This is a genomic window from Streptomyces sp. AN091965 (assembly GCF_022698285.1).
Lineage (GTDB): Bacteria > Actinomycetota > Actinomycetes > Streptomycetales > Streptomycetaceae > Streptomyces.
The window spans coordinates 5,817,693-6,046,091 of sequence record NZ_JALDMY010000001.1 but is presented as its reverse complement, the minus strand read 5'-3'; the positions used below and the strand labels follow the sequence as shown (position 1 = coordinate 6,046,091).

The window sequence follows — 228,399 nt, the reverse complement described above, 5'->3', positions numbered from 1 at the left end:
CCGTCAAGAAGCAGCAGCTCGGCGACGGCGACAAGAGCCCGTACCACCTGTACTGGCAGCGCACCGTCGAGCACGGCACTCCGTACCTCGTCGGCGGCACGAAGATCGTCGGCGGCGGGCCGACGGGCTACATGCTCAAGTCGCTCGAACCGGAGGCCAAGGACCTCAGCTCGCTCGGCTGGTCCCTCGCGATCGCCACGGCGCTCGCGCTCGTCGGCTCCGCGCTGCTCGCGCAGGCGGCCGCGACGACCGTCCTGAAGCCGGTGCACCGCCTCGGCGTGGCCGCGCGCCGCCTCGGCGAGGGCAAGCTGGACACGCGGCTCAGGGTCTCGGGCACGGACGAACTCGCGGATCTGTCGCGTACGTTCAACCGGACGGCCGAGAACCTGGAGAAGAAGGTCGCGGACATGAGCGCCCGCGACGAGGCGAGCCGGCGCTTCGTGGCCGACATGTCGCACGAGCTGCGCACCCCGCTGACCGCGATCACGGCGGTGACGGAGGTCCTGGAGGAGGAGCTGGACGCCGAGACCGGCAGCGTCGATCCGATGATCGAGCCCGCGGTCCGGCTGGTGGTCAGCGAGACCCGGCGGCTGAACGACCTGGTGGAGAATCTGATGGAGGTGACCCGCTTCGACGCGGGCACCGCCCGTCTCGTCCTCGACAACGTCGACATCGCCGACCAGATCACGGCGTGCATCGACGCCCGCGCCTGGCTGGACGCCGTCGACCTGGACGCCGAGCGCGGCATCATGGCCCTCCTCGACCCGCGCCGCCTGGACGTGATCCTCGCGAACCTCATCGGCAACGCGCTCAAGCACGGCGGCTCCCCGGTGAAGGTGTCGGTGCGCCTGGACGGCGACAGCCTGGTCATCTCCGTGAAGGACGGCGGCCCGGGCATCCCCGAGGACGTCCTGCCGCACGTCTTCGACCGCTTCTACAAGGCCAGCGCGTCCCGGCCGCGCTCGGAGGGCAGCGGCCTCGGCCTGTCCATCGCCCTGGAGAACGCGCACATCCACGGGGGCGAGATCACGGCCGCGAACGCGCCCGCCGGGGGCGCCGTGTTCACGCTGCGGCTGCCCCGCGACGCCTCGCCGCTGACGGCGGAGCCGGAGCCGGAGCGGGCGGCGCGCGGCGGGGCCGGGCAGGTCCCGGACCGCTCCGAGGAAGACGAGGAAGAGACATGACCAGGCGACGGCTGCGCGCCGCGCTCGCCACCGCCGCGCTCGCCACCGTGCTCACCGGCTGCGGCATCCGCTCCACCGAGGTGCCCACCGACTTCGGCGCCGCGCCCTCGCGGGTGCCGTGCGGAGCGGCGGCCTCCGGCATCTCCTCGCGCGACGAGGCGACCGGCGTGCCCGTGCAGATCTTCCTGCTGTGCACGGGCCGTCTCGTCGCCGTCGACCGTACGGTGCGCATCCCCACGGACCGGACGGGCACGGACCGCGCGCGCATCGCGCAGGCCCTCCTGAACGAGCTGTCCACACCGCCGTCGGAGGACGAGCGGCAGGCCGGGTACGCGACGGAGCTGCGCCGTGGCATCACGGTCGCGGGACCGCGCCCCGCCGACCCGAACGAGGCCCTGCGGCTCAGCAGGCAGCCCCAGGAACTGCCGACGGCCGCGCTCGCGCAGCTGGTGTGCACCTACGCGGACAGTGCCGCCTCCGACGGCGGCTCGGTCATCCTGGGCGGCCCGGCGGGCACCCAGCTGCGGCGCTACGAATGCACCCCGGAGTCCCGGGACCGGCCCGGCACGGTGCCGCCGCCGTCGCGGCCCCTGGAGTCCTGAGGGGCCGGGCCGCAGCGGCCCGATGTCCCGTTCGCCCGGCCTTTATTACTCGCGCGGAACCGATCCCGCCGCCCGGCGCGTCTTGGGGAGCGTGCGTCAAGGCTCGGGCGGGCGCGGTGCCGCCATTCGCTTGCGCGCGGCGGGAGGGGTCCTCCTCGTCGCGCACCTCCTGGTCGTCGCGTGGATCACGCTGCGGCCGCTGGACGTGCCCTGGGTGAGCGCGGCGAACCTGGAGCCGCTGGCCGGCATCAAGGCGGACCTGGAGCGCGGCCCCGAGCAGGCCGTCCGGCAGATCGGCGGCGCGCTGCTGCTGCTCGCCCCGCTGGGGGTGCTGCTGCCGCTGGCGGGCGGCCGCCTGGACGTGTCGCCGCTGGCCTCCCTCGCCCGGACGGTCGCGGCGGGCGCCCTGCTCTCCCTCGGCATCGAACTGCTGCAGACCGGGGTGCCGGGGCAGGTCGTGGACGTGGACTCGCTGCTTCTGAACACCGTGGGCGTGGCGCTCGCCCATCTCGCCGTGGTGCCCGCGGCCCGGGCCCGGCTGCGCCGCCGCGGCGCACGCCCCCGGGCGCGCCGGGCGCGGGAGGAGGCCCCTCAGGGGGCGACCCCGAAGATTCCCAGGGTCGGAATCGCTCCGTAGCCCGACGCCGCGTCCCCCGGGCGCTCCTACCGTGGAGTCATCGGGGCCTCCGGAGAGCGGGGCCCGACCGACGACCCGGCCACGGTCCATGAAGGAGCCACCATGACCGCCCTTGCCCGCCCCTCCGACGGCCGCATGATCGGCGGAGTGTGCGCTGCCCTCGCCCGCCGCTTCGGCACGTCGGCGACCACGATGCGCGTGATCTTCGTGCTGTCCTGTCTGCTGCCCGGCCCCCAGTTCCTGCTCTACATCGCGCTGTGGATCCTCCTGCCGAAGGAGGGCGGCAAGCCCAAGACCGCCTGGTGATCCCCGTAGGCGTACGACGACGGGGCGCACCCCGAGGGTGCGCCCCGTCAGTCGTGTGCGGCGGCCGTCAGAGCGGCAGGCCCAGGCCCTGCGTCGGCAGCCCCTGGGTCTGCATCTCGCCGGTGGGCAGCCCGCCGAGGAGCTGGCCCACGGGGTCGCCGGGCTTCGGCGCGGCGGCCCGGCTGCCGTCCTCGCCCTGGTCGTCGGCCGGCTCGGTGGCGGCGCTCGCGGCGCTCTCCAGGGTCTGCGTGGACAGGGCGGGGAGGAAGTGCTCGACGGCGGGCTTGGTGGCGTCGAGGCCGCTCGCGAGAGCGCTCTGCCCGGCGGCGAGGGACTCGGGCGCACCGGCGGGCAGCGTGCTCGCGGCCTGGTCGAGCGGCAGCGTCGAGGTGACGGTCTCCAGGGCGGTGGAGGGGTCGGGGACGGTGGCCGGGGCCGCGTTCGCGGCGCCCGCGCCGACGGCGGCGAAGGCGGCACCGAGCGCGGCGACACCGAGGGTCTTGACGGCAGACTGCTTCATCGTGAATGCGTCCTTGCTACGGGGGCGTTGAGCGGTGCCCGACGTTAAACACCCTCAAGCTGGGGCCGCAAACAGCCGAAAGCGGCCGGGAGTGGGTACTCCCGGCCGCTTCATTGACGTACAAAATCCGCTTAGTTGTCGACGGATCCGCTGGTGGAGGCGGTCTGGCGGAACAGCCATTCGGACTTGAGCTCGGCATAGCCGGGCTTGATGACGTCATTGATCATCGCGAGGCGTTCATCGAAAGGAATGAACGCCGACTTCATGGCATTGACGGTGAACCACTGCATGTCGTCGAGCGTGTAGCCGAAGGTGCCGACCAGGTGCTCGAACTCGCGGCTCATGCTGGTGCCGGACATCAGGCGGTTGTCGGTGTTGACGGTCGCCCGGAAGTGCAGCCGGCGCAGCAGGCCGATCGGGTGCTCGGCGTACGAACTGGCGGCGCCGGTCTGGAGGTTGGAGCTCGGGCACAGCTCCAGCGGGATGCGCTTGTCGCGCACGTAGGAGGCGAGGCGGCCGAGTTGCACGGTGCCGTCGTCGGCGACCTTGATGTCGTCGATGATGCGCACGCCGTGGCCGAGGCGGTCGGCGCCGCACCACTGGAGGGCCTGCCAGATGGAAGGCAGGCCGAAGGCCTCACCCGCGTGGATGGTGAAGTGGTTGTTCTCGCGCTTGAGGTACTCGAAGGCGTCGAGGTGGCGGGTGGGAGGGAAGCCCGCCTCCGCGCCCGCGATGTCGAAGCCGACGACGCCCGAGTCGCGGTAGCGGTTGGCGAGCTCGGCGATCTCCAGGGCGCGGGCGGCGTGCCGCATCGCGGTGAGCAGGGCGCCCACCCGGATGCGGTGGCCATGGGCCCTGGCGCGGCGCTCGCCCTCGCGGAAGCCCTCGTTGACGGCCTCGACGACCTCTTCGAGGGTGAGTCCGGCCTCCAGGTGCTGCTCGGGGGCGTAGCGGATCTCGGCGTAGACGACGCCGTCCTCGGCGAGGTCCTCGGCGCACTCGGCGGCGACGCGCTTGAGGGCGTCCTTGGTCTGCATCACGGCGCAGGTGTGCGCGAACGTCTCCAGGTACCGCTCCAGGGAGCCGGAGTCGGCGGCCTCGCGGAACCAGACGCCGAGCTTGTCGGGGTCGGTCTCGGGGAGGCCTTCGTAGCCGCAGTCGCGGGCGAGGTCGACGATGGTGCCGGGGCGCAGTCCGCCGTCGAGGTGGTCGTGGAGCAGGACCTTGGGCGCGCGGCGGATCTGTTCGGAGCCCGGGACTCCCGGGGCGGTGCCACGGCCCGTGTGACCGCTTCCTTCAGTGATCTTCCTGATCTGGCTCGTCATTTCCGCACTCTAACTCCTACGCGCGTAGAACTCACTGGTCGATACGTAACAGTGACCAGGCGGACGGGTGGCATCCACACGGACTTCTGACACTGTTCTGGCATGGCTCAGCAAGCGACATCGCGACCGGCGCGTACGGCCGGGCTCGGGCGGGTGATCGCCGCGCGGCCCTCGACGGTGAGCGCGGTGGTGCTGCTCCTGCCGGGCGGCCACGCGACGTCGGCCCGCAAGCCGTCGTTCCTCGCCGCGTCGGCGGTGCGGTCCCTCGGGCGGCGGCTCGCCCGCGCCGGGCGCGCCGACGGGCTCGCGGCCCACGTCGTGCACTACCGCGTGGGCGGCTGGAACGGCGCGGAGGCGCAGCTCGCCCGGGACGCCGAGTGGGCGGCCGACGAGGTGGTGCGCCGCTACGGGGACGTGCCGGTGTGTCTCGCCGGGGTCGACATGGGCGGCCGTGCGGCGCTGCGCGCGGCCGGTCACAGCGCCGTGCAGTCGGTGCTCGCGCTCGCCCCGTGGCTGCCCGAGGACGACGTGGCCGCGCCGCCCGAACCGGTGAAGCAGCTGGCGGAGCGGCAGGTGCTCATCGTGCACGGGACGAACGACGAGCGGACCGATCCGGAGCTGTCGTTCCGGCTCGCGGAGCGGGCGAAGAAGGCGAACCGGGACGTGTGCCGGTTCGAGGTCCACTCGGACGGGCACCGGCTCAGGCAGCACCGTGACGAGGTGGCGGCCCTCGCGGTGAACTTCGTCCAGGGGTCGCTGTACGGGGCCGCCTTCGCTCGGCCCTTGGAGGACGCGTTCGCGGCTCCGCCGCCCATCGGGTTACGGATGCCGCTCGCCTCCGGCTTCGGGAGGGCGATGCGGGGCTGAGCGCCCTGTCGCTGCCTGCGGGTGCGTCGTGGCTTGTCGCGCAGTTCCCCGCGCCCCTATCGGGGCGCGGGGACGGCCTGTGGCCTAGTGCGTCACTGCCTTACGGCAGGCGGATCGACTGGGCGTGGCGGAAGATGTCCTTCGGGTCCCAGGCGGCCTTCGCCTTCTGCAGGCGGGCGTAGTTGTCCTTGTAGTACAGGCTGTTCCACGCGGTCGACGAGGTGTTCCAGGCGGCGTCGCCGAGGTCCTTGTCGGGGTAGTTGACGTAGCAGCCGTCGTTGATGTCGCCGGGCACCGGGACGCCGCCGGTCTCGGCGTACACGTCCTTGTAGAACTCGCGGATCCAGGCGACGTGCTTGGCCTCGTCGGCCGGGTTCGTCCAGTACGTCTGGTACTGGAGCTTGAGCACCGAGTCGCGCTGCGGCACGGCGGTGTCACCGGCCTTGACGGCGTTGATGCGGCCGCCGTACGAGTCGATCTGGACCAGCGCGTCACCGTTGCTGTAGTCGGTGCGCGTCAGGTGCTTGTACATCGCCTTGATCTGGGTGGTGGAGAAGCCCTTGCGGGCGTACGCCGACTTGTACTTGCCGTACAGCGTCGGGTTGCCGCCGCTGAGGTAGTCGGTCGCGATGTACCAGGGCAGCGTGCGCGGCTTGGCGAACTGCGGCATGGCCGCGTGCTCGCCCGCCCGCTGGGTCATGGCCCTGCGGGTCGCGCCCACACCGGCGAAGACCGCGGTCAGGTAGTCGTCCAGGAGGGCCTGGGCGTCGGGGACCGTGGCGTCCATCTGCGTGAGCAGGGCGATCTCGGAGTTGGCGCCGGCCTTCTGGTTCAGCTTCAGGAGGCCGAACAGCGAGTTGTACTTGGAGTCCGGCGCGGAGTTCTGCTCGTGCCAGGCGCCCCAGTTCTGGATCAGCCGGGTGAAGGACGCCTCGGTCAGGTCCGCCCACTTGACGGCCGTGGCGTGCACGAAGACCTCGGACGGGGGCTTCGGCAGGAGCTTGGTCGGGTCGGTGCCGGTGGCGCCGGGCGAGCGCAGCCAGTAGCGGGTGATCAGGCCGAAGTTGCCGCCGCCACCGCCGGTGTGGGCCCACCAGAGGTCCTTGAGGTTGGCGTCGGTGGAGTCGCGGGTCGCGACGACGGCCTTGGCGGTGCCGTTCTTGTCCACCGTGACGACCTCGACGCCGTAGAGGTGGTCGACGGTCAGGCCGTGCAGCCGGGAGAGCAGGCCGTAGCCGCCGCCGGATATGTGGCCGCCCGCGCCGACGGAGGCACAGGAGCCGGCCGGGAGCGTGACGCCGTACAGCTTGTAGAGCGTCTCGTAGATCTGGAGGTTGGAGGCACCGCCCTCGACGGCGAAGGCGTTCTTGGCGCTGTCGTAGTAGACCTGGGTCATCCCCGACATGTCGATGACGACCTGGACGTCCTTGTTGAAGACGAAGTCCTCGTAGCAGTGACCGCCGCTGCGGACGGTCAGCCGCTTGCCGGCGGTGACGGCGTCCTGCACGGCCCGCACCGCCTGGGCGGTGGTGGTGACGAGGCGGACGTAGTCGGGCTTGGCGACCCAGCGCTGGTTGGTTCCGCGCACCAGGTCGGGGAAGCGCGGGTCGCTGGGGCTGACGGTGATGTAGTCGGACGTCGCGGAGGTGGCGTCGGCGGCCGCGGCGGCCGCGGCCGTGCGCGGGGCCGCCTGGGCGGTCGCGGGCAGGGCCGAGCTGACGGCTGCTCCACCGGCGACGGCGGCGGCACCGGTCAGGAGGGATCTACGACCCAGGGATCTGTCGTTCTTTGCCATGTATGCCTCACTTGTCTCGCACCTGGCCACACTCCCCCAACGGGCATGGCCACACAGGAAGTTGAAGACCCATCGAACGATGATCGATCAGAGCCTAGACCAGCGTTACTGGTGTGACGCAACACCTCGATCGATAAAACTGTCCGAACTGCCAGTGAAACCATATTTGGTTGCAGCATGTGCAACTCGTCCTACTGGCAAGTCCTGTTCATATCCGGGCGATCGGGGAATTCCGCCGGAAGGTCGTGCGCGGCCGTGTCAGCGGGGCAGCAACTGACCCCGCCTGCTGAGCAGGAACCGCTTGAACGCCGCCACCGGCGCGGTGTCCGGGTGCCCGTCCAGCCACGCCACGCCGACCTCGCGGACCGCACGCTGCCCGGTGACGGTCAGCTCCACCACGCCGGGCCGGGCCACGGCGGGCGGCGGGAGCAGCGCCACGCCGAGCCCGGCGGCCACCAGGCCGCGCAGGGTCTCGGCCTCCTCCCCCTCGAAGGCGATCCGGGGCCTGAACCCGGCCTCGGCACAGAGCGCGTCGGTGATCCGCCGCAGGCCGTACCCCGGCTCCAGGGTCACGAAGGCCTCGTCGGCGGCCTCCGCGAGGCGCACCCGCTTGCGCCCGGCGAGCCGGTGGTCGTCCGGCACGACGAGCCGCAGGCGCTGCTCGTCCAGGCGGCGGGCCACCAGGTCGGGCGCGTCGGGCACCGGCGAGGTCAGACAGAGGTCGAGCTCCCCGGCGCGCAGCCGCTCCAGCATGGCCTCGCCGTAGTTCTGCACGAGGCTGAACCGCACGCGCGGGTGGTCGGCCCGGAAGGCCCGGATGAGTCCGGGCACCGTCTCGGAGCCCATCGTGTGCAGAAAGCCGAAGGCGACCTTGCCCGAGGCCGGGTCCGCGTCGGCGCGCACGGACTCGGCGGCCCGGCCGACCTCGGCGAGCGCGCGCTCGACCGAGCCGAGGAAGGTGCGGCCCGCGGGGGTCAGCGACACCGTGCGCCCGTGCCGTGCGAACAGGTCGACGCCCAGGTCCCGTTCGAGCCGGACGAGCGCGCGCGACAGGGTGGACTGCGGCACCTGGAGCTCCTGGGCCGCGCGCGTGACGTGCTCGGTGCGCGCGACCCCGGCGAAGTACGCCAGGCGCGGGGCGAGCAGCCGCACGATGTGATCCGTGTCCTGTGTGTCACTGTTCTGCGACAGCCGCGCCTGTGACCTGTGCTGATGCTGCATGGGATGGATTATGGCCGTTCCATGCATTGGACGCATGAAGCGGCGCGTCCTACGTTCGTGACATGCCTCCTGCCAGTAGCGGGGCGTCCGCCACCCACGCGGTCGCCCTTCCCCCGTCGTCCCCCGCTCCCGAACCCACCCCCGCGCGCGACTCCCGCATGGCACCCGGAGGCCCCGGCTACCGCCGCATGAGCTTCGCGCTCTTCCTCGCGGGCGTCGCCACCTTCGCCCTGCTGTACTCCACGCAGGCGCTGCTCCCCCTGATCTCCGCCGACCTGGGCGTGAGCGCGTCCACCGCGAGCTGGACGGTGTCCGCCGCGACCGGCGCGCTCGCCCTGTTCGTCCTGCCGCTGAGCGCCCTGTCGGAGCGGTACGGCCGCCGCACCCTGATGACGGCGTCGCTCGCCGTCGCCGTCGTGGTCGGTCTGCTGGTGCCGCTCGCCCCCTCGGTGGGCGCGCTGATCGCGCTGCGCGCGGTGCAGGGCGCGGCGCTCGCCGGACTGCCCGCCTCCGCGATGGCCTACCTCGCCGAGGAGGTGCGGCCCAAGGCCCTGGTCGCCGCGATCGGCATGTTCGTGGCGGGCAACTCCATCGGCGGCATGAGCGGCCGCATCGTCACCGGCTGGGTCGCGCAGGCCTGGGGCTGGCGCTGGGCGCTTGCCGTGGTCGGTGCCGTCGCCGTCCTGTGCGCGCTCGCCTTCCGCGCGCTGCTGCCCGCGCCGCGCCACTTCACGCCGGGCACGCTCAGCCCGAAGTCCCTGGGCCGCACGGTGCGTTCGCATCTGTCGAACCCGCTGCTGCGCCGCCTGTACGCGATCGGCGCGCTGTTCATGACGGTGTTCGGCGCGGTCTACACGGTGATCGGCTACCGCCTCACCGAGGCCCCGTTCTCGCTGCCGCAGGGCGTCATCGGCTCGATCTTCCTCGTCTATCTGGTGGGTACGGCCTCCTCGGCCGCGGCCGGGAAGCTGGTGATGCGGCTCGGGCGGCGCGGCGCGCTGTACCTGGCCGCGAGCACGACGGCCGCGGGCCTGCTGCTCTCCCTGTCCTCCGACGTCCTCGTCGTGCTGCTCGGCCTGGTCCTGATCACGGCGGGCTTCTTCGCGGGCCACGCCGTGGCGTCCTCGTCGGTGAGCCACACGGCCACGCGGGGCCGCGCGCAGGCCTCCGCGCTCTACCAGTCCGCGTACTACGTGGGCAGCAGCGCGGGCGGCACGCTCGGCGCGGTCGCCTTCCACTCCGGCGGCTGGGGCGGGACCGTGGCGCTCGGCGTGCTCGCGGTGGTCGGCGTCGTGGGGATCACGCTGTTCGGGACGCGGGCGGCCCGGCGTGTGACCCCGGTGGCGCGCGCCTGCTGACGGCGCCTTGGGGGCCCGTTCGCCGAGGGAGCCCGGGGAGCCCGGGGAGGTCGCGCGGGGGCCCGGGGAGGTCGGGGAGGTCGCGCGGGATGGTCGCGCGGGCGCGCGCCCATAGCGCAAACAACCCCCGTGAGCTGCCGTTTCCGCCGCTCCGGAGGCCGTTGTCAGTGGGCTGCGGTAGCTTCCGGTGTGCTGGGGCGTCCGCGTCGGCGAGGCAGAGGCACAGGGGTGGGTTGGGATGAGCCGGACCGTTGGAGCGACCACCGAGCTGGACGCGAGCCTGGAGAAGCACCGCGTCGAGCTCACGGGGTACTGCTACCGCATGCTGGGCTCGGCCTTCGAGGCCGAGGACGCCGTGCAGGACACGATGGTCCGCGCCTGGCGCAGCTATGAGAAGTTCGAGGGCCGCTCCAGCCTCCGCTCCTGGCTGTACCGCATCGCGACGAACGTCTGCCTGGACATGCTGAACGCGGGCAACCGCCGCGCCCGCCCCATGGACCTGACCGCCTCCACACCCCTGGCCCAGGCCGCCCTCAACCCCCGCGCGGACAACGTCTGGCTGGAGCCGATACCGGACGCGCGCGTCCTGCCCGCCGTCAGCGGCCCCGAGGAAGCGGCCGTCGCCAAGGAGTCCGTGCGGCTCGCCTTCGTCGCGGCGCTCCAGCAACTGCCCGCCAAGCAGCGGGCGGTGCTCATCCTGCGCGAGGTCCTCGCCTGGAAGGCCAGCGAGGTCGCCGAGCTGCTCGGCACGACGGTCGCCTCCGTGAACAGCGCGTTGCAGCGGGCCCGCGCGACCCTCGCCGAGCGCCCCGCCGACGACACCGCGACGTCCGACCCGCTGGACGACGAGCAGCGCAAGCTCCTCGACCGCTACGTGAAGGCCTTCGAGGGGTACGACATGGCGGCGCTCACCGCCCTGCTCCACGAGGACGCCGTCATGACGATGCCGCCGTTCGACCTGTGGCTGCGCGGGCCGCAGGACATCACCGGCTTCATGTCGACGATGGGCGCGGCGTGCGCGGGCTCCCGGCTCGTCCCGGTGGAGGCGAACGGCACGCCCGCGTTCGCGCAGTACAAGCCCGACCCGGACAACGGCGGGTTCATGCCCTGGGCGATCCAGGTCATCGAGCTCTCAGCGGGCCGGGTCGCCGGATTCCACTGCTTCCTCGACACCGAGCGGTGGTTCCCGCTGTTCGGGGTCCCGCTCCACCTCGACGCATAGCTCCGCGAGGCCGACGAGGCGCAGCAGCGCCCACAGGGCCGGGGTGGGGCCGCGCAGACGCAGCCCCACGCCCGCCCTGCGGGCGGCCAGGCGCAGCCGGGCCACGGCGTCGACGGTTGCCAGGTCGGCGGTGGTGACGCCGCGCAGGTCACAGACCACTTCGGTGTGCCCGTTCCCCGCGCGGTGGTGCAACTCGGCGCACAGGGCCGGTACGTCGCCCTGGCGGACGGGGCCGGTGATGACGATGAGGTTCGCAGAGGTTGCCACGTAGGAGGGACCGGCGGGGTGGGGTGAACTCATCGGTGCGCCGTTCTCCCCCACCCCGCCCCTTCCCGAAACCGGGGCTCCGCCCCGGACCCTCCGTACGGATGGGGCTCCCCGCGTGGGGTCAGCCCACGCGTTCCAGGACGATCGGCTTCGCCGAGAACGTCGTGCCCTCGGGGGCGATGTCGTACGCGCCCTCCAGGGATTCGAGGGCGTAGGCGAAGCGCTCGGGGGTGTCCGTGTGGAGGGTGAGGAGGGGCTGGCCCGCGGTGACCGTGGTGCCCGGCTTGGCGTGGAGTTCGACGCCGGCCCCGGCCTGCACCGGGTCCTCCTTGCGGGCCCGGCCCGCGCCGAGACGCCAGGCCGCGACGCCGACGTCGTACGCGTCGAGGCGGGTGAGCACACCGGAGGACGGCGCGGTCACGACGTGGGTCTCGCGCGCCACCGGCAGCTGCGCGTCGGGGTCGCCGCCCTGCGCGGCGATCATGCGGCGCCAGACGTCCATCGCGGAGCCGTCGGCGAGGGCCTTCGCCGGGTCGGCGTCCGGCAGGCCCGCCGCGTCGAGCATCTCGCGGGCGAGCGCGAGGGTCAGCTCCACCACGTCGGCCGGGCCGCCGCCCGCGAGGACCTCGACGGACTCGCGGACTTCGAGCGCGTTGCCCGCCGTGAGGCCGAGCGGCGTGGACATGTCCGTGAGGAGGGCCACCGTGCGGACGCCGTGGTCGGTGCCCAGGCCGACCATCGTGGAGGCCAGTTCCCGGGCGTCCTCGATCGTCTTCATGAACGCGCCGGTGCCGACCTTCACGTCCAGGACGAGCGAGCCCGTCCCCTCCGCGATCTTCTTCGACATGATGGAGGAGGCGATCAGCGGGATCGCCTCGACCGTGCCCGTCACGTCGCGGAGCGCGTACAGCTTCTTGTCGGCGGGGGCCAGGCCGTCGCCCGCCGCACAGATCACCGAGCCCACGCCGTCGAGGACGTTCAGCATCTCCTCGTTGGAGAGCAGGGCGCGCCAGCCGGGGATCGCCTCCAGCTTGTCCAGGGTGCCGCCGGTGTGGCCGAGGCCGCGCCCGGACAGCTGCGGCACGGCCGCGCCGCACGCGGCGACCAGCGGGGCGAGCGGCAGCGTGATCTTGTCGCCGACGCCGCCGGTGGAGTGCTTGTCGGCGGTGGGGCGGGACAGCGAGGAGAAGTCCATGCGCTCGCCGGACGCGATCATCGCGGCCGTCCAGCGGGCGATCTCGGCGCGGTTCATGCCGTTGAGCAGGATGGCCATGGCCAGGGCCGACATCTGCTCGTCGGCGACGGCACCGCGCGTGTACGCGTCGATGACCCAGTCGATCTGCTCGTCGCTCAGCTCGCCCCGGTCCCGCTTCGTACGGATGACGGAGATGACGTCCATGGCATTCCTTCCGGCAGTGACAGTCGTGCGTAGACGGGACTCTACGCGCATAGAGAAGGGGTGTTGAAGAAGGCCCCCGCCGTCGGCGGGGGCCTTGCTCAGTCGAGGTTCTCGGGGCCGAACGCGTCCGGCAGCATCTCGGCGAGGCTGCGGACGCCCGAGGCCGTCTCGATCAGCAGCCCGGGACCGCCGAACTCGTACAGGAGCTGGCGGCAGCGGCCGCAGGGCATGAGGATGTCGCCCTTGCCGTCCACGCAGGTGAAGTGGGTGAGGCGGCCGCCGCCCGTGAGCTGGAGCTGGGAGATCAGGCCGCACTCGGCGCACAGGCCGAGTCCGTACGAGGCGTTCTCCACGTTGCAGCCGGTGACCGTGCGGCCGTCGTCGGCCAGGGCCGCCGCGCCGACGGGGAAGCCCGAGTAGGGCGCGTAGGCGCGGGACATGGCCGCGCGCGCGGCGTCCCGCAGGGCCTCCCAGTCGGCAGCGGTGGTCACTTCCCTTGTCCCTTCCGGTACGGCAGGCCGTTCGCCTTCGGCATCCGCAGGCGTTGGGCCGACAGCGACAGGACCAGCAGCGTCACGACGTACGGCGTGGCCGTCACGACCTGGTTCGGCACCTCGTCGGTGAGGCCGTACCAGGCGAACATCAGCGCCGAGATCACCGCGGTGATCGCCGCGGGGACGTAGCGCTTGCGCCACACCAGGTAGATCGCACCGATGACCAGAAGGATGGCGATCAGGAGCAGCAGGGCGTGGACATTCGTGCCGCCGCCCCGCAGCTTCAGGCTGTCGGTGTAACCGAACAGGCCCGCGCCGATGGCGAGTCCGCCCGGCATCCAGTTGCCGAAGATCATCGCGGCGAGGCCGATGTAGCCGCGGCCGCCGGTCTGGCCCTCCAGGTAGATGTTCGAGGCCACCAGGGACAGGAAGGCGCCGCCGAGCCCGGCGAGGCCGCCGGAGATCACGACCGCCAGGTACTTGTACTTGTAGACGTTGACGCCGAGGGACTCCGCGGCGACCGGGTTCTCACCGCAGGAGCGCAGGCGCAGGCCGAAGGACGTGCGCCACAGGACGAACCAGCTCAGCGGCACCATCGCGACGGCGATGAGCGTCAGCGGCGAGACGTCGGTGAGCAGCCCGCCGAGCAGGCCCGCGAGGTCGGAGACCAGGAACCAGTGCTTCTGGTTGAGGTCCACCAGCCAGTCCGAGAGGCCCGGCACGGAGAACTTGCCGAGCGAGTCCACACCCGGCGACTGCTTGGACGTGCCGCCGTCCGTGCCCTCGAAGGCGTACGTCGACAGATAGCGGGTGGTGCCGAGGGCGAGGATGTTGATCGCCACGCCGGACACGATGTGGTTGACGTTGAACGTGACCGTGACGATCGCGTGCAGCAGACCGCCGATCGCCCCGCCGAGGATGCCGAAGACGATGCCGACCCACGGGCCCCACTGGTAGCCCGCCCAGGCGCCGAACCAGGTGCCGAGGATCAGCATGCCTTCGAGGCCGATGTTGACCACGCCCGCGCGCTCGGCCCACAGGCCGCCGAGGCCCGCGAGTCCGATCGGCACCGCCAGGCGCAGGGCGCCGGACATCTGCCCGGTGGAGGTGATGCCGTGGGCGTCCGTGACCAGCCGCACGACCGAGGTCAGGACGAGCACGCCCGCGATGATCAGGAGCAGGACGGGGAGCGAGATCCGGCGGCGGCCCGGCGCGGTCTTCGCGGGCGCGGCCTTGGTGACGGTGGCGGTGCTCATCGCGCGGCCACCTCCTTCACGGAGTCGTTGGTGCTTGCTGCGCGAGCGGCCGCGGCGAGTTCCTCACCGACGCGCTGCTGCTGGCGGCGCAGCCCCCAGCGGCGCACGGCCTCGTACGAGACCACGACGGCGATCACGATCAGGCCCTGCATGATGACCGCGATCTCCTTGTCGTACCCCTTGTAGTCAAGGGCCGGGGACGCCTTGTCGAGGAACGAGATGAGCAGCGCGGCGAAGGCGATGCCGACCGGGTTGTTGCGGCCGAGCAGCGCGATGGTGATGCCGGTGAAGCCGAGTCCGGTGGGGAAGCTCAGGCTGTAGGTGTGCACGTCGCCGAGGAGGATCGGCATGCCCGCGAGACCCGCGACCGCGCCGGAGATCAGCATGGCGGTGAGCACCATGCGCTTGGCGTTGACGCCGGAGGCGGCGGCGGCCGACTCGGAGGCGCCGGTGGCGCGCAGGTCGAAGCCGAAGCGGGTGCGGTTGAGGACGAGCCAGTACAGGACGCCCGCGAGCACGGCGACGACCACGAAGCCGTAGATCTCGCCGGAGGAGCCCATGTCGATGCCGGGGAACCAGCCGGAGGAGTGCATGACGCCGGTGGTCTGGTTGTTGCCGACCGGGACGCCGAAGTTCTCCTCAAGGGTGAGGTAGCCGATGACGCTCGTCGCGATCGCGTTGAGCATGATCGTCGCGACGACCTCGCTGACGCCCCGGGTGGTCTTGAGGATGCCCGCGATGCCCGCCCAGAAGGCGCCGGTGAGCATCGCCACCAGGATCAGGAGCGGGATCTGGAGGCCGGACGGCAGCGAGACGTGCGCGCCGACGACCGCGGTGACCATCGCGGCGAGGCGGTACTGGCCGTCCACGCCGATGTTGAACAGGTTCATGCGGAAGCCGACGGCCACCGCGAGCGCGGCCAGGTAGTACATCCCGGCCTGGTTGACGATCAGGACCTGGATGTCCGAGTAGGTCGCCTGCTCGAACATCAGGCTGTACGGCTCGATCGGGCTCTTGCCCGAGGCGACCAGGACGACCGAGGTCAGCACCATGGCCGCGACGAGCGCGATGACCGGCCCGGCGAGGGCGAGGAGCAGGCGCTCCTTGTCGAACTTCTTCATCGGGCCTCGTCCTCCGGACCGGCGTCTTCCGTGACGTCCTCCGCTGCCGCGGCGGACGTGGTGTTCTCGGGTTCCTCCACGTGCTCCAGGTGACCGGAGGCCGCGCCCGTCATGGCCGAACCCAGCTCCTCCGGGGTGACCGTGGCCGGGTCGGCGTCCGCGACGAGCCGACCGCGGTAGATCACCCGCAGCGTGTCGGACAGGCCGATCAGCTCGTCCAGGTCGGCGGAGATGAGCAGCACGGCGAGGCCCTCGCGGCGGGCCTCGCGGATCTGGTCCCAGATCTGCGCCTGCGCGCCGACGTCCACGCCGCGGGTGGGGTGCGCGGCGATGAGGAAGCGCGGCTTGTGGCTCATCTCGCGGCCGACGATCAGCTTCTGCTGGTTGCCGCCGGACAGCGAGGCCGCGGTCACGTCGATGCCGGGCGTACGGACGTCGTACTCCTCGACGATGCGACGGGTGTCGGCCTGGGCGCCCTTGATGTCCAGCAGGAAGCCGCCCTTGCCGCGGGTGTTGGGCTTCTCCGTCACATGGCCGAGGATGCGGTTCTCCCACAGCGGGGACTCCAGGAGGAGCCCGTGGCGGTGGCGGTCCTCGGGGATGTAGCCGACGCCCTCCTCGCGGCGCTTGCGCGTCGCCCAGGCGGTGATGTCCTCACCGGCGAGCCGGACGGACCCGGAGTCGGCGTGCTTGAGGCCGATGAGGGCGTCGATCAGCTCGGTCTGGCCGTTGCCCTCGACACCGGCGATGCCGAGGACCTCGCCCTCGTGGATGGTGAAGGAGATGTCGTCGAGGAGCGCCCGGTCCGAGTCGGCCGCGAGCAGCTTGAGCTGGTCGACCTCCAGCATCGGCCGGTCGGTGACCGTCGACTCGGCGGTCTCCGGCGTCGGCAGCTCGCTGCCCACCATCAGCTCGGCGAGCTGGCGCGGGGTGGTCTTCGACGGCACGGCCGTGCCCACGGTCGTGCCGCGCCGGATGACGGTGATGTCGTCCGCCACGGAGAGCACCTCGCCCAGCTTGTGCGAGATGAAGATGACGGACAGGCCCTCGGACTTGAGCTCGCGCAGGTTGTCGAAGAGCGCGTCGACCTCCTGCGGCACGAGCACGGCGGTCGGCTCGTCGAGGATGAGCGTGGTGGCGCCCCGGTACAGGACCTTGAGGATCTCCACCCGCTGCCGGTCGGCGACGCCGAGGTCCTCGACGTGGGCGTCCGGGCGCACGCCGAGGCCGTAGCGCTCGGATATCTCCAGGACCTTGCGGCGGGCCCCGGCGCCGATGCCGTACAGCTTCTCGCTGCCGAGGACGATGTTCTCCAGGACGGTGAGCTGGTCGGCGAGCATGAAGTGCTGGTGCACCATGCCGATGCCGCGCGCGATGGCGTCGGCCGGGCTGGCGAAGGCGACCTGCTCGCCGTCGACGGCGATGGTGCCCTCGTCCGGCTTCTGCATGCCGTAGAGGATCTTCATCAGGGTCGACTTGCCGGCGCCGTTCTCGCCGACGAGGGCGTGGACGGTGCCCTTGCGGACGCTCAGATGGATGTCGTGGTTGGCCACGACACCGGGGAACCGCTTGGTGATGCCGGTGAGTTCCACCGCGCACGTGGTGGCGGTGGACGGAGGGGTGGTGGACGCGTCGATGGCGCACTCTCCTCGGGGACTTAAAGGAAAGGGGCCTGCGCCGCGCACGCGGTGTGCCCCTGCTTCACGCCTCAGACGTCACCGCGTCCCGCCAACTGCGGCGCGCTGTGCGGTGGTTGAGGCTGGCCGCGCGAACGGGGCGCGAGCGGACCGTTCGGTCCTCGGTGCCCACACCCCGTTCCGCGGCCGTGATGCCGCTCGTTACAGCTTCGTCTTGACCTTGATCTTGCCGCTGCCGATGCCCTGCTCGGCCTTCTTCAGGGCGGCCTGCAGGTCCTTCATCTTCATGAACTCCGGGTTGGAGTCGGCGAGGCCGACGCCGCCGGACTTGAGGTCGGCGCGCACGACGCCGCCCTCGGCCTTGTCATCCTGAACCGACTTCACCAGGTTGTACACCGCGCCGGAGACGTCCTTGGTGGCCGACGTCAGGATGTACTTCTTGTACTTGTCGAGGGCCTTCTGCTTGTACTGGTCGGAGTCGACGCCGATCGCCCAGACCTTCTTGGCGGCGGCGGCCTCGATCACGCCCTGGCCGGAGAGTCCCGCGGCGTGGTAGACCACGTCGGCGCCGCCCTCGATCTGGCCGCTGGCCGCCTCCTTGCCCTTGTCCGGGCTGGAGAAGCCGCCGTCCTCGGGCTTGTCCGTGAGGAACTGGCGCTTGACCTTGACCGACTTGTCGGTGGCCTGGACGCCCTGGACGAAGCCCGCCTCGAACTTGCGGATCAGCGGGTTGTCCACGCCGCCGACGAAGCCGACGGTCTTGGACTTGGTGGCCTTGGCGGCGGCGACGCCGGCCAGGTACGAGGACTGCTCCTCGGTGAAGACCAGGTCCGCGACGTTCTTGGCGTTGATGGTGGCGTCGTCGACGATGCCGAAGGTGACGTCCGGGTGCTTGGCCGCGACCTCCTTGACGGCGGGCGCGTAGGCGAAGCCGACGCCGATGACCGGGTTGTAGCCCTGCTTGGCCAGCTCGGTGAGGCGCTGGATCTTGTCGGCGTCGGACTCGCCGTCGTTCGGCTCGACGGCCTTCTTGCCGATCTTGAAGTCCGCGGCGGCCTTGTCCATGCCCGCCGTGGCGGCGTCGTTGAAGGACTGGTCGCCCGCGCCGCCGACGTCGTACGCGATCGCGACGCCCTTCTTCTTGCCGCCGTCCTCGCTCTTGGCGGCGTCGCTTGAGGTGCCGCCACAGGCGGAGACGGTGACGGCGAAGGCAGCGGTCGCGGCGGACGCGAGCGCGAGTCGGGACACCCGGCGCATAGGGACGAACTCCTTTTGACAACGACCTGACGTGCACGCGGGTACGGCCGCCACGCGTGCGGAGGTGCGCTGCTGCGCGTGCACACGCTGCGGATACGTACGGAGGCGTACGCGAGGACGTACGTGAGGCGCGCCTCACCCGGCGCGATTTCGCCGCAGCGTAACGCGCGTAGACCTGACATAAGAACCCTTCTGTCCGGTCCGTTATCGAGCTGTGGCCGCCGGGCGTCGGCCAGGTGACACCTGGTCGACGCGGCCCCGGCGGGCCGGATCCGCCGGGGCGCAACGGGTTATACGTACGACTTGTTGACGCCCGCGGGGCGGGGCGGTGCGGGAGTTATACGTACGACGTGAACCTCCCCACGGAGGCCGGCCCCTGGCCTCGAACCGGCTCCGCGCGCGGGCCCCTCCACCTCGGGGCGATCGGCCTTCGGCCTCGTCCTCAAACGCCGGACGGGCTGGACGTCCTCGCGCTCGCCCCTCGTGGCCCTATGGCTTGATCTTGACCTTGACCTTGCCGCTGATGATGTCCTTCTTCGCCTGCTCGACCGCGGCCACGACGTCCTTCATCCGCCGGTACTCGGGGTTGGAGTCGGAGAAGCCCACGCGCCCCGACTTCAGGTCGTACCGCTGCGTGCCGGTCATCGGCTTGCCGCGGACGACCGACTTCGTCAGGTCGTACACCGCTCCGCCCACGTCCTTGAAGGCCGAACCGAGGATGTACCTCTTGTTCTTGGCGAGGGCCTTCTGCCGGTACTGGTCGGAGTCGACGCCGATCGCCCACTTCTTCTGCGACCCGGCCTCCTGGATCACGCCCTGCCCGGAGAGCCCGGCCGCGTGGTAGAGCACGTCCGCGCCCGCTTCGAGCTGACCGCTCGCGGCGTCCTGGCCCTTGTCGGGGCTGGCGAACCCGCCCTCCTCCGGTTTCTCGGTCAGATAGCGCCGCTCGATTTTGATCTTCGGATCGACCGACTTCACGCCCTGGACGAACCCGGCTTCGAATTTGTGAATGATCGGAATGTCGACGCCGCCGATGAATCCGACGTGTCCGGCATTGGTCGTCTTCGCGGCGGCGACTCCCGCGAGATAAGAGCCCTGCTCTTCGTGGAAGACGAGATCGGCGACGTTGTCGGCCTCCACGGTGTTGTCGTCGATGATCCCGAAAGTCGTGTCCGGGTACTTCTTCGCGACGTCCTGGATGGCGGGCGCGTAGATGAAGCCGACGCCGACCACCGGGTCGTACCCCTGGCGGGCGAGCTGTTCGATGCGCTGGGTCTTGTCGGCGCTGGACTCGCCGTCACCGGGCTCCATGTCGACACCGCCGATCTTGAAGTCCTTGCGGGCCCGCGCGTAGCCGCTGTGGGCCGCGTCGTTGAAGGACTGGTCGCCCTGCCCGCCGATGTCGTACGCGAGTCCGATGCCCTTCCCCTGGTACGCGCCGCTCTTCTTGCCGCCGCCGTCGTCGTCCTTGGCGGCGTCGCTGCTGGTCTCGCCACAGGCGGTGGCCACGAGGGCGAGGGCCGCGACCGCCACGGCCGCGCGGGAAATGCTTCCTTGACGAGTGGTGCGAATCTGACGACGTCGACGCATAGGACGTACCCCTTACGTTCCGAACGTTCCCCGACGCACCTGGAACGGCGCGGATTCCGGCGCACACTAACGCGCGTAGAAAGGGAGGGAAACGGTTTCGGCGGGGGCCGTTATCGATTCGTGGCGGGGTGGCCGCGGGGTCCCTGGCGGGATGGCCGGGGGGGTTCGGCACGGGATGTCCGCGGTGTCCCTGGCGGGGTGGCCACGGAGTTCGGCGCGGGGTGGCCGCGGGGTTCGGCGCGGGGTGGCCGCGGTGTCTCTGGCGGGATGGCCGCGGGGTCCCTGGCGGGGTGGCCACGGGGTTCGGCGCGGGGTGGCCGCGGGGTCCCTGGCGGGATGGCCGCGGGGTTCATGGCTGGGACGGCCGCGGGGTTCATCGCGGCATGGCCGCGGGGCTCGTGGCGGAATGACCGCAGAGTTCACGGCGGGATGAGCGCAGAGTTCACGGCCGGGTGAGCGCGGAGTTCACGGCGGGGTGACCGCGGAGTGGATCCCGGGGGCGGGCCGTGGCGCCTTGTGGGTGCCGACGGCGACGCTTCACGGGATCCCGGCCGGGTGGCTTCTGGCGGTGCGGCCGTGGTGCGTACGGGAACGTCCTGTGGACCGGCGGGGCCTCAGGCCGTGCGGTCGGCCGCGTCGAGGAGCGCGGCTGCGGTGAAGAGCTCGACGCCCACGGTGATGGCGTGCTCGTCGGCGTCGAAGTCGCCCTGGTGCAGGTCGCGTACGCCGCGTTCGCCGGGCGTACGGACGCCGAGTCGCGCCATGGCGCCCGGGACGTGCTCCAGGTACCAGGAGAAGTCCTCGCCGCCGAGGCTCTGCTCGGTGTCCTCGACCGCGTCGGCGCCGCGCCGCGCGGCCATCGCGTCCCTCAACAGGTCCGTGACGACGGCGTCGTTGACGACGGGCGGCACCCCGCGCACATAGTTGATCGCGGACTTGGCGCGGTGCAGGTCGGCGATCTCCTGGACGGCGGCGTGCACGATGTCGGGGGCCTGCCGCCACGCGTTCAGGTCGAGGCAGCGGATGGTCCCCGACAGTTCGGCGTGCTGCGGGATCACGTTGCACGCGTGGCCCGCGTCGATGCGGCCCCAGGTCACGGAGACGCCCGAGCGGGCGTCCATGCGCCGGCTCACCAGGGCCGGGACCTCGCTGACGACCTTGGCGGCGGCCGTGACCAGGTCGGTCGTCAGATGCGGCCGGGCGGTGTGGCCGCCGGGCCCGTCCAGGGCGACCTCGATGCGGTCGCAGGCGGAGGTGATCGGGCCCTGGCGCAGGCCGATGCGGCCCGCGTCGACGCGGGGGTCGCAGTGCACGGCGATGATGCGGCCGACCCCGTCGAGCGCGCCGCAGGCGACGGCGTCCGTGGCGCCGCCGGGGAGCACCTCCTCGGCGGGCTGGAAGATCAGCCGCACCGGGTGCGGCAACCGGCCTTCGCGGGCCAGCTCGGCGAGGACGAGCCCGGCGCCGAGGACGACGGTGGTGTGGACGTCGTGGCCACAGGCGTGGGCACGGTCCGGGACGGTGGAGCGGTACGTGGCGCTGGTCTTGGTGTCCGGAATGGGCAGGGCGTCGATGTCCGCACGCAGCGCGAGCACGGGGCGTCCAGCGGTGTCCGGGGTGCCCCCGACGTCGCAGACGAGCCCGGTCCCGACCGGGAGCACGCGGGGCGCGAGCCCGGCTTTCTCCAGGCGCGTCTTGATCGCCGCGGTCGTGCGGAACTCCTGGTTGCCGAGCTCCGGATGCATGTGCAAGTCACGCCGGAAGGCGATGAGTTCGGCGCGCAGCGCTGCTGGCAGCGCGCCGGGCAGATTTCCGGGCGGCGCGGATTCGGCTCCTTCGGGCGCGTCCGTGGACGCGCGGGACATCAATTGGTTCACCCTGTGAAGGGTAAGGCGCTGCACCCGTCAACTAAGCCTCGATCAACAAAAGTTCAGCCAGATTGAGGTAAGTTCACTGGCCCCCGAGCGCATGCGCGGCTGGTACGGCGGGTATGAAGGTAGGTTACGTTCCGCACACACAGAGGGATCACCGCAGGTCAGAGGCCTCCACCTTTGGGGTGGGTCGTCATCCCTAGGTCGGATACTACGGACTTCACCGCGTTTGGGCGATCCTGCGAGTGTCGAGGCGCGCTCGAACGTGTGGGCGGTCGGGCGTGGGCGTGTCCCGTGCCGGGACAGGCTCGACCGCCGCCTTGGAGTTTGCGGAATAGATCATTCCGAGAGGGCGGCGCAGCCCTGCTTGGCGCCCGCCCGGGCACGGGTGTGCGCGTCCGCCGCCGTCACGCCACGACCTCCAAGGCCAGCCCCGGGGCCACCACCTCGAACCAGAGCAGCTTGCCACCCCGGCCGAACAGGTCGTCACCGAGCGGGAAGCCGCCCCACGCGTCGGCGCACAGCCGGACGAGATGCAGACCACGGCCGTGGTCTGCGCCCGGCGGGGCGGGACGGAGGGGCGGGCGGTGCGCGGGGGTCGCGTCGAACGGGGGCGGGATGCGCGGGTCGGTGTCCCACACGCCCACCCGGACCCCATGGCGCGAGCCGTCCAGCCCGCGTACGCGGAGGGCGGCGGGCCCGGACGTGTGCCGGTAGGCATTGGTGACGAGCTCGGAGGTCAACAGCTCGGCGGCGTCGCTGAGTTCGACGGGTCCGTGCGCGGCGAGGGCTGCGCGGAGGGTCATGCGGGCGACGCGTGGGGCTCTGGGGTCGTGCGGGAGGTGGAGAACATATGACCAGGCCGGGGCGGGGGCTACGGTGGGCATGGATCACTCCTGGGGCGCTGGGAGTTGGGCTACGAAGGGGCCGGAACCGGCGATGGGCATGCCGAGACACGCCGTACGGCGCGGGCGTTTCCGACCTACGAGTGAGGCAAGTTGGCGACGCACGGGAAACCGTAGACTGCACACCCTGAACGTTTTGCAGATGGAGCCAAAACCTTCAGGGATTTCCCTCGTGTGAGTGACCGCCGCCTCAGGCTCATGGAAGGGAACGAGGACATGGCACCAAGGAACATCCCGACGGCGCGCCGCCTCCGCATCGGTATGGAGCTGCGCCGCATGCGCGAGCGAGCGGGCATGACCGCGGCTCAGGCCGCCCGCACGCTCGGCACCACCCAGGCCCAGATCAGCAACATCGAGGCCAACCGCTTCGGGGTGAGCACCGACCGCATCAACACCCTCGCCCATATGTACGGCTGCACCGACCGGCCCTTGGTCGACGCGCTCGCCGGTATGGCGTCAGACCGCACGCGCGGCTGGTGGGAGGAGTACCGCGACCTGCTCCCGCCCCGGATGCTGGACGTCGCGGAGATGGAGCACCACGCCACCGCCCTGCGGGTGGCGCAGGTCATCAACATCCCCGGCCTGCTCCAGACGCCCGAACACGCCCGCGCGCTCTTCCACGAGGCGGTGCCGGCGCTACGCCCCCACGAGATCGAGCACCGCGTCTCGCACCGCATCAAGCGCCAGGCGGTCCTCCACCGCGAGGCACCCGTTCCGTACACCGCGATCATCCACGAGGCCGCCCTGCGCATGCAGTTCGGCGGCCGCGAGGCGGCTCGTGCGCAGCTGGAACACCTCACCGAGCTGAGCGAGCAGCCGCACATCACCGTCCGGGTGATCCCCTTCGGCGGCACCTCGTTCCCCACGGCGGGGCACGGCCTCGACTACGCGTACGGTCCCGTCCCGACCCTCGACACCGCGCAGCTCGACACGGCCCACGGCAGTGAACTCATCGACGCACCCGGACAGCTGGAGATGTACCGACTGGTCCTGGACCGCATGGAAAAGGTCACCCTCAAGCAGGATGCTTCCCGTGACGTCATCCACCGCCTGGCACGGAATACCTGAGGATCACTACCCCATGGACGCACTCAACTGGCAGAAGTCCACCTACAGCGAGAACGCATCTTCCTGCGTCTACGTGGCCGCAGGCCCCCATGGCACCGTCCTCCTCCGGGAAAGCGACGACCCACAAACGATCCTCACCACCCACCCCGCCCAACTCGGCACTCTCATAACCGCCCTCAAGACCGGCGCCGTACCCACCCGAGGGCGCACTTCCCAGCCGTAGCCCTGCCCTGGCAGGTCTGCGGCCGTGTTGATTCAGCGCGCCGCCTTCGCCACCTTCGCCAACTGGGCCTTGAGCAGCTCGCGGTCAGGCTTCGTGACCTCCCAGGGCGCCTCCAGGTTGGTGGCGTTGAAGGTGACGACGGTCGAGCCGCTGCGCACCACGGTGAACATGGCGCCGGCGTCCTCCCCGTGTGCGCCGCCCCACACCACGTACGTGACCGATTCGTCTCCGAGGCCCTCGGCGGACTGCTCCTGGACTTCGTTGTACGCGCCATTCCCGCCTTCAAAGCCCTTACCGCACTTCGTCACCGCAGCCCGCAGTTTCGCCAGCACCTTCTTGGCGCCGGACACGTCGTGCGCCGCGAGGCCCACAACGAGCTTCGTGCCCTTCGGCTCGTTGTACGTGGAGCCTTTCTCGACGACGGAGAGGGGATGGAACGCCTTGGGCTCGGGGCTGGAGCCGTACGACAACATGTCGTCCAGCGGTCGGCACCGGGCCGGATCGGCGATGGATCCGCCCTTCCCGTACGCCGCCGCCAACGCGTTGTTCATCGGCCTGATCTTGCGCCCACCCACGTCCTCGGCAGCGAGCGCCATCTTCTTCAACGCCGCCCGACGATCCCCACCCGTCTGCGCCTGCCCGTCCGCCCTCTCGGCCTTCACGCCCTGCGAGGCATCGCGGCCCTTCCCCGCCCGCTCTTCCTCCCCATCGGAGCCCGCGCCACAGGCGACCACGCCCAGAAGAACCGGCGCCACCACAGCACCCGCACACCACGAACGCCGCCTGCGAAAAATACGCATAAGACTCTCTCTGTTCCGCAGATCATCAACGACTGGCAAAGGAAAAACATCCTGCTGGCAAGGTCGCGCCCACTACACGCGGACGTCACGTTCTGGAACCCCGGATGAGACCCACCCGACGGGGATTCTGGTTTGCGCCAGGAACGCGTGACCGAAGTCGCCTATGTTCGCCTGCGCGCATTGCGAGCAAGTTCGATGTCCTCATCGAGCAAGCTGCCCCTAAAGGGACTGCGGGCATCGTCAAGAACCACAACGAGCAGATATGTACCACTCCCCCGCGAGCGCCGAGAGCTACTCGCCTTCCGCCCTCAGCAAGATCTGAACCTTTGACGGAAATTGCGGATCATCCACCATTACCGAACAGGTCACAGAATCACGGAATCCCGTGAATTGCATTCGCGCGTATTCGTTTGGGTCGTGCAATACGAGCCACCCGGACGGACATGGAAGTGGCACCTCAACGAGGTTCGCCGGAAGCATCTCGGGCGGAGCCGCCTTCCATACCTCGCATTCGACAGGACCGTCGACACTGGCCTGAACGCCGAAGATGAGTGAACTGCCCTCCTGATACCAGCTGCTGGACGCCGGGTCCCAGTCGCTGACGTCATCGTCACTTCCCGCATCCCGCAAGATCAGGCACCCGTGCTCGATTTTTGCCAGGAATGCAACCACAGGGCTATTAGCTACCATTCCTTCTTGCTCTTTCCTTGTGAAAGTTGTGAGACGACCCCGCCCTGCCGCCTAGCACAGGGCAGACAGTGGGGATACGCCGTCTGAGGAGATCCGGGGGCCACAAGACTGGACGGCGGCTGGTGATCTGGAATCCAATCCCCGTCTTTGGTGCCAGGGGTCGTGGCATCGCAGGTGTGGCAGCCGTGTGCATTGCCGGATTCATTGATCAGATCTCGAACGCCATCTGCTTCAATATCACCGTTCTCCAAGCCGACTCCCTCTCGGGCATTCGGACCGGCACCCAGCGTCAGATCGCACTTCTGACCTGGCGTTGCATTGTGAACGAGGGCCGGTGTGGCCCCTGCCACCACATAGTACGTATGCAGATCCGCAACCGTAAGGTTGTGCACCGTCGCCGACTGGGTCCAGCGGCTGACCGCCGTGATCTGTACGTGCGTTCCCGCGCTCGTGCGGAGCCACTGGCCCGGGTGGAGGTCCGTCGCGTCGATCCACTCGCCGAGTTCCGGGACCCAGAAGGGGTGGCCGTCCGTGGCGGTGACGGAGGCGGTCCTGGGGCCCTTCTTGCCGTCCGTGTCGATCGTGACCTTGACCAGGCGCTTGGCGCCCTTGCCCTTGATCTCCGCGGTGACCGTCTCGACCTTCGTCTTGCCGGTCTTCGGGTCGGTGGCCAGGACCTTGTCGCCCACGTCGACGTCTCTGATGGCCTTCGTGCTGCCGTCGGCCATCAGGACTCTGGTCGTGGGTGTGAAGCTGTTCCCGGTCGCGCAGCTCGACTTGGCGGCCGCGTCCTCCAGTTTGTCGGCCCGCTTGTCGAGGGTGCGCCATTTGCCGACGCTGTCCTTGAGCTGGCTGAGCAGGCCCCAGATGCGCTTGCCGAGGGCGACTCCCTTGCGCCAGTTCAGCAAGTACTTCTTGGTCAACTGGCCGACCTTGGCGCCGATCGCGCTCGTGACGACGTTGAGGATCGTCGCCCCGCAGGAGCCGAGGCTCCCCGTGCTGAAGCAGTCGAGCGCGTCCGTGATGCCGAGCTCGTCCTGGATGATCTTGCCGAGTTCCTTGGCCGCCAGGACGGCACGGCTCTGCTGGATGTCGGCGCGGGAACGGGCGACGATCGCCTTCCGCTGCGCCGGGGTCTTGTCGAGCTGGTAGTACCGGTAATAGGTCTTGGTGGGCTTGACCTCCCAGCCGCCGTTGTCCTTCAGCCGGCAGGTGACGCCCATGTAGATGCAGTCGTCGGGCCTCTCGCCGGTCGGGTCGGACAGCGTCACCGGGCTGTTGTTGGCGTACGCGTAGCCGTTGATCTGCTGCGGATCGGTGAAGTCGATCAGCGGGTCGGCCGAGACGAAGCGGCCGTTCTCCGGCTCGTACTCCCGTGCGCCGATGTGCGTCAGGCCCGTCGTCGCGTCGACCGACTTGCCCAGGAAGCCCTTGTCGTCCACCCACGGCTCGACCGTGCCGGTGTCGCGTGCGTTGCCGAACGGGTCCATCCGGCGGCGGGTGGCCTCGCCCGACTTCGCGTCGACGGCAGCCAGTGAGGTGCCGTGGTGGTCGCCCGCCAAGAACTGCACGCCCTTCGGCGTGCGCATGGCCACCGTCCGGCCGCCGAAACCGTAGTAACGGGTCGCCTGCACCGCCCGGGTGCTCGTGTTCAGGCTGAGCTCCATGCCCGGCAGATACAGCGTCTGCTCACCGGGTTCCTTGCGCAGCAGCCGGTTGCCGGAGGCGTCGTACGAGAAGGCCGTGGCCTCCGTGTCCGGCTTCACCGACTTGGCCAACCGGCCTTCGGCGTTCCAGGTCAGGTCCTGCGTGGTGCCGTTCAGCACGCGCTGGCGGGTGTTGCCCGCCGCGTCGTAGGCGAAGGTGTCCTGCGCCTTGACGGCTGGACCGCTGCTGCTGGCGGGAGTGTCCTTCACGACCTTGGTGAGGGTGTGCGGGCCGCCGTTGCCGTCCGCGTCCTTGCCGTAGGTGTACGTCCGGGTGACGTCCGGCTTGCCGCTCACGCCGTGCAGGACCTGCTTGCTGCGGTTGCCCGAGGCGTCGTAGTCGAAGTCCTGCCAGTAGGCTCCCGGCCCGCCGAGCGTCGCCGCGCTCGGGTCGCTCGCGCACGCCTTGTCCTGCTTGCCGGTGCCCGCCGCGCCGTCGGAGGGGTGGGACGTCGCCCAGGCGGCCTTCAGGCGCCGCTGCCAGTCGTAGCGGAAGCACTGGACGTCGGCCTGGCCGCCCTGAGGGGTGTCGGCGATCGAGGTGACGTTGCCGGAGGCGTCGTACGTGTAGTCGGCGTCGTACGTCACCGCGTCGACACCCGAGACGTCCACCGTGGAGTTCTTCAGGCGGTCGGTGCCGCGCTCGTACTCGTAGGTCAGCCAGGTCTTCCTGCCGTCCGAGCCGCCGACCGTGCCGAGCTCCAGCTGCTGGAGCTGGGAGGTCGGGGCGTACGACGCCTGTCCGACGTACGCTCCCTGGCGCTTGCCGTCCAGGGTGGACAGCAGCTGCGTCGGACGCTGCAGGGCGTCGTACGTGTAGGTGAGCGTCTCGGAGCCGAGGCCACCCGCGGCGGGGATGCTCTGCGACTGGACGGTGCCGTCCGGGTTGTACTGGGTGCCGAACTCGTAGGTGCCCGCGAGCTCGGAGGCCGTGTCACCGCCCAGCGCCACCTTGGTCAGCGTCGGCTGGTACAGCTCGTCCAGCTGGACGTTGAGCGTGGAGGTCTGGACCTTGCCGTTCTCGTACTTGTACGTGCCGTACGTCTGGCCTTTGGCGACGTGGTCGTAGGTGGTCGCGGTCAGCTGGGTGCCCTTGTCCGGCTCGCCCTCCCACGTCGACGTGGGGCGGCCCAGCTCGTCGTACTTGGTGGACGTCGACTTGCCGCGCATGTCCGTGGTGGAGACCAGGCGGTCCAAGGAGTCGTACGTGTACGTCGACTTGCCCGTGTCCGGGTCGGTGGCCGACGTCTTGCGGCCGCGCTGGTCGTATCCGTACGACCAGGTGTTGCCCGCCGGGTCCTCGACGGACTTGAGCTGTCCGGCCGGCGTGTACGTGTACGAGGTGGCCTCGTAGTCCGCGGACGTGCCCGTCGGGGCGGGCTTGTCCCCCTTGTAGCGGCGGATCTCGGTCGTCCTGCCGCGGCCGTCCGTGAGCGTCGTCGTGGGTGCCGTACCGGGCGGGGGGTCGACGTGGACACGGTCACCGCCGTAGGCGTACGTGGTGCGCCACTTCTCCTCGTCGGCGACCTTGAAGATCTCGGCTGTCTTGCGCCCCGCGCCGTCGTACCGCGTGACGGTCTGACCGTCCACCTCGCCACCGGGCTTGAAGACCGTGGCGGCGGGCGCGCCGGTGGTGTAGTAGTCCGAGGCCGTCTCGACGACGTTGCCGAGGCCGTCGCGGTGCGTGTCGGCGACGATCCGGCCGCCGTTCGGGCCCTCGGACTGCTGCTGGCGGGGCCGCAGCAAACCGTCGTAGATCGTGTACTCGGTGCCGTAGGACGTGCCGTTGTTCTCGATCCGCTCCGTCTTGACCGCTGTCGACGCGGTCTTGCGGATCAGATAGCTGTACTTGATAGAGGGGGTGAAGTCCTTGTCCCGCGACCGGTCGGGCAGCCAGACCGAGGTGAGGCGGCCCAGTGCGTCATAGGCCAGGTCGCTGCGCTTGCCGTTCATGTCGACCTGCGCGGCGGTGGCGCCCCACGAGCGCACGTACTCCGTGGACACCTGCCAGCCGAGCGGATTCGTCTCCGTCTGCTTGGTCGTCAGGCCGTCGGTCTCGGTGTACGCGAACTTCGTCTCGGTGCCCTTCGCGTCCTTGACCTTCAGCGGCCGTCCGAACTTGTCGAAGTCATCGGCCGTGGTCTCGGACACCGTCTGGTAGGTGGGCGTGGTGCCGTCGTGCTTGGAAAGCCGCTGGACCTTGGTGGCATCGCCCTTGGTGGGCGCCTCGCCCAGGCCCTTGCCGTCGTAGAAGGTGCGCTCGTCGGAGATGACCTGGGTCTTGCGGTCCGGCTTGGCGTCGCAGGTGACGGCGACCTTCTCGGCGCGGGAGACCAGGTCGTAGATGTTCTTGGCCTTGTTGTCCGCGTACTCGGTCCGGGCGCACAGGTTGTCGCCGCTGTCGCCGATCTTTCCGAAGTCGTCGATCTCGACCGCGCGGCCGGTGGCCGCGTCGTAGCGCGTGGTGGCGGCCACCTCCTGCCACTTGTCGTCCGGCAGCGCGGTGTACGTGCGCGTGGTCTGCGGCCGTACGTAGTAGGCCTTGCGGGTGCCCCAGTCCTTCACCCGGGTCGCGGTGGCTCGGGTCCACGTCGTGCTGATGCTCTTCGAGACGATCTTGTCGGCCGCGAAGCCGCCGTCGTAGGTGATCGTCTCCAGTTCCTGACCGGAGAGCTCCTCGTCGTCGGCGTGCTTCGTGCCGGTCGAGTCCGTGACCTCTCCGCCGAGGCCCCGCAGGAAGACGTGCTCGGTGCGCTGGTTGGCGGAGCTCACGGTGCCGTCGGACTTGGTCACCCGGACCTTGCCGTAGCCGCGCCAGTCGCTGTGCGTGCGGTACTCGCTCTTGGTGATGCCGTCGGCCCGGGCCTTCTTCCAGCCCGCGTCGCCCTGGTAGTCGTACTCGCTGACGTTGTCCGGCGTGTCCGCCGTCACGTCGTCCTCGACCACCCGGGCGACGAGGTACTTGTGGAACCAGTCGGTGATCGGGTCCTCCGCGCCCGGCGGATTCCACTTCACCGGGTAGCAGGCCTTCTTGGGGCTGTCCGCGTCGGGCAGGGCGGACGCCTTGCAGTCGGCCTCGCGGTAGAGGACGTCGAGGCGGCCGCCGGAACCGTTGTCGACTCCCGAAATGCGGAAGCGGTTCATCGCCTGGATGTGGTCGCCCGGCTTGTCGACGCGGTTGGGCAGCTGCTGACCGAGGAGTTCGACGGCCGGTGTGTCGGCCGTCCCGGAGCCCGCGTGCCCGGTCTGCTTGATGGTGTTGAGCCACAGCGACTTCGAACTGTCGCCGTTGTCGGTGAAGAGGTGGCCGAGGCTCCACGAGTCGACGTCGGCGTAGCCGTCGCCGTAGCGGATCTGCGTCGTGACCTTGCTCAGCTTCTTGCGGGTCCAGAACGTCGGGCTGTTCTGGCCCTTACACTTGGTGTCGGCCTTGCAGTTGAGGTCCCAGGGCACGTCCGGCCAGCGGCCCGCCGTCGCGTCCGTGAGGTCGCCGGGCTGGCAGTCGGCCGCCGCGGCCAGGCAGCGCTCGTCGGTGTCGAACACCATGCGGGCGGCGGCCGGCGTGCTGTAGACCTTGCCGTCGCGCTGGCCGTAGTCGATGCGCTTGAGGTACCCCCCGCGCGTGTACGACTTGCCGTTCTCGTCGGTCTTCAGACCCTGCGTGTAGTAGTTGGTCTCCTTGCCGTAGAAGTACGACATGGCGTTGTCGTGCGGGTCGACGACGTAGTCGAGGTTCCACCGCCAGGCCTGCTTGCAGTGGGCGTTGGCGAGGGTCGCGTCGTAGCAGGGTTCGCCCGAGTCGTCGCCGTAGACGGGAACCGTCCAGGTGGAGCCGGTCTGCTCCTTGCCGGAGGTGTAGCCGGGCAGGTTGTCCAGGCCGAAGTAGTACTGGGTGCCGTCGGTGGTGGTGACGCGCCAGTGCTCGCCGTTGTCGTCGCCGTTGCTGGCTCCGGTCAGCTTCTCGACCTTGCTGTTGTCGTCACCGCTGATCCGCCACTCGCCGGTGTCGTCGTCCTTGATCAGCTCACCGGAGCTGCCCCCGGCCAGCTGGATGGTGGCGTTGTCGTACGCCCAGCACTGGTCGCCGTTGGTCTTGGCCTGGCCGTCGTCGGCGCACGGCTTGTACCGCCGCTCGATGAAGCCGGGCTCGTAGCCGAAGCCCTGCCCGATCCAGGAGCCCTGGTTGTTGGTGGCGGCCGTCTGACCGTCGACGGACTGGGAGCTGTAGCCGAGCGCGACGGACGGCACGAGCCCGCCCGGTGCTGGCGGCGTGCGCAGCGGGTACGTCCAGTTGAACGCGCCGGAGGAGTTGGAGACGCTCCACTCGGCGGAGGGCGCGAGCGGGGTGGCGCCGAAGCTGCCCTGGTCGCCCGAGGCCCCGGCGGTCGCCGCGAGCACGGTGGGGGCGGACCGCGTTCCCCGCGCCGTGACGGAAACGTCCGCGCTCAGGGTCCGGGCGGCGGTGTCGTTGGCCGTGGGCAGCTCGCGCGGGGTGGCGCAGCCGCGCTTGTGCGGCGTGCTCAGGGAGCACTGCGGCAGCTGCACCAGGCGGAGACGGGATCCGTATCCGGCGCCGTAGGCCTCGGCGAACCCCGAGTAGTCGAGGGTGACGCGGACGGCCCCGGGGGCGTCGGTCCGGCCCGCCCGCGTGGCCTTGCCCGCGTCGGCGACGGTGAGCAGGACGCCGTCGACGCCCGCTGCCTTCGTCGTCCTCCGGTCGGCCACGTCGACCTTGACGGCGTCCGGTGTGCCCGGACTGGATCTCGTCCGTTTCTTGGGCGGGCCGATCTCCAGGGGCAGGCCTTCGGCCTTGGCCGCACGGCTCGCGGAGCCCAGCGACACCGCGTCGCTCCCGGGCTTCGGCCAGTCCACCGCGGCCGCCCGGTTCACCCGGGCCCGCTCGGCCGGGTTGGCCCTGGGCCGTTCGCCCTTGAGGTCCTTGCCGGGCACCGGCTTGCTCAGGTCCTGGATTTCGGGCCGGGTCCGGCCCTTGTCGTCGGCCGCCGCGTCCGGGGCGTACTGCGGCAGCAGCCCCACGGCCAGGGAGACGCCGAGCGCGAGGACGATCTGGCGGCGCGCGCCCCGGCGCGCGGACCAGGAGGGCAGTCGGAACCATTTGGACGTAGACATGACAGATCTCCGGGAGGTGTGGGAAGAGGGCTATGCCCGCGGGGCGGCCTGCCGGGCGGGACGGCCATGGAGCCGTCCCGCCCGCGTGCCCTCGCCTACGTCACCGTTCCGTCCAGGTTCACACCGGACTCGAGCCTCGCCACCGTGGCGACCAGCGGCTCGTCGAAGGCCCCTTCGAAGAGCCGCACTTCGTCGATCGCGCCGGAGAAGTACGCGGAGCCCGACGCCAGCCCCGAGCGGCCCACCTGCACACCGGTCTTGGCGAAGTCCCAGTCGTTGGGCCACTTCACGACCTGGTCCGTCCACTGGCCGTTCACATACAGCCGGACCTCTTCGAAGAGCGCGTTGTAGGACAGGGCCAGGTGGTCACCGTCGCCCGACGTGCTGGGCTGGACCCCCTTCGCGATCGCTTCCTGCACGGGGGCGTCCGCTGCGTCCTTCTCGGTCAGCCGCAGCTGCCAGCGGCCGGACTCCTTGTCGAAGCGGACCGTGGCCGCCGACCCCTCGGTCCCCGGCAGCGCGAACACCGTCTGGCTGGCCGTGGCGTCGGGTGAGCTGAGCCTGGCCCGTGCGGTGATCGTGAAGCTGGCCTTGGACTTCAGCAGTCCTGCGGTACGGCTCGCGTAGCCGTCCTTGCCGTTCAGCGCCAGGTGGCCGTCGCCCCACACGGGCTGCTCGGCGGGCTTGCAGTTCGGGTCGAGCACGTCGCAGGAGTCGTCCGCCTGGTAGAGGGAGGCACCGCCGCGCATCGTCAGCCCCTTGCCGCCCGAACGGTCCGGCACCGTCGCGCCGGTGGCCTCGTCCATGTCCCAGTAAGCGACCTGCAAGGGCGGGATCCCGCCCAGGCTCCGGGTCTCGCCCGCGGCCAGGACGCGGTCGAAGACCTGCACGTCCGCCACCGTCCCCTTGAGGTGCGCGGTGTATCCATCGGGCTCCAGGGCCCGCCCGATCTGGAGCGAGCCGGTGGCGTTCCAGGTCGTCGGACGTTCCTGTATGTCACCGTTCACCAGCGTGCCGTTGACGTACATGCGCATCGTGCCGTCCGAGCCCGCTTTGACCTCGTCCTTGTCGTAGACGCCCACGAGGTGGGTCCATTCGCCGGGCACCGGCCTCGGGCCCTGGACCTCCCACGAGGTGACCGATCCGATCTCGCTGTCAGGTGCCCGGAAGGACCACCGCCGGGAGGTGGCGTCGTACCCGAGCGAGAAGCCGGACTGGGCGGAACCGTCCTGGCTGATCACGGTCATCGAGGACCTCGGCAGCTCGGGAAGCAGCACCCAGCCCGCGACGGAGAAGGTCTTGTCCGTGTCGACGACGTGCTGACCCGCGTTGAGGTAGGCGCCGCTGCTGCCGTCGAGGGTCGCCGCGGTGCGCACCGAGCCGTGCGGCCCCTTCGCCCCGAACGTCACGCCGGAGCCCGCTGTGGCCGCCGCGGTGTTGTCGTTGCCTGCGGCCTGCTTGGATCCGACAGGGTCAGCGAGGGCCCAGGAAGCCTTGGCCGAGCGCCCCTTGGCGACCCGGAAGCGGTAGGACCTGGTGATCTCCTTGCTGTTGCCCGCCCGGTCCTCGGCCTCCACGTACAGCGTCATGGGGGCTTCCCGCTGCGGCATCCAACGCAACGTGACCGGTCTGCCCGGCGCACTGGGGGTGACGGTCTTCTCCGCCTCGCCCGTGAACTGGTAGCGGTACTTCACTACGTCGGTGCCCTCCGAGTGCAGTTCGAAAGTGCCGTAGTCGCCCACGCCCGCGTGCCACTTGCCGTCGTCCGGGAACGACTCCGACTTCACTTCGGGCGCGTCGGGTTTGGTCTCGTCGAGGATGAACTCGCAGCGGGTGCCGGACCCTTCGTGGCTCCACGGGCCCCAGGACTCGTCGGAGCCACCGATGTCGTCGCCGCCGCGCACCCACCAGCCGATCACGGTGTTCTGCGGCAGTTTGAAGCCCCCTGTGCCATCGCCCGTGATGTCGCTGCCGACGGTGTAGGTGAAGTCCTGGAAGCCACTGTCACGGCCGGACATGCTGTCCGACTGCCGGTAGTGGGTCGTGACAACGCGCTTCTCTTCCTTCCCGTTCTTGTCCGTCCAGAAGATCTCGAACTGGGCCCTCAGCTTCTCCGTGTTCCCGTTCGCGTCGCCGTGGTCCGGATCCCACACCCTCGCCGCCAGCGCCGGCGCCTTCTTCGTGTAGTGCTTGGTGGCCTCTCCGTAGGTGCACGTGCCACCGGTGCTCATGGACAGCTCGTCCATCTTCGGCTGGTAGGGCGGCCTGTTGTACGTGACTTCGAGTGCGGCGTTGTTGCAGAACCGCTTCCACGACGCGTAGGAGTCCTCGCTGGCGGCCTGGAGACCGAACGTGGTGGTGTCCCAGCCGCTGGACGCCGCCTTCTGGACGGTGCCCTTCACGTTGAAGCGCACGTTCTGGTTGGTGGCCGAGCAGGAGCCGGTCGGGTTCGTCGGTGACTCGGAGGTGATGTGGTCCTTGCTGGAAGGCCTGTTGGACCAGTTCGTGCGGGAGTTGATGGCGCTGCCGCCGGAGCTGTTCACGCGGTGCAGCTGCACCGAGCGCGCCTCGCTGTTGTACGTGTGCACCAGAGTGATCGCGAACTCGGCCTTGAGGATCTTCTTGTCCTCGAAGCTTCCGGTCGGCAGGGCGTAGTACTGGCGCTGCACGTCGTCGTTGCCGGTACAGCGCACGGAGTAGCTCGCCGGGCAGCGGCCGACGCCCTTGCCGGACTCGACGCCGTCGTCGGAGTTGGGGAACTTCCAGCCCTCCAGGCCCGGCTTCGCGGACGACACCCAGGTCCAGCCCGTGCGGCCCTTCGTCCTCGCGACCGGGTCGATGATCACCGGATAGCGCGTGTTCGCGCCCCTGAGCAGGCTCAGGTCCGGCTTCAGGGTCATGGCGTGCTTCCGCAGTCCGAGTGCGACGTCCGCGACCCGGGCGCCGTCGCCCGGCGTGGCCTGCGGTGCCGTCGTGGCGTGCTGCCGCGGGCCGACGGTCCTGCCGTCCCCGCGCGAGTCCCACATCACCGGCTGCGCGGCTTCGAAGACCGTGGCCCCGGTCTGCTCGTCCTTCGCCACGAGCCCGCCCTCTGCGTCCTTGCGGACGGCCAGGCCTTCGGCCTCGATGGGCAGTTCGATGGCGGCGAGGTCGGGATGGGCCGCTGCCCGGGCGGACTTGACGACCAGCATGTGCGCGAAGCCCTCGGTCTCCGCGCGGACGACCAGGTCGACGTCCGGCAGCACGGAGCGGTACGTGGCCGTGGGGCCCTCGACCTCGGGAACGGGCAGCTTGCCGGGCCAGGACAAGGAGAGCTTCCTGCCGTCCCGTGCCATCGTGGCGAACGGGCCGCTTCCACCCTGCGAGATGCTCACGGCCGTGGGAGTGGCCCTGGGGACGAGCACACCGCCGGGCCGCTCGACCAGCGTCGTGTCGATGCCGGTCCACGTGCGGCCCTTGCGGGTACGGACCGGCTCCGCGAACTCCTTGGCGGTGAAGGTGCCGTCCGGGTTCGCGAACGTCTGGCTGCGCTCGGTGCGCCGTCCGAGGACTTCGACGCGCTTCCCGGACTCGCCCGCGCGCCGGGCGGCCGCGGCGTCCGTGAACTCCGTGCCCGGCGCCGTGCCCGGTGCCCTGCCCGGGGACGCAGACTGCCGTTCGGACGACTCCGCGGTCGCCACCGGCGAGCCGGTGATTCCGGCGGCCAGTACGGCGGTGATCACTCCGGCCACGGCGACCGCTCTTCGCGCCCTCCGTGCTGCCCTGCTCTTCACGATTCCCCCTGCGTCGAAAGCGCTTGCGTCATGGGCTGAAGGCGGCGCACCCCCCGGGGCCCGCGCCGCCCGGCGCCGCCTAGCGGATGTCCGTGCCGAACGCCTTGCCTTCGTCCGGGACGCCGCCCGCCCCCGGCTTCACCGTGCGCACCGACCCCGTGCCGCCGTCGATGTGCTTCCAGGACGTCGCGTACACCAGGCCCTTACGGTCGCCCGACGTCTTGCTGTAGGGCACGCCCACATACAGGTCCCTGTACGTGCCCCACAGGCCGAGGCCCGTGAAGTCGCGCGCCTCGGCCGTGCCCGGCAGGCCGTGCCCCCGGGTGAGGACCTTGCCCCCCGCCCCGGACGGACCGAGCGGGGACAGGACGTGCACGGCACCGGCGTTCTCCACGGCCCCCACCTCCTGGTTGGGGACGCTGACGGCGAGCCTGATCGTCGCGGCGGTGGCGGTCGCACCCGGCTCGGTGTTGGCCAGGGCGACCTGCTGGCCGAAGAAGTCCGCCGCCGCGGGGCGCTCGTTGCCCCCCGAGGCCAGCCGGTCGACGAAGTCGACCTCGGAGATGGCACCGGACGGCTTGATGCGGATGACGGTGACGGCACCCGCGTCCGCGACCGTGCCCACGTTCTCGTTGGGCGCGCCGACGGCCAGCAGCGCGTCCGTCTCGGAGTCCGCCCCCGACGGCCGGTAGGGGATCATGGACAGCGCGGTGCCGAAGCGATCGTCCTTGGCTGCCGCGCCCGTCACCAAGGCCGGATGGTCCTCGTCCACCCCGTCGAGCGAGGTCGGCCGCCCGTCGTCGATGGTGTGGTTGAACAGCGTCACCGCTCCGGCGAACGACTCGTCACCGATCGCCTCGCCGGGCGCACCCGCGGCGATGAAGCGGCTCGTGGCCGCGAGGGACTGCCCGAACCGGTCGTTGGCCTCCGCCACGCCGGGCACGTCGGGGTCGTCCTGGTTCACCGTGGTCTTGGTGGTGCCCTGGACGTAGTGGATGCATCCGGCGTCCGAGATCCTGCCGATGGCTTCGCCCGGAACGCCGATGGCGAGGTACGGCTTGCCGCCCGTCTTGACGCCCGCCGCCAGCGCGTAGCCGAAGAGATCTCCGGCCTCGGTCGCGGTGTCTCCGTCGAGTCCCGCTTGCGTGTAGCTCTGGATCTTTGAGCCCTCGCCGATGCCGGAGGGCCGTCCGTGGATGACGTACACGGCCCCGGCGTCCGCTTGGGGCCCGTCGGCGGTCTTGACGTCCTCGTACGGTGCGCCGACCACCAAGTCGTCGCACCCGTCCTTGTCGGCGTCGTACACCGCGAGCGACGACCCGAACTTGTCGCCCGTCTCCGGGTCCGCGGTCATGCCGCTCAGCTTCTGGGAGATCTCGGAGACTCCCTTGTCGCCTCCGAGGACGACACGGACGAGCCCCGCTCCGGCCTTCCCCGCCACGGTGGCCTCGGGGTCGGCGACCGCCATGTCGCGGACGCCGTCGCCGTTGAAGTCCGATCCCGCCCCCTCGGTGCACGTGGCGGCGGCCGCGGGCGACGCCCCTGCGGTGAACGACGTCGTGGCAGCCACCACGAGCGCCGCTGCCACTCCCCATCCGGTCACCCGCGCGCCGCCGCGCGCGCCTCGACTCAACTCCACAACCCCACCCCAGAGTTACAGAACACCGTCACAGAATGTTCACAGGGGAGCGAGTAAACGCTCGGCGCATCCAGCGGTCAATGTGACCCAGGACACATTGGATCGCACGGCGATGTGCACCTGTTACTGAACGTGTCCGAACTCGGCGGATCCTGGCCACCGCATCCATCCCTGTGAGGCGCGTCCACGGGGCTCTCCGGTGGGCAGTTTCGTCAACAGAATGGCGATTGATTTCCATGAGCAAGCGCTGAAGGGGCATGCCGCACGGTCGGCAAGGAGGGCGAAACTCGGCCACACCAACACGGAGGGGGCCCATCCGTATCACACAGCGCAGCGGGAAATTTTGCCAAGCGTCCCGGCATCCACACCCGCCCCACCCCCATCCGGCTTGGGACACAACGGCCGTATAGGAACAGACACGAAGTGACCGGATGTGGGGTGGAGCGGGGTGGCCGCGGGGCGCGTCTGGGGACGGTGGCGCGGTTGCAGGTTCAGGATGCGCCAGGGTGATCAACGGGCTGTCAACAGGCGTTGAACAGGGGGCGGGCTTCGCCCCGGCAGGGGCCCGGCCGGGTCAGGCCGGGGCCGGGGTCTGGCGGGTGGGCTGGGTGGGGAGGGCCGGGGCCGGGTCGGGGTGCTGGAGGGCGGCCAGGCGGTGGACGTCGCGGGCGGTGCCCGTGACGCCGGAGAGGAAGCCCTGGGCCCGGGGGGACGCCTTGTCGGTCAGCCACGCGGGGTCGATGTCCATGACCGCGACCTTGACCTCCGTGCCCGCCAGGGCGAGGGGAAGGGTGTGGACGACCGTGGAGGGGAAGCTGAGGATGACGCGGCCGATGGGGCCCCGGCGGGCGATGAGTTCCAGAGGGAGGTCGGGGCGGATCACCTGGAGGCCCGTCTCCACGGCCAGGCGGTGCAGCTTCTCGGCGCTCTCGCGGCGGTGCGCGAAGTAGCGGGCCGCCCCGTGCGTACGGGCGAGCGCGCCCACCGCCTCCAGATAGCGGTCGAGGTCCACCACGCCGGTCTCCACCAGGGACGTGCCGACCAGGTCCGCGCCCTTGGTGATGCGCGGCGGGCCGAAGCGGGCCCGCGTCCACGCGAAGGAGTTCACCGTGACGTGGACGCCCTCGGGCGCCGCGTCGATGGGCATGGAGGAGAAGACCTCCACGCGGCGGCTGCCCTTGGGGTGCGGCGTGAGGCGGCGGCGGGCCGAGGAGGAGACGGGCAGGAAGACCATGTCCCTGGGGCCCGGCCTGCCGCCCCTGCGGTGCCAGCGCACCAGGCGTTCGCCGTTGGCCAGCTGGGAGATGAACTCCATGGTGGCCGTGCCGTCGTCCACCACGACGAGGTCCTGCGCCCGGGTGATGGTGAGCAGGAGCTGGACGTAGCGCGAGAAGGGGTCGCCGATCACTATCCGGGCGGCCCTGCGCAGCGGGCCCGCGAGACCGCCGATCGTGTGGAACGGCGCGGTCGTGCCGCCGCGCGCCTCCTCCCAGCGCACCGTGTGCCCCTCCGCGCGGGCCAGCTCGGCCATGCGGCGCAGCTGGCCCCGGGTCATGGGGTCGGTGGGGGCGAGCACCACCAGGGTCAGATCGCCCGGGGCGGGCTCGGAGCCGGCCGCCGTGGACAGGGCGCGCTCGGCGTCAGCCGCGGTGGATGCCGCGGCCTCGGCGTCAGCCGCGGTGGATGCCGCGGCCTCGGCGTCCGCCGCTGTGGGCAGCGCGGCCTCGGCTGTCGTGGGCGGTGCGGCCAGGTGCGCCCACTCCAGCACGTTGAGCAGCTGCACCGGCGACTCCACGAACGCCAGCGTGCCGTGCGGTGCCCTCGCGGCGCGCCGTGCGCTCCGTGCTGACATGGGTCGGTCCTCCCGTACGGGATGGGGCGGGTCGGTCCGGGCCCCGGCCCTCCCGTGCGGGAGGGCCGGTGGGGTGGTGCACAGGCCACCCGGGAACGCGTGGCGCGGGAGCGGCGCCGGTGCGCTCCCGGGGGGCGCCGGGGGCCGGCGGACGGGGCGCGCCCGTCCGTCGGCGTGCGGCGGTCGGGCCTCAGACCGCCACGGGCTCGCGGTCCGCGGCCTCGGCGACGACGCCCGCCACGCGGCGGAGCTTCTTCATCGGGCCGAGCTCGGACTCGTAGACCTTCTTGACGCCGTCACCGAGGGAGGCCTCGATGGTGCGGATGTCGCGGACGAGGCGCGTGAGGCCCTGCGGCTCCACGGACGCGGCCTGGTCGGAGCCCCACATGGCGCGGTCCAGGGTGATGTGGCGCTCGACGAAGGTGGCGCCGAGGGCGACGGCCGCCAGCGTCGTCTGCAGGCCCGTCTCGTGGCCGGAGTAGCCGATCGGGACGTTCGGGTACTCGGCCTGGAGCGTGTTGATGACGCGCAGGTTGAGCTCCTCGGCCTTCGCCGGGTACGTCGACGTGGCGTGGCAGAGCAGGATGTTGTCGGAGCCGAGGACCTCGACCGCGTGCCGGATCTGCTTCGGGGTCGACATGCCCGTGGAGAGGATGATCGTGCGGCCCGTGGCGCGCAGGGCGCGGAGCAGCTCGTCGTCCGTCAGGGAGGCGGAGGCGACCTTGTGCGCGGGAACGTCGAACTTCTCCAGGAAGGCGACGGCCTCGGTGTCCCACGGGGACGCGAACCAGTCGATGCCGCGCTTGGCGCAGTGCTCGGTGATGGCCTGGTACTCGGACTCGCCGAACTCCACGCGGTGGCGGTAGTCGATGTACGTCATCCGGCCCCAGGGGGTGTCGCGCTCGATGTCCCACTGGTCGCGCGGCGTGCAGATCTCCGGCGTGCGCTTCTGGAACTTCACCGCGTCGCAGCCCGCGTCGGCGGCCACGTCGATGAGCGCGAGGGCGTTCTCCAGGTCGCCGTTGTGGTTGATGCCGATCTCACCGGTGATGTAGACGGGGTGACCGGGGCCCGCGGTCTTCGAACCGAGGGTGCGCAGGCGGTTGGCGGAGGCCGTAGTGCTCATGGCAGGAACTTTCCTTAACTGTTGAGGGAGGGGCCGAGGATCCAGGCGGCGATCTCTCGGATCGCGCCGTCACCGCCGGGGACGGAGGTGACCGCGCGTGCGGCGCCGCGTACGACGTCGTGGGCGCTCGCGACCGCCACGGGCCAGCCGACAAGGCCGAAGCACGGGAGGTCATTGACGTCGTTACCGACGTAGAGCACGCGCTCGGGAGCGATGCCCTGCTCCTCGCACCACTGCTTCAGTGCGAGGTCCTTGCGGTCGATGCCGTGCAGCACGGGGAGCTTCAGCTTCCGTGCGCGCGCGGCGACGACCGGGTTCTGTTCCGTGGACAGGATCAGCATCCTCAGGCCCGACCTGCGCAGGGCCGCGATGCCGAGGCCGTCACCGCGGTGCACGGTGACGAACTCCCGTCCGTCGGAATCGATCAGCACCCGGTCGTCCGTCTGGGTGCCGTCGAAGTCGAGTACGACCGCGTCGACGTCGTCGCGGGTCGGAAGGGCCGCCTCGTCGCCCGAGCGCACCGCGTCGAAGAGCGGGGCGAGGGCGCGGGCGCGGGCCAGGTCGTGCGGGTCGTCGATCTCCAGGACGCGCGCGGGGTCGGTCCTGACGAGCTCGGTGCGGCCGAAGAAGCGGTGCTTGTGCGCGCGGAAGCCGGTCGCGTCCATGCCGTAGGCGGCGCCGGTCTCCAGGAGGTCCTGGGGGCGGTCCTGGCGGCGGGGGCGGAAGGACTTGTCGTGGTTGACGCCGTAGCCGCCGGAGGTGACGGTGTCGGTGACGACCTTGGTCGAGCCGCCCTCCTCGGCGGTGCGCTCGCTCTCGATGGCGGGCGGCTCGTCGCCCGCGTCGCGCCAGACGAAGCCGTGGAAGGGCGCCACGGTGTGGGCCGTGTCGGCGCCGCCCTCGACGATCGCCTCGACGATGCCGTCGACGTCCTCACGGGTGATGAAGGGGCTGGTGCACTGCACGAGCAGGACCACGTCCACCGGTACGCCGTGCAGCGCCTCGTGCGCGTCCATGGCGTGCAGGACGGCGGCCTCGCTGGTCGCGGTGTCGCCCGCGATGGCGGCGGGGCGCAGGACCACCTCGGCGCCCGCGGCGCGCGCGGTCTCGGCGATGACCGGGTCGTCGGTGGACACGACGACGTGGGTGACCAGGCGGGACGCGATGCACGCGCGGACCGCGCGGGCCACCAGCGGAACGCCGCCGACCGGTGCGAGGTTCTTCGCCGGCACCCCCTTGGAGCCGCCCCGCGCGGGGATGACGGCGAGGACGCGGCGTGCCGCTGCGCCCTCCGCGTTGGCCTTGGACATGGAGGCTCCTTCAGTGGTGCCAGGTGCGTCAGGGATGCCTGGTGGGGGGTACTGGCCTTGCTGCGGGACCACGGCCCGGCGCTCCGGGCGCGGCCCGGTCACAGCTCGCCCATCCGCCGGATCACCGGCGCGACACGCTGCACTCCGTGCCGGTAGGCGCCGCGCGCCGCGCTGCGGACGGCCTGCCGTACGGGGCCCGGCTCGCGGTCGGCGGTGGGGGCGCCGGGCAGCGGCGCGCCGTCGGGGCCGAGATGGTGGCGGGCGAGGATGCCGGGCAGATAGCCGGGGGCGGTGACCTGCGTGTAGTACGGCTCAAGTGGCGGCAGGCCGCCCTCGGCCGCGCGGCCGACGAGCTCCGCGACCCGCTTGCGGGCCTCGTCGAAGGCCGTGTCGTACGTGCCGTCGGCGGCGACGCCCTGGCGCGCGACCCAGGCCGGGTCGGGCTCGGGGACGTGGCCGCTGTCGAGCTGGTCCCAGGAGGCGAGGCAGCCCGAGCCGATGAAGTGGTGGTTGCCGTGCGCCTCGCGGATGCCGAAGTCGGTGAGGACGGCCGTCGGGACGCGCCGGTGCAGGGCTTCGAGCGCGGCCGTGGAGCTGACCGTGACGAGCAGGTCGGTGCGGTCGAGCACCTCGCCCATGTGCCCGTAGACGAGGCGGAAGTTGGGCGGCGCGTCCATGCCCTTGACGAGCTTCTGGTACGGCAGTTCCTCGATGTGCGTGGTGTGCTCGCCGGGCTTGCTGCGCAGCTTGAGCAGGACCTCGCGCTCGGGGTGCAGCCGCGCGTGCCGGACGAGGCGGTCGAGCAGGTACGTGCGCTCGGCGCGCTTCTCCGGTACGGAGGGCTGGGCGGCGAAGACGACCGTGTAGGGGTCGCGGGGCGCGTACGGCTCGCCGCCGAGGAAGGGCAGGGCGGCCTCCGTGACGCTGTCGGCGTCGGCGCCCACGCCCTCGTACACCGCGCGGAAACGCTCCGCGTCCTGGCGGGAGTTGGCGAGGACGACGTCCGCGCCGTGGCGGAGCAGCAGGCCGTCGGCGAGCTTCTCGTAGACGACGCCGACGTAGCCGGTGACGACGACGGGCCGCCGCCGGGCGCCCGCCCAGTCGCGGGCGAGGCCGTGCAGCACGGCCTGGACGCCGCCGCCGACCAGGGCGAGCACGAGGACGTCGTACTCCGCGGCCCGGCCCCGCATCTCGCTCAGGAACTCGATCGCGGTGACCTCGCGCAGGCTGTCCGCCCGCACGCCGACCTCTTTGAGCTGGCGGGGCGTCGGCGTGGCCCGGCCGCGCAGCAGGTATCCGTCGACGTGAACGTCCCGGGAGGTGGCGTGGGGGGCGGCCTGGGCGCCGGTGGGTCCGACGAGGCGCCGCGCGGTGAGCGCGCCCCACTTCCACCGGGTGTCGGAGTCCGCGAGCACGGCGACCCGCGTCGTCTTGTTGCTTACTGGCACAGCGAAGACGCTAGGAAGGCATTCCGATTGGCGGCCCAACTCAGGTGCAACAAACGGTTAACAGCGTGCCGACGAATGGCGAAGCAGCATGGCAAAGGTGTGACGGGAAGCCCGGTTAACCATTCCGCCACGCTTCGTTCACCTGACATCCCACCGCGGGTCAAGACGAATGCCGGGCCGACACCTAACGTCTCGCACGTGGTTAAGCTCTCCGTCATCGTGCCGTTCTACAACGTGCAGCAATACGCGCCCGACACCTTGAAGTCTTTGCGTGCGAACGCGCGTGACGACTTCGAATTCATTCTCGTCGACGACTGCTCGACGGACGAGACGCCGGACATCCTGGAGCGGGCCGCGCGCGAGCTCCCCGGTGCCGTGCGCCTCAGACACGAGCAGAACGGAGGCCTGGCCACCGCCCGCAACACGGGTCTGGACGCGGCCCGCGGCGAGTATCTGACGTTCCTCGACGGCGACGACTGGCTCGCGCCCGGGTACTTCGGGCAACTGGTCGCCTCCATCGAGGAGTTGGGGTGTGACTTCGTCCGCACCGACCATGTGCAGTGCACGGCGCGCGCCCGCAGCGTGCACCGCGTCCCGTACGGCAGGCGCGGGGTGGTGATGAGCCCGCGCGACGTCATACTGCCCGCGGACCGCTCCACGTCCGTGGACTACGCGTTCGCCTGGGCGGGCGTCTACCACCGCCGCCTCCTGGACCGCGGTCTGCTGCACTTCACCCACGGTCTGCGCACCGCGGAGGACCGGCCGTGGATCTGGCGGCTGCACCGCGAGGCGGAAACGTTCGCGGCGGTCAGCCTCTTGGGGGTCTTTTACCGGCGCGGCGTTTCCTCGTCGCTCACGCAGATCGGCGATGTGCGCCAGCTCGATTTCATCAAGGCCTTCGACCAGGTGGTGCGGGAGACGGCCGAGGACCGCGACGCGGACAAGTTGCTCCCGAAGGCCGTCCGTACATATTGCGCGATCATCTCCCATCACTTGGGATCAATCGAAAGGTTCGAGCCGGCGGTGGCGCGAAAGCTGAAGACGCTGAGCGCGGCCGCGCTCAAGCGGATGCCGCAGGGCGTCCTCGACGAGGCGCTCGACTCCATGGACCTGCAGCGGGCCACCCGGCTCCGCCGCCTCCGCCGCCGTCCGGTCGGCGCCGGGGAGGTGGCCGCGTGAGCGCCGCCGGACTGCCGGGTGCCCGGTCCGCGGTGCGCGAGCCGCACACCGCGGCCATGGTCGCCGCGACGCCCGACCACCGCCGCGGCACCACGCAGATCTTCCTGGCGTCCACGCTGTACGGCATCGCCACGCTGGCCGCCGCCCTGGACACGGACCGCTTCGGCCCGGCCGACCGGCGCGTCCTGCTGATCGCCAACAACGCGGCGACGCCCGAGACCACGCCGTCCGTCGCCACGATGCCCGGCTTCGAGAAGCTGCGGACCCGCTTCGACGACGTGGTGTCCTGGAACGAGACCATCTCCCCCTTCCACCCGGGCGGCTGGTCCCCGCGCGGCGACGACCTGCCGCTGTGGGAGCGGTACGTGCGCCTGGCCTGGGGCCTCGGCGACGACCGGGTCGAGCTGGCCGTCGAGTCGATCCAGGTCAACCCGGCGCTCGCGGTCGCGCGCATCTTCGAGGGCGCGCCCGTCGACGTCTACGCCGACGGCCTGATGAGCTACGGCCCGACCCGCAGCAAGCTCGACCCGCTGGTCGGCACCCGGGTGCGGCGGCTGCTCCACCTCGACCTGGTGCCGGGCCTGAAGCCCCTGCTGCTCACGGAGTTCGGCGTGGAGCAGGAGCTCGTCCCGACCGAGACCTTCGTGAAGGTCCTCGCCGAGCTCGCCGACGACGAGTCCCACACGGGCGTCATCGACGCGCTCCCCCAGATCAGCGAACCGGCGCTGCTGCTCGGCCAGTACCTGTCCGCGCTCGGCATCCTCACCGCGGAGGAAGAGGAGGAGCTGCACGGCGCCATGCTGCGCGGCGCCGCCGGACTCGGCCACACCCGCGTGGTGTTCAAGCCCCACCCGACGGCTCCGGCGCGCTGGTCGCGGCAGCTGGAGAAGGAGGCCGAGCGGATCGGCGTCGAGCTGACGGTCCTGGACACGCCGGTGCTCGCGGAGGTCCTCTACCAGCGGATGCGGCCCGCGCTCGTCGTCGGCTGCTTCTCGACGGCGCTGCTCACGGCGTCCGCGTTCTACGACCTGCCGGTGGCCCGCGTCGGCACGGAGCTGCTCCTGGAGCGCCTGAAGCCGTACGAGAACAGCAACCGCGTCCCGGTCACCCTCGTCGACGCCCTGCTGCCGGACCTGGCCGACCGGGACGCCGTCGCCCATCAGGACGCGCGCCCCGACCTGCGCGCGCTGACCGGTCTGGTGCGCGCGGTGGGCTTCGCCATGCAGCCCAAGATCTACCCGAGCCTGCGTCCGGCCGCCGAGGCGTATCTGGCGGCGCACCTGAACGACCGCACCTGGCGGTACTTCAAGAAGCGCCGCCTGACGGCGCTCGCGCTGCCCGGGGGGATTCCGGTGCAGCTGGCGTTCATTCCTCGCAACGCGGCGGTACGGAAGGTTGCGCGGCGGGCGCGGTCCCTGAAGCGGGCTGCCCTGGGCTGAGCCCAGGGCTGGCCCGGGTGAGCCCCGGGCAGGCCCCGGCCGGGTGTGCCGGGTGCGGGGCGTGTGCCCCGCACCCCCGTTCCCTTTCCCGCCGTTTCCCCTCGCGTTCCCGCATCGCGCTGGCGCGCTCGTCCTCAAACGCCGGACGGGCTTGATGGGTCGCGTCGGCCCGCCTGTTTCTTGGCGCCGGACGGGCTTGGTGGGGCCGGCGCGCGGGCCGGGCGTCGGTCACACCCCCGGGGCGCCGCGCAGGGTCGTGCCGATTCCCGTTACCACCGCCGCGAGGCCCGTCTCGAAGCCGTCCTCGTAGTGGCGGAACATCTCCTCGCCCGCGGCCGCGGCCAGGGGGTAGTCCTTCAGGCGCTCGGCGCGGGCGGCCAGGTCGTAGCCGTCCTCACCCGCCATCGGGCCCGGGGCCGTGGCCTGCTCCTCGATGACGGAGCCGATCGTGTAGCTGTACGCGGTCAGCCAGGCGCGGGCCGCGGCGCCCGGGGTGAAGCCCGCGCGGGTCAGGCGGTGCAGCTGGGCCTCCATCGGCGCGGCGTACGAGATGTCGGTGAAGTGCGTACCGCTGTAGACCTTCGCGCCGTCGCGGTAGCGCAGGAGGTGGCGGCGCAGCGCGCGCATGGCCCCGGTGAGGGCGGCGGCCCAGTCCCCGTCGGCCGGGTCGGGGCCGTCCGCCAGGTCCGCCGTCATGCGGCGCAGCATCTCCGTCGCCATCTCGTCCAGCAGGGCTTGCTTGTCCTTGAAGTGCCAGTACAGGGCGGGGGCCTTGACGTCGAGGCGCTGGGCGATCGCGCGCAGGGTCAGCCCGTCGAGGCCGGTCTCGTTCAGGAGGTCGAGGGCGACGCGCGCCACGCGGGCGCGGTCCAGTCGTGTCGTAGCCACCTTGACAATTTAACACCGTTAAGCGCATGCTCCGGGCATGGCACTTAACAACGTTAAGGAAGCGGCCGCAGGCCTCGTGGAAACGGACGTCCTCATCGTGGGCGCGGGCCCCACCGGCCTCGCCCTGGCCGTGGACCTGGCCCGGCGCGGCGTGCCCGCGCTCGTCGTCGACCGCGCCCCGCGGCTGTTCCCCGGCTCGCGCGGCAAGGGGATCCAGCCGCGCACCCTTGAGGTCCTCGACGACCTCGGCGTGATCGGCGCCGTCCTGGAGGCGGGCGGCCCGGCCCCGGTGGGCATGCGGTGGAACCGGGGCAGGCGGCAGGGCGAGTACCGCATGTTCGACGAGCCCAGGGCCACGGAGGCCGCGCCCTACACCGGACCGTGGCTGCTGCCGCAGTGGCGCACGCAGGAGATCCTGTACGCGCGCCTGACCGAGCTCGGCGGCGCGGTGGCCTTCGGCGCGGAGGTGACCGGGCTCGACCAGGACGCGGCCGGGGTCACCGCGCGCCTCGCGGACGGCTCCGCGGTCCGGGCCGCCTACGCCGTCGCGGCCGACGGGGGCCGCTCCGCGGTGCGCCACGCGCTCGGCATCGGCATGACGGGCGAGACCGTCGACCCCAAGCCGATCCTCGTCGCCGACGTCCGCGTCCGCGAGGCCGCGCTCGACCGCGACAACTGGCACGTCTTCCCGTCCTCGCCCGGCGCGGGCTTCACCGCGCTCTGCCCGCTGCCGGGCACGCCCGACTTCCAGCTCACCGCCCAGTTCGCCGAGGGCGGGGCGCCCGACACCTCGCCCGAGGGGGTGCGCGCGGCCGTGGCCGCGCGCACGCACCTGGCGGCCGAGGACGTCACCGAGGTGCGCTGGGCCTCCGACTTCCGGCCGCGCGCGGCGCTCGCGGACCGCTTCCGGGCGGGGCGGGTGTTCCTGGCGGGCGACGCGGCCCACGTGCACTCGCCCGCGGGCGGCCAGGGCCTCAACACGAGCGTGCAGGACGCCTACAACCTGGGCTGGAAGCTCGGCCTCGTCCTGCGGCACGGGGCCCCGGACACGCTGCTCGACACGTACGAGCAGGAGCGGCTGCCCAATGCCGCGCGGATGCTGGACCTGTCCACCCGCATCCACCGCGGCCAGGCCCGCAGGGGCGCGGCCACGCGCCAGCTCGGCCTGGAGTACCGGGACTCGCCCCTGTCCCTGGACAGCCGGACCCCGCTGCCGGAAGGTGGTCTCCGCGCGGGCGACCGCGCCCCGGACGGCCGCCTCGGCACGGGACGCGTCTTCGACGCCTTCCGCGGCCCGCACTTCACCCTGCTCGCGGTGGGCGCGGAGGCCGAACTCCCTTCCGTCAACGGCGACTTGGTGCGCACCCACCGAACGGAATCCCTGGACGGCTACGGCGAGGGCCTCTTCCTCGTCCGCCCGGACGGCTACGTGGCCTGGGCGGGCCGCAGCGGAAAAGATCTCCAGAGCCAGTTGACCTCAAGCAAACTTGAGGTCCTAATTTCTTGGTCATGACGAACGACACGAACGCCACGAAGCCCGTTTTCACCCCCTCCCACAGCGACGCCGAGCTGGTCAACCAGCCCATCGGCTACTGGAGTTCCGCCGCGGGCCAGGCCGTCGTGCACCACATCCGCACGATGCTCGCCGAGGAGGGCCTCACCCAGCCGCAGTGGTGGGTCCTCAACCAGGTCCCGGTGGACGGCCCCCGCGACCGCGCGGAGGTCGTCGGGGTCCTGCGCGGCTACCTGGAGTTCGGCGAGGGCGGCATCGAGCACAACATCGACGCCCTGCTCCGCCGGAAGCTGCTCACCGAGGAGACCGAGGGCGGGGTGCGCGGACTGGCCCGCACGGAGGCCGGCCACGCCCTGCAGCAGCGCGTCGCCGCGCGCCAGTCGGAGACCCGGCAGCAGATCCACGAGGGCATCGACGACACCGAGTACGTACGGGCGCTCAAGGTCCTGCAGCGGATGATCCGCAACGTCAACGGCTCGGCCTGGCACCACTGAGCCCCCAACAGGCCCTCGTCGAGGCGTGGTTCACAATCCTTCGCGGGTGGGAAACACTGCGGAGGGTCGGCCATCGCAGTGACACGAGGTGACGTGGGGGATCCATGAGCAGGGTCGCGAAAGCCAGGGGCCGCGCGGCGGCGGGTGCCGTCGTCGCGCTGACCCTGGCCTGCGGATGCACGGCGCAGGCCGTCGGCACGGCGGGGCGGGACGGCGGGGACGACGCCAAGGCGGCACCGCCGAAGCGCACGGCTCCCCACGCTCCCGACCCCACACCCACGCGCTCCCCCACGCCGAAGATCAAGTCCCCCGTCTCGCGGGCCGAGCTGCCCCCGTCCAAGCTGCCGAAGCCCACGCCACCGCCGTCGTGGACCCCGCCCCCGCCGAAGACGACGCCGCCGCCCCCGCCGGGCCCGGTGATCATGGCCCAGGGCAAGCGGGGCGAGCGGGTGCGCGAGCTCCAGGCCCGGCTGCGACAGCTCAGCTGGTTCCACCAGTACCCGACGGGTCTGTACGGCCCGGCGACGGCCGCCGCGGTCAAGGGCTTCCAGGGCAAGCGGGGCCTCGCCCCGACCGGCGCCACGGACACCCGCACCTGGGCGCGGCTCCTGCGCATGACGGACGAGCCGACGCGCTATGCGCTCTACCCGGACGGCGGCATGCCGCCCGCCGAGCCCGACCGGCGCTGTCTGACCGGGCGCGTGCTGTGCATCAGCAAGGAGAGCCGCACGCTGACGTGGATGGTCGACGGCAAGGCCCTGTCGACGATGGACGTCCGCTTCGGTTCGGAGTACACCCCGACGCGCGAGGGCGTCTTCACGGTCTTCTGGAAGTCCCGCCACCACGTCTCGACCCTGTACGACACGCCGATGCCGTACGCCATGTTCTTCAGCGGCGGCCAGGCCGTGCACTACTCGTCCGACTTCGCGGCGCGCGGGTACGCCGGGGCGTCGCACGGGTGCGTGAACGTCCGCGACGAGGGGCGGATCGCCGACCTCTTCAAGAAGGTCGAGGACGGGGACCGGGTGGTCATCTACCGGTAGCCGGTGGCCCGTGGTCGCCGACCGGCGATCCGGCCGAGGGGGCGAGTGAGGGCGCGGGCGGAATCGGGGGAACGAATTCCGCCCGCGCCAATGGCACGGAGCCGTAGGTACGGGGGGAACCCCGGCTCGTGCACGGGCCGATGACCAGTCGGCTCACTCTCTACTGCGCCGCGGGGCCGGAAAGTGTCACAGGGGCCGGGTGCGGCCTGCGTCACACCGTGGCGGTGGGCCCGGCAGCATCGGCGCTCCGTCTGCCGCGAGCGGCACCATCCGGCCCGTCCGGCGTTCGAGGACGAGCGCGCCGGCGCGACGAAGGGCGCGGGCGGGGTCCCAGGGGCGGCAGCCCGTGGTTCGGGAAGGGGCGGGACCGGGGGACGCCGCGTCGGCGCCCGTCGGCTCAGAAGACCGGGGCCGCCGTGTACGACGGCTTGGGGCGCGGGAAGTGCGGCAGGGTGACGGGCGGAACCTGGCTGCCGCCCCCGGGGCGGCCCCCGTGGTGGCCTCCACCGGGCAGATGCCCACCACCGTGGTCGTCGTCCTCGTCGTCCCCGTCACCGCCGTGACCGTTGCCGCCGCCGTTCCCGTGGCCGTTGCCGCCGCCGTTCCCGCCGCCGGGCTCGTCGTCGTCCTGGTCCTTGCCCTTGCCGTCCAGGACCCGCTCGCAGAACGCGCGCACGCGCTCCGCGCCGCGGGCGGCCTCCTCCAGGCGGCGGCGCTTGTCCGTGGCGAGGCCGCCGCTGCGGTAGTCGCGGCAGGCGGAGACCACGTGCTTGTACCACTTGCGGCCGTTGCGCTTGCCGTCCTCGCCCGGGTCGACGGCGTCCGTGCCGGGCGAGCCCGTGGCGCCCCCGTCGCGGCCGTCGCCCGGGGCGGCGGAGCGCTCGGGGCCCTCCGACGTCGCCGAGGGGTCCGGCTCGGCGGACGTGTCGTCGCCGAGGGGGGAGTCCTCCTCGTCGGGCAGCTCGTCGGGCGGCGCGGCGGCGTCGGTCGAGGGGCTGCGCAGCGGCCGGTCGGGCGTCTGCACCGGGGACGCGCTGGTGGCGGGCGCCCGGTCGGCCCGGTGGAACGGCGAGGGGATCACGCCGGTGCCCGCCGCGACCGCGACCCCACCGGCCATGCAGGCCGCGAGCGCCGCCGCGACGCCGAGCCGCAGGGGGCGACCCCAGCGCACGGGCCGGGGCGCGGCGGCCGGGCTGCCGATCCGCACGGGCGCGTCGACCGGGCCGGGGGCGCCACCGGCCACGCCGGACACGCCGCCCGAGGCCGGGCCCGTACCGACCGCACCAGCGGCCCCCGCCGTGTCGGACGCGAACGTCTGTCCGTTCCGCGCTGCCCGGAAGGCGGCCAACGCGCCGCACTCACCGGGGAGTTCGCCGTCCTCGCCGGTCTTCGCCGGTTTGCCGGCGGACAGTGCGGAGAGGGTCTGGGCGAGCCGCTCGGCCCGTTCGCGGTCGTGATCGCCGATGCCGTCGAGCCGCTCGCCGCGCAGCAAACGCTCCGCCGCGACACGGTCCAGCCACTTGTCCTGCTCGTCGGCCATCACATGTCCTTCTGCGTCCGCGTACGCGAATGCGTCACACAGGGGGACGGGGGCACCGCGCGTCCGTGCGGGTCCGGCTGCGGGGGTACGGCACCGAGTCCGCGCGCCCGCGCGGCGTCGTCGGCGCCCATCAGTTCGGCGAGCCGCTTGAGCCCTCGGTGGGCCGCGGTACGCACCGCTCCGGGGCGTTTGCCGAGCGTCTCGGCCGCGCTCTTCGCGTCCAGGCCGACGACGACCCGGAGCACGACGGCCTCCGCCTGGTCCTGCGGGAGCTGGGCTATCAGCGCGAGCGCCGCGTCGGTGCCGAGGGACTCCATGGCCTCGCCCGCGGTGTCCGCGTCGGCGGGCTTTCCGGTCAGCTCGGTCTCGTCGCCGCCGATCGCGGGGCGGCGCCCGCGCATGCGGATGTGGTCCAGGGCGCGGTTGCGGGCGATGCGCGCCGCCCAGCCGCGGAACCGGTCCGCGTCGCCGCTGAACCGGTCGAGGTCGCGGGCGATCTGCAGCCACGCCTCGGACGCCACGTCCTCGGCGTCGAGATCACCGACGAGCGTCCGTACGTAGCCGAGCAGCCGCGGGTGCACGGCGCGGTACACCGTCCGGAACGCGGTCTCGTCCCCGGCCTGCGCCGCGAGCACGGCGGCGGTCAGCTCGGCGTCGTCCTCCCCCTGCACTGCGGGCCCCTCTGCGCCTGGCCAGGCGCGGCTCTCACGGGTCTCATGGCGCGCCGTCCGCCGCTCGCGGTCCGCCTGGAAGCGGCCCACGATGATGGGTCGCGACACGGCGCGAAACTGCACGCTACGGCGTGAAAGCCGTGCACGTCCATGTTTGTACAACACGCAACTAGCGGGTGACTCGGTGAGGTGTGACAGAAAACGCACCCCCGGCGCAGTAGGGAGTACGGACCGCCACGCGGTTCGTGCCGTGTGACGGCCGGGGCCTCTCCTGTGGGGGGTGGCGGCCCCGGCCGTTCTCACGTCGTCCACTCCCCTGGTCTGCGGTGATCCTGACTGTCGACCGCTCGCGTGACCAACAACGTGTCCAACGCGTCCCGCGCCTCATGCGATCCTCCCCAGGCCAATGCGCTGAGCCGCCCCTGAAGCGAGCTCGCGGACGCCTTCGACGCGACGCTGACCGTAGTTCGCCATGGTGTAACTCGATCGCGCACTCGTCCCAGTGGATGAGATCCCACTTCATCCCCAGTGCCTCGCTCCGCCGCACACCAGCAGCACCAGGGGCGCGAAGGCGACCGCGGGCAAGACCAAGGGCGGCAACCGGAACACGGCGCAGGTCCGTGAGCGGGCGAAGGCGAACGGCTTCGAGGTCAACGACCGCGGTCGTGTCCCGGCGAACATCCGTGAGGCCTACGAGAAGGCCAACGGCTGACGTCGAGCAGCTGCTCGACGACGACATGAGGCCCATTCCCCAGACACCGGGGGCGGGCCTCCATGCGTTGAAGCATGGAGCTGGTGCTGCCTGTGGCGGCCCTGACCAGGAGGGATGTCAAGAGATCCGACCGATTCGCCAGGGCTCCGCAACTATTCGCCAGGGTTCGCCAGGGCTCACCAGATGGTGTGCCACCTGACGAGGGTGCTTTGTATAGGGGCACCAGCCTTCAGGAGGACAGGTGCCCAATCGCAGCGAAGATCAGCAGAGCACGCCCCCACAGATCGAACTGCGCTTCGGGGGCGTGCACGTGACCGTGAGGCGGATCCCGGCATGGTTGGTCTCGCTGGCAGCTAGCTCCGCCGCTGCGGGATTCACGTGGTGGGTGGGCCGGTGATGGGTTTGCATTTTGAGCGGCCGGCGAAGAGGCCGGAGCCGCTCAACATCGCCAACCCCTTCTTGGCACTGCTCCAACCAATCGACGAAACGCCCCGACCCGTATGGGCAGGGGCGTTCTGCTTTGCTTCGGCTCAGCTCACCGCAGCACGACCGATCAAAGTCCCGATGTGATCAGGTTCGGGGGCGTCGAGAACGCGTACCTCCGCGTGATCGAACCCCGCCCTCCGGAGCAGGCTTTCCCACTTCCCGGGGGTGTAGCTGTAGCGGTAGGTGAACAGGGCCTTCCCCGCGAACCCGCCCTTGTACATGCCTTGTGGTCCGTACGCGCCGGGAATGGCGGGAGGCTGCGAGAACGCGAAGACTCCGCCAGGAGTGAGGCGCTGCGCCACCAAGGGGAAGAGCTTCATGGGGTCGGCGAACCAGGCGGCCCCGAAGATCGAATAGACCGCCTCGTACGTCTCCGAGGTCTCACGCAGATGCCCCAGCACTTCCGCGCAGACGAACCGCGCGCCGAGCGAGCCCCACCGACGGGTGACGTTGTCCACCATGACGGGCGAAAGATCCACTCCTGTGACCTTGACGCCCTGGTCCGCGAGGAACGCAGCAGCCCGTCCCGTACCGCATCCGATCTCAAGGGCGGTCGTTGGCTGCCCCAGCACTTCCGGCCCCGGCCCGTGCCCCTGGTACTGCGTCCAGCAGAAGACCGGGGGCGAGTCGTTGACGGAGCCCTGCACGCTCTTGCTGTTGGCGTACTGGTCCCAGAGTTCACGTTCGTTGTCGATGTTGTGCCGTGCAGCCAACAGAGTTTCCTTTGCACCGAGTTGATGTTGTTCCCTGCCCCGTTGCGTGAGGGCAGGGGACTTTAGCGGTGTTCAGTGGCTGTCGGGCACCTTGTCATCGCACGGCGAACAATCCGCGCCGTCCACGGCCCACAGCTCGTCATCCACGGCGAACCCGTTCTCTCGGATGACGTCGGCAGTGCGGCCCACAAGCCCGTCCCTGCGGCGTTCGATGAGCGGTGCGTGGTGCTTGCCGCCGTTGTAGACGTCGCACAGCGCAAAGTGCACGGGCGTGTCGAGGATGAGCTGATGGACGCCGATGTCGACGGTCTTGCCCACGCCGATGTGCACGTCCCGGCGTTCCATGGCCGTGAGGGTGTAGGCGACCGCTTGCCCGAGGATGCGTTCCGCCATGTCCCGCACCATGACGTTGTCACGCATCAGGAGCTTGATTTCACGCTCCCAGATGGTGACGCCTACCGAACCGGGGCTCTCCAGCACGTTGTACGTGTAGTCCCTGATGTGCGGGCGTACCGCGTTGAGGGCGATCCGCGGGTCGCGGGTCCTCGTTCGGACTGCTGTACTCATCGTGCGTTCTCCTGTTGTCGTTGGAGTGGTGCACTGGACTTGCTGGCCCGCTCCCCGCTGGGGGGAGCCGCGCTATCAGCGGGGAGCGGGGGTCTACGAGGGCTGAACCCCTTTGCAGTACGGGCAGCCGTGCAACCCGCACCATCCGCACTTCGGGTCGCTCGCCGCTGTCTTCTCCGCCACGCCTTGAGGCACCATCGTGTGTCCGGTCCTACCCGTGTCGATCATTCAGCCGCCCGCCCCGGGCAGCCTGCCCATGACTGCAAGGAGGACCAGGGACATGGCGCTTCCCCAGGTCACAAGCAAGAGAACGCCGCCCCAGAACACCCCATCGCGGCTGACCTTCCAGCCCCGTAACCGGCTCATCTCCCGCCCCTGATGGCCGCGAGGCCCCGCACGTTGCGGCTGTGCTTGACCAGGGCGGCGAGCTGGATCTTCTCCCTGTCGCTGGCAGGGCGGACAGCGACGGCCCGGGTCTCCCAGCGGAGCCCGGATGGTCGTTTCAAGGTCACTTTGGAGCCGTGCTGCTCCTGGACGACGCCGACCATCTGGCTGCCCTTGTCGAACACCGCCGTACCCGGATCCCACTCCGTTGCCATGTCCGCACCCTTTCGCCGGTTCACCACCACGCTTGCTTGCGGCAACCCCAAGGAAAGCGGAGGGAGTTCAAGCGCTCCACGGCACCAATGCGGCAGTCTTGAGGCAGCTCCGTGCACGTGAATGCCTCAGGTCTGGGGCAGAGGAAGGGGCCGTCATGGGACTGGCGGATCGGCGCAAGGCCTTGGGTTACAGTCAGGAGGACTTGGCCGAGCTACTCGGCGTGGACCGCACGACGGTCGGGCGCTGGGAAGGCGGGAAGATCAAGCCTCAGCCACCCCAGCGACGAGGCTTAGCCGCCGCCCTCGAAGTCAGCCTCACCGAGCTTGAAGCCCTCCTGACGCCACCCCGAGCCACGGGCCAGGAAGCCACCGAACCTCAGTCCAGTGACCACACAGGTGCGGGAGACCCCGACGAAATGATCCGCCGTGAGTTCCTCCGCATTCTCAGCGTCAGCGGGGTCCTGACTGCCCTGCCCCTCGATGAGGCAGAAGCCCTTGCCGACGGCGTCCGCCGGGGCGCACCAGCCGACTTCACACGGATGAACAACCACCTTTGGCAGGTCTACCAGTTGGCCCGGTCCAAGGGCGCCGTCTACCCCATCGTCCGCGACCAGCTCACCACCCTGAACGAAGCCCTGGCAGCGGGCGCCCAGGGCAACTCCCACCCGCTTCTGAACGCGGCGGCCGACCTCTTCCAACTGGCAGGCGAAGTCTCCTTCGACGCCAATCGGTACGCCGACGCAGCCGCCGCGTACTCACTGGCAGCGTCCGTCAGCAAGGACGCCAGGGCGTATGACCTGTGGGCCTGCGCCCTCGTTCGACATGCCTACGTGGACATGTCTGAGCATCACTACCAAGAGGCGGCTCAAGTCCTCAAGGCGGCTGAACGCGTCGCAGCTCGGGGTGACAGCGGCCTCGCTACCCGGTATTGGGTCGCATCGGTTCAGGCAGAAGCGCATGCTGGCATCGGCGACTTGGCAGCATGCGAACGAGCACTGGCCCAAGCCGAGAAGGTTCAAGACCTCACCGCAGGCTGCGCGAACGGCGGCTGGCTGCGGTTCGACGGCAACCGGCTTGGTGAGGAGCGCGGGGCCCGGTACGTCCAGCTCGGTCGCCTCGACCTGGCGGAGGCGGCACTCAAGCAGGCACTGGAACAGACCGCTCTGGCATCGGGGCACTCATACCGTCGAAGGGGCGCAGTCCTGACCGACCTTGCGGCCATCGGCGCCCAGCGAAGCGATCCCGAACAGCTCGTTGCCTACGGCCGGGAAGCTCTCGGCCTGGCCCGAGCCTCAGACTCCGGATACGTCGCCCGTAGACTCCAAGCCCTGTGCACGAAGTTCGGCCCCCTCAGCAGAGATCACCGTGTGGCGGAGTTGGGGTCGGAGATCGCCACGCTAAGCACGCTGTGACGAGAGGGGTTGGCATGTCGAACAGCGCAGGTGCACGACTGTTCCGGGAAGCGTGGATCGCAGGAGTTCAACAACACTTCCCTGGAGAGCCCAAAGCCGGGTACGTCACGCCCTGGGACGACACTCCCGAGTGGGAGCGCGAGGCCGCAGGCGCCGTGTACGAGCAGGTCCGTCAGTTCGTCGAGATCAGCGGCGGTCACGCGTCCAGGCTCTCCCGGGAGCAGAAGAGCCGGTTCGTGGCGACGTGCTGGACCACGCAGATGTTCAAGCACTTCGAGGACCCGAAGCCGGGGTATGTCGCTGACTGGCCCGACCTCCCGAAATGGCAGCAGGAGACCGACGCGGACATCTTCGAAGCCATCGAAAGCAGCTTGGGCGGCTAGGGCACACGCCCGTTGGCCACGTGACCAACGCATGACCAACAGCGGCCAGGAGCAGGCAGAAACCCCAGGACGGAGGCCGCACCGGACCCAAAGCACCAAGCCCCCGACCAGGCAGGGAAACACCTGGTCAGGGGCCTACTTCGGTACTACACCAGCCAGGGGTGGCGGCCCCGGCCGTTCTCGCGTCCGTGGGTGCCTCGCGCGGCTCACGTTCCCGGAGACAGCGCGTGTCTCCGTACCCGGCCGGACAGGGCCGGTGTCGCGCGACGGGGTCAGATCTCGTCCGGCAGACCGTTCATGATGAGCTTCGTGGTGGCCAAGGGCCCGCCGGCGGGCATGGGCTTGGTGGGGCCCAGGCACGACGTGTGCAGCCCGGGGTTGAAGTCGGAGAGTTTGCAGTGGATGTCTCCCCCGAAGTTCGTGGTGATCAGCCCCTCTATCTTCACCTTCTTGGTGGAGCGGTTTTCCACGATCATCATGGACTGCAGATGGGTACGGTCAGCGGTCACGAAGGCGCAGTTCGCGAAACTGATGAACTTCGACGCCTTGTGCTCCTTCCAGGAACAGCCGGAATGGAGCACGTCGGGAACAGGCCGCCAGGTGGTGCTGGGGGTGGCTGCGGCAGGACCTGCCGCGAGCAGGCCCGCGCTGACTGTCGCGGCGGCCACCATGAAGAATTTGGCGCTGTGACGCATGATGTTTCCCCTTTGGTTGACGGAATCGGTTGACCGGGGGGAATACGAAGGCGGGCGCGCCGGAAAAAGGACCGGAAGATTCCTGGTTCCACGAGCGGCGATATCACACGCATTCCCCCCGGATACCGCCCGGCCCGCACCGCGAAGAGCAAGATCGAACAGCTCTTGGCGCGGGTAAAACTACAACACCTCTGGAGAAACGGAAAAGGCCTCGCGCTGCCGGGAATCGCCGAGCGCGCGGTCGGCGTCAGACCTGGAAGAGGCCGGTGCCGTCGCCGAAGCCCTGGAGTTCGCTCGCGTCGATCGTCTGCGCGGCGGGCGGGGCCTTCGCCCCGACCGGCTCGTCGTAGTCGGAGATCCGCATGGTCATGCGGTCGCCGCCGCTCTCCTCCAGCTCCATCGCGACCAGGTACGGCTTGCCCCGCGCCGCGACGTAGACGGTGGTGTCCGTGCCGTCCTGACGCTCCACGAGGGGTATGACCCGGCGGCCGTAGCGCCACGTCGCGTCCTGGGCGCGGATCGTGGTGGTGCCGCCCACGCCGTCGAGGTGGCCGAGCACCTCGTCCAGGTCGCACTGCGCCGACGGCATCACGCGTCGGCCCGAACTCCCGTCGCCCGTGGGGAACTTCACGTACTTCCCGCGCAGCAGCCCGATGCGCCGCTCCATCTGCGCGGCGACCGCGGGGCCGCGCTGCCGGGCCAGCGAGCCGAGGGCGTCGAGCGAGGAGTCCTGGAAGCGCACATACGTCGCGCGCCCCTCGATCATGATCAGGTCGCCGCGCATGATGCCCTCCTCGACCGTGCCGGTGCAGTTGCTCTCCCGGTCGACGTGCAGCGTCACCTCCTGGCGCCGCGCGGTGCCGGCCGCCACGGACCCCTTGGTCTGGGCGACGTTGATCCGCATCGAGTGCGTCGCCTTCATCAACTCCAGGGCCCGCAGGGTGAGCTGCTGGCCGCGCGCCTCGTCGCGGGGCAGTTCCTTCTCGAACGTGCCGCCGCTCAGCCGCACCGGCCCCCGCTCGCCGCCGCAGGCCGTCGTGGCCGACGCGAGCGAACCGGCCACGAGCGCGAGGGCCGCGGCCCGCTTCCACCGGCGGCGCGCGCCGCCCCGAGTACCGTGCCGCGCCCTGAGCCCCACAGTTCCCACCGTCTCCGCCCCGCTCTGCCCGCGCGCCCACGTGCCCACGCGCCCCTCGGCCTTCTCATACGTTTCTCATGAACCCTGCGCACACGAGCGCCCGGATGTCACACCACAGGCGTGCGGGATAGATCACGCGCCCTTTCCCGCCACCCCGTACAACCCTCTGCGCCGCCCATAAGTCTTACGAACTCGTTGATTCACCGGGAGTTCGCTTCAAGAGCTCAGGAGTTCTCAAGGGGTGGAGTACGTGACCCTCAAGCACAAGGCCTGGCTCGCCGTGGGCAGCGTCGTCCTCGGCGGCGCCGCCGTCAGCGGCACGGGAGCGGTGGCGCACGCGGCCACCGGCACCGCCACCGCCACCGCCACCGCCACCGCCACCGCGGCCGACGCCGCCGACCTGGTGGCGGGCATGCCCCGGGCGGGCGGTTCCACGGGCGCCCTGAGCGTCCTGCCGGGCGCGGCCGGCGGCCCCGACGCCACTGCGCGCAAGAACCTCACGCAGTCGAGCCCCGGCGTCCCCGGCCTGGACGAGCCGGGCGACGAGTGGGCCGCCGCCACCGCCCGGGGCGATCTGAACGGCGACGGCCACCCGGACCTCGTCATCGGCGCGCCCGGCGAGGACGACACCGCGGGCCACAAGGACCGGGGCGCGGTCACCATGCTGTACGGCCCGGACTACGCCTCGGGCACGGACATGCAGCTGTCGGAGGACTTCGCGTACGGCGGCGCGCGCTTCGGCTCGGCCGTGGCCGTCGGCGACTTCAACAAGGACGGCAGGGCGGACGTGTTCGCCGCGGCCACCGGGACGGGTGGCAGCTGGGCCGCGCGGTTCTCGGCGGACCAGGAGGCGGCGGGCACGATCACCTCCGCCGAGCGGGCGATCTCCTTCCCGGCCGCCGCGTCCGGCGACTTCAACCACGACGGGTACGCGGACGTGGCCCTCTCCTACCGGGACACGGCGGGCCGGGCCAAGGCCGTCTGGTTCCGGGGCACCCGCTCGGGCCTCAGCCGAGTCGGCAAGATCGCCACCCCCGGCGGCCGCTCGGTCGCGGCGGCCGACGTGAACGGCGACGGCTACGACGACCTGGTCATCGGCCAGCCGTACACCGCCGAGTCGGACGCGCACGCGGGCGGTCAGGTCACGGTCGTCAACGGCGGCTCCGGCGGCCTCACGAGCACGGGCGCGCGGACCGTCCACCAGGCCACGGCCGGGGTGCCCGGCGCGGCCGAGGCGGGCGACGCGATGGGCTGGTCGGTCGCGGCGGCCGACGTGGACGGCGACGGCTGCGCGGACGTGCTCACCGGCGCCCCGGGCGAGGACATCACGCGCGCGGGCAAGGCCCGTACGGACGCGGGCACGTCCCTGCTGCTCAAGGGCTCGCGCTCGGGCCTGACCGGCGCGGGTGCGCTCGCTGTCAGCCAGGACGAGCCGGACGTCCCGGGCGTCACGGAGACCGGCGACCGGCTCGGCTCCTCGGTCGCGCTCGCCGACTTCGACGGCAACGGTCACCCCGACCTGGCGATCGGGGCCGAGGGCGAGGACAAGGGCGACGGGACAGTGCTTCAGCTGGACACCGGGGCCGACGGCACTGTCGTGCGGACCAGTGGCGTCTACTACGCGCGGGCGCAGCTCGGTACCCCTGCGGGGGCGCGCCTTGGTCAGGTGTTGGCGCCGTAACGGGTGATGGCGTGGCCGGCTGCGAGTCCGTCGTGGCTGGTCGCGCAGTTCCCCGCGCCCCTACGGAGCGCTCCTGGCCCGGCGGGACACCACCGCGCGCAGCACCCGGCGGCCCTCCGTCGACACGTCGAGCACCTGGCGCAGACCGCCGCCGGGGGCGTTCCCGCCGAGCAGTTCCAGGACGCGTATCTGGCGGCGCAGCTCGGCGGCGACCAGCGGCGCCACGCCCTCGTCGGTCGCGTCGAGGAGGCGGTGGACCTGGAGCGCGGCGGCGGAGCAGCCGTCGGCCCAGGTCCGCAGCGCTCCCGCGGTACGGACCGGGGGCGCGGCGGCGAGCATGCGCCGGGCGAGCGCGGCCGCCTCTCCGCCGCCCGGGCGCGCGGGCCCGGCCCCGCCCTCCTCCGCCGCCAGCGTCCGCCGCACCCCGGCGAGCGCCCCGTCCCACGCCGCGCCGTCCGCGAGGTTCGCCCACAGCGGTCGCAGGACCTGCTCGTCGACGCCGTCGCCGAACAGCGGCACGCACCGGTCGAGGCAGGCGAGCCCGCTCGCGGCGAGACCCGTCTCATCGGCCTGGGCGATCAGTTCCACCAAGCTCGCACGTGACTCTTCTGGCTTCACATGCCCTTACAGCGTCCGACGGCCCGTTTCCGTCACTGCGGCCGAAAAGCGCTGGCGGGCCGGGGCTACTGCGGCAGCACCCCGAGCCGGTCGAGGAACCGGAAGAACAACTGCTCCGCGGACGGCTCGGCATCGGCGCGCAGCACGTCGAGCAGCGCCGAGGAGCGCGCGGTGCGGTCCGCCTCGGCGGCCCAGGCGACGGCGCGCTCGGCGGCGTCGCGCGGTTCGAGGAAGTAGTCCTCGACCGTGAGGTCACCGGCGGCCAGGTACCCGGCCATCGCGTCCCGCGCCAGGCACGTCGTCCACACGCCGCTCTCCGGCGCGGCCGCCTCGACGACCACGCAGTCGCTGTCCATCACGTAGCCGAAGAGGGCGGGCGCGCCGGTCTCCGCGGCGAGGGCGTTCATGCTCCCGACGTCCTTGGCCTCCTCGGTGGCCTTGCTGGGGCACTCCCACACCTGCCAGCCGTCGGGCCGCCGCTCCAGGAGTTCGAGCTCGTCCCGCGCCCCCGCGAGCGCCGCGCACTCCCCCAGCGGACGCGCGCTCCTCCCCACGACGTAATAGCCCCAGTAACCCATCCCGCCCCCGTCGTACTCGCACCGTGCCTGTGCTGCCGTGGCCGCACACCATAGAGGGCCGTGCCCCTTTCCCCCCTAGTTGGCCCTCCCAGGCGTGTCCTCAAACTCCGGCGGGCCGTCAGCCGCCGCCCTCCACCCGCCCCGCGAGGTCCACGAAGCCGCGCCACGGCACCGACGGCCGCCGCGCGTCCCACAGCTTCTGCGCCGTCGCCCGCAGCGGCATCCGGATGCCCCGGGCCACCTGCTCCTGCGTCTGGGCCCCGGCGAGGTCGCACCAGACGGCGAAGACCCCGCCGAGGATCCGGTCGTCGTACGCCGCGTCTACCGGCCGGGTGCCGCGCAGGACGCGCGGGGTCCACTGCTCGTAGACGCGCTGCCCGGTGGGGTAGACGAAGTCGTTCGGCTCCCCCAGGACGTAGTAGAGGTACTCGTCGTTGTAGTTGACGACCTCGCGGCCCCCGCGCAGGTACTCCACGGGGTCGCGGGCGCCGAGTTCCTTGCCGGTCCAGTACGCGACCTGGACGCGCTCGTCGACGGCCGTGGTGCCGCCGCGGAAGAAGCCGTCGTTCCAGGCCCGGACCGCACGCGCCGGACCGACCGCCCGCGCCCGGTCGTTCAGCCACCGCGTCGCCAGGTCCTGGATCCGGGCGCCGGGGCCGAGCCGCTCGCGCGCGGCCGCGGCCAGGCGCGGAAAGGACGCCTCCGGGTCGCGGACGACCAGGGCCTGGTACTCGTCGGCGCCGATGTGCCACTGCCCGCCGGGGAACAGCTCGCCGTACTCGCGCAGGAGGTCGTCGACGATCCGGGCCGCCTTCGGGTTCGCTATGTCCACGGCCCCCTGCGTGGCCACGCCCCGGGTGTCGCGCAGCTGGAGGTCCGGGTGGGCCTTCAGGACCGCGCCCAGGTGTCCGGGCGAGTCGATCTCCGGGACGACCGTGATGTGGCGGCTCGCGGCGAGGTCGACGATGCGGCGCACCTGCTGCTTGGTGAGGTGGTCGGCGGACACCACCTCCGGGTGCGACTCCGAGGCGACCCTGAACGCCTGGTCGTCGGAGAAGTGCAGGCCCAGCTCGTTGTACTTGAGGTCGCCGAGCTCCGTCACGCGCCGCTCGATCCACTCGGCCGAGAAGGGCTTGCGCGCGATGTCGACCATGAACCCGCGCCGCGGCTTCGCGGGCGCGTCCCGTACGACGCCCTCGGGCGCGGCGCCGTCGGCGCGCACGGCCTGCTTCAGGGTGCGGGTGCCGTAGAAGACGCCCGCCTGCGCGGGGGCGCCGATGCGGACGATCCGGTCCTTCACCGTGAGCGTGTACGCCTCCGGGTTCCCGCCCGCCGTGCCGTCCTCCAGGTCGAGCCGTACGTCGCCCCGGCGGGGCCGCGCCTCGCCCCCGTACCGCAGCCGCAGCTCACCGGCGAGGAGCCGGGCCTCGTCACGGAGCTCCGGGGCGCCCACGACCACGCGGCCCCCGGGCCCGGGGCGCCAGCCGGGGCCGCGGGCGGGGGTGTGCTCGCGCACGGCGGGTATGGTCCGCGGGGCCTTGGACAGGGCGTAGGACCGCGAGGGCTCGGGCTCGGCGGACGTGGGGGCCCGGCCGCTCCGCCGCCTGCCGTCGCTGTCGCCGCCGCCGTCGGGCCACACCACCAGGGCCGCGACCACGGCTCCGGCCGCGACGACGCCTCCGCCGACGAGGGCCGCGCGCCGCCGCGTCACCGCCCGTCACCTCCGTCGGCGCCCGCGGTCGCGGCCCCCAGGGCCCCCACGGCCCGCACCGCCCCCACGGCTCGCACGCATGTCAAGGCGTCCACACCCCCACGCTAAGCCCCGTCCCGCCGGCCCCGCCCGTCCACTCGGTGCCGCCAAACTCTCCCATCCGGATGAATTCGCCGCGCCGATTCCGGAGAGCGCACGGACACCCCTCCCGTCACCCCGATAGCGTGGCGCCCCGTCACTCACCCGTTTGCCCTCCGCCGAGGAGCCCCCCTGCCGTCGCACCGCGCCATACCGGCCCCCTCGGGACCACCGGCGTCTCCGGGACCGCTGGAGCCCCTGAACACCGCGCCCGCCGACGAGGCCCAGCGCACCCTTCTGACCTGCTGCGGAAGCAGCCACTGGGCGCGCAGGCTCGCCGCCCACCGGCCCTACCCCGACCTCGACGCGCTGCTCGCCGCCGCCGACGAGGCCGCGTACGACCTGACCCCGGCCGACCTCGCCGAGGCCCTGGCCGCCGAGCCGTTCGAACCGGCCGTGGCGCCGGGCAGCGCCTCCACCGCCGCGGCCACCGCCCTGCGCGCCGCCCACGCCGCCTACGAGAGCCGCTTCGGCCACGCCTTCGTGATCTGCCTGGACGCCACCGCGCCCAGCGAGGCCCTCGACCACCTGCTCGCCTCGCTGCGCGACCGGCTCGGCAACGACCCGGAGGAGGAGCTCGCGGTGGCCGCGGACGAGCTGCGGCGCGCGGCCCGTGCCCGACTCACCCGACTCGTCCACAACTGGCCGGATATTTCCGTTCCCCATCCGTCCCGGCAGCCGGATCCGCCCCGCGCGACGCGCAGCGATAGCCCGTACGTACCAGTTTGATTGCCTGTTTGATCACACCCGAGGACCCCGGGCAAGTCCACCGACAACTCGTCGATACGATGACGAGCGGCCGGTGGACCGTACCCGGCCGGGCTCGTCCGACAGAGAAGCCGGCCGGCCCCAATCCCCGCTCCCGGAGGGTTCTTCCGTGCCGGCTGGAACGCTGTACCGCGGCCGGGAAGGAATGTGGTCCTGGGTGGCTCATCGAGTCACCGGCGTCCTCATCTTCTTCTTCCTGTTCGTACATGTGCTGGACACCGCTCTCGTCCGCGTCTCGCCCGAGGCGTACGACGAGGTCGTGGCTACCTACAAGACGCCGATCGTCGCTCTCCTCGAGTACGGCCTGGTCGCCGCCATCCTCTTCCACGCGCTCAACGGCCTGCGTGTGATCGCCGTCGACTTCTGGTCGAAGGGCCCGCGCTACCAGAAGCAGATGCTCTGGACCGTCGTGGGCATCTGGGTCGTCCTGATGGTGGGCGCGCTGTACCCGGTCCTCGGCCACGCCGTCCGTGAACTGTTCGGGAGCTGAGGCCAGACATGTCCGACACCACGCTTGAGAAGTCCGGAGTGGGCCCCGTCGAGGGTGACTCCCTCTACGACGCCGACAACCCCGCGCCCGTCATCGAGGCCCCCCGCAAGCGCACGTCGAAGACGCCTCGCGCCACCCGCGGCAACTTCGAGATGGCCGCGTGGCTGTTCATGCGCCTGTCCGGCGTCGTCCTCGTCGTCCTCGTCATCACGCACCTGCTGATCCAGCTGGTGCTCGACGGCGGTGTCTCGAAGATCGGCTTCGCGTTCGTCGCGGGCCGCTGGGCGTCCCCGTTCTGGCAGGTCTGGGATCTGCTGATGCTGTGGCTCGCCATGCTGCACGGCGCGAACGGCCTGCGCACGGTCATCAACGACTACGCGGAGCGTCCGAACACGCGCCTGTGGCTCAAGGGCCTGCTGTACACCGCCACGGTGTTCACCATCCTCCTGGGCACGCTGGTGATCTTCACCTTCGACCCGAACATCCGCTAAAGCCGAGGCGACCCCAGTGAAGATTCACAAGTACGACACCGTCATCGTCGGCGCGGGCGGCGCCGGCATGCGCGCCGCCATCGAGGCGACGAAGCGCAGCCGCACCGCCGTGCTCACCAAGCTCTACCCCACCCGCTCCCACACCGGTGCGGCGCAGGGCGGCATGGCCGCCGCGCTCGCCAACGTGGAGGAGGACAACTGGGAGTGGCACACCTTCGACACGATCAAGGGCGGTGACTACCTGGTCGACCAGGACGCCGCCGAGATCCTGGCGAAGGAGGCCATCGACGCGGTCCTCGACCTGGAGAAGATGGGCCTGCCGTTCAACCGCACCCCGGACGGCACCATCGACCAGCGCCGCTTCGGCGGTCACTCCCGCAACCACGGCGAGGCGCCGGTGCGCCGGTCCTGCTACGCCGCGGACCGCACCGGCCACATGATCCTCCAGACCCTCTACCAGAACTGCGTCAAGGAGGGTGTGGAGTTCTTCAACGAGTTCTACGTCCTCGACCAGCTCATCGTGGAGGAGGACGGCGTCAAGAAGAGCGCGGGCGTCGTCGCGTACGAGCTGGCCACCGGCGAGATCCACGTCTTCCAGGCGAAGGCCGTCATCTACGCCTCGGGCGGCACCGGCAAGTTCTTCAAGGTGACCTCGAACGCGCACACCCTCACCGGTGACGGCCAGGCGGCCTGCTACCGGCGCGGGCTGCCGCTGGAGGACATGGAGTTCTTCCAGTTCCACCCGACCGGCATCTGGCGCATGGGCATCCTGCTCACGGAGGGCGCCCGCGGTGAGGGCGGCATCCTCCGCAACAAGGACGGCGAGCGCTTCATGGAGAAGTACGCGCCGGTCATGAAGGACCTCGCGTCCCGTGACGTCGTCTCGCGCTCCATCTACACGGAGATCCGCGAGGGCCGCGGCTGCGGTCCCGAGGGCGACCACGTCTACCTCGACCTCACGCACCTCCCGCCGGAGCAGCTCGACGCCAAGCTCCCGGACATCACGGAGTTCGCGCGCACCTACCTCGGCATCGAGCCGTACACGGACCCGATCCCGATCCAGCCGACCGCGCACTACGCCATGGGCGGCATCCCGACCAACGTCGAGGGCGAGGTCCTCTCGGACAACACCACCGTCGTCCCGGGTCTGTACGCGGCGGGCGAGGTCGCCTGCGTGTCGGTGCACGGCGCCAACCGCCTGGGCACCAACTCGCTGCTCGACATCAACGTCTTCGGGCGCCGCGCGGGCATCGCCGCCGCGGAGTACGCCGCGAAGGCCGACTTCGTGGAGCTGCCGGAGAACCCGGCGGAGCTCGTGGCCGACCTGGTCGAGCAGCTGCGCGACTCCCGGGGCACCGAGCGGGTCGCGGAGATCCGCAAGGAGCTCCAGGAGACGATGGACGCCAACGTGATGGTGTTCCGCACGGAGCAGACCATCAAGACGGCCGTCGAGAAGATCGCCGAGCTGCGCGAGCGCTACAAGAACGTCTCGGTCCAGGACAAGGGCAAGCGCTTCAACACCGACCTCCTGGAGGCCATCGAGCTGGGCAACCTGCTCGACCTCGCCGAGGTCATGGCGGTCTCGGCCCTCGCCCGCAAGGAGTCCCGCGGCGGTCACTACCGCGAGGACTACCCCAACCGCGACGACGTCAACTTCATGCGCCACACCATGGCGTACCGCGAGGTCGCCGACGACGGCAAGGACTCGATCCGCCTCGACTACAAGCCGGTCGTCCAGACCCGCTACCAGCCGATGGAGCGTAAGTACTGATGGCAACCCCGACGATGGACAAGGTCGAGGCGGACGCCGCGGCCTCGTCCCACCTCATCACCGTCACCTTCCGGATCCGCCGCTTCAACCCGGAGGTCTCGGCGGAGGCGACCTGGGAAGACTTCCAGCTGGAGATCGACCCCAAGGAGCGCGTCCTCGACGGCCTGCACAAGATCAAGTGGGATCTGGACGGCACGCTGACGTTCCGCCGCTCCTGCGCGCACGGCATCTGCGGCTCGGACGCCATGCGGATCAACGGCAAGAACCGTCTGGCCTGCAAGACCCTGATCAAGGACATCAACCCGGCCAAGCCGATCACGGTCGAGCCCATCAAGGGCCTGACGGTCCTGAAGGACCTCGTCGTGGACATGGAGCCGTTCTTCCAGGCCTACCGCGACGTGATGCCCTTCCTGGTCACCAAGGGCAACGAGCCGACGCGCGAGCGTCTGCAGTCCGCCGAGGACCGCGAGCGCTTCGACGACACGACGAAGTGCATCCTCTGCGCCGCCTGCACGTCCTCGTGCCCGGTGTTCTGGAACGACGGCCAGTACTTCGGCCCGGCCGCGATCGTGAACGCGCACCGCTTCATCTTCGACAGCCGTGACGAAGCGGGCGAGCAGCGCCTGGAGATCCTGAACGACAAGGACGGCGTGTGGCGCTGCCGCACCACGTTCAACTGCACGGACGCCTGCCCGCGTGGCATCGAGGTCACGAAGGCGATCCAGGAAGTGAAGCGCGCCCTGATCACGCGCCGCTTCTGAGCCTCTGGCTCGGCCCGCAGTGAGGGCCCCGCTTCCCGGTACCGCACCGGGGGCGGGGCCCTCACTCATTTGCTACGACCCCGCTGTCTTCCGCATGGTGCTCGAAGTCACTTCGAACAACTACCAGAACGACCTGCGTGTCAAAGTCGCCGCCTGCGCCATCGCCGAGATCCCTGTGTACGTCATCGTCGACCGCAAGCACCAGCGCCTGCATGTGCTCAGCGCCCCTGGCAAGCACCAGCCGCGCTACGAATCCACCCGCTCCCACCCCCGCCGCTCCTTCCGCGTGCCCACTGCGTCCGTGGCGCGGCTGCGGTACACCACGTACGGCCGGAACAGGTACTGCACCGGTGCGCTGAACATGTGGACCAGGCGGGTGAAGGGCACCAGGGCGATCAGGGTCATGCCGATGACCGCGTGGATCTGGAAGGTCAGGGGGACGCCCGCCATGGCGTCGACGTCCGGCCGGAGGGTGAAGAGGCTGCGGGCCCAGGGGGCGATGGTCTCGCGGTAGTCGTAGCCCTCGCTCACCGAGGAGTTCGTGAGCTTGGCCCACATGCCCATGATGATCGCGGCGAGCAGCACCGCGTACATGAGCTTGTCGTTGCGGGTCGTCGCCCGGAAGACGGGCGCGTTCGTGCGCCTGCGGTAGAGGAGCAGGGCGATCCCGGCCACCGCGAGGACCCCCGCCGCCGTGCCGCCGAAAAGGGACAGCAGGTGGTACGCGTGCTCCTTCAGGCCGACCGCGTCCGTCCAGGACGCCGGGACGAACAGGCCCATGAGGTGGCCCACGAGCACGAAGAGGATGCCGTAGTGGAAGGCGGGGGACGCGATGTTGAGGAGCCGGGACTCGTAGATCTGGGACGAGCGGGTGGTCCAGCCGAACTTGTCGTAGCGGTAGCGCCAGGCGGTGCCCGCGACCAGGAGGACGAGGGCCGCGTACGGCAGGGCTCCCCAGAGAAACGTGCGCATCACGAGGCTCCGACGGTTTCGTGGGGCGGGCCCGTGCGGGCCAGGGCGCGGGCCGCCGCCTTGTCCCGGGGGGTGGGGCCCGGCAGGGTCGCGCACACGGCGTCGAGGACGCCCGCGTACGGCGTGCCGTGCTCGGTCAGGGACAGGCGCAGGAGTTCCAGGCCCGCACGGTGGGCGAGGAGCAGCTCCCGGTGGCCCGTGCGGGCGGTGAACTCCAGGACGGCCGGGAGGAAGTCCGGCAGTTCCGTGCCGGTGAGCTCCAGGCCGTGGGCCCGGTAGGTCTGCTTGAAGGCCACCAGGGAGGCGCCGCGGCGGCGCGTGTCGCCGTCCAGCCACCAGCTCAGATACAGGCTGTGGCGGTTTTTGAAGTCGAAGACCCTGACGTAATGTTCGGCGAGCGGACGGGGGCCCGCCGCCTCCGCGTGGTCGAGGAACGGCCTCAACGGCGATGCCGCCGCGCGGAGTTCGGGGACGTGGCCCCAGAAGACGTCGTCCGGGTAGGCGAGGCAGTGCGCCGCCGCCTGGTAGAGGAGCGCGTGGCCGGTCACGGGGTGGTCTCCTCGGGGTCGTCGGCGGTCTGGCGGCGGCGCGCGGCGTGGAAGTTCTCCAGGGTGACCAGCGGCAGGCCCCGGTGCGTCCCGGAGTCGTCGCCGAACGGCCCCGGGGCGGCGTGCATACCGGGGCCGCCCGCCCCGTCCAGGCTGCACGCGTCGGGGACGGCCGACTCCTCCAGGCGCCGGGCGTCGCCGACGGCCGCCGTCGGGATGACGTACCGCTCCTCGTACTTGGCGATCGCCAGGAGGCGGTACATGTCCTCGACGTCCGCCGCGGTCATGCCGGTCCGCTCCGCGGGCGCCGCGTCCGGCGGGTCGCCGAGGTTGACGGCCCGCATGTACGACCGCATCGCCGCGAGGCGTTCGAGGGCCGCGCGCACGGGGGCGACGTCCCCGGCCGTGAACAGCTCCGCCAGGTACTCCAGCGGGATGCGCAGGCTGTCGATCGCGCCGAAGAGGTGGTCCGGGTCCTCGCCGTCGAAGCCGGTCTCCGCGAGGGCGTCCACGACCGGCGAGAGCGGCGGCACGTACCAGACCATGGGCAGCGTGCGGTACTCCGGATGCAGCGGAAGAGCCACCTTGTACTTGCTGATCAGCGCGTACGTGGGCGAGTTGCGGGCCGCCTCGATCCAGTCGTGCGGGACGCCGTCGCGCGCGGCGGCCCGGCGCACCCCGGGGTCCTCCGGGTCGAGGAAGACCTCCAGCTGGGCCTCGTACAGGGCCTGTTCGTCGGGCACCGAAGCGGCCGCCGTCACCTTGTCGGCGTCGTACAGGAGCACGCCGAGGTAGCGCAGGCGGCCCACGCAGGTCTCGGAGCAGACCGTGGGCAGGCCGACCTCCGTGCGGGGGTAGCAGAAGGTGCACTTCTCGGCCTTGCCGGTGCGGTGGTTGAAGTAGACCTTCTTGTACGGGCAGCCGGTGACGCACATGCGCCAGCCCCGGCAGCGGTCCTGGTCGACGAGGACGATGCCGTCCTCGGTGCGCTTGTACATCGCGCCGGAAGGGCAGGAGGCCACGCACGCCGGGTTGAGGCAGTGCTCGCAGATCCGCGGGAGGTAGAACATGAAGGCCTCCTCGAAGGCGAACTTCACCTTCTGCTCGGCCTGTTGGCGGACGCGCTCCACCATCGGGTCGGCCCCGGCGTGCGCGGGGCCGCCGCCCAGGTTGTCGTCCCAGTTCGCGCTCCACTCGATCTTCATGGGCTTGCCGGTGATGAGGGAGCGGGGCTCGGCCACCGGGTAGTCCTCGCCGAGGGGGGCGTCGGTGAGGTTCTTGTAGTCGTAGGACCAGGGCTCGTAGTAGTCCTTGAGCTGGGGCAGGACCGGGTTGGAGAAGATCGTCGCGAGCTTCTTGAAGCGGCCGCCCGCCTTCAGGCGCAGCGCGCCCCGGCGGTTCAGCTCCCAGCCGCCGCGCCACTTCTCCTGGTCCTCGTAGCGGCGCGGATAGCCCTGCCCCGGGCGGGTCTCGACGTTGTTGAACCACACGTACTCCGTGCCGGAGCGGTTGGTCCACGTCTGTTTGCAGGTGACCGAGCAGGTGTGGCAGCCGATGCACTTGTCGAGGTTCATCACCATCGCGAGCTGGGCGAGCACTCTCATGGCCCGTACGTCACCTCCTGGTCGGCGCGGCGGCGGAGCACCGTCACCTCGTCGCGCTGGTTGCCGGTCGGGCCCAGGTAGTTGAAGGCCCAGGAGAGCTGTGCGTAGCCGCCGATCAGATGGGTGGGCTTGAGCAGCAGACGGGTCAGGGAGTTGTGGATGCCGCCGCGGCGCCCCGTGGTCTCGGTGCGGGGGACGCCCACGGTGCGCTCCTGGGCGTGGTGCATGTAGACGGTGCCCTCGGGCATGCGGTGCGAGACGATCGCGCGGGCCGCGACGACGCCGTTGCGGTTCACCGCCTCGATCCAGTCGTTGTCGGCGGCGCCGATCGCCGCCGCGTCGGCCGGTGACATCCAGATGACCTGGCCACCGCGGGAGAGGGACAGCATGAAGAGGTTGTCCTGGTACTCGGAGTGGATGGACCACTTGTTGTGCGGGGTGAGGTAGCGGACCGTCACCTCGCGGGTGCCGTCGGGTCCGAGGGCCGGTTCCCCGAACAGGCGGTGCATGTCGAGCGGCGGCCGGTACACCGGCAGGGCCTCGCCCAGCTCGTGGATCCAGTCGTGGTCGAGGAAGAAGTGCTGGCGCCCGGTGAGGGTGTGCCAGGGCTTGAGGTGCTCGGTGTTGAGCGTGAAGGCCGTGTAGCGGCGGCCCCCGGCCTCGCTGCCCGACCACTCCGGCGAGGTGATCACGGGGACGGGCGCGGCCTGGGTGTCGGCGTAGGAGATCCGCTTGCCCTCGTGCTCGGCGGCCAGGTGGGCCATCTCCTGGCCGGTGCGCTCCGCCAAGGTGCGAAAGCCCTGGGTGGCGAGGCGGCCGTTGGTCGTGCCGGACAGGGCGAGGATGGTGTTGGCGGCCTTCACGGCCGTGTCCAGGCGCGGCCGGCCCGCGGCGGGGCCCTCGCGGACGACTCCGTTGAGCGCGCGCAGGGCCTCCACCTCGTCGTCGGGGCGCAGCGCGATGCCCTTGGCGGGCAGGCCGAGCCGCTCGACGAGGGGCCCGAGCGCGGCGAACTTCGCGCCGATCGCGGTGTAGTCGCGCTCGACGACGGTGAGGTTCGGCAGGGTCTTGCCGGGCACGGGCGCGCACGCGCCGCGCCGCCAGTCCAGGGCGACGCCGCCGGGCTGCGCGGTCTCGCCGGGCGTGTCGTGCTGGAGGGCGGTGGCGACCAGGTCGCGGCGCGTGTCCAGGTGCCCGGCGGCCAGCTCGCTGAGCCGGTCGGCGAGCGCGCGGAAGGTGTCGAAGTCGGTGCGGGCCTGCCACGGCGGATCGACGGCCGGGCTGAAGGCGTGCACGAAGGGGTGCATGTCGGTGGTCGACAGGTCGTGCTTCTCGTACCAGGTGGCGGCGGGGAGCGTGACGTCGGACAGGAGCGTCGACGACGTCATGCGGAAGTCGAGCGAGACCAGCAGGTCGAGCTTGCCCTCGGGCGCCCGCTCGCGCCAGGTCACGTCGCGGGGGCGGACGTCGGCCGGGGCCTGTTCGGCGGTCAGGGACGAGTGGGTGCCGAGGAGGTGCTTGGTGAAGTACTCGGCGCCCTTCGCGGACGAGCCGAGGAGGTTGGCGCGCCACAGGGTGAGCACGCGCGGCCAGTTCTCCGGCGCGTCGGGGTCCTCGCAGGCGAACTTCAGCTCGCCGGAGGCCAGTTGGCTGACGGCAGCGGCGACGGGGTCGTCGGCGTCGCCGAGGTCCAGCGGGTTGCGGTCGAAGGTCGGGTACGACGGCATCCAGCCCGTGCGCGCCGACTGGGCCAGGCAGTCCGCGGCCGTCATCCCCCGCAGCAGGCCCTCGGCGAGGGGCGAGGCGAGCACGTCGGTGGTGAACCGGTCGTAGCGCCACTGGTCGGTGTGCAGGAACCAGTACGCGGCGCCGATCATCTGCCGGGGCGGCCGCGACCAGTCCCCGGCGCCCGCGAGCGTGGCCCAGCCGGTCGCGGGGCGGCACTTCTCCTGGCCGACGTAGTGCGCCCAGCCGCCGCCGTTGCGGCCCTGGCAGCCGGTGAGGGTGAGCAGGGCGAGGAAGGCGCGGTAGATGGTCTCCGAGTGGAACCAGTGGTTGGTGCCCGCCCCCATGAGGATCATGCAGCGGCCGCGTGACTTCTCGGCCGTGCGCGCGAACTCCCGGGCGATGCGGGTGCACTGGGCGGCGGGCACGGAGGTGTGGGCCTCCTGCCAGGCGGGCGTCCCGGGCGCATCGGCGTCGTCGTACGAGTCCGGCCAGTCGCCCGGCAGGCCCGCGCGGCCGACCCCGTACTGGGCGAGGAGCAGGTCGAACACCGTGGTGACCAGCGGGCCCCCGGGGCCGCCGAGCCGCGTCGCGGGCACCCCGCGGCGCAGCACGTCGCCGCGGCCCTGGCCGTGCGCCCCGCCCTCGGTGTCGAAGCGCGGCAGGAGCACCTCCACGCCGGGCGCGTCCTCGCCGTACAGGGAGAGCCGGGGCTCGATGTCGCCGAGGTCCAGGTTCCACCGGCCCTTGCCGGACTCGGTCCAGCGGAAGCCGAGGGAGCCGCCCGGGACGGCGGGCGCGCCGGTGGCCCCGTCGAGCACGACGGTCTTCCAGTCGGCGCCCTCCCCCGTGTCGCCGAGGTCGGCGGCGCGCAGGAACTTCCCCGGCACGTACGCGCCCTGCCGCTCGGTCAGCGTCACCAGGAACGGCAGGTCGGTGAAGCGCCGTACGTAGTCGTCGAAGAACTCCACGGTCCGGTCGACGAAGCACTCGCGCAGGATCACATGGCCCATGGCCAGGGCGAGCGCGCCGTCCGTGCCGGGGTGCGGGTGCAGCCACTCGTCGGCGAACTTGGCGTTGTCGGCGTAGTCGGGCGCGACGACCACGACCTTCTGGCCGCGGTAGCGGGCCTCGGCCATCCAGTGGGCGTCGGGGGTGCGGGTCACCGGCACGTTGGAGCCCCACATGACCAGATAGGCCGCGTCCCACCAGTCGCCGGACTCGGGCACGTCCGTCTGGTCGCCGAACACCTGCGGCGAGGCGACGGGCAGGTCCGCGTACCAGTCGTAGAAGGACAGCATGGGCGCGCCGATCAGCGACATGAAGCGGGCGCCCGCCGCGTGCGACACCATCGACATGGCGGGGATCGGCGAGAAGCCCGCGACCCGGTCGGGGCCGTACGTCTTGATGGCGTGGACGTGCGCGGCGGCCACGATCTCGATCGCCTCGTCCCAGTCCGCCCGCACCAGGCCGCCCTTGCCGCGCGCCCGCTGGTACGTCCGCCGCCGCTCGGGGTCGCCCTGGACGTCCGCCCAGGCGAGGACGGGGTCGCCGAGGCGCTGCTTGGCCTCGCGGTACAGGTCGAGGAGCACGCCCCGGACGTACGGGTAGCGCACCCGGGTCGGCGAGTACGTGTACCAGGAGAACGCGGCGCCCCGGGGGCAGCCGCGCGGCTCGTACTCGGGGCGGTCGGGGCCCGCCGTCGGATAGTCCGTGGCCTGGGTCTCCCAGGTGATGATGCCGTCCTTGACGTACACCTTCCAGCGGCAGGAGCCGGTGCAGTTCACGCCGTGCGTGGAGTGCACGACCTTGTCGTGGCTCCAGCGGTCGCGGTAGAAGGCGTCGGCCTCGCGGCCGCCCCCGATCGTGACGCTGTGCAGATCGGCGGAGGCCTCGCCGCGGCGCAGGAACCTGCCGGTCCGCAGCAGCGGGGCGCCGGGTTCGGGGGGAGCGGTCACAGCCCCATCCCATGCCGGGGGTGTGGATTCCGCATGGTGGCCTAGGCCAGGTGGTGACGGCTGTGGCCCCGGGGTGTCATGAGGGGTGTGAGACATGCGTGGCGGGACGAGGTCACTCCGGCCGCCGGGGCCTGTGTGATGGCGACCGGCATCATCTCCGTGGGCCTGCACCTGACGGGCCACGAGGTGCTCTCGAAGCTGTTCCTCGTCCTCGCGGCGCTGCTCTGGCTGCTGCTCGCCGCGGACTTCGTCGGTCTCCTCGTGCGTGACCGGGCCCGGTGGACGGCGGCGGCGATCACCCCGCCCGCGCTCACGGCCGTCGCCGCGACGACCGTGCTCGGCACCCGGCTCTCCCTCCTCGACTGGCAAGGCGCGGCGCTCGCCCTCCTTCTCGTCGCGGCCCTGGTGTGGCCGGTGCTGCTGCTCGCGGTGGTGCGGCACTGGCGGCGGCGCGGCATGCCCGGCGGGGTGTTCCTGGTGTGCGTGGCCACGCAGGGGCTCGCGGTCCTCGCCGCCACGCTGTGCCTCGCCGGCGAGGGCGACTGGCTCGGGGACGCGGCGCTCGCCTGCTTCGTGCTCGGGCTCCTGCTGTACGGGGAGGCGCTCCTGCGCTTCGACCTGCGGCAGGTGTGGCGGGGCGCGGGTGACCAGTGGGTGGCGGGCGGGGCCCTCGCGATCTCGGCGCTCGCGGGCTCCAAGCTCATGGCCGTGCCGCGGTACGAGGGGCTGCGGGCCGTCACCTACGTCCTGCTCGGGCTCGCCCTCGCCTGGTACGCGGCCCTTGCCGTGGCCGAGGCGGCGGCGGTGCGGCTCCGCTACGACGTGCGGCGCTGGGCGACGGTGTTCCCCCTCGGGATGACCGCGGTGGCCGCGCTGTCCGCCGGGGCGGTGGCGGACGTCCCCGGGCTCCGCCTCCTCGGCCGGGTCCTGCTGTGGGTGGCGGTGGCGGTGTGGGGCCTGGTGTGGGTGGGGGTGGTGTGGCCTCGCGGGGGCGCCCCTGACCCGGCGTCCGGCCCGTCCGGCGGGTGAGGACGAGCCGCGCAGCGGCGATGGGCCCGCCTCACAGCATGGGCCCCGTGCCCACCGCCTCCAGGAGTTCCAGGTCGTACGTCAGGGGGCCGCTGCCGAGCATGATGTGGCGGGCCTTCGAGGCGTAGCCGGGGGCCGTCGCCGCGAGGAGGTAGACGCCGGGGGCGGGGGCCGAGAGGAGGTAGGAGCCGTCGGCCAGGGACGAGACGCGGTCGAGCTGGCGGCCGCTCTTGGACAGCAGGGTCATGGTCACGGTGTGGATGGGCTCGCCGTCGGGCGTGATGATGAAGCCGTGCACGACGTGCGCACCGCGCTCCTGCGGGGCGGGCAGGCCGGGGACGTAGTGCTCGTCGTCGGCCGCGTAGGCCGCGTCGCAGGGGTCGTACGGGGAGAAGTCGCCGCGGGCCGTCAGCGGGTCCGCCGCCCCGCAGGCGCCCTGGGCCGCGCACGCCTCGGGCGACGCGCACGCGTCGGCCGGTGCGTGCGGGTCCGGCGCGGGGCCTGCCGGGCCGAGGGCGGCCGCCACCAGCGCCTCCAACTCCTCGGGCGCCGGGGGCGCGGCGTCCCGCGGCTCGACGGCGAGGTGCGGAAGGCGCCGGTCGAGCCAGGGCGGGAGCCACCAGTTGGCGCGGCCGAGCAGCTGCATGGCGGCGGGGACGAGCGCGGTGCGCAGCACGAACGCGTCGAGCGCGACGGCCGCGGCGAGGCCGATGCCCGCCGTCGCGCCCTCCAGGTCGCCGCTGAGGACGAACGCGGAGAACACGCAGATCATGATGAGGGCCGCGCAGTTGATGACCCGGCTGGTCTCCGCGAGGCCGACGCGCACCGCGCGGGCGTTGTCCCGGGTGTGCACCCACTCCTCGTGCATGCGGCTGACCAGGAACACCTGGTAGTCCATCGACAGGCCGAAGAGCAGCGACAGCATGACGACGGGCAGGAACGCCGTGATCGGGCCCTCCTTGGCGATGCCGAGCGCCTCCGCGCCCCAGCCCCACTGGAACACCGCCACCAGCACGCCGAAGGACGCGGCGGCCGCGACCAGGTTCATGACGGCCGCCGTCAGCGGGACGACGAGGGAGCGGAAGGCGACGAGGAGCAGCAGGAAGCCGAGCACGACGATGGCGCCCACGAAGTACGGAAGGCGGTCCGCCGTGACCGTGGCGAAGTCCTTGAACACCGCAGTCACGCCGCCGACGTGCGCGTCCACACCCGCCTGCGGCAGTACGTCGGCGCGCAGCCGGTCGATCAGGCGGTCCGTGGCGGCGGACTGCGGCGAGGTGGTGGGGACGACCTGGATGACGGCGGTCGCGCCGTCGGCCGAGGGCGTCGCGGGGGCGACGTGCGCCACGCCGTCCGTCGCGCGGATGCGCTCCACCAGGGCCTCGGTGGCGGCCGGTCCGGCCTTCTCCACGACGACTTGGAGGGGCCCGTTGAAGCCCGGCCCGAAGCCCTCGGCGAGCAGGTCGTAGGCCTGTCGGGTGGTGCTGGACTCCTGGTGGTTGCCCTGGTCGGTGGCGCCGAGGCGCAGGGAGAGGAGCGGCAGCGCCAGGGCCGCCATGACCGCGACGGCGAGCAGCGCGACCGTGCGCGGGCGCCGCTCCACGGCCGCGGCCCAGCGTGCCGCGAGGCCGGTCGGCTCGTCCGGTTCGGGCCCGGTGGCCGCGAGGCGGCGCCGCTGGCGGCGGCTGAGCACGCGGGGGCCGAGCAGGCCGAGCATCGCGGGCAGCAGGGTGAGGGCGGCGAGCACGCTGAGGACGACGGTGAGGGACGCGGCGATGACCACGCCGTCGAGGAAGCGCATGTTCATCACGAGCATCCCGGCGAGCGCGACGCACACGGTGCCGCCCGCGAACAGCACGGCGCGGCCCGAGGTGTCGAGGGCCTGCGCGGCCGACTCCTCGGGGGTGAGGCCGCGCAGGATGCCCCGGCGGTGCCGGGTGACGATGAACAGGGCGTAGTCGATGCCGACGCCGAGCCCGATCAACGTGCCGAGCAGCGGCGCCACTTCGGGCACCGCCGTGACGTGGCTGAGCAGCATCGTGGCGAGCAGCCCGGTGCCGACGGCGAACACGGCGGTGAGGATCGGCAGGAGCATCGCGAACAGCGAGCCGAAGGCGAGGAAGAGCACCACGGCGGCGGCCGCGATGCCGACGGCCTCCGCGGTGCCCGCGGGCGGCTCCTGGATGCGGGCGACGGCCTGGCCGCCGAGCTCGACCCGCAGGCCGGGGCGGGCGGCGGAGCGCGCGGTGTCGACGACGTCCTCGACGAGGCTCTTGGAGACCTCGTTGGCCTGCTCGGTGAAGGTGATCCGCGCGTACGCGACGCTCCCGTCGCGGCTGACCCGCGCTGCGGCCTCCGGCCCCGGCGCGTACGGGCCCGCCACCTCGCCGATGCCCTTCATCCCGGCGATCTCGGCGAGCACGGGGGTGATCCGGTCGCGCACGGCGGCGTCCCGCGCCGAGCCCCGCGCGGTCTTCCACACCACGGTGTCCGTGTCGCCGCTGCGCTGGGGGAACGCCTTCTCCATCAGGTCACCGGCGCGCGTGGAGTCCGTGTCGGGGGCGGAGAAGACGTTCGCGTAGTCGGTGCCCGCGGAGCCGCCGACGGCCCCCGAACCGACCAGTGCCGTCACCCACAGCACCAGGACCACCAGCCGGTGCCGGTAGCACCAGCGTGCCCATGCGACCACGATGTACGCCCCTTCGTCCCGACGGCCCGGTCTCTTCGCCGGGCCGTGCCGTCCGCCGCCGCCCGGCCCCGCGGCCCCTTCACACGCGCGAAGGACCCCCAGCATCAGCGGCGGACGGACCGTGCGCGCGGCGAAGGCCGTGATTCTCAAGCAACTCCAAACCACGGAGCGGCCCCCGGTACAACGAGCGCCCCGATACTGGGGACATGAGCCACGCCGAGGAACCCCGGGGAACATCTGTCGCAGAGGCCGCTCCCGTGGCGGGCGCCGCCACCGTGCTCGTCGTGGAGGACGAGCCGAGCATCGCCGACGTCCTCAGCCTCACCCTGCGCTTCCACCGCTTCGACGTGATGACGGCGGGCTCCGTCCGCGAGGCCCTCGCGCTCGCCGAGCGCACCCGGCCGGACTGCGCGCTCCTGGACGTGATGCTGCCCGACGGCGACGGACGGGCGCTCGGACGTGAACTGCGCGCGCGCAGGCCCGACCTCGCCCTGGTCTTCCTCACCGCCCGCGACGCGCCGACGGAGGTCGTCGGCGCCCTCGGCTTCGCCGACGACTACATCACCAAGCCGTTCCACATCGACGAGGTCGTCGCCCGCATCGGGGCGGTGCTCCGCCGCACCCGGCCCGGTGACGTGCTGCCGCAGCGGCCGCCGCTGCGCTACGGCGACCTGGAGCTGGACGAGACGACGTACCTGGTGCGCAGGGGCGGCCGCGAGGTGCAGCTCACGCCCACCGAGTACGCCCTGCTGCGCTTCCTGGTGCGCAACGCGGGCCGGGTGGTGCCCAAGGAGCAACTCCTGCGCCACGTCTGGCACATCGAGCACGCGGCGGAGTCGACGGTCGTGGAGACGTACATCAGCTATCTGCGGCGCAAGCTCGACCAGGTGGGGCCACCGCTGATCACGACGCGGCGCGGCGTGGGATACGGGCTGGCATGAGGAAGCGGGCGCACACCGGCCCGCGGCGGCTCTTCGGGAACTCGCTGCGCGCCAAGCTCACCCTGGTGAACGTCGTCCTGCTCGCGCTCGGCATAGCGGCCGCGACCGCCGTGAGCATCATGGGCATGAAGCACTACCTGCTGAACAGCGTCGACTCCGAACTGAAGGGCTCACGCTCGGCGTTCAGCGGGATGCCGGTCACCCTCGACCACCTGAAGGAGATCAACAACTTCAGGGAGTCGCTGATCGAGCTGCCGCAGCAGGTCGGCAAGGCGAACGAACTGACGCCCTCCTCCTCGCTGTTCGTCGCGGTCGACATCGACGACAAGCCCGTCAACTTCGGATACGTCGGCTCGACGCGGCTCCAGCTCCAGCTCGCCCGCGCCGTCGGCGACGCGCAGGAGTTCGCGGACAAGGAGACGCCCAGCGACGTACGGCTGGGCGGCGACTCCTACCGCGCCCTCGGCATGCGGATCGCCGACGGCACGGTCCTCGTCATCGCCACCTCCACGGAGGACGTGCACGCGAGCGTGCGCAAGGCGCTCCGGCTCGACCTGGCCTTCGGCATGCTGCTGCTCGCGCTGCTCGCCGTCCTGACGATGATGTCCGCCAGCCGACGCCTGCGGCCCCTGGAGGACATGGTCGAGACGGCCTCCGCGATCGCCGAGGGCGATCTGAAGCGGCGCGTACCCCGCAGCCGGACCGAGGTGCGGGAGACCGAGCAGCTGCGGCTCGCGCTCAACTCCATGCTCCAGCAGGTCGAGGCGGCCTTCGCGACCCGCGAGCGCAGCGAGGCCCAGCTGCGGCAGTTCGTCGCGGACGCCTCGCACGAGCTGCGCACCCCGCTGTCCGCGATCCGCGGCTACCTCCAGCTCTACGACAACGGCATGCTGACCACGCCGGAGGACCGCAGTCGCGCCTGGTGCCGCGTCAACGCCGAGACCGACCGTATGAACCACCTCGTGGAGGAGCTGCTCACCCTGGCCCGCCTGGACCAGCAGCCCGAACTCCGCCTCCGCCCCGTCGACCTGAGCCGTCTCGTGCGGGACGCGGCCGACGATCTGCGGGCGCAGGACCCGGGCCGTCCGCTCACGGTGTGCGCGGACGGCTCGATCCTCGTCCGGGCGGACGAGCAGGGCCTGCGCAAGGTCCTCGCCAATCTGCTCGCCAACGTCCGCACCCACACCCCCGCCGAGACCCCGGTGCGGCTCGGCCTGGAGCGGCGGGGCCACGTGGTGTGCCTGACCGTGGCGGACGAGGGTCCGGGACTCGGCGAACAGGACGCGGCCCGGGTCTTCGACCGCTTCTTCCGCACGGGCCGCAGCGGGGGCAGCGGGCTCGGCATGGCCATCGTGCAGGGCGTGGTGGTGGCCCACGGCGGCCGCGTCCAGCTCCGCACGGCGCCGGGCGAGGGCCTGACGGTCCTGGTCAGCCTGCCGCGCGTGCCATCGCCGCCGTCGCGGCCGCGCCCACAGGGGCCGCGGGAGCCGGTCGCCCTGCTCACGCCCTGCGCGACGCCAGCTCCACCACCGTGATGTCGGACGGGGCCCCCACCCTGACGGGCGGGCCCCACGCCCCGGCGCCGCGGGTCACGTACAGCTGGGTGTCGCCGTAGCGCTCCAGGCCCGCGAGCGTGGGGTTGGCGAGGTCGGCGACGAGGTTGTTGGGCCAGAGCTGGCCGCCGTGGGTGTGGCCGGAGAGCTGGAGGTCGACGCCGTGCTCGACGGCGTCGTGGATGACCACGGGCTGGTGGGCGAGGAGCACGGAGGCCCGCGTGCGGTCCCGGTCGCCGAGCGCCTTGGCGAAGTCGGGCCCCTGGCCCTCGTCCTCGCCCTGGACGTCGTTGACTCCGGCGAGGTCGAAGTACGGCAGTTCGGTGCGGGCGTTCTCCAGGGGGCGCAGGCCGAGCGAGCGGACGTGCTCCACCCACTGCTCGGCGCCGGAGAAGTACTCGTGGTTGCCGGTGACGAAGAAGGCGCCGTGGCGTGCGCGCAGGTCCGCGAGCGGGCGGGCGGCGCCCGCGAGGTCCTCGACGTCCCCGTCCACCAGGTCGCCGACGATCGCGATGAGGTCGGCCTGGGTGGAGTTGACGGTGTCCACGACGCGCCGGGCGAAGCCTTCGCCGAGCACCGGGCCCAGGTGGATGTCGCTGACCACGGCGATCCGGAAGCCGTGCGCCGCGCGCGGCAGCTTGGCCAGCGGGACGGTGACGCGTTTCACGCGGGGGCCTCGGAGTACCTCGTACGTGCCGTAGCCCACGGTCGCCGCCGCGACGGTGGCTGCGCCCGCGGCCACCGTTCTGGCCACGAAGACGCGGCGGGGCAGGTCCCCGCCGGGGCCCGTCGGCTGGGGCTGCGCCCCTTTCCCCGCCCCGTCGGCGCTTCGCGCCTCGTCCTCAAGCGCCGGACGGGCTCGTTCCACCCACCGTCGCAGGAGTGGGCGTACCAGCTCGCCCACCAGCAGGGCCAGGAGCAGATACAGCGCGAACGCCATCCACAGGAAGCCCGGCCACGCCAGGACCTGCTGGAGCAGGAACGGTGCCCCGGCGCGCTCCGCCGCCAGCGCTCCGAACATCAGCAGGGGTCCCGCGAGGAACGCCACGGTGCCCAGGCGTCTGCCCCACGAGCCCTTGACCGTGGTGTCGCGCACCGTCCGTCGCCACACGTACCAGAGGAGGCCGCCGAAGACGGCGGCCGCACCCAGGGCGACCAGGGCGAATCCGAGGACGCCCACGGCTATGAGCTTCGGCGCAGTGCGCGCACCCCACGCAACCCGATGGTCCCGACCACCGTCCCCAAGACAAAGGAGACAACGGCGAGCGTCAGGTGCACCCAGAAGTACGCCGTCGGACGGCCGTCGTCGAAGGCGAGCCCGCTGCCATCCTTCCACAGGTTCTTGACGAAAGTGATCCAGATGACCCAGCTCCACGCGCCGAAGGCGAGCAGGAACCAGGAGACGGGGCGGCTGAGCTTCATACGCTCAGTATCACCAGCCGCCCTCACGGACCGCCTTCGGGGTGGGGGCCGCCGGGCGGGACGGACCTCGGCAGAAACGGGTCCCGCCACGCCCTGTACGTTCTCGTCCGTGCCTGCTGTGAAGAAGACCGCCCTGCTCATCGCGTCCGCGACCCTGCTGTCCCTGTCGACGGCCGCGCCCGCGCTCGCCGACGGCAAGCCGGGCGGCGACAAGGACAAACAGCCGAAGCCGCCCGCGCAGATGTCCACGGTCGGCGGCGCCCGCCTCGGCAAGCCGGGCACCCAGGTGGATCTCCAGTCGGGCGCGCCGGTGCTGCCCAAGGACCTGTCGGCCCGCTCCTGGATGGTCTCGGACGCGGAGTCGGGCGAGGTGCTCGCCGCGCACAACCCGCACTGGCGCCTCGCCCCGGCGAGCACCCTGAAGATGCTGTTCGCGGACACCGTGCTGCCGAAGTTCCCGAAGACCCAGAAGCGCAAGGTCGAGCTGACCGACATGCAGGGCATCGGCGCGGGCAGCAGCCTGGTCGGCATCAAGGAGAACGAGACGTACTCGGTCCACGACCTGTGGCTGGGCGTCTTCCTGCGCTCCGGCAACGACGCGGTGCACGTCCTGTCCGCGATGAACGGCGGCGTGCCGCAGACCGTGAAGGACATGCAGAAGCACGCCGAGGAGCTCCAGGCCCTCGACACCCGCGTCGTCACGCCGGACGGCTACGACGAGAAGGGCCAGGTGTCGTCCGCGTACGACCTGAGCCTGTTCGCCCGCTCCGGCCTGCAGAAGAAGGACTTCCGCGAGTACTGCGCGACGGCCACCGCGGAGTTCCCCGGCGCGACCGTCAAGGTGAAGAAGGGCAAGGACAAGGGCAAGACGAAGCGCGAGTCCTTCGGCATCCAGAACACCAACCGCCTGCTCACCGGGGCCGACGGCGTCGAGGCGTACAAGGGCATCGCGGGCGTCAAGAACGGCTCGACGACCAACGCGGGCAACACCTTCACGGGTGTCGCCGAGCGCGACGGCAAGGTGCTGCTCGTCACCGTCATGAACCCCTCGTCGGGCGAGCCGCACGCCGTCTACAAGGAGACGGCCCGGCTGCTCGACTGGGGCTTCGCGGCACACGACAAGGTGAAGCCGGTCGGCGAGCTGGTCCCGCCGAAGGGTGCCTCCACCGGCGCGGGCAAGGGCGCCCCGGGCGACGGCGGCACGAACGCGAAGAACGTGGCGCACGCCTCGGGCGGCAAGTCCAGCGGCATGGGCGTCGCCCTCGGCATCACGGCCGGGGTGCTCGCCCTGGTCGCGGGCGCTCTGTTCCTGCTCAACCGTCGCTGGCCGCTGCGCCGGGGCTGACGGTCTCCCCGGCCTCGCGCGCCGCGCTGTCCGTCGTGCGTTCCTCCGTACGATGCTTCTTCGGCACGGCCGTCCAGGCGGCGCAGAAGAGGAGCAGCTTCGCGGTGAAGTTGATCCACAGCAGCAGCGCGACGGGCACGCCGAAGGCGCCGTACATGCTCTTCGCGGCGACGCCCTTCACATAGCCGCCGAGCAGCAGCTTCAGGAGCTCGAACCCGGCCGCGCCGATCAGGGCGGCGACGATCAGCGCGCGCCGGGGCGGCTGCACGCCGGGCAGCAGCGTGAGGACGTACAGCAGGAGCAGGAAGTCGGCGAGGACGGCGATCGCGAACGCGGCGATCTGGAGCAGCACGCCGCCGGGGCCGTCCTTGTCGACGCCGAGCTGGTCGGCGGTCCAGTCCACGGCGGTGGAGGCGACGGCGGAGGCGATCAGCGAGGCGAGCCCGGCGCCGCCGAGCCCGGCGAGCACGCCCAGGTCCTTGAGCTTGCGCAGGAACGGGTTCTCGTCGGTGTCGTCGAGCAGCCAGACCGCGCGCAGGCACTCCCTTATCGAGCCGACCCAGCCGACGCCGGTGAACAGCAGCAGGGCTCCCGCGACGAGGCCGACGGTGCCCGCGTTCGCGACGAGCGCCTCCAGGTCGAGCTGGTCGGAGATGCCGGGGACCTGCTCGGAGATCTTGTCCTCGATCTTCTGCGTCTGCTTCGCGGACAGGGTGGCCGCGGCGATGGCCGCCGCCACCGTGATCAGCGGGAACAGCGCGATGAAGCTGATGAAGGTCATGGCGGCGGCGAGCCTGCTCCAGTGGACCTCGTCGAGCCGTTCGTAGGAGCGCCACGCGTGGGTGCGCGTCAGCCGGTCGACGTACGGCCCGATGCCGGGCAGCTTCTTCAGCCAGTCCATGTCGTCTGCCCCGTTCCTGGTGCGGTCTGTGCGGCCCGCGCGGCCCCCGTGTCTTGCGGGAGCCGCGCGGCCTGTGAGCGGAATACCAACGTCCGGGTACCCCAAAACCGCAGGACAGTGGCCAGTGCCATGCCGATTCCCGCACCGGATACCGTGTCCGCCCGGCGCGAGGTCAACCCGAGGCCGTAGTGGGAGACCGCGATGCACAGGAGCTGGACGAGGGCGCCCGCGACGTTGACGGCGCAGAAGACGGCGTACTGGCGCAGCCGCGAGGCCCCTCCTCCTTCGGTCCGGCGGTAGGTGCCGAGCGCGTTGCCCGCGTACGCGACCGTGCACCCGGCGACGAACGACAGGGCCTTCGCGGTCAGCGGGTCGAGCCCGCCGGGCCCGCGCAGCCACAGGAACAGACCGAGGTCGGCGGCGTACGCGCAGAGCCCCGCGGCGGCGAAGCCCAGCAGCTCGCGCGCCGCGGGGCGCACGCGCCTCACCAGTCCGCGACCGCGAGCCCGTACATGGCGAGCCAGCCGAGCCCGATCATGGCGAGCGCGCGGTCGTGCAGGACGACGTCCTCGGGCTCGCCCGCCGTGCCCCGGTCGGCGAACACGGCGTAGCGCAGGATCGCGAGGATGAAGGCGACCATGGACAGCTGCCGCCACGGCAGCACGCCGGTGCCCGCGGCGGTGCCGCTCTCCATGGCCCACAGGCAGTACGCGAGCACGGCCACACCTGCCGCGAGCTGCCAGACGAACCGCAGGTAGCCGGTGGTGTACTCGGTGAGGAGCGCCCGGGTCGCGCCCGCCCGGCCCGCCATCTGCACGGCCTCGGAGTACCGCTTGGCGGAGACCATGAAGAGCGCGCCGAAGCCGGTCGTGATCAGGAACCAGCGCGACAGCGGAATCCCGAGCGCGATCCCGCCGATCATCGCCCGCATCAGGAATCCGGTGGTGACGACGGCGAGGTCGACGACGAGCACGTGCTTGAGGCTGACGCAGTACGCGAGTTGCATCACCACGTACGCGGCGAGCAGGCAGGCCGTGAGCGGCGTGCACAGCGCGGCGGCCGCGAGCGGCGCGGCCACGGCGAGCACTCCGCCCGCGGCGTACGCGACGGGCACCGGGACCACCCCGGCCGCGACGGGGCGGCGGCACTTGGTGGGGTGGGCGCGGTCGGCGTCGGCGTCGCGGGCGTCGTTGATCAGGTAGACGGCCGCCGCGGCGGCCGTGAACAGGGCGAAGACCAGCGCGAGTTGGCCGAGCGCGTGGCGCGAGAACAGCTCTCCCGCGGCCGCCGGGGCCGCGATGACCAGGACGTTCTTGATCCACTGGCGGGGCCGCGCGGTCTTCAGGAGCCCGAGCGGCAGGCCCCCGGGGCCGGGCCTCGGGGCCTGCGGGGAGCGGGGCGGGGCGAGCAGGGCGGTGGTGCGGTCAGCCATCGTGACGGCCTCCGATCGGGCGCGGGGCGCGGGTCCCGCGCAGCCAGGGGACGCCGGCGCACGCGGTGGCCGCGCCGAGGGCCGCGCCCACCGCCACGTCCGACGGGTAGTGCACGCCGACGACGAGCCGGGAGACGCACATCGCGGCGGCCAGCGGCGGGAGCAGCCGGGCGCCCGCGGGCCGCAGCGCGCCGTACGCCACCGCGGCCGCGACCGCCGACGTGGCGTGCGAGCTGGGGAAGGAGTGCCGCCCCGCGGTCCGTACGAGCGGTGTGACGTGCGCGGGCCGTGGGCGCCGGACGAGCCGCTTCACCCCCATGCTGGCCAGGTGCGCGGTGGCGGTGAGCGCGGTGGCGCGCAGCCAGGCGGGGCGCCGCTCGCGGTCGAGCGCGGCCCCGGTCAGGCCCAGGGCGAGCCACAGCGCGCCGTGCTCACCGCTGTGGGACAGGGCGCGGGCGGCGGCCGCCACGCGCGGATCGCTCCCGCGGGCGCGCAGGGCCGAGAGCAGCCGGTGGTCCATGTCGTCCATACGGACAGGCAACACCCCCCGAATTGCAGGATTGTTGGGTGACACTCTTTTAATCGCCCATTCCGGTGAGACTAAGGACGATTTAGAGAGAACAGTCCCTCATAGGGAGCAAGCGGCACATATACGGGCGATACGGTCGCGCCATGCCTGCCGTGCCCGCCGCCGTGCCCGTTTCTGCCGCTCCGTCTGCTACTTCTGCTTCTTCTGCTCCGTCTGGGGCCGCTTCTTCTGGGGCCGCTCCTTCAGCTGCTGCGCTCGCCGTGCCCCTGTCCGGCTGGGGCCGCACCGCTCCCACGGCGGCCCGTCTGGTGCGCCCCCGCTCCCGCGAGGAGGCCGTGGCCGCGCTGCACGCCTGCGCGGAACGCGGCGGCATCGCGCGCGGGCTCGGCCGCGCCTACGGGGACGCCGCGCAGAACGCGGGCGGCGCCGTGCTCGACATGACGGGCCTGGACCGGGTGCACACCATCGACGCCGGCACGGGCACCGTCGTGTGCGACGCGGGCGTCTCGCTGCACCACCTGATGGAAGTCCTGCTACCGCTCGGCTGGTTCGTGCCGGTGACGCCCGGCACCCGCTACGTCACGGTCGGCGGGGCGATCGGCGCCGACATCCACGGCAAGAACCACCACGTCTCGGGCTCGTTCTCCCGCCACGTACGCTCCTTCGACCTGCTCACGGCCGACGGCACGGTCCGCGCGGTGAAGCCCGGCAGCAAGCTCTTCAACGCCACGGCGGGCGGCATGGGCCTGACCGGCGTCATCCTCAAGGCGAAGCTGCGCTGCCTGCCGGTGGAGACCTCCTACATGTCCGTGGACACCGAACGGGCCACGGACCTGGACGACTTGATGGCGCGCCTCACCGCCACCGACCACCGCTACCGGTACTCCGTGGCGTGGATCGACCTCCTCGCGCGCGGCGCCGCGACGGGCCGCGCCGTCCTCACGCGCGGCGACCACGCCCCCCTGGACGCCCTGGACGCCCGCGCCCGCAGGGCCCCGCTGGCCTTCCGCCCCCGCCGGCTCCCGCCCGCCCCGGCCTTCCTGCCCGAGGGCCTCCTGCACCGCACGACCGTCGGCCTCTTCAACGAGCTCTGGTACCGCAAGGCGCCGCGCTCCCGCACCGCCGAGATCCAGCGCGTCCCGTCCTTCTTCCACCCCCTGGACGGCGTCCCCCACTGGAACCGCGTGTACGGCAAGGGCGGCTTCCTCCAGTACCAGTTCGTCGTCGGCCACGGCCAGGAGGAGACGCTGCGGCGCATCGTGCAGCGCATCGCCCGGCACCGCTGCCCGTCCTTCCTCGCCGTGCTCAAACGCTTCGGCGACGCCGACCCCGGCTGGCTCTCCTTCCCCGTGCCGGGCTGGACCCTGGCCCTGGACATCCCGGCACACCTGCCCGGCCTCGCCCAGCTCCTGGACGGCCTGGACGAGGAGGTCGCCGCCGCGGGCGGCCGCGTCTACCTGGCCAAGGACTCCCGGATGCGCCCCGACGTCCTGACCGCGATGTACCCCCAGCTCCCCGCCTTCCGGGCCCTGCGCGCGGAGCTGGACCCCGGCAACGTCTTCCGCTCGGACCTCTCCCGCCGCCTGGACCTCTAGCCGTACCGGGGATCTTTCAGCCCGTCCGGCGATTGAGGACGAGGCGCGAAGCGCCGATAAAGCGGGGGCACGGGGGCGGCAGCCCCCGGTTCGGGAAGGGGCGGGCCTGGGGCGCACCCGCGAGGGCCCACCCCCACGCACCCCACCCAAGGAGAGCCATGAAAGACGCCTTCGGCACCCCCCAGTCCCTCCTGGTCCTGGGCGGCTCATCGGAGATCGCCCAGGCCACGGCCCACCGCCTGGTGACCCGCCGCACCCGCGACATCTGGCTGGCGGGCCGCCCGTCGCCCGCTCTGGAACGCTCCGCGCAGGCCCTGCGCGACCGGGGCGCCGACACCAGGACCGTGCCGTTCGACGCCCTGGACCCCGAGTCCCACGAGACCGCCCTCGGCAAGGTCTTCGCGGAGGGCGACGTCGACATGGTCCTGCTGGCCTTCGGCACGCTCGGCGACCAGGCCCGCGACGAGGCCGACCCCGTCGCCGCGACCCGCGTGGCCCAGACGAACTACACCGGCGCCGTCTCCGCGGGGCTGGTCTGCGCCCGCGCCCTCCAGGCCCAGGGCCACGGCTCGCTCGTCGTGCTCTCCTCCGTCGCGGCCGAACGCGCCCGCCGCTCCAACTTCATCTACGGCTCCAGCAAGGCGGGCCTCGACGCCTTCGCCCAGGGCCTGGGTGACGCGCTGCACGGCACCGGCGTGCACGTGATGGTCGTGCGCCCCGGCTTCGTGCGGTCGAGGATGACGGCGGGCCTGGAGGAGGCCCCCCTCGCGACGACGCCGCAGGCCGTGGCCGTGGCCATCGAGGCGGGCCTGCGCCGCCGCGCGGAGACGGTCTGGGTCCCCGGGAGGCTGCGCCTGGTGATGTCGGCCCTGCGGCACGTGCCGCGGCCGGTCTTCCGCCGCCTGCCGGTGTGACCGATGTGACCGATGTGACCGGTGCGGTCCAGGCGGCCGGTGCGGGCGCGGCGGGTCAGCGGGCGGGCAGGGTGTCCCTGGCCGCGGCCTGCGGCGGCACCGTGGACCCGCCGAAGGTGAACTCGCGCAGCTTGCGCCACACCCCGTCGGCCCCCTGCTCGTAGAGCGCGAAGCCGGTGCAGGGCCACTGGGCCTCGTAGTCGGCGAGGTCCTCGTACGCCCGGTCCATGGCGTCTTCGGCGATGCCGTGCGCCACGGTGACGTGCGGGTGGTACGGGAACTGCAGTTCGCGCGCGAGCGGCCCGGACGCGGCGCGGACCCGCTCCTGGAGCCAGGAGCAGGCGGAGCCGCCCTCCACGACCTGGACGAAGACGACGGGCGAGAGGGGCCGGAACGTGCCGGTGCCGGAGAGCCGCATCGGGAACGGCCTGCCCGCCGCCGCCACCGACACGAGGTGGTGCTCCACCGCGGGCAGCGCCGCGGCGGCCACCTCGGTGGGCGGCAGCAGCGTGACGTGCGTGGGGATGCCGTGCGCGGCGGGGTCACCGAAGCCCGCACGCAGCTCCTGGAGCAGGCTGCCGTGTGGCTCCGGGACCGCGATCGACACACCGATCGTTACGGTCCCCACGTCGTACTCCTGTCGTCGTGTGGTGGGCAGGGGGGTGCCGCCGTGCCGTGGAACGGCGGCCGTGCTGCTCGGCCTGTGCTCGGGTGGAGCTCAGTGCTTGGCGGGCAGGAAGCCCACCTTGTCGTACGCCTGGGCGAGGGTCTCCGCCGCGACGGCGCGCGCCTTCTCCGCTCCCTTGGCCAGGATCGAGTCGAGCGTCTCCGGGTCGTCCAGGAACGCCTGGGTCCGGTCCCGGAAGGGGGTGACGAACTCGACCATGGCCTCGGCGAGGTCGGTCTTCAGCGCACCGTAGCCCTTGCCGGCGTACTTCTGCTCCAGTTCCGGGATACCGGTACCGGTGAGCGTGGAGTAAATGGTGAGGAGGTTGCTGACGCCCGGCTTCTTCTCCGTGTCGTACCTGATCACCGTGTCGGTGTCGGTGACCGCGCTCTTGACCTTCTTCGCCGTGGCCTTCGGCTCGTCGAGGAGGTTGATCAGACCCTTCGGGGTGGACGCCGACTTGCTCATCTTGATCGTCGGGTCCTGCAGGTCGTAGATCTTCGCCGTCTCCTTGAGGATGTACGGCTTGGGGACCGTGAAGGTCGCGCCGAAGCGGCCGTTGAAGCGCTCGGCCAGGTCGCGGGTGAGCTCGATGTGCTGGCGCTGGTCCTCGCCGACCGGGACCTCGTGGGCCTGGTAGAGCAGGATGTCCGCGACCTGGAGGACCGGGTACGTGAACAGGCCGACGGAGGCCCGGTCCGCGCCCTGCTTGGCCGACTTGTCCTTGAACTGCGTCATGCGGGAGGCCTCGCCGAAGCCCGTCAGGCAGTTCATGACCCAGGCGAGCTGGGCGTGCTCGGGCACGTGGCTCTGCACGAACAGGGTGCAGCGCTCCGGGTCGAGACCGGCGGCGAGCAGCTGGGCGGCGGCGAGCCGGGTGTTCGCGCGCAGCTCGGCCGGGTCCTGCGGAACCGTGATCGCGTGCAGGTCCACGACCATGTAGAACGCGTCGTGGGACTCCTGGAGGGCCACCCACTGGCGGACCGCGCCCAGGTAGTTCCCGAGGTGGAACGAGCCTGCGGTGGGCTGGATCCCGGAGAGCACACGGGGACGTTCAGAGGCCATGCCCAGCATTCTCTCAGGTGCCGCCCGTTGGTCGGGAACGGGCCGGGAACGGGGGCGCCACGGGTGGGAACCGATGCGGGCCGGGCGGTGTACCAAAGATGTGAGTGCACGGGGGAAGGCTCTGGAAGCGGCTCCGGGGCGGACGACGGGGCGGGCGCTGGAGGGGGACGGCATCGGCGTCGACGAGGCGGCGGTCATCGCGCGCGTGCGCGCCGGGGAGGCGGAGGCGTACGCCGAGCTGGTACGTGCCTTCACCGGCATGGCGCTCAGGGCCGCGACCGCGCTCGGCGCGGGCGCCGACGCCGAGGACGTGGTGCAGCAGTCCTTCTTCAAGGCGTACCGCGCCCTGGGACGCTTCCGGGACGGCTCGGCGTTCAAGCCGTGGCTGCTCGCGATCGTGGCCAATGAGACGAGGAACACAGTGCGTTCGGCGGCGCGGCGCCGCTCGGTGACGGTCCGCGAGGCCGCGCTCACCGAGCCGGAGCCGCTGATACCGGAATCGGCGGACCCGGCGGTCGCGACCCTGGAGCGCGAGCGCCGGGCCGCGCTCCTCTCCGCCCTCGACGGCCTCAGCGAGCACCACCGCCTGGTCGTCACCTACCGCTATCTCCTCGACATGGACGAGGAGGAGACGGCCCAGGCCCTCGGCTGGCCGCGCGGCACGGTCAAGTCCCGGCTGAGCAGGGCGCTGCGCAGGCTGGAGCGGCTGGTGCCGGCGGCCTCGGCGGAGCGGACGGGAGGTGAGGGGCGTGGCTGAGCCGGAGCGCGAGCGCCCCGAGCGCCCGGGACAGGACCGGGCGGACTGGGGTGTTCCGGTGGACGGGGAGCTGCCCGAGGAGCTGCGGGCGCTGGGCCGGGCGCTCGACCGGCCGGAGAGCGGCGAGACGATGGTCGAGCGGGTCCTGGCCCAGATCATCGCCGAGGGCGCGCTGGTGCGGCGCCCCGGCCCCGGGGACCGGCTCCGCGAGGCCGCGCGGCGCCTGCGGCGGGCCCTGCGGGCGCGCCGCGGGGCCGTCGCCGCTGCGGTGTGCGGGCTGCTCGCGGTCCTCGCGCTGACGCCGCCGGTGCGGGCCGCCGTCGTCGACTGGTTCGACTTCGGCGGCGTCGAGGTGCGGTACGACCCCTCGCCGCCGCCGCGCTCCGGGGGCCCGCCCGGCTGCGGCGGGCCGCCGGTGTCCTTGGCGCGGGCCGCCCGCGAGGCCGGGTTCCGGCCCGTGGTGCCCCGGGCGCTGGGCGCGCCGGACGCGGTGACGGTCACGCCTGCGCCGCGCGGCCGCTCCCTGATCACCCTGTGCTGGCACGCGGAGGGCGGGCGCACGGTCCGCCTCGACCAGTTCCCGGCGCCCCTCGACCCCGGCTTCACCAAGCTGATCAAGGGCGACCCCGAGTGGGCGGACCTGGGCGGCGGCGCCCCGGCCCTGTGGTTCTCGCGCCCGCACCGCCTGGAGTTCTGGCTGCGGGACGCCTCCGGCGGGCGGTGGTCCCGCTCGGTGCGGACGGCGGGCCCGACGCTCCTGTGGACCGACGGCCGGAGGCTGACGCTGCGCCTTGAGGGCGTGCCCTCGAAGCGCCGGGCGATGGAGGTGGCGAGATCGGCCGGGCCGGAAGGGAACCCGCCGCGGTCGGCCGGTGTACCAGAAGTGAAGTGCGACGGCGGCGCGGAGAGCCCGCGCCCACGAGCCACAGGGGGCCGGACATGCGCATCCGAAGGAGCACGGCGAGGCGACTGACGAAGACGGGAGTGCTGCTGATCGTGGCTTGGTTCGTGGCGCTGTTCCTGGGCACACCCAGCGCGTCGGCGGGCGGCCCGACCAGCGTGCTGATCACCTCCCCGGAAAGCACGGAGTCGGCCTCCTTGTACTACGCCGACGGGGAGTACGGCCGCCTGGAGTCCCTCCTGGGCCAGTCCGCCCGGGGCACCCGCGAGCGCCCGCCGGGCCTGGGCGTGGGCACGGGCCGCCAGATCAACGTCACCTGGCTGATCCACGACGTGCGCCCCTGGCGGGTGGACCGCGTGTACCCCGAAGGGAAGGGCCCGATCTGGATCCACACCAGCACGGACGTGGACTCGATGAGGGGCACCTGGCACAAGGCGGAGCGCCCCGGCGCCCTGCGCGCCCTCCTCAAGTCCCTCCACGTCCTGGGCAAGCAGTCCGACGACGGCTATGCGGGCATCCCCCCGGCCGACCCGGCCGGGTCCCGGTCCCCCGCCGGGGCCCCCGTCCCCGCCACTGCCGGGCAGCCCGATGCCGACACGGCCTGGGGCCGGTCCTGGGTGATACCCAGCGCGGCAGCGGGGGCCCTGGCGGGCGCGGCGGCGACGCTCGTGTACCAGCGCCGGACCGCGTCCGCCTGAGCCGACCGCGGGGTCAGCCCGTGGGCAGCCCGGGCGCCGGGTACGCGGCCATCAGCTCGGCCACCTCGCCGCGCACCTTCGCCAGCGCGTCCTCGTCCCCGGTCCGCGCCGCCTGGACGCCTCGGTCCACCCACTCCGCGACGGCCGCCATGTGCTCCGCCCCGAGCCCACGGGACGTCAGGGAGGGGGTCCCGATCCGCACCCCGGAGGGGTCGAAGGGCTTCCGGGTGTCGAAGGGCACCGTGTTGTAGTTGACGACGATCCCGGCCCGGTCGAGGGCCTTCGCCGCGACCTTGCCCGGCACGTCCTTGGGTGTGAGGTCCATCAGGATCAGATGGTTGTCCGTACCGCCGGAGACGAGGTCGAAGCCGCGGGCGAGCAGCGCCTCGGCGAGGGCCTTGGCGTTGGTGACGACGGCGTGGGCGTAGTCGCGGAAGGACGGCTGCGCGGCCTCGTGCAGGGCCACGGCGATCGCGGCGGTGGTCTGGTTGTGGGGCCCGCCCTGGAGCCCGGGGAAGACGGCCTTGTCGATGGCCTTGGCGTGCTCCGCGCGGGCGAGCAGCATCGCCCCGCGCGGCCCGCGCAGCGTCTTGTGGGTGGTCGTGGAGACCACGTCGGCATAGGGGGCGGGCGAGGGGTGGGCGCCGCCCGCGACGAGCCCGGCGATGTGCGCGATGTCGGCGACGAGCACGGCCCCGGCCTCGCGGGCGATCTCGGCGAAGGCGGCGAAGTCGATGGTGCGGGGCAGCGCGGTGCCGCCGCAGAAGATCAGCTTGGGCCGTTCCTTGAGGGCGAGTTCACGGACGGCGTCGAGGTCGATGTGCCCGGTGTCCTCGCGGACGCCGTACTGCACTCCGCGGAACCAGCGGCCGGTGGCGGAGACGCCCCAGCCGTGGGTGAGGTGGCCGCCCATCGGCAGGGCCATGCCCATGACGGTGTCGCCGGGCTCGGCGAAGGCGAGGTAGACGGCGAGGTTGGCCGGGGAGCCGGAGTAGGGCTGGACGTTGGCGTGGTCGGTGCCGAAGACGGCCTTGGCGCGGGCGACGGCGAGGCGCTCGACCTGGTCGATGTTCTGCTGGCCCTCGTAGTAGCGGCGGCCGGGGTAGCCCTCGCTGTACTTGTTCTGGAGGACGGTGCCGGAGGCTTCGAGGACGGCGGCGGAGACGTAGTTCTCGCTGGGGATGAGGCGCAGGGTGTCGGCCTGGAGCTGTTCCTCGGCGGTGACGAGGGCGGCGAGCTCGGGGTCGGCGGCGGTGAGCGCCGGGTGCCGCGGTGCGGGAGAAGGCACGGCGGAAGGGGAAGGAGAAGAGTGACTCATGGCGTCCTCCGGGGCGAGCGGTGATGTGTCCGGTCGTGGTCCCGGGGTGCCCAGGCGGGCGGCACCTCGAAGGTTCTGCCTCGCACGGCTTCCTCAGGGTCGATTCCCTGTGCGCCAGTCGCCGCGCTGTGGAAACCAGCGTAACGGTCAGGCCACCGTGTCAGGGTTCGCGTGCGGGGCGAGCGACGATAGGTATTGGGCCACGAACCCGCTCTGTCCCCTACGACACGCGAGAGCCTCCTTGCGCCGTTAGTAGCCGTAGGAATCGCACGACGACGTGCGAACGTGAGAAACGGAGACCCCGTGACTGCTACGGAAGACCTCATCGCCTCGGCCGAAGCGCACAGCGCGCACAACTACCACCCCCTGCCCGTCGTCGTCGCGTCGGCACAGGGCGCGTGGATGACGGACGTCGAGGGCCGCCGGTACCTCGACATGCTCGCCGGTTATTCGGCACTCAACTTCGGCCACGGCAACCCGCGTCTCATCGAGGCCGCCAAGGAGCAGCTGGGGCGGGTGACACTGACGTCACGCGCGTTCCACCACGACCGTTTCGCGGAGTTCTGCGCACGGCTCGCCCGGCTGTGCGGCAAGGAGATGGTGCTGCCGATGAACACGGGCGCGGAGGCCGTGGAGACGGCGGTGAAGACCGCCCGGAAGTGGGGCTACCGCGTCAAGGGCGTGCCCGAGGGCCGGGCCCGCATCGTGGTGGCGGCGAACAACTTCCACGGCCGGACGACGACGATCGTCAGCTTCTCCACGGACCCCGAGGCCCGTGCGGACTACGGCCCGTACACGCCGGGCTTCGACATCGTGCCGTTCGGTGATCTGGGGGCGCTGCGGGACGCCGTCACCGAGGACACGGTGGCGGTGCTCATCGAGCCGGTCCAGGGCGAGGCGGGCGTGCTCGTGCCGCCGCCCGGCTATCTCCCGGGGGTGCGGGAGCTGACGCGCGAGCGCGGGGTGCTGTTCGTCGCGGACGAGATCCAGTCGGGGCTCGGCCGCACGGGGCGGACCTTCGCGTGCGAGCACGAGGACGTGGTGCCGGACGTGTATCTGCTGGGCAAGGCGCTGGGCGGCGGTGTGGTGCCGGTGTCGGCGGTGGTGGCGGACGCGGACGTGCTCGGGGTGTTCCGGCCGGGTGAGCACGGTTCGACGTTCGGCGGCAATCCGCTGGCGTGCGCGGTGGGCCTGGAGGTCGTCGCGATGCTGGAAACGGGCGAGTTCCAGCAGCGGGCGACGGAGCTCGGCGAGCATCTGCACGCGGAGCTCGGGCTGCTCGCGGGCTCCGGGAAGGTGGTGGAGGTGCGCGGGCGCGGCCTGTGGGCGGGTGTCGACATCGACCCGTCGCACGGCACGGGCCGGGAGATCTCCGAGAAGCTGATGGAGCGCGGTGTCCTGGTGAAGGACACCCACGGCTCGACGATCCGGATCGCTCCCCCGCTGGTGATCAGCAAGGAGGACCTGGACTGGGGGCTCGACCAGCTCCGGGCGGTGCTCGGCTAGCCGCCGACGGCGGGGGGCGGTGCCGCCGCCCCCCGTGCGCGGTGCGCGTCGGCGGCGCTGTCGAAGGCGGTGTGGAAGGCGCTGTCGAACGCCTCGGTGCCGAGGGCGGTGCGGCAGCGGGCCGTGGCCCGGTCGACGTCGGCGCGCTCGGCCTCCGGCAGCGGGGTGCCCTCGGCGGCGCGGAGCGCGGCGGCCCGGCCGAGGAGCCCGGCGGCCTCCGGGTGGGCGCCCGCGAGGGAGCGGGCGCCCGCGAGGCCTTCGAGGGCGAGGGCGACGGCGCGGTTGTCGCCGGTGGCGCGGGCGGCGTCGAGGCCCTCGCGGTGGAGGTGCTCGGCGCGGGTGGCGTCGCCGCGCTGTTCGGCGGCGTAGCCGAGTTGGGCGAGGATCAGGGCGGCGCCGGAGCTGATGCCGAAGCGGCGGTTGAAGTCGAGCCAGGGCAGCAGGAGGCGTTCGGTGGCGTCCAGGTCGCCGCGGCGGCGGGCGCCGAGGGCGAGACCGGTCTCGGCGAACTGCTGGGCGGGCCGGTGGGACTGGCGGGCGGCCAGCCGGGCGGCGCGTTCGTGGTGGTCGGTGGCGCGGGTGTCGTCACCGGTGAGCAGGGCGAGGCGGCCGAGCCGGGAGAGGCGGAAGGAGACCTCGGTCCAGAGTTCCAGTTCCTCGGCGCCGCGGGCGCCCTCGTGCTGGAGCCGGGCGGCCTCGTCGTAGTCGGCGGTGATCTCGGCGAGCACGCCGAGCTGTTCGGAGGACTGCAACTGCCCCCAGCGGTCGCCCAGTCCGGCGAAGAGGCCGGCGGCGCGGGCCGCGTCGCGGCGCAGCACCGCGAGGTCGCCCGCGTACAGGGCGCGGGTGGCGCGGGTGCTGAGCGCGGCGGCCTCGCCCCAGCGGTCGCCCGCCGTGCGGAACTCGGCGAGGAGCGCGTCGACGCGCTCCCCTTCCTCCGGGGTGCGGTCGAAGCCGCAGCGGGCGAAGGCGAGCAGCCAGCGGGAGCGGGCGCCGGCGCCGTCGGTGCCGTGGGCGCAGCCGGAGCCGTGCGCGCAGGCGTCCTCCCCGGCGAGGAGCGAGAAGGCGCCCCGCGCGGCGGAGGCAGAGGCCCGCGCGCGCCCGTGCCCGGCGGGCAGGCTCAGGGCGAGGACGAGCGAGCGGATGGCTTCGGTGAGGCGGCCGCGCAGATACCAGTACCAGGTCAGGGAGTTGACGAGGCGCAGCGCGAGCGCGGTGTCGGCCTCGGCGGCGGCCCAGTCGAGGGCGGCGCGCAGATTGACCGTCTCGGCGTCGAGGCGGCGCAGCCAGTGCCGCTGGTCGGGGCCGTGCAGGGCGGGGGCGGCGCGTTCGGCGAGGTCGGCGTAGTGGTGGGCGTGGCGGCGGGCCATGACCTTCGACTCTCCCGCCTCGGCGAGACGTTCGAGGCTGTACGCGGCGACGGACTCGAGGAGGCGGTGCCGGACAGGGCCGCCGCCGTCGGGGCCGGGGCCGGGGCCCGCGGTCGCGAGGAGGGAGCGGTCGACGAGCCGGGCGACAAGGTCAAGCACGAAGCCGCCCCCGGCTTCCGGGCCGTCCCCCGCCCTCGGGTCCCCCCAGTCCTGCGACTCGCCCCCGACCTCCGGGCCATGCCCGAACACCGGGTCGCCCCCCGCCTCCGGGCCACCCCAGCCGTGCGACTCGCACCCGGCCTCCAGGGCACGCCCGGCCTCCAGGCCACCCCAGGACTGCGACTCGCCCCCGACCTCCGGGGCACGCCCGAACACCGGGTCGCCCCCCGCCTCCGGGCCACCCCAGGACCGCGGCTCACGCCCGGTCTCCAGAGCGCCCGCCACCGAGCCGCCCCAGACCTGCGGCTCGTCCACGGCCCGCGTGCCGCCCCCGGCCTGGGGCTCATTCACGGCCCGCGCCCCGTCCCCTGCCTCCAGGGCACCCCTGACCTCCGAGGCACGCCCCGACGCCGGGTCGCCCCAGACCTGTGGTTCGCTCCCCGCCCGGGTCCCTTCCCCGGCCCCGCCCAGGACGGCCTCCGCGCTTTCCAGGGTGAACCCGCCTCGGAAGACGGCCAGTTGGCGCAGGGCGCGGCGCTCGGGCGCGGAGAGGAGCTCCCAGCTCCAGTCGATCATCGCGCGCAGGGTGCGCTGGCGGGCCGGGGCGTCGCGGCGTACCTGGCTGAGGAGGCGGAAGCGGTCGTGCAGACGGTCGGCGAGGGCGTGTACGCCGAGGGCGCGCACGCGGGTCGCGGCGAGTTCCACGGCGAGGGGGATGCCGTCGAGACGGCGGCAGATGAGGGCGACGGCCGCACGGTTGTCGTCGTCCAGGACGAAGCCGGGGGCGGTGGCCGCGGCCCGCTCGGCGAACAGACGCACCGCCTCGTCCTCCCCGAGGGGCGCGACGGCCTCCAGGGATTCGCCGGTGAGCGCGAGGGGTTCCTGGCTGGTGGTGAGGACGCGGAGGCGCGGGGCGTGGCGCAGCAGGTGGGCGACGAGGTCGGCGGTGGCGTCGAGGACGTGCTCGCAGTTGTCGAGGAGGAGCAGCGCGTGGCGCGCGGCGAGGGCCCGGGTGAGATGCGCCTGCCGGGGGTTGCCCGCGCCTGCGCCCGAGCCGGAGCCGGAGCGTGCGTCCGAGCCGGAGCTGGGGCCTGAGCCTGCACCTGCACCTGCGCCTGCGCCCGAGCCGGAGCGTGCGTCCGAGCCGGAGCAGGGCCCTGAGCCGAGGCCTGAGCCTGGGCCGGAGCCGGGGCCTGGGCCGGAGCCGGGGCCGGAGCCGGAGCCGGGGCCGGAGCCGGAACCTGCGCCTGCGTCTGCGCGCGCGTCCGTTCCCGGGGCCGTGCCCTCGTCCGGTCCTTCCGGTTCCCTCTCCCCCTCGAACGCCTGGCGGGCAGCGTTGTCCTCGCGGACTCCCACCGCCGCCGCGACCGCCTCCAGGACGCCGTCCCCGGTCGTTCCGGCCAGTTCGACCAGCCAGACGCCGTCGGGGAAGTCGTCCACGAGGTCCGCGGCGGCCTCCAGGGCGAGGCGGGTCTTGCCGACGCCGCCGGGGCCGGTGAGGGTCACCAGGCGTTCGCGGCGCACCAGTTCGCGGACGCGGGCCACGGCGTCGGCGCGGCCCACGAGGTGCGTGGTGGCGGCGGGGAGGTTGGTGCGCGGCGGCGCCAGGACGGCAGGCGCGGCGGCGGGCGGAGCGACGACCGGGGCGGTGGCCGTGGCGGTGGGCGGGGCCGCGAGGGCCGGGTCCTGGCGCAGGATCGCCCCGTGCAGGGCGGCGAGTTCGGGGCCCGGGTCGGTGCCGAGGTCGTCGGCGAGGCGGGTGCGCAGGTCCTGGTAGGCGGCCAGGGCCTCGCTCGGGCGGCCCGCGCGGTAGAGGGCGCGCATGTGGGCCGCGCGCAACCTCTCGCGCAGCGGTTCGCGGGCCACCAGGTCGGCGAGGTCGTCGGCCAGCAGGGCGTGCTCGCCGAGCGCGAGGCGGGCCTCCGCCAGGGTCTCCTGGGCGGTGAGCCGCTGCTCCTCCAAGCGGGCGGCGGCGGCCCGGGTGAAGTCCGCGTCACGGAAGTCGGCGTAGGCGGGGCCGCGCCAGAGGGCCAGGGCGTCGGTCAGGAGTGCCGCCCGGTCGCGGGGGCCCGTCTCCGCGCGGTACGCCCGTGCCGTGAGGGTCTCGAAGCGGGCCGCGTCCGTGGCGTCGTCGGCCAGGCTCAGCCGGTAGCCCGCGGGGCCGTACGCCACGGTGTCGCGGCCGATGGCCCGGCGGAGCTGGGAGACCTTGGTCTGGAGGGAGTTGGCGGGGTTGGCCGGGAGCTTTCCGGCGCCCCACAGGTCCTCTACGAGGGTGTCCGCGGGGACGGGGTGCCCGGTGCGGGCGAGCAGGGCGGCGAGGAGGGCCCGCACCTTCGGTTCCGGCACCGGTAGGTGGGCGCCGTCGTCGCCACGTACTGCCAGGGGGCCCAGCACCTCGAATCGCATGCGGCAACGGTACGTGGGCCCTGCCGGGGGGCTCCCCAAGCCCGCCCCTTCCCGAAACCGGGGGCTCCGCCCCCGGACCCCCGCTTTTCGGCGCTCCGCGCCTCGTCCTCGAACTCCCCCAAGCTTTCAAGGAGCAGGGGCCCCTCGACGGGCTGAACCACAGCCGCTCGCGGCACCATCCAGCGTGCAGGCCCGTGCGTGACTCGTCAGTGGTTCGTGCGCGGCCGCAGGCAGGGTGGCTCTCGTGAACAGGGCAGCCGCCCCGGACACACCACCCACCACCACCGGAGGAGCCCGCCATGCCCAGGTCCAAGGAAATCCGTCTCGCCGCCCGCCCCGAGGGCACCCCCCGCCCCGCCGACTTCGCCCTCGCCACCACCGAGCTCCCCGACACCGCCCCGGAAGGGAAGTTGCTGGTCCGGAACCTGTGGATGTCCGTGGACCCGTACATGCGCGGCCGCATGGACGACGCGCCGTCGTACATCCCGCCGTTCGAGCTCGGCGCCCCGCTGGAGGGGAGCGCGGTCGGTGAGGTCGTGGCGTCGGGGTCGCCGGACGTTCCGGTCGGCGCGACGGTCACGCACTTCGCCGGCTGGCGGGAGTACGCCGTCGTCGACGCGGCCGCCGCGACGGTCGTCGACACCGCGCTCGCCCCGCCGTCGGCGTACCTGGGGGCGCTGGGCGCGACCGGCCTGACGGCGTACGCGGCGCTGACGCGCACCGCCCCGGTCCGCGAGGGCGACGTCGTGTTCGTCTCGGCCGCCGCGGGAGCGGTGGGCAGCGTGGCGGGCCAGGTGGCGCGGGCGCTCGGCGCGTCCCGGGTGATCGGTTCGGCGGGCGGTCCGGAGAAGACGAAGAAGCTCCTGGACACCTTCGGGTTCGACGCCGCGATCGACTACCGGCAGGGCGGGCTGCCCGAGCAGCTGGCCGAGGCCGCCCCGGACGGCATCGACGTGTACATCGACAACGTGGGCGGCGACCACCTCCAGGCCGCGATCGGGGCCATCCGCCGGGAGGGCCGCATCGCGATGGTTGGCGCGATCAGCACGTACAACGACACGGATCCGGTGGCGGGCCCGGACAACCTCTTCCAGGCCGCGAAGCAGGAGGCGTCTCTGCGCGGCATGCTCGTGACCAGCCACCTCGACCTGTTCCCGGAGTGGACGGGCCGGGCGGCGGCGATGCTCGCGGACGGTTCGCTGCGGACCGAGCGGACCGTCGTGGACGGGATCGAGCGGGCGCCCGAGGCGTTCCTCGGCGTGCTGCGGGGCGCCAACACCGGCAAGATGCTGGTCCGCCTCGCCGCCGGGGCCGAGTGATGGCCACGGTGCTCGTCGTCACCGGGCATCCGCGCACCGACTCGCTCACCGCCGGGCTCGCCCGGCACGCCCGGGACCGCCTCACCGCCGAGGGCCACGCCGTTGACCTCCTCGATCTGGCGGCGGAGGGCTTCGACCCCCGGATGACGCCCGAGGACGAGCCCGACTGGGGCGACCCGCACAAGGCGTACTCGCCCGAAGTGCAGGCCCATATGCGGCGGGTGGCGGCCGCCGACGCGATCGTGGTCGTCTTCCCTGTGTGGTGGTTCGGCCTCCCGGCGCTGCTCAAGGGCTGGATCGACCGGGTGTGGAACCACGGATTCGCGTACGGTCGGCGCCGGGGCGAGAGCCCGCTCGCGCGGACGCGGATGCTGTGGTTCGGCCTGACGGCGTACGGGCGGGCGGAGTTCGTGGACGCGGGCTGGGAGGAGACGGTGACGCACGTGCTGCGCACGGGGATCTCCGCGTACTGCGGGATCGCGCCGGAGCGGTCGTCGGTGCGGTACGTGTACGGCTCGCTGACGGCGGGGGCGGGCGCGTTCGAGGTCCTCGACGCGGCGCTGGACGAGCTCCTCCCGATGGACGCGGCGGAACCGGGCGGGCTCCTCCCGCCCCGGGAGCCCGCCGACCGTATCGCGTGACGGGCGTATCGCGTGACGGGCGTCACATCCAAGATCGCCTTGACCTTCACACCAGTGTGAGGGTTCGACCATGAGGTCACGCAGGCGGGAGGGAAACACCGCAGGCGGCGGCCCCGCGGGCCGCTCGGGCCACTTCAGAGGGTGATTGTGATGGACAACGAACTCTACGACTACAGCCCCATCGTCGAGCGCGAGCCGCTCCACTGGCCGGAAGGCAAGCGCGTCGCCTTCTACATCGGCCTGAACGTGGAGCACTTCGAGATCGGCAAGCCCTCCACGAGCGTCTACCCGGGCACCGCGGAGCTCACCCCCGACCCGCTCAACCACGGCTGGCGCGACTACGGGGCGCGGGTGGGCTTCTGGCGCACCCTGGAGACCCTGGACCGGCACGGGGTGCGCGCCAGCGTCCTGCTCAACTCCGACGTCGGCGACCGCTATCCGCAGATCGTCGAGGCGGGCCGGGAGCGGGACTGGGCGTGGCTCGCGCACGGCAGGACCAACTCGGTCCTGCACACCGGGATGACGGAGGACGAGGAGCGCGCGTCCCTCAAGGACATCGTCGAGACGATCGAGCGCACGACGGGGACGCGGCCGCGCGGCTGGATGGGCCCCGGCCTGACCGAGACCCACCACACCCCGCGGCTGCTCAAGGAGCTGGGTCTCGACTACGTACTGGACTGGACGGCCGACGACCAGCCGTTCGCCCTGAACGTGCCGGGCGTGCTGAGCGTGCCGTACACGGTGGAGCTGAACGACATCGGCCTGTTCGTCAGCAAGAACACGCCGGGGCCCGACTTCGTGCAGATGCTGAAGGACCAGGTCGACCAGTTGCACGCGGAGGCGGAGGCCACGGACAGCGGGCGCGTCATGCCGCTGGCCCTGCACCCCTTCGTCATCGGCCAGGCATTCCGCGCCAAGTACCTGGACCAGGCTCTTGAGTACATCGTGAACCACCCCGGGGTGTGGGTGACGACGTCGGACGAGATCGCGGAGCACTACCGCTCGACGCGGACCGACAGCACGGACAGCACGGACAGCACGGACAGCACGGACAGCAAGGACGCGTGACGGGGCACAAGCACGGGGGTGCGGCAGGAGCCTTCGACGGTCATCAGGGCGGCTGGGAACTTCCCGGCCGCCCTGACCCGTTTCGCCCCCGCACTGGCCGGATTGCGGCCATAGGCAATGTTTTCGCAAGGAAGACCGATTGGTCCGAGCCGTCTTGAGCTTGGCGATATCTGGTGGTGTGTCAAAACCGGGAGTGCGGTGAGGGTGGGACCCGCCCCCGACGGCGTCCCGCCTCGCGGGGAAGCGGACTGCGAGAGAGGAAGTGCTGACCATGCCTCCGATCCCGATCAAGCCCGGCATCTACAAGATCCACGCCCACATCATCGGCCCGTCGGCCCTGGTCACCGCGACGGAGCACGCCGTCAACCACGGCGCCCCCGTCATCACCGACCGGCTCAACCCCCTGCCGATCGAGCAGGAGTGGCTGATCGAGCCCGCCGAGCCGATCCCCGGCGCGCCCTATGTGATCCGACTCGCCCAGCACGTGGAGGCGGGCCTGTTGATCGCCGACGACAGGCTCTACGTGAACGCCGTTCCGCGCGACGCGCTGGCGAAGTTCACGTTCGAGACCGTCATCGGCGGCGTCAAGATCCTCTCCGACAAGGGTCTGGCCCTGCGCGCCAACCACCGCGGCGCGCAGATCACGCTGGTGGAGCCGAAGCCCGAGTTCCAGGAGACGTGGACGCTGGAGTTCGTGAGCCCGGGCGGCGAGGAGTAGCACCGGACGTACGACGAGCGCCGCCCGCGCGCAGGCGTGCGCGCGGGCGGCGCGCACCGGGCCTTCCCGCTCCGCCCTCCCGGCCACCCAGGGACGTACTCCCTGGCCGCGCCCGCCCCTCGCGCGCAACCGTTGCCCCATGACCACCACACGCATGGAAGCGCCGCGCCGCCGCCTGGGCCGACTGGCCCTGGTCTCGGGCGCCGCGCTCGCACTGTTCGCCGCGCTGCCCATGAGCAGCGCCTCGGCCGCCGCCAGCGGCACGTTCTACTACGAGTCGGCCACGGCGGGGAGCCAGCGGATCGTCGACCCGCCGCTCCACCAGTGCATGACCCTCTTCCACGCGACCGGCGCGTCGAACCAGACCAACGCCACCGCCAGGGTCTACTTCGACGGCAACTGCGAGAGGGAGTGGGGCAGCCTCCAGCCCGGCCAGTACTCCAACAACTTCGGCGCGAAGCTGTACAGCGTGCAGTTCGGCAGCTAGCCCTCCCGAACCCCCACACGACGGCGGGGCCTCCCCTTCCGGGCCCCGCCGTTCAGCCGAGCGGGCACGCCAGCCGAGGCAGGGCCCGGTTCGGGGAGCAGCAGAGCAGGGCCAGGGACAAGAATCCGGGGCGCTCCAGATAGAAACCGTGCGAGACGTCGCCGCCCCCGTCGAGCCGGTCCGCGGCCGACTCCACGATCCCCGACAGCCGTACGCCGTCCCGATGCGCCTCCGCGTCGAAGCGCGGTGCATACTCCGCCAGGCGCTCCCCCAGCCAGACCGCGGCTCCGTCCGGCCGCTCCCACGTTCCCCGGACCAGCTTCCCCGGCTTGATCAGCCAGTAGGCCGTCTCAAGGGGCGGCAGGTCCACGACGGGGAACTCGGCCTTCACTTCCCGGTACCGCGCGATCAGCTCCGGCCGGCCGTCGCCCGGCGGCGGCTCCGGGTGAGTTGGCCGCCGCAGTGCCTCGTCGTCGAACCGAGCCTTCGGACCGGCCCAGAGATACCCGTGATGGTGCAAGGGACTTTTCCCTTCGGGAAGTTCAGAGGACGTGCCTCCGCCCCGCCGCCGACACTGGCGGGGCGGAGGCACATCCGACCGTCAGGCCGAAAGCCCGAACCGGGCCGGGTCGATACCGGCCGCGTCCAGTTCGGCGGTGGTGAACCTCAGCGGCTCCGCGCCGGGCCGCTTGCTGTCGCCCAGGGCCCAGGCATCCGGGCCGATCTTCGCGAGCGTCACGCAGGACTCGCCGTCCGGGTGTGTGTTGCTACCACAGGCCTTCACGAACACGGAGCCTTCGATGGTGAGCGTGTACAGATGGGTTCCATTCTGCATCGGTACGCCTTCCTGATCGCCCAACGGGTCGTCGTGGACAATCCTCGGACCAGCAGCGTGGGAACTCCAGCGATATCGGCGTTGCGGGGTAGACGATCACGGGCGGTAGATTTTGGCCCACTCACCGAGCACACCTCTGGCATCTTCACCGAACAGCGCATGGCGCTCGTAAAGGTCGAATACTTCAAGATGTTCTGCGATGTCTCTGGGGTCTTGGAACACGATGCGTCCCGTGAAGGTCTCGACGGTTGCCAGACGTTGGTCGTAGACCGTGAACGTATTCATCGGACCGCGCTCAACGATCTCCCCCAGTGGGATGACCCCAATACGCACGTTCGGGAGCCGGGACACTGATACCAGGCGGTCGATCTGTACGGCCATGGCCACAGGCGGGACCACGGCCCATTTCACGGCTTGCTCGGTCAACAGGAACGTGAACCGTTTCGCGGTGTCATAGAGAACCGCTTGCCGCTCCAACTTCCTGGCCACGGTCTTGGAGATGCCCACCGGCGAATGGCCAAGGCTGGCCCTGATGTACTCAGGTGTGGCCAGGAGCCCCGTCACCATCGCGGGCAGGAAGTAGCGCAGCGTCGTGGCTTCGGCTTCGAGGCCGGACAGCTCCGCCTGGCGCTTCTCCAACCCCGTCCGCCACAGGGCGCGCTTGCTCTCCCATTCCGTACGGGCGAGCCGCGCCAGGGCGACCGCTTCCGCCACGAGTTCCGGAGGCACGTCCAGGGCTCTGAGGATCAGCTCGACATCAACGAGGCCCGGTGTGATGCGGCCGGTCTCGATGTTGCTGAGCTTGGTCTGGGACATGTTGCAGCGCCGAGCGAGCCAGACCTGCGTACGGCTGGCTCGCTTGCGCATGGTGCGGAGCGTCTCCGCCAGGTCGGCCCTCGACTGGCCCAGTTGCCCCGGATCAAACGTCAAGGCCCTTCACGTACTCCTCGAATGGCACGGCGTGATCCAGAGCTACGCGCTTCCACTCCCGGTAGGGGGCGGGGTCGCCCGCGTAGGACTCGCGATTGATCTGGGTGCCGTCCGGGCGGAAATTCAGATGGGCTATGAGGGTTTCGTCGAACATCCACCAGTCACGCCCGGAGAGCGGCAGGCCGTGGTCGTCCCGCGTCACGTCCAGCACGCGGATGTCCTCACCGGCCGCGATGTTGCCGGGAATGCCCCATGCGAATTGGTATCTCTGGTATTCCGTGAGCGGCTGGCTCACGATGCGGACCCGGCCGATACGCCTGCCGGACTCCACGTATCCGCGTACCCGCTCATGCCAGCGCGCATTGTGGTCGGCTGGCTTCTCCTCGCCGCGCAGGAAGCGGCCCACGTTCTCCTGCTCCCTGGGCATGGTGTAACTGGGCTGCGCCTCGAAACGCCATGCTTCCCGTTCGAAGGCGTCGAAGAACCGGCGCCAGGCCTCACCATCCAAGAGCACGGACAGCCTCCCTCAGTACGTGCTCGGGGATCTCCACCAGACCCTCACCGACGGAGGGCGAGAACGCGTCCGACACATTCCCCTGAACGATGAATGAACCACTCCTGGTGCGGTAGACATTCGGGCAATCGTCGTCATCACATTCGGGTCCGTCGACCGCGCCGGTAAGGCGGGTCAGTCCCTCACGCGCCATCGTGCGCCTCCTCCGATGCAGAGCCCACCCCTGCCGTGGAGGACCGTAGGGCGGCGGCAGGTGCCCGGTCCATGGCGCATCGCCGATATTCGCGTTGTCGGGTAGACGATCTCCGGGCCCCACCCGGCTCGCGCACCGGTTCGGGTGATTTCTCGCTGGGTGTGACTGCGCGTCGCCGCCCGGTCCTAGGCTCGGCGGCGACTACGCCCGTACGGCCCCGGGAGGTGTGCCTTGGACGGTAACGAGGAGATGGACGAGGTCGGTTGGGAGGTCGATGCCGATGGCGAGTCCATCGCGATCGCCGAACTCATCGGCCGCCAGATCAAGTTGTGGCGCGAGGCCGCGGGGCTTCGGGTCGTCGAGTTCGCCGACCTCATGGGGTACGGGGAGAACCTGATCCATAAGGTGGAGCGGGGGGCCCGGATCCCCCGCCCCGAGTTCCTGGAGCGGGCCGACGAGGTGCTTCACGCCAGCGGGCACCTCAAGGCGCTCAAGAAGGACGCGGAGAAGGCCCGGTACCCGAAGAAGGTCCGAGATCTGGCGAAGCTGGAGGCACAGGCGGTTGAGCTGTGCGCGTACAACAACTCAGTGATCCATGGGTTGTTGCAGACGGAGGAGTACGCGCTGTCTGAGGTTCAGAACCGGCAACCCCCCTTGCCGGAGCGCGAAGTGGAGCGACGCGTCGCGGGTCGCATGGCGCGCCAGGAGATCGTGAACGACGAGTCGGGACTGCCTGTTTTCGGCTTCGTACAGTGCGAGTCGACTTTGCGTCGGGCCAACGGGGGAAGGATGGTGATGCGCAGGCAGCTCGAACATCTGTTGGAGGTCGGGCAGTTGCGGAACGTGTCCATCCAAGTCCTGCCGCTGGAAAGCGAGGAGAACGCCGGGCTGAGCGGCCCCCTCACCGTGTTCAAGCTCAAGGACGGAAGCACTATGGGACACCTCGAAGTCCAACTCATCAGCCGACTTGTCTCCGATCCGCGCGACCTCCACACCCTCGAAATGCGCTATGGCATGATCCGGGCGCAGGCTCTCACGCCTCGGGAGTCACGGGCCTTCATCGAGAAAGTGCGGGGAGAGACATGACACTGGAGTGGTTCAAGAGCAGCTACAGCACCGCCGACGAGCCCGAGTGCGTCGAGGTGGCCTGGCGCAAGAGCAGCTACAGCACAGCGGACGGCCCCGAGTGCGTTGAAGTCGCCCCCACCCCCTCCGCCGTCCACGTCCGCGACTCCAAGGACCCCGACGGCCCCCGCCTCACCGTCACCCCCGCCGCCTGGGCGGACTTCATACGTCACCCCATCAAGTGACGTTCCGTACACGACAGTTGATGTACGGTTACGACGACTAAGCGGCCCCCGCGCTGGCGGCAACCAGCAGCGAGGGCCTTCACGCCGAGTGCCAAGGACCAAAGGAGCACCCGACAATGCTGCGCCATGCTATCGCGCCCACCCGCTTCTTCAGCCAGGTGTCGAACGAGATCATCCGCCATCCCCGGCTCTCGTCGGACGCAGTTCGACTCCTCACCTGGCAGCTCTCCCTCCCGCAAGGGGAGGACGAGGCCCTCTCCGTCACCGCGCAGAAGGCGGGCATCCGGCGCGCCGGATTCAACCGCGCCAAGCGGGAGTTAAAGGACGAGGGCTACCTCCACGAGTGGCGCGTACAGGGTTCGCGGGGCCGCTGGTGCACCCTCCAGCTCATCTCGAACGTTCCGCTGTCGCCGGAGCAGGCCACCGCCGTGCGGGGCGGGGACGTCCGGCGCGGCCGGGCCGACGACTCCGGTACGCCTCCGATTGACCAGCAACCGGCCATCGGCGGGCCAGCAGGCCGGGACGTCGGCGGTCCTCCAAACCAAACACCCCCGGTGAACACCCCCCAACCTTCCGCGCCCGCAGCCGAGGTGCCGGAGGCGCGGCGCCTCATCCAGGAACTCCCCAGCCTCGACCCGCGCCTCCGCGTCCCGCGCGGCATGCTGCCCCAGCTCACCGACCTCGCCGGGCAGTGGCTGGCGCTCGGCCACACCCCGGACGGCGTACGGGACGAAATCCGCCGGAACCTGCCCCCGGTCATCCACAAGCCCGGCGGCCTCGTGCGGCACCTGCTCAGCGACCCGCCACCGCCCCGCCCGGAGCGGCCGCAGGTCGCCGCGCTGCGGGAGTGCGCGGGCCCGCATCCACAGCCGCTGGTCTTCCGCCCGGTGGCCGGAGAGGACCGCTGCGGAAGCTGCCGCCAGGACAGCGCGGCCCACCAAGCCGCCGCCCGGACCACCGCACGAGGCGCCCTGGCCGCCCGCACGGCCCTGCACGGGGCGCGATAGCCGGGCGCGTGTACCCACTTGACGGAGCGGCGAGTCCGCACGATGGTCGTGCAACCAGACGCAACGCCTCGGCAACGGAGGTCGCCATGGCATTACGGTTCGTCGGTAAGGACCCGGAGTCCGGAGATCACGGCTCTCCGGCAGTGTGGGTCGACGAGGTGACGAAGGACCTCGTCATCCAGGGGTGGCGCGCGGACGACCGGACGACCCGTGCGAGCGCGCAGGACGTCGCGATCCTCAGTCATGAAACAGTGGTGCGCGTACCGAAGCGTATGGTCCCGCTCCTCAGGGAGGCACTTGATGTCGCAGAGCTTGACTAGCTTTGCCGACCTGCTGCGGACCACCGAGCGATCGGCTGTCCACCTGGAGCTGCGTGATTCCTACAGCGTGGAGAACGAGACCGAGTCATTCGACGCATGGCGCAACGGCCATCGCCTGGAGCCCGCGGACCGCGCCTCGTGGTGGCGGCCCTGGCTCGACCTCGTGCAGGAAGTCACGCGCAAGGGCGTGACGATGCGGCGTGCCCGGATCGTCTCCGAGCCCGTGAGCGAGTACATCCGGTACGAGCACTCCGGCACGTTCACGAACATCGCCGCGGGCGAGGAGATCCGTTGGCTGCCCCGGCGCGAAGCGTCGGGCCTCGCCCTGCCCGGTAACGACTTCTGGCTCTTCGACGGCCAAGTGGTGCAGTTCAACGTCTTCGACGGCGACGGCCAGTGGGTCCACACCGATCAGACCCAGGACCCAGCCGTGGTCCGGCTCTGCTCCACGGCGTTCGAAGCAGTCTGGGAGCAGGCGGTCCCTCACGAGAAGTACACCGTCTGACCTCGCCCACCCGTCCCATGTCCTCGTCCCAGCTCTCCAGCGCCCACGCGGCACGTGCCGCCGTCGCGGCCCGTCTCCACGGCATCATGCGGAGCGCGGGTCTCACCGGCCATGAACTGGCTGTCCAGTGCGGCTGGCACAAGTCCAAGTCGTCGCGTATCGCACGCGGCAAGACACCACCCTCGGCCGCTGACATCCGGGCGTGGTGCACGGCCTGCGGGGCGGAGGAGCAGATCGCCGATCTCGTCGCGGCGGCACACAACGCCGAGTCCATGTACGTGGAGTGGCGTCAGTTGCACCGCGACGGGATGCGCCGCGTCCACGAGCAGACCGTGCCGCTGTACCGACGGACCCGGCACTTCCGTGTCTACGCCTCGAACGTCATCCCCGGCATGCTCCAGACCGCCGAGTACGCCACCGGCCTCCTGCGGTCCATCACCGATTTCCAGGGCACGCCCGACGACGTGGACGAAGCCGTGCAGGCCCGCCTCGCCCGCTCCCGCGTCGTCCAGGCAGGCGATCACCGTTTCGCGCTGCTGCTCGAAGAGGCGGTCCTGTACTACCGCGTGGCGGACGACGCGGCGATGGCCGGGCAACTGGGGCACCTGCTGGCCGTGATGGCCCGGCCGAACGTGTCCGTCGGAGTGATTCCGTTCCAGGCCCGCCGCACTGTCTGGCCCCTCGAAGCGTTCTACGCCTTCGACGGCGCGCAAGTAGCGGTGGAAACGCTGACGGCGGAGATCAACGTCACGGCACCCGGTGAGATCCGCACCTATCTGAAGGCCTTTGGAGAGCTGTCGAAGATCGCGGTGCTCGGTGCCGAGGCCCGGGCACGCATCACGACGGCCATCAGCGCCCTCGGGTGAATTCGTGCAACCACGTGCAACTTCCTGGGAGTTGCCTCCCCTGCCTTCCTAGCGTGGAGGGCAGACGGCCTGCCCAAGGCCGTACGACGAACGGGAGGCACCTCATGGCGGACGCCCACGACCTGTACGCACTCGACATCTCCCACGCGGTCTTCGCATCGGCGTGCGGCGGCCCCTGCACCGAAGGGTGCGTGACCCTGGCCAGGATCGGCCCCGATGTCTGGGCGCTGGGCGACGACAAGCGACCGGACCAGGCCCCGTTGCGGTTCACCACGGCCGAATTGGACGCGGCCGGTATCGACCCGGCACGGTTCGGTCTGTCGGCCTGATCCCCGTCCATGCACCACCACGGGTACCTGTGGGTCGGCCCGAAGGCGCGCTTCGACGACGAGGCTCTGCGGCGGCCGCCGCACCCCGACCCGCCCCCGGGCGACGCTCGTCCGGAGCTGGTGCGCCGGTATCGCGAAGTGGCGGCCGAGTTCCCTGTCGTCGATCTGCCGCCGCTGGAAACGGCGTACTGGCTGGTCAAGCCCCATACCCTCGTCAGAGGGTCCTGGGCCGACCCGCAGGAGGCCGCTTCCTGGCTCGGAGAGCAGCTGGGCGCGTACGCGCACCGCTTCGCTTCCGGTGCCGAACGGACACGGAACACGATGCATGTGGCAGGCGTCGTCCGGTCCGCCGCCGAGCGGTTGGGGTGGGGTGGAGACGTGGCCCTGGGCTTCTATCTCGACCACCCGGCGTTCCTGTCCCTCACTCTGGTCAGCTGTTCTCCGCATCACAGTCGGCCAGAGCTTGGCTGCCCCCTGGGCCCGGGCGGCGGTATAGGTTTCTCTACCCCCGCCCCGGGTGCCCGCCGGAGTGAGTTCGGGCCGTGGCGCTTCTAGCGTCGGAGGCATGGACGACTCCGCGCGGCGACTGCCGCACACACGACGTGCCGTGGCGTTCGGCGCGGTGGTGACCGCCCTCGCCCTCGCCGCCCCCACGGCCCACGCGGGCGCCGTGACGAGTGGCGGGCTCGACCGCTACTACCAGCAGCGGCTCGACTGGGGCAGTTGCGTCAAGGGGACCGGCGACCAGGCGGGACGGGACCTCGACAAGGCGGGGGTGCGGTGCGCCGGCGTCACCGTGCCGCTCGACTACGCCGCGCCCGAAGGGCGGACCATCCGCGTCGCGATCTCGCGCCTGAAGGCCACCGACCGACGGCATCGCCTGGGCGCGCTGCTCATCAACCCCGGCGGGCCCGGCGGCTCAGGCCTCGACATGCCGCCCGACATCCGCAAGGCCATGAAGGAGACCGGCGCGCGCTACGACCTCATCGGCATGGACCCCCGTTTCGTCGGCCGCAGCACGCCCCTGGACTGCGGCTGGCCCGTCAGCACCTCCGTGCTCTCCGCCGGGGCCGGCCGCGCGGGCTTCGAGCGGCAAGTCGCCCTCCAGAAGGGCCTCGCCGACAAGTGCCGTGCCGTCGGCGCGGACGTGCTGCCGCACGTCAGCACGCGCAACACCGCCCGCGACATGGACGTCATCAGGGGCGCCCTCGGAGAGGAGAAGCTGTCGTACCTCGGGTACTCGTACGGCACGTATCTCGGCACCGTCTACACGCAGATGTTCCCCGGCCGCTACGACCGCGTGGTGCTCGACGGCGCCCTCGACACCCCGCGCTACCAGCCCCGCCTCCTGCGCGGCGCCGAGGCCGAGAACGAGCGGGCCCTCGCGGGCTGGGCCGCCTGGGCGGCGCGGCGGCACGCGACGTACGGACTGGGCCGCAGCCGCGCCCAGGTGCTCGCCACCGTCGACCGGATCGTCGCGCGGTCCGCGCGCGGCCTGACCCTCGGCACCGGGTCCGACGTCTTCCGCGTGGACGACTCCCACGTGCCGTTCCTGCTCGTGGAGGGGATCGCGGACGACACGGACCCGGCCCGCGCGGCGTTCGGCGAGACCGTGTCCGCGCTCGCCGACGCCGCCGCAGGGAAGCCGGTCCGGCCGTCGAAGCACCTCGTCGAGCTGCTGCGGTACGCGACCACCGGCGCGGACTCCGCTTCCGGCAGCGCGCAGAGCGCGATCCTGTGCGGGGACGTCGCCGCGCAGCGCGACCCCGAGCGCTACTGGCGCGACATCCAGCGCGCCCGCACCCGGCACCCGCTGTTCGGGCCGCTGACCAACAACATCACGCCGTGCGCCTTCTGGGACCGCCCGCGCGAGCGGCCCACCCAGGTGCGGCACGACGCCCGGACGCTGATCGTGGCCGCCACCGGCGACCCACGCGCCTCGTACGAGGGGAGCGTCGCGCTGCGCCACCGCCTGCCGTCGTCGAAGCTGATCACCCTCAAGGGCGCCCACCGCCACGGCCTGTACGGCGAGTACGGCAACCGCTGCGTGGACGACCGCGTCAACGCCTACCTGGCGAGCGGCGTGCTGCCCGCGAAGGACCGGGTCTGCGTGCGGCAGCCCTCGGACAGGCCCTAACGCAGGGCCCACTTGATGGGCTCCTTGTAGTAGCCCTGGGAGTAGGTGACGGACTTGACCGTGGCGTCGGCGGGGATCAGGTACGGCTCGCACACGGTGCGCTCCTCGCCCTTCTTCCAGATGTCCTCGCGGCCGAGCGTCCGCTTGCCGTCGTTGCCCACGCAGTCCTTGGGCTGGCTGGAGAGGGTGCCGATGAGGATGAACTTCGTCGCCGGGTCGCCGGTGTTGGTCTCGGCGTTGACGTTCGTCATCACGATCGGCTGCTTCACCGCCTCGCCGCCGACGTGCTTGGCCTTGACGTAGATCCAGGCGACCTTCTGGCCGCCGTACTTCTTCTCGTCGTCCAGTTCCTTGAGGTCCCCGGGCTTGCCGAGGGTGACCTTCGTCGGCGTGATCAGGAACTTGCCGGTCGTCTTGTACTTGGTGATCTCCTGCACCGGGCCCGGCTGGCCGACCTTGAGGTTCTTCGGCGCCTCGGCGGCCTCGGCCCCGGACTTGCCGTCCTTGCCCTTGTCGGAGTCGTCGGAGCCGCCGCACGCGGTCATGGTGACGGCGGTGGCGGCCGCGACGGCCACGAGGCCGAGGCGGCGGCGGTACCGGGGTGCTCGCTGAGTACTCATGCGCTGTGCTTCCTGATCTGTGCTGGGTGGGGGCTGTCCTGGTGGGCGGGCAGCCCCAGGAGCCGAGCGCGGCGGTGCTGCATGACGGACACTCCCCCGTGTCGTTGTGCGTGTCGTCGTACGTGCCGTTGTGCGTGTCGTCGTACGTGTCGTTGGGTGAAACGGCGGTCAGCCTAGAGAGCCGCTGCTCCGCGCCGACAACCGGCTCCCGTCTGCGCGCCCGTGATCCCCTCCCCTACAGTCGCTTCGTGACCCTTGGGATGATTTGCGCGCTTGGTTCTGCGGTCTGCTTCGGTACGGCGTCGGTGTTGCAGGCGGTCGCGGCGCGCTCGACCGCGCCGGGCACGGGGTCCGGTGTCGATCCGGCGCTGCTTCTGCGTGCCGTGCGGCAGTGGCGGTACCTGGCCGGGCTCGCCCTGGACGGCCTCGGCTTCCTGCTTCAGATCGTCGCTCTGCGGTCCCTCCCCATCTACACCGTCGGCGCCGCGCTCGCCGCCTCGCTCGCCGTGACGGCCGTGGTCGCTGCGCGGCTGCTGCGGGTGCGGCTGAGCGGGGCGGAGTGGGGTGCCGTCGGTCTCGTCTGCGCCGGGCTGGCCCTGCTCGGCCTCGCGTCCGGTGACGAGGGTGACAAGGGCGGGTCCACGGAGCTGCGGTTCGCGATGCTCGGTGTCGCCCTGGCCGTCCTGCTGCTGGGTGCCGTGGCCGGGCGCCTGCCGGACCGGGCGCGGGCCGTGGTCCTCGGCCTCGGGGCGGGGTGCGGCTTCGGCGTGGTCGAGGTGGCCGTCCGCCTCGTCGACGACGTCTCGCCGGGGGCGCTCGCCACCAACCCCGCCTCCTACGCGCTCCTGCTCGGCGGCGGCGCCGCCTTCCTGCTCCTTACGTCCGCCTTGCAGCGCGGCTCGGTCACCGCCGCCACGGCGGGCATGGTCATCGGCGAGACCATCGGGCCCGCCCTGGTGGGCGTGGTCTGGCTCGGCGACCGCACCCGCGAAGGCCTCGGCTGGCTGGCCGTCCTCGGCTTCGCGGTAGCGGTGGCGGGAGCCCTGACCCTGACCCGCTTCGGCGAAGCCCCGGAGCCCTCCCCGTGAGCCCCCTCGTGAACAGGGCCGCCCGGAAGCCCACAGAATGGCGCCTCCGGGGCGGAAGTCAAGGGCGCCCTCCGGGCGTCGGCTCCGCCGATTCCGCTGCGCTCCACCCTTGACTGCCGCCCCTCCAGCGCGAGGTGCAGTCGTCCGGGCGGCCCGAGGCCGGGGCGGCGGGGGGCCGCCCTGCTCCCTTCCGCTTCGCCGCCGGGTGCGGACCGGCACTTCCGACGTGGAACCTTCGCGATCAGGCGCGCCTCTCCCTCACTTTCCTTCTTCGAAGAAGTTGTGCGTGGCGCGCAGAGGTGGTGCGATCCAACGATTCACGCCCCCCGGCACAACTAGCCCCTCCGGCGTTTGAGGAGCGGGGGTACGGGGGCGGAGCCCCCGGAACGGGAAGGGGCGGGTCTGGGGCGTCCCGCGAGGGCTGGACCAGCTCCTTCGCGGCGGGGCGGCGGATCAGCCCGTGCCCGCCAAGAGGCGCCGGGTGCGCTCCGGGGCCCACTCCGGGAGTTCGGCGAGGAGGTCGGCCAGGGTGACCGCGGCGAGGCTGGTGCGCCAGGCGGTGTGGGCCGTGGCCATCTTCGCCGCGATGAGGCAGACGGCGCGGCACTCCTCGGCGGGCAGCGCGCCCCGGCCCTGCTGGCGGATCTCCCGGCATTCGTAGGGCGATGCCGCGCCGTCGACCGCCTCGACGATGTCCAGGAGCGTGATGTCCGCGACCGGGCGGGCCAGGCGGAAGCCGCCCCTCGGGCCCGTCGTGGCGGCGAACACCCCCGCCTTCACCAGCGGCTGGAGCTGCTTGGCCAGATACGCCTGGGGCACGTCGAAGTAGCCCGCCAGCTGCCCGGCCGACGCGGTCGCGCCCGGCTCCAGCTGCGCCAGCGACGTGGCGCAGTGCAACACCCACTCGGTACTCACAGGCAGCTTCATGACGTGAGTCTATCCCGGACATCCTGGATCCGGGATATTGCGGATGTGTTTAGTCCGAGATACCGTTTGGGGTGTCGAAGGAACGCCAGAGGGCTACAGACAAGACACGGGAGATCGTCATGCGCATCGCCGTCGCCGGAGCCACCGGGAGCATCGGGGCCCGCACCGTCGCCGTACTGGAGAAGGCGGGCCACGACGTCGTGCGCGTCAGCCGCTCGCTGGGCGTGGACCTGACCACCGGGGAGGGGCTCGACGCCGCGCTCGCCGGGGTGGACGCGGTCGTGGACACCACCAACTGCACCGCGAGCGACCCCGCCGAGACGGTCGCGTACTTCGGCACCACCACGCGGACCCTGCTCGCCGCCGAGGAGAAGGCCGGGGTCAAGCACCACGTCCTGCTGTCCATCGCAGGCATGGACCGCGTCGAGGGCAACGCGCACTACGCGGGCAAGCGCGAGCAGGAGCGCCTGGTCGCCGGGGGCCCGGTGCCGTGGAGCATCGTCCCGGCCACGCAGTTCCACGACTTCGCCGCGATGGTCGCGAGCTGGACCGAGCAGGACGGCGTCGCCACCGTCGCGCCGCTACTCCTCCAGCCCGTCGCGCCCGAGGACGTGGCGGGCGTCCTCGCCGAGGTCGCGGCCGGCGCGCCCGTCGGCCGCCACCGGGACGTGGCGGGACCCGACCCGCAGGACATGGTCGACATGGCCCGGCGCACGCACCAGGCCCAGGGCCGCACGGTGAAGCTCGTCCCGACCTGGTCGGGCCTCTTCGGCCCGGACATGGCGGGCGACGCACTGCTGCCCGCCAAGGACGCCCGCATCATGCCCACCACCTTCGAGGAGTGGCTGGCCGCGCAGGGCTAGCCCTCACGGCAGGGAACGGCAGAGCGCGTCCAGGGCCGCGGCCCAGGTGTGGTCGGCGGGCGTGCCGTAGCCGACCACCAGCGCGTCCCGGCCGCCCGTGGCCGCCCCGGGGTGGCGGAAGCGGGACAGGCCCTGGACCGCGAGGCGCTGCCAGCTCGCGGACTGCACCACCAGTTGCTCGGTGCCCGGCGGCAGCTGGAGCACCGCGTGCAGGCCCGCCGCGATGCCGGTGACGCGGACCTCGGGCGCGCGCTCGGCCAGGGCGGCCACCAACTGGTCGCGGCGGCGCCGGTAGCGCAGCCGCATCGAGCGCACATGGCGGTCGTACGCCCCGGACGTCAGGAACTCCGCGAGCGTCAGCTGGTCGATGGCGCCGCCCGACGCCCCCGCCCGCTCCTTCAGCTCGGCCGCCTCCGAGGCCAGCGCGGCCGGGAGCACCATCCACGCGATCCGCAGGCCCGGCGCGAGGGACTTGCTGGCCGTGCCCAGATACACCACCCGGTCGGGGTCGAGGCCCTGGAGCGCGCCGACCGCCTGCCGGTCGTAGCGGAACTCGCCGTCGTAGTCGTCCTCCAGGATCAGCCCGTCCGACCGCCGCGCCCACTGCACCGCCTGCGCCCGCCGGTCCGGATGCAGCGGTACGCCGATGGGGAACTGGTGGGCGGGCGTCAGCAGGACCGCCCGGTGCGCGGCCAACCCGTCGGTGCGCGTGCCGTGTTCGTCGAGGCCGAGCGGCCGGGTGCGCAGGCCCATGCGCTCGAGCCGGTCCCAGTGCAGATCGAGGCCGTACGACTCGACCGCGATCTCCCCCGGGCCGCGCGCGCCGAGCAGCTCGCCGAGCAGCGTCAGGCCGTGCACGAAGCCGGGCACGACGACGATCCGGTCCGGTTCGGCGTGCACGCCCCGGGCCCGGGAGAGATACGCGGCGAGGGCCGTGCGCAGCTCGATCCTGCCGCGCGGATCGCCGTAGCCGAGCGCGTCGTTCGGAGCCGCGGCGAGCGCGCGCCGCGCCGCCTTCAGCCACTCCCCGCGCGGGAAGGACGCGATGTCCGGCGTCCCCGGCGTCAGGTCGTGGACCGGGGCGCCACCGGTACGGGGCGGGCGCGCGGGCGCCACCGGGCGCGGCACGTCACGGGCGGCGACCCGGGTGCCCGAGCCCTGCCGGGCGGTCAGCCAGCCCTCCGCGACGAGGTCCGCGTACGCGTCGGCGACCGTGTTGCGCGCGACGCCCAGATCGGCGGCGAGCGTACGGGACGACGGCAGGCGCGTGCCCGGCGCGAGCCGGCCGCCGCGGACCGCGGCGCGCAGCGCGTCGGTGAGGCTGCGGCGCACCCCGGAGCGGGAGCCCCTGCCGGGCGCGTCGAGATGGAGGTCCACGCTCCAGCCCCCGCTGGGGCCCAGGGGGCCCGGGGTGTCCGCTTCGCCGGAAGTGGCCCAAGATTTCTCCATGGGAATGGACCATACCGGTGGGCTAATCGCCCCGTAGGTTCAAGCCATGACGCACACCACGCAGGCCGCCGCCCCCGCCCCGCACGCGCACGCGCACGCCCACGCCCACGCCCACGCCCACGCCCACGAGGACCGGCTGCCCGAGCACACGCCCCGCCTCAACATGGCCGAGCTGGCCCCGGAGGCGTACAAGGCCATGATCCGGTTCGCCGCGGCCGCCAAGCGCGGTGTCGACCCGGTCCTCTTCGAGCTCATACAGATCCGGGCCTCGCAGATCAACCACTGCGCGTTCTGCCTCGACATGCACACCAAGGACGCCCTCGCGGCCGGTGAGAGCGTCGAGCGGATCGTGCAGCTGTCCACCTGGGAGGAGTCCAAGCACTTCTACACGGCCCGGGAGATCGCCGCCATCGAGCTGACGGAGGCCGTGACCGTCCTCACCGACGGCTTCGTCCCGGACGAGGTGTACGAGCGCGCCGCGCGCCACTTCGACGACGCGGAGCTGGCCCACCTCATCGCCGCGATCACCCTGATCAACGGCTGGAACCGGTTCGCCGTGACCACGCGCATGGTGCCCGGTCACTACACGCCCGGCTCCACCGCGCACCGGCCCGCCGAGTAACACCGGCACGTCGCGCGCGCGGCGCGCGTTCCCGAAGCCCCGAGAGGATGAGCACCACCCATGAGCAAGTGCACTGCCGAGGCGTTCGGCGCCCTGCACCACGGACGGGCGCCGGGCGACCCGCTCGTCCTGCCCGGGCCGTGGGACGCGGCCAGCGCCCGCGTCTTCGAGGAGGCCGGGTTCCCCGCGCTCGCCACGCCCAGCGCGGGCGTCGCCGCCGCCCTCGGCCACGCCGACGGGTCCGTGCCGCCGCGCGAGATGTTCGAGGCGGTCGCGCGGGTGGCGCGGGCCGTGTCCGTGCCGGTCAGCGCGGACGTCGAGGACGGGTACGGGCTGCCCGCGCGCAAGCTGGTGGGGCGGCTGCTCGACGCCGGGGTCGTCGGGTGCAACCTGGAGGACTCCTGGGGGTCCGGGGACGCGCCGCCGGGCACCCTCAAGGACCCGCGGGAGCAGGCGGACTACCTCGCGGCGGTGCGGGAGGTGGCCGGGCGCGAGCTGTTCGTCAACGCGCGCGTCGACACGTATCTGCGCGGGGTCGCGGACTTCGAGGAGACCGTGGCGCGGGCCCGGCTCTACGTCGAGGCCGGAGCGGACTGCGTCTACGTCATCAAGGCGCCGGTGGAGGTGCTGCCCGCGCTCCGCGCGGCCATCGGAGCTCCGCTGAACGTCATCGGGCTGCCGGGTGGGCCCTCTCCCCAGGAGCTGGGGAAGCTGGGTGCCACCCGTGTCACCTTCGGGCCGGGTCTGCACCACCAGGCCATGGCGGCCCTGCGCGACATCGCGAAGGAGCTGGCGTAGCCCTCGCGGTGCGCCCCAGACCCGCCCCTTCCCGAACAAGGGGGCTCCGCCCCCTTGGACCCCCGCTTTTCGGCGCTCCGCGCCTCGTCCTCAAACGCCGGACGGGCTGGAAGATCCAGCCCCTCCGGCGTTTGAGGAGCGGGGGTCTGGGGGCGGAGCCCCCAGGGCGCTACCCGCGGGGCAGCCACGCCCTCCACTTGGACTCGTTATCCGCGAGCCAGCGCTTCGCCGCGTCTTCGGGGGACATCTTCTTGTCGGCGATCATCAGGGAGACCTCGTTCTGGTCGGCCTCCGACCACTTGAAGCGCTTCAGGAACGTCGCTGCGTCGCCGCCGTTCTTCGCGAAGTCCGCGTTGAAGTACTTCTGGAGCGGCGTGTGCGGGTAAGCGCACTTGATCTTCGCGGGGTCGGCGTCGCAGCCCTCCTTGTACGCGGGCAGCTTCACCTCCGTCATCGGCACCTTCTCGAACAGCCACTGGGGCTTGTACCAGTAGGTGAGGAAGGGCTTCCGCTGCTTGGCGAACTGTTCGATCTGGGTGATCTGGGCCGCCTCGGAGCCCGCGAAGACGACCTTGTAGTCCAGGTCGAGGTTCTCGACGAGGGCCTTGTCGTTGGTGACGTAGGACGGGGAGCCGTCCATGAGCTGGCCCTTGCCGCCGGACTCCGGGGTGCGGAAGTCCTTCGCGTACTTGTTGAGGTTCTTCCAGTCGGTGACGTCGGGGTGCTTCTTCGCGAAGTACGTGGGGACGTACCAGCCGATGTGGCCGGTCACGCCGACGTCGCCGCCGGGGACGATGGTCTTCTTGTCCTTGATGTAGCGCTGTTCCTGGTCCGGGTGGCCCCAGTCCTCCATGATCGCGTCGACGCGGCCCTGGCTGAGCGCGTCCCAGGCCGGGATCTCGTCGATCTGGACCTTGTCGACGCGGTAGCCGAGCTCGTGCTTGAGCAGGTACTCCGCGACGGCGACGTCGGCCTGTGCGCCCACCCAGGACTGCACGGACAGCGTCACGGTCTTGGCGCCCGCCGCGTTCGCGTACGGGGAGGACTGCTTGCTCATGTCGGCCTTGCCGCAGCCGGAGAGGGCGAGCAGGGCCCCGCCCGCGATCAGCGCCGCACCGACGCGTGTACGCGTACGCATGTCAGGCTCCCTTCTTCGCGCGGCGTTCCGTCGGCTGGGTCACCCGGTCGAGCATCAGGCCGAGGCAGACGATCGCGATGCCGCCCACCAGACCGGTCGCCAGGTCGCCCCGCGCGAGACCGGCGAGGACGTCGTAACCGAGCGCGCCACCGCCGACCAGGCCGCCGATGACGACGACGGCGAGGACGAGGACGACGCCCTGGTTGAGGGCGAGGAGCAGCGCCGGACGGGCCAGCGGGAGCTGGACCTGGCGCAGGACCTGCCAGTTGGTGGCCCCGAGGGACTTCGCCGACTCCATCGCGGCGGGGCTGACCTGGCGCAGGCCCTGCGTGGTGATGCGGACGACGGCGGGCAGCGCGTACACGACGGCGGCGAAGACCGCCGGGGCGCGGCCGACGCCGAAGAGCGCGACGACCGGGATCAGGTACACGAACTGCGGCATCGTCTGGAAGACGTCGAGGACGGGGCGCAGGACGCGTTCGAGACGCCTGCTGCGCGAGGCGGCGACGCCGATCGCGAAGCCGAGGACGAGGGTCACCGCGACGCCCGCGAGGACCTGCGACAGCGTGTCCAGGGAGGCGTTCCACACGTCGAGGACGCCGATCGCCGCCATCGCGAGGACGGCCGTGAGCGCGGTCTGCCAGGTGCCGATCACCCAGGCGAGCGCCGCGACGATCAGGAGCAGCGACCACCAGGGCAGGCCCTGGAGGCCGTCGCGCACGGGGTCGAGCACGTACGTGGTGAAGTGCGCGGACCAGTCGGCGGTGCCGCCCACCACGGGCACGCCCGTGTAGAGGTGGTCGACCATCCAGTCCTTGGCCGTGTTCACGGGCTCGGCGATCTGCACGACCCAGCTCGTCGGCCACTCCAGGCGGTCGGCGAACCGGGCCGCGAGCGCGGCGGCGAGGGTCACGGCGGCGGCCAGGGACCAGCCTCGCCGGCCGTGGAACACGGAGGTGTCTTCCGTCTGCGCGCCCAGGCGTTCGCCCGCCGCGCCCGTGACGCGGTCCAGGACCACGGCGAGCAGCACGATGGGGATGCCCGCGGCGAGGGCCTGGCCGACGTCGACGGAGGCGAGCGCCTGGTAGACGCGGTCGCCGAGGCCACCGGCGCCGATCACGGACGCGATGACGGCCATGGAGAGCGCCATCATGATCGTCTGGTTGAGGCCGAGCAGGAGCTCCTTGCGGGCCAGCGGCAGGCGCGCGGAGAGCAGGCGCTGGCGGCCGGTCGCGCCGAGCGACGCGACGGCCTCCATCACGCCGCCGTCGGCGCCGCGCAGGCCGAGCGCGGTGAGGCGGGCCATGGGCGGTGCCGCGTACACGACCGTCGCGAGGACGGCGGCGGGCACGCCGATGCCGAAGACGAGGACGACCGGCAGCAGGTAGGCGAAGGCCGGGAGCACCTGCATGGTGTCGAGGACCGGGCGCATCATCCGGAAGACCCGGTCGTTCAGTCCGGCGGCGAGGCCGAGCAGCAGGCCGAGGGCCACGGAGGTGAGCACGGCCACGGTCATCAGGGCGAGCGTCTGCATCGTCGGCACCCACATGCCGAGCAGACCGCACACGCCGAACGCGGCGGCGGCCACCGCGGCGAGCCGCACGCCCGCCACGCGCCAGGCGATGACGCCCGCGGCGGCGGTCACGCCCGCCCAGCCCGCGGCGAGCAGCACCAGGTAGACGCCGCGTACGGACAGCACGATGGCGTTGGAGACGTGCCCGAGGAAGTAGGTGAACAGCGGGTGGCTGTCGCGGTTGTCGATGATCCAGTCGCTGGCCTTGCCGAGCGGCTCGGACAGGTCGACGGTGAGCGCGTCCGGCCAGGCGCCGGAGGCCCACTTGGCGTTGACGATGGGGACGGCGACGGCCGCGACGACGGCGAGCAACAGGAGCTTGCCGGCCGCCCGGTGCCGCAGCAGGGCCCCGATGCCGGTATCTCGTACGGGAGTCGATGCGGTGGCAGTGGCCATTACTTGACCACCTCGCCGGAGGCGCCCGGCGCCGGCACGCCCGCGACCACGCCGAGCAGGTGCTCCTGGTCGACGACGCCGAGGCACCGCCCTTCGTCCATCACGCGGGCCGGGAAGCCGGAGCGGGCCACGGCCTCGATGGCCTCGGACACGGTGGCGTCGGGCGCGACCGCCGGGCCGCGCTCGTCCTGGTCGGAAGCGGGGTCGAGGGGCCGCATGGCGCTGCGGACCGTCATGACCTGCTCGCGCGGCACGTCCCGGACGAAGTCGCGGACGTAGTCGTCGGCCGGGGAGCCGACGATCTCCTCGGGCGTGCCGAGCTGGACGACGCGGCCGTCGCGCATCAGGGCGATGCGGTCGCCGAGCTTGAGGGCCTCGCTGAGGTCGTGGGTGATGAAGACCATCGTGCGGCCCTCCTCGCGGTGCAGGCGCACGACCTCCTCCTGCATGTCGCGGCGGATCAGCGGGTCCAGGGCGCTGAACGGCTCGTCGAAGAGCAGGACTTCGGGGTCGGCGGCGAGCGCGCGGGCCAGGCCGACGCGCTGCTGCTGGCCGCCGGAGAGCTGGCCGGGCTTGCGCGCCTCCAGGCCTTCGAGGCCCACCTTGGCGACGACCTCGGCGGCCCGCTCGCGCCGCTCCGCCTTGCCGACGCCCTGGATCTCCAGGCCGTAGGCGACGTTGTCGAGGACGGTGCGGTGCGGGAGCAGGCCGAAGTGCTGGAAGACCATGGACGCGCGGTGGCGGCGCAGTTCGCGCAGGCGCGCCTTGTCCATGGCGAGGACGTCCTCGCCGTCGATGGAGACGGAGCCGGAGGTGGGCTCGATGAGGCGGGTCAGACAGCGCACGAGCGTGGACTTGCCGGAGCCCGACAGGCCCATGACGACGAAGACCTCGCCCTTGTTGACCTCGAAGGACACGTCCCGCACGGCGGCGGTGCAGCCGGTGCGCTCGCGCAGCTCGGCCGGGTCGAGGGCGGTCAGCTCCGGGTCGCCGGGGACCCGCTCGCACTTCGGCCCGAAGACCTTCCACAGGTTGCGGACGGCGAAGACGGGGCTGTCCGCCGCGGCGGACTCCGTCGTGGTCGTGGTGGCGGTTACGCTCATCGGGTCTCACCTCGGCGCGTGGCGACGGCCGTGGTCACGGGCGTCTCGACGGTCACAGGCGTCGTGGCGGCCGGGCGCCCACCCGCGGTCACGGACTTCGCTGTGCTCCCCGCCAGGGGTATCGCGGCCTCGCTCATCGGCCGTCACCCCCAAGGATCTCGGCACATTTCTCCCCGACCATGAGCACTCCGATCATCGGGTTCACGGCCGGCATCGTCGGGAAGACGGATGCGTCCGCGATACGGATTCCGGACAGGCCCCGGATCTTCAACTCCGGGTCCACCACGGCGAGTTCATCACCGGAAGCACCCATTCGGCAGGTGCCCGCCGGGTGGTAGACGGTGTGCGCGGCCTTGCGGACGAGCTCGCTGATCTCGGCGTCGTCGGTGACGTGCGGGCCGGGGAAGACCTCCCGCTTGAGCCACTTCTTGAACGGCTCGGCCTCGGCGACCTTGCGGGCCAGCTTGATGCCGTCGACGAGCGTTTGCCCGTCGTAGTCGACACCGTTCTCGTCGTACTCGAAGTACTTGAAGTCCAGGGCGGGCTTGACCTCGGGGTCCGCGGACGTGAGGTAGAGACGGCCGCGGGCACGGGACTTGGGGATGTTCGGGGTCATCGACACGCCGTGCTCGGGGCGTTCGTAGCCGAGGCGCTCCGGGTTGTCCGTGAACGGGATCTGGTAGAAGTGGAACATCAGGTCGGGGCCCTTGTGCTCCGGGTCCCGCTTCACGAACAGGCCCGCGTCGGAGTCCATCGCGGAGTTGCCCGGGATCGGCCCTTCGGTCTCCCAGACGATGACCGACTCGGGGTGGTCGATGAGGTTCTCGCCGACGCCCGGCAGATCGTGGACGACCGGGATGCCCAGGGCCTGGAGGTCCTTGGCCGGTCCGATGCCCGAGTGCATCAGCAGGCGCGGGGTGTCGACGGCGCCCGCGCAGACGAGCACCTCGCGGCGGGCGGTGAGCAGCTTCTCCACGCCGTCCTTGGTGCGCACGTGGACGCCGCGCGCGGTCTTGCCGTCGAGCTCCAGCTTGTACGCCCACGTCTCCAGGAACAGGTGGAGGTTCGGGCGGTCGCCCGCCTCCATGTGCGGGTGGAGGTAGGCGACGGACGCGGAGGAGCGCTTGTTGTTCTCCGGGTGGTAGGCCAGGTCGAAGAAGCCGACGCCCTCGTCGAAGGGCCGGTCGTTGAAGCCGACGACCTCGGGGACGTCCAGGGCTTCCTTGACGGCCTCGATCCAGTCGCTGGCGATCTGGTTCTGGTCCTTCTTGGCGACGCGTACGACGTTGTTGCGCAGCTTGCCGTAGTAGGGGTCCATGGCCTCGGCGTTCCAGCCGGTGGCGCCCGCGGCCTCCCACTCGTCCCAGTCGGACGGCAGCGGCTTGAAGGAGATCAGCGTGTTGTGCGAGGAGCAGCCGCCGAGGACCTTGGCGCGGCTGTGCAGGATGTGCGAGTTGCCGCGCGGCTGTTCGGTGGTCGTGTACTCGTAGTCGAGCTCGCCGCCGAGCAGGCCGAGCCACTTGCGCAGCGTCAGGACGTCCTCGCGGTCGATGTCGCTCGGGCCGCCCTCGATCACCGCGACGGTGACGTCGGGGTTCTCGGTGAGCCGGGATGCGATCACCGATCCCGCGGTGCCGCCGCCGACGATCACGTAGTCGAACTCGGCCGGGGCCTGGGGGGTTTCAGACGTTCCAGTCATGGGGGTACTGCTCCTCGTCGCTGCCAAGGTGCTTGCGCGTAAGGGGGATTGCGGTCGTACGGGCTCGGGGGCGGGGCCCGGGCCGGGACCGTCGGGGGTCCCGGCCGGGGGCCTTGGGGCCTCAGCCCTTGAACCAGCGGACCGGCGCGGGCGCCAGGTTCTCGTAGACGTGCTTGGCCTCGCGGTACTCGGCGAGTCCGGCCGGGCCCAGCTCGCGGCCGACGCCGCTCTTGCCGAAGCCGCCCCACTCCGCCTGCGGCAGGTAGGGGTGGAAGTCGTTGATCCAGATGGTGCCGTGGCGCATCCGCCGGGCCATGCGCCGGGCACGGCCGGAGTCGGTGGTCCACACGGCGCCCGCGAGGCCGTACTCGGTGTCGTTGGCGAGGGCCAGGGCCTCGTCCTCGGTGCGGAAGGTCTCCACGGTCAGGACCGGGCCGAAGACCTCCTCGCGCACGACCTTCATCTCGCGGTGGCACAGATCGAGCACGGTCGGCTCGTAGAAGTAGCCGGTGGCGGGCCTGGTGCCGCTCGGCTCGGGGCGCTTGCCGCCGCAGCGCAGCGCGGCGCCCTCGGCCAGGGCGGAGGCCACGTACGCCTCGGTCTTCTCGCGCTGCTCCTTGGAGACGAGCGGGCCGACCTCGACGCCGTCCTCGGTGCCGCGGCCCAGCTTGATCTTCTCGGCGCGGCGGGCGAGTTCGGCCACGAAGCGCTCGCGCACGGACTCCTCGACGATGAGCCGGCCGCCCGCCGAGCAGACCTGGCCGCTGTGGATGAACGCGGCGTTGAGCGCCTGGTCGACGGCCGTGTCGAAACCCTCGTCGGTGGCGCAGGCGTCGGCGAAGACGACGTTGGGGTTCTTGCCGCCGAGTTCGAGGGCGACCTTCTTCACGCCGAGGGCCGCGGCCTGGGCGACCTTGGTGCCGGAGACGAGCCCGCCGGTGAAGGACACCAGGTCCACGTCGGGGTGATCGGCGAGCCGGGCGCCGACGGTGTGGCCGGGCCCGGTGACGATGTTGGCGACGCCCTCGGGGAGACCGGCCTCGACGAGCAGCTCGATGAGCGCGACCGTCGTGAGGGGCGTGATCTCGCTGGGCTTGATGACGAAGGTGTTCCCGGCCGCGAGGGCGGGAGCGATCTTCCAACTGGCCTGGAGCAGCGGGTAGTTCCAGGGAGTGATCATCGAGCAGACGCCGATGGGCTCGTGCACGACGACGCTGTGGATGTCGTCGGACCCGGCGTCGACGACGCGGCCCGCGCCCTCGCCGATCACGAGGTCGGCGAAGTACCGGAAGGCGTCGGCCACGCAGTCGACGTCGACGCGGCCCTCCTCCAGGGTCTTGCCCGCGTCCCGGCTCTCCAGGAGCCCGATCTCCTCGCGGTCGCGGACCAGCAGGTCGGCGACGCGGCGAAGGAGCGCGGCGCGCTCGGCGACGGGCGTGCCCGGCCAGGGGCCCTCGTCGAAGGCCCGGCGGGCGGCGGTGATCGCGGCGTCCGCGTCCTCGGCGCCGCCCTCGGCGATGACGGCGAAGGGCTTGGCGTCCGCCGGGTCGAGGATCTCGCGCGTTGCGCCGTTCGCGGCCGCGCGCCATTCGCCGCCGACGTGGATGGTCTGTTGTGCGGACACGTCCCTGTTGCCTTCCGTTCCTGGCACTTTCCTGCCTTGCGCCCCACCTGGTCACTCGTGGTAGCCGGGTGCACCTGCCCTGGCCCGGGGAAAGCATGCGTATTCGATGGCCGAAAGTGCGCTGTGTCACTGCGTATGCGGGTACGCGAGGGGAAACGTACGCTCGAAGCACGTTCTGTCACCGGAGGTGACTCTATGAGGCGAATGTCTCTTATGTCAGCACGGACCGCTACCGGGGTCTGTGCGGCGGCGGCCCTGGCCCTGCTCGTCCCGGCGTGTTCGTCGGACGACAGCAAGGACGACAAGCAGGACAAGACCTCGGAGCTCAGCGCCCAGGAAATCTCGGACAAGGCGAAGCAGGAGCTGCTCGACGCCAAGTCGGTGCACATCACTCTGGCGGAGAAGGGCACCGACGCCGAGAAGGACGAACCGGCGGCGATGGACCTGACGCTCGACCGCGAAGGCAACTGCACGGGCAAGCTGACCTTCGCCGCGGGCGGCGGCTCCGCCGACCTGGTCAAGCGGGGCGACAAGGTGTGGATGCGGCCGGACAGCGCGTTCTGGCGCCACCAGGTGCCGGGCGGCGACGGCGCGGCCGCCGCCGAGCTGTTCAAGAACCGCTACATCCACGGCAGCACGAGCGACCCGCTGCTCAAGGGCCTGTCCGAGGTCTGCGACCTCAAGAAGCTCCAGAAGTCGGTCGACGAGGACTCCGACGACGACACGGACAAGCTGAAGAAGGGCGACGTCACCACGGTCGACGGCACCGAGGTCGTACCGCTCACGTCCACCGAGGACGGCAAGAAGAAGACGCTGTACGTGGCGTCCGAGGGGAAGCCCTATCTGATCCGCGCCACGGAGAAGGGCGACGGCGAGGACAAGACAACCACGCTGAGTGACTATGGCGAGCCAGTGCCCACGAAGACGCCTTCGGCCGGTGAATCCGTGGACATCGCCAAGCTCCAGGACCAGCTCCAGCGGACCTGAGGACCTCCCGTCGTCGCCCGGAGCGCGCCCCGAGGGGCACGCTCAGGCGGCGGCCCGAGCCGCGAAGCCGTCGGCCTCGTCGACGGGCTCGTCCCGGGCCGTCAGGCCCGCCACCCACAGCGGCATCAGCCAGTGCGCGACGAAGGCGCAGAGCGTCACCTGGAACACCAGCGCCTTGACGTCCACTCCGGCGAACCCGGCGACGCCCGTGCCGACCACGGCCGCGAGCAGCAGCCAGGTCATGACCTGGTGGGCGCGGGCCCGCACCCGGTCGCGCTCGCCGCGCTGGCGCTCGTCGAGGGCGCGCGGCCGCAGCTCGAGCAGGCCGCGCGTGGCGCCGTTGATGATCCCGGTGGCCACGCACCAGGGCAGCAGCAGGCCGAGCATCACCCACACCGCCCAGGACGACTCGCCGATCACCGTGCCGAGCCAGGCGGCGACGGCGGCGACGGACAGCGCGATGTGCGCGCCGACGACGGCGCGGCGCCGCCCGGCCGTGCGGTACAGCGGCTCGCCCTCGGTGCGGTTCATCAGGGCCTGCATGCGCCGGTCGTACGAGGTCAACTGCTCTTGCTGTGCCATGACTTACTGGTCCCTCCCGTACAGCTCGTCCGTGAGCGGGCGAAAAGGCTCCAAGGAGAACAGCGCCTCGACCGGCAGCCCGAAGTACTTCGCGATCTTCAGGGCGAGGTCGAGGCTCGGGTTGTACTGCCCGCGCTCGATGTAGCCGATGGTCTGGTAGTGGACGCCCACGGCCTCGGCCAGGCTCTGGCGCGACACCTTCCGCTCGGCGCGCACCACGGCCAACCTGTTGTGGACTTGCTCGCTCATGTATAAGAAGTACTACATTCAGCAGTAGGTGGGCAACAGCGGACGGCCGCTTTCCGGACGGAGACCCGAAGGTCACGCCCCGGCAGGCACCCCCGGCGCGAATCGTCCGGAAGCCGGATTGACGCTCCGCGGCGCACGCCGGAGCCCGCCCTCGACCTCGGACGCACGCGGGCGCGGGGCGGATGAAACGCGAACCATGTCTTGTATCGACCCCCTCACCCCCTCTCTCCGGTTTGTCGTGATGTGCGGCTACCCAGACGGCCCGGCCGGTACGAGGGTGACGACCAGGCACCCAGACCGAAGCCAAGTCCGAGAGGAACCCGAGAGAAGCCCGAGAGCAGCCCGAGAGAAAGGTGAGACAGGAATGTCAACGTTCGCACCCGTCGGCCTCAGCGGCATCGGTACCGCGCCGCAGCAGCACGGGCAGTCGCAGTTCCCGCAGCAGGGCCAGGGCCAGGGCCAGTCCCAGCTGCCGCCCCAGCTGCAGCAGCAGCTGCAACAGTTCGGCCAGCAGCAGCCCTTCCAGGGCCTGCTCCAGCAGATGGGCCAGCAGACCGGAACGCAGCCGCAGACCCAGTTCCAGGTCGGCTACGCGCAGGCCGTACGCGCCCCCGTCGTCCCGTTCCCGGGCTATGAGAGGGCCCTGGTCCTACTGGTCGACGGCCGCCCCGTGCAGCTGCTCGACCCGAGCGAGTTCGCGATCCAGTCCATCGTCTTCGCGATCCAGACCGGCCAGGCCGTCCGCGTCGCCTACGACGACCGGATGCTGGTCCGCGGCGTGGAGATCGAGGTGCCCAGGGGCGCCATCCAGCAGCACGCGCAGCAGATGCAGCAGTCACAGCAACCGCAGTTCTAGCAGGCCCCACCCCTCCGCGTGGATCACTGACCCGGGCCGCCCCCCAGCGGCCCGGGTCTCAGCCGTCGCCCTGGCTCAGCCACGCCAGGACGGCGACGACGTACAGCGCGGCCGTGAACGCCTTCACGGTCAGCCAGGTCAGCACGCAGCCCACCGCGGCGAGGCTCACGCGCACCCCCCGCGCCTCCCGCGTCCGCGGCGTGAACCAGCTCCCCGCGACCAGCAGGAAGCCCGGCGTATAGGTCAACGCGATCCAGAAGAAGGGCAGTTCGGCGCCCCTGAGCCGCAGGAACGCGCACAGCAGCGCGAGCGCCGTGGCGGCGGTCGGGGCGAGACACCACCACTCGTCCCGCTCCGGGGTCCGGGCGGCGTACCACGGCCGCTCCGGCGCCCGGACGGCGTACCACCGCGTGTCCTGGGTCTGTCGCATGCGTCGCAGTCCATCGCACGCGCGGCGGCCGGGACAGAGCACGCGTACTCAGACCACGTACTCAGACGCCCCCGCGGGCCGCGTACGGACACGGCCGCTCAGGTGCGGCGCACCAGCTCGCGGACGCAGCCGCGCAGCCACGCGTGGGCCGGGTCGGCGTCGTGGCGCGGGTGCCAGGCCATGGCGAGGCGCAGCGGCGGCAGCTCCAGGGGGATCGGGAAGCTGACGAGGCCGAGCTCCTCGGCCAGCGGCCGCATCCAGCCGGTGATGAGCCCCACCAGGTCGGTGCGCAGCAGGATGAACAGCGACGCGGTGTACGTGCCCACGTTGCCGACCACCCGGCGCTCCAGGCCCAGTTCGGCGAGGGCCGTGTCCATCGGGCCCGCCATCCGGCCCTTGCGGGACACCGTCAGATGGTCCGCCGCGGCGAACCTGCCGGGCGTCAACTCGCCGTCGAGGAGCGGATGTCCGGGCCTGACCAGGCCCTTCATCGTGTCCTCCAGGAAGTGTTCGATCCGCACCTCGGGCGCCACCGTGTCGATCACGCCGACCTCCAGGTCCGCGACGCCCTCGCGCAGCACGGGCGCGTCCAGATGGCTCTCCGGCAAGAAGCGGAGCCGCACGCCGGGAGCCTCCGCGGCGGCGCGGGCGAAGAGCGCCGGGGCGTAGGTCGCGGCCAGCGAGTCCTGGCCCACGATCGTCAGCGTCCGCTCGACGGTGCGCAGGTCCTGGGCGCCGGGCCCGGCGAACACCGCGCGGGCCCGCTCCACCACCGCGCCGACCTCCGCCCGCACCGCGAGCGCGTACGGCGTGGGCACCAGGTGGCGGCCCGCCCGCACCAGGACCGGGTCGCCGAGCGCCTTGCGGACCCGGCCGAGCGTCCGGCTCATCGCGGGCTCGGAGAGGTGCAGCCGCCGGGCCGCGCCGCGCACGCTGCCCTCGTCGAGCAGCGCGTCGAGGGCGACCAGCAGATTGAGGTCGACGTCGGGGCGGGACGGCACACCGGCGCCGGGCCGGTGCGGCGGCGCGGGCTCGCTGGATTGCGTCACACGCAATCACTCCTTGCAGAGATTGCACTGGAAAGCAGATACGGGGCGAGCCTACGGTGACGGTGCATCCCCACCCCACACCGCTCCCGAGGAGGAGCCTTGCCTTCCCCTGCCCTCAGCCAAGCCCCGGCCACGGCCGCGCCGCCGCGTCCGGCCGCCCTCAAGACCACCACCCTCGTCGTCCTGTGCGCCTGCGTCCTCGTGGCCCAGAGCATGGTCGCTGCCATCAACCTGCTGCTCCCCCAGCTCACGTCGTCGTCGCTGCGGCCCGACGCGAGCGAACTGCTCTGGACCGTCGACGCCTACACGATCGTCTTCGCGGGCCTGCTGATCCCGGCGGGCGCGCTCGGCGACCGCTACGGCCGCAAGGGCGCGCTGCTCACCGGGCTCGGCCTGTTCGGCGCGGGCGCCACGGTGAGCGCGCTCGCCACCACGCCCGCCCTCCTCATCGCCGGGCGCGGCGTCTCCGGCGCCGGGGCCGCGCTGATCATGCCCGCGACCCTGTCGATCCTGATGCGCGTCGCGACGCCGCAGGAGAAGCCCCGCGTCCTCGCGTCCTGGGCGCTCTCGGCGGGCCTCGGCGGCCTCGCGGGCAACGTCGGCGGCGGCCTCATCGGCGCACACCTCTCCTGGCGCGCCCTGTTCTGGGTCATGCTCCCGCTCGGTGCGCTGCTCGCCCTCGCGGTGGCCCGTACGACGCCGCGCACCCCCGTGGCCCAGGAGGCACCGGCCCTCGACCCGCTCGGCGCGCTGCTGCTCATCGCCGGTCTGGTCGCGGTCCTCTTCGGCATCATCGAAAGCCCGCTGTACGGCTGGACGTCGGCCCGCATCCTGTCCGCCTTCGCGGTGGGCGCGGCCCTGATCGCCGCCTTCGTCGGGCACGCGCTGCGCTCGCGGGCGCCGCTCTTCGACCCGCGCGTCTTCCGCTCCCCGCGGCTGCGCGCGGCGACCCTCGGCACGGCCGCCAGCTTCTTCGGGCTCTTCTCGCTCTTCTTCGTCAACTCCCAGTACCTGCAGTACGTGAAGGGGTACGGGGCCGCGCGGGCGGGCTTCGCCATCGTGCCGCTGACCGTCGGCATGGTGCTCGTCCCCCGGCTCGCGGCGCGCTGGTCCACCGTGCCGCGCCCCGTCGTCGGCGGGGGCCTTTTCCTCATCGGCGCGGGCCTGCTCGCCACGTCGACGGTCGACGCCTCGACCCCCTACGCCCTGTACGCCTGCTGGCTCCTCGTCATCTCGGCGGGCACCGGCCTGTGCATGCCCGCCCTGACCCTGGGCGTCGTCGCCTCCCTGCCCCCGCACCAGGCGGGCCTCGGCTCCGGCCTCAGCACGTCGTCGCGGGAGATCGGCGCGGCGCTCGGCGTGGCCGTCACCGGCACGGTCCTCGCCCACCACGGCGGCGACTTCGCCGGCGGCATGGAGGCCGCGCTGCGGGTGGTGGGCGTGGCCGTGGTCGTCGCCGCCGCGGTGGTCGCCCCGGGCATCGGCCGTACGCGCGACTAGATCGAGGCGGCCGTCAGTCGGGGTCCACGCACACCGAACCCGGCGGGCAGAACCAGGCGCGGGCGTTGCTGACGAGCTGCCGCACCTGCGCCCGGTCCGTCGCGGTGGACCCGTACCCCACCAGTGCGTACAGCTTGCCGTCGGCGGCCATGAAGCGGTCGTCCACCACGTACCACGGCTCGACGTCGGGCTCGTTCTCGATGTGGCCCGTGACGTACGTGAGCCGCTGGCCCTCGGCGATGGACTCCAGGGACAGCTTCTGGAACGCGGACGACTTCGGAACCTTGGTGTCGTCCAGGAAGTCCCGGAACGACGCTTGCGGGGTCGGCTCGCTCACCTCGTACACCTGGAGCCGCTGCGAACTGCCGTAGTTGCGGTAGTTGACGACTCCTATGCCGCCCTGCCCGGGCGCCGCGGTGCGGCTCCAGCCGATCGGCACGGCCACCCGGAAGCCCCGTGCGTCGGTCACGGTCTCGTAGCCGCGCGGCAGGCTTCCGGCCGCCGCGGACGGACCGTCCGTCGGCGAGGGCTGCGACGGCGTGTCGCCCGTGTCCGCGCTGTCGGCCGAGGCCAGCGGCGCGAGCAGGGACGCCGTCGGCTCCGGCTCGTCCTTCCAGCCGAGCGCCCACGTGCCGAAGGCGAGCCCGCACACCGCGAGCACCGTGACGGCCCCGCGCCAGGCGGTCCGCTGGCGCGCCGCGTCCCGGTCGTGGAGCGCCACGGCCTGCCGCTCCTGCTCGTGGCCCACCCACTCCTGGCGGTCCTCGTCGAAGACGCGCACGTCTCAGCCCGGAAGCTGGGGCAGCTGGGCGAGCGCCTGGAGCACCGCCGTCACGGACGCGGCCGTCGTGGCGGCGGGCGCGTACTCCGCGAGGCGGGCGCGCACCCGGGCGAGCGGCCCGGCGCCGGAGCGGCCCGTGCGGGCGATCTCGCCCTCCACGTCGGCCAGTTCGGCGTCGAGGACCTCGTCGTCGGCCGCCCGCTCACCGCGCTCCAGGTCGCGGCGCAGCCGTCGTACGGACGTGAGGAGGTCCGCGTACTGCGGACTCGCCACGACCGTCGTGCAGTTGGTGGACTCGGCGGTGCCGTGGTCGCCGAAGGACTGGGAGCCGCCGCTGATCGTGTTGATGTGGACGGTGGCCCCGCCGCCTGTGTTCGCGGCCTGTGCGTTGTCACTCATACCGTGGTCTTCTCCGTGTGGGTGGCCTGGCCGTGCGAGCCGGTGGCGAGGGCGCCGCCGGACATCTCGTTGATGTAGACGCCGCTGTTGTTGATCTGCGTGATGTTCTGCTCCAGGCGGTCGGTGCGGTAGCCGTTGGCCCGCAGCGCGTCGCGGACGCCTTCGCCGATGCGGTCCTGGAGGGTCTTCGTGTACCGGGCGACGTCCATCTCCTGGAACAGGGACAGCTCGTCGGTGGCGGCGAGTTCGCGCAGGGAGACCAGCGGAGCGTCCGGGGGCGCGGTGCGCACGGGCAGGAGCTGGGCGCCGACGACGCGCAGGAACCGTACGGCGCGCGCCGTCGTCGTCTCCGGAGGCCGCGCCCCGGCGTGCCGCCGCGCGCCCTTGCCCGCCGGAGCCGACACGTCGGGACCCGACCCGGCCCCGGCCCCGGTGGCGCACCAGCGCCGGGCCGCCGCGCCGAGCGACGACAGTGCCCGCAGCGCGCCGAAGCCGAGCGCCACGCCGTACGCGGGCCCGTCCACGCACGCGCGCAGGGCGTCCCGCAGCGGCCCCTCCGGCTCGCCCGCCGCGACCGCGTCGGCCCCGCGGAACTCCGGCAGGACCGGGCCAAGCACGTGCGGCACCACCTCAAGGACGAGCATGCCGCCCTGCGTGTGCACCCGGACCAGGAGCGAGACGACGACCTGCTCGTTCCAGGAGCCGACGCGCAGCCGCAGGAAGTGCCGCCGGGCCTCGCCGCCCTCGCCCACCGACTCGGCGAGGTGGCGCCGCACCGCGCTCGCGTCGTACACCCGCGCGGTCTCGTCGCCGTTGCCCGTGTACAGCTTCTCGTCGCGGCCCGCGCCCGACGGCAGGTACACGAACTCCTCGATCTCCAGGTCCCGCAGCCGGTCCTTGCTCGTCCGGCCCGCGGACCTGCGCAGCCCCTTGAGCCGGGGCTCGATCATGGCGATGACGTCCCGTGCGGTCAGCGGCCCGCGGGGGCGCTGCGACGGTACGCCGCCGTCCGCGTCCGGCCGGTCGTCGGGCTTCAGCTCCAGGACGACCGACCACGGCTTGCGGGGCTTTCCGGCACCCACGAAGGGGCGGTTGACGTCGTAGAGGGTGAGCGGGGCCGCCTGTTCCCTGCGCACGCACTCGGCGATCCCCGCGTACCGCGCGGGCAGCTCCGGCTGGTCGGTCTCGGCGAACACCTGCCGGGCGAGCTGGGTGCGCAGCACGCGCTTGGCGCGGAACTGGTGGCGCCACACCACGACCGTGACGAGCAGCGGGAAGATCACCGGGTACGGCGTGTCCGTGACCCCGCCGAACGCCGCGACCCAGTACGTGAGGGCGAACACCCGGGCGACGACGGTCACCAGCCAGCCGAACCGCGACCGCAGCCAGGCGAGCACCGCGGGCAGCCGCACCGGTCGCAGCGGCTGCCCGACGCCCGTGTCCCGGCCGGAGACGATCCGCCCGCACCACAGCAGGAGCACGACCGCCCCGTACCAGAGGGCCCAGCCGCCGGGCAGCAGGCCGGTCGCCTCGGCCCCGGATCCCTCCGCGCCCTCGCCGTTGAAGGCCAGCAGCAGGGTGTCGCCGAGGGAGAGGCCCGCGTCGCCGCCCGCCCGGTCGTTCGCCGCGTCCCAGGCCATCACCGTGTCGGTGGCCAGAAACCCCACCCACACGGCGAACAGCAGGGCCGCGCTGACGACCTCCTCGCGCCGGGCCCGCAGCGCGTGCGCGAGTACCGGGAGTACGTCGGTGCCGAGCGGCGGCGCGACCGGGCGTTCGGCGTGACCGACGAGTTCGCCGATGACGCGTCGGCGGAAGTCCGCGTTCTGGCGCGCTCCGACGCTCAGCAGGCGGGTGGATTCGGTGTGCTGGTGCTCGCGTGGCGTGTCCCCTCGCATGGCGCGAAACCGTAGTGGCCGGGCGACGGGGTTGTCCGGGAAACCGGCGCACGCCCTTCGAAACAGTGAAGGAAGGGACGGTCGCGCTCTACGGAACAGCTCTACGGAACGGCGTTGTGGAACCGCTTTGTGGAACCGCTTTGTGGAACGGCTCCACGGAACGCCGAACGCCCCCGGCGGCCGTGGTGCACGGCTGCCGGGGGCGGGATGCGTCGCGTCGGTCCCGCTGGGCCTGACGGCCCGCCGGAGACGGATGAGCCTGCCTGGCTCAGATGCGGTGGACGAGCCTGACGGATCGTCCGGGACCGATGGGCCCGATGGCTGAGACTCAGATGAGGCCGAGGGCGCGGACCGCCTCGCGCTCCTCCGAGAGCTCCTGGACGGAGGCGTCGATGCGGGCGCGGGAGAACTCGTTGATCTCCAGGCCCTGGACGATCTCGTACTTGCCGTCCTTGGTGGTGACGGGGAAGGAGGAGATGATCCCCTCCGGGACGCCGTACGAGCCGTCGGACGGAATGCCCATGGAGGTCCAGTCACCGGCGGCGGTGCCGTTCACCCAGGTGTGGACGTGGTCGATGGCGGCGTTCGCGGCCGAGGCGGCCGAGGACGCGCCGCGGGCCTCGATGATCGCGGCGCCGCGCTTGGCGACGGTCGGGATGAAGGTGTCGGCCAGCCACTGCTCGTCGCCCACGACCTCGGCGGCGTTCTTGCCCGCGATCTCCGCGTGGAAGATGTCCGGGTACTGGGTCGCCGAGTGGTTGCCCCAGATGGTGAGGCGCTTGATGTCGGAGACGGCCGCGCCGGTCTTCTTCGCGAGCTGCGAGATCGCGCGGTTGTGGTCCAGACGGGTCATCGCGGTGAAGCGCTCCGCCGGGACGTCCGGGGCGGCGGCCTGCGCGATGAGCGCGTTGGTGTTGGCCGGGTTGCCCACGACCAGGACCTTGATGTCGTCCGCGGCGTGGTCGTTGATGGCCTTGCCCTGCGGCTTGAAGATGCCGCCGTTGGCCTCCAGGAGGTCACCGCGCTCCATGCCCTTCGTGCGCGGGCGGGCGCCGACGAGCAGCGCGACGTTGGCACCGTCGAAGGCCACGTTCGGGTCGTCGCTGATCTCGATCGAGTTCAGCAGCGGGAAGGCGCAGTCGTCGAGCTCCATCGCGGTGCCCTCGGCGGCCTTCAGGGCCGGAGTGATCTCCAGCAGGCGCAGGTTGACCGGCACGTCCGCGCCGAGCAGGTGGCCGGACGCGATGCGGAACAGCAGCGCGTAGCCGATCTGGCCGGCCGCGCCGGTGACGGTGACATTCACGGGAGTGCGGGTCATGGCGATCTCCGTAAGACAGCTGGCGGTGGGGGTCCCTGCCCCATGTGCTGGATCCCCACCGACGCCCTCGATGATCGATCTCTTGGCATCAAGAGAGATCCGCGGTCAGGCTATCGCGCCGGTTCTCGCCGGAGGCGCCAGGGCGGTGTGGCTCACCCCACATGGTGGGGTTCGCCCCTTGGTCGGGCTCGGCCCGCGCCCTTGGCCGGGTGGCTGGGCAGGCCTCCGGCGGGGTCCGACCGGCCTTGCCGGGGTGGCCCTGGCGGGAGGCTGTTGCCCTTGGCCGGTGTGCCTGTGGGGTGAGGGGTGGCGGCCGCCACCTCGGGAGAGGGGGGGGGTGGCGGCCGCCGTGGGGGTGTGACCACTCCCGTGGGGGTACGGTGCGTCTGCCCGGCGCGGGGGCCGGCATTCCCCTTCGGGCCTCTCCAATTTCGCCCTCTCCCCGGGCTACCGCGGGGGCCCTCCCACCCACCCGCCCGGAACTCCCCTGCCTTGCCCGGTCCGGCCCCGACGCCGAGCGCCGCGCCCCGTGGGCCCGTGCCGCCGCTACCGCGACGGTCTTTCCCACCCGCCCACCCGACTCACCCCGGCCTCGCGAGGCCGGGCCCCGACGCGGAGCGCCGCCGCCGGGTGGGTGGTTCCGCCGCTACCGCGGCGGTGGTTTCCCACCCACCCACCCGAAACTCCCCGGCTTCGCCAGCCAGGGCCTCGGGCACAGCGCCCCCAGGCCCAACACCACGGCCGGGGGCGGGTGGCGGGCCCGCGCCATTCCATGCGGCTCCGCCCAGCCCGACAGCCCCACCTCGCTGTGGGCAATCGTCCCGCAGGGCGGGACGGGTGGGCACAGCCCCAGGCGCCGAGCAACCGTTCGGCAGGGGCCGGCTTCGGCGCAGCCGGGCCCGGCGGAAGCTGCCGGGCGGGGGCGGGAGGGACCGAGCCGGTGGCGCGCAGGGCGGGGGCAGGCGCCGGGCCTGCGGGCGACCGGCCCGCGCCGAGGAGGCACCCCGCACCGGCAACCGTTCCCAGGGGCCCGCCTCTTGGCCGCACAGGGCAGACCCGGCGAGGGCCGCAGGGCTGAAGCCCTGCCGGGCGGGGGCGGGCGGGTGGGACCAACCCCGCAGCGCGGCAGGGGGCGCGGCGCCAGGCCCTGCGCGTCAGGGCCGTGGCGCGGCGGAGGGCCCACCGCCAGCAGCCCGGATGCCAGAGCGTGCCTGGGCGAGGGGCGGGTGGGTGGGACCATCCCCGCGGCGCGACGCCGGAGCTCAAGGCCAGGCTCCGCCGGACGGGCCCGGCCCTGGGAGGCTCCGCCAGACGGGCCCGGCCCCGGAAGGCCCCGCCAGACGGGCCCGGCCCCGGAAGGCCCCGCCCCGGAAGGCGCCGCCCCGGCCAAGGCCCCGTTCAGCCAGCGGCAGCTACTCCGTGCAGGCCCGTTCCCCCGAAGCAAGCGTCGCGCAGGCCTTGGCCTGCGTACCCGACTTGACCGCCACCATGGGCGTGTACGCGTCCACGTCCGCGGCCCCGGCCACCGTCCCGCTCTGCCGCCCCGCGGCCCCCGCGTCCGCCCCCTTGATCTGCACCTTGTCGCCGGGCTTCGCCTGGGTGATCCGCGCCCACGCGGCCCCGCAGGTCTTGCTGTAGCGCACCTCGACGAGGGTCTTCGTACCGACGGTCACCCGGGCCGTCGTCCTGGCGAACTCGCCGCCGCAGCCCATGTTCTCGGGGTCCTTGCCCGCACACGCGGCCCCGCTGCACTCGACCCCGGCGGGCAGGTCCGCCGTGGCGGTGGTGCGGGTCGGGGACGGCTTGGCCTTGTCGTCGTCCTTGTCGCCCTTGCCGACGCCGGTGAGGAACGCGGCCGCTCCTATGACGACGAGCGCGCCGACGACGCCCGCGAGGAACATCGTCAGCTTCCGCTTGCGCCGCTGCCCGTCGGGCGACTTCCCGTCGGGGCCCACGGGGCCCACGGGGCCCGCGGGGGCCGTGGTCACGCCCCGCGCCCCGCTGCCGTACGACGTCGCGGCCGAGGCGTGCGCGGAGGCCGCCGCCGTGGGCGGTGTCGCAGACGCCTCGTACGAGGACGGGGCGGAGGACGGCGACGAGGCGGACGCGGAGGGCGTGGAGAACGCGGCGGAAGCCGCAGCCGCGGAAGGCACGGAAGGTACAGAAGGCACGGAAGGCACGGAAGGCGCCGAAGACACAGCGGGGCCCGCGGCCCCCGCGGCCGCCCCGGGCTGCGCCCCCGCCCGAGCCCCGTACCGCGCGCTCTCCTGGCGCGGCGGCACCGTCGGGGACACCCCGGCGGGGCCCGCCACACCGGTCACCGCGCCGACGCCGCCCCGGGCCTTGCCGGAGCCGCCCTTGCCCTTGGGCGGGTCGGGCGTGCCGAGTTCACCGAGGGCCGCGCGGGCCTGGGAGATGCGGATGGCCTGCATCGTCATGTCGTGCCGCATCTCGGAACGGCTCCAGGCGCGCTCCGCGAGCTCCCACAGGGTGACGAGGTGCACGGCGGGCGTGCCGGTGACCTCGGCGAGCGCGACGACGGCGCCCTTGGGGGCGAGCAGCCGCCCGTTCAGATAGCGCTCCCAGGACGTCTTGCTGTAGCCGGTCCTGTCCGCGACGGCGGCGATGCTGAGCCCGCTGTTGTCGACGAGTCTGCGCAGCTGGCTCGCGAACTCCCTGACCTGTGGGTCGAGGTCGTCCGGCAGCGCTTTCCAACGAGGCATCGCTCCCCCAATCCCCCCGTGCGTGCAAGTTCTCCACGCATCGTGCTCCCTGGCCCAGTGCCCCGTACAAGCCCCGAACGCTCCGGATCTGGACTACCCAGAGAGATGCGCCAAGCCAGGATGACAGTTCCCGGATTGGGGGCGCACGGGAGCATATGGGCCAGATGCGCCCCGTCGCACGCTCCGCGGTCGACGCACAGTGTCCCATCGACATCCCGTTGCACGATGCGGAACCCCAGGTCCCACGCCGGGACGTCCCAGAACCGTCCCGGATGCGCCACTTGACCCTTTTGCAGGGTGCCTGCGTAACGAAGGATCGAACGCGGCACATCCGTGCCGGACCCGGCTGAAACAGGCCGAACCAGACCACACCACGGGGGATTTCCATGCGCCACGTCACGACCACCGGCGGCCGGAGGGCCCGGCGGCTGCTCGCTGCCGCCGTCGCCACGACCGCGGGCGCCGGCCTCGCGCTCACCGCCGCCGCCCCGCTCGCCACGGCCGCCGCGCCGCGCGTCATCGACGGCAGCGGTTACGCGTACAACGACTGGGGCGACGAGGGCACCCTGTCCATCGACAGCCACAGCACCAACAGCGACGCCACCGCGCTGTGGCAGACGGTCCTGTACGCGGACGGCGCCAAGTGGCGCGACAGCGGCGGCGAGCTGCACACCTTCAGGAAGTCGGACATCACGGGACGCTTCGAGGAGCGCACGGAGTCCGCGACGCGCTGGTGGCAGCGGCACGAGGACCTGGAGGACGTCGACGGCGTCGTCGGCAAGGAGACGTTCGGCGACGCCGACAACTCCCTGTCCGGGCCGGAGCCGGACGGAACGGTCCTGTTCATGGGCTTCCGGCACACCGTCGCCTTCAAGCGCCTCCAGGGCACGTACTACGTGAAGGTCCACGGCCAGTGGCGGAAGGCCGCGTACAAGTCGTTCGACTGATCCCCGCGGCGGCCGCCCGGGCCCCGCGGGCCCGGGGCTCCCCCGGCCGTCGCGGTCCTCGCCCCGGGCGGCCGTCAGCTGCGAGACGACCCACAGCAGGCTCACGAGCAGCAGCACGGCCACGGCGAGCGCGGAACACGCCACCAGACGCCAGGAGGGCGCCGCCGCCCGCCGCACGGGAGCCGGCGCCCCGGCCGGTGACGGTGGCGCGGCCGGTGTCCTGCGCTCCGCGTCCGGTGCGGGGGCCGCGCCGCCCCGCGGCCACCTCCGCACCGCGAGGTCCCGGGCCGCGAGCAGCCGGGCGGCGTCCGCGCCCGCGACCCGGCACAGGGCAAGGACGGCCTGCCGGGGCGGCGGCTGCCGGGCGTTGAGGTAACGCTGCCAGGAGGACTTGCTGTATGAGGTCCGCTCGCCGAGCCCGACGAGACTCAGTCCCGTGCGGTCCTTGAGCAGCCGCAGCCGCTCCACGAAGTCCCGTACCTCCGAAGGCAGTTCGTCCGGCAGCGGCTGCCAGGCGCTCGCGCGCGCACCCATCGTCCATCCCTCCTCGCGCGCCCTGGTTCTCCGATATCCGGTTTGTCACGTGACGGGGGAACAGCCCTGTTTGGTTCCTGCGGCACGGGCCTCGTGGGCCAGGTCGTCGCGCAGCCGTTGCGGGCCCCGCACACCGTTGCGGAATGGTCACTTCCGTGCCACAGGGGACCGGCCGCCCTTGAAGCGAAGATGGCGTGTCCACGACGCTTGAGGCACACGGCGAGCGCGCATCCCGCTCCCGGACGTACGGCGGCGCCCGTCCTCCCACGGGGGAGAGGACGGGCGCCGTCTTGCGCCACCGAAGCGGCTCTGAACTGGTGCTTCTTGGTACTCAGCCGGAGAAGCAGGCCTTCTTCGCGGTGCTCGCGAACGTCACGCACACCCTCGTCGACGCCGGGTCGGCCCCCTTGAGCGCTGTCATGGACGTGGCCAGATACCGACGGGTATCCGCGGCCTCGTCCGCCCGCACCTCCTTCGCCCGCGCGCCCGGCAGCGAGACCACCACGCGGTCGCCCGGAAGGAGCCCGGTCGCCCGCGCCCACACCGCGTTGCACGCCTTGCCCACGCGGAGTTCGACGCGGCGCCCCGGGGCGAAGGAGCGGGTGGCGAGCGACACCACCTGCCCCGGGCCGCCGCAGCCCATCCGCTGCGGCTGCTCGCCCTCGCACGCCGCGCCGACGCAGCGCGGCTCGTACGGGCCGGGTGCGGGCTCGGTCGCCACGTGGCTCCGCCGGTCGCGGTCGCCGGTGGCGGCGAGCCCGGCCGTCATGCCGCCCGCGACCACCGCGACGGCGGTGATCCCGAGCGCCAGCGCGGTCCAGCGGCGCCGCCCGCCCGTGGCCACGCCCGATGCCGGTCCGGCAGGACCGAGGAGCGTGCCGGGGTCCTCCGCCGTCCCGCCCTCCGCCGTCCCGCCCTCGGCGGGCCGGTCCCCCTCGCCCGCCCCGTCCCCCCGCGCCGACCGCCCGCTCCACGCCGCGTCCGCGAGGTCCCACAGCGCGAGCAGGCGGCCCGGCGGTTCGTCGGCGAGCGCGCACAGCGCGAGGACGGCCTTGCGCGGCACGGGCTTCTTGCCGTTGAGATACCGCTCCCAGGACGACTTGCTGTACGCGGTCCTGCGGCCGAGCGCCTCCAGGCTCAGCCCCGTGCGCTCCCGCAGCTCCCGCAGGGCCTCGGCCAGCGGCAGACACGCGGGCGGCGGCGCCGACGGCCCGCCCCTTTCCCCGCGCCCCTTCACTTGCGCAGCGCTCCCCAGGTGTCCGGGCCGACGATCCCGTCGGCCACCAGGTCCCGCGCGCGCTGGAAGCGCTTGACGGCGGCCTTCGTCCCGTCGCCGTACGCCCCGTCGACCTTCCCGGCGCCGAAGCCGTGCGCCCTCAACAGGCACTGCGCCTCGACGACCTCCCAGCCGCTGCCCCCCCGGTCGAGGATCGCGGTGGCCGTCGTCGCGTACCCGGCGTACCGCACGCCGTCGGCGCGGCCGTCCTCGCACGCGTACGTCCGCCCCTGCGCGTACGAGAACACGCCGCGCCCCGTGTCGTCCTCGTCCTCCGTGAACGCCTGCCCGGCGAGCAGACCGCCCGTGAACGCGACGGCCACCGCGAGCACCAGGGCGGCCAGCGCGGACCGCAGCCGCACGGTGCGCCCCACGGGCGGCGCGGCCGGACCGGGCGGGCCGGGCGGCTCACTCGCACGTGTCACCGGCCCGGCGGCGGCCACGGGCTCCGCCGCCTCGACCCCGCTGTCCTGCGGCTCCTCGGGCCCGTCCGTCGCCCGTGCCACCTCGTGCAGGACGAGCAGCCGGGTCGGATCCGCGCCGCACACCTGCGCCAGCTCCTCGACCGCCGCGCGCGGCACGGGCTTCTTGCCGTTCAGATACCGCTCCCACGAGGAGCCGCTGTACGACGTCTTGGCGCCGAGCGACGCCAGGCTGAGCCCACTGTGGTCCTTCATCCGCCGTAACTGGACGAGGAGCTGGCGCTCCTGCTCTCCCAGCTGCGCGGGCAGCTCTTTCCAACGCGGCATGGTGTCCCCCGGACGCGTCGCAAGGTTCCCCGGGCGCATCGCCCCTTGTGTTCCGAAAGACGGCGGATGCACCAATTCCAGTTCCCCGGCGGCCTTTTCACGCGTTCGAACAAGCCACTTCCGCCGCGTCCCACGTCCCACGCCCGCACCCTCGGCCGACGCTCCCCCGCAGCTCAGCGGGTGGGACATCCCAAGGGCACCCACCGGGACCAGCCGCTCTGGCTGTTGACCGATTCCGCTCGGCACAGTCGGGAACGCCGCATCTCGCGGCACCACGTCCACGGGGGAGAACACCCATGACCAGCACCTCACGCATGCCGTCCGGTACCTCGGACACCGGCTGGGGCCCCAGGGCCCGGACCCGCGTCCGGGCCGCCGCCTTCGGCCTCGCCGCGACCGCCCTCCTGGGCGGTGGCCTCGCCCTCGGCCCGGACGCGGCCGCCGCGCCCGACCGGGGCCCGGCCACCGTCGTCCGGTCGGAGGCCGCCCCGCAGGGCACCGCGCCCGCCTGCGTCCAGCGGTCCGTCAACGGGCGCTCCGCCACCGCCACCAACAACTGCGGCCGCGTCATGCGCGTGAAGATCGTCGTCAAACACGGCCCCGACTCGCGCTGCCACTCGCTCAAGCACCGCGCCTGGGCGCGCCACAGCTGGCCCTTCGGCTCCTACGACAAGACCGTGACCTGCTGAACGGCCGGTCCCCGAGCGGCGGTCCGCCCTCCCGGGGGAGGGGGCGGGCCGCCCCGCGCGCACGCGCGGCAGCCGGTCAGAGGTCCTGGTCGCCCGGGGTGACCAGGCCCGACTCATAGGCCATCACCACGGCCTGGGCCCTGCTGTCGATGTCCAGCTTGTTCATCGTGCGGTTCAGATGCGTCTTGACGGTCGCCTCGCTGATGTACAGGCGGTCCGCGATGTCGGCGTTCGACAGGCCGCGCGCTATCAGCCGGAGCACCTCCAGCTCCCGGCCCGTCAGGGACTCCAGGCCCGGCGGCGACTCGGCCCCCACCAGCGGGGCGCTCCCGGGCCGCGAAGCGAACGCCTCCACCAGACGGCGCGTGACGCTCGGCGCGAACAGCGCGTCGCCGCTGCCGACCGCCGCCACCGCGGCGAGCAGCCGCTCCGGCCCCGAGTCCTTGAGCAGGAACCCGGACGCGCCCGCGCGCAGCGCCCCGTACACGTACTCGTCGAGGTCGAAGGTGGTCAGGACCAGGACGCGCGGCGCCGGGTCGGGGGCCGCGGCCAGGATGCGCTCGGTGGCCGTGATGCCGTTCATGCCGGGCATCCGGATGTCCATGAGGATCACATCGGGCCGGGTCGCCGCGGCCAGCTCCACGGCCTCCGCGCCGTCGCCCGCCTCCCCGACCACCTCGATGCCGGACGCGGCCCGCAGCACACCGACGAGCCCGGCGCGGATGAGGAACTGGTCGTCCACGACAAGCACCCTGATGTGTGGGGTCATTCGGTGGCGTCGTCTCCCGGCGGCGCGGCCCGCGCGGACGTGGGCAGAGTAAGCCTGACGGCGAACCCCCCGGTGCTGCGCGGCCCTATGCTGATCGTTCCGCCGTAGAGCTTGGCCCGCTCACGCATGCCAATCAAGCCATGCCCCCGTCCTCGGCCCACTCTGGCCTGAATCACCCCCTCCCCGTCATCGGTGACCGAGACCTCGATGTGGTCGCGGTGATAGTGCAGTTCGACGACGGCGCTCGCCTGCCGCGCGTGCTTCAGGACGTTCGTCAGCGCCTCCTGCACCACCCGGTACGCGCACAGCTCCACGCCGGGCGCGATGGGCCGGGGCGTCCCGACGACCCGGAACTCCACGGGCACGCCGCCCGCCCTGACCCGCTCCGTCATCTCCCCGATGCGGGCGAGCCCCGGCATCGGGGCGTCCGGCACCTCCTCGCCGTCCTCCTGCGCCCGCAGCACCCGCAGCATGCGCCGCATCTCCTCCAGCGCCTCGGCGCTGGTGCCGGTGATGGTGCCGAGCGCGGTGCGCGCGGTCTTCGCGTCGGAGTCGAAGACGAACTTCGCGAGGCCCGCCTGCACGGAGATCACCGACATGTGGTGGGCGACCACGTCGTGCAGCTCCCGCGCGATGCGGCCGCGCTCCTCCACCACGGCGTGGCGGGCCTTCTCCTGGTGCTCGGCCCGCGTCCTGCGGGCGAGTTCGGCGGAGCGGCGCGCCAGATAGCCCATGCGCCACACCATGCCGTTGAAGCAGACGCACTGGGCCACGACGGAGGGGATGAAGGAGTCGTCCATGGTCAGCAGGGAGCCGAAGGCCCACAGGGCGGCGAGCAGGACCGCGAGCACACCGGAGACGCGCGTCGGCCGCAGCAGGGAGACCGTGTAGAGGCACAGCAGCGGGCCGAAGGACGTCACGACGGGCCAGTAGCCCGCGACGATGTAGACGACCCAGACGCAGTACGTCGCCAGGCAGACGGCGATCGGCGCCTTGGAGCGGGCCAGCGTCGGCAGGATGACGAGCACGCCGAGCCCGTAGCCCCGCGCGTCGAGCGGGGTGAACCCTATGCCGTTCGCGCTCGGCCCGATCAGCACCAGCGCCACGACCTGCCCGAGTGCGAGCAGGAGGTCGGCGGTGAACGGGCGGAGTCGCATCGCCGCAGCGTAACGCGCGTCTTGGGAAGTCACGTCAACCCGCCGCCGTACCGCGGAAGTTGTAGCTGACGGGCAGCTGCGCCCTGCGGCGTAGCCGAACGTCAACCTGGGACAGGACGACGCGGGGCACCCGCCGCCCGTAGTTTCTTGCCTCAGCACCACCGCCCGAGTCGCCCAGACGACACGGCGCGCACGGGGGAAGGAGGCGCGGACCTGCTGGCGGGGGGAAACAGCGAGCAGGTCCGCACCTCACAACGACACACCACGGCAGCACACGACGACGGCAGCAGCGAGAGCGGCAGCGACAAAGACCACTGAGGTCGAGGCTTCGTGCGCGGGGGCGCGCACGGGGGAACGGGCCCTCGGCCGCGAGCACCACCCTGCCCCACGGCCGACGGCCCGTACTCTCCTGGCGAGTACGGGCCGTTGGTGTGTCCGAGGCCGCGCGGCCGGACCGCCGCGCGCCCGGCTAGCTGCTGATCGTGAAGTGCAGCGTGTCGTCCAGGAACGGGATCACCAGCCACGGGTCGGGCTGCGCCATCATCGCGAGGAGCACGATGGCGAGGCCGAGGACCCCGTACGTCACCATGTCGGTGAACCGCGAGCGCACCGCCAGCATGCCGACGCCCGGCAGCGTCCAGCGCATCACGGCGCCCGCGAGCAGCCCGAGCCCGACCAGTATCGTCCCCACCCGGAAGACGTCGAACGCGGTCAGGAGCAGCCCGAGGGCGACCACCGACACGACCACGAGCAGCGGCCACTGCCGCGCGGGCGCGGGCGCGTCCCCCGGCGCGGCCCGGCCGCCGCCCTCGGGCCGCGCGGTGTCCCGCGTGAACAGCGGGAAGCGCCGCGACGTCTTGCGCGGAACCCCGTCGGGCCCGGGGGCGCTCACCGTGCCCTTGGCGGTGGGCTGCTCCGGCGGCTCCCCGGAAGCCCCGGCCTCCGGCCGCTCGGTTCCGGTTCCCGCCCCGGTCCCGGTCCCGTCCTTGGCGTCAGCACTCATGGCGGCCACTCCCGGCTCAGCCCGCGGCACCGCGCTCGGCGGCCTCGACCACGTTCACCAGGAGCTGGGCGCGCGTCATCGGGCCCACGCCGCCCGGGTTGGGCGACAGCCAGCCGGCGACCTCGGCGACGCCGGGGTGCACATCGCCGACGATCTTCCCGCTCTCGTCCCGGGACACGCCGACGTCGAGCACGGCCGCGCCGGGCTTCACGTCCTCCGGCTTGACCAGGTGCGGCACGCCCGCGGCGGCCACGATGATGTCGGCCCTGCGCAGATGCGACGCCAGGTCACGGGTGCCGGTGTGGACTTGCGTCACCGTGGCGTTCTCCGACTTGCGGGTCAGGAGCAGCGGCATGGGCCGGCCGATGGTGACGCCGCGCCCGACGACCACGACCTCCGCGCCCTTGATCTCCACGTCGTGCCGGCGCAGCAGCCGGATGATCCCGTACGGCGTGCACGGCAGCGGCGCCGGTTCGTTCAGGACGAGGCGGCCCAGGTTCGTCGGGTGCAGCCCGTCCGCGTCCTTGGCCGGGTCCATCAGCTCCAGGACGCGGTTCTCGTCGATGCCCTTGGGCAGCGGGAGCTGCACGATGTAGCCGGTGCAGGCCGGGTCCTCGTTCAGCTCCCGGACCACCGCCTCGATCTCCTCCTGCGAGGCGGTCGCGGGCAGTTCGCGCTGGATGGAGGCGATGCCCACCTGCGCGCAGTCCCGGTGCTTGCCCGCGACGTACTTCTGGCTGCCGGGGTCCTCGCCGACGAGGATGGTGCCGAGTCCGGGCGTGACACCCTTTTCCTTCAGGGCCGCCACACGGGCGGCCAGTTCGGACTTGATCGCTGCTGCGGTGGCCTTGCCATCGAGAATCTGGGCGGTCATGTTCCCATCCTCCCGGATGAGCACGCCCGCGTACCAATCCGGGGCACCCGGACGTTGCCGCGTTCGCAGTCGCGTTGCACTCGCACAACGCTCGGTGAACGCGGCTGGACAAACAAGCGGGCGCTGAAGAACGATGAGCACCACAGTGCCGCGGCCGGTGTCGGGGGGACCGACGCATCTGTGAACGTTCCTCCGTGCGTGCCGTGACGTCCCCGCACTCCCCACTCCGACCGGAGGAACACCTCAGCATGAGCACGCCGCCGCCCAACCCCTACGGCCAGCAGCCCCAGCAGCCCGGCTACGGCCCCGGATACGGCTACCCGCAGCAGGCCCCCCAGGGCGTCCCGCCGCAGCAGGGCGGCTACCCCGGGCAGCAGTACGCCCCGTACCCGCAGCCCCAGCCCGGCCAGGCGCCCTACGGCGCGTATCCGCAGCAGGCGGGGTACGGCATGGGCCACGACGGCCGCCCGGAGCTCGCGCACTGGGGCCTGCGGGTGGGCGCGACCCTGCTGGACGGCCTGATCACGATCGTGCCGCTGTACCTGATCGTGGGGCTCAGCGTCGGCATCGGCGGCGAGGACATGACCGCGGGCGCCTCCCTCCTCTCGGTGGCCGCCCTCGTCTACACGATCTTCATGGGCTTCTACCAGATCCACCTGGAGGGCAAGACGGGCCAGACGATCGGCAAGCGCGTCGTCGGCATCCGCGTCCTGCGCGAGACCGACGGCCGCTTCCTCGGCTTCGGCATGGCCTTCGTCCGCAAGCTCGCGCACTTCCTCGACAGCATCCCCTGCTACATCGGCTACCTGTGGCCGCTGTGGGACGACAAGAAGCAGTGCTTCGCCGACAAGGTGTGCAGCACGGTCGTCATCAAGGGCTGACCCGGTACGCGTACGACACGGGCGCCGCACCCCTCTTTCCGGGGGGTGCGGCGCCCGCGCCGTTCCCGCGGCTCAGTGGAAGAAGTGCCGCGTGCCCGTGAAGTACATCGTCACGCCAGCCTTCTTCGCCGCCTCGACCACCAGCTCGTCACGGACCGAACCGCCCGGCTGGACCACGGCCTTGACGCCCGCGGCGGTCAGGACCTCCAGACCGTCGGGGAAGGGGAAGAAGGCGTCGGACGCGGCGTACGCGCCTCGGGCACGCTCCTCGCCCGCGCGCTCGACCGCGAGCTTCGCGGAGTCCACACGGTTGACCTGGCCCATGCCGACGCCGACGGAGGCGCCGTCCTTGGCGAGCAGGATCGCGTTGGACTTCACCGCCCGGCAGGCGCGCCAGGCGAAGGCGAGCTCGGCCAGCTCGCCCGGGGACAGCGCGTCACCGGTCGCGAGGGTCCAGCTCGCGGGGTTGTCGCCGTCGGCCTGGAGCCGGTCGGTGACCTGGAGCAGCGCGCCGCCGTCGATCGGCTTGACCTCGACGGGCGCGGCGGGCGCCTGCGGGGCGCGCAGGACGCGGATGTTCTTCTTCTTGGTCAGGGCCTCAAGGGCGCCGTCCTCGAAGTCCGGCGCCACGATGACCTCGGTGAAGATCTCGGCGACCTGCTCCGCCATCTCCTTGGTCACCGGCCGGTTGACGGCGATGACGCCGCCGAACGCGGACAGCGGGTCGCAGGCGTGCGCCTTGCGGTGCGCCTCGGCGACGTTGCCGCCGATCGCGATGCCGCACGGGTTGGCGTGCTTGATGATCGCCACGCACGGGTCGTCGTGGTCGTACGCGGCCCGGCGCGCGGCGTCCGTGTCCGTGTAGTTGTTGTACGACATCTCCTTGCCGTGCAGCTGCTCCGCCTCGGCGAGGCCGCCGCGGCCGTCCGTGTACAGGGCGGCGTTCTGGTGCGGGTTCTCGCCGTAGCGCAGCTGGTTCTTCAGGTCGAAGGCGGCGCCGACGAAGGCCGGGAAGCGCTCGTCGGCCCCCGGCGCGGTCTCCAGGAACCAGTTGGCGACCGCGATGTCGTACGCGGCGGTGTGCTGGAACGCCTCGGCGGCGAGCGCGCGGCGCGTCGCGAAGTCGAAGCCGCCCGCGCGGACCGCGGCGAGCAGGTCTCCGTACCGGGCGGGGCTCGTCACCACGGCGACCGACGGGTGGTTCTTGGCGGCGGCGCGGACCATCGAGGGGCCGCCGATGTCGATCTGCTCGACGCACTCGTCGACGCTCGCGCCGGAGGCCACGGTCTCGCGGAACGGGTAGAGGTTCACCACGACCAGGCCGAACGGCTCCACGCCGAGCTCCTGGAGCTGCTTGCGGTGCGCCTCGAGGCGCAGGTCGGCGAGGATGCCCGCGTGCACGCGCGGGTGCAGCGTCTTGACCCGGCCGTCCAGGCACTCGGGGAAGCCCGTGAGCTCCTCGACCTTGGTGACGGGGACACCGGCGGCGGCGATCCGTGCGGCGGTCGACCCGGTCGACACCAGCTCGACGCCGGCCTCGTGCAGGCCGCGCGCGAGGCCTTCCAGGCCGGTCTTGTCGTACACGCTGATCAGCGCGCGGCGGATGGGCCGCTGGTCGGCCCCCGCGGTGCTGGGGGGTGTCTGGGGCGTCGTACCTTCGGCGGTCACGGGATAACTACCTTTCGTCCCTCGATGCTGTAGCCGTCGCGGGCGAGGCGTCCCACGACGTCGACGAGCAGGCTTCGCTCGATGTCCTTGATGCGCTCGTGCAGAGCGCTCTCGTCGTCCTCGTCCCTGACCTCCACCACGCCCTGCGCGATGATCGGGCCGGTGTCGACGCCGTCGTCGACGAAGTGGACGGTGCAGCCGGTGACCTTCGCGCCGTACGCGAGCGCGTCGCGGACGCCGTGGGCCCCGGGAAAACTGGGCAGCAGCGCGGGGTGGGTGTTCACGGTGCGCCCGCCGAAGCGGGCCAGGAACTCCTTGCCCACGATCTTCATGAAACCGGCGGAGATCACCAGATCCGGCGCGTGCGCGGCCGTCGCCTCGGCGAGCGCGGCGTCCCAGGCCTCCCGGGTCCCGTGGTCCTTCACCCGGCACACGAACGTCGGCAGGCCCGCGCGCTCGGCGCGCTCCAGCCCCGCGATGCCGGTGCGGTCGGCGCCGACGGCCACGACCTCGGCGCCGTAGGCGTCGGCTCCGTGCTCCGCGACGGCGTCGAGCAGTGCCTGGAGATTCGTACCTGATCCGGAGACCAGCACGACGAGGCGCTTGGCCTTGGCCACGACGGGGCCCTTTCTCGGGAGTGCTCTTTGTACGGTCGTACGAAGGCTTCGCATCCCCCGATACGGGGAACTCTACGAAGCGGCCGACCGTCAGCAACGATACCGGCACACCCGGCGGCCCCTCACGGGACGGGGGCGCGGCCGGAAGGTAGCGTCTGTGGGGGCAGCCGCCCGAACGCCGAGTTGCCTAGCTCCACCACCGAGTTGCCCGGCTCCGCACAGCCGGGCCGCAGAGCACCGCCAGCGCTCTGTGCCAGAGCTCTATACAAGGGGAAGACGCACACCTGATGCCGGACCGCAGCCTCCGCCTCACGCCACCCTTCGCGTCCGCGTACGGACCGACGCACGACGGGCGCCACGGCTCGACACCCGGCCCGGGGGCGGTGCTGCTCCGGGAGGGGCGGCCCGGCCCCTCGTCCCCGGCGCCGGAGGAGGAGCGCGACGGCCGGGGCTCGGGCGGGCAGGGCTCCGGCGGCCAGGGTTCCGGCGGGCAGGGCTCCGCGCAGGACGACAACCCGTTCGCGCCGCCGCCCGAGGGCGCGCCCGAGCAGCCCTGGCGCCCCCGGCGTCCGGGCGGCTCGGGCTCCGACGGGCAGGGCTCCGGAGGCCAGGACGGCTCCCCCTGGGGCAGCCAGTGGAGCGACCAGCAGCCCGGCCGCTCCTCCGGCGGCTTCGGCGACCGGCCGCGCGGCCAGGGCCAGGACGGCTCCGGCGGGCAGAACGGCCAGGGCGGCCTGCGCTGGGACCCGACCGACCCCGCCCAGCGCCGCGCGCGCTACGCGCTGCTCTCCGGCATGTGGGCCTTCTTCTTCGCCCTCTTCGGCTGGGACTACGTGGCGCTGCTGCTCGGCGCGCTCGGCATGTACTGGGCCATCAGCGCGCTGCGGGCCAAGCCGCGGCGCCCCGACCCGACCGCCGCGGTCGCGGCCTCGGCCTCGCCCGAGCCGCAGGGCCGCGGGTCGCGGCCCCAGACCACGGCGGCCATCAGCGGTCTGGTGACGGCGTCGCTGGCGCTGGTCATGGTCCTCGCGACGTTCGGTGCGCAGCTGATCTACCGGGACTACTACACCTGCCGCGACGACGCGCTGACGGGGGCCTCGCAGCAGGCCTGCGAAGACCTTCTCCCGAAGCAGCTCCGCCCCCTCCTCACCGACCGCGACTGACCCCCGCCCCACCCCCTCCACCCCTGCCCCCGCTACCGCGGCGGCCTTCCCCACCCACCCGAAACTCCCCCGCTTCGCCACCGGAGGCCTCCGGCACAGCGCCCTCAGCCCCACACCCCGCCGGGGGGCGGGCGGTGGGCCCACCCCGGCGGCGCCCCCACCGCTGTGGGCAGTCGTTCCGCAGGGCGGAACGGGTGGGCACAGCCCCGGGCGCCGAGCAACCGTTGAACCAGGCCCCGGCCTCAGCCCCCGACTCAGGTTCCCGTTCCCGTTCCGGTTCCGGTTCCGCCCGGAGGGCCCTCGTCGCGCTCCGGCAGGAAGTCGTACGGCTCGAACAGCGACGGCAGGCCCGGAGGCTCCTCCGCCAAGGGCTCGAAGGATCCGGAAGGCACGGAAGCCTCGGAACCGGACGGCTCAGGCCCGGAGAACTCGCCTTCGGAGGACCCGGAAACGGAGCCCTCAGGGGAGGCAGGCCCCGACGAGAAGCCTCCAGGAGAGGACCCCCCGGGAGCCGAAGGCCCAGAAAGGAAGGGCCCAGGGAGGGGGGTCCCGGGGAGAGAGGTCCCGGGGAGAGAGGTCCCAGGCAGGGCGGCCCCAGGGCGGGCAGCCCCAGGCAGCGAGGCCCCCGGCTGGGAGGCCTCGGGTGGCGTGGCCCGGCGGGGCCAAGGGCGGAGGCGGCCCGCCAGGCGACCGGCCCACCCGGCCCGAGGCCCCCGTACCCACCCGGCCCGAGGGCCCCGCAGCCGCCACCCCCGCACCCCCAGCGCGACAGGCACCCCCACACCCCCCACCCAAGCGCCCGCCGCAACCCCCGTGAGCCACCCCACAGGCCCGAACTCCGCGAGCTCCCCCACCCCCATCGCACCCCCGGCCGCCCCCGCGAGCACCCCGCACGCACCCCCGCACCCCACCGCCGCCCCCAGCACCACGAGCACCGTCCGCCCCGCGGGCCACGCCTCCTCCCGTTCCCCGTACGCGGGGGCCGCCGCCCCCGCCACGAACCACCCCACCGCGCACCCGGCCACCACCGGCACCGCCCCCACCGCCCAGGTGAACGGCGTCCCGCCCCCGGCCCCCGGCACCGCCGCGAGCAGCGGGAACTCCGGGAGCAGCGGCGCCGCCTCCGCGCCGAGCGGCCCGACCACGGTCCCCGTACCGAGTACGAACCCGGGCCCGAGCCCGTACGCCGCGCCCCACACCGCCGCGTTCGGCAGCAGCGCGAGCGCGAGCAGGAGTACCGCGAACCGCCCCGACCACACCCCGGTGAGTTCGAGGAACGACCCCCGCACCAGAGGGCCGTGCAGCACGAGCGACACCCCGACGAGCAGCGCGCCCCCGCCCACGAGCAGCACCGTCCCGGCCGCCGCCGCCCGGCAGGCGGCACGCACCCGGCCCCGTACGAAGAGGCGCCGGATCCCGGCGGGAAGCCGCTCCCCCGCGCGCGTCACCATCCCGGGCAGCGGCCCCCGCGGCCGCCCGTGCGCCGTCCACACCCCCGAACCCGCCGCCGCCACCGCGAGCACCGGCACGTGCCACACCGCGCTCGGCCACGACGGCCGCAGCTCACCGCCCGCCGCGTACAGCGTGGCCGCGAACCCCACCAGGAGGTAGCCCGCCACCACGCCCCACCAGGCCGCCCTCACTCCCATCGCGCGCCCCTGCGGGTCCGCCGCGTCCCGCGCGGCCCGGTGCAGCAGCCAGCACGGCAGGGCGAGCAGCAGCAGCGGGGTCACGCCGACCGGCGCGGGCGCCCCGGACAGCGTCTCGGTGCGGATCAGCTCCGTGCCGTGCGCGAGCAGCCACAGCGACGCGGCGACGTGCAGCGCCCCGTCGGGCCCACTGTCCGGATACGGCGAACTGATCCACAGGACCATCACCAGGACCGCGAACGCGCCGAGGCCGAGCCCCGCCGCGATCGCCCCGCCGAGGACTCCGGTGGCGAGTCCTGACGAACCGTCATGCGTCCGCTCCGCCACGGCAGACGCGTTCGGCTGTTCCTGCGGCGGCGGCCACGAGCCGGAGTCGGTGAGGTGGGTCACCCCGCCATGCTCCCAACGACACGCGCTTTCACGGCGTAACAGGCGAATACCGGATGTGTCGCCCAAGATACGTTTATGTTCTTTTTCGTACGGCGGGACGGCGAGCCATGACCCACAGCCCTGCCTCCTCCAAGCTCGCGGCCTCGCCCGAGCAGGGGGGACCCCCTTCGCTGCCGCCCCCCGAGGAACGCCGCAGGCTCCGCGAGGCGAAGCCGCTGAGCCAGGCCGAGCTCGCCGCCCTCGTGGGCGTCACCCGCGAGACCGTCCGCTCCTGGGAGTCCGGCCGCACCGAGCCGCGCGGCAGCAGACGCGCGGCCTACGCGAAGCTCCTGGAGTCCCTCGCGGAACCCGCGGCCCCGCCTCCCGACACCCCGGACACCGACGCCTCGCCCCCCGACGCCTCACCCCTCGACGAGCAGGCGGAACCCGCGCCCCCGGCCACCGCCGAAGAGGCCTTCGACACCCTCTGCGCCCGCACGGCCCCGGCCCTGCTCCGCCAGACCTACGCCCTCACCGGCCACCGCGCCCTCGCCACCGAGTCCGTCGAGCGCGCCTTCCAGCTCGCCTGGCAGCGCTGGCCCGAGGTCGCCGTGGACCGCGACCCGGCGGGCTGGGTCCGCGCGGCCGCCCACGAGTACGCGCTGTCCCCCTGGCACCGCTTCCGCCCCGGCCTGCGGCACCCGGACGCGCCGCCCTCCGACGCCTGCGACCGCGCCGTCCTCGACGCCCTGCTCGGCCTGCCGCCCGCGCAGCGCCGCACCCTGATGCTCTACGACGGCGTCGGGCTCGACCTGCCCGAGACCGCAGCCGAGACGGAGGCCAGCACCCCGACCACGGCGGGCCGACTGCTCAGCGCCCGCGGAACGGTGGCCGCGCACCTGCCCGGCCTCGGCCTCGCCGACCGGCCCGGGGACCTGGCCGAGCGGCTGACCGCGCTCGGCGGCGCGGAGCGGCTCGTCGCCCCGCGCCCCGCCCGCGTCCGCACCGCGAGCGAACGCCGCGCCCGGCTGTGGACCCGCGCCGCCATCGCCTTCACCGCGCTGATCGTCACCGCCACCGCCCTGACCCTGCGCACGGCCCCCACCCGCTACGAACCGCCCGTGCCTTCCGGCAAGGCCATCAGCGGCGTCCCCCCGCGCATGGGGCCGGGCCCCCTGACCCCCGAGGACGAGACCCTCAAGCAGAAGCTGCGGTCGGCGCCCCACCCCGGCCCGGAGCGCCTGACCCCACAGGCGTACTAGGCACAGAAGCGGGCCCGCACCCCTGTCAGGGGTGCGGGCCCGCTTCTGTGGACCGTGGAGGTCAGCCGGCCAGGATCGCCCGGGCCAGCTTCGCCGTCTCGGTGGGGGTCTTGCCGACCTTCACCCCGGCGGCCTCGAGGGCCTCCTTCTTCGCGGCGGCCGTGCCGGAGGAGCCGGAGACGATGGCGCCGGCGTGGCCCATCGTCTTGCCCTCGGGCGCGGTGAAGCCCGCGACGTAGCCGACGACCGGCTTGGTCACGTTGGCCTTGATGTAGTCCGCCGCACGCTCCTCGGCGTCGCCGCCGATCTCACCGATCATCACGATCAGGTCGGTGTCGGGGTCGGCCTCGAACGCGGCCAGGGCGTCGATGTGCGTCGTACCGATGACCGGGTCGCCACCGATGCCGACGGCCGACGAGAAGCCGATGTCCCGCAGCTCGTACATCATCTGGTACGTGAGCGTGCCGGACTTCGAGACCAGGCCGATGCGGCCCGGCTTCGTGATGTCGCCCGGGATGATGCCCGCGTTCGACTGGCCGGGGGTGATCAGACCCGGGCAGTTCGGGCCGATGAGCCGCGTCTTGTTGCCCTTCTCCACGGCGTACGCGTAGAACGCGGCGGAGTCGTGCACGGCGATGCCCTCGGTGATGACGACCGCGAGCGGGATCTCGGCGTCGATGGCCTCGACGACGGCGGCCTTCGCGAAGGCCGGCGGCACGAAGAGGACGGAGACGTTGGCGCCCGTCTTCTCCATCGCCTCGGCGACGGTGCCGAAGACCGGGATCTCGGTGCCGTCGATGTCGACCGTGGTGCCCGCCTTGCGCGGGTTCACGCCGCCGACGACGTTCGTGCCGTCACCGAGCATGAGCTTGGTGTGCTTCATGCCCGTGGCACCGGTCATGCCCTGGACGATGACCTTGGAGTCCTTGTTGAGGAAAATAGCCATGGCTGTTTGGTCCCTCGTCCCTTACTTCGCAGCCGCGAGCTCGGCGGCCTTGTCGGCCGCGCCGTCCATGGTGTCCACGCGCTGCACCAGCGGGTGGTTGGCGTCGGAGAGGATCTTGCGACCCAGCTCGGCGTTGTTGCCGTCGAGGCGGACGACGAGCGGCTTCTCGACCTTCTCGCCCTTCTCCTCGAGGAGCGCGAGCGCCTGGACGATGCCGTTGGCGACCTCGTCACAGGCGGTGATGCCGCCGAAGACGTTGACGAAGACGGACTTGACGGCCGGGTCGCCGAGGATGATCTCCAGGCCGTTCGCCATCACCTGGGCGGAGGCGCCGCCACCGATGTCCAGGAAGTTGGCGGGCTTCACGCCGCCGCCATTCTCCGATGTGTACGCCTCACCGGCGTAGGCGACGACGTCGAGGGTCGACATGACCAGACCCGCGCCGTTGCCGATGATGCCGACCTCGCCGTCGAGCTTGACGTAGTTGAGGTCCTTGGCCTTGGCGGCAGCCTCGAGCGGGTCGGCTGCCTCCTTGTCCTCCAGGGCCTCGTGCTCCGGCTGGCGGAAGTCGGCGTTGGCGTCCAGGGACACCTTGCCGTCCAGGGCCAGGATGTCGCCGGAGGCGACCTTGGCCAGCGGGTTGACCTCGACGAGGAGGGCGTCCTCCTTGACGAAGGTGTCCCACAGCGTCACCAGGACGTCGGCGACCTTGTCCGCGACCTCGGCCGGGAACTTGGCGGCCTCGACGATCTCCCGCGCCTTCTCCGGGGTCACGCCCTTGTTGGCGTCGATCGGGGTCTTGGCGACGGCCTCCGGGCGGGTGGCCGCCACCTCCTCGATGTCCATGCCGCCCTCGACGGAGGCGATGGAGAGGAAGGTGCGGTTGGTGCGGTCCAGGAGGAAGGAGACGTAGTACTCCTCCACGATCTCCGGGGCCGTCTCGGCGATCATCACCTTGTGGACCGTGTGGCCCTTGATGTCCATGCCGAGGATGTCCGTGGCGCGAGCGACGGCCTCGTCCGGCGTCGCCGCCAGCTTCACGCCGCCGGCCTTGCCGCGGCCACCCACCTTCACCTGCGCCTTCACTACCGACTTGCCGCCAAGGCGCTCAGTCGCCGCGCGCGCCGCCTCAGGCGTGTCGATGACTTCACCGGCCAGCACCGGTACACCGTGCTTGGCGAAGAGGTCCCTCGCCTGGTACTCGAACAGGTCCACGCGCGTCCGTCCCTTTTCAGTGATCTCGCGCCGCTGTCGCTAGCGGCTTCAGTCTCTGCGTGCTCTGCGTGGGCGTGCCGCGAAGGGCAACGTGACTGCGCTGTCACAAGGGAGGCGTAGCCGAAGAGTCCGGTACGCGGCATGTCCGTCTCGCAGGTTATCGCCGTGGGACGTGCGTCCCTAAATCGCAGATCACATTTGCGCGGTGATGACGGTCACAGATCGTGCCCGGCGTGGTAGGCGGGCCGTCCCCGAGCGCCCCCTCGGCGCGGCCCCTCACGGCCTCCGGGCCCGGGCGGGCCCCGTCGACGACGCTCTCGACGGACCCCACCCGTTCGCTCTCGCGATCAGCCACCGCACGGCGCGCCGCCCCCGCGAAGCCCCGGCCACCGCCCCCGCCATCCGGTCCGCGAACAGCCGCGCACCTCCATTACCGACGAGTACTACTTCTCTCCGGTACGGGCAGCGGCCGGCGCTCGATCGCCGCGGCCATCACTTCGGGGAAGTGATCGGGAGTGCAGGCGAACGCCGGCGCGCCGAGGGCGGCGAGCGCGGCCGCGTGGTCGTGGTCGTACGCGGGCGCCCCCTCGTCGGACAGCGCGAGCAGCGTCACGAACTGCACGCCGGAGGCCTTCATGGCCGCGACCCGCTTCAGCATCTCGTTCCGTATCCCGCCCTCGTACAGGTCGGAGATCAGGACCACGACCGTGTCGGCCGGGCGGGCCGTCCGGGACTGGCAGTACGCGAGCGCCCGGTTGATGTCGGTGCCGCCGCCGAGCTGGGTGCCGAAGAGCACCTCCACGGGGTCGTCGAGCTGGTCCGTCAGATCGACCACGCTGGTGTCGAACACCACCAGCCGCGTGCTGATCGACCGCATGGACGCGAGGACCGCGCCGAACACCGAGGCGTAGACGACGGACGCCGCCATCGATCCCGACTGGTCGATGCAGAGGATGACGTCCTTCTTCACCGCCTGCGAGGCCCGCCCGTACCCGACGAGTCGCTCGGGGACCACGGTCTTGTACTCGGGCAGGTAGTTCTTGAGGTTGGCCGCGATCGTGCGGTTCCAGTCGATGTCGTGATGGCGCGGCCTGCGCACCCGCGCGCTGCGGTCGAGCGCGCCGGTGAGCGTGGCCCGGGCCCGGGTGGCGAGCCGCTTCTCCAGGTCCTCGACGACCTTCCGCACGACCGCTCGCGCGGTGGCCTTCGTCTCCTCCGGCATCGCCTGGTTCAGTGAGAGCAGCGTGCCGACCAGATGGACGTCCGCGTCCACCGCCTCCAGCATCTCCGGCTCCAGGAGCAGCGCGGACAGGCCGAGGCGGTCGATCGCGTCGCGCTGCATGACCTGCACGACGGACGACGGGAAGTACGTCCGGATGTCACCGAGCCAGCGCGCCACGGCGGGCGCCGACGCTCCGAGCCCCGCCGACCGCCCCTGCCCCCGGTCCTTCTTTCTCCCCCCGCCCCCGTAGAGCGAGGACAACGCCCCGTCCATCGCCACATCCCGCCCCGCCAGCGCACACCCCGTCCCGTCCGCCCCGCCCCCACCCAACACGAGCCGCCACCGCCGCAACCGCTCTTCCCCCACGCCGCCGTCCACACCTTCTGTGGCCTCCACCACGCCCGCGGCCTCACCACCGTCCATGCCCCTGGCGCCCTCCATGGCCCCAGCGCCGTCCGTGCCCACCGTGACCTCACCCCCGTGCGTGACTCCAGCGCCCTCCATTGGCCCGGCGAGCTCCGTGGCCTCCGTGCCCCGCGTGGCCTTCGCAGGTGTCATCAGGCCGCCCCCACAAGGCCGTTGTCCCGCACGGCTGTGGCCCGGCTGCTGCCGGAGCCGTTGCCTCGGCCGTCGCCGCGGCCGCCGCCCCAGCCCGTGTCACCGTCACCGTCGTCTGCGCTTGCGTACACGACACCACCGCCCTTGAGTCGATCGTCCGCGGCTCCGCCCAGCTCCAACAGCAGCCCCACCACCGGCAGGACCGCGTCCGCCCGCTCCCGGTCCAGCTCCAGGGCGAACCCGGGCACCCCGGCGGCGGCCGCCGGGGACGTGCCCCGGCCGGGCCCCCGCCGCACCAGCTCGCCCAGCGTGCGCCGCACCCCTTCCTCGTACGCGGAGAAGGTCCGCCGCAGCAGCGGCAGCACGTCGACGAACGCCTCGGCCGACACCCCCGTGAGCCACTGGTCGACGAGCCCGAGCAGTCGCTCGTCGTGCACGAGCAGCATGCCGCCGCCCGCGGCCCCGCCGACGAAGCCCTCGACCCACGCGGCCGCCTCCCCGGGCTCGCTCCCCCGGGACAGGGCGAGCCCCATCAACCGCGCGGCCTCCCCCTCCGCCAGCGCCCCGTCATCCATCAGCAACCGAGCACACCGCCCCCGGACAATCCCCACGACCCGCTCCCCACCCGCGAGCCCCCGCACCACCCCGAGCCAACGCGAACGCACACCGGCTCCCGCCGGGGGCACCTCAGCTCCCGCTGTGCCCGGCTCGGGCGCGGCCGAAGCCGCCAGTGACCCCAGCAGCCCCACGGCCCCGTGCACCGCGTCCACGCGCCCCCGCATCCGCTCGGCCGCCTCCGCGTCGAGCCCCACACAGGCCGACGGCAGCCCCACGCACACCCGCTCCACGAGCCCGAGCGCCACCTCCCCCAGCGCCCCGGTGTCCGTGCCCCGCACGTCCCCGTACCGCAGGGACCGCACCAGCGCGGGCAGCGCCTCCGCCAAGTGCCCCACGTCCGCGTCCAGGGCCGCCCGGTCGGCGAGCACGCGCATCACCACGGGCAGGGCCGACGGCAGCTCGGCCAGCAGGCACTGCTCCGCCAGGGCCGTGACGTCGGCGAGGGCCTCCGCGCCCACGGCGTCCGCCTCCGCCCTGGCGGTCGCGGCGCCCGCCACGGTCGTGCCCCACACCCCCGCCTCGGCGACCCGCACCGACAGCTCCGGCTCCCACCGCAGCCGCCAGGTCTCCCGGAACGTCCCGGTGCTGCCGCGCGACCGCACCGGCTCGCCCCAGCCGACGCCGAGCAGCCGCAGCCGGTGCAGGAGCCTGCTGCGCGCCGCGTCGGTCTCCTTGCGCAGGTCGAGCTCCACCTCCCGCTCCAGTGCCTCCGGCTTGAGCCGCAGCTTGCGCTGGAGGCGGCCGAGGTCCCGCTGCAGGGGCACGGCCGGGGCGGACTCCGGCACCTCCCCGAGCACGTCGCCGACGACGAGCCGGTCGTGCACCAGGGCGAGCGGCACGTCCGAGCCCTCGCACATCACGGCCCGTACCGCGTCGGTCGTCTCGGTGAGCCCGGCCAGCGGCCGCCCCCGCATCGCGGCGAGCGTGCCGGCGAGCCGCACCGCCTCGATGACGTGCGCGGACGACACGATCCTGCCCTCCTCCCTGAGCAGCCCCGCGACCCTGGTCAGCCAGCGCTCCACGGGCCGGTCGGGCGCGCCGAACAGATGGCCGTACCAGCCGGGCGAGTCGATGCCCGCTCCGTACCCGCTCCTGCGGGCCAGGCGGCGGTGCGTCCAGGGCACCCACGTCATGTCGACCTTGACCTTCGGCAGGCCCTTGAGCAGCGCCCGGTCGGCGGCGACCGTCGTCCGCTGCCGCAGCGCGGGCACGTGCCACGCCCCGCAGACCACGGCGACGCTCTCGGCTCCGAACTCCCGCAGTGCCGAACGCACTTGCAGCCGCATGTACGCCTCGCGCAGCAGGTCACGTTCCTCGCCGCCGCTGCCCGGTGTCTCGCGCAGCGCCCCCATGGCCTCGCCGAGCGCCTCGAACGGAGCGAACGGGTCGGCGCCTGCCCCGCGGTGCTCGACGACGTCCTCCCACCAGCGCTCCGGATCGTCGTACCCGGCGGCGTCGGCGAGCGTGCCGATGGGGTCTCCCCTGCCCGGCCCCGGCTCGTCCGGCCCGCCCCGCTCCTCCTTCCGGTGCGCGAGCGTGTGCGCGGCCGGGAGGTCCATGAACCGCACCGGCACCCCGCGCCGCACGGCCCACTGGATCGCCACCCACTCCGGCGAGAACTCCGCGAGCGGCCAGAACGCCGACCGGCCCGGCTCGTCCACCACGTGCGCGAGCAGCGCCACCGGCGGCCGCATGTCCGCGTCCGCGGCGAGCCGCACGAGGTCGTCGGCCTCCGGCGGGCCCTCGATCAGGACCACGCCCGGCGCCGCCGCGTCGAGCGCGGCGCCCACCGCGCGCGCGGAGCCGGGGCCGTGGTGCCGCACCCCGAGCAGCAGCGGCCCGCCGGCCCGTCCCGTACCGGTGCTCACGCGCTCACCTCGCGGCACGCGCGGTAGAAGTCCTTCCACCCGTCGCGCTCGCGCACGACCGCTTCCAGGTACTCCTGCCAGACCACCGCGTCCGCCGCCGGGTCCCGTACGACCGCGCCGAGGATGCCCGCGGCGACATCTCCGGGGCGCAGCACGCCGTCGCCGAAGTGCGCGGCGAGCGCGAGGCCGTTGGTGACCACGGAGATCGCCTCGGCCGTCGAGAGCGTGCCGCTAGGCGACTTCACCTTCGTACGGCCGTCCGCCGTGACGCCGTCGCGCAGCTCGCGGAAGACCGTGACGACGCGGCGGATCTCGTCGATGCCGTCGGGTGCGGCGGGCAGTTCGAGGGAGCGCCCGATCTGGTCGACGCGGCGCGCCACGATCTCGACCTCGGCGTCGGCACTCTCCGGCAGCGGAAGCACCACCGTGTTGAAGCGGCGGCGCAGCGCGCTGGACAGGTCGTTGACCCCGCGGTCGCGGTCGTTCGCCGTGGCGATCAGGTTGAAGCCGCGGACGGCCTGCACCTCCTCGCCCAACTCCGGTATGGGCAGGGTCTTCTCCGACAGGATCGTGATCAGCGTGTCCTGGACGTCCGCGGGGATGCGGGTCAGCTCCTCGACCCGGGCCGTCATGCCCTCGGCCATGGCGCGCATCACGGGGCTGGGCACGAGCGCGTCGCGACTGGGGCCGTGGGCGAGCAGCCGCGCGTAGTTCCACCCGTAGCGAATGGCTTCCTCGGGCGTGCCCGCCGTGCCCTGCACCAGGAGCGTCGAGTCGCCGCTGACCGCCGCGGCGAGGTGCTCGGACACCCAGGTCTTCGCGGTGCCGGGCACGCCGAGCAGCAGCAGGGCGCGGTCGGTGGCGAGCGTGGTGACGGCGACCTCGACGATGCGGCGCGGGCCCACGTACTTGGGCGTGATCACGGTCCCGTCCGGCAGCGTGCCGCCCTGCAGATACGTGGCCACGGCCCAGGGCGAGAGCCGCCAGCGGGCCGGGCGCGGCCGGTCGTCCTGTGCGGCGAGCGCGGCGAGCTCGGCGGCGAAGGCGTCCTCGGCGTGCGGCCGCAGCTCCTGCGTCGCGTGCTCGCCGCCGCCCTCCGCGGGCCTCGTGGACGCGGCGCGTCCGCCGGTCGGTTCCACGGAAACGGTCATGGTGGTCCCCCCTTGAGCTCGGGCATGCGCGAGCCACCCGAAGCGCGCATGCGTCGGCAACGACGCGGCCTTGCCGACGGCTCGGCCGCGCTGTGATTCCACGGTGCACCACGCCACTGACAATCGGCCCCGGCGAGCTTCTGAGCTGCATGGATGCCGTCATCGCGGTTGATTGTCAGTGGCGGGACCTACCGTCGACGACATGACTCAGCAGGGGGTGCGCTGGACGGCGGACCAGGTGCTGGCACTGGCACCTGACGCACCGTCACGCAAGGCGGGAAGCAGGCTCGGCAGCGCCGGGCCGTGGTCGCAGACGGGCAGTTCGGGCGAGGGGGCGGTGTGGGGACTGTGCAAGGGCAGCGGCAGCAAGCCGTACCGGACGGTGATCGACGTGGCGGACGCGGCGGGCCCCGCGTACAAGTGCAGCTGCCCGAGCCGCAAGTTCCCCTGCAAGCACGCGCTCGGCCTGCTGCTGCTCTGGGCGGGGCCGGGCGGCGCGGCGGGCTCTGAGGGCCCGGCGGACGCGGTGCCGGACGGCGCCCCGCCACCGGACTGGGCGCGGCAGTGGCTGGATTCGCGGCGCGCGAGAGCGGAGACGAAGCGGAATCCGGACGCGGCGCCGGAGCGGACGGCCGCCGACCCGGAGGCGGCCCGCAAGCGGGCGGAGCGCCGGGCCGAGCGCGTCACGGCGGGCGCGACGGAGCTGGAGCGCCGCCTCGCCGACCTGCTGCGCGGCGGGCTGGCCACGGCCGAGCAGTCGGGGTACGGCCTGTGGGAGGAGACGGCCGCCCGCATGGTCGACGCCCAGGCCCCGGGACTGGCCGCGCGGGTGCGGGAGTTGGGCGCCATACCCTCCTCGGGATCCGGCTGGCCCGCCCGGCTGCTGGAGGAGTGCGCCCTGCTGCACCTGCTCGCCGCGGGCTGGCTGCACCGCGACCGGCTGCCCGCCCCGCTGGCGGCCACGGTCCGCTCCCGCGTCGGCCTGCCCGCACCGGCCCGGGGCGCGCCGGTCCGGGACCTGTGGCAGGTCCTCGCGCAGTACGACACGGCGGACAGCAAGCTCACCACGCGCCGCGTGTGGGTGCACGGCGAGCGGTCCGGGCGCACGGCCCTGCTCCTGTCGTACGGGGCGGCGGGCCGTGCCCCCGCCCTCAGCCTGCCGGTCGGCCTGGCCGTGGACGCCGAGCTGGTGCCGTACGCCGTCGATCCGGCGGCACACGGGCTCCGCGCCGACCTGGGCGAGCAGTTCACCGCCCCGGCCCCCGCCACGCGCCGCCCGCCGGGCCTGCCCCCGGCGGCGGCGACGGCCCGCTACGGCGAGGCGCTGCGCGACGACCCGTGGCTGGACGCGTGGCCGACGACCCTGGTCCGGGTGATACCGGTCCCGGCCCGCGCCTCCGGCCGGGGCAGCGAGCCTGACGCGGAATGGCAACTGGCCGACGCGGACGGCGACTCGGCCCTGCCCGTCTCCCCGTCCGCCGCGTCCCGCTCCGGCCTCTGGCGCCTGGTCGCCCTCTCCGGAGGTGCCCCGCTCACCGTCTTCGGCGAGTGCGGCCACCAGGGCTTCACCCCCCTGGCGGCCTGGGCGGACGGCACGACGGAGACCGTACGGCTGTGACAGGAGAGGGAGCGAAGATGACGACACCCGCCACGCGCGCGCGGACGACGCGTACGCCCCACACAGAGCAGACCGCCCCGCAGTCCCAGCCCTCCGCGGAGGCCCGACCCGGCTCCCGCCCACAGACACCGGCCGACCCGCTTCCCGCCCGAGCGGCGGCCTTCACCCGCACCCCTTGGGAAGAGCTCGTCACGGCGGCGCTCCTGGGCACGGACCGGCGCACACCACCTCTGGACGCGCCCGGCAAGGAGGCCCCCACCGCCCTCCTGGACGCGGCGGCCGTCCAGACGGTGCACCGCAGAGCGGGCCTGCGCCCCGCGCCCGCCGCCGCGCGGCCCGAGCCCGCTCCCGATGACCCCCGGCCCGTCGTGCCGCCCGCGGCCCGGCGCCGCCTCGCGAGCCTGCTCGCCGACCATCCGACGGCGGGCGGCGGCCGCCGGGGCACCGCGCCCGACCTGATGGAACTGCTGCCCCAGTGGCTTGCCCTGGCCATCGACCGGGGTTTCGCGGCCCCGCCGGAGCTGCTGCCCGCGCTGTTGACCGCGGCCCGCGGCCGCACCGACCTGCGCCCCCAGGCCCTGGCCTTCGCGGGCCCGCGCGCCCTGTGGCTCGCGGGGCTCAACCCGGACTGGAAGTTCGCGCTGCGCGCCGCCCCGCACCGCGCCGCGGCCACCGGCACACAGGGCCGGGCTGAGGTCGAACGCCGCTGGCAGGAGGGCCTGTTCGCGGAGCGCGTCGCGCTCCTCACCACCCTCCGGGACCACGACCCCACCGCCGCGCGCGAGCTCCTGGCCGACACCTGGACGACGGAGCGGGCCGAGGACCGGCTGATGTTCCTCGACTCGCTGCGCACGGGCCTGGGCCCGGCCGACGAGCCGTTCCTGGAGCAGGCCCTCGGCGACCGCAGCCGCAACGTCCGCGCCACGGCCGCCGAGCTCCTGTCCGCCCTGCCAACCTCGGCGCTCGCCGCCCGCATGGCCGACCGCGCCTCCTCCTGCGTGGCGCTCGACCGCACCGCGAGCACCCCGACGCTCACCGTGGAGGCGCCGCACGAGTGCGACGCGGGCATGGAGCGCGACGGCGTCGCCCCCAAGCCGCCCGCGGGCCGGGGCGAGCGCTCCTGGTGGCTCGGCCAGCTGGTGGAGGCCGCACCCCTCGCGACCTGGCAGCACAGACTCGGCGGCCGCGCCCCGGCCGACATCGTGGCGCTCCCCGTCGCGGACGACTGGCGCGGCGAGCTGCACGCCGCGTGGTGCCGCGCCGCCGTCCGCCAGCGCGACGCGACCTGGTCACGGGCGCTGCTCGGCGCCCCCTCGGCGCCGGACGCGGCGGGCCCGGGCGCGGCGTCCCTGGCGGAGCGCGCCAAGCTCCTGTCCGCCCTGCCCGCGCCCGAGCGGGCCGCGTGGGTCGCGGGCTTCATCGACGCGCACGGCCTGTCCGAGGCCTTCCAGCTGCTCGGCGGGTGCGCCGTGCCCTGGGCCCCCGACCTCGGCCGCGCGGTGGTGGACGCGCTGAACATCGCGCGCGACGCGGGCAGTTACCCCTGGAGCTTCAGCGGCGTCATGGGCCTCGCGGAGCGCTGCCTCGACCCGGCCGAGGCCGTGCGGCTCGACGCCCTCACCGCCGTGCCGGACGAGCGCGAGGACGCCGCGCCCGGCGCCGGAGGCTACTGGTCGGAGGCGTTCCAGCGCCTGGTCACGACCCTGCGCCTGCGCGCGGAGATGCGGGAGGAGCTCACCCCTTGAAGCACGTCACCACCCGGCCCGGGGAAGCCGCCCGGCCCAAGGGAGCCACCCGGCCCGGAGAGGCCACCCGGCCCGGAGAGGCCCCTCAGGGCCCGGCCCTGCGGAGCCCCGCGCGCGGGCCTACGCCTCGGTGGGCTGCCGTACGTTCGCCCGGACCCACTCCACGATCGCCGTGGTCGTCGCCCCCGGCGTGAAGATCTCCGCGACGCCCATCTCCTTGAGCGGCGGGATGTCCTCCTCGGGGATGATGCCGCCGCCGAAGACCTGGATGTCCGCCGCGTCGCGCTCCTTCAGGAGCTCGATGACGCGGGCGAACAGCGTCATGTGCGCCCCGGACAGGATGGACAGGCCGATCGCGTCGGCGTCCTCCTGGATGGCCGTGTCGACGACCTGCTCGGGCGTCTGGTGCAGGCCGGTGTAGATGACCTCCATGCCGGCGTCGCGGAGCGCCCGCGCGATCACCTTGGCCCCGCGATCGTGGCCGTCGAGGCCCGGCTTGGCGACCACCACGCGGATCGGACCGGCTCCCACACCCATCACTGCCTCCATGTACCGACGTCCATGTACGGAAATACCGCTGTCCCAGCACGGATACCCCGCGCCGCACCGGCCGGGTAGGTGAACGAACGTTATCTCCAGCATCCCGCAGCACGCAGTTTCGTGGTGGAGAGGGAGGGGGAAATCACACGGTGGGACACGTTCGCTGCGCGCCGCCCCCGTTTCACGGGGCGAGAGCCGGGGGCCGCGCGAGGGGAGCCGCCGCGAGGCCGCCGCCGCGCCCCCGTGCCGTCAGCCGCACGGCACGGGGGCGGCGGGACTTCGTCCGTGGTGCGACACATCGTGGTTCGTCATGCCTCGGTCACGGCTTCCCATGAGAGGCACACGGGGGACAAGGGTGTCTGCCCGTGTGCCGACCGGGAGGTCGACATGACGGTCACCAGGATCCAGCCCTTTCGCCTCTGCGCCGCGCTGCTGCCCGCGCGACTGGCGGGACTCCCCTTCGCCCTGCTGAAGGCGACGGCCCTGGAGCTCGCGATCCTCGCCGGGCACCTGCTGCTGTACCCCTCGGGCATCGTCCAGGAGCGGCGCCCCGCGCCGCAGCCACCGCCGCCCGACGCCCCGCGGCTGCCGGCCCGGGACAAACCCCCGGTCCTGCTCCTGCACGGCTTCATCGACAACCGCTCCGTCTTCGTCCTGTTGCGCCGCAGCCTCTCCCAGCACGGCAGGCAGCACCTCGAATCCCTCAACTACTCGCCGCTGACCTGCGACATCCGCAAGGCGGCCGAGCTGCTCGGCCGCCACGTGGAGGAGATCTGCGAGCGCACGGGACACGCGCGCGTGGACATCGTCGGCCACAGCCTCGGCGGCCTCATCGCCCGCTACTACGCGCAGCGGCTCGGCGGCGACGCCCGCGTCCGCACGCTGGTCACCCTCGGCACCCCGCACGCGGGCACCCGCGTCGCGCCGCTCGCGGACGCGCACCCGATCGTCCGCCAGATGCGGCCGGGCTCGGACGTCATCGAGGAGCTGCGGCAGCCCGCGCCGGGCTGTCGTACGCAGTTCGTGAGCTTCTGGAGCGAGCTGGACCAGGTGATGGACCCGGTCGAGACAGCCTGCGTCGACCACCCCGACCTGAGCGCGCAGAACGTCCGCGTCTCCGGCATCGGGCACCTCGCCCTGCCGGTGCACCCCGCGGTCGCCTCCGCGATCCGGCAGGCCCTGGATCTCGCGGACCCGGCCGCCGACACCCCGGCGTCGACCGACGGGCTGACGGCCTGACGGTCACCGAACCGCACGCCACGAAGGCCCCTGACCTCGAATGACCTCGAACACTCCTCGAACGCAAGGCCAAGCCTGTGCCCACAGTCCGCCGAAAGGCGGCCGAATGCCCGTTTCCTGCGAGCGCGGAACCTGCCGAAGATTGTCGCGCCCGCATACCGCCGGGTACAGTCGCGGCACTGCGCTGCCAGCCCCCATGCTGTCGAGGCGAAAGAGAAGTTGGTGAACGACCGTCACCCGCCGGGGACCCCCGCTCCGGCCCCGGCACCCGACGCCGACTACGCTCCCTACGGTTCCTACGACCAGAGCGCGCAGCACGTCGGCTACGGGTACGACGGCTACGCCACCGGCACCTTCGCCGCCACCGGGTTCAACGCCCCAGGTGGCTATGACGGCACGGGCGTCTTCGACACTTCCGGCTCCGGATTCGCGGTCGGCGGGGGTTTCCCCACCGACCCGCTCTTCGGGGAGCTCCCCGGCCAGGCCTACGACACCGGCCAGTGGGCCACGGGCCAGCAGCCCCCCGGCCACGACGGGTTCGGCGCCCCGCAGGGCCTCTCCCCGTACGACACGGGCAGTCACGACACCACGGGCATGTGGGACACCGGCGGGTACCAGCAGCTCGCGGACATCCCGTCACAGCCGGGCCCCGACGCCACCGCCACCTGGGACGCCAGCACCTGGGCCGACGCCCAGCAGACCGGCCAGTGGGCCACCCAGGTCTTCGACACCGGCGCATACGACGCCACCGCCTGGAACGGGGACGGCGGCCACGAGCCGTACGGCGCGACGCCCGAGACGTACGGCGCGGAGGCCACGGACGGGACCGCCGCAACAGCCCCCGACACGGGCGACGCCTACGAGAGCGGCGACACCCTGTCCGCCGCGTACGGCCAACCGGCCACCAGCGAGCACGAGTTCACCGCCGACGACACGCCCGGCGACGCACTCGGCGACATCGAAGCGGATGCGAACCTCAGCGAGCACGCCCCCTCCGAGCGCCCTCGCTCCACGCGCGCCGCCGCCCCGCGCACCCGCACCCGGTCGCGCCGCTCCCCCGCCAAGCGTTCCGCGCTGCTCACCGTCGCCGTGCCGTCGGCGTGTGTGATGGGCGTCGCGGGAGTGGCCGCCGCGTCGGTCAGCGGCCTCAGCGGAGGCGACGACGACACCAAGGAGACGCGGGCGGCCTCCGCCCCGGACACCGCTTCCGTGCAGCCGTCCGCCGCGAACAACAAGCTCGACACGCAGCTGGCCAACCTCTCGGCCGACGCGGGCGACTTCGCCGACCGCGCGAGCCGTACGCAGGAACGTATTGACCTCAAGGCCGCCAAGGACGCCGCGCACAGGAAGGCGGTCGCCGAGGCCGCGCGCAAGGAGCGGCTGCGCCCGAAGTTCGCGCTCCCCGTCGCCCAGCACGGCCTGAGCGCGTACTACGGCCAGGCGGGCATCAACTGGATGTCGCAGCACTCCGGCATCGACTTCCCGGTGTCGTACGGCACGCCCGTGATGGCCGCGACCGACGGCGTCGTCTCCACGAAGTGGAACAGCGCCTACGGAAACATGGCGATCGTGACCGCCAAGGACGGCACGGAGACGTGGTACTGCCACCTCTCCACGCACAAGATCTCCAACGGCCCCGTGAAGGCGGGCGACACCATCGCCTACTCCGGGAACTCCGGCAACTCCACCGGCCCCCACCTGCACTTCGAGGTGCGCCCCGGCGGCGGCTCGGCGATAGACCCCCTGTCGTGGCTGCGCAGCCACGGCCTGGACCCGACGTAGGCGGACGCGAGCACCGCCGCCCTCCTCGTGGAGGCGGCCGGAGCCCCCTCCACGAGGAGCCCCTCAGAGCTTCTCGACCGGCGCGTACCGCAGCAGCAGGCGCTTCGGCTTCTCCCCGCCGAAGTCCACCGTCGCCTCCGCGTTCGCCCCACTGCCCTTCACGCCGACCACCGTGCCGAGGCCGAACTGGTCGTGCGTGACGCGGTCGCCCACGGCGAGCGAGACCACCGGCTTCTCCGCCGCCCGGCGCGTGGCAAAGCCCTGCGCGCCCCCTGCGCGCGAGCGCGACGAGGACAGCGAGGACGCCACTCCCCCGGCGGGCCCCGACGAGGCGGGCGCGCCGACGGAACCCGTCCGCTTCCACTCCAGGTGGGCCGCCGGGATCTCCTCCAGGAAGCGCGACGGCGGGTTGTACGACGGCTGGCCCCAGGCGCTGCGCATCGAGGACCGCGTGAGGTAGAGCCGCTCCCGCGCGCGCGTGATGCCGACGTACGCGAGGCGGCGCTCCTCCTCCAGCTCCTTGGTCTGGCCGAGGGCGCGCATGTGCGGGAACACGCCGTCCTCCATGCCCGTCAGGAACACGACGGGGAATTCGAGGCCCTTGGCGGTGTGCAGCGTCATCAGCGTGATGACGCCCGAGCCGTCGTCCTCCTCGTCGGGGATCTGATCGGAGTCGGCGACGAGCGCCACCCGCTCCAGGAAGTCGGACAGCGACCCGGCCTCGCCCTCCTGGCGCTCCTGCTCGAACTCCAGGGCCACGGCGGCCAGTTCCTGGAGGTTCTCGATGCGCGTCTCGTCCTGCGGGTCCGTGGAGGACTGCAACTCGGCCAGATACCCGGTCCGTTCGAGCACGGCCTCCAGGACGACCGCCGGGCCCGCGCCCGACTCGACGACGGTGCGCAGCTCCTCCATGAGGGCGTTGAACCGCTTGACGGCGTTCACCGAGCGGGCCGCCATGCCGTACGCCTCGTCCACGCGGCGCAGGGCCTGCGGGAAGGAGATCTTCTCGCGCTGCGCGAGCGCGTCGATCATGGCCTCGGCGCGGTCGCCGATGCCGCGCTTCGGCACGTTCAGAATGCGGCGCATCGGTACGCCGTCCTCCGGGTTGGCGAGGACCCGCAGGTAGGCCAGGACGTCGCGGACTTCCTTGCGCTCGTAGAAGCGGACGCCGCCGACGACCTTGTAGGGCAGGCCGACCCGGATGAAGATCTCTTCGAAGACACGCGACTGCGCGTTCGTCCGGTAGAAGATCGCCACGTCGCCGGCCTTCGCGTCGCCCGCGTCCGTGAGGCGGTCGATCTCGTCGGCGACGAACTGCGCCTCGTCGTGCTCGGTGTCGGCGACGTAGCCGGTGATGCCGGCGCCCGCGCCCGCGTTCGTCCACAGGTTCTTGGGGCGGCGGCTCTCGTTGCGCTCGATGACCGCGTTGGCGGCGCTGAGGATCGTCTGCGTGGAGCGGTAGTTCTGCTCCAGGAGGATCGTGGTGGCGTCCGTGTAGTCCTCCTCGAACTGGAGGATGTTGCGGATCGTGGCGCCACGGAAGGCGTAGATGGACTGGTCGGCGTCACCGACCACGCACAGCTCTCCAGGCCCCTCGCCGTCCTCGCCCTCCTCCAGGGAGGGGCCGACCAGCTCGCGCACCAGCGCGTACTGCGCGTGGTTCGTGTCCTGGTACTCGTCGACCATGACGTGCCGGAAGCGGCGGCGGTAGTGCTCGGCGACGTCCGGGAAGGCGCGCAGGAGGTGCACCGTCGTCATGATCAGGTCGTCGAAGTCGAGGGCGTTGGCCTCACGGAGGCGCGACTGGTACATCGCGTAGGCCTGGGCGAGGGTCTTCTCGAAGCCGTCGGCGGCCTGGGCGGCGAAGTCCTCCTCGTCGATCAGCTCGTTCTTCAGGTTCGAGATCTTGGCGCTGAAGGACTTCGGCGGGAACTTCTTCGGGTCCAGGTCCAGGTCCCGGCAGACCAGGGCCATCAGGCGCTTGGAGTCCGCGGCGTCGTAGATCGAGAACGAGGACGTGAAGCCCAGCTTCTTGTACTCGCGGCGCAGGATGCGCACGCACGCGCTGTGGAACGTCGACACCCACATCGCGCCCGCGCGCGGGCCGACGAGCTGCTCGACGCGCTCCTTCATCTCGCCCGCGGCCTTGTTCGTGAACGTGATCGCGAGGATCTGGCCGGGGTGCACCCCGCGCTCGGCGAGCAGGTACGCGATGCGGTGGGTCAGTACCCGGGTCTTGCCGGAGCCCGCGCCGGCGACGATGAGCAGGGGGGAGCCCGCGTGCACGACGGCCGCGCGCTGGTTCTCGTTCAGCCCGTCGAGGAGCGCCGCCGGGTCGAGGACCGGGCGGGGGGCGCCGTCCCGGTAGTACCCGTCCCGGGGTGCGGGCGCGTCGAACTTCCCGTCGAACAGGTCGTCCGGAATCGGCTCCGGAGCGCTGTCCTCGGGCGGCGGCGGGGACTCTTCCTCAGCGCCCTGCGAGGGCTTGAGGTCCGCCAGGAAGCTGTCGTCAAAGAGGCTGCTCATCGCCTCCCGAGTCTAGGCGGCCCCACTGACAAACCACCCCGGGTTCCGGCCACCGCCCCGGCCGCCCGGCACCGTCCACGGGGTGCCACCGGGCGCTCACTCCGGGCCACGCCGCAGGTGAGCCGCGTCGCGGGGGCGCCGGGAAGCACGCGCAGGTGCGGAAAGTCACGAAAACGTATCGGGCATATCGAACATCAATCTTCCCCCGCGCCACAGGAGTTGGCTAGCGTGCTCCGCGGGCCGCACGTCCCCCCAAACCGGCGAACCACGCCGGGCCGCGCGGCCTCCGCCGAGTCCGACGCGCGCCGATCCCGACGCGTCCGGAGCCGGGGACCCACCATGATCCTGGGGTGAATCCGTCCCGCTGCGCCTCGCACGGGCCGGTAGGGCAGCCCTTCCGAACCGCCCGAACCCGACAGCTAACCCGGTAGGCGGTCCACGGAAGGAGTCGCCTCCCTTGGCGTCGCACCGCAAGCCGCGCACCCGCTCCCCCCTGGCACGCAGCGCCCCCGCACTCGGCATCACGACGGCCGCGCTGACCTCCGTAGCGCTCCTGTCACAGAGCGCGAACGCGGCACCGTCCGCCCCCGCGCAGCCCACCAGGCCCGCCGAACCGAGTCTCGAAGAGGTCCAGAAGAAGGTCGACGACCTCTACCACCAGGCGGGCGTGGCCACCCAGAAGTACAACTCGGCCAAGGAACGCACCGACAAGCAGCGCAAGCACGTCGACAAGCTCCTGGACGACGTCGCCGGGCGCACGGACGACCTGAACGAGGCCCGTCGGCAGCTCGGCTCCTTCGCGGCCGCCCAGTACCGCACCGGCGCCGTCTCCGAGACCGCCGCGTTGATGCTCGCCGACGACCCGAAGGGCTTCTTCGACCAGAACCACCTCGCGGACCGGCTCACCAACCGCCAGAAGAAGGCGGTCGACGACTACCAGACCCAGCAGGTGGCGGCCACCAAGCAGCGGGCGAAGGCCGCGAAGAGCCTGCGGACCCTCAGCGACTCCCGCGACGAGCTGAAGTCGAGCAAGCGGACCGTCCAGACCAAGCTCGGCGAGGCCCGCACGCTGCTGTCGAAGCTGACCGCCGAGGAGAAGGCACGGCTCGCCGCGATCGAGAAGCGGAAGGAGGAGGCGGCCCGGCGCAAAGCCGCCGAGCTGGCGCGCAAACAGGCGGAGGAGGAGCGTAAGCGGAAGGCCGAGGAGGCCGAGCGGCGGGAGCGGGAGCGGGGATCCGACGGCGGCTCGGGGACGGGATCCGGGTCGGGCTCCGACACCGGGTCCGGCTCCGGTACCGGCTCGGGATCGGGTTCCGACTCTGATTCCGGTTCCGGTTCCGGGAGCACGGACGGCAGGTACGCCGCGAAGGCCGAGAAGGTGATCGGCTTCGCCGAGAAGCAGATCGGCAAGCCCTACGTATGGGGCGCCACGGGCCCCGGATCCTACGACTGCTCCGGACTCACGCAGGCCGCGTGGAGGACCGCCGGTATCTCACTGCCCCGCACCACCTGGGACCAGGTGAAGGTCGGCACCAAGGTGTCCACGTCCAGCGCCAAACGCGGTGACCTGGTCTTCTTCTACGACGACATCAGCCACGTAGGGATCTACATAGGCAACGGCAAGATGATCCACGCCCCCAAGCCGGGCGCGAACGTACGCGTCGAGTCGATCTACTACATGCCGATCCACAGCGTGGTCCGGCCCGCCTGATCCATCTCCGTAGGAGGGCGACACGTTTTCGGCCCTCTACGTAGAGGGTTCGCTGTTCTACGTAGAGGGCCGAAAACGTGGGCGGTGGGCGGCTACGTCCACAGGACGGCGATGAAGATGTTCGCCGTCGTCAGCGCGCCGACCGCGCCGAACATCGCCTTGTCCACCCTCTCCTCGTCGCGCTTCAGGTACACGAGCCCGAGGATCACGACGAGGACGGCCATCTTGATGCCGATCTTGAGGTTGTTGACCTCATTGTCGTCGGCCTGGTTCAGGCCGACCAGGGCCACGCCCGTGATCAGCATGGTGAGCGCGCCGTGCAGCATCGGGGGGCTGAAGCGAGCCGTGCCGTCACCCATCGCCTTCATCTGGGTCAGGAAGCCGCCCAGGAGCGAGGCGATGCCGATGATGTGCAGGCCGACGAAGAGATGGATGAGTACGTCCATGGGGCGGAGCCTAACCGGGCCCGTATCACCCCCCTTCAGGCAGGTGGACCCCAAACACCACATCGGTCACAGGAACGGGTGAAGCGGGTACCGACCGGCCGCCGGAGCGGTCGCGCCCGGTCACGAGCGGGCCGCGGGCGTCACTTCCGCACAACAGGTCACGACCCGGTGACGGCGAGGTTTAGCGTCCATGACCGGTGACCGGCTCCCCACCGTCGTCCGGACCAGGGACGGCAGCCGGACATCACCGCCGAGAAGTCCGGCGGCGCCCCGTTCCCCCTGTGCGCGGCGCCGCCGGACCCGCACCGGACCTGGCCACTGTGGAAGGACGTGGAGCCTCCGTGGCACAGCACCGCAAGCCGAAGCAACGCTCGCTCAGCGGCCATACGGCCCGTACCGCCGCCACCCTCGCCCTCGCGTCGGCCGCCACGGCGACCGCCTTCGAGGGCACCGGACACGCCGAGCCCCGGCCCTCCCTCGGCGAGGTGAAGGCCAAGGTCGACCGGCTGTACCGCGAGGCCGAGGTCGCCACCGAGAAGTACAACGGCGCCAAGGAGAAGGCCGACCGGGCCGAGGAGTCCCTGCGGGACCTGCGGGGCGAGGCCGCCCGCAAGACGGAGCGGCTCAACTCGGCGCGCCAGGGACTGGGCTCACTGGCCACCGCCCAGTACCGCGCCGGAGCCGTCGACCCGTCCGTCCAGCTCGCGCTCTCCGCCGACCCGGACGCCTTCCTCGACCGGGCCACCCGTGCCGACCACGCGGGCCGCCGCCAGGCCGCCGAGGTCGCCGACGTACGGCGTCAGGTCAGGGAGCTCGACCAGCTCCACACCGAGGCCGACGACACCCTCGGGACCCTCAAGTCCCGTCAGGCGGACCTGCGGAAGCACAAGAAGACCGTGACCGGCAAGCTCGGCGAGGCCAAGCGCCTGCTCGCCCGGCTGACCGCCGACGAACGGACGCGCCTCGCCCGCGCCGAGCGCGGCGACGAAGCCCGTGGCACAGCGGGCTCCGACAGCTCCGACGCCTCCGGCCGGGCGTCCCGGGACGACGCGCGCGGCGCGGCCCCGGCAGGCACCGTGAAGGCCCCCGACTCCCGCGCCGCGAGGGCCGTCTCGTACGCCTACAAGGCGCTCGGCAGCCCCTACGTCTGGGGCGCCACGGGTCCGAACGCCTTCGACTGCTCCGGCCTCACCCAGGCCGCCTACCGCGCGGCGGGCGTCTCACTGCCGCGCACGACCTACGCCCAGATCGACGCGGGCCGCCGCGTCGGACGCTCCGAACTCCAGCCGGGCGACCTGGTGTTCTTCTACTCCGGCATCAGCCACGTCGGTCTCTACGTGGGCAACGGCCAGATGATCCACGCCCCCAACCCCAGCGCTCCGGTCCGTCTGGCCCCCATCGACCAGATGCCGTTCGCCGGGGCCACACGGGTGGCGTGAGGGCCGCGCGGGAGCGGGACGGGCGGGGACGCCGCCGGACGGTCGCGGGGCGGGCAGCGCGTCGGCACGGGCGGCGGAGCTTGCCGGGCCGGGCACCGGAGCGGGGCGTGGCGGGCCCGTCAGACGAGCCGCCGGGCCGTCGCCCACCTCGTCAGCTCGTGCCGGTTCGACAGCTGGAGCTTCCTGAGGACCGCCGACACATGCGACTCGACCGTCTTCACGGAGATGTACAGCTGCTTGGCGATCTCCTTGTACGCGTACCCGCGCGCGATGAGGCGCAGGACCTCGCGCTCGCGCTGGGTGAGGCGGTCCAGGTCCTCGTCGACCGGCGCCGCGTCCGTCGAGGCGAAGGCGTCCAGGACGAAACCGGCGAGGCGCGGCGAGAACACCGCGTCGCCCTCCTGCACCCGGAAGATCGAGTCGACCAGGTCGGTGCCGGTGATGGTCTTGGTGACGTAGCCGCGGGCGCCGCCCCGGATGACGCCGATGACGTCCTCGGCGGCGTCCGACACGGACAGCGCGAGAAACCGCACCGGGCTCTCCGCGTCGGCCATCAACGGCGCGCAGCGGCGCAGGACTTCCACCCCGCCGCCGCCCGGCAGGTGCACGTCGAGCAGCACGACCTCGGGCCGGGTCGCCGTGATCACCGTGACCGCCTGGTCGACGTCCGCGGCCTCGCCGACGACCTCGACACCCGTGCGCTCGGTCTGGCCGATCTCCGCCTGCACTCCCGTGCGGAACATCCGGTGGTCGTCGACCAGGACGACCTTCACCCGCCGTGTGGCGCCGGTCCCGGCCTCCGCTGCCCCGGCGGCCGGATCCACGGGTCCGCTCGCTTCGGTCGCGTCGCTCATGTCGCCGCCGTCCTCTCCATCTCCAGCTCGACTTCCGTGCCGCCGCCCGGCACCGTGCGCAGCCGCGCCGTACCGCCGTTGCGCTGCATGCGGCCGATGATCGATTCTCGTACGCCCATGCGGTCGTCCGGTACCGCGTCCAGGTCGAAGCCCGGGCCGCGGTCGCGGACCGACACGAAGACCGTCTCCCCCTCGACCTCGGCGAAGACCTGCACCGCGCCGCCCTCGCCACCGTACTTGGCGGCGTTCACCATCGCTTCTCTCGCGGCCTGCATCTGTGCCGTCAGGCGCTCGTCGAGCGGGCAGTCGCCGACGACGACGACCTCGATGGGGACGCCGTGCTTGTCCTCGACCTCCGCGGCGTTGCGCCGGACCGCCTCGGCGAGGGTGTCGGGCTCCTCGGCCTCCTCCTTGCCGGTGCCCTCCGGCTTGTACAGCCAGGCGCGCAGGTCGCGCTCCTGGGCGCGGGCGAGGCGGCGGACCTCGCCGGGACTGTCCGCGTTGCGCTGGATGAGCGTCAGGGTGTGGAGCACCGAGTCGTGCACGTGGGCGGCGACCTCGGCGCGCTCCTGAGCGCGGATGCGCATCAGCCGCTCCTCGGAGAGGTCCTGCGTCATCCGCACGAGATAGGGGCCCGCGAGCAGCGCTATGCCGACGAGCACGGCGAGCGCCGCCTGCAGGGCCGCGCCCAGGTCGGACGCGGAGCCGCGCAGCACGAAGATGCCGGACACGCCGACGCCGACGAGGAGCACACCGGCCGCGGTCCGGGCGATCGTCAGGGTGCGGCGCTTGCGGCCGACCTCCATCCAGCGGGCCCGCCGGGCGTTGTCCGCCTGGCGCCAGACGAGGGCGACACCGGCGGCGACGAGCAGGGTCGGCCAGAGATACGCCTTCGTCGGGCCGCCGAGGTCCACGCTGCCGACGAAGACCATGGCGACGGCGAGCATCGCGAGGAGCGCGACGATCTGGCCCTTGTCCGGCTTGCGGGCGACGAGTCTGCGGCGGCCGTCCGCTGCCGTCTCCGTGGTGACCACGGCGGCGCGCTGGGCGCCGACGCCGCCGACGCCGAGGGGCACGAAGAACCAGAACGCCGCGTAGAGCAGCGCGCCGAGGCCGTTCGCCGTGAAGAGGCCGATGAAGATGAGCCGCACCCAGATGACGGGCAGGCCGAGGTGGCCCGCGAGGCCGCGTGCGACCCCGCCGAGCAGGCGGCCCTCACCGCTGCGATAGAGCTTCCGCAGCGGCCGCTCGTCTTCGATGGGTACAGCTGCGGCGTCTGGCATGCCACCGATGGTCACACGCGGGCGGGGCCGGGGGCATCAGGGTCGATCCCCGAGACTCCCCTGATCTCGGGGCCGGTCACGAGGTCGGGAGCCGGGCGGTCGCGGGGGCGGAGCCGGGCAGTCGCGGGGCGTGGGGCCCGCGTCAGGGTTGCGGCTCCGGGGCCGTCAGGGGCGATATCAGGGTTCGGCCAGGGTTCTCCCGACTGCCGCGGGCGGGGCGGGGCCGTCACCATGGACTCATGACAGATCAGCAGCCCGCGCCGGGTCCCCAGGCCCCGCCGCGCGATCATCCGTCCGCGACGGCCGAGGAGCCGGGCGGTGCGGAGGTCGCGCGCGAGCGGAAGTTCCGCCGCGACCCCCGGCACCGCAAGCTGGGCGGCGTGTGCGCGGGCCTCGGCCGGCACTGCGACATGGACCCGGTGATCTTCCGCATCGGCCTGGCCGTGCTCGCGGTCACCAGCGGTCTCGGTCTGGTCTTCTACGGCTTCGCCTGGCTGCTCATCCCTTATGAGGGAGAGGAGGAGAACGAGGCGCGACGGCTGCTGACCGCCCGCGTGGACGGCCACGCCCTGACCGCCGTCCTCTTCGCCCTCGTCGGCTGCGGCGTGTTCCTGACCCTGATCGGCAACAGCGGGGCGCTGACCTTCGCGGCTGTCCTCGGCGTCCTCCTCGCGGGCGCGGGGTACTGGTCGCGGCAGCGCGGCACCCCGGACCCCGACCCCGCGGCCGCCCAGGCCGTCGCGGACGCCCCGCCCGAGACGAAGGCGCCGCCCGTCACCGGGGCCCCGTCCTGGTGGCGCACCCCCGTCGGCGAGGAGGGCCCGCCGAAGTACTTCTGGGGCCCCGAGCCGATCGCGGTGGAGTACCAGCCGCCCCCGGGGCACACCTCGGCGTGGGGCGCGCCTCCCTTGGACAAGGAGCCGCCAGGGCGCCGCGGGCCCCGCTGGATCGGCGGCTGGGTGTTCCTGGCCGCCCTGCTCGCGGCCGGCCTCGGCACGAGCCTGACCTGGGAGGACCAGCCGCTCGGCACCAGCCTGCAGACGGGGTTCGCCTGTGCGCTCGCCGTCCTCGGCCTCGGCATCGCGATCAGCTCGTTCCTGGGGCGCACGGGCACGGGCTCCATCCTGCTCGCGGTGATCACCGCCGCCCTCGTCGCCACCTCAGCGGCCCTGCCGAAGAACATCACGGCGGACTGGATACGCAAGGACTGGACCCCGGCCACGGCCTCGGACATCCGCCCTCGGTACGAGCTGGGGACGGGCGTCGCCACCCTGGACCTGAGCCGGGTCGACCTCCGCAAGGACCAGACGGTGCGCACGCGGGCGGAGGTGGGCGCAGGAAAGCTGAAGGTGATCGTGCCCGAGGACACCAAGGTGGACCTGAGGATCGAGGTGGGTGTCGGAGACATCCAGCTGCCGAGCGACGACAGCCAGGACGTGGACATCGCCCCCGACAAGCAGAAGACGGTGACGCTGGACCCGCCCGCGGGCGTCAAGGGGGAAGGCACGCTCGACCTGCGGCTCGAGGTCGGCATCGGACAGGCGGAGGTGGCACGTGCTGCGTCATGAGTTCCAGCCGGGGCGGCTGGTCGGGGGCTTCTTCGTGACGCTCGCCGGGCTCGTCTACGCGGGCGACGCGGGCGGTCTGTGGGACACGCCCTGGTTCGTGATCATCCCGATCGTGACGGGAGGTCTGTGCCTCGCGGGCGCCACGGCGACCGTGGCCCACGGCATACGCAAGGGCCGCCGGGCCCGCACCGGCACACGCGAGGACGGGAGGCGCACCATGGGCCCGGGCGAGACGCACACGAGCGAGTCGGGCCGGGGCTAGCGCAGCCGTAGCCCGGAGGCATCGCGGCGTTGGGCGATCCAGGCGTCGACGGAGAGGAAGGACGCCCCGGCGAGCACGAGCGGCAGCCAGGCCATCAGATAGGCGAGGTCGTTGCCGTAGTAGTAGGGCTCGGCGGACCAGCTCATGGTCAGCCAGAGGCTGAGCGAGATCAGCGCGCCGCCCAGCGCGGCGATCCGGGCGAACAGGCCGATCAGGGTGCCGATGCCGACGGCCAGTTCGCCGAGGGCGATGGCGTAGCCGAAGCCGACGGGGCTCTTCAGGGCGAGGTCGACGAGTTCGGGGAGGGCGGAGATGTCGCGGATGTTGTGCATCTGCTCGCCGATCGAGCCGTCGCCGCTCGCCTTCATGAAGGCGCTGTCGGTGAGCTTGTCCAGGCCCGCGTAGATGAAGGTGACACCGAGGAAGATCCTCAACGGGAGCAGGGCGTAGCGGGTGGCGGTGTCCCGCCAGCCGTTCCGCCGGGCATAGCCGGTGTGGGTGTCCGTGCGCATGCCGTGAACCATGGCTGTCCGCCGCCTCTCCCGTTGAGCCGTCAACTGACGATACGTAGGAAAGGGAGCCGCCGCTCAGTGGCGTGCGGCGGATCGCGTGAGGTGTGCCCGGAAACCACGGGGGGTTGGCGGTTCCGGGCACGCGGAAGGGGGAGCACATGCGTCCATTCGGCGCGGTGCGGGCTGCCGGGCGGTGGATCGCGCGGTCCGTGCGCAAGCGGGTGCGGCGGGGCGGTCAGTCCGTCACGTCGATGGTGCAGCGGTTGGTCTCGACACCTGCCGCCGTGATCACTTGGACGTCGACGCGGCCGGGCTCGACGTCGACGGGCACGGGCACGGTCAGGACGGTGTCCGAGGGGTTGGTGAAGCCCCCGGCAACCGGCACGAGCGGCACGTGGACGTGGACGGCGCCGATGCGGACGGCCATCCGGGCGAGACGGTCCGCGTTCTGCGCGCCGGGCGGCACGAAGCCCGCGCCGCGGATCTCGATGTCGTCGCCGGTGCGGATCGGCGCGTCCAGATCGCCCGCCTCCCGGGCCCGGACGACGGACAGGATCACGGGTCGGCCGCCCTCGGAGTACTTGCCCGCCACGTATGTGGCGGCCGATACGAGCACGAGGAGGGCGAGCCCCCACGGCAGGTCGGGCAGCTGCTCGGGGCGGCGCGCCAGCCGGACGGCGACGAAGACGACGGCTGCGGTGCTGACGAGGAGGTACTGGGCGTCCGCGAAGTGGCCGCGGCCCGAGTCGTCGGTGAGGAGATCGGCGGCCCTGGGCCGGTCGGCGCGCACCTTCTGCAGCTTCTGCGCGAGGACCCTGAGGCCCACGACCCGCCGCACGAGCACGGCGACGGCACAGACGACGGCGAGGACGGTCACCAGACCCGCGACGCGGTCGAGTTGGAGGCCGTCGATGAGGGCGTCACGTTCCTCGTCACCCGCGGCGGCGGCGAGTTCACCCGCGAGGACGAGCACGGCGAAGACGACGAGCAACACCCAGGAGGCGGCGACGGCACGCGAGGTGGACAGACGGTTGTCCTCACCGATGACGGGCGCGAGCACGCCCCCGCGCGCGCGGTGCAGATACGCGGCACCGGACAGCAGGAAGGCCACGGCGAGCGCCGCGAGCAGTCCGGCCGTGCGCGTGTCCGTCCAGCCGCTGCCGACGGCCGTGAGCGCCTGGACGAGCAGCAGCGCGACGACGCCCGTCCAGACGGCGACGAGGGTGTACCGCCACAGCCGGGCGAGCCAGGCCGCCCCTTCGGCGCGCCCGCGTTCGGCGACGGCCCTGGCGGACTGGGTCAGCTCGTCCGACACCCATTGGCGGGACGCGCCCGCCGAGTGCACGACGGCCGCGGGCACCCCGTGCCCGGCCGCCAACTCGTCTCGCTTGGCGAGGAATGCGGCCACGGCGCGCCGGTGCCCCTCGCGTGCGCCGTGCGGGCAGTCGCCGCACGTGCAGCCACCCCCGTGCGTACTCTGCCTGGCTTCCTGCACCGCCACCGCGTACCCCGCCTTCCCCGCCCTCGGCCGAGGCCGTGATCGAACTCGTGACCGGCTCTGCCGCCGCCCACGCGCCCGCGAACTACCTTGCAATGACTGGGAATTGTGCCGCACGGACGCCTGTGCGCGTTCCGCGGGTCAGGTCAGCGCGGGTGGTCGGAGGTCACGCGTGTTGACGTGGGGTCCGGGCGGGCCCGGCCGGGCGGTGGGTGCGGCGGGTTCAGGAGAGCAGATCGGGCTCGGAGCGGCTGATGTCCTGCCACAGGGACTGGTAGTTGATCCAGGCCACGAGGTCGCCGCCGAGCTGCTCCCGGGTCCGCACGGCCTCTTCGTGGGCAATGAGCACCGGGCGGCCCGCGGCCCGGGCGGCGAGTTGGACCTGGCTGGACCGTTCCATGGAGATGAACCACCAGGCGGCGGCGTCGACGGAGCCGCCCACGGTGAGCAGGCCGTGGTTGCGCAGGATGAGCGCCTTGCGGTCGTCGAGGGCAGCGGCGATGCGGCGGCACTCGACGGCGTCCACGGCGACACCCGTATAGACGTCGTACAGGGCATGGCTCTCGTAGAAGGCACAGGCCTCCTGGGTGATGGGTTCCAGGAGTTCGCCGAGGGCGGCGAGGGCGCGGCCGTGGACGGAGTGGCAGTGCGCGACGGCGACGGCGTCGGGCCGCGCCCTGTGGACCTCGGCGTGGACGGTGAACGCGGCCTGGTTGACGTGGTGGCGCCCCTCCACGACCTGCCCCGTCGCGTTGGCGAGGACGAGATCGCTGACGGTGACGTGCTTGAAGGGCATGCCGAAGGGGTTCACCCAGAAGCAGTCCGGGTGTTCCGGGTCGCGCGCGGTGATGTGGCCGGAGACGCCGTCCTCGTAGCCGAGGCGGCCGAAGACGCGCAGGGCACCGGCGAGCCGTTCCTTGCGGTGGCGCCGTTCGTCCTCCGGCCTGTCGTGCACCGGGGGCATGGCGAAGTGGAGCCGCTCGACGGGTATGGGTGTGGGCGCCCGCATCTGTCCTCCGTCCCTGATCGTACGGAGCGGAAGTTACCGCCGGTCAGCGAAGGGCGACAGGGGCCTTCTGTGAAGAGAGTCTGGAGCCGGGTGTGCCGGGCGGTAGCGCGGTGGGCAGCAAAAGGAGACAGAAGGTGTCGGGTATCGGGGTCAGACTGTCGGCATGACAGACAACTGGAAGGCGTTCGCGACCGCGGAACCCGAGCTGGCCCGCACGGTGGAGGAGCGGTTCGGGACGTTCACGCACCACGTTCTGGCGACGCTGCGCAAGGACGGGTCACCGCGCACGTCGGGACTGGAAGTCAGGTTCCTGAACGGCGAGTTGTGGCTCGGAATGATGCCGGGTTCACTCAAGGCGCTCGACCTGCGGCGCGATCCGCGGTGCACGCTCCAGGCGAACCCGGGGTCGGGCACGGAGATGGGCGGCGGGGACGTGCGGATCTCCGGCCGGGCGGTGGAGGTGCGCGACCCGGCGATGGTGAAGCGGTACACGGACGAGGTGCGGCCGCCGGACCCGTCGGCGTTCCATCTGTTCCGGGTGGAGCTGACGGAGGTCGTACGGACGGCCGTCGAGGACGAGAAATATCTGGCCGTGCAGTTGTGGAAGCCGGGGCAGCCGGTGCGCACGACACGGCGGACGTGAGAACGCCGGTGCCGCCGTCCCCGGCGGGGGCGGCGGCACCGGCGTTCAGGCCTGGGGGCGCGGGCGGGCCGTGCGGCCCGGACCGGCCGTGGGGCGGGGCCCCGACGGTCGGGTCACTCCCACTCGATGGTGCCCGGCGGCTTGCTGGTCACGTCGAGGACGACGCGGTTGACGTCGGCGACCTCGTTCGTGATGCGGGTCGAGATGCGGGCCAGCACGTCGTAGGGCAGACGGGACCAGTCGGCCGTCATCGCGTCCTCGGAGGAGACGGGGCGCAGCACGATCGGGTGGCCGTAGGTGCGGCCGTCGCCCTGGACGCCCACGGAGCGGACGTCGGCGAGGAGCACCACGGGGCACTGCCAGATCTCGCGGTCGAGACCGGCGGCGGTGAGCTCCTCGCGGGCGATGGCGTCGGCCTCGCGCAGCAGGTCGAGGCGGTCCTTGGTGACCTCGCCGACGATGCGGATGCCGAGGCCGGGGCCCGGGAAGGGCTGGCGCTGGACGATCTCGTCGGGCAGGCCGAGCTCCTGGCCGACCATGCGCACCTCGTCCTTGAAGAGCTGGCGCAGCGGCTCGACGAGCTCGAACTCCAGGTCCTCGGGGAGGCCGCCCACGTTGTGGTGGGACTTGATGTTGGCGGTGCCGGTGCCGCCGCCGGACTCGACGATGTCCGGGTAGAGCGTGCCCTGGACGAGGAAGGCGACCTCTTCGCCGTCGGCGGCGCCCTCGGCGATGATGTCGGCCTGCGCCTGCTCGAAGACGCGGATGAACTCACGACCGATGATCTTGCGCTTGGTCTCCGGGTCGGAGACGCCGGCGAGGGCGGTGAGGAAGCGCTCCTGGGCGTCGACGACCTTCAGCTGCACGCCGGTGGCGGCCACGAAGTCCTTCTCGACCTGCTCGGTCTCGCCCTTGCGCATCAGGCCGTGGTCGACGTACACGCAGGTCAGCTGGGAGCCGATGGCCTTCTGCACCAGGGCGGCGGCCACGGCGGAGTCGACGCCGCCGGACAGGCCGCAGATGGCGCGCTTGGTGCCGACCTGGGCGCGGATGGCGGCGACCTGCTCGTCGATGACACTGCCGGTGGTCCAGCTCGGCTTCAGGCCCGCGCCGCGGTAGAGGAAGTGCTCCAGGACCTGCTGGCCGTGCGTGGAGTGCATGACCTCGGGGTGGTACTGGACGCCGTAGAGCTTCTTCTCGTCGTTCTCGAAGGCGGCGACGGGGACGACGTCCGTGGAGGCGGTGACGGCGAAGCCCTCGGGGGCGGCGCTGCACGCGTCGCCGTGCGACATCCACACGGACTGGTCGGCCGGGGTGCCCTCGAAGAGGGTCGAGCCGGGCTTGGAGACGCTGAGCGGGGTGCGGCCGTACTCACGGGCACCGGTGTTGTCGACGGTGCCGCCGAGGGTGGTGGCCATCAGCTGGAAGCCGTAGCACATGCCGAAGACGGGGACGCCCGCCTCGAACAGGGCGCGGTCGACCGACGGGGCCTCCTCCGCGTACACCGAAGACGGGCCGCCGGAGAGGATGATCGCCGCGGGGTTCTTGGCGAGCATCTCGGAGACCGGCATGGTGCTCGGCACGATCTCGCTGTAGACCCGGGCTTCGCGGACGCGGCGGGCGATGAGCTGGGCGTACTGCGCTCCGAAGTCGACGACCAGAACGGTGTCGGGAGCGGCGGCAGCGGGAGTCGCTGAGGACACGGCGGCGGCCTTCCGGCGTTGAGCGTGCGCAGGAGGTTCGTGAGCGGAAGGGTGCACGAGGGGTGCGCGCGCGGTTGGAGCTGGGGTTGTTTTGTCGATTCTAACGGGCCCGGCCGTGACGCCTTCGTCGTATCCGACGGACGCCGGGCCCGCGGCCTCGGCGGCAGGGCCCCTCGGCAGCCGCCCCCGGCCCCGCTCCGCGGCCCGTCCCACACCGCTCCGGGACCGGCTCCACGCCCGTACGGGGCCCGCGGGAAGCCGGGCCGCGGTGCGCCGCGGCCGGGGCGAGGGCGAAGAGCGGGCGCTGCGGCGGTCCGCCCTGCGCCCGCCCGTTCCGCCCCCTGGGCGGGGCCCCTGAGCGGACCAGTCGCCCGCAGGGGAGCAGGAGCGCCCTGGCCGAGCACGCGTCTCAGTATGCGAGCCAGCTCACACCCGGTTTGACCCGCCGCGCACGCCTGGGGGCATACTGGCTCCGTGAACAAGCACCTCGGCTTCCTCTTTACCTATGGCAACCGGCCCGCCGGCTGCCATGGTCGAGCTGCTTGATCTCCTGACAAGCGACTTACCGGGCGCCCCGGGCCGAAAGGCCCGGGGCGTCCTGTCGTTTCCGGGTCCTTGTCCCCGGGGCACCGCCGCCAGACGATTCCAGCGAGGAGCCCCACCATGACCGCCACCACGCAGCAGCCCACCACCCCCGCCGAGCGGACGGGTGCCCGTACGCCCGAAGCAGCCGAGCTGATCGGCGGTGCCCGTGAGCGGATCGACGCGCTCGATGACCGGATCATTGGTCTGGTCCAGGAGCGGATGGCGGTCTCCGCGGTGATCCAGGAGGCCCGCATCAGTTCGGGCGGGCGGCGCGTGAACCTCTCGCGCGAGATGGAGGTCCTCGCCCACTACCGGGACGCGCTCGGCAAGCCCGGCACCGCGCTCGCGATGACGCTCCTGGAGCTGTGCCGCGGGCGCGTCTGAGGCCACCCGGCCCCGCGGGGCAGCCGCAGCGCACCGCAAGGGCCGCCCGGCACGGGCACATGCGCACGCGGAACCACTGCGCCACGGACCTGAGTTCGGACGCCTTCTCACCCGTACGGCGCGTGACCGGTTCCCGACGGGCTTCGTTGGTCCCGGTGTCCGTGCCAGCCAGGGGCGGGCGGCCCGAAAGAACCACGCGTGGCTCCTCCACTGGGGCGATGAGGCGTACGGATCATTCGTACGCCGTGGGACCTCGCCCCAGAGATGTGACCGGACGGCAGGGGACAGCAGCCCGGTCACCCAGGGAACGGTCGGCTCCGGGGACGCCCGGAGCCGACCGGCCTCCAGGCCTTCCGCCCGGGTGTTCCCCTAGGGCACAAGTGGATGTAGTCGAAACGGTTGCGCAGAGAACTGGCCATCCTCCACGATGCGTAGAAGGCGAGCGGGCAACCGCTCCTTGTAGAACTTTATTGCCATTGGTCTAAACCAGCTGTGCGCCCCTTGCGCGCCGGGTCGGCCACCGGCACACGAACCAGCGGCGTACTCCCCCCGGCGCCGCTCCGAAGCACCGACGCTGCCCTGACGTCGGTGCTGACAGCCAAGGGCCCCGCGGATCCGTCCCGCGGGGCCCTTCGCTCGTGCGGTGGGCGGCGTCGCCGGGGCTCCCCCGGTGGCGCCGCCCGCGTCCGCTACTTCACCTTGGCCAGCTGCGCGTCCATGACCGCCGCCGGAACCTTCGGCTGGGCGTCCGCCCTGTCCGCCGTCGACTGGTCGGACCCGCCGTCCTCCCGGCTCTCGTCATCACGCGCCACGCTCTGGGGGTCGTACAGGCTCGACGCGGCGAAGGACACGAGGGTGGTTCCCTTGCGCACGACGGTGACCGTCCAGCGCTTCACGAACTCGCTCTGACGGCCGCCGAGGCGGTAGCCGACGGCCTCGTCGCCCTTGTCCGGCGCGGTCAGCGCCTTGACGCCCGAGTAGCGCAGGTCGCCGGTGCGGAAGGCGGCACACTTCTCGGCCTTGGCCGCCGCGCGCAGATCCGCGAGGGCCCGCTCGGCCGCGTCCTCGTCGTCGTACGCGTACAGCTCGATGTCCGTCGTCGACATGTCGCGGGTGCTCTTGGCGCTGACCGTGCGGCCGACGTGCCCCTTCGCCCCGGGCGGCGTGGCGGACGTCATGAGGGCCGCCAGCGGGGCGCAGACGGCCGGGGAGGCCGGTGCGCCGGCCCACGCGGCCTCCAGCTTGTTCGGCTTGCGGGGCGTCACGTCGTGGCCGCGCACGTCGCCCTTGGCCAGGGAGGCGGCCGTCAGCTTCGCCGGTGCGCCGCCCCCGCCCGAGGAGCCGTCCGCCGCACCGTTCGAGGAGCCGCCCGACGCACCGCTCGACGAGCCGCTCCCGTCAGCCGCGCCGGTCCCGCCCGACCCGCCGCCGCCCGACCCCTTCGGCTTCGCCTGCTCCGTCGACGACTTGTCCCCGCCGCGGCCGCCGCCGTCACCGCCGCCGCACGCCGCGGTCAGGCCCAGCGTCGCCACGACCGAGGCGGCCACCACCACACGCGACACAGCTGACTTCACGTTCCCCCACTTTCACCCTTGCTCGCCCTCGCGGGAGCCGTCCCGTCCCCGCGGGCCCGTCTCGTCCCCGCGGAGCCCTGCCCGTCGCCTCGGAGCCCTGCGTGCGGAGTCACCCGCACCCCTTCTACGACCGAAGATCGCCGCGGACGGTTCCACGGATCGGCATCGAATTGCAAACGGTCAGCCCAGCCAGGGCCAGAACCGGTACGGGCTCAGGAGCAGGATCGCCAGGATCATGAAGCCCACGACGATCACCACGCTGCGGGCCTGGCGCCACCGTCCGGAACCGCCGCCTCCGCGGCGCGGCCCCACGGGCGCGGACCGCCAGTCGTCCGGGCGCCAGGGCTCCGCGGCCGCCTCCTTGCGCTTGCGGCGCTTGCGCCCCACCGTGCCCTCGGCCTGCTGCCGGGCAGCCTCGGCGTCCAGCTTGCGCAGCCGCTCGGCCACCATGCGCGCCCGCGCCGACGGCTCCTTGGGCGCCGAGGCACGGATCTCCCGCTCGCTGTCCTCCGCGAACCTCGCCCACACCTCGTCGGGTACGGGCGCCTCGTCATCGGGCTCACGCGGCGACTGTACGGACACTGTGCCCCCCCTCCCCCGCCCGCTGCCGGGCGGCGGGTTCCATCTCGCTTGCAAACGGGGGAAGTTCTACGACACCCCGTAAGGACCGCACAAGCCCAAGCTCTTCACATCCTCCAGGGATGTGACCCAAAGCACATAAAGTTTCCGTGAGTTCAGATGCAACCATTCACAGGAAACACAAGTCATGCATGCGTAACTACGGCCACTTCCGTGCCCCGGCGCGGAGGCCCCAGCTTCGTGCCACGCGGGACGCGCGGCACGCCGGACTCACCGAGGTCTTCATGAAGCTTCGCCGTGCCCTGGCCGCCGCGGCGGCGACTGCCGCACTCGCCCCGCTCGCGCTGCTCTCGGCTCCGGCCGCGCTCGCGACCGAGGGCGATGCCGCGACGCCGGGCACGAGCGTGAGCGAGACCCCGGAGACCTCCGGCACTCCCACACCGGGCACGCAGGAGCCGACGGAGAAGCCCGGCGGACCCGGCGACGACGGCGCCGGGCCGGATGAGCCGGGTGCCAAGCCCGGTGAGCCCGGCGGCAAGCCCGGCGACGCCCAGAAGCCCGGCGAGAAGCCGGGCGCCGGCGAAAAGCCCGGTGACAAGCCTGGCGAAAAGCCCGGCGAGGAGCCCGGCGAAAAGCCCGGTGACGACGCCACCAAGCCCGGCGGCGAAGAGGGCGACAAGCCCCCGTCCCCGGGCAAGGACCACGAGAAGGACCCCACGCCGGAGCCCTGCGAGGTCGACGACGAGACCGGCGACGACCTCGATAGCCGCCTCGAACTGAGCCTCCAAGGCCTGCCCCGCGAGATCGCCGCGGGCAGCGGCTGGCACACGTTCACGCTGACCGCCGCCAACCCCAGCGACGACGAGCTCGGCGAGGTCAACTGGCTCGCGGCCGTGGACAACTTCTCCAACAGCGAGCACGAGCGGAACTGGCTGAGCACGTACGCGCGCATCCAGTACCTCGACCCGACGGCCGGTGGCTGGAAGTCGATCATCGACGAGGTCTCGGACGGCAGCTACTTCGGGAAGACCACGCTCGGCGCCCACGAGAAGATCGAGCTCAAGCTGCGCCTCGACATCAGCGCCAAGGCCCCGGCGGGCCCGGGCTACGCGCTCGGCCTCGGCGGCTACACGGACGCCGAGCTCGAGTGCACGCACAGCTCGTTCGACTTCTTCGAGTTCACGGTCCTGAAGCCGGGCAGCGACATCGACTACCCGGGCGAGGCCATCGAGCTGCCGGACCGGCCCGCCCCGCGCCCCGCCCCCAAGCCGCAGGGCGGCGTCAAGCCCATCAAGCACACCACCGTCACGACGACCCCGACGCCCAGTGGCAGCCTCGCCGAGACCGGATCGAGCTCCGCGCTGCCGACCATCGGCATCGTCGGCGGCATCGCCGTCGTCGCGGGCGCGGGCGCCGTGTTCGTGGTGCGCCGACGTGGTAACTCGGACGCCGCATAGCGCGCTCCACGCGCGCGTGTGATCACGAGACCACCGAAAGACGCGAAGGACCTGCACTCGGAGGGGGGTGCAGGTCCTTTCGCTGTACGGAGCCCCGAAGTGGCTGTACGGAGCCCCTGGAAACCCGGCCGCCCCTAGGGCGCCCCGGATCCGCCCTTCGGCGGCACCACCGGCACCCCGAGGAACGGCAGCCGCAGCGCCCCGAACGCGTCCGCCGGGACCGCCGGGGACTTCGGCTCGACCGGTGCGAGACGCGCGTACGTTGCGCCCTGCGCGGGACGCGGATCGGTGCCGCCCTTGTTCGGCCAGAACGACATGGCGCGCTCCGCCTGCGCGGTGATCGTCAGCGACGGATTCACGCCGAGGTTCGCGGACACCGCCGAGCCGTCGACCACGGAGATCCCCGGGTGCCCGTACAGCCGGTGGTAGGGGTCGATGACGCCCGTCTCCGGAGAGTCGCCGATCGGGCAGCCGCCCAGGAAGTGCGCGGTGAGCGGGGTGCCCATCAGCTCGCCGACGTTCGAGCCCGGGAAGCCGTTGATCTCCTGGGCGATGAGGGTCGCCGCGCGCGTGGCCTCCGGGATCTGGTCCGGGTTGGGCGCGCCGTGGCCCTGCCGGGCCGTCAGCAGGCCCTTGCCCAGGCCCTTCTCCTTGCGGTACGTGGTGAGCGAGTTGTCCAGGGTCTGCATGACCAGGCCGATGATGGTCCGCTCCGACCAGCGGCGGTTCGACAGGGAGCGCAGCGTGAGCACTGGGTGCCGGGCGGAGTTGGCGAGCCAGCCCGCGACCCGCGCCTTGCCGCCCTTGGCGGTGTACGGCACTTGGAGCAGGGTCAGGCTGCCCATGGCGTTGGACTTCTTGCCGTAGCGGACGGGCTCGATGTGGGTGGTGCCGTTCGGGTGGATGGACGAGGTGATGGCCACGCCCCGGCTGAAGTCGGCCCGGCCGCCCGGGGCACCCCCGTGGCGCTTGCGGTAGCGCCGGTCGGAGGTCTGCGCGCCCACCAGGGCCTCCGAGTTGGTGCGCGTCAGCTCGCCGAGGCGCCGGGATACGCGCGGCAGCAGATGGCTGTCCTTCATGCGGTGCAGCAGCGTCTGCGTGCCGTAGGTGCCCGCGGCCAGGACGACGTGGCGGGCCCGGAACGTGTGGCCCTTGCCCTTGCGCTTGTTGTCGGTGGGCAGCGTGGCCACCGCGTAGCCGCCGCGCGAGTCCTCGGTGAGGGTGACTACGGTCGTCATCGGGTGGATGACCGCCCCGGCCTTCTCGGCGAGGTACAGGTAGTTCTCGGTGAGCGTGTTCTTCGCGCCGTGGCGGCAGCCCGTCATGCACTCGCCGCACTCGGTGCAGGCCCGGCGCGCGGGGCCCACGCCGCCGAAGTACGGGTCGGGAACTTCCCCGCCGGGCCCGGCCGTTGACTCACCGGTGGCGTCCCGTCCGTCACCGAAGAAGACACCGACCGGTGCCATGTGGAAGCTGTCGCCCACCCCCATGGTCTCGGCGGCCGCCTTGAGATGGACGTCGGAAGGAGTCGTCGTTGGATTGAGCCGCACGCCGAGCATGCGCTTGGCCTGCTCGTAGTACGGACGCAGCTCGTCCTGCCAGTCCGTGATGTCCTTCCACTGCGGATCGTCGAAGAACGCCGCAGGCGGCACGTAGAGCGTGTTCGCGTAGTTCAGCGACCCGCCGCCCACGCCCGCGCCCGCCAGGACCATCACGTTGCCGAGCAGATGGATGCGCTGGATGCCGTACAGGCCGAGTGCGGGAGCCCAGAGGTAGTTCTTCAGGTCCCAGGAGTTCCTGGGCAGTGTGGCGCGCGTGAAGCGGCGGCCCGCTTCCAGTACGCCTACGCGATAGCCCTTCTCCGTGAGGCGCAGCGCGGTCACGGATCCGCCGAAGCCGGATCCTACGACGATGACGTCGTAGTCGCTGGCGTCACTGGCATCGCTGGCGTCGCTGTCCTTCCTGCCCTCGCTGCGGACAGAGTTCTCCTGTGGCATTGGGTCTCCTCGCGCTTCGCTGGACGTGCTGTATCGCGCCTGCGGGCCGTACGTGGCTGGTCGCGCAGTTCCCCGCGCCCCTTTCGGGGCGTGCCTAGCGCAGGCGCAGCGCCTTCATCACCTTCAGGCTCGTCGTCATGAACGCCGCGTACTTCTCGTCGTCCATGCCGAAGGACGGTGCGAGCGGGATGAGGCGCTGGTGGGCCACGGTCTGTGCCTCGGTGTACTTGAGGATGCCCTCGGAGCCGTGACGGCGGCCGAGGCCCGAGTCCTTCATGCCGCCCATCGGCGACTGCACGCTGCCGTAGGCGGGCGCGAAGCCCTCGTTGACGTTGACCGTGCCGGTGCGCAGGCGGGCGGCGACGGCGCGGCCGCGCTTGCCGTCCTTCGTCCACACCGAGGAGTTCAGGCCGTAGGGCGTCGCGTTGGCGAGCTCCACCGCCTCGTTCTCGTCGGTGAAGCGGTAGATCGAGACGACCGGGCCGAAGGTCTCCTCCGTGCACACGGCCATCGGCGCCTCGACGCCGTCGAGGATGGTGGGCTCGTAGAAGTACGGGCCTATGTCCGGCCGGGCCGTACCGCCCGCGACGAGGGTGGCTCCCTTGGCGACGGCCTCGTCGACGTGCCGCCGGGTGGTCTCCAGCTGCCGCTCGCCGACCAGCGAGCCCATCTCGGCGCCGTACGCGAGCGAGCGCCCGAGCCGCATCGCCCTGGTGCGCGCGGCGAATCGCTCGACGAAGGCGTCCGCGATCGACTCGTGGACGTACAACCGCTCGATGGAGATGCACAGTTGGCCCGCGGACGAGAAGCAGGCACGGACCGCGCCCGCGGCGGCCTTGTCGACGTCGGCGTCGTGCAGGACCAGCATGGCGTTCTTGCCGCCGAGTTCGAGGGAGACGCCGACGAGCCGGGCGGCGGCGCCCGTGGCGACCTCGCGCCCGGTGCGCGTCGAGCCGGTGAAGGAGACGTAGTCGGCGTGCTTGACGAGTTCGGGGCCCACGACGGGGCCGTCGCCGAGCACGACCTGGAACGCCTCGGCGGGCAGCCCCGCCTCGATGATCAGGTCCCGGGCCCACAGGGCGGTCAGCGCGGTCTCCGTGTCCGGCTTCATGACAAGGGCGTTGCCCGCGACGAGCGCGGGCAGGGCGTCGCCGATGGACAGCTCAAGGGGGTAGTTCCAGGGTGCGATCTGGCCGACGACGCCGCGCGGCTGGCGCAGCTCGGTGACCTTCGTCAGGGCCGGTACGACACCCGTGTGGCGCTTGGGGTTCAGATAGGCGGGCGCGCGGCGGCCGTAGTGGCGGGCCGCGACGACGACGGCCTGGATCTCCTCGTGCGCGTGCAGCCGCGCCTTGCCGGTCTCCAGCTGGATCAGGTCGAGCGCCTCGCCCTGGCGCTGGAGCAGCAGGTCGTGGAAGCGCAGGAGCACCGCGGCGCGCCGGCGCACGGGCGTGCGCGCCCAGGCGATCTGCGCGGTACGGGCGCGCTCGAAGGCGGTGGCGACGTCCTCGGGCGTGGACTCGGGCAGCTCGGCCAGCCGCTCGCCGGTGAACGGCGTGTGGTTGGCCGTGCGGCCCGAGCCGAGCACATCGCGGGTGAGCTGGGCGACCAGTTCGGGCGTGACCACGTCGGCGGCGGTGCGGGCGCCGCGGGGGGCCTGGGCGATCGGGTTCGTACCGAGGGGTGCCGCGGGGGCCTGCGAGTCCGTCATGACGGTGAGCGTATGCCTGGGCGGACGCTTTGGGTACCCATGGGTAACGAGCTTTCACGGGTCTCGCACGCGGGCCCGGCGACCGCCCCACACCGCGCCAGTGCCTGCTGGCAGCAAAGCCGCTGATCAGCGCGTTAGTCGACGCCGGTCACGCCCTTGCCCGCGTGCAACACCCCATCAAGGCTTGCTGATCTCCAGGTCCTCGATGGCCTTCCGCGCCACCTCACGGCCGCGCTCGGTGAAGTCGCTCTTGGCCGGGTAGTCGATCCACAGCTTGTACATGTCCCCGGACTTGGTCCGGTAGTAGAAGATCGTGGCCTCGCGCGGGTACTCCGTCTCGCTCTCCTTGTTCGTGTACGGAATGAGGTTCTCCGCGGACTGGCTGCCCTTGTACTCGCTCTGCGTGGTCTTCTTGCCCGGCCGCAGCTCGTCCGGGCTCAGCGACGAGCCGAGTACCGAACTGCCCTGGTCCAGGTCCTTCATGTCCTCGTACGCCTCGGCCATGGAGGTGCCCGCGATGTAGTTGAGGTCGTCCTCGGACTTCTTGTCGAGGGTCAGCGTCACCGAGATCTGACCGCTGGAGTCCCGGAACGAGACCCAGTGCTCCTTCGGTGCCGCGTCGTCGCCGGGCACCCATCTGTCGTACCCCTTGGGCGCCGAGACGGTGGCGCCGAGGTTCTTCTCGGCGTGCTCCTCCCACGGTCCGGCGTCCGACGAGCCGTCGCCGAACGGATTCACCGCGACGAGCACGCCCGCCACCACCACCGCGGCCACCGCGGCGCCGATCACCACGAGTGCCTTGCGGCCGAGGAAGACGCCCTTGCCGCGCGGCGCGGCCGGGACGCCCGCGACCGTGACCACCTGCGTCGGCGGGGGCTGCGGCGGCCGCACGGCCTCCTCCAGGAGCGCCCGCACCCGCCCCGCGTTCGGGCGGTGCGCGGGGTCCTTGTGCAGCAGGCCGTTGATGGCGTCGGCGAGCGGCCCCTGCGCGGAGGCGGGCGCCGCGGGCGTGGCGTTCAGGACGGACTGCAGGGTCGCGGGCGTGTTGCTGCGGCGGAACGGCGACACGCCCTCCGTCGCCGCGTACAGGACGACGCCGAGCGACCACAGGTCGGACGCCGGTCCGGGACGCTGGCCGAGGACGCGCTCGGGGGCGATGAACTCGGGCGAGCCGACGAAGCCGCCGGTGTCCGTCAGATTCGTCTCGCCCTCGATCTGGGCGATGCCGAAGTCGGTGAGGACGACGCGGTCGTGGTCGCCGAGCAGCACGTTGTCCGGCTTCACGTCGCGGTGCAGGATGCCCGCCGCGTGCGCCGCCTCCAGGGCGCCGAGCACTTCGAGGCCGACGCGCGCCGCCTCGCGCGCGCCGAGGGTGCCCTCGCGCAGTGCGGCGCCGAGCGAGCGCCCCCGTACGAACTCCATGACGATCCACGGCTGGTCGTCCTCGACGACGACGTCGTGGACGTTCACGACCGCCGGGTGGTCGAGGCGGGCGGCGGCACGGGCCTCGCGGCGCATCCGCTCGAAGGCGTTGGCGCGCTCGCGGTCGGGCAGGTGGTCGGGCAGGCGCGGCTCCTTGACGGCCACCTCGCGGTCGACGGTCTCGTCCTTGGCGCGCCAGACCGTGCCCATGCCGCCGTGCCCGAGCTTGGAGAGCAGCCGGTAGCGGCCGCCCACGAGACGGCCCGTGCCCGGGTCGGAACGGGTGGCCTGCGCCTGCGGGTCGGGCGGTGTCCGCGGAGCCGACGGGGCCTGCGCAGCGGACGGTGCCTGCTGGCCGGGGACGGCCCGCGTCGGCTCCGCGTACGGATGGGGGTACGGCGTCCCGCCCTGCTCTGGAGGGCGCGGCGGCTGCAACCCGTAGCTGGTGGTGTCGTGCGGCCCGTAGGAGGCTCCCCCGTCGTTACTCATGGACCCATGACTACCTTGCCCGGCGTGTCTGATTCCAGCCGGGGTCCCCACTTGTGACCGGGGTGATGCACGGACCGGGAACTCACGCCCCCACCAGGCCCTGGGCGCACGGGAGCCACCCCGTACGGACCCGCGTACGACGGTCCGTCAGCGGCGTACGAACGTGTCGACCGCGGTGTCGAAGTACCGCCGCCCCCGCCCGGATTCGGGCAGCGGAGCCGACACCCACACGTCGTACATCCGCCCGCCCTCCTCCCAGCACAGGTCGTAGGTGCGGAGCGGTCCTCGCCGGGTGTACTGCCACAGCGCGGCGGGGCGGCCGTTGCGGGTGGTCTCGGTGACCTGCCCGTCGCGGTATCCGGGGCTGCGCTCGGGGCCCGCCGCGTGCGCGCGGCGCTGGGCCGCGGGCGGGCCGCCGGGCACCGGGGCGGCGGCCTTGATGCCGACGCGGAAGGCGCCGTCCGGGGAGGTGTAGTAGGTGCGCGGCCCGTCCGTGGTGCGCCGGTAGCCCGTGGGCACGGCGAGCGTGAAGCCGCGCGGGTCCTTCGCCAGGCGGTAGCCGCGCGGGGCGTCGGGCGTGGAGGGCCGCACGGAGTCCGGCGTCTTGGTGACCGTGGAGGTGGCCGTGGGCCGGGGAGCTCCGGTGGCCGCGGTGCCGGGCTGCTCCCGCGTGGCCGACGTGGCCGGATTTCCCCCCTCCCCTTCGCCGTCGCGGCCGAGCAGGAGCGCGGCGGCCGAGACCGCGCCGCCCGCCACGGCGGCGACCAGGACGGCGGCGATGAGCATGGTGCGGCCCTGCCGCCGGTTCAGCCGCCGCTGCCGGGTGGCCGGTCCGGGCTCGTAGGGGTCCGCCGGGAGCGGCAGCAGCACCGCGGCCCGGGTCCGTTGGTACCGGGGCAGGTCACGTGGGGTGGACGGATGACGCCCCGGCCATAACGCGGCGGGCAGCAGGCCCGGGCCCGACCGGTCCCCGTCGAGCCTCGGCATCGTGCCGGTCACCACGTACGTCCGCAGCAGCCGTTCCGCCGAGGCCGCGTCGAGCCGTCGCTCCGGGTCGCGTTCGAGCAGCCCGAGGACGACGGGAGCGAGCGGCGCCGCGGCGGGCGGCGGGCGTATCTCGTCGAAGACGACGGCGTGCAGCACCCCGCCGATCGAGTCGCGGCGGAACGGCGACTCGCCGCTGACCGCCGCGACGAGCAGCGCCCCGAGCGACCACAGGTCGGAGGCGGGCCCGGTCCGCTCGCCGGACATCCGCTCGGGCGCGGTGTACTCCGGGGAGCCGACGAACGACCCGCTCTCGGTCAGCGTCGTAGCCCCGCTGACCTGCGCGATTCCAAAGTCCGTGAGGACGACGCGGCCGGTGTTCTCCTCGATGAGCACGTTCGCGGGCTTCAGGTCGCGGTGCAGGATCCCGGCGGCGTGCGCGGTGCGCAGCGCGCCGAGCAGATCGAGGCCGACCCGGGCCGCCGCGTGCGGGGCGAGCGGCCCCGAGCGGGCGATGCGCCGCGCGAGCGACACGCCGTCGACGTACTCCATGACGAGGTACGCGTGGCCGTCCTGGACCACCACGTCGTGCACGACCACGATGTGCGGATGGCTGAGCCGCGCCACCGCGCGCGCCTCGTGCAGGGTGCGCTCGCGCTGCCGGGCGGCCTCCTCGTCGGAGAGGGTCTCGTCGACCGCGAGCTCCTTGACGGCGACCCGGCGGCCGAGGAGCTGGTCACTGGCCCGCCACACGACACCCATGCCGCCCCGGCCGAGCCGCGCTTCGATGCGGTAACGACCGGCGATCACACGGGTGCTGTCACCCAGGCTCCCCATGCGGCCATCATGCCCCAGAGGTGTGGCCATCGATCCGGACCACCGCAGGTGGGGCCGGAGACCGGCCAGTTCAGGCCGCCCGCGCGGGGTCAGTCGCGCCAGCCGCGCAGCACCGCGTCGAACTGCTCCCGCGTCGCGTCCCAGCTCGCCTCGGGACCCGACATGTAGATCATGTACTCGACGCCGTCCCCGTTGACGTAACCCTGCTCGATGGCGTGCCGGGGGCCCTTGGTGGTGTCGCTCGAACCCGCCGTCCAGCGGAACTCCCACAGCGCGCCGGGGTGGTCGCGGAAGTTGTTGGAGTTCAGGTGCAGGCGCTCGTAGTCCGGCAGCTTGAGCTGTCGCTCCAGGTCGACCTGGTGGGCGTAGGGGCTGTCGAAGTCCGGGCTGCGGTCGATGGCGATGCGCACGAAGTGGCGGCCGTTGTCCGGCGTGTAGTCGATCTGGTTGCCGTCCACGCGCCGCGACCAGCCCTTGGGCAGCATCAGGCTGAAGCCCTCGGCGTCGCGCACCCGCACCCAGTCGGCGGGGATGCCGCCGACGACCCGGTCACCGCCCTCGCCGTCCTTGCTGTTCTTGCTCTCCTTGCCCTCGCTGGCCTCGGCGCGGGCGCGGTCGCCGTTGTCACCGCCGAACTGCAGGTACCCGAACACCGCGCCGCCGCCGAGCAGCGCCGCCGCGGCGACCAGCGCGAGCCGTCTGACCCAGCGGCCCCCGCCGGGCGCCGCGGGGGGCGTGGGGGGCACGGGGGCCGTCTGCGGCGCGGTCGCGGGCTGGGTCACGGGCCGGGTCACGGGCGGCGGCAGCTCGTTGGTCCGCGTCGGAACGTACGCCGTCGCGGTGCTGGGCCTGCGTCCCTCCGCGGCCTCGGCGAGCATCTGCTCCGCCTCGTCCGCGCTCGGCCGCGCGGTCGGGTCCTTGCGCAGCAGCGCGGCGATGACGGGGCCGAGGGGTCCGGCGTGCGCGGCCGCCGCGGGCTCCTCCGTCACCACGGCCTGCATGGTGCCGAGCGGCGAGGTGCGGCGGAACGGCGAGGTGCCCTCCACCGCCGTGTACAGCGTGGCGCCGAGCGCCCACAAGTCGGCCGCGGGGCCGGGGTTGGCGCCGCTGACCCGCTCGGGCGCCAGATAGTCGACGGACCCCACCACTTCGCCGGTGCGCGTGATGGTCTTGTCGCCCTCGATCGCCGCGATGCCGAAGTCGGTGAGCAGCACCCGGCCGTCGTTCGACAGCAGGACGTTGCCCGGCTTGATGTCGCGGTGCAGGACCCCGGCGGTGTGCGCGGCCCGCAGGGCGCGCAGCACCCACAGGCCGATGCGGGCGACCTCGCGCGCCTCGACGCGGCCCCGCTCCTTGACCGCGTCGGCGAGCGAGCAGCCCTCGACGAGCTCCATCACGATCCACGGCCGGTCGTCGTACTCGAGCACGTCGTGGACGGTGACGACGGCGGAGTGGTTGATCTGCGCCTGGGCCCGCGCCTCCGTCTGGGTGCGCGTCAGCAGGACCGCGCGGTCGGCCTCCTGCACCCACTGGGCGGCCGTCAGCTCCTTGACGGCGACGGCCCGGTGCAGCACCTCGTCCCGCGCGCGCCACACCCGCCCCATGCCACCGCTGCCGATGGACTCACCGAGCCGGTAGCGGCCGGCGAGGAGCAGGCCCTGCATCTGATTCACGTTCCCCCGCAGTTGGTCTTGACAGGGCCCAGGTTCTGACAGAGCCAAGGGTAAGGAGGCGCGGGGAGGCAGGGAACGGGAGGGGGTGGCCGGAAGCCGCACTGTGACGGATGCGGCTCCGGTTCTTCGCCGTTCCACCGCGAATCCCCGCATTACCCCCGCGTACGGAGGGGCCACTTCCAGTTGTTCCCGGTGCCGACGATGACGACGGCTGGGGCGGTTCGGTTCCGCCCGCTCCCGATGCGGTGCGGTCCGGAGCGCTCCCGATGCGGTGCGGTCCGGAGCGCTCCCGGTGTGGTCCGGCGCCCTCCGGTCCTCCGGCCCTCCGGCCCGCTGGTTCCGGAGAACGTCACCCAGTGGCCTGGTACGACTTCGACGCCTGCTCGTACAGCCGGTCCACCTCGTCCCGTTCGGCCTCCGGGCCGCGCACCTGCACCACGTGGTACTTGCCGTCCACGATCAGCGCCAGATTGCGCACGAAGACCTCCGTGCCGTCCGAACCCTGCCAGGTGAACTGGCCCTCCGCCATGGCGCGGCCGCCCACGTCGACCCGGCGCATCCCGCTGGACGTGGCCCAGGAGGAGTCCCGGAACGGCTGGAGCTCGCGCTCGTCCTCCTTCTGGTACTTCATCGGGTCCGTGCCGTAGTCCCCGGTGCTGTCCCGGCCCGGGACGACGAGGAGCTCGAACTTGCCGTGGGTGTAGAGCACTTGCTCCCGGCCGTTCATCGCCTGGCGCTGCCAGCCGCTGGCCACGGCGACGCGGAAGCCCTCCGTGTCCTTGCGCAGCGCGAAGCCGGGCGCCAGGTCGGGCGCGGTGGTCTGCGGCTCCTGCGCGCCGGAGGTCTTCTCGTCGTCGGGCGTCTTCCCCGGCTTGTCGTCCTGGCCCTCGCCCTTGTCGTCGGTGTCGCCGCCCCGGCCCGGCTTGCCGTTGCCCGCGGGGCGGTCGTCCGGGGCGGTGCTGGACTCGCCCGCGTTGCCCGTGCGCCCCGCGCCCTCGTTCTCATCGGCCTTGGGCATGAACAGCATCGCGTACGTGACCGCCGCCACGAGCCCCGCGAGGATCACCAGGAGCAGCACCCGGCCGAGGGAACGCGGCCCCTGCGCGGGGCGCGGCTCCCGCTCCGGGCGGGGCGCCCGCACCGGCTTGGTGTCCCGGGTGTGCTCCCGGCCGCGCTTGTGGCGGCCGTGGCCGGTGGCGACCGGCGCGGGCGGGCGCCGCTTGCGCACGACCTCGCCCCGGCGGCGTACGACGGGCAGCCTGCCGCCGTCGTACGGCGGTGCCGGGACCACGTGCGTGCCCGCGTCCGGCTCCGGCGCCGACCGCACCAGGGAGCGCAGCCAGCCGCTCAGCTCCTCGAAGTCGATGCGCTCGGTCGGGTCCTGACGCAGCAGCGACTCCACGACCGGCCGCAGCGGCCCGCACTCCTCGGCGAACGCGGGCGGCTCCGCGCACACCATCTGCACCAGCTCGGCCGTGCTCTCCTCCGGGTAGGGCGCGTGGCCCTGGACGGCACGGAAGAGCAGCGCGCCGAGCGCCCACAGGTCGGTGGCGGGGCCGATGGGCGCGGCGAGCTGCCAGTTCTCGTGCACGGGACCGGCCTGCTCGGGGGCCCAGCGCTCGGTGACCGCGCCCACGACCGTCATCCGCGCGTGCCGGGCCCGCTCGGCGGCGAGCGCGGTGGCGGGGCCGCGCCGGGGACGCCGCTCGGCCGCGGGGTCGCCCCAACGGCCGCTGAGGGCATGGCCGTCCGGCTCGGAGCCCTCGTACTCGGCGGCCTCCTGGTCCTCCTCGGCCGCGGTGCGGTACGTGTCGTGCCCGCCGTGCCCGCCGTGTCCGCCGTAGGTGTCCCGCGTGTCGTACCTGTCGTACGCGTCGTCGTCCTGCGGTGTTTGCCGCTGCGGCGGCGCCGACCGCTTGGCCAGGCTCGGGGCCAGGGCGTCGCCCTGCGCGGGCACACCGGTCCGGGGCACGGCGCCGTGCCACTGCTTGCGTGCGCCGCCGTTCCAGCTCTCCGGCGCGCCGCCGTGGGTCTCCCGGCCGCCGCGCACTCCGTACGGATCCGCGATCCGGCCGGTGGCGCTGCCGGTCTCGGCCTCGCTGACCTGGGCCGCCGCCCGGGCCGCGCCCGCGCGGTACGCGGCGATCGCACCGGCGCGCGCCGCCCGCAGGTCGGATGCGTAGTCGGGCTCGGGCCGGGCGTCCGGCTCGGGGGCGGGGTCGGTCTCGTACGCGGCACCCGGCTCGTACGCGTCAGGGGCATACGCGTCGGACGCATAGGGCTCATACGGCGGATCGGGCTCGTGCGGCGAGTCGGACTCGTACGGCGGATCGGGCTCGTACGCGGGCTCCGGGGCCGCCTCCGGGCCGCGGGCCTCACGTGCCTCTCCGGCCGCGCCGCCCGCTCCGGCCGCGAGGGAGCCCGCGGGCTCCGTGAAGCCGGAGAAGTCCTCGCCCTCGGGCCGCGGGTCGTACCCGCACAGGGCCTCCTCCGCCGCGCCCGCCGCGAGCCCCGTGAGGAGCACGCGCCCGTCGTCGCAGACGAGCACCGTGCGCGCGGTGATGTTCCGGTGGACCCAGCCGTGCGCGTGCAGCACGCGCAGCGCGGTCACGACGTCGGCGGCGACCTCCGCCGCCCGGAACGGGTTCAGCGGTTTGTCGGCGAGCAGCGCCGCGAGCGGCCGGGCCGCCACCAGTTCACTGACTATCCACAGCGAGCCGTCCTCCGCGAACACGTCGAAGACCTGGTCCAGACGCGGATGGTCGGGGATGCGCGCGGCGGCCTGCGCGGCCTCTATGGCCCGGCGCACCGCGGGGTCGCTGGGCCTGCGCGTGGCCCGTGCGCCGGGGCGCCTGGGGGTCCGCGCGCCGGAGCCCGCGCTCCTGAAGCCCTCGGGCAGTCCGCCGGGCAGGACGTCACTCAGGTCGCCGTCGCCGTAGCCCTCGTCGCCGACCACTTCCGCCTCGACGACCTCCGGCAGGGGGACCTGCCTGACCAGGACTTCCTGACCGCTGTAGGTGTCGAAGGCGCGGGTCTCGGCGAACTCGTACTCATCGGCCGGCGGCAGCGGCAGGCGGTAGCGGTCGGCGAGCACCCGTCCCGCATAGTCGTCCACGATGCCTCCCCCAACCGCCCGGTGGTCAATTCCGTTCGTTTTACGGCTCGTTGCGCTTGCTTACCCTCCGCAAGCACTCACGATACGTCTCCAGGCCGGACCGTATTGACGGGATGCCAGATCTCACCGGATCGTCAACCACCGGTTCCGGCTCTTCTCGGGGCCCGCTCGCGGATCATCCGCGGGGCCACCTCCCCGGTCGCCGCCCGGCCCGCTCCTCGGACCGCTCCTTGGATCGCTCCCCGGACCACTCCTGGGTCATCCCTGGGTCACTTCTTGGGCTCGAACGTGCGCGTGAACGTCCGCCAGGTGTCCCGGCGCTGGTCATCGTCCCAGCGATCGGCCTTCGACGTGTACATCAGTCCGTAGCCGAGACCGCCGTTGACCACGAAGCCGCGGTCGACCGAGCGGTACTTGGTGCCGCCGTCGACGTAGGTGAACTCCCAGTCGGCCGTGAGCCAGCCGCGGAAGTCCACCTTCTCTATTCGGATCCGCTTGTATGCCGCCCGGCGCATGCCCGACTCCTGGTTCTTCCAGTCGGCCACCGGGTTGTCCTTGGGCGTGGTGGTCCAGCCGACGAGCAGCCGCTGGTCGTCCGGCCCCGTGAAGCGGGCGCCCGCGCGGTCCGTGCCCTTGAACGTCCAGCCCTTGGGCAGGCCGATCGAGAAGCCCTGCGGGTGCTTGTGCGTCGTCTCGGCGCCGTCGCCCTTGCCCTTGTCCTTCTCCTTGCCGTCCCCGCCGATGGGCGCGCCCTGACCGGCGCCGTCGTCCTTGCCGGAGCCCTGGCCCTCGCCCTGGTCGCCCTTGGCGCCGTCGTCCTTGCCGGTGCCGGACCCGTCGGACTTCCCGTCGTCGGTGTCCTTGCCCTTGCCCTTGCCCTCGCCGCCCGCGCTCGCGCCGCTGGAGGCGGAGGTGCCGGTGCCCTTGCCGCCCTTGTCGCCCTCGTCGCCGTTGAGCGCGAAGGCGAGCACCGTGCCGAGCACGGCGAGCACGACGACCACCGCGATGATCACCAGGGTGCGCCGGGGCACCACGTCCGTGAGCGGCGCCCTGGCGGGCGGTCTGGGCGGTGTGCCGGGCGGCGTCCCGGGCTGGGCGGGCACACGGGCGCCGTGCGGGGAACCGCCCCCTGCGGCGGTGGAGTTCACCCCGGCGCCGACACCGGAACCAGCGCCGAGGCCTGTGGCCGTGCTCGCGCCGGAACCCGTCGCGGTGACGCGCGTCGCCGCCGGGCCGGTCGTGGGCCGCGCCGGAACACCGGAGCCGGTGCCAGCGCTCGTGGCTGTCGTACGGTTCCCCGAAGCGACCGCCCCATCCACGGCTCCGGGCGCCGGGGCCCCGGCCGGGGAACCCGTCGCGGGCGCGCCGCCACCCGTGCCCCGGGCCGTGGCGGAACCGCCGAGTGCCGTGGCGCCACCGGCCGCCGCGGCTCCAGCGCCCCGGGACGTCGCCGCCGCGGCCGCCTTCTTGCGCACCGAGCGGAACGCGCCCTTCAGCCGCTCCGCCGCCTCCTCGCCCTTACGGCCGCCGGAGGTCCCGGGTCCCTGCGCGGGCACCGGAGGCACCGGCGGCAGGGGCACGACCTTCGTGGCGTCCGCCGGATCCTCGGGGAGCCTGTCCGCCGCGCCGTCCGGGGAGTTGATCACTTCCTGGAGCAGGGCCCGCGCGCTCGCGTCGTCGAGCCGCTGCTCGGGGTCCTTGGCGAGGAGGCCGTAGATGACCTTCTCCAGCAACGGACCGGCGTTCTCCGGGGGGTCGACCGCCTCGGTCATGACGGCGGTGAGCGTGGCGATGGCCGAGCCCTTGTCGTACGGCGGCACGCCCTCCACGGCCGCGTAGATCAAGCCGCCGAGCGACCACATGTCGGCCGCGGGGCCGGGCTTGTGGCCGCGCGCCCGCTCCGGCGAGATGTACGAGGGAGCGCCGACGAGCATGCCCGTCGAGGTGATGGACGGGTCGCCCTCGACCTGGGCGATGCCGAAGTCGGTGAGGACCACCCGGCCGTCCTCGGCGATGAGGACGTTGGACGGCTTCACGTCGCGGTGCAGGATGCCCTCGCGGTGCGCGGAGCGCAGCACGTCGAGCACGGCGAGCCCGACCTCGGCCGCGCGCCGCGGCGTGAGCAGCCCGTCCTCGCGGACGGCCTCGGCGAGGGACTTGCCCTCGACCAGTTCCATCACGATCCACGGCCGGTCGTCCTCGTCGACCACGTCATAGACCGTCACCGCGCCGGTGTTGCGGATCCGGGCGATCGCCTTGGCCTCGCGGAGGGTGCGGGTGATGAGGCGCCGCTTCTCCTCGTCGTCGATGCTGGAAGGGAAGCGCAGCTCCTTCACCGCGACCGTGCGGCCCAGCGTCTCGTCCTTCGCCCGCCAGACCGTGCCCATGCCGCCCCGGCCGAGCACGTCACCGAGCCGGTACCGGCCCGCGAGGAGACGCGCGCTCTGATCCTGACGGGCCCCGCCCGTCTGCTCCGCCTCCGACATGCGTCCCCTCAACTACCCGCACAACCCGCCCTGACAGAGCCTTCATTGTCCCTCACCCGAGGACCGGTCAACGCCGCGGGTCGGATGTCCCACATGGTGGACTTCGTCGCCTCGCGAACCCCTGCGCACCACCCCAAACCCCCCTGGTCATACCCTCCTTGGCACCCCGCTCCGGTCAAACCGCCCGATCTCTGGCGTGTCCTTCCTTGACAACCCCGGGCCCGGCCTCTAGAGGGGCACGATGTCCGGCGCCCCGAGGCGGGCCGCGTCCGCCGTCAGGTCGTCCGGCTGGCGCTGGGACTCGCGCTCGGCCTCCACCCGCTTCTCGTAGTGCTGGACCTCGCGCTCGACTTGGTCCTTGTCCCAGCCGAGGACGGGCGCCATCAGCTCGGCGCACTCGCGGGCGCTGCGCGTGCCGCGGTCGAAGGTCTCGATGGAGATGCGGGTGCGGCGGGTCAGCACGTCGTCCAGGTGCCGGGCGCCCTCGTGCGAGGCCGCGTAGACGACTTCTGCGCGCAGATAGTCCTCGGCGGCGTGCAGCGGGGCGCCGAGTGAGGCGTCGCCCTCGATCAGCTCGATGACCTCTTCGGCCAGCGAGCCGTAGCGGTTCAACAGGTGCTCGACGCGCACCACGTGCAGGCCGGTGCGCGCGGCGATGCCCGCGCGGGCGTTCCACAGCGCGCGGTAACCCTCGGCTCCGACCAGGGGGATGTCCTCGGTGACGCACTCCGCGACGCGCTGGTCCAGGCCGTGCACCGCCTCGTCCACGGCGTCCTTGGCCATGACGCGGTACGTCGTGTACTTGCCGCCCGCCACCACGACAAGGCCGGGCGCGGGGTGCGCGACCGTGTGCTCCCGGGAGAGCTTGCTCGTGGCGTCCGACTCCCCGGCGAGCAGCGGGCGCAGGCCCGCGTACACCCCCTGGACGTCGTCGCGGGAGAGGGGGACCGCGAGGACCGAGTTCACATGCTCCAGGAGGTAGTCGATGTCCGCGCTGGAGGCCGCCGGGTGGGCCTTGTCCAGGTCCCAGTCCGTGTCGGTGGTGCCGACGATCCAGTGCCTGCCCCAGGGGATGACGAACAGGACGCTCTTCTCCGTGCGCAGGATCAGACCCGACGTCGAATTGATCCGGTCCTTCGGTACGACCAAATGGATGCCCTTGGACGCCCGGACGTGGAACTGGCCGCGCTCGCCGACCATCGCCTGGGTGTCGTCGGTCCACACCCCGGTGGCGTTGACGATCTGCTTGGCGCGGATCTCGTACTCCCCGCCCGCCTCGACGTCCTGGACGCGGGCGCCGACGACCCGCTCGCCCTCGCGGAGGAAGCCGGTCACCCGCGCGCGGTTGGCGGCCCGGGCGCCATAGGCCGCGGCGGTGCGCACGAGGGTGGCCACATAGCGGGCGTCGTCCATCTGCGCGTCGTAGTACTGGAGGGCCCCGACGAGGGCGTCCCGCTTCAGGCAGGGGGCCACGCGCAGGGCGTGACGACGGGTCAGGTGGCGGTGCATGGGCAGGCCCCGGCCGTGGCCGCGCGCCATCGACATCGCGTCGTACAGCGCGACGCCCGATCCGGCGTAGAGCCGCTCCCAGCCCTGGTGCTGCAGGGGATACAGGAACGGCACCGGCTTCACCAGGTGCGGGGCCAGCCGCTCCAGAAGCAGACCGCGCTCCTTCAGGGCCTCTCTGACCAGCGCGAAGTCCAGCATCTCCAGATAGCGCAGGCCGCCGTGGATGAGCTTGCTCGACCGGCTCGACGTGCCCGACGCCCAGTCCCTGGCCTCGACGATGCCCGTGGTCAGGCCGCGCGTCACGGCGTCGAGCGCGGTGCCCGCGCCCACCACGCCGCCGCCCACGACGAGAACGTCCAGCTCGCGCTCGGCCATGCCCGCGAGTGACTCGGCACGCTCCGCCGGCCCCAGAGTCGCTGTCCTCACCGCTGCCTCCCGTGGTCGTCGGATGTGGTCGCGCTCACATCATGCCCAGATTCTTGTCGCGCTCGCCGAGTTCAGCCACCGCCTGTGGACAACACTCCGGCGACGGGCGGAGTCCAATGCCGCAAATCGGTCATATTTACTCCTAGTCTGACATTGCGCTGCCCCATCTTGTCCACAGGGCTTGCGCCCTCGTCCCGCTCCGGCTATTGGGAAGGACGGCTCACCGCCATGCCAGCAGACCTCGCCGTCATCGGCCTCGGCCACCTCGGCCTGCCCCTGGCCCAGGCCGCCGCCCACAGCGGCATCGCCACCATCGGCTACGACCCCGCCCGCGCACCCGAGCTCGCGAGCGGCCGCCTTCCCGGCGACGGCGCGGAGGGCACCCTCACCGCCGCCGACGTCCGCCGCATGCTCGCGGGCGGCTTCCGCCCGACGACCGACCCGGCCGAGCTCGGCCGGGTCCGCACCGCCGTCATCTGCGCGCCCACGCCACAGGCGGCCGACCGCACGCTCGACCTCGGCCCGGTGGCCGAGGCCGCCCGCGCCCTGGCCGCACGCCTGCGCCCGCACACCACGGTCATCCTCGAATCGCCCGCCTACCCGGGAACCACGGAGGAATTCCTCCGCCCCCTCCTCGAAGAGGGCTCGGGCCTGCGCGCCGGACGCGACTTCCACCTCGCCTACTCCCCCGGCCGCCTCGACCCCGGCAGCCGCACCCACGGCTACGCCGCCACCCCCAAGGTCATCGGCGGCCTCACCCCCGCCTGCACCGAGTCCGCGGCCGCCTTCTACGGCCGCCTCACCGACAAGGTCGTACGCGCGCGTGGGCCGCGGGAGGCCGAAACCGTGCACCTCCTGGAGACCAACTACCGCCACGTGAACATGGCGTTGGTCAACGAGATGGCCGTGCTCTGCCACGACCTCGGCATCGACCTCTGGGACGTCATCCGCTGCGCCGAGACCAAGCCGTTCGGCTTCCAGGCCTTCCGCCCGGGCCCCGGCGTCGGCGGCCACGGCGCACCCCTGGAGGTGCCGGGCCCGGCCCACGGAGCCCGCCCCCTGCGCATGGTCGAACTCGCCCAGCAGGTCAACGACCGCATGCCGGGCTACGTCATCCAGCGCGCCGCGACCCTGCTCAACGAACACGGCAAGTCCGCCCGCGGCGCACGCGTGCTGCTGCTCGGCATCACGTACAAGCCGGACGTCGCCGACCAGCAGGGCGCCCCCGCCCAGGAGATCGCGGTCCGTCTCATGCAGCTCGGCGCCGCCGTCAGCTACCACGACCCGTACGTGGCCCACTGGAACGTTCTCGGCCATCCCGTCCCGCGCGCGGACAGCCTCTACGAAGCGGCCGCCGACGCCGATCTGACGATCCTGCTCCAGCAGCACCGCACCTACGACCTCCAGGGTCTGGCCGTGAAGGCCCAACTCCTGCTCGACACCCGGGGCGCGACCCCGGCGGGCGCCGCCCACCGCCTCTGATCCCCCGTCCGACCCCCTGGGGCACGTCCGCCGCTGCTGCTACCGTGCGGATCCAGCCATTTACCGCACACCAGTGCACTCATATGTTCCAGGGGGAAACCACATGACGCAGCCCACGCCTCCAGGCCAGCCCGGCTACCCGTACGGCCAGGGCGGAGCCGATCCGTACGGCCAGGGCGGCGCTCAGCAACCGTACGGCCAGCCGGGTTACGGCTACCCCCAGCAGCCGCAGCAGCCCTACGGCCAGCCGCAGCCCCAGCAGCCGTACGCCCCGTTCCCGCAGCAGCAGAACGGCTTCCAGCCGCCGTACACGGTGCCCGCGCCGCCCGCTCCCGCCCGGGACAACGTGGGCCTCGGCATCGTCGTCGCCGTCGTGACCGCCCTCGTCGCGGCCGGGGTCTACGGAGCCGTCATCGGCGCCACGGAGCACGAGATCGGCTGGGCCGCCGTGGGCGTCGGCTTCGTCGTGGGCCTCGCCACGGGCAAGGTCGGCGGCCGCAACCCCGCCCTCGCGGTGATTTCGGCCGCCCTGTCCCTCGGCGCCGTCTACCTGGGCCAGCTGGTCGGCGCCGCCATGGTCATCTCCGACAAGTTCCACACCAGCTTCTCGACGGTGTTCTTCGACCACTTCGACGCCCTCCAGAAGGGCTGGAAGGAAGACGCCGACGCGATGACGTTCGTGTTCTTCGCGATAGCCGCGGTGGCCGCCTTCGGCGGCGCCAAGCGCGCCGCGCAGTAGCGCTCGTACGCGTAGAAGCATGCGAAAAGGGGTCAGGGGCCGCCCGAAGGCGGCCCCTGACCCCTTTTCCGTCCGCTCAAGCGCGGCGCGACGTCACCGCTTGTGCTGCGAGTCCGCCACCGTCACCTCGACGCGCTGGAACTCCTTGAGCTCGCTGTAGCCGGTCGTGGCCATCGCGCGGCGCAGGGCGCCGAAGAAGTTCATCGAGCCGTCCGGGATGTGCGACGGGCCCGTGAGGATCTCCTCGGTGGTGCCGACGGTGCCCAGGTCGACCTTCTTGCCGCGCGGCACGTCCTCGTGGACGGCCTCCATGCCCCAGTGGTGCCCCTGGCCCGGCGCGTCCGTGGCGCGCGCGAGCGGGGAGCCCATCATCACGGCGTCCGCGCCGCAGGCGATGGCCTTGGGCAGGTCGCCCGACCAGCCCACGCCGCCGTCCGCGATGACGTGCACGTAGCGGCCGCCGGACTCGTCCATGTAGTCGCGGCGGGCGGCGGCGACGTCGGCCACGGCGGTGGCCATCGGGACCTGGATGCCCAGGACGTTGCGCGTGGTGTGGGCGGCGCCGCCGCCGAAGCCGACGAGGACACCGGCCGCGCCGGTGCGCATCAGGTGCAGGGCGGCCGTGTACGTGGCGCAGCCGCCGACGATGACCGGGACGTCCAGCTCGTAGATGAACTGCTTCAGGTTCAGCGGCTCGGCGGCGCCGGAGACGTGCTCGGCCGACACCGTCGTACCGCGGATCACGAAGATGTCCACGCCCGCGTCCACGACGGCCTTGGAGAACTGCGCGGTGCGCTGCGGGGAGAGCGCGGCGGCGGTGACGACGCCCGCGTCGCGCACCTCCTTGATGCGCTGCCCGATCAGCTCTTCCTTGATGGGGGCGGCGTAGATCTCCTGGAGGCGGCGCGTCGCGGCCTCGGCGGGCAGCTCACCGATCTCGTCGAGCAGCGGCTGCGGGTCCTCGTACCGCGTCCACAGGCCTTCCAGGTTCAGCACGCCGAGGCCGCCGAGCTCGCCGATGCGGATGGCGGTCGACGGCGACACCACGGAGTCCATGGGGGCCGCGAGGAAGGGCAGCTCGAAGCGGTAGGCGTCGATCTGCCAGGCGATCGAGACCTCCTTCGGGTCGCGGGTGCGCCGACTCGGTACGACGGCGATGTCGTCGAAGGCGTACGCCCGGCGGCCGCGCTTGCCGCGCCCGATCTCGATCTCAGTCACGTGTGTGGCCCTTCAGCTTTCCTACGGCACTCCGTATGCCGTTCCAGTATCCCCGACACGCGCGTGTGGGGGCGGCCCAGGATTCCGGGCCGCCCCCACACGCGCGTGGCCGCTACTTGTTGCGGCTGTAGTTCGGTGCCTCGACGGTCATCTGGATGTCGTGCGGGTGGCTCTCCTTGAGGCCCGCCGACGTGATCCGCACGAAGCGGCCGTTGGCCTGGAGCTCGGGCACCGTACGACCGCCCACGTAGAACATCGACTGGCGCAGACCGCCCACCAGCTGGTGCACGACCGCGGACAGCGGGCCGCGGTAGGGCACCTGGCCCTCGATGCCCTCGGGAACCAGCTTCTCGTCGGAGGCGACGCCCTCCTGGAAGTACCGGTCCTTGGAGAAGGAGCGCTGGTCACCACGGGACTGCATGGCGCCGAGGGAGCCCATGCCGCGGTACGACTTGAACTGCTTGCCGTTGATGAAGAGCAGCTCGCCCGGGGACTCCTCGCAGCCCGCGAGCAGCGAGCCGAGCATGACCGTGTCCGCGCCGGCGACGAGCGCCTTGGCGATGTCTCCGGAGTACTGCAGGCCGCCGTCGCCGATCACCGGGACACCGGCTTCCTTGGCGGCGAGCGACGCTTCGTAGATGGCCGTTACCTGCGGTACGCCGATGCCGGCGACGACGCGGGTGGTGCAGATGGAGCCAGGGCCGACGCCGACCTTGATGCCGTCGACACCGGCGTCGATGAGGGCCTTCGCGCCGTCACGGGTGGCGATGTTGCCGCCGATGACGTCGACGCCGCTGGAGTTCGACTTGATCTTGGCGACCATGTCGCCGACCAGGCGGGAGTGGCCGTGGGCGGTGTCGACGACGATGAAGTCGACACCCGCCTCGATCAGCGCCTGGGCGCGGTCGAAGGCGTCACCGGCGACGCCGACGGCGGCACCGACGATCAGGCGGCCCCCGGCGTCCTTCGCGGCGTTCGGGTACTTCTCGGCCTTCACGAAGTCCTTGACCGTGATGAGGCCCTTGAGGACGCCGCCGTCGTCGACCAGCGGCAGCTTCTCGATCTTGTGGCGGCGCAGCAGCTCCATGGCGTCCACGCCCGAGATGCCGACCTTGCCGGTGACCAGCGGCATCGGCGTCATGACCTCGCGCACCTGGCGGGAGCGGTCCGCCTCGAAGGCCATGTCGCGGTTGGTGACGATGCCGAGCAGCTTGCCCGCGCCGTCGGTCACCGGGACGCCGCTGATGCGGAACTTGGCGCAGATCGCGTCGGCCTCGGCGAGCGTGGCGTCCGGGTGCACGGTGATGGGGTCCGTCACCATGCCGGACTCGGAGCGCTTGACCAGGTCGACCTGGTTCGCCTGGTCGGCGATCGACAGGTTCCGGTGCAGTACGCCGACGCCGCCCTGGCGGGCCATGGCGATGGCCATGCGGGACTCGGTGACCTTGTCCATCGCGGCCGAGAGCAGCGGGACGTTCACCCGGACGTTCTTCGAGACGTGCGAGGCGGTGTCGATGTCACCCGGCGCCATGTCCGACGCGCCCGGCAGCAGCAGCACGTCGTCGTAGGTCAGCCCGAGTGTCGCGAATTTCTCGGGCACTCCGTCGACGTTTGCAGTCATGACACCTTCCCCAAATGGCCTTGATCGGTGCGGATGTCCATGCTAACGGGAAGCGTGGCTCTCTCATTCCACAGTTCCGGGTGCCCTACGGCTTCGTAGGTTCACACAGAGTCTCCTCGGGGCCCTCGTCGGCCGGGTCGTGCCCGGTACGGCCGGAGTGCACCGCTTCGCGACGCGCCGTCGCGGCCGAAAAGAGATCCTGGCCACAGGGGCCGGAACGGGGCGGGATCCACCGCTCCGGCACGGGCGGTGCGCTACTGCTCGGCCAGGGCCCGCAGACGGCTCAGCGCCCGGTGCTGCGCCACCCGGACCGCGCCGGGCGACATGCCCAGCATCTGCCCGGTCTCCTCGGCCGTGAGGCCGACGGCGACGCGGAGCAGCAGCAGCTCGCGCTGGTTCTCGGGGAGGTTCGCCAGGAGTTTCTTGGCCCATTCCGCGTCGCTGCTGAGCAGCGCGCGCTCCTCGGGCCCGAGGGAGTCGTCGGGCCGCTCGGGCATCTCGTCCGAGGGCACGGCGGTCGACCCCGGGTGGCGCATCGCCGCCCGCTGGAGGTCCGCGACCTTGTGCGCGGCGATGGCGAAGACGAAGGCCTCGAAGGGCCGCCCGGTGTCGCGGTAGCGCGGCAGGGCGAGCAGGACCGCGACGCAGACCTCCTGCGCGAGGTCCTCCACGAAGTGGCGGGCGTCACCCGGGAGTCGGGAGAGCCGGGTGCGGCAGTAGCGGATGGCGAGAGGGTGCACATGGGCCAGGAGGTCGTGCGTGGCCTGCTCGTCACCCTCGACAGCGCGAAGGACGAGGGCACCGATCACCGTCGTCTTGTCCTCGCGCATCGGTCCATGGTGCCTCGGTGCTGACTGATCTGTGGCACCGCGTCCATAGTTGTGCACCGAAGCGTTATGAGCAGGTGCGCCGAAACTCATCTCCCGCACCCTCCCCTTGCGCTCGGCCGACTCGTCCCCAAGGAACTCCACACCTTCAAGGATGCGGCATCGGCGACGAAGCGCCACAAGCCGCTCCCGCGGCGGGCGGTTGCGGGCGTCCATGGCCCCGCCCGCCGCACGGCGGGCGGGGATCGCCATGCCCCCCGCGACAACCCGTCTAGCGAACCAGACCCCAGCGGAAGCCGAGCGCCACCGCGTGCGCCCGGTCCGAGGCGCCGAGCTTCTTGAAGAGGCGCCTGGCGTGCGTCTTCACCGTGTCCTCGGAGAGGAAGAGCTCGCGCCCGATCTCCGCGTTGGACCGGCCGTGGCTCATGCCCTCCAGGACCTGGATCTCCCGCGCGGTGAGCGTGGGCGCGGCCCCCATCTCGGCCGACCTCAGCCGCCGCGGCGCGAGCCGCCAGGTCGGGTCGGCGAGGGCCTGGGTCACGGTCGCGCGCAGCTCGGCGCGCGAGGCGTCCTTGTGCAGATAGCCGCGGGCGCCCGCGGCGACCGCGAGCGCGACCCCGTCCAGGTCCTCGGCGACGGTGAGCATGATGATGCGCGCGCCGGGGTCGGCGGAGAGCAGCCGCCGCACGGTCTCGACGCCGCCCAGTCCGGGCATGCGTACGTCCATCAGGATCAGGTCCGAGCGGTCGGCGCCCCAGCGGCGGAGGACTTCCTCGCCGTTGGCCGCTGTCGTCACGCGCTCCACGCCGGGCACGGTCGCGACCGCGCGGCGCAGCGCCTCTCGGGCGAGCGGGGAGTCGTCGCAGACGAGGACGGATGTCATGGCCGTCCTCCGCAGCTGATGCGCGTCACCTTGAGCCTCCAGGCTGGTACAAGTCGTCACCTGTGCGGTTGACGCACTCGGACACCTGCCCGAGCACTTGTTGTTTCAACCGCCTCCGCACTCTCAACGATGGTCACTCGAAAGAGTTACGGGTCGGACTGCCGCCTTCGGCACTCTACGTGAGGGCGCGGACACGGCACAGGCGGCATGAAACCGCACATACCTGGTTGAGGGCTATGCCCCATTTAGCGGCTTTTCTTCCCTTTTCCCGGTGTCTGTGGCTAGATTCGCAATGAGTCATATTTTCATCTCCTTAGACAGTAGATGTACGGTCATGGGCACCGTATCCGCGTCACGACGGCTACCAGGAGACACGCAATGGCAGATTTCTCCCGCCTCCCCGGACCGAACGCAGATCTGTGGGACTGGCAGCTCCTCGCGGCCTGCCGCGGGGTGGACAGCTCGCTCTTCTTCCACCCGGAGGGCGAGCGCGGCGCGGCACGGAGCGCGCGCGAGAACTCGGCCAAAGAGGTCTGCATGCGCTGCCCGGTGCGCGCGGAGTGCGCCGCGCACGCGCTCGCCGTACGGGAGCCGTACGGCGTGTGGGGCGGCCTCACCGAGGACGAACGGGAAGAGCTGATGGGACGCGCGCGCAACCGGCTGGTCGCGGCGTCGGCCGGGGGCGGGGGCGCCGCTTCCCCCTGACACCGCGCGGGCCCGACATCGAGAAGGAACGTTTCCCCTCCCGTGCGCGCGGGCCGAGCGCGGGCCGAGCGCCCAGCGCGTCGCTGGGCGCTCGGTGGCGTACTCAGCGCTCGGCGGCGCGGGCCAGCCGGTCGAGGGTCGCCGCGACCGCCGGCACCTGGGCCAGGTCAGGCAGCGTGAGCGCGACGATCTCCCGGCGCACGGCGGGCTCCACCACCACCGCGCGGGCCCCCTTGGGACGCACCGACTCCAGGGCGAGCTCGGGCAGGACGGCGACGCCGAGGCCCGCGCCGACCAGGCCGATCACCGCCGGGTAGTCGTCGGTCGCGAAGTCGATGCGGGGCTCGAAGCCCGCGCCGCGGCAGACCTCGACGAGCTGGCGGCGGCAGCGCGGGCAGCCCGCGATCCACGACTCGTCGGCCAGCTCGCCGATGGTGACGGCGTCCGCCTTCGCCAGGCGGTGCCCCTCCGGGACGAGGCCGACGAGCCGGTCGGCGAGCAGGGGCCGGACGACGAGGTCGTCCCACTCCTCGGCGGCGCTCGCTCCCTCGTACCGGAAGGCGAGAGCCACGTCGCAGTCGCCCTCGCGGAGCATCTCCACCGAGCGCGGCGGCTCGGCCTCCTCCAGGGAGACGCGGGTGCCGGGGTGGGCGGCGCGCAGGGCGGCGAGTGCGCCGGGCACGAGCGTGGAGGAGCCGCTGGGGAAGGAGACGAGCCGGACCCGGCCCGCGCGCAGGCCCGCGATCGCGGCGACCTCCTCCTCGGCCGCGGTCAGCCCGGCGAGGATGCCCGCGGCATGCCTGACCAGGGCCTCGCCCGCCTGCGTGAGGCGCATCTCGCGGCCCGTACGGATGAGCAGCGGGGTGCCCGTGGACGCCTCCAGGGCCTTCATCTGCTGGCTGACGGCGGGCTGGGTGCAGCCGAGCTCGCGGGCCGCGGCCGAGAAGGAGCCGGTGGCGGCCACGGCGCGCAGGACACGGAGATGACGGGCCTCGATCATGCGTCGAGCATAAGTGACCCTTGGGAATAATGCACAATATTGCGTAGCTGCTTTGAGCACGCTCCCTTAGCCTGACCGCATGAAGCTTCTCTCCGTGAATGTGGGACGCCTGAAGTCCGTCCCGTACACCAGCTCCCCCAGCAGCCTCACCGGAATCGACAAACAGCCGGTGGACGAGCCCGTTCGGGTGACGGCGCCCGGCCCCAAAGGCACCGGCGGCAGCGGACTCGCGGGGGACTCGATCGGCGAACTGCGCCACCACGGCGGGAACGACCAGGCGGTGTACGCCTTCGCGCGCGAGGACCTCGACGCCTGGGGGCGGCAGCTCGGCCGCGAGCTGCCCAACGGCGCATTCGGCGAGAACCTCACCACGACCGGCGTCGACGTGAACGGCGCGCTGATCGGGGAGCGTTGGCGCGTCGGCGCGGACCTGCTCCTGGAGGTCACCTCGTCCCGCATCCCGTGCCGTACGTTCCAGGGCCACATGGGCGAGCAGGCCTGGGTGCGGCGGTTCACCGAGGCGCTGCTGCCCGGCGCGTATCTGCGGGTGCTCGAACCGGGTGCGATCCAGGCGGGCGACACGGTCGAGATCGCGCACCGCCCCGACCACGACGTCACCGTCGCGCTGCAGTTCAGGGCGGCGACCACGGACCGCTCGCTGCTGCCGAGGCTGCTCGCGGCCGGGGACGCGCTGCACCCCGAGGCAACGGAGAAGGCCCTCAAGTACCTGGAGAAGCACGGCGGTTGACGCGCGCCGGGGCGCCCGCGCCGGCCCGGTGCGCGGGGCGCGTGGCGCGGGGGCGCCCGTGGCCTCACTAGCCTTGGTCCATGACTACGGCTCTCATCACGGGTGCGACCTCGGGCATCGGTGCCGCCTTCGCACGGCGCCTGGCCACCGACGGCCACAACCTCGTCCTGGTGGCACGCGACACGAAGCGGCTGCGGGAGCAGGCGACCGAGTTGCACGACCGGCACGGGAACGAGGTGGAGGTACTGACGGCGGACCTCTCCACGGACGACGGGATCGCGGCCGTCGAACAGCGGCTCGCGAACCGCCGTGACCCGGTCGACCTGCTCGTCAACAACGCGGGCTTCGCCAACAAGGGCCGCTATCTGGAAGTCTCGATGGCCGACGAGCTGACGATGCTGAAGGTGCACTGCGAGGCGGTGCTCCGGCTGACGTCGGCGGCGGTGGAGGCGATGCGGGAGCGCGGGCGCGGGGGCGTCGTGAACGTGGCGTCGGTGGCCGCCTTCGTGCCGCGCGGCACCTACGGGGCGTCGAAGGCGTGGATCGCGCAGTTCACCCAGGGCGCGGCGCGGGACCTCGCCGGGTCCGGGGTGCGGCTGATGGCCCTGTGCCCCGGCTTCGTCCGCACCGAGTTCCACGAGCGGGCGGGCATGGGCACCGACAACATCCCCAAGTGGATGTGGCTCGACGCGGACAAGCTGGTCGCCACCGCCCTCACCGACCTGGCCCGCGGCAAGTCCCTCTCCGTGCCCGACCCCCGCTACAAGGCCATGATGGGCGTGGTGAAGGTGACGCCGCGCGCCCTCCTCGGCGGGGTGACGTCACGGACCGGACGGAAGTACGGGCCGCGGTAGAAGGCGCCCCCGAAGGGACGCGGGGCTGTATACGTTGCGGCTCCGCCGCGTGGGCGCGACCGGCCACCGACCCCCGCGGCCGACAGGACGGCGCACCCCCAGCAGGTGCGGAGCCGCACGAACAGGCGGAAAGCGCGAAGGCCCGGTATCCCGCGACGGGATACCGGGCCTTCGTCAGCCCGAGTCGACCGCTCGACTCAGGTCACGCTCAGTGAGAGTGACCGTGGCCGTGGCCGTGACCGGCGTCGGCCTCTTCCTCGGCCGGCTTCTCGACGACCAGGGTCTCGGTCGTGAGCAGCAGGGAGGCGATGGAGGCGGCGTTCTCCAGGGCGGAGCGCGTGACCTTCACGGGGTCGATGACGCCGGCCTTGACCAGGTCGACGTACTCGCCGGTCGCGGCGTTGAAGCCCTGGCCCTTCTCCAGCTCCGCCACCTTGGTGGTGATGACGTAGCCCTCGAGGCCGGCGTTCTCGGCGATCCAGCGCAGCGGCTCGACGACGGCGCCACGGACGACGGCGACACCGGTGGCCTCGTCGCCCTCCTTGCCGAGGCCGCCCTCGAGCACCTTGGCGGCGTGGACGAGCGCGGAGCCACCACCGGAGACGATGCCCTCCTCGACCGCGGCGCGGGTCGCGGAGATGGCGTCCTCCAGACGGTGCTTCTTCTCCTTCAGCTCCACCTCGGTGGCGGCGCCGACCTTGATCACGCACACGCCGCCGGCCAGCTTCGCGAGGCGCTCCTGGAGCTTCTCGCGGTCCCAGTCGGAGTCGGTGGTCTCGATCTCGGCCTTGATCTGGGCGACGCGGCCCTCGACGTCGGCAGCGTTGCCGCCGCCGTCGACGATGGTGGTGTCGTCCTTGGTGATCGTCACGCGGCGGGCGGAGCCGAGCACGTCGAGACCGACCTGGTCGAGCTTGAGGCCGACCTCTTCGGCGATGACGGTGCCGCCGGTGAGGGTGGCCATGTCGCCGAGCATCGCCTTGCGGCGGTCGCCGAAGCCGGGGGCCTTCACCGCGACGGCGTTGAAGGTGCCGCGGATCTTGTTCACGACGAGGGTCGAGAGGGCCTCGCCCTCGACGTCCTCGGCGATGATCAGGAGCGGCTTCGAGGAGCCGGCCTGGATGACCTTCTCCAGGAGCGGGAGCAGGTCCTGGATGGAGGCGATCTTGCCCTGGTGGATGAGGATGTAGGGGTCCTCGAGGACGGCCTCCATGCGCTCCTGGTCCGTCACGAAGTACGGCGACAGGTAGCCCTTGTCGAAGGCCATGCCCTCGGTGAAGTCCAGCTCCAGGCCGAAGGTGTTGGACTCCTCGACGGTGATGACACCGTCCTTGCCGACCTTGTCCATCGCCTCGGCGATGAGCTCGCCGACCTGCTGGTCCTGGGCGGAGAGCCCGGCCACGGCGGCGATGTCGGACTTGTCGTCGATCGGCCGCGCGGTGGCGAGCAGCTCGTCGGAGACGGCCTTGACGGCGGCGTCGATGCCCTTCTTCAGGGCGGCCGGGGAGGCACCGGCGGCGACGTTGCGCAGGCCTTCCTTGACCAGGGCCTGGGCGAGCACGGTGGCGGTGGTGGTGCCGTCACCAGCGATGTCGTTGGTCTTGGTCGCCACCTCCTTCACCAGCTGGGCGCCGAGGTTCTCGTACGGGTCCTCGACCTCGACCTCACGGGCGATGGTGACGCCGTCGTTGGTGATGGTCGGGGCGCCGAACTTCTTGTCGATGACGACGTTGCGGCCGCGGGGGCCGATCGTCACCTTGACCGTGTCGGCAAGCTTGTTGACGCCGCGCTCAAGGGCGCGACGGGCGTCCTCGTCGAACTTCAGGATCTTCGCCATGGGAGCGATTCAGCCCTCTCGGAAAACTCGGGTGAACGAACTGCGCCCCTCGCCGCCCGGCAATCAGCGGGGTGACCAGGGGCGCAGCGCGAAACAAATCTGCTGGGTGAAGCAGGCGACTAGCGCTCGATCACTTCTCGATGATCGCGAGCACGTCGCGGGCGGAGAGCACCAGGTACTCGTCGCCGTTGTACTTCACCTCGGTGCCGCCGTACTTGCTGTAGAGCACGACGTCGCCGACCTTCACGTCGAGCGGCAGGCGCTCGCCGTTCTCGAAGCGGCCCGGGCCCACGGCGAGGACGGCGCCCTCCTGGGGCTTCTCCTTCGCGGTGTCCGGAATAACCAGGCCAGAGGCCGTGGTCTGCTCGGCGTCGAGCGGCTGGACCACGATGCGGTCCTCAAGCGGCTTGATGGCAACCTTGGAGCTGGCGGTCGTCACGATCCGACCTCCCCCTTCGGAGATCTCGCGGGGTTAACTGATCTAGAGGTGGCGACCAGGTCGATCCGTCGTCGCGGGTGCCGGACCTGCCCGTCGCTTCTGGCACTCTCCAGGTGGGAGTGCCAGGCCCGAGACTAGGACGGCGATTAGCACTCGGTCAAGCGGAGTGCCAATTGGCTGCCCCCGGCTTGGCAGGTTTCCCCTCTGCGAGGGGTGGCCGAGGAGCTAGCGCGGGGGCTCCTTCGGGCAACGTTTCGCGGGGCGGGTGGGTTCCGCGCGGGGCGCGGGGGCGCTGGGGCTTCGCCCGGAGGGGGGCCTCTCCGCCTGGGGCCCTGTCAGCGGCTGCCCGGCGCCGGGAGGGTTCGCCGTGCGGAACGACTGCCCACAGCCGGGCGACATCCGTTCGGCCGCTTTCCTGCCCAGGCGTTCGATCGGGTCCACCGACGGGGCGCAGGCCGTCAGCAGGAGGGGGAGCAGGAGGGTCGCCGCGGTGGCGGTGCGCCTCACAGGTAGTCCTCCAGGCGAGCCACCGCGTACCCCCTGTCGGTGACCGTCTTCAGGACCGTGCGGACCATGTCGGGCATCGTGCCCTTCCAGTCCTCGCGGCCCCGGAAGTGCGTGAGGATGATGTCGCCGGGGTGCAGGTCCTTGTCCCATTCGCGCCACTCCATGTGGTCGGCGAAGCCCTCGGAAGCCCACAGCGGCACCGCCTTGACGCCACAGGACTTGGCGGCGCGCAGGGTGTCGCGGTTGTAGTTGCCGTACGGCGGCCGGAAGAGCTCGGGGCGCTTGCCGTAGCGCCGCTCGATGACGTCCTGCATGCCGCAGATCTCCTGCCGCTGGGCCTCGTACGAAAGGCCGGGCAGATAGCGGTGGTTGAGGGTGTGGTTGTTCAGCGCGACGCCGTGGTCCCGCATCCGCTTGAAGTAGCCGTAGTCCTCCTTGACGAGGTAGTCGCTGAGGAACGCGGTGTACGGGATCTTCAGGTCGCTCATCATCCGCAGGAAGGCCGGATCCTTCTCGGCGCCGTCGTCGACGGTCAGGAAGACGACCTTGTCCTTGGTGGGCACCGTGGTGAACACCGGCGGCAGCTCCGCCTGCCCCTGGACCTCGAAGCCCTTGCGGGTGGCGGGGCGCGCCTTGGCGGCGGGCGCCGCGGGCGCCGTGAGCGGGACCTCGGCGAGTCCCCAGCGCTTCGCGGCGGCGGCCCGCGCGGCCTGGCTCGCGCGCAGCCGCTGGGCGTACTCGCGCAGGGCCTGGGCGGGCGGGGCGAGGCGCGGCTGCTGGCCGTGGGCGGCGGGGGCCCCGCGCTCGCGGCCCGCACCGGTGTCCGGGTCCGCCGAGCAGCCGGAGGCGACCGCGCCGACGCCGAGCGCGGCGAGGACGAGCAGCGCCCGACCTCTCACCTTTCCTACCGATTCTCCATTTTGTCGTACTAGTCGCATGGCGCCGGATCCTCGCAGTTCAGAGCCCTGCCGAGGGCTCGACACCGCCGCCGGACGCGCACCTTCCACCGACTGGCCCACAATGGGCCCGTGAACGCTCCGCACGATCCGCAGCCCTCCACGACGGCCTTCGCCGCGCTCCTCACCGCCGAGGGCACCGCCCTCCTCGACGCCGTACGGGATGTCGAACCGGCCGCGGAGCTCGCGGTCGCGACCCGGCTGCGCCGCGACCACCCCGCCGATCTGGTCTCGGCGGCGCTCGCCCAGGCGCGGCTGCGGCAGCGGGCGGTGGCGAAGTTCGGCGCCGGGGACGCCGCGCGGATGTTCTTCACGCCGAACGGCGTCGAGCAGTCCACGCGCGCGTCCGTCGCGACGTACCGGGCGGAGCGGTTCAAGGAGCTCGGCGTGCGGCGGATCGCCGATCTGTGCGGCGGCATCGGCGGCGACGCGCTCGCGCTCGCGCGCGCCGGAATCGAGGTCGTCGCCGTCGACCGCGACCCGCTGACCTGCGCGGTCGCCCGCGCGAACGCCGCCGCCCTCGGTCTGGAGGACCTCATCGAGGTCCGCGAGGCGGATGTCACGGAGGTGGACACGGCCGGGTACGACGCGGTCTTCGTGGACCCCGCGCGGCGCGGCGGCGGACAGGGAGGGGCCCGGCGAAGCCCGTCGTTGAGGGGCGGTGGTCGGGCGACGGGCGGGCGGATCTTCGACCCGGAGGCGTACTCGCCCCCGCTGTCCTGGGCGGTGGCGGCCGCGAGGAAGGCCCCGCGCGCGGCCCTGAAGATCGCCCCCGGCATCCCGCACGAGGCGGTGCCCGAGGAGGCGGAGGCCGAGTGGATCTCGGACGGCGGGGACGTGAAGGAGGCGGTGCTGTGGTTCGGCACGGATGCGCCCGGCTCGCACCGGGCAACCCTCCTGCCCTCACGCGCCACTTTGTGCGCGGGGCGCGCGACCATGCTTCCGGACCCCGCTGTGCGCCCCGTCGGCCGCTATCTGTACGAGCCGGACGGCGCCGTCATCCGCGCCCACCTCGTCGCGGAGGTCGCCGCACGGGTCGAGGGCGGGCTCGTCGACGAGACGATCGCCTACGTCACCTCCGACGTGGCCCGCACGACGCCGTACGCCAGCGCGTACGAGATCACGGACCAGCTGCCGTTCAACGTGAAGAAGCTGAAGGCGCTCCTTCGGGAGCGGGAGGTCGGCGTGCTCACGGTCAAGAAGCGGGGCTCGGCCGTGGAGCCGGAGGAGCTCCGCCGCAAGGTGAAGCCCCGGGGCCCCCGCTCCGCCACGGTCTTCCTCACCCGGGTCGCGGGCGCGCCCACCATGCTCGTGGGGCACCCGGCCCCCGCCCCCGCGGAGGACGGCTAGGAGTCGACGGGCTCGAAGCGCCAGCGGTGCGGCGCGCGGGACACCAGGTCCCCGGGCGGCGCGGGCAGCTCCGGCAGCTCGGCGTCGTACGCGGCGTCCCACCAGGTGATGACGAGGACGCGGTCCTGGGGCGCGCGGAAGGTCTCCCGGCGCACCGGCGCGGCCGCGAGGTCCTGGGCGCGCGCCCAGGCGAGCAGCTCGGGCCCGCGCCCCTCGGCGGCGCGGGCCTCCCACATCAGCGCGACGCTCATGAGTAGAGGTTGTCCTTGCTGACCTCGTGCACGTGGTCGTGATCGTGGGTGTGGGCGTGCGCGCCCGGCACGTGCGGCTCCGTCACCGGCAGGGAGGAGTCCGCCGAGAGCCCGAGGTCGGACGGCTGCCGATTGCGCGCCACCATCTCCGCGCCGAGCGCGGCGACCATCGCGCCGTTGTCCGTGCAGAGCTTGGGCCGCGGCACCCGCAGGCGGATGCCCGCGCGCTCGCAGCGCTCCTGGGCGAGCGCGCGGAGGCGGCTGTTCGCGGCGACGCCGCCGCCGATCATCAGGTGGTCGACGCCCTCGTCCTTGCAGGCCCTGACCGCCTTGCGGGTGAGCACGTCGACGACCGCCTCCTGGAAGGACGCGGACACGTCCCGCACCGGCACGTCCTCGCCCGCGGCCCGCTTGGCCTCGATCCAGCGTGCCACGGCCGTCTTCAGGCCGGAGAAGGAGAAGTCGTACGCGGGGTCGCGCGGGCCGGTCAGACCGCGCGGGAAGGCGATCGCCTCGGGGTCGCCCTCGCGCGCGTACCGGTCGATGACGGGACCGCCCGGGAAGCCCAGGTTCAGCACCCGAGCGATCTTGTCGAAGGCCTCCCCCGCGGCGTCGTCGATGGTCGCTCCAAGCGGCCGGACGTCGGAGGTGATGTCGGTGGAGAGCAGCAGCGAGGAGTGCCCCCCGGACACGAGGAGCGCCATCGTCGGCTCGGGCAGCGCACCGTGCTCCAGCTGGTCCACGCAGATGTGCGAGGCCAGGTGGTTCACGCCGTACAGCGGCTTGCCGAGCGCGTACGCGTACGCCTTCGCGGCCGAGACGCCGACGAGCAGCGCGCCCGCGAGGCCGGGCCCCGCGGTGACGGCGATCCCGTCGAGGTCGGAGGCGGCGACGCCCGCGTCCTTCAGGGCGCGCTGGATCGTCGGGACCATCGCCTCCAGGTGCGCGCGCGAGGCGACCTCGGGCACGACGCCGCCGAAGCGCGCGTGCTCGTCGACGCTGGAGGCGACGGCGTCGGCGAGCAGCGTGGTGCCGCGCACGATGCCGACGCCGGTCTCGTCGCAGGAGGTCTCGATGCCGAGGACGAGGGGCTCGTCGCGGAGGTCAGCCATGGATCTCGGTTCCTTGTACGCCGTTCACGGGGCCGTCGGCCCGGCCGTTCGGGGAGGGGTGCGGGGCCTGCGGCAGGGCTGAGGGGTCCGAGAGGCGCATCACCAGCGCGTCCACGTTCCCCGGCTGGTAATAGCCGCGGCGGAAGCCGATCGGCTCGAACCCGAAGCGCTCGTACAGCTTCTGCGCCCGGGTGTTGTCCACCCGCACCTCGAGCATCACCTCGGTGGCCTCGAAGGCGGTCGCGTACCGCAGGAGCTCGGTGAGCAGCCGCGCGCCGAGCCCGGTGCCCCACTGGTCCCGGGCCACGGCGATGGTCTGCACGTCGGCGGCCAGCGCGTCGCCGCCGTCGGAGTCGGTGCCCGCCACCGCGAGCCCGCCGTAGCCGACCAGGCGCTCGCCGTCGTACGCCACCAGATAGCGGCGCGTCGAGCCCGGCCCGCGCGCGTGCGCGAGCTCGGACCAGAACATGCCGCGCGACCAGGCGTCCTCCGGGAAGAGCTCCTTCTCGAGGGCGAGGACGGGGTCGATGTCCCACCAGCGCATCTCGCGCAGCACGGCGGCGTGGGTCGTCACGGTGGTCACTGGGGGGTGACCACCTTGTAGTTCTTGGGCACCTGCGCGTCCGGGCGGCGCAGGTACAGCGGGCGCGGCTCCAGGAGCTCCTCGCCCGCGGCCAGCTTCCCGGCGGCGAGCGCGGCCAGGGCGGCGGCCGCCACGTGCTCGGGCCCGCGGGCGTCGGGGAAGGTGTCCGGGTAGAGCGTGGCGCCCGCGCCGACGGCCGGAAGTCCGGCGACCTGCTCGGCGATGTCGGCGGGCCGGTCCACGGCGGGCCCCGAGACGCGCGTGCGCGGGTCCTCGTACCTGGCCCAGTAGACCTCCTTGCGGCGCGCGTCGGTGGCCACGACGAAGGGGCCGTCCTCGATCCCCGAGGCGTACGCCAGACCGTCGAGCGTGCACACCCCGTACACGGGCACGCCGAGCGCGAGGCCGAAGGTGTCGGCCGTCATCAGGCCCACCCGCAGACCGGTGTACGGCCCGGGGCCGACCCCGGTGACGACGGCGGTGACCGCGTCGAGTCTCACGCCCGCGTCGGCGAGGACGCGGTCGACGGCGGGCAGCAGCAGCTCGCCGTGGCGGCGCGCGTCGACCTGACTCGACTCGGCGACGACGGACGTGCCGTCGTGCAGCGCGACGGTGACGGCGGGGGTTGCGGTATCCAGAGCGAGCAAGAGCACGCGAACAGCCTACGGCTCCGAGGCCCCGCGCACGGCCGCACCGGCCAGGGGTGCGCCTGCTGCTACCGTCACTCCATAGCCGTACGTAGGGAAGGTGGCTCAGTGTCCAGGACCAGCTCGGGATTCGTGGCCGGGCTCACCGCCGCCGCCCTCGCCGTGGTCGGATTCCTCGCCTACCAGGCCTCCGCGAGCGCGCCGGACGACCTGAACGCGCGGCCGGACAAGTCCCCCACGACCCCCACGAAGTCCCCCAAGGGCAAGGGCGGCTCGCTGGCCCTTCCGGACCGCTCGGGCACCGGCAAACGGGTCGTGTACTCGCTGGAGGACGACCGGGTCTGGCTGGTCGGTGACTCCGGCAAGGCGAAGCGCACGTACCGGGTCACGCCGAGCACCGTCGACCCCGAGCCCGGCACCTACGAGGTCACCTCGCGCCAGGGCCAGGTCACCGGCTCGGACGGCAGGCAGGTCGAGCACGTCGTGCGCTTCACGACGGTCGACGGCATAACGGTCGGGTTCAGCGCGGCGCTCAACGGCTCCACGGAGAAGCCGGACCCCGCGAAGAAGACCGGCGGCATCCGCTCCTCCCGCGAGGACGGCAACGCGATGTGGGACTTCGCGACCATCGAGACGACGGTCGTCGTCGTCAAGTAGCCCCGCTACGCGGCGTCGCGCCGCGGTTCGTCCACGGGGGCTTCCTGGGGCACGGGCGCGGCCGGAGGCGTGGAGACGGCGCTCGCGGCGGCGCACGACGCGAGCAGCTCACGCATCGAGCAACTGGACGGCTGCGCCGTCAGCCCCTGCGGCCGGGGCTGTACGTCTCGTTCTGAAGCCGGCATGGACGCCTCCTGAGGCTTCGGGAGCAGACGTGGTTAGGTAGACCTAACCAGTACCGGTATCCATGTGAACACGCCCGGCACCCGCCACGCAACATCTTACCGACGCCTTGTCGGAAAATGTGGACGGGAACAGTCCCCGGCAGGGCCGACAAGAACGACCGGCGGCGGCAGCAAGGACGAACCGGCCGGGGCGACGAGAACAAACCCGAGCAGCCGGGGAACGACCGGGACGGGCCGCGGAACGACCGGAACCGACCGGGACGGGCCGGAGAACAACCGGAACCGACCGGGACGGGCCGGGACCGACCTCAGACGGGCCGGGAACAACCGGGACGGGCCGGGGAGGACTCAGACGGCCGGGGAGGACTCAAACGGCCAGGGAGGACTCACACAGCCAGGAAGGACTCACACGGCCAGGAAGGAATCAGACAGCCGGGGAGGAATCAGACGGCCAGGACGCTCAGATCGGCGTCCTGCCAGCGCGCCCCGATCCCGTGCACCGTGATCTCGCGTCCCTCATCCGTGGTGTCTCCCACGGCCCGGTGGATGACCAGGTGCAGCCGGTCGTCCGACAGCTCCTCGACCTTGCCGTCGCCCCACTCGACGACGACCACGGAGTCCGGAAGCGACACGTCCAGGTCCAGGTCCTCCATCTCGTCGAGCCCGCCGCCCAGGCGGTACGCGTCCACGTGCACCAGGGCGGGACCGTCGCCGAGGGGCGGGTGGACGCGGGCGATGACGAAGGTCGGCGAGGTGACGGCACCGCGCACGCCGAGGCCCTCGCCGAGGCCGCGCGTCAGCGTCGTCTTGCCCGCGCCGAGCTCGCCGGTGAGCATGACGAGATCGCCCGGGCGCAGGATCTTGGCCAGGCGGCGGCCCAACTCGCCCATCTGCTCTGGGGAGTTGACGGCGATCTTCAGGGTGGCGGCGGGGACGGCGGGGCTGTGCGGTGCTTCCATGGGCCCCACGTTAACCGGTCAGCCGGTGCCGACCGCGCCCGTCCGTGCCAGCAGGTCCGCCAGGCGGTCGGTGACCACCTCCGGGTGCTCCAGCATGACCAGGTGACCGGCGTCCGGCACCAGGACGAGCTCCGCGTCCGGCAGCAGATCGGCGATCACCTCGCTGTGCTCGCTCGGCGTGACCAGGTCCTTGTCCCCGGCGAGCACGAGCACGGGCAGCTCGGCGAAGTGCTTGAGGGCGTCGGCCTTGTCGTGCTCGGTGAACGCCGGGTAGAACTCCGCGACCACGTCGATCGGCGTGGACTCGATCATCCGCTCCGCGAACCGCGCGACCGCCGGGTCGACGTCCTTCGACGAGAACGAGTACCGCTTGATGATGCCCGCGAACAGGTCGGACGTGGCCCGCCGCCCGCGCTCCACCAGCTCGGCCTGCGAGCCGAGCGCCCGCAGGACGCCGGGCAGCACGCGCCGTACGGCGTTCACCCCCGCCACCGGGAGCCCGAAGTTGACTTCCCCGAGCCCGCCGGCGGACGTACCGACGAGGGCGACACCGACCACGCGCTCGCGGATCAGCTCCGGGAACTGGTCGGCGAGGGCCATCGTCGTCATGCCGCCCATGGAGTGCCCGACGAGGACCAGCGGCCCCTCGGGCGCGGCCGCGTCGATGACGGCCTTCAGGTCCCGGCCGAGCCGGTCGATGGTGACCGGCTCGCGGTCGCGCAGCCGGGCCGCGCCGCGCCCCGAGCGCCCGTGGCTGCGCTGGTCCCAGTACACGGCCCGGACGACGCCGCGCAGGGCGGCGCGCTGGAAGTGCCAGGAGTCCTGGCTGAGGCAGTAGCCGTGGCTGAACACGACGGTGACGGGGGCGGGCGCCCGCCGCCCGAACAGCCGACGCCGCCGAGCGGCCTGCGGGCCCTCGACACCCACCTCGTCGACCTCGAAGGCGAGCTCCGTGCCGTCATCGGCGTACGCCTTGCCGGGTGTGCCGCGCAGCGAGCCGTACGGCCCCGAGGCGTCGAGGGCGAGACGGGCCTTCTTGCGCATGCCGCGCCCGACCGTGAGCCGCTCGATGGCGACCCCGGCCGCGGCGCCCGCCGCGATGACTCCTATGGCGGCGCCCGCGACCCCGGCCCGCCGCCACGTCGTCACCGCGGCGCCCGGCCGTCCCGCCACCGCCTCGACCACCTCGGCGGCCGCCCCCGTGCTGCCCTCGCCCACGTGCCGCTCCTCTTCAGTCGCCGGTGCCCGGCCGCTCGTTCACATAGACGCGCGGGACGCGCGACCCGATGCGCGTCACGATCTCGTACGCGATGGTGCCCGCGGCCCGCGCCCAGTCCTCGGCGGTGGGCTCCCCGCGGTCGCCGGGCCCGAAGAGCACCGCCTCCGCGCCGACCTCGGGCTCGTCACCGCCGAGGTCCACCACGAACTGGTCCATGGCGATCCGCCCGGCGGCGGTCCGCCACTTGCCGCCGACGAGCACCGGACCCGTGCCGGAGGCGTGCCGCGGGATGCCGTCCCCGTAGCCCGCGGGCACGAGGCCGAGGGTCGTCTCGCCCGCCGTGGTGTAGAGGTGCCCGTAGCTCACCCCGTGCCCGGCCGGGGCGCGCTTCACATGGGCCAGGGCCGCGGCGACCGTCATCACCGGGCGCAGGCCGAAGTCCTCGGGCGTCCCGATCTCGGGGCTGGGCGAGACCCCGTACATCGCGATGCCCGGCCGCACCAGGTCGAAGTGCGTCTCGGGCAGGGTGAGCGTGGCCGGGGAGTTGGCTATGTGCCGCACCTCGGGGTCGAGCCCCGCCCCCTCGGCGTACCCGACCATCTCCCGGAACGTCCGCAGCTGCCCGGCGATCGAGGGGTGCCCCGGCTCGTCGGCGCAGGCGAAGTGCGACCACAGGCCCGTGACCTTCACCAGGCCGTCGGCCTCCGCGCGCAGGGACTCGCGCACGAGCTCCGGCCAGTCCTCGGGCATGCACCCGTTGCGCCCGAGACCGGTGTCGGCCTTGAGCTGCACCCGGGCCGTGCGCCCGACGGCCCGCGCGGCGGCGACGACCTCGGCCAGGGCCTCCACCCGGCTCACCGACACGTCGATGTCCGCCTCGACGGCCTCCCGCC

194 protein-coding genes, 4 pseudogenes and 2 riboswitches (2 of these 200 running past the window's edge) are annotated in these 228,399 nt (G+C 72.4%); of the genes and pseudogenes, 78 read left to right on the top strand and 120 right to left on the bottom strand.

Translation table 11 applies throughout. The features are described 5' to 3' along the window. The 4 genes from MQV74_RS25820 to MQV74_RS25805 form a co-directional block, all read left to right on the top strand. Positions 1-1,184 carry the 3' portion of a sensor histidine kinase gene (locus MQV74_RS25820; protein WP_242721724.1) on the top strand. Its footprint begins 415 nt before the window's first position, so only the last 1,184 of its 1,599 coding nucleotides appear in the window; the start codon falls outside the window, past its left edge; the stop codon is at positions 1,182-1,184. Beyond that, positions 1,181-1,786 carry a hypothetical protein gene (locus MQV74_RS25815; RefSeq protein WP_242721721.1) on the top strand — a complete coding sequence of 202 codons (606 nt, stop codon included), beginning with the start codon at positions 1,181-1,183 and terminating at the stop codon, positions 1,784-1,786. Before MQV74_RS25820 ends, MQV74_RS25815 begins: the two co-directional genes overlap by 4 nt. 130 nt (positions 1,787-1,916) lie before the next feature. Next, positions 1,917-2,423, top strand: a complete 507-nt coding sequence (locus MQV74_RS25810; RefSeq protein WP_374120686.1) for a VanZ family protein — start codon at positions 1,917-1,919, stop codon at positions 2,421-2,423. Between the two features lie 102 nt (positions 2,424-2,525). Continuing rightward, on the top strand, positions 2,526-2,729 hold the full coding sequence (locus MQV74_RS25805) for a PspC domain-containing protein (RefSeq protein ID WP_242721715.1): 204 nt from the start codon (positions 2,526-2,528) through the stop codon (positions 2,727-2,729). A 67-nt stretch (positions 2,730-2,796) separates the two neighbouring features. Here MQV74_RS25805 and MQV74_RS25800 read toward each other — a convergent pair whose 3' ends face one another. Continuing rightward, complete coding sequence (locus tag MQV74_RS25800; protein WP_242721712.1) at positions 2,797-3,249, bottom strand: ATP-binding protein; 453 nt, start codon at positions 3,247-3,249, stop codon at positions 2,797-2,799. 131 nt (positions 3,250-3,380) lie between these two features. Next, positions 3,381-4,574 carry an adenosine deaminase gene (locus MQV74_RS25795; protein WP_242721695.1) on the bottom strand — a complete coding sequence of 398 codons (1,194 nt, stop codon included), beginning with the start codon at positions 4,572-4,574 and terminating at the stop codon, positions 3,381-3,383. Positions 4,575-4,676: 102 nt separating this feature from the next. On the opposite strand from MQV74_RS25795, the gene MQV74_RS25790 reads away from it, so the two are divergent. Then, a complete protein-coding gene (locus MQV74_RS25790; RefSeq protein WP_242721692.1) occupies positions 4,677-5,441 on the top strand; it encodes an alpha/beta hydrolase in 765 nt (254 codons plus the stop codon). 100 nt (positions 5,442-5,541) lie between these two features. Here MQV74_RS25790 and MQV74_RS25785 read toward each other — a convergent pair whose 3' ends face one another. Together MQV74_RS25785 and MQV74_RS25780 are read right to left on the bottom strand one after the other, a co-directional pair. Beyond that, complete coding sequence (locus MQV74_RS25785; protein WP_242721689.1) at positions 5,542-7,236, bottom strand: FAD-binding oxidoreductase; 1,695 nt, start codon at positions 7,234-7,236, stop codon at positions 5,542-5,544. A gap of 258 nt (positions 7,237-7,494) precedes the next feature. Next, entirely contained in the window at positions 7,495-8,457 is a 963-nt protein-coding gene (locus MQV74_RS25780; protein WP_242721686.1) for a LysR family transcriptional regulator, read from the bottom strand. 62 nt (positions 8,458-8,519) lie between these two features. Between MQV74_RS25780 and MQV74_RS25775 the strand changes: the two genes are divergently transcribed. After that, positions 8,520-9,815 (top strand): MFS transporter, encoded by a 1,296-nt coding sequence (locus MQV74_RS25775; RefSeq protein ID WP_242721683.1) that lies wholly within the window; start codon positions 8,520-8,522, stop codon positions 9,813-9,815. Between the two features lie 238 nt (positions 9,816-10,053). Further along, positions 10,054-11,037, top strand: a complete 984-nt coding sequence (locus MQV74_RS25770) for a sigma-70 family RNA polymerase sigma factor (protein ID WP_242721680.1) — start codon at positions 10,054-10,056, stop codon at positions 11,035-11,037. Here the strand turns inward: MQV74_RS25770 and MQV74_RS25765 are convergent. The 10 genes from MQV74_RS25765 to MQV74_RS25720 all read right to left on the bottom strand — a co-directional run bounded on the left by MQV74_RS25765 (position 10,948) and on the right by MQV74_RS25720 (position 22,816). Then, positions 10,948-11,304: an STAS domain-containing protein gene (locus MQV74_RS25765; RefSeq protein WP_242721677.1), complete on the bottom strand. Its 357-nt coding sequence runs from the start codon at positions 11,302-11,304 to the stop codon at positions 10,948-10,950. The genes MQV74_RS25770 and MQV74_RS25765 overlap by 90 nt on opposite strands. Before the next feature lie 121 nt (positions 11,305-11,425). Beyond that, positions 11,426-12,703 (bottom strand): thymidine phosphorylase, encoded by a 1,278-nt coding sequence (locus tag MQV74_RS25760; RefSeq protein ID WP_242721674.1) that lies wholly within the window; start codon positions 12,701-12,703, stop codon positions 11,426-11,428. A gap of 98 nt (positions 12,704-12,801) precedes the next feature. Then, positions 12,802-13,194 carry a cytidine deaminase gene (locus MQV74_RS25755; protein ID WP_308402317.1) on the bottom strand — a complete coding sequence of 131 codons (393 nt, stop codon included), beginning with the start codon at positions 13,192-13,194 and terminating at the stop codon, positions 12,802-12,804. Further along, entirely contained in the window at positions 13,191-14,453 is a 1,263-nt protein-coding gene (locus MQV74_RS25750; RefSeq protein ID WP_242721671.1) for an ABC transporter permease, read from the bottom strand. Before MQV74_RS25750 ends, MQV74_RS25755 begins: the two co-directional genes overlap by 4 nt. After that, the gene (locus MQV74_RS25745; RefSeq protein ID WP_242721668.1) at positions 14,450-15,574 is read right to left on the bottom strand and encodes an ABC transporter permease; all 1,125 of its coding nucleotides are present in this window, start codon (positions 15,572-15,574) and stop codon (positions 14,450-14,452) included. Before MQV74_RS25745 ends, MQV74_RS25750 begins: the two co-directional genes overlap by 4 nt. Next, positions 15,571-17,211, bottom strand: a complete 1,641-nt coding sequence (locus MQV74_RS25740) for an ABC transporter ATP-binding protein (RefSeq protein WP_242729138.1) — start codon at positions 17,209-17,211, stop codon at positions 15,571-15,573. Before MQV74_RS25740 ends, MQV74_RS25745 begins: the two co-directional genes overlap by 4 nt. A gap of 201 nt (positions 17,212-17,412) precedes the next feature. Continuing rightward, positions 17,413-18,468, bottom strand: a complete 1,056-nt coding sequence (locus tag MQV74_RS25735; protein WP_242721665.1) for a BMP family lipoprotein — start codon at positions 18,466-18,468, stop codon at positions 17,413-17,415. Between the two features lie 489 nt (positions 18,469-18,957). Further along, positions 18,958-20,058 carry a BMP family lipoprotein gene (locus MQV74_RS25730; RefSeq protein WP_242721662.1) on the bottom strand — a complete coding sequence of 367 codons (1,101 nt, stop codon included), beginning with the start codon at positions 20,056-20,058 and terminating at the stop codon, positions 18,958-18,960. 614 nt (positions 20,059-20,672) lie between these two features. Further along, positions 20,673-21,923, bottom strand: a complete 1,251-nt coding sequence (locus tag MQV74_RS25725) for an amidohydrolase (protein WP_242729136.1) — start codon at positions 21,921-21,923, stop codon at positions 20,673-20,675. A gap of 413 nt (positions 21,924-22,336) precedes the next feature. Beyond that, positions 22,337-22,816, bottom strand: coding sequence for an ATP-binding protein (locus MQV74_RS25720; RefSeq protein WP_242721659.1), 480 nt, complete (start codon positions 22,814-22,816; stop codon positions 22,337-22,339). Between the two features lie 234 nt (positions 22,817-23,050). Here MQV74_RS25720 and MQV74_RS25715 point away from each other — a divergent pair, with 234 nt between their 5' ends. Further along, positions 23,051-23,902 (top strand): helix-turn-helix domain-containing protein, encoded by an 852-nt coding sequence (locus tag MQV74_RS25715; RefSeq protein WP_242721656.1) that lies wholly within the window; start codon positions 23,051-23,053, stop codon positions 23,900-23,902. After that, a complete protein-coding gene (locus MQV74_RS25710; RefSeq protein WP_308402316.1) occupies positions 23,859-24,125 on the top strand; it encodes a DUF397 domain-containing protein in 267 nt (88 codons plus the stop codon). The genes MQV74_RS25715 and MQV74_RS25710 overlap by 44 nt, the downstream gene beginning before the upstream one ends. A 32-nt stretch (positions 24,126-24,157) precedes the next feature. On the opposite strand, the gene MQV74_RS25705 is transcribed toward MQV74_RS25710, so the two are convergent. From MQV74_RS25705 to MQV74_RS25670, 8 genes are all read right to left on the bottom strand, one after another. Further along, the gene (locus MQV74_RS25705) at positions 24,158-24,880 is read right to left on the bottom strand and encodes a hypothetical protein (RefSeq protein WP_242721650.1); all 723 of its coding nucleotides are present in this window, start codon (positions 24,878-24,880) and stop codon (positions 24,158-24,160) included. A 728-nt stretch (positions 24,881-25,608) separates the two neighbouring features. Continuing rightward, entirely contained in the window at positions 25,609-32,451 is a 6,843-nt protein-coding gene (locus MQV74_RS25700) for a polymorphic toxin-type HINT domain-containing protein (RefSeq protein WP_242721647.1), read from the bottom strand. Positions 32,452-32,546: 95 nt separating this feature from the next. Continuing rightward, positions 32,547-36,182, bottom strand: a complete 3,636-nt coding sequence (locus MQV74_RS25695) for a LamG-like jellyroll fold domain-containing protein (protein ID WP_242721644.1) — start codon at positions 36,180-36,182, stop codon at positions 32,547-32,549. Positions 36,183-36,303: 121 nt separating this feature from the next. Beyond that, positions 36,304-37,812 carry an integrin alpha gene (locus MQV74_RS25690; RefSeq protein WP_242721641.1) on the bottom strand — a complete coding sequence of 503 codons (1,509 nt, stop codon included), beginning with the start codon at positions 37,810-37,812 and terminating at the stop codon, positions 36,304-36,306. Between the two features lie 625 nt (positions 37,813-38,437). Next, positions 38,438-39,715, bottom strand: a complete 1,278-nt coding sequence (locus MQV74_RS25685) for a hypothetical protein (protein ID WP_242721638.1) — start codon at positions 39,713-39,715, stop codon at positions 38,438-38,440. A 190-nt stretch (positions 39,716-39,905) separates the two neighbouring features. Continuing rightward, positions 39,906-40,841, bottom strand: a complete 936-nt coding sequence (locus tag MQV74_RS25680) for an N-acetylneuraminate synthase family protein (RefSeq protein ID WP_138961464.1) — start codon at positions 40,839-40,841, stop codon at positions 39,906-39,908. Between the two features lie 14 nt (positions 40,842-40,855). Further along, positions 40,856-42,151: an acylneuraminate cytidylyltransferase gene (locus MQV74_RS25675; RefSeq protein ID WP_242721635.1), complete on the bottom strand. Its 1,296-nt coding sequence runs from the start codon at positions 42,149-42,151 to the stop codon at positions 40,856-40,858. Between the two features lie 98 nt (positions 42,152-42,249). After that, the gene (locus tag MQV74_RS25670) at positions 42,250-43,599 is read right to left on the bottom strand and encodes a DUF6716 putative glycosyltransferase (RefSeq protein ID WP_242721632.1); all 1,350 of its coding nucleotides are present in this window, start codon (positions 43,597-43,599) and stop codon (positions 42,250-42,252) included. A gap of 198 nt (positions 43,600-43,797) precedes the next feature. On the opposite strand from MQV74_RS25670, the gene MQV74_RS25665 reads away from it, so the two are divergent. After that, on the top strand, positions 43,798-44,778 hold the full coding sequence (locus MQV74_RS25665; protein WP_242721629.1) for a glycosyltransferase family 2 protein: 981 nt from the start codon (positions 43,798-43,800) through the stop codon (positions 44,776-44,778). Between the two features lie 56 nt (positions 44,779-44,834). Then, positions 44,835-46,217: an alpha-2,8-polysialyltransferase family protein gene (locus tag MQV74_RS25660; RefSeq protein ID WP_242729134.1), complete on the top strand. Its 1,383-nt coding sequence runs from the start codon at positions 44,835-44,837 to the stop codon at positions 46,215-46,217. A 228-nt stretch (positions 46,218-46,445) separates the two neighbouring features. Here MQV74_RS25660 and MQV74_RS25655 read toward each other — a convergent pair whose 3' ends face one another. After that, the gene (locus MQV74_RS25655; protein WP_374120792.1) at positions 46,446-47,114 is read right to left on the bottom strand and encodes a TetR/AcrR family transcriptional regulator C-terminal domain-containing protein; all 669 of its coding nucleotides are present in this window, start codon (positions 47,112-47,114) and stop codon (positions 46,446-46,448) included. Positions 47,115-47,142: 28 nt separating this feature from the next. On the opposite strand from MQV74_RS25655, the gene MQV74_RS25650 reads away from it, so the two are divergent. The 3 genes from MQV74_RS25650 (at position 47,143) to MQV74_RS25640 (ending at position 50,155) form a co-directional block, all read left to right on the top strand. Further along, complete coding sequence (locus MQV74_RS25650) at positions 47,143-48,618, top strand: FAD-dependent monooxygenase (protein WP_242721624.1); 1,476 nt, start codon at positions 47,143-47,145, stop codon at positions 48,616-48,618. Next, positions 48,615-49,112: a MarR family winged helix-turn-helix transcriptional regulator gene (locus MQV74_RS25645; protein ID WP_242721621.1), complete on the top strand. Its 498-nt coding sequence runs from the start codon at positions 48,615-48,617 to the stop codon at positions 49,110-49,112. Before MQV74_RS25650 ends, MQV74_RS25645 begins: the two co-directional genes overlap by 4 nt. Before the next feature lie 104 nt (positions 49,113-49,216). Beyond that, positions 49,217-50,155: a L,D-transpeptidase family protein gene (locus MQV74_RS25640; RefSeq protein WP_242721619.1), complete on the top strand. Its 939-nt coding sequence runs from the start codon at positions 49,217-49,219 to the stop codon at positions 50,153-50,155. A 397-nt stretch (positions 50,156-50,552) separates the two neighbouring features. Here MQV74_RS25640 and MQV74_RS25635 read toward each other — a convergent pair whose 3' ends face one another. Together MQV74_RS25635 and MQV74_RS25630 are read right to left on the bottom strand one after the other, a co-directional pair. After that, on the bottom strand, positions 50,553-51,695 hold the full coding sequence (locus tag MQV74_RS25635) for a hypothetical protein (protein ID WP_242721616.1): 1,143 nt from the start codon (positions 51,693-51,695) through the stop codon (positions 50,553-50,555). Continuing rightward, positions 51,695-52,366, bottom strand: coding sequence for an RNA polymerase sigma factor (locus MQV74_RS25630; RefSeq protein ID WP_242729133.1), 672 nt, complete (start codon positions 52,364-52,366; stop codon positions 51,695-51,697). The genes MQV74_RS25635 and MQV74_RS25630 overlap by 1 nt, the downstream gene beginning before the upstream one ends. Positions 52,367-52,958: 592 nt before the next feature. Here MQV74_RS25630 and MQV74_RS25625 point away from each other — a divergent pair. Continuing rightward, positions 52,959-53,078, top strand: a pseudogene (locus MQV74_RS25625) (Lsr2 family DNA-binding protein); the annotation flags it as partial. Between the two features lie 530 nt (positions 53,079-53,608). Here the strand turns inward: MQV74_RS25625 and MQV74_RS25620 are convergent. The 3 genes from MQV74_RS25620 to MQV74_RS25610 form a co-directional block, all read right to left on the bottom strand. Then, positions 53,609-54,277, bottom strand: coding sequence for a class I SAM-dependent DNA methyltransferase (locus MQV74_RS25620; RefSeq protein WP_242721612.1), 669 nt, complete (start codon positions 54,275-54,277; stop codon positions 53,609-53,611). Between the two features lie 72 nt (positions 54,278-54,349). Continuing rightward, positions 54,350-54,844, bottom strand: a complete 495-nt coding sequence (locus MQV74_RS25615; protein ID WP_242721609.1) for a hypothetical protein — start codon at positions 54,842-54,844, stop codon at positions 54,350-54,352. A gap of 362 nt (positions 54,845-55,206) precedes the next feature. Beyond that, positions 55,207-55,443 (bottom strand): hypothetical protein, encoded by a 237-nt coding sequence (locus MQV74_RS25610; RefSeq protein ID WP_242721606.1) that lies wholly within the window; start codon positions 55,441-55,443, stop codon positions 55,207-55,209. Here MQV74_RS25610 and MQV74_RS25605 point away from each other — a divergent pair. Both MQV74_RS25605 and MQV74_RS25600 read left to right on the top strand, forming a co-directional pair. Beyond that, the gene (locus MQV74_RS25605; protein ID WP_278194218.1) at positions 55,338-56,855 is read left to right on the top strand and encodes a helix-turn-helix domain-containing protein; all 1,518 of its coding nucleotides are present in this window, start codon (positions 55,338-55,340) and stop codon (positions 56,853-56,855) included. The genes MQV74_RS25610 and MQV74_RS25605 overlap by 106 nt on opposite strands. A gap of 14 nt (positions 56,856-56,869) precedes the next feature. Further along, a complete protein-coding gene (locus MQV74_RS25600) occupies positions 56,870-57,238 on the top strand; it encodes a hypothetical protein (protein WP_242721602.1) in 369 nt (122 codons plus the stop codon). Positions 57,239-57,510: 272 nt separating this feature from the next. Here the strand turns inward: MQV74_RS25600 and MQV74_RS25595 are convergent, their stop codons facing one another. Then, the gene (locus MQV74_RS25595) at positions 57,511-57,933 is read right to left on the bottom strand and encodes a hypothetical protein (protein WP_242721599.1); all 423 of its coding nucleotides are present in this window, start codon (positions 57,931-57,933) and stop codon (positions 57,511-57,513) included. Between the two features lie 247 nt (positions 57,934-58,180). After that, positions 58,181-59,071 (bottom strand): hypothetical protein, encoded by an 891-nt coding sequence (locus MQV74_RS25590; protein ID WP_242721596.1) that lies wholly within the window; start codon positions 59,069-59,071, stop codon positions 58,181-58,183. A 241-nt stretch (positions 59,072-59,312) separates the two neighbouring features. Here MQV74_RS25590 and MQV74_RS25585 point away from each other — a divergent pair, with 241 nt between their 5' ends. Further along, positions 59,313-60,752: an FG-GAP and VCBS repeat-containing protein gene (locus MQV74_RS25585; protein WP_242721593.1), complete on the top strand. Its 1,440-nt coding sequence runs from the start codon at positions 59,313-59,315 to the stop codon at positions 60,750-60,752. 60 nt (positions 60,753-60,812) lie between these two features. On the opposite strand, the gene MQV74_RS25580 is transcribed toward MQV74_RS25585, so the two are convergent. The 3 genes from MQV74_RS25580 to MQV74_RS25570 form a co-directional block, all read right to left on the bottom strand. Continuing rightward, the gene (locus MQV74_RS25580; RefSeq protein WP_242729123.1) at positions 60,813-61,340 is read right to left on the bottom strand and encodes a hypothetical protein; all 528 of its coding nucleotides are present in this window, start codon (positions 61,338-61,340) and stop codon (positions 60,813-60,815) included. Between the two features lie 95 nt (positions 61,341-61,435). Further along, complete coding sequence (locus tag MQV74_RS25575; RefSeq protein ID WP_242721589.1) at positions 61,436-61,948, bottom strand: hypothetical protein; 513 nt, start codon at positions 61,946-61,948, stop codon at positions 61,436-61,438. A gap of 118 nt (positions 61,949-62,066) precedes the next feature. Beyond that, positions 62,067-63,659, bottom strand: a complete 1,593-nt coding sequence (locus MQV74_RS25570; RefSeq protein WP_242721587.1) for a beta-N-acetylhexosaminidase — start codon at positions 63,657-63,659, stop codon at positions 62,067-62,069. 270 nt (positions 63,660-63,929) lie between these two features. On the opposite strand from MQV74_RS25570, the gene MQV74_RS25565 reads away from it, so the two are divergent. The 6 genes and pseudogenes from MQV74_RS25565 to MQV74_RS25540 all read left to right on the top strand — a co-directional run. Then, complete coding sequence (locus MQV74_RS25565; protein ID WP_374120791.1) at positions 63,930-64,526, top strand: 2-oxo-4-hydroxy-4-carboxy-5-ureidoimidazoline decarboxylase; 597 nt, start codon at positions 63,930-63,932, stop codon at positions 64,524-64,526. A gap of 148 nt (positions 64,527-64,674) precedes the next feature. After that, on the top strand, positions 64,675-65,055 hold the full coding sequence (gene sdhC / locus MQV74_RS25560) for a succinate dehydrogenase, cytochrome b556 subunit (protein WP_138961444.1): 381 nt from the start codon (positions 64,675-64,677) through the stop codon (positions 65,053-65,055). An 8-nt stretch (positions 65,056-65,063) separates the two neighbouring features. Next, positions 65,064-65,546, top strand: a complete 483-nt coding sequence (locus MQV74_RS25555; RefSeq protein ID WP_138961443.1) for a succinate dehydrogenase hydrophobic membrane anchor subunit — start codon at positions 65,064-65,066, stop codon at positions 65,544-65,546. Positions 65,547-65,562: 16 nt separating this feature from the next. After that, positions 65,563-67,317 (top strand): succinate dehydrogenase flavoprotein subunit, encoded by a 1,755-nt coding sequence (gene sdhA, locus MQV74_RS25550; protein WP_242721585.1) that lies wholly within the window; start codon positions 65,563-65,565, stop codon positions 67,315-67,317. After that, a complete protein-coding gene (locus MQV74_RS25545; protein ID WP_138961441.1) occupies positions 67,317-68,078 on the top strand; it encodes a succinate dehydrogenase iron-sulfur subunit in 762 nt (253 codons plus the stop codon). Before sdhA ends, MQV74_RS25545 begins: the two co-directional genes overlap by 1 nt. 70 nt (positions 68,079-68,148) lie before the next feature. Beyond that, a pseudogene (locus MQV74_RS25540) lies at positions 68,149-68,307 on the top strand (Uma2 family endonuclease); the annotation flags it as partial. 17 nt (positions 68,308-68,324) lie between these two features. On the opposite strand, the gene narI reads toward MQV74_RS25540, so the two are convergent. Genes narI through MQV74_RS25520 form a run of 4 tightly spaced genes read right to left on the bottom strand, consistent with a single transcriptional unit; the run spans position 68,325 to position 74,885 of the window. Further along, positions 68,325-69,050 carry a respiratory nitrate reductase subunit gamma gene (narI, locus tag MQV74_RS25535; RefSeq protein WP_242721582.1) on the bottom strand — a complete coding sequence of 242 codons (726 nt, stop codon included), beginning with the start codon at positions 69,048-69,050 and terminating at the stop codon, positions 68,325-68,327. Then, positions 69,050-69,598: a nitrate reductase molybdenum cofactor assembly chaperone gene (gene narJ, locus MQV74_RS25530; RefSeq protein ID WP_242721579.1), complete on the bottom strand. Its 549-nt coding sequence runs from the start codon at positions 69,596-69,598 to the stop codon at positions 69,050-69,052. Before narJ ends, narI begins: the two co-directional genes overlap by 1 nt. Beyond that, positions 69,595-71,202, bottom strand: a complete 1,608-nt coding sequence (gene narH / locus MQV74_RS25525; protein ID WP_242721563.1) for a nitrate reductase subunit beta — start codon at positions 71,200-71,202, stop codon at positions 69,595-69,597. The genes narJ and narH overlap by 4 nt, the downstream gene beginning before the upstream one ends. Beyond that, positions 71,199-74,885, bottom strand: a complete 3,687-nt coding sequence (locus tag MQV74_RS25520) for a nitrate reductase subunit alpha (RefSeq protein WP_242721560.1) — start codon at positions 74,883-74,885, stop codon at positions 71,199-71,201. Before MQV74_RS25520 ends, narH begins: the two co-directional genes overlap by 4 nt. 78 nt (positions 74,886-74,963) lie before the next feature. On the opposite strand from MQV74_RS25520, the gene MQV74_RS25515 reads away from it, so the two are divergent. After that, entirely contained in the window at positions 74,964-75,914 is a 951-nt protein-coding gene (locus MQV74_RS25515) for a tellurite resistance/C4-dicarboxylate transporter family protein (protein ID WP_278194216.1), read from the top strand. Between the two features lie 31 nt (positions 75,915-75,945). Here the strand turns inward: MQV74_RS25515 and MQV74_RS25510 are convergent, their stop codons facing one another. Continuing rightward, the gene (locus MQV74_RS25510; protein WP_242721557.1) at positions 75,946-78,603 is read right to left on the bottom strand and encodes an MMPL family transporter; all 2,658 of its coding nucleotides are present in this window, start codon (positions 78,601-78,603) and stop codon (positions 75,946-75,948) included. 275 nt (positions 78,604-78,878) lie between these two features. On the opposite strand from MQV74_RS25510, the gene MQV74_RS25505 reads away from it, so the two are divergent. After that, a complete protein-coding gene (locus MQV74_RS25505) occupies positions 78,879-79,544 on the top strand; it encodes a response regulator transcription factor (protein ID WP_242729118.1) in 666 nt (221 codons plus the stop codon). After that, positions 79,541-81,079, top strand: a complete 1,539-nt coding sequence (locus MQV74_RS25500; protein WP_242721553.1) for a sensor histidine kinase — start codon at positions 79,541-79,543, stop codon at positions 81,077-81,079. Before MQV74_RS25505 ends, MQV74_RS25500 begins: the two co-directional genes overlap by 4 nt. On the opposite strand, the gene MQV74_RS25495 is transcribed toward MQV74_RS25500, so the two are convergent. Next, positions 81,045-82,277, bottom strand: coding sequence for a metallophosphoesterase (locus MQV74_RS25495; RefSeq protein ID WP_242721550.1), 1,233 nt, complete (start codon positions 82,275-82,277; stop codon positions 81,045-81,047). The two genes, MQV74_RS25500 and MQV74_RS25495, sit on opposite strands and share 35 nt — an antisense overlap. Before the next feature lie 2 nt (positions 82,278-82,279). Further along, positions 82,280-82,519, bottom strand: coding sequence for an SCO4848 family membrane protein (locus MQV74_RS25490; protein ID WP_138961436.1), 240 nt, complete (start codon positions 82,517-82,519; stop codon positions 82,280-82,282). Between the two features lie 109 nt (positions 82,520-82,628). Between MQV74_RS25490 and MQV74_RS25485 the strand changes: the two genes are divergently transcribed. Continuing rightward, complete coding sequence (locus MQV74_RS25485; RefSeq protein WP_374120685.1) at positions 82,629-83,864, top strand: D-alanyl-D-alanine carboxypeptidase family protein; 1,236 nt, start codon at positions 82,629-82,631, stop codon at positions 83,862-83,864. Here the strand turns inward: MQV74_RS25485 and MQV74_RS25480 are convergent. The 4 genes from MQV74_RS25480 to MQV74_RS25465 are packed head-to-tail and all read right to left on the bottom strand — an operon-like array spanning position 83,833 to position 86,726. Continuing rightward, positions 83,833-84,765, bottom strand: a complete 933-nt coding sequence (locus MQV74_RS25480; protein ID WP_242721544.1) for a YihY/virulence factor BrkB family protein — start codon at positions 84,763-84,765, stop codon at positions 83,833-83,835. The genes MQV74_RS25485 and MQV74_RS25480 overlap by 32 nt on opposite strands. After that, positions 84,753-85,253 carry a GtrA family protein gene (locus MQV74_RS25475; protein ID WP_242721543.1) on the bottom strand — a complete coding sequence of 167 codons (501 nt, stop codon included), beginning with the start codon at positions 85,251-85,253 and terminating at the stop codon, positions 84,753-84,755. Before MQV74_RS25475 ends, MQV74_RS25480 begins: the two co-directional genes overlap by 13 nt. Next, positions 85,250-86,197, bottom strand: coding sequence for a decaprenyl-phosphate phosphoribosyltransferase (locus MQV74_RS25470; RefSeq protein WP_242721540.1), 948 nt, complete (start codon positions 86,195-86,197; stop codon positions 85,250-85,252). Before MQV74_RS25470 ends, MQV74_RS25475 begins: the two co-directional genes overlap by 4 nt. Then, a complete protein-coding gene (locus MQV74_RS25465) occupies positions 86,190-86,726 on the bottom strand; it encodes a phosphatase PAP2 family protein (RefSeq protein WP_242721537.1) in 537 nt (178 codons plus the stop codon). Before MQV74_RS25465 ends, MQV74_RS25470 begins: the two co-directional genes overlap by 8 nt. 260 nt (positions 86,727-86,986) lie before the next feature. On the opposite strand from MQV74_RS25465, the gene MQV74_RS25460 reads away from it, so the two are divergent. Together MQV74_RS25460 and MQV74_RS25455 are read left to right on the top strand one after the other, a co-directional pair. Continuing rightward, positions 86,987-88,321 (top strand): FAD-binding protein, encoded by a 1,335-nt coding sequence (locus MQV74_RS25460; protein ID WP_242721534.1) that lies wholly within the window; start codon positions 86,987-86,989, stop codon positions 88,319-88,321. Positions 88,322-88,479: 158 nt separating this feature from the next. Then, positions 88,480-89,235, top strand: a complete 756-nt coding sequence (locus MQV74_RS25455; RefSeq protein ID WP_242721531.1) for a decaprenylphospho-beta-D-erythro-pentofuranosid-2-ulose 2-reductase — start codon at positions 88,480-88,482, stop codon at positions 89,233-89,235. Positions 89,236-89,290: 55 nt separating this feature from the next. Here MQV74_RS25455 and MQV74_RS25450 read toward each other — a convergent pair whose 3' ends face one another. Next, the gene (locus MQV74_RS25450) at positions 89,291-89,863 is read right to left on the bottom strand and encodes a 2'-5' RNA ligase family protein (protein WP_242721528.1); all 573 of its coding nucleotides are present in this window, start codon (positions 89,861-89,863) and stop codon (positions 89,291-89,293) included. 90 nt (positions 89,864-89,953) lie between these two features. Continuing rightward, entirely contained in the window at positions 89,954-90,967 is a 1,014-nt protein-coding gene (trpS, locus tag MQV74_RS25445; RefSeq protein ID WP_242721525.1) for a tryptophan--tRNA ligase, read from the bottom strand. A gap of 100 nt (positions 90,968-91,067) precedes the next feature. Between trpS and MQV74_RS25440 the strand changes: the two genes are divergently transcribed. Genes MQV74_RS25440 through MQV74_RS25430 form a run of 3 tightly spaced genes read left to right on the top strand, consistent with a single transcriptional unit; the run spans position 91,068 to position 93,323 of the window. Next, a complete protein-coding gene (locus tag MQV74_RS25440) occupies positions 91,068-91,724 on the top strand; it encodes an RNA polymerase sigma factor (RefSeq protein WP_242721523.1) in 657 nt (218 codons plus the stop codon). Next, a complete protein-coding gene (locus MQV74_RS25435; protein ID WP_374120684.1) occupies positions 91,717-92,697 on the top strand; it encodes a hypothetical protein in 981 nt (326 codons plus the stop codon). The genes MQV74_RS25440 and MQV74_RS25435 overlap by 8 nt, the downstream gene beginning before the upstream one ends. After that, positions 92,664-93,323 (top strand): hypothetical protein, encoded by a 660-nt coding sequence (locus MQV74_RS25430; RefSeq protein ID WP_242721520.1) that lies wholly within the window; start codon positions 92,664-92,666, stop codon positions 93,321-93,323. Before MQV74_RS25435 ends, MQV74_RS25430 begins: the two co-directional genes overlap by 34 nt. A gap of 13 nt (positions 93,324-93,336) precedes the next feature. Here MQV74_RS25430 and glyA read toward each other — a convergent pair whose 3' ends face one another. Then, entirely contained in the window at positions 93,337-94,641 is a 1,305-nt protein-coding gene (glyA, locus tag MQV74_RS25425) for a serine hydroxymethyltransferase (RefSeq protein WP_242721517.1), read from the bottom strand. 41 nt (positions 94,642-94,682) lie between these two features. Beyond that, a riboswitch (ZMP/ZTP riboswitch) is annotated at positions 94,683-94,773 on the bottom strand. Positions 94,774-94,944: 171 nt separating this feature from the next. Here glyA and rocD point away from each other — a divergent pair. Beyond that, positions 94,945-96,147 (top strand): ornithine--oxo-acid transaminase, encoded by a 1,203-nt coding sequence (gene rocD / locus MQV74_RS25420; protein WP_242721514.1) that lies wholly within the window; start codon positions 94,945-94,947, stop codon positions 96,145-96,147. Here the strand turns inward: rocD and MQV74_RS25415 are convergent. Continuing rightward, positions 96,144-100,085 (bottom strand): ATP-binding protein, encoded by a 3,942-nt coding sequence (locus MQV74_RS25415; protein ID WP_242721511.1) that lies wholly within the window; start codon positions 100,083-100,085, stop codon positions 96,144-96,146. The genes rocD and MQV74_RS25415 overlap by 4 nt on opposite strands. A gap of 299 nt (positions 100,086-100,384) precedes the next feature. Between MQV74_RS25415 and MQV74_RS25410 the strand changes: the two genes are divergently transcribed. The 5 genes from MQV74_RS25410 to MQV74_RS25390 all read left to right on the top strand — a co-directional run bounded on the left by MQV74_RS25410 (position 100,385) and on the right by MQV74_RS25390 (position 104,318). Further along, positions 100,385-101,404 (top strand): NADP-dependent oxidoreductase, encoded by a 1,020-nt coding sequence (locus MQV74_RS25410; protein ID WP_242721508.1) that lies wholly within the window; start codon positions 100,385-100,387, stop codon positions 101,402-101,404. After that, a complete protein-coding gene (locus MQV74_RS25405; protein WP_242721505.1) occupies positions 101,404-102,045 on the top strand; it encodes an NAD(P)H oxidoreductase in 642 nt (213 codons plus the stop codon). Before MQV74_RS25410 ends, MQV74_RS25405 begins: the two co-directional genes overlap by 1 nt. 150 nt (positions 102,046-102,195) lie before the next feature. Then, positions 102,196-103,113 (top strand): polysaccharide deacetylase family protein, encoded by a 918-nt coding sequence (locus MQV74_RS25400; protein ID WP_242721503.1) that lies wholly within the window; start codon positions 102,196-102,198, stop codon positions 103,111-103,113. 271 nt (positions 103,114-103,384) lie between these two features. Then, the gene (locus tag MQV74_RS25395) at positions 103,385-103,831 is read left to right on the top strand and encodes a hypothetical protein (protein WP_242721500.1); all 447 of its coding nucleotides are present in this window, start codon (positions 103,385-103,387) and stop codon (positions 103,829-103,831) included. 139 nt (positions 103,832-103,970) lie between these two features. Continuing rightward, positions 103,971-104,318, top strand: coding sequence for a hypothetical protein (locus MQV74_RS25390; RefSeq protein WP_242721496.1), 348 nt, complete (start codon positions 103,971-103,973; stop codon positions 104,316-104,318). Between the two features lie 52 nt (positions 104,319-104,370). Here the strand turns inward: MQV74_RS25390 and MQV74_RS25385 are convergent, their stop codons facing one another. From MQV74_RS25385 to MQV74_RS25365, 5 genes are all read right to left on the bottom strand, one after another. Continuing rightward, positions 104,371-104,838 (bottom strand): hypothetical protein, encoded by a 468-nt coding sequence (locus tag MQV74_RS25385; protein WP_242721493.1) that lies wholly within the window; start codon positions 104,836-104,838, stop codon positions 104,371-104,373. Between the two features lie 81 nt (positions 104,839-104,919). After that, entirely contained in the window at positions 104,920-105,153 is a 234-nt protein-coding gene (locus MQV74_RS25380) for a DUF397 domain-containing protein (protein WP_242721490.1), read from the bottom strand. Between the two features lie 96 nt (positions 105,154-105,249). Further along, positions 105,250-106,083: a helix-turn-helix domain-containing protein gene (locus tag MQV74_RS25375; protein ID WP_242721487.1), complete on the bottom strand. Its 834-nt coding sequence runs from the start codon at positions 106,081-106,083 to the stop codon at positions 105,250-105,252. Next, positions 106,073-106,597, bottom strand: a complete 525-nt coding sequence (locus MQV74_RS25370) for a DUF6879 family protein (protein WP_242721484.1) — start codon at positions 106,595-106,597, stop codon at positions 106,073-106,075. Before MQV74_RS25370 ends, MQV74_RS25375 begins: the two co-directional genes overlap by 11 nt. After that, a complete protein-coding gene (locus MQV74_RS25365) occupies positions 106,581-106,790 on the bottom strand; it encodes a hypothetical protein (protein ID WP_242721481.1) in 210 nt (69 codons plus the stop codon). Before MQV74_RS25365 ends, MQV74_RS25370 begins: the two co-directional genes overlap by 17 nt. 249 nt (positions 106,791-107,039) lie before the next feature. Here MQV74_RS25365 and MQV74_RS25360 point away from each other — a divergent pair, with 249 nt between their 5' ends. The 9 genes and pseudogenes from MQV74_RS25360 (at position 107,040) to MQV74_RS25320 (ending at position 113,264) form a co-directional block, all read left to right on the top strand. Next, the gene (locus MQV74_RS25360) at positions 107,040-107,876 is read left to right on the top strand and encodes a helix-turn-helix domain-containing protein (protein WP_242729114.1); all 837 of its coding nucleotides are present in this window, start codon (positions 107,040-107,042) and stop codon (positions 107,874-107,876) included. After that, a complete protein-coding gene (locus MQV74_RS25355; RefSeq protein ID WP_242721478.1) occupies positions 107,873-108,100 on the top strand; it encodes a DUF397 domain-containing protein in 228 nt (75 codons plus the stop codon). The genes MQV74_RS25360 and MQV74_RS25355 overlap by 4 nt, the downstream gene beginning before the upstream one ends. A 116-nt stretch (positions 108,101-108,216) precedes the next feature. After that, positions 108,217-109,107 (top strand): hypothetical protein, encoded by an 891-nt coding sequence (locus tag MQV74_RS25350; protein ID WP_242721475.1) that lies wholly within the window; start codon positions 108,217-108,219, stop codon positions 109,105-109,107. A gap of 86 nt (positions 109,108-109,193) precedes the next feature. Further along, a complete protein-coding gene (locus tag MQV74_RS25345; RefSeq protein ID WP_242721472.1) occupies positions 109,194-109,427 on the top strand; it encodes a hypothetical protein in 234 nt (77 codons plus the stop codon). Continuing rightward, positions 109,408-109,932 carry a DUF6879 family protein gene (locus MQV74_RS25340; protein WP_242721469.1) on the top strand — a complete coding sequence of 175 codons (525 nt, stop codon included), beginning with the start codon at positions 109,408-109,410 and terminating at the stop codon, positions 109,930-109,932. Before MQV74_RS25345 ends, MQV74_RS25340 begins: the two co-directional genes overlap by 20 nt. A gap of 17 nt (positions 109,933-109,949) precedes the next feature. Continuing rightward, positions 109,950-110,798, top strand: coding sequence for a helix-turn-helix domain-containing protein (locus MQV74_RS25335; RefSeq protein WP_242721465.1), 849 nt, complete (start codon positions 109,950-109,952; stop codon positions 110,796-110,798). Positions 110,799-110,902: 104 nt separating this feature from the next. Further along, complete coding sequence (locus MQV74_RS25330; RefSeq protein ID WP_242721450.1) at positions 110,903-111,127, top strand: DUF397 domain-containing protein; 225 nt, start codon at positions 110,903-110,905, stop codon at positions 111,125-111,127. A gap of 9 nt (positions 111,128-111,136) precedes the next feature. Next, positions 111,137-111,604 (top strand): annotated as a pseudogene (locus tag MQV74_RS25325) (hypothetical protein); the annotation flags it as partial. 88 nt (positions 111,605-111,692) lie between these two features. After that, a complete protein-coding gene (locus MQV74_RS25320) occupies positions 111,693-113,264 on the top strand; it encodes an alpha/beta hydrolase (RefSeq protein WP_242721447.1) in 1,572 nt (523 codons plus the stop codon). Here the strand turns inward: MQV74_RS25320 and MQV74_RS25315 are convergent. Then, positions 113,261-113,884 (bottom strand): hypothetical protein, encoded by a 624-nt coding sequence (locus MQV74_RS25315; RefSeq protein ID WP_242721445.1) that lies wholly within the window; start codon positions 113,882-113,884, stop codon positions 113,261-113,263. The two genes, MQV74_RS25320 and MQV74_RS25315, sit on opposite strands and share 4 nt — an antisense overlap. Before the next feature lie 260 nt (positions 113,885-114,144). Between MQV74_RS25315 and MQV74_RS25310 the strand changes: the two genes are divergently transcribed. Continuing rightward, a complete protein-coding gene (locus MQV74_RS25310; protein ID WP_242729112.1) occupies positions 114,145-114,972 on the top strand; it encodes a hypothetical protein in 828 nt (275 codons plus the stop codon). Between the two features lie 453 nt (positions 114,973-115,425). Here MQV74_RS25310 and MQV74_RS25305 read toward each other — a convergent pair whose 3' ends face one another. Further along, positions 115,426-115,899 (bottom strand): RrF2 family transcriptional regulator, encoded by a 474-nt coding sequence (locus tag MQV74_RS25305; RefSeq protein WP_242721442.1) that lies wholly within the window; start codon positions 115,897-115,899, stop codon positions 115,426-115,428. A gap of 119 nt (positions 115,900-116,018) precedes the next feature. On the opposite strand from MQV74_RS25305, the gene MQV74_RS25300 reads away from it, so the two are divergent. Beyond that, entirely contained in the window at positions 116,019-116,762 is a 744-nt protein-coding gene (locus MQV74_RS25300) for an SDR family oxidoreductase (RefSeq protein ID WP_242721439.1), read from the top strand. A gap of 3 nt (positions 116,763-116,765) precedes the next feature. Here the strand turns inward: MQV74_RS25300 and pdxR are convergent, their stop codons facing one another. Beyond that, positions 116,766-118,211, bottom strand: a complete 1,446-nt coding sequence (gene pdxR, locus MQV74_RS25295) for a MocR-like pyridoxine biosynthesis transcription factor PdxR (protein ID WP_242721436.1) — start codon at positions 118,209-118,211, stop codon at positions 116,766-116,768. Between the two features lie 163 nt (positions 118,212-118,374). On the opposite strand from pdxR, the gene MQV74_RS25290 reads away from it, so the two are divergent. After that, complete coding sequence (locus tag MQV74_RS25290) at positions 118,375-118,833, top strand: carboxymuconolactone decarboxylase family protein (RefSeq protein ID WP_242729110.1); 459 nt, start codon at positions 118,375-118,377, stop codon at positions 118,831-118,833. A 60-nt stretch (positions 118,834-118,893) separates the two neighbouring features. Then, entirely contained in the window at positions 118,894-119,631 is a 738-nt protein-coding gene (locus MQV74_RS25285; RefSeq protein ID WP_242721433.1) for an isocitrate lyase/PEP mutase family protein, read from the top strand. Between the two features lie 169 nt (positions 119,632-119,800). On the opposite strand, the gene MQV74_RS25280 is transcribed toward MQV74_RS25285, so the two are convergent. The 5 genes from MQV74_RS25280 to MQV74_RS25260 form a co-directional block, all read right to left on the bottom strand. Then, positions 119,801-120,769, bottom strand: coding sequence for an ABC transporter substrate-binding protein (locus tag MQV74_RS25280; protein ID WP_242721430.1), 969 nt, complete (start codon positions 120,767-120,769; stop codon positions 119,801-119,803). A 1-nt stretch (position 120,770) separates the two neighbouring features. Continuing rightward, entirely contained in the window at positions 120,771-122,738 is a 1,968-nt protein-coding gene (locus tag MQV74_RS25275; RefSeq protein WP_242721427.1) for an ABC transporter permease, read from the bottom strand. Continuing rightward, positions 122,738-123,841 carry a quaternary amine ABC transporter ATP-binding protein gene (locus MQV74_RS25270; protein WP_242721423.1) on the bottom strand — a complete coding sequence of 368 codons (1,104 nt, stop codon included), beginning with the start codon at positions 123,839-123,841 and terminating at the stop codon, positions 122,738-122,740. Before MQV74_RS25270 ends, MQV74_RS25275 begins: the two co-directional genes overlap by 1 nt. 133 nt (positions 123,842-123,974) lie before the next feature. After that, a complete protein-coding gene (locus tag MQV74_RS25265) occupies positions 123,975-125,540 on the bottom strand; it encodes a GMC family oxidoreductase (RefSeq protein WP_242721420.1) in 1,566 nt (521 codons plus the stop codon). 121 nt (positions 125,541-125,661) lie between these two features. Then, a complete protein-coding gene (locus tag MQV74_RS25260; RefSeq protein ID WP_242721417.1) occupies positions 125,662-127,164 on the bottom strand; it encodes an aldehyde dehydrogenase family protein in 1,503 nt (500 codons plus the stop codon). 213 nt (positions 127,165-127,377) lie between these two features. Between MQV74_RS25260 and MQV74_RS25255 the strand changes: the two genes are divergently transcribed. Then, complete coding sequence (locus MQV74_RS25255) at positions 127,378-128,151, top strand: hypothetical protein (RefSeq protein ID WP_242721414.1); 774 nt, start codon at positions 127,378-127,380, stop codon at positions 128,149-128,151. Between the two features lie 42 nt (positions 128,152-128,193). On the opposite strand, the gene MQV74_RS25250 is transcribed toward MQV74_RS25255, so the two are convergent. Then, positions 128,194-128,733 (bottom strand): hypothetical protein, encoded by a 540-nt coding sequence (locus MQV74_RS25250; RefSeq protein WP_242721412.1) that lies wholly within the window; start codon positions 128,731-128,733, stop codon positions 128,194-128,196. A 3-nt stretch (positions 128,734-128,736) separates the two neighbouring features. After that, positions 128,737-128,982, bottom strand: coding sequence for a helix-turn-helix transcriptional regulator (locus MQV74_RS25245; protein ID WP_138961404.1), 246 nt, complete (start codon positions 128,980-128,982; stop codon positions 128,737-128,739). 364 nt (positions 128,983-129,346) lie between these two features. Here MQV74_RS25245 and MQV74_RS25240 point away from each other — a divergent pair, with 364 nt between their 5' ends. Next, positions 129,347-129,838 (top strand): hypothetical protein, encoded by a 492-nt coding sequence (locus MQV74_RS25240; RefSeq protein ID WP_242721409.1) that lies wholly within the window; start codon positions 129,347-129,349, stop codon positions 129,836-129,838. Between the two features lie 58 nt (positions 129,839-129,896). Here the strand turns inward: MQV74_RS25240 and MQV74_RS25235 are convergent, their stop codons facing one another. Further along, positions 129,897-130,268 carry a hypothetical protein gene (locus MQV74_RS25235; RefSeq protein ID WP_242721406.1) on the bottom strand — a complete coding sequence of 124 codons (372 nt, stop codon included), beginning with the start codon at positions 130,266-130,268 and terminating at the stop codon, positions 129,897-129,899. Positions 130,269-130,366: 98 nt separating this feature from the next. Continuing rightward, positions 130,367-131,323: a LysR family transcriptional regulator gene (locus MQV74_RS25230; RefSeq protein WP_374120683.1), complete on the bottom strand. Its 957-nt coding sequence runs from the start codon at positions 131,321-131,323 to the stop codon at positions 130,367-130,369. Between the two features lie 93 nt (positions 131,324-131,416). Between MQV74_RS25230 and MQV74_RS25225 the strand changes: the two genes are divergently transcribed. Next, the gene (locus MQV74_RS25225) at positions 131,417-132,817 is read left to right on the top strand and encodes an MFS transporter (RefSeq protein WP_242721404.1); all 1,401 of its coding nucleotides are present in this window, start codon (positions 131,417-131,419) and stop codon (positions 132,815-132,817) included. A gap of 13 nt (positions 132,818-132,830) precedes the next feature. Here the strand turns inward: MQV74_RS25225 and MQV74_RS25220 are convergent, their stop codons facing one another. The 5 genes from MQV74_RS25220 to MQV74_RS25200 all read right to left on the bottom strand — a co-directional run bounded on the left by MQV74_RS25220 (position 132,831) and on the right by MQV74_RS25200 (position 139,936). Beyond that, positions 132,831-133,598, bottom strand: coding sequence for a hypothetical protein (locus tag MQV74_RS25220; RefSeq protein ID WP_242721402.1), 768 nt, complete (start codon positions 133,596-133,598; stop codon positions 132,831-132,833). Between the two features lie 3 nt (positions 133,599-133,601). Further along, positions 133,602-133,997, bottom strand: coding sequence for a hypothetical protein (locus MQV74_RS25215; RefSeq protein WP_242721399.1), 396 nt, complete (start codon positions 133,995-133,997; stop codon positions 133,602-133,604). Next, positions 133,994-135,895 carry a hypothetical protein gene (locus MQV74_RS25210; protein ID WP_242721396.1) on the bottom strand — a complete coding sequence of 634 codons (1,902 nt, stop codon included), beginning with the start codon at positions 135,893-135,895 and terminating at the stop codon, positions 133,994-133,996. Before MQV74_RS25210 ends, MQV74_RS25215 begins: the two co-directional genes overlap by 4 nt. A 328-nt stretch (positions 135,896-136,223) precedes the next feature. After that, positions 136,224-137,213: a malate dehydrogenase gene (locus tag MQV74_RS25205; protein ID WP_242721392.1), complete on the bottom strand. Its 990-nt coding sequence runs from the start codon at positions 137,211-137,213 to the stop codon at positions 136,224-136,226. 1,412 nt (positions 137,214-138,625) lie between these two features. Then, positions 138,626-139,936, bottom strand: a complete 1,311-nt coding sequence (locus MQV74_RS25200) for a helix-turn-helix domain-containing protein (RefSeq protein ID WP_242721390.1) — start codon at positions 139,934-139,936, stop codon at positions 138,626-138,628. Between the two features lie 386 nt (positions 139,937-140,322). Between MQV74_RS25200 and MQV74_RS25195 the strand changes: the two genes are divergently transcribed. Further along, entirely contained in the window at positions 140,323-140,883 is a 561-nt protein-coding gene (locus tag MQV74_RS25195; protein ID WP_242721386.1) for a peptidoglycan-binding domain-containing protein, read from the top strand. Positions 140,884-141,110: 227 nt separating this feature from the next. Here the strand turns inward: MQV74_RS25195 and MQV74_RS25190 are convergent. The 3 genes and pseudogenes from MQV74_RS25190 to MQV74_RS25180 all read right to left on the bottom strand — a co-directional run. Further along, a pseudogene (locus MQV74_RS25190) lies at positions 141,111-141,417 on the bottom strand (helix-turn-helix domain-containing protein); the annotation flags it as partial. Positions 141,418-141,748: 331 nt separating this feature from the next. Further along, positions 141,749-142,654, bottom strand: a complete 906-nt coding sequence (locus tag MQV74_RS25185; protein WP_242721383.1) for a helix-turn-helix domain-containing protein — start codon at positions 142,652-142,654, stop codon at positions 141,749-141,751. Beyond that, on the bottom strand, positions 142,651-143,442 hold the full coding sequence (locus MQV74_RS25180) for a peptidoglycan-binding protein (protein WP_242721380.1): 792 nt from the start codon (positions 143,440-143,442) through the stop codon (positions 142,651-142,653). The genes MQV74_RS25185 and MQV74_RS25180 overlap by 4 nt, the downstream gene beginning before the upstream one ends. A 296-nt stretch (positions 143,443-143,738) precedes the next feature. Between MQV74_RS25180 and MQV74_RS25175 the strand changes: the two genes are divergently transcribed. After that, positions 143,739-144,131, top strand: a complete 393-nt coding sequence (locus tag MQV74_RS25175) for a hypothetical protein (RefSeq protein ID WP_242721377.1) — start codon at positions 143,739-143,741, stop codon at positions 144,129-144,131. A 76-nt stretch (positions 144,132-144,207) separates the two neighbouring features. Here the strand turns inward: MQV74_RS25175 and MQV74_RS25170 are convergent, their stop codons facing one another. From MQV74_RS25170 to MQV74_RS25155, 4 genes are all read right to left on the bottom strand, one after another. Beyond that, on the bottom strand, positions 144,208-144,900 hold the full coding sequence (locus MQV74_RS25170) for a response regulator (RefSeq protein WP_242721373.1): 693 nt from the start codon (positions 144,898-144,900) through the stop codon (positions 144,208-144,210). Continuing rightward, on the bottom strand, positions 144,897-146,057 hold the full coding sequence (locus MQV74_RS25165) for a sensor histidine kinase (protein ID WP_242721370.1): 1,161 nt from the start codon (positions 146,055-146,057) through the stop codon (positions 144,897-144,899). The genes MQV74_RS25170 and MQV74_RS25165 overlap by 4 nt, the downstream gene beginning before the upstream one ends. A 469-nt stretch (positions 146,058-146,526) precedes the next feature. Further along, positions 146,527-147,060 carry a DUF3017 domain-containing protein gene (locus tag MQV74_RS25160; protein WP_242721366.1) on the bottom strand — a complete coding sequence of 178 codons (534 nt, stop codon included), beginning with the start codon at positions 147,058-147,060 and terminating at the stop codon, positions 146,527-146,529. 16 nt (positions 147,061-147,076) lie between these two features. Then, positions 147,077-147,934 carry a bifunctional methylenetetrahydrofolate dehydrogenase/methenyltetrahydrofolate cyclohydrolase gene (locus MQV74_RS25155; RefSeq protein ID WP_242721363.1) on the bottom strand — a complete coding sequence of 286 codons (858 nt, stop codon included), beginning with the start codon at positions 147,932-147,934 and terminating at the stop codon, positions 147,077-147,079. Between the two features lie 248 nt (positions 147,935-148,182). On the opposite strand from MQV74_RS25155, the gene MQV74_RS25150 reads away from it, so the two are divergent. Continuing rightward, positions 148,183-148,815: an RDD family protein gene (locus MQV74_RS25150; RefSeq protein WP_242721360.1), complete on the top strand. Its 633-nt coding sequence runs from the start codon at positions 148,183-148,185 to the stop codon at positions 148,813-148,815. 72 nt (positions 148,816-148,887) lie between these two features. Here MQV74_RS25150 and purH read toward each other — a convergent pair whose 3' ends face one another. Both purH and purN read right to left on the bottom strand, forming a co-directional pair. Further along, a complete protein-coding gene (gene purH / locus MQV74_RS25145; protein WP_242721357.1) occupies positions 148,888-150,483 on the bottom strand; it encodes a bifunctional phosphoribosylaminoimidazolecarboxamide formyltransferase/IMP cyclohydrolase in 1,596 nt (531 codons plus the stop codon). Then, positions 150,480-151,154, bottom strand: coding sequence for a phosphoribosylglycinamide formyltransferase (gene purN, locus MQV74_RS25140; RefSeq protein ID WP_242721354.1), 675 nt, complete (start codon positions 151,152-151,154; stop codon positions 150,480-150,482). Before purN ends, purH begins: the two co-directional genes overlap by 4 nt. Before the next feature lie 233 nt (positions 151,155-151,387). Between purN and MQV74_RS25135 the strand changes: the two genes are divergently transcribed. Next, positions 151,388-152,263, top strand: a complete 876-nt coding sequence (locus tag MQV74_RS25135; RefSeq protein WP_242721351.1) for a hypothetical protein — start codon at positions 151,388-151,390, stop codon at positions 152,261-152,263. Between the two features lie 254 nt (positions 152,264-152,517). Here the strand turns inward: MQV74_RS25135 and MQV74_RS25130 are convergent, their stop codons facing one another. Next, positions 152,518-154,302, bottom strand: coding sequence for a cell division protein PerM (locus tag MQV74_RS25130; RefSeq protein WP_374120682.1), 1,785 nt, complete (start codon positions 154,300-154,302; stop codon positions 152,518-152,520). 107 nt (positions 154,303-154,409) lie between these two features. On the opposite strand from MQV74_RS25130, the gene MQV74_RS25125 reads away from it, so the two are divergent. Continuing rightward, positions 154,410-155,543, top strand: a complete 1,134-nt coding sequence (locus tag MQV74_RS25125; protein ID WP_242721348.1) for a helix-turn-helix domain-containing protein — start codon at positions 154,410-154,412, stop codon at positions 155,541-155,543. Positions 155,544-155,604: 61 nt separating this feature from the next. Here the strand turns inward: MQV74_RS25125 and sucD are convergent, their stop codons facing one another. From sucD to MQV74_RS25100, 5 genes are all read right to left on the bottom strand, one after another. Continuing rightward, on the bottom strand, positions 155,605-156,489 hold the full coding sequence (sucD, locus tag MQV74_RS25120) for a succinate--CoA ligase subunit alpha (RefSeq protein ID WP_138961382.1): 885 nt from the start codon (positions 156,487-156,489) through the stop codon (positions 155,605-155,607). Between the two features lie 21 nt (positions 156,490-156,510). Beyond that, positions 156,511-157,704: an ADP-forming succinate--CoA ligase subunit beta gene (gene sucC / locus MQV74_RS25115; protein WP_242721346.1), complete on the bottom strand. Its 1,194-nt coding sequence runs from the start codon at positions 157,702-157,704 to the stop codon at positions 156,511-156,513. A 430-nt stretch (positions 157,705-158,134) separates the two neighbouring features. Beyond that, the gene (locus MQV74_RS25110; RefSeq protein WP_242729100.1) at positions 158,135-159,349 is read right to left on the bottom strand and encodes a VWA domain-containing protein; all 1,215 of its coding nucleotides are present in this window, start codon (positions 159,347-159,349) and stop codon (positions 158,135-158,137) included. A gap of 134 nt (positions 159,350-159,483) precedes the next feature. After that, the gene (locus MQV74_RS25105; protein WP_242721342.1) at positions 159,484-161,970 is read right to left on the bottom strand and encodes a DUF5682 family protein; all 2,487 of its coding nucleotides are present in this window, start codon (positions 161,968-161,970) and stop codon (positions 159,484-159,486) included. Beyond that, on the bottom strand, positions 161,967-163,121 hold the full coding sequence (locus tag MQV74_RS25100) for an ATP-binding protein (RefSeq protein ID WP_242721339.1): 1,155 nt from the start codon (positions 163,119-163,121) through the stop codon (positions 161,967-161,969). The genes MQV74_RS25105 and MQV74_RS25100 overlap by 4 nt, the downstream gene beginning before the upstream one ends. Positions 163,122-163,323: 202 nt before the next feature. On the opposite strand from MQV74_RS25100, the gene MQV74_RS25095 reads away from it, so the two are divergent. Together MQV74_RS25095 and MQV74_RS25090 are read left to right on the top strand one after the other, a co-directional pair. Continuing rightward, positions 163,324-164,739 carry an SWIM zinc finger family protein gene (locus MQV74_RS25095; protein WP_242721336.1) on the top strand — a complete coding sequence of 472 codons (1,416 nt, stop codon included), beginning with the start codon at positions 163,324-163,326 and terminating at the stop codon, positions 164,737-164,739. A gap of 17 nt (positions 164,740-164,756) precedes the next feature. Continuing rightward, positions 164,757-166,484 carry a DUF5691 domain-containing protein gene (locus MQV74_RS25090; protein ID WP_242721333.1) on the top strand — a complete coding sequence of 576 codons (1,728 nt, stop codon included), beginning with the start codon at positions 164,757-164,759 and terminating at the stop codon, positions 166,482-166,484. Positions 166,485-166,604: 120 nt separating this feature from the next. On the opposite strand, the gene MQV74_RS25085 is transcribed toward MQV74_RS25090, so the two are convergent. Beyond that, positions 166,605-167,021 (bottom strand): cobalamin B12-binding domain-containing protein, encoded by a 417-nt coding sequence (locus tag MQV74_RS25085; protein ID WP_138961378.1) that lies wholly within the window; start codon positions 167,019-167,021, stop codon positions 166,605-166,607. A gap of 390 nt (positions 167,022-167,411) precedes the next feature. Between MQV74_RS25085 and MQV74_RS25080 the strand changes: the two genes are divergently transcribed. Both MQV74_RS25080 and MQV74_RS25075 read left to right on the top strand, forming a co-directional pair. After that, entirely contained in the window at positions 167,412-168,263 is an 852-nt protein-coding gene (locus tag MQV74_RS25080; RefSeq protein ID WP_242721330.1) for a lipase family alpha/beta hydrolase, read from the top strand. 222 nt (positions 168,264-168,485) lie between these two features. After that, entirely contained in the window at positions 168,486-170,045 is a 1,560-nt protein-coding gene (locus tag MQV74_RS25075) for a M23 family metallopeptidase (protein WP_242721327.1), read from the top strand. Between the two features lie 63 nt (positions 170,046-170,108). Here the strand turns inward: MQV74_RS25075 and pcrA are convergent, their stop codons facing one another. Continuing rightward, positions 170,109-172,571 carry a DNA helicase PcrA gene (pcrA, locus tag MQV74_RS25070; RefSeq protein ID WP_242721324.1) on the bottom strand — a complete coding sequence of 821 codons (2,463 nt, stop codon included), beginning with the start codon at positions 172,569-172,571 and terminating at the stop codon, positions 170,109-170,111. A 293-nt stretch (positions 172,572-172,864) separates the two neighbouring features. Further along, positions 172,865-173,020: riboswitch (cyclic di-AMP (ydaO/yuaA leader) on the top strand. A gap of 8 nt (positions 173,021-173,028) precedes the next feature. On the opposite strand from pcrA, the gene MQV74_RS25065 reads away from it, so the two are divergent. Further along, a complete protein-coding gene (locus MQV74_RS25065) occupies positions 173,029-174,282 on the top strand; it encodes a C40 family peptidase (RefSeq protein WP_242721320.1) in 1,254 nt (417 codons plus the stop codon). A gap of 92 nt (positions 174,283-174,374) precedes the next feature. On the opposite strand, the gene MQV74_RS25060 is transcribed toward MQV74_RS25065, so the two are convergent. Further along, positions 174,375-174,728, bottom strand: a complete 354-nt coding sequence (locus MQV74_RS25060; RefSeq protein ID WP_242721318.1) for a hypothetical protein — start codon at positions 174,726-174,728, stop codon at positions 174,375-174,377. Between the two features lie 341 nt (positions 174,729-175,069). Here MQV74_RS25060 and MQV74_RS25055 point away from each other — a divergent pair, with 341 nt between their 5' ends. After that, complete coding sequence (locus MQV74_RS25055) at positions 175,070-176,167, top strand: C40 family peptidase (RefSeq protein ID WP_242721315.1); 1,098 nt, start codon at positions 175,070-175,072, stop codon at positions 176,165-176,167. 119 nt (positions 176,168-176,286) lie between these two features. Here MQV74_RS25055 and MQV74_RS25050 read toward each other — a convergent pair whose 3' ends face one another. Then, positions 176,287-177,021, bottom strand: coding sequence for a LuxR C-terminal-related transcriptional regulator (locus tag MQV74_RS25050; protein WP_242721313.1), 735 nt, complete (start codon positions 177,019-177,021; stop codon positions 176,287-176,289). Beyond that, positions 177,018-178,304 carry a PspC domain-containing protein gene (locus MQV74_RS25045; RefSeq protein WP_242721310.1) on the bottom strand — a complete coding sequence of 429 codons (1,287 nt, stop codon included), beginning with the start codon at positions 178,302-178,304 and terminating at the stop codon, positions 177,018-177,020. Before MQV74_RS25045 ends, MQV74_RS25050 begins: the two co-directional genes overlap by 4 nt. A gap of 239 nt (positions 178,305-178,543) precedes the next feature. Here MQV74_RS25045 and MQV74_RS25040 point away from each other — a divergent pair, with 239 nt between their 5' ends. Next, the gene (locus MQV74_RS25040) at positions 178,544-179,872 is read left to right on the top strand and encodes a PspC domain-containing protein (RefSeq protein WP_242721307.1); all 1,329 of its coding nucleotides are present in this window, start codon (positions 178,544-178,546) and stop codon (positions 179,870-179,872) included. Continuing rightward, entirely contained in the window at positions 179,859-180,134 is a 276-nt protein-coding gene (locus tag MQV74_RS25035; protein WP_242721304.1) for a hypothetical protein, read from the top strand. The genes MQV74_RS25040 and MQV74_RS25035 overlap by 14 nt, the downstream gene beginning before the upstream one ends. Here the strand turns inward: MQV74_RS25035 and MQV74_RS25030 are convergent. The 3 genes from MQV74_RS25030 to MQV74_RS25020 all read right to left on the bottom strand — a co-directional run bounded on the left by MQV74_RS25030 (position 180,131) and on the right by MQV74_RS25020 (position 183,153). After that, entirely contained in the window at positions 180,131-180,658 is a 528-nt protein-coding gene (locus MQV74_RS25030; RefSeq protein ID WP_374120681.1) for a DoxX family protein, read from the bottom strand. The genes MQV74_RS25035 and MQV74_RS25030 overlap by 4 nt on opposite strands. A gap of 223 nt (positions 180,659-180,881) precedes the next feature. After that, positions 180,882-182,147 carry a hypothetical protein gene (locus MQV74_RS25025; protein WP_242721299.1) on the bottom strand — a complete coding sequence of 422 codons (1,266 nt, stop codon included), beginning with the start codon at positions 182,145-182,147 and terminating at the stop codon, positions 180,882-180,884. Between the two features lie 220 nt (positions 182,148-182,367). Next, on the bottom strand, positions 182,368-183,153 hold the full coding sequence (locus tag MQV74_RS25020) for a class II aldolase/adducin family protein (protein WP_242721296.1): 786 nt from the start codon (positions 183,151-183,153) through the stop codon (positions 182,368-182,370). Positions 183,154-183,316: 163 nt separating this feature from the next. Between MQV74_RS25020 and MQV74_RS25015 the strand changes: the two genes are divergently transcribed. Continuing rightward, on the top strand, positions 183,317-183,796 hold the full coding sequence (locus MQV74_RS25015) for a pyridoxamine 5'-phosphate oxidase family protein (RefSeq protein ID WP_242721293.1): 480 nt from the start codon (positions 183,317-183,319) through the stop codon (positions 183,794-183,796). Positions 183,797-183,909: 113 nt separating this feature from the next. Here MQV74_RS25015 and guaA read toward each other — a convergent pair whose 3' ends face one another. Continuing rightward, positions 183,910-185,499 carry a glutamine-hydrolyzing GMP synthase gene (gene guaA, locus MQV74_RS25010; protein WP_242721290.1) on the bottom strand — a complete coding sequence of 530 codons (1,590 nt, stop codon included), beginning with the start codon at positions 185,497-185,499 and terminating at the stop codon, positions 183,910-183,912. 663 nt (positions 185,500-186,162) lie between these two features. Between guaA and MQV74_RS25005 the strand changes: the two genes are divergently transcribed. Then, entirely contained in the window at positions 186,163-186,468 is a 306-nt protein-coding gene (locus tag MQV74_RS25005) for a chorismate mutase (RefSeq protein ID WP_242721287.1), read from the top strand. A 689-nt stretch (positions 186,469-187,157) separates the two neighbouring features. Here MQV74_RS25005 and MQV74_RS25000 read toward each other — a convergent pair. Together MQV74_RS25000 and MQV74_RS24995 are read right to left on the bottom strand one after the other, a co-directional pair. Then, the gene (locus MQV74_RS25000) at positions 187,158-188,042 is read right to left on the bottom strand and encodes a hypothetical protein (protein ID WP_242721284.1); all 885 of its coding nucleotides are present in this window, start codon (positions 188,040-188,042) and stop codon (positions 187,158-187,160) included. A 180-nt stretch (positions 188,043-188,222) separates the two neighbouring features. After that, positions 188,223-188,624, bottom strand: coding sequence for a hypothetical protein (locus MQV74_RS24995; RefSeq protein ID WP_242721281.1), 402 nt, complete (start codon positions 188,622-188,624; stop codon positions 188,223-188,225). Positions 188,625-188,905: 281 nt separating this feature from the next. Between MQV74_RS24995 and MQV74_RS24990 the strand changes: the two genes are divergently transcribed. Beyond that, positions 188,906-190,078 (top strand): LAETG motif-containing sortase-dependent surface protein, encoded by a 1,173-nt coding sequence (locus MQV74_RS24990; RefSeq protein WP_242721277.1) that lies wholly within the window; start codon positions 188,906-188,908, stop codon positions 190,076-190,078. Between the two features lie 134 nt (positions 190,079-190,212). On the opposite strand, the gene MQV74_RS24985 is transcribed toward MQV74_RS24990, so the two are convergent. The 8 genes from MQV74_RS24985 to MQV74_RS24950 all read right to left on the bottom strand — a co-directional run bounded on the left by MQV74_RS24985 (position 190,213) and on the right by MQV74_RS24950 (position 206,727). Further along, complete coding sequence (locus MQV74_RS24985) at positions 190,213-192,075, bottom strand: GMC family oxidoreductase N-terminal domain-containing protein (protein ID WP_242721273.1); 1,863 nt, start codon at positions 192,073-192,075, stop codon at positions 190,213-190,215. Between the two features lie 94 nt (positions 192,076-192,169). Further along, on the bottom strand, positions 192,170-193,786 hold the full coding sequence (locus MQV74_RS24980) for a succinic semialdehyde dehydrogenase (RefSeq protein WP_242721270.1): 1,617 nt from the start codon (positions 193,784-193,786) through the stop codon (positions 192,170-192,172). A gap of 177 nt (positions 193,787-193,963) precedes the next feature. Beyond that, entirely contained in the window at positions 193,964-195,697 is a 1,734-nt protein-coding gene (locus MQV74_RS24975; RefSeq protein WP_242721267.1) for a serine/threonine-protein kinase, read from the bottom strand. Between the two features lie 147 nt (positions 195,698-195,844). Continuing rightward, positions 195,845-197,518, bottom strand: coding sequence for a serine/threonine-protein kinase (locus MQV74_RS24970; protein WP_242721264.1), 1,674 nt, complete (start codon positions 197,516-197,518; stop codon positions 195,845-195,847). An 89-nt stretch (positions 197,519-197,607) separates the two neighbouring features. Beyond that, positions 197,608-199,182: a serine/threonine-protein kinase gene (locus MQV74_RS24965; RefSeq protein ID WP_242729098.1), complete on the bottom strand. Its 1,575-nt coding sequence runs from the start codon at positions 199,180-199,182 to the stop codon at positions 197,608-197,610. A 358-nt stretch (positions 199,183-199,540) separates the two neighbouring features. Next, complete coding sequence (locus MQV74_RS24960; protein ID WP_242721261.1) at positions 199,541-202,306, bottom strand: protein kinase; 2,766 nt, start codon at positions 202,304-202,306, stop codon at positions 199,541-199,543. Positions 202,307-202,575: 269 nt separating this feature from the next. Further along, the gene (locus MQV74_RS24955) at positions 202,576-204,792 is read right to left on the bottom strand and encodes a serine/threonine-protein kinase (protein ID WP_242721258.1); all 2,217 of its coding nucleotides are present in this window, start codon (positions 204,790-204,792) and stop codon (positions 202,576-202,578) included. Between the two features lie 228 nt (positions 204,793-205,020). Continuing rightward, a complete protein-coding gene (locus MQV74_RS24950; protein WP_242721254.1) occupies positions 205,021-206,727 on the bottom strand; it encodes a glycerol-3-phosphate dehydrogenase/oxidase in 1,707 nt (568 codons plus the stop codon). Positions 206,728-206,955: 228 nt separating this feature from the next. On the opposite strand from MQV74_RS24950, the gene MQV74_RS24945 reads away from it, so the two are divergent. Together MQV74_RS24945 and MQV74_RS24940 are read left to right on the top strand one after the other, a co-directional pair. Beyond that, a complete protein-coding gene (locus MQV74_RS24945) occupies positions 206,956-208,209 on the top strand; it encodes a nucleotide sugar dehydrogenase (protein ID WP_242721251.1) in 1,254 nt (417 codons plus the stop codon). 103 nt (positions 208,210-208,312) lie between these two features. Then, positions 208,313-208,948, top strand: coding sequence for a hypothetical protein (locus tag MQV74_RS24940; RefSeq protein ID WP_242721236.1), 636 nt, complete (start codon positions 208,313-208,315; stop codon positions 208,946-208,948). Positions 208,949-209,041: 93 nt separating this feature from the next. Here the strand turns inward: MQV74_RS24940 and MQV74_RS24935 are convergent, their stop codons facing one another. The 4 genes from MQV74_RS24935 to MQV74_RS24920 all read right to left on the bottom strand — a co-directional run bounded on the left by MQV74_RS24935 (position 209,042) and on the right by MQV74_RS24920 (position 213,497). Further along, positions 209,042-210,166 carry a GuaB3 family IMP dehydrogenase-related protein gene (locus tag MQV74_RS24935; protein WP_242721233.1) on the bottom strand — a complete coding sequence of 375 codons (1,125 nt, stop codon included), beginning with the start codon at positions 210,164-210,166 and terminating at the stop codon, positions 209,042-209,044. Positions 210,167-210,278: 112 nt separating this feature from the next. Continuing rightward, positions 210,279-211,787, bottom strand: a complete 1,509-nt coding sequence (gene guaB / locus MQV74_RS24930; protein ID WP_242721230.1) for an IMP dehydrogenase — start codon at positions 211,785-211,787, stop codon at positions 210,279-210,281. 254 nt (positions 211,788-212,041) lie between these two features. After that, the gene (locus MQV74_RS24925; RefSeq protein WP_138961349.1) at positions 212,042-212,617 is read right to left on the bottom strand and encodes a sigma-70 family RNA polymerase sigma factor; all 576 of its coding nucleotides are present in this window, start codon (positions 212,615-212,617) and stop codon (positions 212,042-212,044) included. A gap of 268 nt (positions 212,618-212,885) precedes the next feature. Beyond that, positions 212,886-213,497: a response regulator transcription factor gene (locus tag MQV74_RS24920; protein ID WP_003948568.1), complete on the bottom strand. Its 612-nt coding sequence runs from the start codon at positions 213,495-213,497 to the stop codon at positions 212,886-212,888. A gap of 378 nt (positions 213,498-213,875) precedes the next feature. On the opposite strand from MQV74_RS24920, the gene MQV74_RS24915 reads away from it, so the two are divergent. Continuing rightward, complete coding sequence (locus MQV74_RS24915) at positions 213,876-214,202, top strand: WhiB family transcriptional regulator (protein ID WP_138961348.1); 327 nt, start codon at positions 213,876-213,878, stop codon at positions 214,200-214,202. Between the two features lie 103 nt (positions 214,203-214,305). On the opposite strand, the gene MQV74_RS24910 is transcribed toward MQV74_RS24915, so the two are convergent. Then, positions 214,306-215,202, bottom strand: coding sequence for a LysR family transcriptional regulator (locus MQV74_RS24910; RefSeq protein WP_242721228.1), 897 nt, complete (start codon positions 215,200-215,202; stop codon positions 214,306-214,308). A 79-nt stretch (positions 215,203-215,281) separates the two neighbouring features. On the opposite strand from MQV74_RS24910, the gene MQV74_RS24905 reads away from it, so the two are divergent. Together MQV74_RS24905 and MQV74_RS24900 are read left to right on the top strand one after the other, a co-directional pair. After that, positions 215,282-215,950, top strand: coding sequence for an MOSC domain-containing protein (locus MQV74_RS24905; protein ID WP_242721225.1), 669 nt, complete (start codon positions 215,282-215,284; stop codon positions 215,948-215,950). 80 nt (positions 215,951-216,030) lie between these two features. After that, positions 216,031-216,804, top strand: a complete 774-nt coding sequence (locus MQV74_RS24900; RefSeq protein WP_242721222.1) for an SDR family NAD(P)-dependent oxidoreductase — start codon at positions 216,031-216,033, stop codon at positions 216,802-216,804. Positions 216,805-217,012: 208 nt separating this feature from the next. Here MQV74_RS24900 and groL read toward each other — a convergent pair whose 3' ends face one another. From groL to MQV74_RS24885, 3 genes are all read right to left on the bottom strand, one after another. Continuing rightward, the gene (groL, locus tag MQV74_RS24895; RefSeq protein ID WP_242721217.1) at positions 217,013-218,641 is read right to left on the bottom strand and encodes a chaperonin GroEL; all 1,629 of its coding nucleotides are present in this window, start codon (positions 218,639-218,641) and stop codon (positions 217,013-217,015) included. A gap of 130 nt (positions 218,642-218,771) precedes the next feature. Further along, positions 218,772-219,080, bottom strand: a complete 309-nt coding sequence (groES, locus tag MQV74_RS24890) for a co-chaperone GroES (protein ID WP_004955293.1) — start codon at positions 219,078-219,080, stop codon at positions 218,772-218,774. A gap of 503 nt (positions 219,081-219,583) precedes the next feature. After that, positions 219,584-220,525 (bottom strand): polysaccharide deacetylase family protein, encoded by a 942-nt coding sequence (locus MQV74_RS24885; protein WP_242721215.1) that lies wholly within the window; start codon positions 220,523-220,525, stop codon positions 219,584-219,586. A gap of 90 nt (positions 220,526-220,615) precedes the next feature. Here MQV74_RS24885 and MQV74_RS24880 point away from each other — a divergent pair, with 90 nt between their 5' ends. Next, complete coding sequence (locus tag MQV74_RS24880) at positions 220,616-221,893, top strand: class I SAM-dependent methyltransferase (protein ID WP_242721212.1); 1,278 nt, start codon at positions 220,616-220,618, stop codon at positions 221,891-221,893. On the opposite strand, the gene MQV74_RS24875 is transcribed toward MQV74_RS24880, so the two are convergent. From MQV74_RS24875 to tsaB, 4 genes are read right to left on the bottom strand one after another with little or no spacing between them, the layout of a single operon-like run. After that, a complete protein-coding gene (locus MQV74_RS24875) occupies positions 221,890-222,144 on the bottom strand; it encodes a hypothetical protein (protein WP_242721209.1) in 255 nt (84 codons plus the stop codon). The genes MQV74_RS24880 and MQV74_RS24875 overlap by 4 nt on opposite strands. Then, positions 222,141-223,256 carry a tRNA (adenosine(37)-N6)-threonylcarbamoyltransferase complex transferase subunit TsaD gene (tsaD, locus tag MQV74_RS24870; RefSeq protein WP_242721206.1) on the bottom strand — a complete coding sequence of 372 codons (1,116 nt, stop codon included), beginning with the start codon at positions 223,254-223,256 and terminating at the stop codon, positions 222,141-222,143. Before tsaD ends, MQV74_RS24875 begins: the two co-directional genes overlap by 4 nt. Beyond that, complete coding sequence (rimI, locus tag MQV74_RS24865) at positions 223,249-223,800, bottom strand: ribosomal protein S18-alanine N-acetyltransferase (RefSeq protein ID WP_242729096.1); 552 nt, start codon at positions 223,798-223,800, stop codon at positions 223,249-223,251. The genes tsaD and rimI overlap by 8 nt, the downstream gene beginning before the upstream one ends. A 35-nt stretch (positions 223,801-223,835) precedes the next feature. Beyond that, entirely contained in the window at positions 223,836-224,492 is a 657-nt protein-coding gene (tsaB, locus tag MQV74_RS24860) for a tRNA (adenosine(37)-N6)-threonylcarbamoyltransferase complex dimerization subunit type 1 TsaB (RefSeq protein WP_242721203.1), read from the bottom strand. 102 nt (positions 224,493-224,594) lie between these two features. Here tsaB and MQV74_RS24855 point away from each other — a divergent pair, with 102 nt between their 5' ends. Then, on the top strand, positions 224,595-225,143 hold the full coding sequence (locus tag MQV74_RS24855; RefSeq protein ID WP_242721200.1) for a hypothetical protein: 549 nt from the start codon (positions 224,595-224,597) through the stop codon (positions 225,141-225,143). 5 nt (positions 225,144-225,148) lie between these two features. Here MQV74_RS24855 and MQV74_RS24850 read toward each other — a convergent pair whose 3' ends face one another. The 4 genes from MQV74_RS24850 to alr form a co-directional block, all read right to left on the bottom strand. Further along, a complete protein-coding gene (locus MQV74_RS24850; RefSeq protein ID WP_138961337.1) occupies positions 225,149-225,328 on the bottom strand; it encodes a hypothetical protein in 180 nt (59 codons plus the stop codon). 443 nt (positions 225,329-225,771) lie between these two features. Next, positions 225,772-226,287 carry a tRNA (adenosine(37)-N6)-threonylcarbamoyltransferase complex ATPase subunit type 1 TsaE gene (tsaE, locus tag MQV74_RS24845; protein WP_138961336.1) on the bottom strand — a complete coding sequence of 172 codons (516 nt, stop codon included), beginning with the start codon at positions 226,285-226,287 and terminating at the stop codon, positions 225,772-225,774. An 18-nt stretch (positions 226,288-226,305) separates the two neighbouring features. Next, positions 226,306-227,505: an alpha/beta fold hydrolase gene (locus MQV74_RS24840; protein WP_374120680.1), complete on the bottom strand. Its 1,200-nt coding sequence runs from the start codon at positions 227,503-227,505 to the stop codon at positions 226,306-226,308. Positions 227,506-227,518: 13 nt separating this feature from the next. Next, positions 227,519-228,399, bottom strand: partial view of an alanine racemase gene (alr, locus tag MQV74_RS24835; RefSeq protein ID WP_242721198.1) — the 3' portion only. The gene runs 277 nt beyond the window's last position; only the last 881 of its 1,158 coding nucleotides appear in the window; the start codon falls outside the window, past its right edge; the stop codon is at positions 227,519-227,521.

Excerpts from the sequence above, each read along its gene's own strand:
- MQV74_RS25815 (WP_242721721.1), top strand. The coding sequence starts at position 1,181 with ATGACCAGGCGACGGCTGCGCGCCGCGCTCGCCACCGCCGCGCTCGCC.
- MQV74_RS25805 (WP_242721715.1), top strand. The coding sequence starts at position 2,526 with ATGACCGCCCTTGCCCGCCCCTCCGACGGCCGCATGATCGGCGGAGTG.
- MQV74_RS25800 (WP_242721712.1), bottom strand. The coding sequence starts at position 3,249 with ATGAAGCAGTCTGCCGTCAAGACCCTCGGTGTCGCCGCGCTCGGTGCC.
- MQV74_RS25795 (WP_242721695.1), bottom strand. The coding sequence starts at position 4,574 with ATGACGAGCCAGATCAGGAAGATCACTGAAGGAAGCGGTCACACGGGC.
- MQV74_RS25790 (WP_242721692.1), top strand. The coding sequence starts at position 4,677 with ATGGCTCAGCAAGCGACATCGCGACCGGCGCGTACGGCCGGGCTCGGG.
- MQV74_RS25785 (WP_242721689.1), bottom strand. The coding sequence starts at position 7,236 with ATGGCAAAGAACGACAGATCCCTGGGTCGTAGATCCCTCCTGACCGGT.
- MQV74_RS25780 (WP_242721686.1), bottom strand. The coding sequence starts at position 8,457 with ATGCAGCATCAGCACAGGTCACAGGCGCGGCTGTCGCAGAACAGTGAC.
- MQV74_RS25775 (WP_242721683.1), top strand. The coding sequence starts at position 8,520 with ATGCCTCCTGCCAGTAGCGGGGCGTCCGCCACCCACGCGGTCGCCCTT.
- MQV74_RS25770 (WP_242721680.1), top strand. The coding sequence starts at position 10,054 with ATGAGCCGGACCGTTGGAGCGACCACCGAGCTGGACGCGAGCCTGGAG.
- MQV74_RS25760 (WP_242721674.1), bottom strand. The coding sequence starts at position 12,703 with ATGGACGTCATCTCCGTCATCCGTACGAAGCGGGACCGGGGCGAGCTG.
- MQV74_RS25750 (WP_242721671.1), bottom strand. The coding sequence starts at position 14,453 with ATGAGCACCGCCACCGTCACCAAGGCCGCGCCCGCGAAGACCGCGCCG.
- MQV74_RS25745 (WP_242721668.1), bottom strand. The coding sequence starts at position 15,574 with ATGAAGAAGTTCGACAAGGAGCGCCTGCTCCTCGCCCTCGCCGGGCCG.
- MQV74_RS25735 (WP_242721665.1), bottom strand. The coding sequence starts at position 18,468 with ATGCGCCGGGTGTCCCGACTCGCGCTCGCGTCCGCCGCGACCGCTGCC.
- MQV74_RS25730 (WP_242721662.1), bottom strand. The coding sequence starts at position 20,058 with ATGCGTCGACGTCGTCAGATTCGCACCACTCGTCAAGGAAGCATTTCC.
- MQV74_RS25725 (WP_242729136.1), bottom strand. The coding sequence starts at position 21,923 with ATGTCCCGCGCGTCCACGGACGCGCCCGAAGGAGCCGAATCCGCGCCG.
- MQV74_RS25720 (WP_242721659.1), bottom strand. The coding sequence starts at position 22,816 with ATGCCCACCGTAGCCCCCGCCCCGGCCTGGTCATATGTTCTCCACCTC.
- MQV74_RS25715 (WP_242721656.1), top strand. The coding sequence starts at position 23,051 with ATGGCACCAAGGAACATCCCGACGGCGCGCCGCCTCCGCATCGGTATG.
- MQV74_RS25710 (WP_308402316.1), top strand. The coding sequence starts at position 23,859 with ATGCTTCCCGTGACGTCATCCACCGCCTGGCACGGAATACCTGAGGAT.
- MQV74_RS25700 (WP_242721647.1), bottom strand. The coding sequence starts at position 32,451 with ATGTCTACGTCCAAATGGTTCCGACTGCCCTCCTGGTCCGCGCGCCGG.
- MQV74_RS25685 (WP_242721638.1), bottom strand. The coding sequence starts at position 39,715 with ATGTCAGCACGGAGCGCACGGCGCGCCGCGAGGGCACCGCACGGCACG.
- MQV74_RS25680 (WP_138961464.1), bottom strand. The coding sequence starts at position 40,841 with ATGAGCACTACGGCCTCCGCCAACCGCCTGCGCACCCTCGGTTCGAAG.
- MQV74_RS25675 (WP_242721635.1), bottom strand. The coding sequence starts at position 42,151 with ATGTCCAAGGCCAACGCGGAGGGCGCAGCGGCACGCCGCGTCCTCGCC.
- MQV74_RS25660 (WP_242729134.1), top strand. The coding sequence starts at position 44,835 with ATGGTCGCCGCGACGCCCGACCACCGCCGCGGCACCACGCAGATCTTC.
- MQV74_RS25650 (WP_242721624.1), top strand. The coding sequence starts at position 47,143 with ATGGCACTTAACAACGTTAAGGAAGCGGCCGCAGGCCTCGTGGAAACG.
- MQV74_RS25645 (WP_242721621.1), top strand. The coding sequence starts at position 48,615 with ATGACGAACGACACGAACGCCACGAAGCCCGTTTTCACCCCCTCCCAC.
- MQV74_RS25640 (WP_242721619.1), top strand. The coding sequence starts at position 49,217 with ATGAGCAGGGTCGCGAAAGCCAGGGGCCGCGCGGCGGCGGGTGCCGTC.
- MQV74_RS25635 (WP_242721616.1), bottom strand. The coding sequence starts at position 51,695 with ATGGCCGACGAGCAGGACAAGTGGCTGGACCGTGTCGCGGCGGAGCGT.
- MQV74_RS25615 (WP_242721609.1), bottom strand. The coding sequence starts at position 54,844 with ATGAGTACAGCAGTCCGAACGAGGACCCGCGACCCGCGGATCGCCCTC.
- MQV74_RS25605 (WP_278194218.1), top strand. The coding sequence starts at position 55,338 with ATGGTCGTTTCAAGGTCACTTTGGAGCCGTGCTGCTCCTGGACGACGC.
- MQV74_RS25610 (WP_242721606.1), bottom strand. The coding sequence starts at position 55,443 with ATGGCAACGGAGTGGGATCCGGGTACGGCGGTGTTCGACAAGGGCAGC.
- MQV74_RS25600 (WP_242721602.1), top strand. The coding sequence starts at position 56,870 with ATGTCGAACAGCGCAGGTGCACGACTGTTCCGGGAAGCGTGGATCGCA.
- MQV74_RS25595 (WP_242721599.1), bottom strand. The coding sequence starts at position 57,933 with ATGCGTCACAGCGCCAAATTCTTCATGGTGGCCGCCGCGACAGTCAGC.
- MQV74_RS25575 (WP_242721589.1), bottom strand. The coding sequence starts at position 61,948 with ATGGGTTACTGGGGCTATTACGTCGTGGGGAGGAGCGCGCGTCCGCTG.
- MQV74_RS25555 (WP_138961443.1), top strand. The coding sequence starts at position 65,064 with ATGTCCGACACCACGCTTGAGAAGTCCGGAGTGGGCCCCGTCGAGGGT.
- MQV74_RS25545 (WP_138961441.1), top strand. The coding sequence starts at position 67,317 with ATGGCAACCCCGACGATGGACAAGGTCGAGGCGGACGCCGCGGCCTCG.
- narI (WP_242721582.1), bottom strand. The coding sequence starts at position 69,050 with ATGCGCACGTTTCTCTGGGGAGCCCTGCCGTACGCGGCCCTCGTCCTC.
- narH (WP_242721563.1), bottom strand. The coding sequence starts at position 71,202 with ATGAGAGTGCTCGCCCAGCTCGCGATGGTGATGAACCTCGACAAGTGC.
- MQV74_RS25515 (WP_278194216.1), top strand. The coding sequence starts at position 74,964 with ATGAGGGGTGTGAGACATGCGTGGCGGGACGAGGTCACTCCGGCCGCC.
- MQV74_RS25500 (WP_242721553.1), top strand. The coding sequence starts at position 79,541 with ATGAGGAAGCGGGCGCACACCGGCCCGCGGCGGCTCTTCGGGAACTCG.
- MQV74_RS25490 (WP_138961436.1), bottom strand. The coding sequence starts at position 82,519 with ATGAAGCTCAGCCGCCCCGTCTCCTGGTTCCTGCTCGCCTTCGGCGCG.
- MQV74_RS25480 (WP_242721544.1), bottom strand. The coding sequence starts at position 84,765 with ATGGACTGGCTGAAGAAGCTGCCCGGCATCGGGCCGTACGTCGACCGG.
- MQV74_RS25470 (WP_242721540.1), bottom strand. The coding sequence starts at position 86,197 with ATGGCTGACCGCACCACCGCCCTGCTCGCCCCGCCCCGCTCCCCGCAG.
- MQV74_RS25465 (WP_242721537.1), bottom strand. The coding sequence starts at position 86,726 with ATGGACGACATGGACCACCGGCTGCTCTCGGCCCTGCGCGCCCGCGGG.
- MQV74_RS25455 (WP_242721531.1), top strand. The coding sequence starts at position 88,480 with ATGAAAGACGCCTTCGGCACCCCCCAGTCCCTCCTGGTCCTGGGCGGC.
- trpS (WP_242721525.1), bottom strand. The coding sequence starts at position 90,967 with ATGGCCTCTGAACGTCCCCGTGTGCTCTCCGGGATCCAGCCCACCGCA.
- MQV74_RS25430 (WP_242721520.1), top strand. The coding sequence starts at position 92,664 with ATGCGCATCCGAAGGAGCACGGCGAGGCGACTGACGAAGACGGGAGTG.
- glyA (WP_242721517.1), bottom strand. The coding sequence starts at position 94,641 with ATGAGTCACTCTTCTCCTTCCCCTTCCGCCGTGCCTTCTCCCGCACCG.
- MQV74_RS25415 (WP_242721511.1), bottom strand. The coding sequence starts at position 100,085 with ATGCGATTCGAGGTGCTGGGCCCCCTGGCAGTACGTGGCGACGACGGC.
- MQV74_RS25410 (WP_242721508.1), top strand. The coding sequence starts at position 100,385 with ATGCCCAGGTCCAAGGAAATCCGTCTCGCCGCCCGCCCCGAGGGCACC.
- MQV74_RS25405 (WP_242721505.1), top strand. The coding sequence starts at position 101,404 with ATGGCCACGGTGCTCGTCGTCACCGGGCATCCGCGCACCGACTCGCTC.
- MQV74_RS25400 (WP_242721503.1), top strand. The coding sequence starts at position 102,196 with ATGGACAACGAACTCTACGACTACAGCCCCATCGTCGAGCGCGAGCCG.
- MQV74_RS25395 (WP_242721500.1), top strand. The coding sequence starts at position 103,385 with ATGCCTCCGATCCCGATCAAGCCCGGCATCTACAAGATCCACGCCCAC.
- MQV74_RS25390 (WP_242721496.1), top strand. The coding sequence starts at position 103,971 with ATGACCACCACACGCATGGAAGCGCCGCGCCGCCGCCTGGGCCGACTG.
- MQV74_RS25380 (WP_242721490.1), bottom strand. The coding sequence starts at position 105,153 with ATGCAGAATGGAACCCATCTGTACACGCTCACCATCGAAGGCTCCGTG.
- MQV74_RS25365 (WP_242721481.1), bottom strand. The coding sequence starts at position 106,790 with ATGGCGCGTGAGGGACTGACCCGCCTTACCGGCGCGGTCGACGGACCC.
- MQV74_RS25360 (WP_242729114.1), top strand. The coding sequence starts at position 107,040 with ATGGACGAGGTCGGTTGGGAGGTCGATGCCGATGGCGAGTCCATCGCG.
- MQV74_RS25355 (WP_242721478.1), top strand. The coding sequence starts at position 107,873 with ATGACACTGGAGTGGTTCAAGAGCAGCTACAGCACCGCCGACGAGCCC.
- MQV74_RS25350 (WP_242721475.1), top strand. The coding sequence starts at position 108,217 with ATGCTGCGCCATGCTATCGCGCCCACCCGCTTCTTCAGCCAGGTGTCG.
- MQV74_RS25345 (WP_242721472.1), top strand. The coding sequence starts at position 109,194 with ATGGCATTACGGTTCGTCGGTAAGGACCCGGAGTCCGGAGATCACGGC.
- MQV74_RS25340 (WP_242721469.1), top strand. The coding sequence starts at position 109,408 with ATGTCGCAGAGCTTGACTAGCTTTGCCGACCTGCTGCGGACCACCGAG.
- MQV74_RS25335 (WP_242721465.1), top strand. The coding sequence starts at position 109,950 with ATGTCCTCGTCCCAGCTCTCCAGCGCCCACGCGGCACGTGCCGCCGTC.
- MQV74_RS25330 (WP_242721450.1), top strand. The coding sequence starts at position 110,903 with ATGGCGGACGCCCACGACCTGTACGCACTCGACATCTCCCACGCGGTC.
- MQV74_RS25320 (WP_242721447.1), top strand. The coding sequence starts at position 111,693 with ATGGACGACTCCGCGCGGCGACTGCCGCACACACGACGTGCCGTGGCG.
- MQV74_RS25315 (WP_242721445.1), bottom strand. The coding sequence starts at position 113,884 with ATGAGTACTCAGCGAGCACCCCGGTACCGCCGCCGCCTCGGCCTCGTG.
- MQV74_RS25310 (WP_242729112.1), top strand. The coding sequence starts at position 114,145 with ATGATTTGCGCGCTTGGTTCTGCGGTCTGCTTCGGTACGGCGTCGGTG.
- MQV74_RS25305 (WP_242721442.1), bottom strand. The coding sequence starts at position 115,899 with ATGAAGCTGCCTGTGAGTACCGAGTGGGTGTTGCACTGCGCCACGTCG.
- MQV74_RS25300 (WP_242721439.1), top strand. The coding sequence starts at position 116,019 with ATGCGCATCGCCGTCGCCGGAGCCACCGGGAGCATCGGGGCCCGCACC.
- pdxR (WP_242721436.1), bottom strand. The coding sequence starts at position 118,211 with ATGGAGAAATCTTGGGCCACTTCCGGCGAAGCGGACACCCCGGGCCCC.
- MQV74_RS25290 (WP_242729110.1), top strand. The coding sequence starts at position 118,375 with ATGGCCGAGCTGGCCCCGGAGGCGTACAAGGCCATGATCCGGTTCGCC.
- MQV74_RS25285 (WP_242721433.1), top strand. The coding sequence starts at position 118,894 with ATGAGCAAGTGCACTGCCGAGGCGTTCGGCGCCCTGCACCACGGACGG.
- MQV74_RS25280 (WP_242721430.1), bottom strand. The coding sequence starts at position 120,769 with ATGCGTACGCGTACACGCGTCGGTGCGGCGCTGATCGCGGGCGGGGCC.
- MQV74_RS25275 (WP_242721427.1), bottom strand. The coding sequence starts at position 122,738 with ATGGCCACTGCCACCGCATCGACTCCCGTACGAGATACCGGCATCGGG.
- MQV74_RS25270 (WP_242721423.1), bottom strand. The coding sequence starts at position 123,841 with ATGAGCGTAACCGCCACCACGACCACGACGGAGTCCGCCGCGGCGGAC.
- MQV74_RS25265 (WP_242721420.1), bottom strand. The coding sequence starts at position 125,540 with ATGACTGGAACGTCTGAAACCCCCCAGGCCCCGGCCGAGTTCGACTAC.
- MQV74_RS25255 (WP_242721414.1), top strand. The coding sequence starts at position 127,378 with ATGTCAGCACGGACCGCTACCGGGGTCTGTGCGGCGGCGGCCCTGGCC.
- MQV74_RS25250 (WP_242721412.1), bottom strand. The coding sequence starts at position 128,733 with ATGGCACAGCAAGAGCAGTTGACCTCGTACGACCGGCGCATGCAGGCC.
- MQV74_RS25245 (WP_138961404.1), bottom strand. The coding sequence starts at position 128,982 with ATGAGCGAGCAAGTCCACAACAGGTTGGCCGTGGTGCGCGCCGAGCGG.
- MQV74_RS25240 (WP_242721409.1), top strand. The coding sequence starts at position 129,347 with ATGTCAACGTTCGCACCCGTCGGCCTCAGCGGCATCGGTACCGCGCCG.
- MQV74_RS25235 (WP_242721406.1), bottom strand. The coding sequence starts at position 130,268 with ATGCGACAGACCCAGGACACGCGGTGGTACGCCGTCCGGGCGCCGGAG.
- MQV74_RS25215 (WP_242721399.1), bottom strand. The coding sequence starts at position 133,997 with ATGAGTGACAACGCACAGGCCGCGAACACAGGCGGCGGGGCCACCGTC.
- MQV74_RS25210 (WP_242721396.1), bottom strand. The coding sequence starts at position 135,895 with ATGCGAGGGGACACGCCACGCGAGCACCAGCACACCGAATCCACCCGC.
- MQV74_RS25205 (WP_242721392.1), bottom strand. The coding sequence starts at position 137,213 with ATGACCCGCACTCCCGTGAATGTCACCGTCACCGGCGCGGCCGGCCAG.
- MQV74_RS25200 (WP_242721390.1), bottom strand. The coding sequence starts at position 139,936 with ATGCCTCGTTGGAAAGCGCTGCCGGACGACCTCGACCCACAGGTCAGG.
- MQV74_RS25195 (WP_242721386.1), top strand. The coding sequence starts at position 140,323 with ATGCGCCACGTCACGACCACCGGCGGCCGGAGGGCCCGGCGGCTGCTC.
- MQV74_RS25180 (WP_242721380.1), bottom strand. The coding sequence starts at position 143,442 with ATGCCGCGTTGGAAAGAGCTGCCCGCGCAGCTGGGAGAGCAGGAGCGC.
- MQV74_RS25175 (WP_242721377.1), top strand. The coding sequence starts at position 143,739 with ATGACCAGCACCTCACGCATGCCGTCCGGTACCTCGGACACCGGCTGG.
- MQV74_RS25170 (WP_242721373.1), bottom strand. The coding sequence starts at position 144,900 with ATGACCCCACACATCAGGGTGCTTGTCGTGGACGACCAGTTCCTCATC.
- MQV74_RS25165 (WP_242721370.1), bottom strand. The coding sequence starts at position 146,057 with ATGCGACTCCGCCCGTTCACCGCCGACCTCCTGCTCGCACTCGGGCAG.
- MQV74_RS25160 (WP_242721366.1), bottom strand. The coding sequence starts at position 147,060 with ATGAGTGCTGACGCCAAGGACGGGACCGGGACCGGGGCGGGAACCGGA.
- MQV74_RS25155 (WP_242721363.1), bottom strand. The coding sequence starts at position 147,934 with ATGACCGCCCAGATTCTCGATGGCAAGGCCACCGCAGCAGCGATCAAG.
- MQV74_RS25150 (WP_242721360.1), top strand. The coding sequence starts at position 148,183 with ATGAGCACGCCGCCGCCCAACCCCTACGGCCAGCAGCCCCAGCAGCCC.
- purN (WP_242721354.1), bottom strand. The coding sequence starts at position 151,154 with ATGCGAAGCCTTCGTACGACCGTACAAAGAGCACTCCCGAGAAAGGGC.
- MQV74_RS25135 (WP_242721351.1), top strand. The coding sequence starts at position 151,388 with ATGCCGGACCGCAGCCTCCGCCTCACGCCACCCTTCGCGTCCGCGTAC.
- MQV74_RS25125 (WP_242721348.1), top strand. The coding sequence starts at position 154,410 with ATGACCCACAGCCCTGCCTCCTCCAAGCTCGCGGCCTCGCCCGAGCAG.
- sucD (WP_138961382.1), bottom strand. The coding sequence starts at position 156,489 with ATGGCTATTTTCCTCAACAAGGACTCCAAGGTCATCGTCCAGGGCATG.
- MQV74_RS25110 (WP_242729100.1), bottom strand. The coding sequence starts at position 159,349 with ATGGACGGTGGTGAGGCCGCGGGCGTGGTGGAGGCCACAGAAGGTGTG.
- MQV74_RS25100 (WP_242721339.1), bottom strand. The coding sequence starts at position 163,121 with ATGACCGTTTCCGTGGAACCGACCGGCGGACGCGCCGCGTCCACGAGG.
- MQV74_RS25095 (WP_242721336.1), top strand. The coding sequence starts at position 163,324 with ATGACTCAGCAGGGGGTGCGCTGGACGGCGGACCAGGTGCTGGCACTG.
- MQV74_RS25090 (WP_242721333.1), top strand. The coding sequence starts at position 164,757 with ATGACGACACCCGCCACGCGCGCGCGGACGACGCGTACGCCCCACACA.
- MQV74_RS25085 (WP_138961378.1), bottom strand. The coding sequence starts at position 167,021 with ATGGGTGTGGGAGCCGGTCCGATCCGCGTGGTGGTCGCCAAGCCGGGC.
- MQV74_RS25080 (WP_242721330.1), top strand. The coding sequence starts at position 167,412 with ATGACGGTCACCAGGATCCAGCCCTTTCGCCTCTGCGCCGCGCTGCTG.
- pcrA (WP_242721324.1), bottom strand. The coding sequence starts at position 172,571 with ATGAGCAGCCTCTTTGACGACAGCTTCCTGGCGGACCTCAAGCCCTCG.
- MQV74_RS25060 (WP_242721318.1), bottom strand. The coding sequence starts at position 174,728 with ATGGACGTACTCATCCATCTCTTCGTCGGCCTGCACATCATCGGCATC.
- MQV74_RS25050 (WP_242721313.1), bottom strand. The coding sequence starts at position 177,021 with ATGAGCGACGCGACCGAAGCGAGCGGACCCGTGGATCCGGCCGCCGGG.
- MQV74_RS25045 (WP_242721310.1), bottom strand. The coding sequence starts at position 178,304 with ATGCCAGACGCCGCAGCTGTACCCATCGAAGACGAGCGGCCGCTGCGG.
- MQV74_RS25040 (WP_242721307.1), top strand. The coding sequence starts at position 178,544 with ATGACAGATCAGCAGCCCGCGCCGGGTCCCCAGGCCCCGCCGCGCGAT.
- MQV74_RS25030 (WP_374120681.1), bottom strand. The coding sequence starts at position 180,658 with ATGGTTCACGGCATGCGCACGGACACCCACACCGGCTATGCCCGGCGG.
- MQV74_RS25020 (WP_242721296.1), bottom strand. The coding sequence starts at position 183,153 with ATGCGGGCGCCCACACCCATACCCGTCGAGCGGCTCCACTTCGCCATG.
- MQV74_RS25015 (WP_242721293.1), top strand. The coding sequence starts at position 183,317 with ATGACAGACAACTGGAAGGCGTTCGCGACCGCGGAACCCGAGCTGGCC.
- MQV74_RS25005 (WP_242721287.1), top strand. The coding sequence starts at position 186,163 with ATGACCGCCACCACGCAGCAGCCCACCACCCCCGCCGAGCGGACGGGT.
- MQV74_RS24990 (WP_242721277.1), top strand. The coding sequence starts at position 188,906 with ATGAAGCTTCGCCGTGCCCTGGCCGCCGCGGCGGCGACTGCCGCACTC.
- MQV74_RS24985 (WP_242721273.1), bottom strand. The coding sequence starts at position 192,075 with ATGCCACAGGAGAACTCTGTCCGCAGCGAGGGCAGGAAGGACAGCGAC.
- MQV74_RS24980 (WP_242721270.1), bottom strand. The coding sequence starts at position 193,786 with ATGACGGACTCGCAGGCCCCCGCGGCACCCCTCGGTACGAACCCGATC.
- MQV74_RS24975 (WP_242721267.1), bottom strand. The coding sequence starts at position 195,697 with ATGAGTAACGACGGGGGAGCCTCCTACGGGCCGCACGACACCACCAGC.
- MQV74_RS24970 (WP_242721264.1), bottom strand. The coding sequence starts at position 197,518 with ATGGGGAGCCTGGGTGACAGCACCCGTGTGATCGCCGGTCGTTACCGC.
- MQV74_RS24965 (WP_242729098.1), bottom strand. The coding sequence starts at position 199,182 with ATGCAGGGCCTGCTCCTCGCCGGCCGCTACCGGCTCGGTGAGTCCATC.
- MQV74_RS24955 (WP_242721258.1), bottom strand. The coding sequence starts at position 204,792 with ATGTCGGAGGCGGAGCAGACGGGCGGGGCCCGTCAGGATCAGAGCGCG.
- MQV74_RS24945 (WP_242721251.1), top strand. The coding sequence starts at position 206,956 with ATGCCAGCAGACCTCGCCGTCATCGGCCTCGGCCACCTCGGCCTGCCC.
- MQV74_RS24940 (WP_242721236.1), top strand. The coding sequence starts at position 208,313 with ATGACGCAGCCCACGCCTCCAGGCCAGCCCGGCTACCCGTACGGCCAG.
- guaB (WP_242721230.1), bottom strand. The coding sequence starts at position 211,787 with ATGACTGCAAACGTCGACGGAGTGCCCGAGAAATTCGCGACACTCGGG.
- MQV74_RS24925 (WP_138961349.1), bottom strand. The coding sequence starts at position 212,617 with ATGCGCGAGGACAAGACGACGGTGATCGGTGCCCTCGTCCTTCGCGCT.
- MQV74_RS24920 (WP_003948568.1), bottom strand. The coding sequence starts at position 213,497 with ATGACATCCGTCCTCGTCTGCGACGACTCCCCGCTCGCCCGAGAGGCG.
- MQV74_RS24915 (WP_138961348.1), top strand. The coding sequence starts at position 213,876 with ATGGCAGATTTCTCCCGCCTCCCCGGACCGAACGCAGATCTGTGGGAC.
- MQV74_RS24910 (WP_242721228.1), bottom strand. The coding sequence starts at position 215,202 with ATGATCGAGGCCCGTCATCTCCGTGTCCTGCGCGCCGTGGCCGCCACC.
- MQV74_RS24905 (WP_242721225.1), top strand. The coding sequence starts at position 215,282 with ATGAAGCTTCTCTCCGTGAATGTGGGACGCCTGAAGTCCGTCCCGTAC.
- MQV74_RS24900 (WP_242721222.1), top strand. The coding sequence starts at position 216,031 with ATGACTACGGCTCTCATCACGGGTGCGACCTCGGGCATCGGTGCCGCC.
- groL (WP_242721217.1), bottom strand. The coding sequence starts at position 218,641 with ATGGCGAAGATCCTGAAGTTCGACGAGGACGCCCGTCGCGCCCTTGAG.
- MQV74_RS24885 (WP_242721215.1), bottom strand. The coding sequence starts at position 220,525 with ATGCGACTAGTACGACAAAATGGAGAATCGGTAGGAAAGGTGAGAGGT.
- MQV74_RS24875 (WP_242721209.1), bottom strand. The coding sequence starts at position 222,144 with ATGAGCGTCGCGCTGATGTGGGAGGCCCGCGCCGCCGAGGGGCGCGGG.
- tsaD (WP_242721206.1), bottom strand. The coding sequence starts at position 223,256 with ATGGCTGACCTCCGCGACGAGCCCCTCGTCCTCGGCATCGAGACCTCC.
- rimI (WP_242729096.1), bottom strand. The coding sequence starts at position 223,800 with ATGCGCTGGTGGGACATCGACCCCGTCCTCGCCCTCGAGAAGGAGCTC.
- MQV74_RS24850 (WP_138961337.1), bottom strand. The coding sequence starts at position 225,328 with ATGCCGGCTTCAGAACGAGACGTACAGCCCCGGCCGCAGGGGCTGACG.
- tsaE (WP_138961336.1), bottom strand. The coding sequence starts at position 226,287 with ATGGAAGCACCGCACAGCCCCGCCGTCCCCGCCGCCACCCTGAAGATC.